190 protein-coding genes and 1 other RNA gene (2 of these 191 running past the window's edge) are annotated in these 230686 nt (G+C 34.9%); 99 read left to right on the top strand and 92 right to left on the bottom strand.

Annotated features, from left to right (window positions below; translation table 11 throughout):
- A protein-coding gene (gene aroB, locus EV197_RS11045; protein ID WP_130286818.1) for a 3-dehydroquinate synthase crosses the window boundary here: on the top strand, positions 1–209 show its end. It extends 862 nt beyond the left edge of the window; 209 of the gene's 1071 nt are visible here — the last part of the coding sequence; its start codon lies off the left edge, out of view; the stop codon is at positions 207–209.
- A 9-nt stretch (positions 210–218) separates the two neighbouring features.
- On the top strand, positions 219–929 hold the full coding sequence (locus EV197_RS11040; protein ID WP_130286817.1) for a hypothetical protein: 711 nt from the start codon (positions 219–221) through the stop codon (positions 927–929).
- Positions 930–941: 12 nt separating this feature from the next.
- Here EV197_RS11040 and EV197_RS11035 read toward each other — a convergent pair whose 3' ends face one another.
- Positions 942–1466: a hypothetical protein gene (locus EV197_RS11035; protein ID WP_130286816.1), complete on the bottom strand. Its 525-nt coding sequence runs from the start codon at positions 1464–1466 to the stop codon at positions 942–944.
- Between the two features lie 161 nt (positions 1467–1627).
- Between EV197_RS11035 and uvrA (EV197_RS11030) the strand changes: the two genes are divergently transcribed.
- The 5 genes from uvrA (EV197_RS11030) (at position 1628) to EV197_RS11010 (ending at position 11849) form a co-directional block, all read left to right on the top strand.
- Positions 1628–4465 (top strand): excinuclease ABC subunit UvrA, encoded by a 2838-nt coding sequence (gene uvrA, locus EV197_RS11030; RefSeq protein WP_130286815.1) that lies wholly within the window; start codon positions 1628–1630, stop codon positions 4463–4465.
- Positions 4466–4468: 3 nt separating this feature from the next.
- The gene (locus EV197_RS11025; protein ID WP_130286814.1) at positions 4469–5158 is read left to right on the top strand and encodes an LOG family protein; all 690 of its coding nucleotides are present in this window, start codon (positions 4469–4471) and stop codon (positions 5156–5158) included.
- A 19-nt stretch (positions 5159–5177) separates the two neighbouring features.
- Positions 5178–6437, top strand: coding sequence for a hypothetical protein (locus EV197_RS11020; RefSeq protein ID WP_130286813.1), 1260 nt, complete (start codon positions 5178–5180; stop codon positions 6435–6437).
- Positions 6434–9253 carry a gluzincin family metallopeptidase gene (locus EV197_RS11015; protein ID WP_130286812.1) on the top strand — a complete coding sequence of 940 codons (2820 nt, stop codon included), beginning with the start codon at positions 6434–6436 and terminating at the stop codon, positions 9251–9253. Before EV197_RS11020 ends, EV197_RS11015 begins: the two co-directional genes overlap by 4 nt.
- 181 nt (positions 9254–9434) lie before the next feature.
- The gene (locus tag EV197_RS11010; protein ID WP_130286811.1) at positions 9435–11849 is read left to right on the top strand and encodes an alpha-ketoacid dehydrogenase subunit alpha/beta; all 2415 of its coding nucleotides are present in this window, start codon (positions 9435–9437) and stop codon (positions 11847–11849) included.
- A gap of 97 nt (positions 11850–11946) precedes the next feature.
- Here EV197_RS11010 and EV197_RS11005 read toward each other — a convergent pair whose 3' ends face one another.
- Positions 11947–12564 (bottom strand): hypothetical protein, encoded by a 618-nt coding sequence (locus tag EV197_RS11005; protein WP_130286810.1) that lies wholly within the window; start codon positions 12562–12564, stop codon positions 11947–11949.
- 253 nt (positions 12565–12817) lie between these two features.
- A complete protein-coding gene (locus EV197_RS11000) occupies positions 12818–13660 on the bottom strand; it encodes a 1,4-dihydroxy-2-naphthoyl-CoA synthase (protein ID WP_130286809.1) in 843 nt (280 codons plus the stop codon).
- Positions 13661–13776: 116 nt separating this feature from the next.
- On the opposite strand from EV197_RS11000, the gene EV197_RS10995 reads away from it, so the two are divergent.
- Complete coding sequence (locus EV197_RS10995) at positions 13777–14193, top strand: hypothetical protein (protein WP_130286808.1); 417 nt, start codon at positions 13777–13779, stop codon at positions 14191–14193.
- Here the strand turns inward: EV197_RS10995 and EV197_RS10990 are convergent.
- From EV197_RS10990 to EV197_RS10970, 5 genes are all read right to left on the bottom strand, one after another.
- Positions 14190–15032, bottom strand: coding sequence for a CvfB family protein (locus EV197_RS10990; RefSeq protein WP_130286807.1), 843 nt, complete (start codon positions 15030–15032; stop codon positions 14190–14192). The genes EV197_RS10995 and EV197_RS10990 overlap by 4 nt on opposite strands.
- A gap of 113 nt (positions 15033–15145) precedes the next feature.
- The gene (locus EV197_RS10985) at positions 15146–15487 is read right to left on the bottom strand and encodes a DUF2853 family protein (protein WP_130286806.1); all 342 of its coding nucleotides are present in this window, start codon (positions 15485–15487) and stop codon (positions 15146–15148) included.
- A 98-nt stretch (positions 15488–15585) separates the two neighbouring features.
- Positions 15586–17310, bottom strand: a complete 1725-nt coding sequence (gene menD, locus EV197_RS10980; protein WP_130286805.1) for a 2-succinyl-5-enolpyruvyl-6-hydroxy-3-cyclohexene-1-carboxylic-acid synthase — start codon at positions 17308–17310, stop codon at positions 15586–15588.
- Positions 17311–17396: 86 nt separating this feature from the next.
- A complete protein-coding gene (locus EV197_RS10975; protein ID WP_130286804.1) occupies positions 17397–18473 on the bottom strand; it encodes a chorismate-binding protein in 1077 nt (358 codons plus the stop codon).
- 3 nt (positions 18474–18476) lie between these two features.
- The gene (locus EV197_RS10970; protein WP_130286803.1) at positions 18477–18905 is read right to left on the bottom strand and encodes a PaaI family thioesterase; all 429 of its coding nucleotides are present in this window, start codon (positions 18903–18905) and stop codon (positions 18477–18479) included.
- A 133-nt stretch (positions 18906–19038) separates the two neighbouring features.
- On the opposite strand from EV197_RS10970, the gene EV197_RS10965 reads away from it, so the two are divergent.
- Complete coding sequence (locus EV197_RS10965) at positions 19039–19680, top strand: alpha/beta hydrolase (protein WP_130286802.1); 642 nt, start codon at positions 19039–19041, stop codon at positions 19678–19680.
- Positions 19681–19686: 6 nt separating this feature from the next.
- On the opposite strand, the gene EV197_RS10960 is transcribed toward EV197_RS10965, so the two are convergent.
- The 6 genes from EV197_RS10960 to EV197_RS10935 all read right to left on the bottom strand — a co-directional run bounded on the left by EV197_RS10960 (position 19687) and on the right by EV197_RS10935 (position 25874).
- Positions 19687–20067, bottom strand: coding sequence for a nuclear transport factor 2 family protein (locus EV197_RS10960; protein WP_130286801.1), 381 nt, complete (start codon positions 20065–20067; stop codon positions 19687–19689).
- A 112-nt stretch (positions 20068–20179) separates the two neighbouring features.
- Positions 20180–20728: a type 1 glutamine amidotransferase domain-containing protein gene (locus EV197_RS10955; protein WP_130286800.1), complete on the bottom strand. Its 549-nt coding sequence runs from the start codon at positions 20726–20728 to the stop codon at positions 20180–20182.
- A gap of 161 nt (positions 20729–20889) precedes the next feature.
- Positions 20890–21402, bottom strand: coding sequence for a DinB family protein (locus EV197_RS10950; RefSeq protein WP_130286799.1), 513 nt, complete (start codon positions 21400–21402; stop codon positions 20890–20892).
- A 68-nt stretch (positions 21403–21470) separates the two neighbouring features.
- Positions 21471–24059, bottom strand: a complete 2589-nt coding sequence (locus tag EV197_RS10945) for a phosphoenolpyruvate carboxylase (RefSeq protein ID WP_130286798.1) — start codon at positions 24057–24059, stop codon at positions 21471–21473.
- A gap of 102 nt (positions 24060–24161) precedes the next feature.
- Positions 24162–24641 (bottom strand): Lrp/AsnC family transcriptional regulator, encoded by a 480-nt coding sequence (locus tag EV197_RS10940; protein ID WP_130286797.1) that lies wholly within the window; start codon positions 24639–24641, stop codon positions 24162–24164.
- 75 nt (positions 24642–24716) lie between these two features.
- Positions 24717–25874 carry a M14 family zinc carboxypeptidase gene (locus EV197_RS10935; RefSeq protein ID WP_130286796.1) on the bottom strand — a complete coding sequence of 386 codons (1158 nt, stop codon included), beginning with the start codon at positions 25872–25874 and terminating at the stop codon, positions 24717–24719.
- A gap of 395 nt (positions 25875–26269) precedes the next feature.
- On the opposite strand from EV197_RS10935, the gene EV197_RS10930 reads away from it, so the two are divergent.
- The 3 genes from EV197_RS10930 to EV197_RS10920 all read left to right on the top strand — a co-directional run bounded on the left by EV197_RS10930 (position 26270) and on the right by EV197_RS10920 (position 27888).
- Complete coding sequence (locus EV197_RS10930) at positions 26270–26761, top strand: helix-turn-helix domain-containing protein (protein ID WP_130286795.1); 492 nt, start codon at positions 26270–26272, stop codon at positions 26759–26761.
- 76 nt (positions 26762–26837) lie between these two features.
- The gene (locus EV197_RS10925; protein WP_207224205.1) at positions 26838–27218 is read left to right on the top strand and encodes a DNA topoisomerase IV; all 381 of its coding nucleotides are present in this window, start codon (positions 26838–26840) and stop codon (positions 27216–27218) included.
- Positions 27219–27315: 97 nt separating this feature from the next.
- Positions 27316–27888, top strand: a complete 573-nt coding sequence (locus EV197_RS10920; protein ID WP_130286794.1) for a PhnA domain-containing protein — start codon at positions 27316–27318, stop codon at positions 27886–27888.
- A 139-nt stretch (positions 27889–28027) separates the two neighbouring features.
- On the opposite strand, the gene EV197_RS10915 is transcribed toward EV197_RS10920, so the two are convergent.
- Both EV197_RS10915 and EV197_RS10910 read right to left on the bottom strand, forming a co-directional pair.
- Complete coding sequence (locus EV197_RS10915; protein ID WP_130286793.1) at positions 28028–30685, bottom strand: DNA gyrase/topoisomerase IV subunit A; 2658 nt, start codon at positions 30683–30685, stop codon at positions 28028–28030.
- A gap of 64 nt (positions 30686–30749) precedes the next feature.
- Positions 30750–32609: a DNA topoisomerase IV subunit B gene (locus EV197_RS10910; RefSeq protein ID WP_130286792.1), complete on the bottom strand. Its 1860-nt coding sequence runs from the start codon at positions 32607–32609 to the stop codon at positions 30750–30752.
- A 168-nt stretch (positions 32610–32777) separates the two neighbouring features.
- On the opposite strand from EV197_RS10910, the gene modA reads away from it, so the two are divergent.
- Genes modA through EV197_RS10895 form a run of 3 tightly spaced genes read left to right on the top strand, consistent with a single transcriptional unit; the run spans position 32778 to position 35056 of the window.
- Positions 32778–33545: a molybdate ABC transporter substrate-binding protein gene (modA, locus tag EV197_RS10905; RefSeq protein WP_130286791.1), complete on the top strand. Its 768-nt coding sequence runs from the start codon at positions 32778–32780 to the stop codon at positions 33543–33545.
- 3 nt (positions 33546–33548) lie between these two features.
- Positions 33549–34220 (top strand): molybdate ABC transporter permease subunit, encoded by a 672-nt coding sequence (modB, locus tag EV197_RS10900; protein ID WP_130286790.1) that lies wholly within the window; start codon positions 33549–33551, stop codon positions 34218–34220.
- A complete protein-coding gene (locus tag EV197_RS10895; protein ID WP_130286789.1) occupies positions 34217–35056 on the top strand; it encodes an ATP-binding cassette domain-containing protein in 840 nt (279 codons plus the stop codon). The genes modB and EV197_RS10895 overlap by 4 nt, the downstream gene beginning before the upstream one ends.
- Here the strand turns inward: EV197_RS10895 and EV197_RS10890 are convergent.
- The 3 genes from EV197_RS10890 to EV197_RS10885 all read right to left on the bottom strand — a co-directional run bounded on the left by EV197_RS10890 (position 35053) and on the right by EV197_RS10885 (position 38254).
- Positions 35053–35910, bottom strand: coding sequence for a hypothetical protein (locus EV197_RS10890; RefSeq protein ID WP_130286788.1), 858 nt, complete (start codon positions 35908–35910; stop codon positions 35053–35055). The two genes, EV197_RS10895 and EV197_RS10890, sit on opposite strands and share 4 nt — an antisense overlap.
- A gap of 247 nt (positions 35911–36157) precedes the next feature.
- Entirely contained in the window at positions 36158–36301 is a 144-nt protein-coding gene (locus EV197_RS17075) for a hypothetical protein (RefSeq protein WP_165389047.1), read from the bottom strand.
- Positions 36302–36376: 75 nt separating this feature from the next.
- Positions 36377–38254 (bottom strand): M61 family metallopeptidase, encoded by a 1878-nt coding sequence (locus tag EV197_RS10885; protein ID WP_130286787.1) that lies wholly within the window; start codon positions 38252–38254, stop codon positions 36377–36379.
- Positions 38255–38402: 148 nt separating this feature from the next.
- Between EV197_RS10885 and EV197_RS10880 the strand changes: the two genes are divergently transcribed.
- Entirely contained in the window at positions 38403–39173 is a 771-nt protein-coding gene (locus tag EV197_RS10880; RefSeq protein ID WP_130286786.1) for an alpha/beta fold hydrolase, read from the top strand.
- On the opposite strand, the gene EV197_RS10875 is transcribed toward EV197_RS10880, so the two are convergent.
- Positions 39162–41348, bottom strand: a complete 2187-nt coding sequence (locus EV197_RS10875; protein ID WP_130286785.1) for a tetratricopeptide repeat-containing hybrid sensor histidine kinase/response regulator — start codon at positions 41346–41348, stop codon at positions 39162–39164. The two genes, EV197_RS10880 and EV197_RS10875, sit on opposite strands and share 12 nt — an antisense overlap.
- 227 nt (positions 41349–41575) lie before the next feature.
- Positions 41576–42670: a redox-regulated ATPase YchF gene (gene ychF / locus EV197_RS10870; protein WP_130286784.1), complete on the bottom strand. Its 1095-nt coding sequence runs from the start codon at positions 42668–42670 to the stop codon at positions 41576–41578.
- Positions 42671–42832: 162 nt separating this feature from the next.
- Between ychF and EV197_RS10865 the strand changes: the two genes are divergently transcribed.
- Both EV197_RS10865 and EV197_RS10860 read left to right on the top strand, forming a co-directional pair.
- A complete protein-coding gene (locus EV197_RS10865) occupies positions 42833–43345 on the top strand; it encodes a hypothetical protein (protein WP_130286783.1) in 513 nt (170 codons plus the stop codon).
- A 193-nt stretch (positions 43346–43538) separates the two neighbouring features.
- Positions 43539–46157, top strand: a complete 2619-nt coding sequence (locus EV197_RS10860) for a TonB-dependent receptor (RefSeq protein ID WP_130286782.1) — start codon at positions 43539–43541, stop codon at positions 46155–46157.
- A 42-nt stretch (positions 46158–46199) separates the two neighbouring features.
- Here EV197_RS10860 and EV197_RS10855 read toward each other — a convergent pair whose 3' ends face one another.
- The 4 genes from EV197_RS10855 to EV197_RS10840 form a co-directional block, all read right to left on the bottom strand.
- The gene (locus EV197_RS10855) at positions 46200–47027 is read right to left on the bottom strand and encodes an alpha/beta hydrolase (RefSeq protein WP_130286781.1); all 828 of its coding nucleotides are present in this window, start codon (positions 47025–47027) and stop codon (positions 46200–46202) included.
- Positions 47028–47888, bottom strand: a complete 861-nt coding sequence (locus EV197_RS10850) for an alpha/beta hydrolase (RefSeq protein WP_130286780.1) — start codon at positions 47886–47888, stop codon at positions 47028–47030. It lies immediately after the preceding gene.
- Positions 47889–47991: 103 nt separating this feature from the next.
- The gene (locus EV197_RS10845) at positions 47992–48600 is read right to left on the bottom strand and encodes an outer membrane beta-barrel protein (RefSeq protein ID WP_130286779.1); all 609 of its coding nucleotides are present in this window, start codon (positions 48598–48600) and stop codon (positions 47992–47994) included.
- A 104-nt stretch (positions 48601–48704) separates the two neighbouring features.
- Positions 48705–49055 carry a 4Fe-4S dicluster domain-containing protein gene (locus EV197_RS10840; RefSeq protein ID WP_130286778.1) on the bottom strand — a complete coding sequence of 117 codons (351 nt, stop codon included), beginning with the start codon at positions 49053–49055 and terminating at the stop codon, positions 48705–48707.
- Between the two features lie 66 nt (positions 49056–49121).
- Here EV197_RS10840 and EV197_RS10835 point away from each other — a divergent pair, with 66 nt between their 5' ends.
- The 6 genes from EV197_RS10835 to EV197_RS10810 all read left to right on the top strand — a co-directional run bounded on the left by EV197_RS10835 (position 49122) and on the right by EV197_RS10810 (position 54183).
- The gene (locus EV197_RS10835; protein ID WP_130286777.1) at positions 49122–50183 is read left to right on the top strand and encodes an acyl-CoA reductase; all 1062 of its coding nucleotides are present in this window, start codon (positions 49122–49124) and stop codon (positions 50181–50183) included.
- A gap of 119 nt (positions 50184–50302) precedes the next feature.
- A complete protein-coding gene (gene serC, locus EV197_RS10830) occupies positions 50303–51367 on the top strand; it encodes a 3-phosphoserine/phosphohydroxythreonine transaminase (protein WP_130286776.1) in 1065 nt (354 codons plus the stop codon).
- A gap of 34 nt (positions 51368–51401) precedes the next feature.
- Positions 51402–52352 carry a D-2-hydroxyacid dehydrogenase gene (locus tag EV197_RS10825; protein ID WP_130286775.1) on the top strand — a complete coding sequence of 317 codons (951 nt, stop codon included), beginning with the start codon at positions 51402–51404 and terminating at the stop codon, positions 52350–52352.
- A 148-nt stretch (positions 52353–52500) separates the two neighbouring features.
- Entirely contained in the window at positions 52501–53133 is a 633-nt protein-coding gene (locus EV197_RS10820; RefSeq protein WP_130286774.1) for a DUF937 domain-containing protein, read from the top strand.
- 71 nt (positions 53134–53204) lie between these two features.
- A complete protein-coding gene (locus EV197_RS10815) occupies positions 53205–53630 on the top strand; it encodes a DUF6146 family protein (RefSeq protein WP_130286773.1) in 426 nt (141 codons plus the stop codon).
- A 40-nt stretch (positions 53631–53670) separates the two neighbouring features.
- Positions 53671–54183: a DUF6787 family protein gene (locus EV197_RS10810; protein ID WP_130286772.1), complete on the top strand. Its 513-nt coding sequence runs from the start codon at positions 53671–53673 to the stop codon at positions 54181–54183.
- 56 nt (positions 54184–54239) lie between these two features.
- On the opposite strand, the gene EV197_RS10805 is transcribed toward EV197_RS10810, so the two are convergent.
- The 3 genes from EV197_RS10805 to msrA are packed head-to-tail and all read right to left on the bottom strand — an operon-like array spanning position 54240 to position 55754.
- On the bottom strand, positions 54240–54554 hold the full coding sequence (locus tag EV197_RS10805; protein WP_130286771.1) for a hypothetical protein: 315 nt from the start codon (positions 54552–54554) through the stop codon (positions 54240–54242).
- Between the two features lie 47 nt (positions 54555–54601).
- Positions 54602–55198 carry a GTP cyclohydrolase I FolE gene (folE, locus tag EV197_RS10800; protein ID WP_130286770.1) on the bottom strand — a complete coding sequence of 199 codons (597 nt, stop codon included), beginning with the start codon at positions 55196–55198 and terminating at the stop codon, positions 54602–54604.
- A 7-nt stretch (positions 55199–55205) separates the two neighbouring features.
- Entirely contained in the window at positions 55206–55754 is a 549-nt protein-coding gene (msrA, locus tag EV197_RS10795; protein ID WP_130286769.1) for a peptide-methionine (S)-S-oxide reductase MsrA, read from the bottom strand.
- Between the two features lie 132 nt (positions 55755–55886).
- Here msrA and EV197_RS10790 point away from each other — a divergent pair, with 132 nt between their 5' ends.
- Positions 55887–58310: a DUF5916 domain-containing protein gene (locus EV197_RS10790; protein WP_130286768.1), complete on the top strand. Its 2424-nt coding sequence runs from the start codon at positions 55887–55889 to the stop codon at positions 58308–58310.
- Positions 58311–58373: 63 nt separating this feature from the next.
- Positions 58374–59033, top strand: coding sequence for an ABC transporter ATP-binding protein (locus EV197_RS10785; RefSeq protein ID WP_130286767.1), 660 nt, complete (start codon positions 58374–58376; stop codon positions 59031–59033).
- A gap of 75 nt (positions 59034–59108) precedes the next feature.
- Here EV197_RS10785 and EV197_RS10780 read toward each other — a convergent pair whose 3' ends face one another.
- Both EV197_RS10780 and EV197_RS10775 read right to left on the bottom strand, forming a co-directional pair.
- Positions 59109–59939: a M57 family metalloprotease gene (locus tag EV197_RS10780; protein WP_130286766.1), complete on the bottom strand. Its 831-nt coding sequence runs from the start codon at positions 59937–59939 to the stop codon at positions 59109–59111.
- A gap of 191 nt (positions 59940–60130) precedes the next feature.
- Positions 60131–60952 (bottom strand): helix-turn-helix domain-containing protein, encoded by an 822-nt coding sequence (locus tag EV197_RS10775; protein WP_165389046.1) that lies wholly within the window; start codon positions 60950–60952, stop codon positions 60131–60133.
- Between the two features lie 394 nt (positions 60953–61346).
- Here EV197_RS10775 and EV197_RS10770 point away from each other — a divergent pair, with 394 nt between their 5' ends.
- On the top strand, positions 61347–62120 hold the full coding sequence (locus EV197_RS10770) for a TIGR02757 family protein (RefSeq protein ID WP_130286764.1): 774 nt from the start codon (positions 61347–61349) through the stop codon (positions 62118–62120).
- An 8-nt stretch (positions 62121–62128) separates the two neighbouring features.
- On the opposite strand, the gene EV197_RS10765 is transcribed toward EV197_RS10770, so the two are convergent.
- Entirely contained in the window at positions 62129–63967 is a 1839-nt protein-coding gene (locus EV197_RS10765; RefSeq protein WP_130286763.1) for a cytochrome-c peroxidase, read from the bottom strand.
- Positions 63968–64046: 79 nt separating this feature from the next.
- Entirely contained in the window at positions 64047–65588 is a 1542-nt protein-coding gene (locus tag EV197_RS10760) for a hypothetical protein (protein ID WP_242610720.1), read from the bottom strand.
- 367 nt (positions 65589–65955) lie between these two features.
- Here EV197_RS10760 and EV197_RS10755 point away from each other — a divergent pair, with 367 nt between their 5' ends.
- The 7 genes from EV197_RS10755 (at position 65956) to EV197_RS10725 (ending at position 72613) form a co-directional block, all read left to right on the top strand.
- On the top strand, positions 65956–66483 hold the full coding sequence (locus EV197_RS10755; RefSeq protein WP_130286762.1) for a porin family protein: 528 nt from the start codon (positions 65956–65958) through the stop codon (positions 66481–66483).
- 148 nt (positions 66484–66631) lie between these two features.
- Positions 66632–68557: a vWA domain-containing protein gene (locus tag EV197_RS10750; protein WP_130286761.1), complete on the top strand. Its 1926-nt coding sequence runs from the start codon at positions 66632–66634 to the stop codon at positions 68555–68557.
- Positions 68554–69807: a dihydroorotase gene (locus EV197_RS10745; RefSeq protein ID WP_130286760.1), complete on the top strand. Its 1254-nt coding sequence runs from the start codon at positions 68554–68556 to the stop codon at positions 69805–69807. Before EV197_RS10750 ends, EV197_RS10745 begins: the two co-directional genes overlap by 4 nt.
- Positions 69808–69831: 24 nt before the next feature.
- Entirely contained in the window at positions 69832–70161 is a 330-nt protein-coding gene (locus tag EV197_RS10740) for a DUF4870 domain-containing protein (RefSeq protein ID WP_130286759.1), read from the top strand.
- A 17-nt stretch (positions 70162–70178) separates the two neighbouring features.
- On the top strand, positions 70179–70988 hold the full coding sequence (locus EV197_RS10735; RefSeq protein WP_130286758.1) for a hypothetical protein: 810 nt from the start codon (positions 70179–70181) through the stop codon (positions 70986–70988).
- A 5-nt stretch (positions 70989–70993) separates the two neighbouring features.
- Positions 70994–71653, top strand: coding sequence for an alpha/beta hydrolase (locus tag EV197_RS10730; protein ID WP_130286757.1), 660 nt, complete (start codon positions 70994–70996; stop codon positions 71651–71653).
- Between the two features lie 120 nt (positions 71654–71773).
- A complete protein-coding gene (locus tag EV197_RS10725; protein ID WP_130286756.1) occupies positions 71774–72613 on the top strand; it encodes a M57 family metalloprotease in 840 nt (279 codons plus the stop codon).
- Between the two features lie 73 nt (positions 72614–72686).
- Here the strand turns inward: EV197_RS10725 and EV197_RS10720 are convergent, their stop codons facing one another.
- Positions 72687–73280: a YdeI/OmpD-associated family protein gene (locus tag EV197_RS10720; RefSeq protein ID WP_130286755.1), complete on the bottom strand. Its 594-nt coding sequence runs from the start codon at positions 73278–73280 to the stop codon at positions 72687–72689.
- A 188-nt stretch (positions 73281–73468) separates the two neighbouring features.
- On the opposite strand from EV197_RS10720, the gene EV197_RS10715 reads away from it, so the two are divergent.
- The 3 genes from EV197_RS10715 to EV197_RS10705 are packed head-to-tail and all read left to right on the top strand — an operon-like array spanning position 73469 to position 79236.
- Positions 73469–74908, top strand: a complete 1440-nt coding sequence (locus EV197_RS10715; protein WP_130286754.1) for an efflux transporter outer membrane subunit — start codon at positions 73469–73471, stop codon at positions 74906–74908.
- Between the two features lie 3 nt (positions 74909–74911).
- Positions 74912–76081 (top strand): efflux RND transporter periplasmic adaptor subunit, encoded by a 1170-nt coding sequence (locus EV197_RS10710; RefSeq protein ID WP_130286753.1) that lies wholly within the window; start codon positions 74912–74914, stop codon positions 76079–76081.
- A gap of 38 nt (positions 76082–76119) precedes the next feature.
- The gene (locus EV197_RS10705; RefSeq protein WP_242610719.1) at positions 76120–79236 is read left to right on the top strand and encodes an efflux RND transporter permease subunit; all 3117 of its coding nucleotides are present in this window, start codon (positions 76120–76122) and stop codon (positions 79234–79236) included.
- Positions 79237–79240: 4 nt separating this feature from the next.
- Here EV197_RS10705 and EV197_RS10700 read toward each other — a convergent pair whose 3' ends face one another.
- From EV197_RS10700 to EV197_RS10685, 4 genes are all read right to left on the bottom strand, one after another.
- Positions 79241–79813: a hypothetical protein gene (locus EV197_RS10700; RefSeq protein WP_130286752.1), complete on the bottom strand. Its 573-nt coding sequence runs from the start codon at positions 79811–79813 to the stop codon at positions 79241–79243.
- Between the two features lie 529 nt (positions 79814–80342).
- Positions 80343–81194 carry an alpha/beta fold hydrolase gene (locus EV197_RS10695; RefSeq protein ID WP_130286751.1) on the bottom strand — a complete coding sequence of 284 codons (852 nt, stop codon included), beginning with the start codon at positions 81192–81194 and terminating at the stop codon, positions 80343–80345.
- A 136-nt stretch (positions 81195–81330) separates the two neighbouring features.
- A complete protein-coding gene (locus EV197_RS10690) occupies positions 81331–81543 on the bottom strand; it encodes a hypothetical protein (RefSeq protein ID WP_130286750.1) in 213 nt (70 codons plus the stop codon).
- A 124-nt stretch (positions 81544–81667) separates the two neighbouring features.
- On the bottom strand, positions 81668–84058 hold the full coding sequence (locus tag EV197_RS10685) for a glycoside hydrolase family 31 protein (protein ID WP_130286749.1): 2391 nt from the start codon (positions 84056–84058) through the stop codon (positions 81668–81670).
- Positions 84059–84256: 198 nt separating this feature from the next.
- Between EV197_RS10685 and EV197_RS17070 the strand changes: the two genes are divergently transcribed.
- The gene (locus EV197_RS17070; protein ID WP_165389045.1) at positions 84257–84832 is read left to right on the top strand and encodes a hypothetical protein; all 576 of its coding nucleotides are present in this window, start codon (positions 84257–84259) and stop codon (positions 84830–84832) included.
- A gap of 56 nt (positions 84833–84888) precedes the next feature.
- On the opposite strand, the gene EV197_RS10670 is transcribed toward EV197_RS17070, so the two are convergent.
- Entirely contained in the window at positions 84889–85386 is a 498-nt protein-coding gene (locus EV197_RS10670; protein WP_130286746.1) for a hypothetical protein, read from the bottom strand.
- Between the two features lie 7 nt (positions 85387–85393).
- Positions 85394–86155, bottom strand: a complete 762-nt coding sequence (locus EV197_RS10665) for an MBL fold metallo-hydrolase (protein WP_130286745.1) — start codon at positions 86153–86155, stop codon at positions 85394–85396.
- A 171-nt stretch (positions 86156–86326) separates the two neighbouring features.
- Here EV197_RS10665 and EV197_RS10660 point away from each other — a divergent pair, with 171 nt between their 5' ends.
- Positions 86327–87772, top strand: coding sequence for a TonB-dependent receptor (locus EV197_RS10660; RefSeq protein ID WP_130286744.1), 1446 nt, complete (start codon positions 86327–86329; stop codon positions 87770–87772).
- 70 nt (positions 87773–87842) lie between these two features.
- Here the strand turns inward: EV197_RS10660 and bcp are convergent, their stop codons facing one another.
- Positions 87843–88292, bottom strand: a complete 450-nt coding sequence (gene bcp / locus EV197_RS10655) for a thioredoxin-dependent thiol peroxidase (protein WP_130286743.1) — start codon at positions 88290–88292, stop codon at positions 87843–87845.
- A gap of 148 nt (positions 88293–88440) precedes the next feature.
- Here bcp and EV197_RS10650 point away from each other — a divergent pair, with 148 nt between their 5' ends.
- The gene (locus EV197_RS10650) at positions 88441–89106 is read left to right on the top strand and encodes an endonuclease III domain-containing protein (protein ID WP_130286742.1); all 666 of its coding nucleotides are present in this window, start codon (positions 88441–88443) and stop codon (positions 89104–89106) included.
- 12 nt (positions 89107–89118) lie between these two features.
- Here EV197_RS10650 and EV197_RS17065 read toward each other — a convergent pair whose 3' ends face one another.
- Together EV197_RS17065 and EV197_RS10645 are read right to left on the bottom strand one after the other, a co-directional pair.
- Positions 89119–89265 (bottom strand): hypothetical protein, encoded by a 147-nt coding sequence (locus tag EV197_RS17065; protein WP_165389044.1) that lies wholly within the window; start codon positions 89263–89265, stop codon positions 89119–89121.
- A gap of 71 nt (positions 89266–89336) precedes the next feature.
- On the bottom strand, positions 89337–89921 hold the full coding sequence (locus EV197_RS10645) for an RNA polymerase sigma factor (RefSeq protein WP_130286741.1): 585 nt from the start codon (positions 89919–89921) through the stop codon (positions 89337–89339).
- A 238-nt stretch (positions 89922–90159) separates the two neighbouring features.
- Here EV197_RS10645 and uvrA (EV197_RS10640) point away from each other — a divergent pair, with 238 nt between their 5' ends.
- Entirely contained in the window at positions 90160–92952 is a 2793-nt protein-coding gene (uvrA, locus tag EV197_RS10640) for an excinuclease ABC subunit UvrA (protein WP_130286740.1), read from the top strand.
- A gap of 131 nt (positions 92953–93083) precedes the next feature.
- Positions 93084–93731 (top strand): hypothetical protein, encoded by a 648-nt coding sequence (locus EV197_RS10635; protein WP_130286739.1) that lies wholly within the window; start codon positions 93084–93086, stop codon positions 93729–93731.
- A 71-nt stretch (positions 93732–93802) separates the two neighbouring features.
- Here the strand turns inward: EV197_RS10635 and EV197_RS10630 are convergent, their stop codons facing one another.
- Positions 93803–94768, bottom strand: a complete 966-nt coding sequence (locus EV197_RS10630) for a hypothetical protein (RefSeq protein ID WP_130286738.1) — start codon at positions 94766–94768, stop codon at positions 93803–93805.
- A gap of 511 nt (positions 94769–95279) precedes the next feature.
- On the opposite strand from EV197_RS10630, the gene proC reads away from it, so the two are divergent.
- From proC to EV197_RS10615, 3 genes are read left to right on the top strand one after another with little or no spacing between them, the layout of a single operon-like run.
- Complete coding sequence (gene proC, locus EV197_RS10625) at positions 95280–96098, top strand: pyrroline-5-carboxylate reductase (RefSeq protein WP_130286737.1); 819 nt, start codon at positions 95280–95282, stop codon at positions 96096–96098.
- On the top strand, positions 96091–96861 hold the full coding sequence (gene proB, locus EV197_RS10620; protein WP_130286736.1) for a glutamate 5-kinase: 771 nt from the start codon (positions 96091–96093) through the stop codon (positions 96859–96861). The genes proC and proB overlap by 8 nt, the downstream gene beginning before the upstream one ends.
- A 10-nt stretch (positions 96862–96871) precedes the next feature.
- Positions 96872–98071 carry a glutamate-5-semialdehyde dehydrogenase gene (locus EV197_RS10615; RefSeq protein WP_130286735.1) on the top strand — a complete coding sequence of 400 codons (1200 nt, stop codon included), beginning with the start codon at positions 96872–96874 and terminating at the stop codon, positions 98069–98071.
- 273 nt (positions 98072–98344) lie between these two features.
- Here EV197_RS10615 and EV197_RS10610 read toward each other — a convergent pair whose 3' ends face one another.
- Positions 98345–99448 carry a lipoprotein N-acyltransferase Lnb domain-containing protein gene (locus EV197_RS10610; RefSeq protein WP_130286734.1) on the bottom strand — a complete coding sequence of 368 codons (1104 nt, stop codon included), beginning with the start codon at positions 99446–99448 and terminating at the stop codon, positions 98345–98347.
- Between the two features lie 94 nt (positions 99449–99542).
- On the bottom strand, positions 99543–101540 hold the full coding sequence (locus EV197_RS10605; protein ID WP_130286733.1) for a hypothetical protein: 1998 nt from the start codon (positions 101538–101540) through the stop codon (positions 99543–99545).
- A gap of 288 nt (positions 101541–101828) precedes the next feature.
- Between EV197_RS10605 and EV197_RS10600 the strand changes: the two genes are divergently transcribed.
- Positions 101829–103172, top strand: a complete 1344-nt coding sequence (locus tag EV197_RS10600; RefSeq protein ID WP_130286732.1) for a hypothetical protein — start codon at positions 101829–101831, stop codon at positions 103170–103172.
- A gap of 93 nt (positions 103173–103265) precedes the next feature.
- On the opposite strand, the gene EV197_RS10595 is transcribed toward EV197_RS10600, so the two are convergent.
- Genes EV197_RS10595 through EV197_RS10580 form a run of 4 tightly spaced genes read right to left on the bottom strand, consistent with a single transcriptional unit; the run spans position 103266 to position 108771 of the window.
- Positions 103266–104726 carry an MATE family efflux transporter gene (locus EV197_RS10595; RefSeq protein WP_130286731.1) on the bottom strand — a complete coding sequence of 487 codons (1461 nt, stop codon included), beginning with the start codon at positions 104724–104726 and terminating at the stop codon, positions 103266–103268.
- A gap of 3 nt (positions 104727–104729) precedes the next feature.
- Positions 104730–106010: a glycosyltransferase family 4 protein gene (locus tag EV197_RS10590; protein ID WP_341273020.1), complete on the bottom strand. Its 1281-nt coding sequence runs from the start codon at positions 106008–106010 to the stop codon at positions 104730–104732.
- 16 nt (positions 106011–106026) lie between these two features.
- On the bottom strand, positions 106027–108468 hold the full coding sequence (locus EV197_RS10585) for a YfhO family protein (protein ID WP_130286729.1): 2442 nt from the start codon (positions 108466–108468) through the stop codon (positions 106027–106029).
- A 33-nt stretch (positions 108469–108501) separates the two neighbouring features.
- Positions 108502–108771 carry a DUF4834 family protein gene (locus EV197_RS10580; protein ID WP_130286728.1) on the bottom strand — a complete coding sequence of 90 codons (270 nt, stop codon included), beginning with the start codon at positions 108769–108771 and terminating at the stop codon, positions 108502–108504.
- Between EV197_RS10580 and EV197_RS17145 the strand changes: the two genes are divergently transcribed.
- Together EV197_RS17145 and EV197_RS10570 are read left to right on the top strand one after the other, a co-directional pair.
- Complete coding sequence (locus EV197_RS17145) at positions 108756–110489, top strand: transporter (protein WP_242610718.1); 1734 nt, start codon at positions 108756–108758, stop codon at positions 110487–110489. The two genes, EV197_RS10580 and EV197_RS17145, sit on opposite strands and share 16 nt — an antisense overlap.
- A 118-nt stretch (positions 110490–110607) precedes the next feature.
- Positions 110608–111726 (top strand): GNAT family N-acetyltransferase, encoded by a 1119-nt coding sequence (locus EV197_RS10570; RefSeq protein WP_130286727.1) that lies wholly within the window; start codon positions 110608–110610, stop codon positions 111724–111726.
- Positions 111727–111857: 131 nt separating this feature from the next.
- On the opposite strand, the gene capB is transcribed toward EV197_RS10570, so the two are convergent.
- The 3 genes from capB to EV197_RS10555 all read right to left on the bottom strand — a co-directional run bounded on the left by capB (position 111858) and on the right by EV197_RS10555 (position 116492).
- Positions 111858–113117, bottom strand: coding sequence for a cysteate-C-fatty acyltransferase (capB, locus tag EV197_RS10565; protein WP_130286726.1), 1260 nt, complete (start codon positions 113115–113117; stop codon positions 111858–111860).
- A 182-nt stretch (positions 113118–113299) separates the two neighbouring features.
- The gene (gene capA, locus EV197_RS10560; RefSeq protein ID WP_130286725.1) at positions 113300–114340 is read right to left on the bottom strand and encodes a cysteate synthase; all 1041 of its coding nucleotides are present in this window, start codon (positions 114338–114340) and stop codon (positions 113300–113302) included.
- Between the two features lie 85 nt (positions 114341–114425).
- A complete protein-coding gene (locus tag EV197_RS10555; protein WP_130286724.1) occupies positions 114426–116492 on the bottom strand; it encodes a S9 family peptidase in 2067 nt (688 codons plus the stop codon).
- Between the two features lie 133 nt (positions 116493–116625).
- On the opposite strand from EV197_RS10555, the gene EV197_RS10550 reads away from it, so the two are divergent.
- Positions 116626–116949 carry a YbaB/EbfC family nucleoid-associated protein gene (locus tag EV197_RS10550; RefSeq protein ID WP_130286723.1) on the top strand — a complete coding sequence of 108 codons (324 nt, stop codon included), beginning with the start codon at positions 116626–116628 and terminating at the stop codon, positions 116947–116949.
- A 119-nt stretch (positions 116950–117068) separates the two neighbouring features.
- On the top strand, positions 117069–117389 hold the full coding sequence (locus EV197_RS10545; protein WP_130286722.1) for a YegP family protein: 321 nt from the start codon (positions 117069–117071) through the stop codon (positions 117387–117389).
- A gap of 64 nt (positions 117390–117453) precedes the next feature.
- On the opposite strand, the gene EV197_RS10540 is transcribed toward EV197_RS10545, so the two are convergent.
- Together EV197_RS10540 and EV197_RS10535 are read right to left on the bottom strand one after the other, a co-directional pair.
- A complete protein-coding gene (locus EV197_RS10540) occupies positions 117454–118488 on the bottom strand; it encodes a threonine aldolase family protein (protein ID WP_130286721.1) in 1035 nt (344 codons plus the stop codon).
- A 24-nt stretch (positions 118489–118512) separates the two neighbouring features.
- The gene (locus tag EV197_RS10535) at positions 118513–120936 is read right to left on the bottom strand and encodes a zinc-dependent metalloprotease (RefSeq protein ID WP_130286720.1); all 2424 of its coding nucleotides are present in this window, start codon (positions 120934–120936) and stop codon (positions 118513–118515) included.
- Positions 120937–121031: 95 nt separating this feature from the next.
- On the opposite strand from EV197_RS10535, the gene prfB reads away from it, so the two are divergent.
- From prfB to EV197_RS10520, 3 genes are all read left to right on the top strand, one after another.
- A protein-coding gene (gene prfB, locus EV197_RS10530; RefSeq protein WP_130286719.1) for a peptide chain release factor 2 occupies positions 121032–122133 on the top strand; the annotation gives its coding sequence in 2 pieces (ribosomal slippage) (positions 121032–121094 and positions 121096–122133; 1101 coding nt in all).
- 2 nt (positions 122134–122135) lie between these two features.
- Positions 122136–122477 (top strand): arsenate reductase (glutaredoxin), encoded by a 342-nt coding sequence (gene arsC, locus EV197_RS10525; protein WP_130286718.1) that lies wholly within the window; start codon positions 122136–122138, stop codon positions 122475–122477.
- 103 nt (positions 122478–122580) lie between these two features.
- A complete protein-coding gene (locus EV197_RS10520; protein WP_130286717.1) occupies positions 122581–125085 on the top strand; it encodes a TonB-dependent receptor in 2505 nt (834 codons plus the stop codon).
- Between the two features lie 78 nt (positions 125086–125163).
- Here EV197_RS10520 and EV197_RS17060 read toward each other — a convergent pair whose 3' ends face one another.
- Entirely contained in the window at positions 125164–125340 is a 177-nt protein-coding gene (locus tag EV197_RS17060; protein WP_165389043.1) for a hypothetical protein, read from the bottom strand.
- A gap of 194 nt (positions 125341–125534) precedes the next feature.
- Here EV197_RS17060 and fumC point away from each other — a divergent pair, with 194 nt between their 5' ends.
- From fumC to EV197_RS10410, 23 genes are all read left to right on the top strand, one after another.
- On the top strand, positions 125535–126935 hold the full coding sequence (gene fumC / locus EV197_RS10515) for a class II fumarate hydratase (protein ID WP_130286716.1): 1401 nt from the start codon (positions 125535–125537) through the stop codon (positions 126933–126935).
- Positions 126936–127128: 193 nt separating this feature from the next.
- Positions 127129–128304 (top strand): extracellular catalytic domain type 1 short-chain-length polyhydroxyalkanoate depolymerase, encoded by a 1176-nt coding sequence (locus EV197_RS10510; RefSeq protein WP_130286715.1) that lies wholly within the window; start codon positions 127129–127131, stop codon positions 128302–128304.
- Between the two features lie 883 nt (positions 128305–129187).
- On the top strand, positions 129188–129478 hold the full coding sequence (locus EV197_RS10505) for a hypothetical protein (protein ID WP_130286714.1): 291 nt from the start codon (positions 129188–129190) through the stop codon (positions 129476–129478).
- 299 nt (positions 129479–129777) lie between these two features.
- Entirely contained in the window at positions 129778–130206 is a 429-nt protein-coding gene (locus EV197_RS10500; RefSeq protein WP_130286713.1) for a hypothetical protein, read from the top strand.
- Positions 130207–130286: 80 nt separating this feature from the next.
- Entirely contained in the window at positions 130287–130748 is a 462-nt protein-coding gene (locus EV197_RS10495) for a hypothetical protein (RefSeq protein WP_130286712.1), read from the top strand.
- 8 nt (positions 130749–130756) lie between these two features.
- Positions 130757–130882: a hypothetical protein gene (locus tag EV197_RS17235; RefSeq protein ID WP_278042817.1), complete on the top strand. Its 126-nt coding sequence runs from the start codon at positions 130757–130759 to the stop codon at positions 130880–130882.
- Between the two features lie 164 nt (positions 130883–131046).
- Positions 131047–131586: a hypothetical protein gene (locus EV197_RS10490; protein ID WP_130286711.1), complete on the top strand. Its 540-nt coding sequence runs from the start codon at positions 131047–131049 to the stop codon at positions 131584–131586.
- Positions 131587–131773: 187 nt separating this feature from the next.
- On the top strand, positions 131774–132349 hold the full coding sequence (locus tag EV197_RS10485) for a hypothetical protein (RefSeq protein ID WP_130286710.1): 576 nt from the start codon (positions 131774–131776) through the stop codon (positions 132347–132349).
- A gap of 197 nt (positions 132350–132546) precedes the next feature.
- Positions 132547–133053: a hypothetical protein gene (locus tag EV197_RS10480; protein ID WP_130286709.1), complete on the top strand. Its 507-nt coding sequence runs from the start codon at positions 132547–132549 to the stop codon at positions 133051–133053.
- Between the two features lie 104 nt (positions 133054–133157).
- Positions 133158–134366, top strand: a complete 1209-nt coding sequence (locus EV197_RS10475) for an immunity 26/phosphotriesterase HocA family protein (protein ID WP_130286708.1) — start codon at positions 133158–133160, stop codon at positions 134364–134366.
- A 148-nt stretch (positions 134367–134514) separates the two neighbouring features.
- Positions 134515–134973, top strand: coding sequence for a hypothetical protein (locus EV197_RS10470; RefSeq protein WP_130286707.1), 459 nt, complete (start codon positions 134515–134517; stop codon positions 134971–134973).
- 293 nt (positions 134974–135266) lie between these two features.
- A complete protein-coding gene (locus EV197_RS10465; protein ID WP_207224204.1) occupies positions 135267–135650 on the top strand; it encodes a hypothetical protein in 384 nt (127 codons plus the stop codon).
- A gap of 250 nt (positions 135651–135900) precedes the next feature.
- Positions 135901–137322 (top strand): S41 family peptidase, encoded by a 1422-nt coding sequence (locus tag EV197_RS10460; protein WP_130286705.1) that lies wholly within the window; start codon positions 135901–135903, stop codon positions 137320–137322.
- A gap of 303 nt (positions 137323–137625) precedes the next feature.
- Complete coding sequence (locus tag EV197_RS10455; protein ID WP_130286704.1) at positions 137626–138693, top strand: serine hydrolase domain-containing protein; 1068 nt, start codon at positions 137626–137628, stop codon at positions 138691–138693.
- Between the two features lie 88 nt (positions 138694–138781).
- Complete coding sequence (locus tag EV197_RS10450; protein ID WP_130286703.1) at positions 138782–139321, top strand: hypothetical protein; 540 nt, start codon at positions 138782–138784, stop codon at positions 139319–139321.
- Between the two features lie 251 nt (positions 139322–139572).
- The gene (locus tag EV197_RS10445; RefSeq protein WP_130286702.1) at positions 139573–140943 is read left to right on the top strand and encodes a serine hydrolase domain-containing protein; all 1371 of its coding nucleotides are present in this window, start codon (positions 139573–139575) and stop codon (positions 140941–140943) included.
- Positions 140944–141155: 212 nt separating this feature from the next.
- A complete protein-coding gene (locus EV197_RS10440) occupies positions 141156–141536 on the top strand; it encodes a hypothetical protein (RefSeq protein WP_130286701.1) in 381 nt (126 codons plus the stop codon).
- Between the two features lie 329 nt (positions 141537–141865).
- On the top strand, positions 141866–144289 hold the full coding sequence (locus tag EV197_RS10435; protein WP_130286700.1) for a penicillin acylase family protein: 2424 nt from the start codon (positions 141866–141868) through the stop codon (positions 144287–144289).
- Positions 144282–144641, top strand: a complete 360-nt coding sequence (locus tag EV197_RS10430; protein ID WP_130286699.1) for a hypothetical protein — start codon at positions 144282–144284, stop codon at positions 144639–144641. The genes EV197_RS10435 and EV197_RS10430 overlap by 8 nt, the downstream gene beginning before the upstream one ends.
- Before the next feature lie 49 nt (positions 144642–144690).
- Positions 144691–145209 carry a nuclear transport factor 2 family protein gene (locus EV197_RS10425; protein WP_130286698.1) on the top strand — a complete coding sequence of 173 codons (519 nt, stop codon included), beginning with the start codon at positions 144691–144693 and terminating at the stop codon, positions 145207–145209.
- A 180-nt stretch (positions 145210–145389) separates the two neighbouring features.
- Positions 145390–146499 carry a hypothetical protein gene (locus EV197_RS10420; protein ID WP_130286697.1) on the top strand — a complete coding sequence of 370 codons (1110 nt, stop codon included), beginning with the start codon at positions 145390–145392 and terminating at the stop codon, positions 146497–146499.
- A gap of 142 nt (positions 146500–146641) precedes the next feature.
- The gene (locus EV197_RS10415) at positions 146642–147649 is read left to right on the top strand and encodes a hypothetical protein (protein ID WP_130286696.1); all 1008 of its coding nucleotides are present in this window, start codon (positions 146642–146644) and stop codon (positions 147647–147649) included.
- Between the two features lie 936 nt (positions 147650–148585).
- Positions 148586–152905 carry a PAS domain-containing hybrid sensor histidine kinase/response regulator gene (locus EV197_RS10410; RefSeq protein WP_130286695.1) on the top strand — a complete coding sequence of 1440 codons (4320 nt, stop codon included), beginning with the start codon at positions 148586–148588 and terminating at the stop codon, positions 152903–152905.
- Between the two features lie 798 nt (positions 152906–153703).
- On the opposite strand, the gene EV197_RS10405 is transcribed toward EV197_RS10410, so the two are convergent.
- The 6 genes from EV197_RS10405 to EV197_RS10380 form a co-directional block, all read right to left on the bottom strand.
- On the bottom strand, positions 153704–160855 hold the full coding sequence (locus EV197_RS10405) for a SprB repeat-containing protein (RefSeq protein WP_130286694.1): 7152 nt from the start codon (positions 160853–160855) through the stop codon (positions 153704–153706).
- Between the two features lie 92 nt (positions 160856–160947).
- Positions 160948–163020 (bottom strand): fibronectin type III domain-containing protein, encoded by a 2073-nt coding sequence (locus EV197_RS10400; RefSeq protein WP_130286693.1) that lies wholly within the window; start codon positions 163018–163020, stop codon positions 160948–160950.
- The gene (locus tag EV197_RS10395; RefSeq protein WP_130286692.1) at positions 163010–167860 is read right to left on the bottom strand and encodes a hypothetical protein; all 4851 of its coding nucleotides are present in this window, start codon (positions 167858–167860) and stop codon (positions 163010–163012) included. The genes EV197_RS10400 and EV197_RS10395 overlap by 11 nt, the downstream gene beginning before the upstream one ends.
- A gap of 18 nt (positions 167861–167878) precedes the next feature.
- Positions 167879–168397 (bottom strand): hypothetical protein, encoded by a 519-nt coding sequence (locus EV197_RS10390; RefSeq protein WP_130286691.1) that lies wholly within the window; start codon positions 168395–168397, stop codon positions 167879–167881.
- A 20-nt stretch (positions 168398–168417) separates the two neighbouring features.
- Positions 168418–174837, bottom strand: a complete 6420-nt coding sequence (locus EV197_RS10385; protein ID WP_130286690.1) for a fibronectin type III domain-containing protein — start codon at positions 174835–174837, stop codon at positions 168418–168420.
- A 9-nt stretch (positions 174838–174846) separates the two neighbouring features.
- The gene (locus EV197_RS10380; RefSeq protein ID WP_130286689.1) at positions 174847–177312 is read right to left on the bottom strand and encodes a TonB-dependent receptor; all 2466 of its coding nucleotides are present in this window, start codon (positions 177310–177312) and stop codon (positions 174847–174849) included.
- Positions 177313–178367: 1055 nt separating this feature from the next.
- Here EV197_RS10380 and EV197_RS10375 point away from each other — a divergent pair.
- The 6 genes from EV197_RS10375 to EV197_RS10350 all read left to right on the top strand — a co-directional run bounded on the left by EV197_RS10375 (position 178368) and on the right by EV197_RS10350 (position 183512).
- Complete coding sequence (locus tag EV197_RS10375; protein ID WP_130286688.1) at positions 178368–178580, top strand: hypothetical protein; 213 nt, start codon at positions 178368–178370, stop codon at positions 178578–178580.
- A 78-nt stretch (positions 178581–178658) separates the two neighbouring features.
- Positions 178659–179003: a hypothetical protein gene (locus EV197_RS10370; RefSeq protein WP_130286687.1), complete on the top strand. Its 345-nt coding sequence runs from the start codon at positions 178659–178661 to the stop codon at positions 179001–179003.
- 309 nt (positions 179004–179312) lie between these two features.
- Positions 179313–179780 (top strand): hypothetical protein, encoded by a 468-nt coding sequence (locus EV197_RS10365; protein WP_130286686.1) that lies wholly within the window; start codon positions 179313–179315, stop codon positions 179778–179780.
- A gap of 247 nt (positions 179781–180027) precedes the next feature.
- Positions 180028–181407, top strand: coding sequence for a S41 family peptidase (locus EV197_RS10360; protein ID WP_130286685.1), 1380 nt, complete (start codon positions 180028–180030; stop codon positions 181405–181407).
- Between the two features lie 658 nt (positions 181408–182065).
- Positions 182066–182569, top strand: a complete 504-nt coding sequence (locus tag EV197_RS10355) for a hypothetical protein (protein ID WP_130286684.1) — start codon at positions 182066–182068, stop codon at positions 182567–182569.
- Between the two features lie 379 nt (positions 182570–182948).
- Positions 182949–183512, top strand: a complete 564-nt coding sequence (locus EV197_RS10350; RefSeq protein WP_130286683.1) for a hypothetical protein — start codon at positions 182949–182951, stop codon at positions 183510–183512.
- A 75-nt stretch (positions 183513–183587) separates the two neighbouring features.
- Here EV197_RS10350 and EV197_RS10345 read toward each other — a convergent pair whose 3' ends face one another.
- Complete coding sequence (locus EV197_RS10345; RefSeq protein ID WP_130286682.1) at positions 183588–184628, bottom strand: VOC family protein; 1041 nt, start codon at positions 184626–184628, stop codon at positions 183588–183590.
- A gap of 671 nt (positions 184629–185299) precedes the next feature.
- Here EV197_RS10345 and EV197_RS10340 point away from each other — a divergent pair.
- Both EV197_RS10340 and EV197_RS10335 read left to right on the top strand, forming a co-directional pair.
- Positions 185300–186031: a phosphodiester glycosidase family protein gene (locus EV197_RS10340; protein WP_130286681.1), complete on the top strand. Its 732-nt coding sequence runs from the start codon at positions 185300–185302 to the stop codon at positions 186029–186031.
- Positions 186032–186151: 120 nt separating this feature from the next.
- Complete coding sequence (locus EV197_RS10335) at positions 186152–186658, top strand: thioredoxin family protein (RefSeq protein WP_130286680.1); 507 nt, start codon at positions 186152–186154, stop codon at positions 186656–186658.
- A 34-nt stretch (positions 186659–186692) separates the two neighbouring features.
- Here the strand turns inward: EV197_RS10335 and EV197_RS10330 are convergent, their stop codons facing one another.
- Together EV197_RS10330 and EV197_RS10325 are read right to left on the bottom strand one after the other, a co-directional pair.
- On the bottom strand, positions 186693–187202 hold the full coding sequence (locus EV197_RS10330) for an OmpH/Skp family outer membrane protein (RefSeq protein ID WP_130286679.1): 510 nt from the start codon (positions 187200–187202) through the stop codon (positions 186693–186695).
- Positions 187203–187205: 3 nt separating this feature from the next.
- Positions 187206–187724, bottom strand: a complete 519-nt coding sequence (locus EV197_RS10325) for an OmpH/Skp family outer membrane protein (RefSeq protein WP_130286678.1) — start codon at positions 187722–187724, stop codon at positions 187206–187208.
- Positions 187725–187879: 155 nt separating this feature from the next.
- Between EV197_RS10325 and EV197_RS10320 the strand changes: the two genes are divergently transcribed.
- The 3 genes from EV197_RS10320 to EV197_RS10310 are packed head-to-tail and all read left to right on the top strand — an operon-like array spanning position 187880 to position 190690.
- On the top strand, positions 187880–189283 hold the full coding sequence (locus EV197_RS10320; RefSeq protein WP_130286677.1) for a redoxin domain-containing protein: 1404 nt from the start codon (positions 187880–187882) through the stop codon (positions 189281–189283).
- A 2-nt stretch (positions 189284–189285) separates the two neighbouring features.
- Positions 189286–190131, top strand: a complete 846-nt coding sequence (locus EV197_RS10315; RefSeq protein WP_130286676.1) for a hypothetical protein — start codon at positions 189286–189288, stop codon at positions 190129–190131.
- A gap of 4 nt (positions 190132–190135) precedes the next feature.
- Positions 190136–190690, top strand: coding sequence for a leucine-rich repeat domain-containing protein (locus EV197_RS10310; protein ID WP_130286675.1), 555 nt, complete (start codon positions 190136–190138; stop codon positions 190688–190690).
- A gap of 48 nt (positions 190691–190738) precedes the next feature.
- On the opposite strand, the gene EV197_RS10305 is transcribed toward EV197_RS10310, so the two are convergent.
- Positions 190739–191266 (bottom strand): mechanosensitive ion channel domain-containing protein, encoded by a 528-nt coding sequence (locus EV197_RS10305; protein WP_130286674.1) that lies wholly within the window; start codon positions 191264–191266, stop codon positions 190739–190741.
- A gap of 274 nt (positions 191267–191540) precedes the next feature.
- On the opposite strand from EV197_RS10305, the gene EV197_RS10300 reads away from it, so the two are divergent.
- Both EV197_RS10300 and EV197_RS10295 read left to right on the top strand, forming a co-directional pair.
- Positions 191541–191903, top strand: a complete 363-nt coding sequence (locus EV197_RS10300) for a hypothetical protein (protein WP_130286673.1) — start codon at positions 191541–191543, stop codon at positions 191901–191903.
- A gap of 304 nt (positions 191904–192207) precedes the next feature.
- The gene (locus EV197_RS10295) at positions 192208–192537 is read left to right on the top strand and encodes a hypothetical protein (RefSeq protein WP_130286672.1); all 330 of its coding nucleotides are present in this window, start codon (positions 192208–192210) and stop codon (positions 192535–192537) included.
- Positions 192538–192578: 41 nt separating this feature from the next.
- Here the strand turns inward: EV197_RS10295 and corA are convergent, their stop codons facing one another.
- The 7 genes from corA to EV197_RS10260 all read right to left on the bottom strand — a co-directional run bounded on the left by corA (position 192579) and on the right by EV197_RS10260 (position 199246).
- Complete coding sequence (gene corA, locus EV197_RS10290) at positions 192579–193643, bottom strand: magnesium/cobalt transporter CorA (protein ID WP_130286671.1); 1065 nt, start codon at positions 193641–193643, stop codon at positions 192579–192581.
- Positions 193644–193942: 299 nt separating this feature from the next.
- The gene (locus EV197_RS10285) at positions 193943–194275 is read right to left on the bottom strand and encodes a pYEATS domain-containing protein (protein WP_130286670.1); all 333 of its coding nucleotides are present in this window, start codon (positions 194273–194275) and stop codon (positions 193943–193945) included.
- Between the two features lie 3 nt (positions 194276–194278).
- Positions 194279–194653, bottom strand: a complete 375-nt coding sequence (locus EV197_RS10280) for a hypothetical protein (RefSeq protein ID WP_130286669.1) — start codon at positions 194651–194653, stop codon at positions 194279–194281.
- Positions 194654–194679: 26 nt separating this feature from the next.
- The gene (locus EV197_RS10275) at positions 194680–195321 is read right to left on the bottom strand and encodes a hypothetical protein (protein WP_130286668.1); all 642 of its coding nucleotides are present in this window, start codon (positions 195319–195321) and stop codon (positions 194680–194682) included.
- A complete protein-coding gene (locus EV197_RS10270) occupies positions 195308–195589 on the bottom strand; it encodes a hypothetical protein (protein ID WP_130286667.1) in 282 nt (93 codons plus the stop codon). Before EV197_RS10270 ends, EV197_RS10275 begins: the two co-directional genes overlap by 14 nt.
- A 173-nt stretch (positions 195590–195762) precedes the next feature.
- Positions 195763–198330, bottom strand: a complete 2568-nt coding sequence (locus EV197_RS10265; RefSeq protein WP_130286666.1) for an endonuclease — start codon at positions 198328–198330, stop codon at positions 195763–195765.
- Positions 198331–198517: 187 nt separating this feature from the next.
- Positions 198518–199246 carry a nitroreductase family protein gene (locus EV197_RS10260; protein ID WP_130286665.1) on the bottom strand — a complete coding sequence of 243 codons (729 nt, stop codon included), beginning with the start codon at positions 199244–199246 and terminating at the stop codon, positions 198518–198520.
- Positions 199247–199397: 151 nt separating this feature from the next.
- Between EV197_RS10260 and EV197_RS10255 the strand changes: the two genes are divergently transcribed.
- Positions 199398–199592: a hypothetical protein gene (locus tag EV197_RS10255; RefSeq protein ID WP_130286664.1), complete on the top strand. Its 195-nt coding sequence runs from the start codon at positions 199398–199400 to the stop codon at positions 199590–199592.
- 52 nt (positions 199593–199644) lie between these two features.
- On the opposite strand, the gene EV197_RS10250 is transcribed toward EV197_RS10255, so the two are convergent.
- The 4 genes from EV197_RS10250 to EV197_RS10235 all read right to left on the bottom strand — a co-directional run bounded on the left by EV197_RS10250 (position 199645) and on the right by EV197_RS10235 (position 204667).
- The gene (locus EV197_RS10250; protein WP_130286663.1) at positions 199645–200832 is read right to left on the bottom strand and encodes an acetate/propionate family kinase; all 1188 of its coding nucleotides are present in this window, start codon (positions 200830–200832) and stop codon (positions 199645–199647) included.
- A 28-nt stretch (positions 200833–200860) separates the two neighbouring features.
- Entirely contained in the window at positions 200861–202954 is a 2094-nt protein-coding gene (gene pta / locus EV197_RS10245; RefSeq protein WP_130286662.1) for a phosphate acetyltransferase, read from the bottom strand.
- Between the two features lie 76 nt (positions 202955–203030).
- The gene (locus tag EV197_RS10240; protein ID WP_130286661.1) at positions 203031–204260 is read right to left on the bottom strand and encodes a TlpA disulfide reductase family protein; all 1230 of its coding nucleotides are present in this window, start codon (positions 204258–204260) and stop codon (positions 203031–203033) included.
- Positions 204261–204319: 59 nt separating this feature from the next.
- Positions 204320–204667 (bottom strand): hypothetical protein, encoded by a 348-nt coding sequence (locus EV197_RS10235; protein ID WP_130286660.1) that lies wholly within the window; start codon positions 204665–204667, stop codon positions 204320–204322.
- Positions 204668–204914: 247 nt separating this feature from the next.
- Here EV197_RS10235 and pheT point away from each other — a divergent pair, with 247 nt between their 5' ends.
- From pheT to EV197_RS10215, 4 genes are all read left to right on the top strand, one after another.
- A complete protein-coding gene (gene pheT / locus EV197_RS10230; protein ID WP_130286659.1) occupies positions 204915–207341 on the top strand; it encodes a phenylalanine--tRNA ligase subunit beta in 2427 nt (808 codons plus the stop codon).
- Between the two features lie 147 nt (positions 207342–207488).
- Entirely contained in the window at positions 207489–208208 is a 720-nt protein-coding gene (locus tag EV197_RS10225; RefSeq protein WP_130286658.1) for a hypothetical protein, read from the top strand.
- Positions 208209–208219: 11 nt separating this feature from the next.
- Positions 208220–208447: a putative signal transducing protein gene (locus EV197_RS10220; RefSeq protein WP_130286657.1), complete on the top strand. Its 228-nt coding sequence runs from the start codon at positions 208220–208222 to the stop codon at positions 208445–208447.
- A 1-nt stretch (position 208448) separates the two neighbouring features.
- Positions 208449–208661: a hypothetical protein gene (locus EV197_RS10215; protein ID WP_130286656.1), complete on the top strand. Its 213-nt coding sequence runs from the start codon at positions 208449–208451 to the stop codon at positions 208659–208661.
- Positions 208662–208688: 27 nt separating this feature from the next.
- Here EV197_RS10215 and EV197_RS10210 read toward each other — a convergent pair whose 3' ends face one another.
- From EV197_RS10210 to EV197_RS10175, 9 genes are all read right to left on the bottom strand, one after another.
- Entirely contained in the window at positions 208689–209525 is an 837-nt protein-coding gene (locus tag EV197_RS10210) for a DUF4249 family protein (protein WP_130286655.1), read from the bottom strand.
- Between the two features lie 3 nt (positions 209526–209528).
- A complete protein-coding gene (locus EV197_RS10205) occupies positions 209529–212120 on the bottom strand; it encodes a TonB-dependent receptor domain-containing protein (protein ID WP_130286654.1) in 2592 nt (863 codons plus the stop codon).
- 36 nt (positions 212121–212156) lie between these two features.
- The gene (locus tag EV197_RS10200) at positions 212157–213143 is read right to left on the bottom strand and encodes a FecR family protein (protein WP_130286653.1); all 987 of its coding nucleotides are present in this window, start codon (positions 213141–213143) and stop codon (positions 212157–212159) included.
- Between the two features lie 72 nt (positions 213144–213215).
- The gene (locus EV197_RS10195) at positions 213216–213749 is read right to left on the bottom strand and encodes a hypothetical protein (protein ID WP_130286652.1); all 534 of its coding nucleotides are present in this window, start codon (positions 213747–213749) and stop codon (positions 213216–213218) included.
- Positions 213750–213838: 89 nt separating this feature from the next.
- A complete protein-coding gene (locus tag EV197_RS10190; protein WP_130286651.1) occupies positions 213839–214276 on the bottom strand; it encodes a lipocalin-like domain-containing protein in 438 nt (145 codons plus the stop codon).
- A gap of 126 nt (positions 214277–214402) precedes the next feature.
- Positions 214403–214573, bottom strand: a complete 171-nt coding sequence (locus EV197_RS17055; RefSeq protein ID WP_165389041.1) for a hypothetical protein — start codon at positions 214571–214573, stop codon at positions 214403–214405.
- Positions 214574–214584: 11 nt separating this feature from the next.
- On the bottom strand, positions 214585–215016 hold the full coding sequence (locus tag EV197_RS10185; RefSeq protein WP_130286650.1) for a lipocalin-like domain-containing protein: 432 nt from the start codon (positions 215014–215016) through the stop codon (positions 214585–214587).
- 114 nt (positions 215017–215130) lie between these two features.
- The gene (locus EV197_RS10180) at positions 215131–215721 is read right to left on the bottom strand and encodes an RNA polymerase sigma-70 factor (RefSeq protein ID WP_165389040.1); all 591 of its coding nucleotides are present in this window, start codon (positions 215719–215721) and stop codon (positions 215131–215133) included.
- An 87-nt stretch (positions 215722–215808) separates the two neighbouring features.
- Positions 215809–217371: a GMC oxidoreductase gene (locus tag EV197_RS10175; RefSeq protein WP_130286648.1), complete on the bottom strand. Its 1563-nt coding sequence runs from the start codon at positions 217369–217371 to the stop codon at positions 215809–215811.
- Between the two features lie 91 nt (positions 217372–217462).
- Between EV197_RS10175 and EV197_RS10170 the strand changes: the two genes are divergently transcribed.
- Complete coding sequence (locus EV197_RS10170) at positions 217463–218062, top strand: TetR/AcrR family transcriptional regulator (protein WP_130286647.1); 600 nt, start codon at positions 217463–217465, stop codon at positions 218060–218062.
- Positions 218063–218091: 29 nt separating this feature from the next.
- On the opposite strand, the gene EV197_RS10165 is transcribed toward EV197_RS10170, so the two are convergent.
- A complete protein-coding gene (locus EV197_RS10165) occupies positions 218092–219717 on the bottom strand; it encodes an ABC-F family ATP-binding cassette domain-containing protein (protein ID WP_130286646.1) in 1626 nt (541 codons plus the stop codon).
- A gap of 161 nt (positions 219718–219878) precedes the next feature.
- Between EV197_RS10165 and EV197_RS10160 the strand changes: the two genes are divergently transcribed.
- Entirely contained in the window at positions 219879–221363 is a 1485-nt protein-coding gene (locus EV197_RS10160) for a TlpA family protein disulfide reductase (RefSeq protein ID WP_130286645.1), read from the top strand.
- Between the two features lie 38 nt (positions 221364–221401).
- Here EV197_RS10160 and fsa read toward each other — a convergent pair whose 3' ends face one another.
- The 3 genes from fsa to ffs all read right to left on the bottom strand — a co-directional run bounded on the left by fsa (position 221402) and on the right by ffs (position 223165).
- On the bottom strand, positions 221402–222055 hold the full coding sequence (fsa, locus tag EV197_RS10155; protein ID WP_130286644.1) for a fructose-6-phosphate aldolase: 654 nt from the start codon (positions 222053–222055) through the stop codon (positions 221402–221404).
- An 86-nt stretch (positions 222056–222141) separates the two neighbouring features.
- Positions 222142–222957, bottom strand: coding sequence for an SDR family oxidoreductase (locus EV197_RS10150; protein ID WP_130286643.1), 816 nt, complete (start codon positions 222955–222957; stop codon positions 222142–222144).
- A gap of 109 nt (positions 222958–223066) precedes the next feature.
- An RNA gene (ffs, locus tag EV197_RS10145) (signal recognition particle sRNA small type) lies at positions 223067–223165 on the bottom strand.
- 89 nt (positions 223166–223254) lie between these two features.
- On the opposite strand from ffs, the gene EV197_RS10140 reads away from it, so the two are divergent.
- From EV197_RS10140 to EV197_RS10130, 3 genes are all read left to right on the top strand, one after another.
- Complete coding sequence (locus EV197_RS10140; RefSeq protein WP_130286642.1) at positions 223255–224304, top strand: glutaminyl-peptide cyclotransferase; 1050 nt, start codon at positions 223255–223257, stop codon at positions 224302–224304.
- Positions 224305–224472: 168 nt separating this feature from the next.
- Positions 224473–226233 (top strand): DEAD/DEAH box helicase, encoded by a 1761-nt coding sequence (locus EV197_RS10135; protein WP_130286641.1) that lies wholly within the window; start codon positions 224473–224475, stop codon positions 226231–226233.
- Between the two features lie 68 nt (positions 226234–226301).
- Positions 226302–227054, top strand: coding sequence for a carboxypeptidase-like regulatory domain-containing protein (locus tag EV197_RS10130; protein WP_130286640.1), 753 nt, complete (start codon positions 226302–226304; stop codon positions 227052–227054).
- On the opposite strand, the gene EV197_RS10125 is transcribed toward EV197_RS10130, so the two are convergent.
- The 3 genes from EV197_RS10125 to EV197_RS10115 all read right to left on the bottom strand — a co-directional run.
- Positions 227051–227728 carry a TrmH family RNA methyltransferase gene (locus EV197_RS10125; RefSeq protein WP_130286639.1) on the bottom strand — a complete coding sequence of 226 codons (678 nt, stop codon included), beginning with the start codon at positions 227726–227728 and terminating at the stop codon, positions 227051–227053. The genes EV197_RS10130 and EV197_RS10125 overlap by 4 nt on opposite strands.
- A gap of 128 nt (positions 227729–227856) precedes the next feature.
- Positions 227857–228528 carry a response regulator gene (locus EV197_RS10120; protein ID WP_130286638.1) on the bottom strand — a complete coding sequence of 224 codons (672 nt, stop codon included), beginning with the start codon at positions 228526–228528 and terminating at the stop codon, positions 227857–227859.
- A 180-nt stretch (positions 228529–228708) separates the two neighbouring features.
- Positions 228709–230686 carry the 3' portion of a tetratricopeptide repeat-containing sensor histidine kinase gene (locus tag EV197_RS10115; RefSeq protein WP_130286637.1) on the bottom strand. Its footprint extends 86 nt past the window's final position, so only the last 1978 of its 2064 coding nucleotides appear in the window; its start codon lies beyond the right edge, outside the window; its stop codon occupies positions 228709–228711.

Genomic DNA, 230686 nt, shown 5'->3' with positions numbered 1-230686 from the left:
TCGCTTCGATAATTTTAAATACCTTTCCAAAGGTTGACATCGATGAAAAAGATTATGAAGCCATACTTAAACTATTAATACACGACAAAAAAAATGAAGGCGATACTATATTGTTTGTACTTTTAGAAGAAATTGGCAAAGCCAAATATAATTGCACAGTACCTAACTCATTACTCACAGCCTCATTAAATTATTACAAATCACTTTAAACCTCTATTTTGAAAAAAATCATCTTAAAAACGATAAAATTCGCCGGTTTTGGTATACTGGCAATTATAGTAACGCTACTGATTACATTTTTAGTTTTAGACGAAAAAATACCATCTGCTAGCCCAAGCGCTGATGCGGATCAATTTGCTCGCAACATACAAGAAGCACTAAATTATCAGGCTTATAAAAGAACTGATATTATTTCCTGGACCTTTAGAGGTAAGAACAGCTACCAATGGAATAAATCAAATCAAACAGTGCACGCAAAAATTGCTAAGGACAGTGTTTTTTTAAATTTTTCGAATCCTAGAAAAAATAAAGTACTGAAGAAGCAAAGCAATAGCTCGGATGACGAAATAATTGAAAATGCCATCGCCAACTTTAATAATGACTCCTTTTGGGTAGTAGCACCTTTTAAATTATTTGATCCCGGTACCAAACGAAGTATAATAACTAACGAAGGTGGAACCAAAGAATTATTAGTCACCTATACCAGCGGAGGAACCACACCTGGAGACTCCTACTTGTGGCGAGTAGATGAAAACTATATTCCGATCAGTTACAAAATGTGGGTTTCTATTATTCCTATAGGAGGATTAGAAGTTACCTGGAGTGATTGGACCACTATGAACAGTGGTGCACAATTCGCAAAAACTCGCAAAGTATTAGGTGTTTTAGAGATCCCAGTTAGTAATCTTAATGTGAGTACTCTTAAATAGTCTTTTTCCTGACTATTTTTTGCTACTCCCGGTAAATTGCTGAGATTTATTTTTAAACATCACATTAAAGGTGGTTAAACTTCCATACATCCGGGTAATATACTGTTGCAGATCTACCTTGTCCTGGTCATCAATCACCTTGGAGCTATTGATTTTTTGTTCCATAACGCGGATACGATCTCTAACCATGACAATTTTATGAAAGAACGTTTCTATTGGAATTTCTTTAGACGATAAGTTAGTATCACCAGGTTCTAGAATGATCTTACCTCCTTTCCATTTATCAGCTATAGGAACAATCTCTGATATATCACTATACTTTTTTAGTAAGTTTCTTAGCGTGTTTTCTACTTCATAAAAACTAACCGTATCAACTTCATCTTCCGCTGCTTCAATAATTTCAAATTCATCATCGGTATCGATAGTTTCTAATCCATTATCAATAAAAGTAACCCAATACATTTTTGAAGTCACATTAGTAACCACACCTTTACCATATTTGGGATGATTTATTCTTGAACCTATTCCTAAAATCATGAGTTAAAAAATTTGATTAGTACGACTGCTAAAATATAAACATTAGACAGCTTTACACGGTAATATCAAAAAAATATAACACCGCTTTAACATTGATCAATGGAAAGCTATTTTACAAAAACCAATCTATTAACTACATTTGCACTCTTGGTCAAAAAATTATGGTTTCATCAGAAGAAAATATAGAAGTTTTAGGTGCTAGGGTACATAACCTTAAAAATATTGATGTAACTATACCTAGAGAAAAATTGGTAGTCATCACTGGTTTATCTGGTAGTGGAAAATCTTCACTGGCATTTGACACCATATATGCCGAAGGGCAACGTAGATATATTGAGACGTTTTCTGCCTATGCTAGGCAGTTTTTAGGTGGTTTGGAACGCCCAGATGTAGACAAAATTGATGGGCTATCTCCGGTAATTGCCATTGAACAAAAAACAACCAGTAAAAGTCCGCGTAGTACTGTAGGAACGATAACCGAGATCTATGATTTCTTAAGATTACTTTTTGCAAGAGCTAGCGATGCCTACAGTTACAATACTGGCGAAAAGATGGTCAGCTATAGTGATGAGCAAATCAAAGATTTAATTATTGAATCTTTTCAAGGCAAACGGATTAATATACTTGCCCCTGTTGTTCGGTCAAGAAAAGGACATTATAGAGAGCTTTTTGAGCAAATTGGCAAACAAGGCTTTGTTAAAGTAAGAGCCGACGGAGAAATAAAAGATATTGTTAAAGGGCTTAAACTTGATCGTTATAAAACCCACGATATCGAAATCGTTATTGATAGATTGATTCCTGATGCCTCCAAGGACAATTCCAAACGATTAATGGAAACCATCAATACAGCGATGTATCACGGTGATGATGTTCTGATGGTATTAGATCAAGATACAAATGAAACTCGATTTTTTAGTAGAAATTTAATGTGTCCATCCACAGGAATTTCTTACCCTAATCCCGAGCCAAATAATTTTTCTTTTAACTCCCCTAAGGGTGCCTGCCCTAAGTGTAACGGTATCGGTACTTTACACGAAGTAAATCTCAAGAAAATAATTCCTGATGAAGGAAAATCAATAAAAAGTGGTGGTTTAGCCCCACACGGCGCACAAAAGAATAATTGGGCCTTTAAACAGTTGGAACTAATCGCACAACGCTTTAACTTTAAATTGAGTGACCCTATCAAATCCATTCCTAATGAAGCCATGGATATGATCTTACACGGAGGTAAAGAAAAATTCTCAGTAGATAGCAAAACCCTTGGTGTTACACGCGAGTATAAAATAGACTTTGAAGGAGTAGCTACATTTATTGAGCAAACCTATCACAAAAATGATTCAACCTCTTTGAGAAGATGGGCCAAGGAATACATGGATAAAGTAGTATGTTCTGAGTGTCAGGGATCCAGACTTAGAAAAGAATCACTTTATTTTAAAGTAAACGCAAAAAGCATAGCTGATTTAGCACAAATGGATATTAGCGAGTTAGCAGATTGGTTTTCGAAGTTGCCTTCAGAATTATCAGAAAAACAGCAAAAAATTGCAAGTGAAATTCTTAAAGAAATTAATGCCCGACTCCAGTTTTTAATAGATGTTGGACTCACCTATTTATCGCTCAATCGAAGCAGTAAATCCTTATCCGGTGGAGAGGCTCAGCGTATACGGCTTGCTACACAAATTGGCTCGCAGCTTGTTGGGGTCTTATATATTTTAGATGAGCCAAGCATCGGGTTACATCAAAGAGATAATGAAAAATTAATTAATTCGCTAGAACAGCTTAGAGACATAGGCAACTCTGTTATCGTGGTAGAACACGATAAAGATATGATAGAAAGAGCAGACCACGTTATCGATATTGGACCAAGAGCAGGTAGACACGGTGGTGAAATTATTAGTCAGGGCACTCCAAAAGAGATAAAAAAACACCATACCCTCACAGCAGACTATCTTAGTGGTGCAAAGGAAATTGAAATTCCTGAGAAAAGAAGAAAAGGTAACGGTAAGTCTATATCACTTAAAGGGGCTACGGGTAATAACCTTAAAAATGTCAGCGTTGACATACCTTTAGGTAAAATGATTGCGGTTACTGGTGTTTCTGGTAGTGGTAAGTCTACTTTAATTAATGAAACCCTTTACCCTATTTTGAATGCGCATTATTTTAATGGGGTAAAAAAACCAATGCCGTATAAGAGCATTAAAGGTTTAGATCACGCTGATAAAGTAATAGATATTAATCAATCACCTATTGGTAGAACACCTCGATCTAACCCAGCTACGTATACCGGAGTATTTTCTGAAATACGTAGTCTTTTTGCTAAGACTCCTGAAGCTATGATACGGGGTTACAAACCCGGTCGATTTAGCTTTAATGTTACTGGAGGACGTTGCGAAACTTGCAAAGGCGGTGGTCTGCGTGTAATAGAAATGAATTTTTTACCGGATGTCTATGTGGAATGCGAAACCTGTCAGGGCAAGAGATTTAATAGAGAAACCCTAGAAATACGATACAAAGGAAAGTCCATTGCAGATATTTTAGAAATGACTATTAATGAAGCGTGTAGCTTTTTTGAACCTATTCCCAAAATTCATAGAAAGGTAAAAACAATACAAAACGTTGGTTTAGGCTACATTACCCTTGGGCAACAATCCACTACCCTATCTGGTGGTGAAGCTCAACGCATCAAATTAGCTACTGAATTATCCAAAAGGGATACCGGAAACACTTTCTATATCCTGGATGAACCCACAACTGGGTTACATTTTGAAGATATTAGGGTACTAATGAATGTACTCAACACCTTAGTAGACAAAGGAAATACAGTATTGATAATTGAACATAATCTCGATGTAATCAAAATGGCAGACTATATTATTGACATCGGTTATGAGGGTGGAAAAAATGGAGGAAAAGTAGTAGCGACCGGAACCCCCGAAGAAATAATAAAGGACAAAAAAAGTTATACCGCAAGGTTTTTAAAAAAGGAATTAAAGCATACATAGAAGATGAGAAAAGAACAACATCATAAGGGTTGGAACGAGATTAAAACCAATGACTCCTGGGCAATATTCAAGATTATGGGAGAATTTGTTAACGGTTTTGAAAAAATGAGCCGTATCGGACCTTGTGTTTCCATATTTGGTTCAGCAAGAACAAAAATTGATACTAAATATTACCAATTAGCAGTTGACATTGCAAAAGAAATTGTAGATCACGGCTACGGAGTAATTACCGGTGGTGGACCAGGTATTATGGAAGCTGGTAATAAAGGTGCACACCTAGCAGGCGGAACCTCCGTAGGGCTAAACATTGATTTACCCTTTGAACAACACGATAATCCTTATATCGATAGTGATAAAAGCTTAGATTTTGATTATTTCTTTGTAAGAAAGGTAATGTTTGTAAAATATTCTCAAGGCTTTGTAGTAATGCCTGGGGGCTTTGGAACATTAGATGAATTATTCGAAGCGATAACTTTAATACAAACTAAAAAAATTGATAAGTTTCCAATAATCCTGGTAGGAACAGAATTTTGGAGTGGATTGATCGATTGGGTTAAATCTACACTACTGGATAGTTTTAAAAACATTAGTCCCGGTGATATGGATCTAATTCACGTAGTTGATACTCCGGAAGAGGTTTTGGCAATCTTAGACAAATTCTACGGCGAATATAACTTAAGTCCTAATTTCTAAACGTTATTACATTTATAGAATGAATATTCGTTGCAATAGCCTATCGCTAGTAGTGTTTTTGACACTACTCTGTAGTTCCCTTGGGTTTGGACAGTCGGTTATCAAAACCATGTTTTATAATGTTTTGAATTATCCCACGGCACCACCATCAAATAGAGAAGTATACTTGGAAACAATTATTGATTCCTACGAACCTGATTTGTTTATGATTTGCGAATTAGAAAACGAAACAGGTGCCGATGAAATTTTAAATGATGCCATGAATGATGACGGGCAAATATATTCTAGAGCACCTTTTTTATCCAATTTTTCAAATTCTGATGTAGAATTACATCAAATTATATTTTTTAATAATAAGAAATTAAAGCTACTCAATAGCGAAAGAATTAGTAACACAATCAGAGACATCAATTGGTATACTTTACAATTTATTACCGAAAACCAAGAAACTAACCCTATTTACTTAGAGGTTTTTGTAGCTCATCTTAAAGCTAGTCAAGGGATAGATAACGAAAACAAAAGGCTGGAAATGGTCGAAGGCTTTATCGACAATCTACCGAATCTTGCTGAAGATGCTTATGTACTTTTTGCAGGTGACTTTAATTTATATTCTTCAGATGAACCTGCTTATCAGGCGTTATTGAACCCTGATAATCCAATTATTATGGTAGACCCTATAAATACACCAGGCGATTGGCACACTAATAGCACATTTAGCGATTTACATACACAAAGTACCCGTCTTAGTAATAATGAATTTGATAATTTTGGTGCAGGTGGAGGACTCGATGATCGCTTTGATTTTATTATGATGTCTCAAAACCTATCATCCGATCCTGTTTTGCACTATAACGAAGGCTCTTATGCGGCCTATGGCAACAATGAAAACTGCTATAATAAGCGCATTGATGATGCAGAATGCACAGGCACATATAGCTCTGAACTTAGACAAGCCTTGTATCAGGTAAGTGACCACCTACCAGTAGTCATGGAATTGACATTAGAAGAAGCGCTTTTATCCACCTATGATTTTAACTACATTTCGGCATCCATAACCTTAGAACCTAATTTAGTTGAAAATCAATTAAATGTTCGCATTAATAGTTCTGGTGAAGAAATATTTTTTGATATTTACAACGTACTAGGACAAAAACTAAGGTCATTTAGTGCTTCCAATGGGATAAAGACTATTAGTATTGACAATCTAGCAGAAGGTTTATACTACCTCAAGCCTCTTGGAATAAATCACAAAACATTAAAATTTTATAAAAAAACTTGACTCTAAAAAAGCTTCTTTATTGTAGTATTCTTATTTCGTGCCAGTTTATAAGCGCTCAGCACCGGATTGGCATTGAAGCAAGTTTGGATGATAAAAAGAAAATAATTGCAATAGACCAAACTATTGAATACCACAACACCTCTAGTGATACACTTACGGAAATATTTTTTTTAGACTGGGCGAATGCGTTTAGCGGAAAAACCACCGAGCTAGGAAAAAGATTTTCTGAAGACTTTTTAAAGCGTTTTTATTATGCTAAAGAGGAAGAAAGAGGAAGAACTGTAATACAATCCTTTACTTCTAATGATAAATACCTTACCTGGAATAGATATAAAGATCTATCAGATATTATACAGGTACAACTTAATAGTCCTTTACTTCCGGGAGAAAGAGTTTCATTTCAATTAACCTATCAGGTTAAAATTCCAAGTGAAAAATTTACGCGCTACGGTTATTACGATAATGGAAATTTTCATTTAAAATATTGGCACATCATCCCAGCGGTATATACTGATAATTGGGTTTTGTATAGTCATAAAAATCTTGATGACTTATACGCTCCAATGATGGATTACGATATTAAGCTTACGTTTTCAGATAAATACACACTGAAAACAGAATTAAACTCAAATTCCCAAACAGCAACCAACTCTAAAAAAACAATTGCGCTATCCGGGGCTAATCGAAACAAAGTAGATCTGTATTTTGTACAGCAAGATTTATTCTATTCTTTTGATCTTGGGCATACTGAGTTTTTAAGTGACATTGAAGATAATGATCTGGGCAATGAAATGAAGTTAGTAGCAACCCAACGAATATTTGATTTCTTAGAATTTCGCTTAGGATCTTACCCTTTTGATAAGCTAATGGTATCAGAAAGTGATTATAAAAATAATCCTGTATACGGACTAAATCAACTTCCTGACTTTTTACGTCCATTTCCCGATGGTTTCCAATATGAGGTGAAGCAACTAAAAAGTATTACGGAAGCTTATTTGGAAAACACTCTGTTTATAAACCCACGCGAGGAAGCTTGGGTGGTAGATGGGATTCATATTTTATTAATGATTGATTACGTCAATCAATATTATCCAAAAATGAAAATTGTGGGCAATCTAAGCGAAATATTTGGACTTAGATGGTTCCACTTGGCAGACTTAGAATTTAACGATCAATATTATCTTGCCTATAAAAATATGGCGCGACTAATGCTCGATCAACCGCTCAATACTCCTAAAGATCGCTTAGTTAAATTTAACGCTAACATCGCTAATGCCTATAAGGCCGGTATCGGTTTTAAATATCTCGAAGATTATCTTGAAGATGATAACATTATACAAAATAGCATTCGGGAGTTTTATGAAAAGTACAGCCTGAAGTATGCTACTCAGCATAATTTTAAGGAAATTCTAACCAAAAATTCTAGTACTAAAAGTGTAGCCTGGTTTTTTGAAGATTATATACCTACTAAAGAAAAATTAGACTTTAAAATAAAGAAAGTCAAAAAGCGTGAAGATTCTTTGGAGGTCACCATCAAAAACTTTAGAAATAATGCTATGCCTATATCATTGGCAGGAATACGTGATGATCAACTGATTTCAAAAACCTGGATAGAAAGTGTGCCTGGTACAAAAAAAATAACCATAGCCAATCCAGACCTGGATAAATTAGCTTTGGATTATGAACAAAAAGTACCTGAAATAAATCGTAGAAATAATTACAGAAACTTAAAATGGATCTTTAACCGTCCTTTACAATTCCGCTTTTTTCAAGATGCGGAGGACCCTAGATATAGTCAGGTATTTTTTATACCAGAATTTGAATTTAATATTTATGACGGCTTCACGGTAGGTTCTAAGTTTTACAACACTACCCTCATACGTAGAGATTTTAATTATAAAATAACGCCTTTCTATGGTATAAAATCAAATAAATTACTTGGATCTGCAGGCTTTTCATATCGTCACCAAATAGGTGATCACGATCTTTATATGATTAAATATATTTTTAGCGGTAATATGTTTAGTTATGCACCAGATCTACTTTTTAGAAGGTTTTCGCCTACTATACAGTTCTTTTATCGTCCAGAAGATTTAAGGTCTAATCAAGGACAGGTAACCACTATACGTAGTATTAATGTGTTGCGCGAAAGAAATGAGGAGAATCCTGTAACCACACCTGATTATAGTGTTTTTAATGTAAGACATCAATTTTCTGATTTTAATTTGACCAACTTCAAATCTTTTTTGGTTGATTATCAAATTGCCAAGAATTTTAGTAAAATATCTACTACCCTTAATTATCGAAAACTATTTCTAAACAACAGACAAATCAACTTGAGATTCTTTGCAGGTACATTTTTATATAACGATACCGAAAAAGATGGGGATTTTTTCAGTTTTGCACTAGACAGACCCACCGATTACTTATTTGACTACAGTTACTTGGGTCGAAGTGAGGATACAGGATTCACGAGTCAACAAATTATATTAGCAGAAGGAGGTTTTAAGTCCAAACTTGACAATCAATTCGCCAATCAATGGATTACTACCTTTAATGCAGATACTAATATCTGGAATTGGATTTACCTGTATGGAGATGTTGGTTTCATAAAGAATAGAAATGTTGCTCCAGAGTTTGTTTATGATTCTGGAATACGCTTAAGCCTAGTTCAGGATTATTTTGAGGTTTTCTTTCCCCTTTACTCTAATAAAGGTTGGGAAGTAGGACAACCCGATTATGACGAACGAATTCGTTTTATTGTGACCCTAAGTCCTGAAACGCTGATTAAGCTCTTTACTAGAGAATGGTATTAAACGGACTAAAAATCTAAAAATATTGAATATTTGTTAATGAAAAACTAATAATTAGCTTTAAAACAATAATTATTCAATAAAAAACCTAAATATTTAAAATATACTCAAAAACTTAACAGCACTCCATCTTGCTTTTGAATGACTTTTTAGTTAAATTTGCAAACCTTTAAAATTCGTTCACATGCAGCCTGAAACACTATCTAAAACCAATATTTCTTTTGAAGAATATAGAAATCAAATACTTAGAGATTTCAAAATTGCTGTTACAAGTAGAGAATGTAGTCTACTGGGAAGACGTGAAGTATTAACCGGTAAATCAAAGTTTGGAATTTTTGGTGGTGGTAAAGAACTACCACAATTGGCTATGGCTAGAGTTTTTAAAAATGGAGACTTTAGGTCTGGCTATTACAGAGACCAAACATTTATGATGGCCATTGATAAATATACGGTCAATCAATTCTTTGCAGGATTATACGCACATACGGATATCGAGAAAGAGCCCTTTGCAGCAGGAAGACAAATGGGTGGACACTTTGCTACACACAGTTTGAATGAAGATGGAAGCTGGAAAAAGTTAACGGAACAGAAAAACTCAAGCTCCGATATTTCTCCTACTGCTGGTCAAATGCCTAGATTACTAGGGCTAGCACAAGCTTCGAAAGTTTATCGAAATGAAAAAACCGTTCAAGGATGGGATAATTTTTCGATTAACGGAAATGAAGTAGCTTGGGGAACTATCGGTAATGCCAGTACCAGCGAAGGACTATTTTGGGAAACTGTAAATGCCGGTGGTGTTCTTCAGGTACCCATGGTGATCAGTATTTGGGATGATGAATATGGAATATCAGTACACGCTAAGCATCAAACCACCAAAGAAAATATTTCTGCTATACTCGAAGGTTTTAAAAGAGATGAACATACTGAAGGCTACGAAATCTTAGTCGTAAATGGATGGGACTACCCTGCGCTAATTGAAGCCTACGAAAATGCGGAGAAGCTTGCCAGAGAAAATCACGTTCCGGTAATCATACACGTTAAAGAACTAACACAACCACAAGGACATTCGACTTCGGGATCGCACGAAAGATATAAGAGTGAAGAGCGATTAAAATGGGAAAAAGAACACGATTGTATCAAAAAGTTCAAAGAGTGGATCATTGAGCACGAAATAGCTACTGAAGAGGAGGCGATACAAATTGAAAAAGAGTGCAAAAAAGAAGTTCGAAAAGGAAAGACCGAAGCTTGGAACGAATTTATTGCTGAAATTAAAGCAGAACAGCAAGAAGCACTTGCTCAATTAAATGCCCTGGTAGCTAACAGCAGTAATAAAAATTTTATTGCACCACTTGTCAAAACCTTAAGTGACAAGGACGAACCGATTAGAAAAGATATTCTTGAAGCTACTCGCAAAGCATTGCGCTATGTAGTTAAAGAAAATTTACCCGAAAAGAAAGCTTTGCAAAATTGGATTAATTCCTATATCGAAAAAATTCAGCCTAAGTATAGTGATCACCTTTACAACGAATACGATTCTAAAGTAACCAATGTACAAGAGGTTAAACCAGTGTTTAACGAGGACTCGGAACTTGTCGATGGTCGAATTATCATTAGAGATAACTTTGATAAACTATTTAACCGTATTCCCGAAGCCCTTATTTTTGGAGAAGACAGTGGTAAAATTGGTGATGTAAACCAAGGTTTAGAAGGCCTACAGGATAAATATGGAGAAATCCGTGTATCTGATGCAGGGATTAGAGAGGCTACCATTGTCGGTCAGGGAATCGGAATGGCTATGCGTGGTCTACGACCTATTGCAGAGATTCAATATTTAGATTACATTTTATACTGTGTACAAGGTCTAAGTGACGATCTTGCTACACTAAGATACAGAACGTTTGCAAGACAAAAAGCACCGTTAATCATTAGAACCCGAGGTCATCGTCTGGAAGGAATTTGGCATTCAGGCTCACAAATGGGTGGATTAATTCACTTATTAAGAGGAATTCATATTCTGGTACCAAGAAATATGACTAAGGCAGCTGGATTCTATAACACCCTTATGGAAAGTGATGAACCAGCAGTGGTAGTAGAATGTCTTAATGGGTATCGTTTAAAAGAAAAAATGCCTGCTAACCTTGAAGAAATAAGAACACCATTAGGTGTTGTAGAAACCTTAAAAGAAGGTAAAGACATGACCTTAGTGTCTTATGGATCTACACTAAGACTGGTAGAACAAGCAGCAAAAGAATTATTAGCAGTTGGTATCGATGCAGAAGTAATTGATGTACAATCGTTACTACCATTTGATATCGCCAAAGATATCAGTAAAAGTGTTGCTAAGACCAATAGATTGTTGATTATAGACGAGGATGTACCAGGTGGTGCTACCGGATACATTTTACAACAACTTATGGATAACCAAAATATTTATAGATATCTTGACAGTAAACCAGAAACACTAAGTGCACAACCGCATCGACCTGCTTTTGGTACGGATGGAGATTATTTTAGTAAACCATCTGCAGAAGATATTTTTGAAAAAGTTTACCAAATTATGCACGAGGTGAATCCTAAAGAATATCCTCAATTGAGGTAATTACCTTTTCAATTTAAGTATAGTAAAGTAGCATTGTAATATCATTTTACAATGCTACTTGCTTTTTATAGCAAGTCGATATAGTTAAAGGAAGTAATTAAAATGGATTTTCAATCTTAACCCGTTCACCTTTTAAATATGAGATTACAAAAATTTTATTAGAAAAACCTGCGCGAATCAATTGTCTCCTAAAGTAACGTGCTTCTTTTACAGTCTCAAACAAACCTAGACTAAGTTTAAAAAAATCTTCCCCTTCGTAGACCAATGCATTGGAAAATTTATCAGTAATAGAAGCAATTTTTTCTTCTCTAAAAGACTGTACTTGCACAGAGTAAATAGTATCTTCAGCAATCAACTTTCGATACAAATAAATATTTCGTAGATCCTGCAATTTTACATTGGTCTTCTTTAGTGCTTTTATTTCCTCCTTTAAAGAATCTATAATTACTTCGTTGCGCTCCTCTGTTACACTTGATATCGTAGAGAAATTATCAATTGAATCGGGCCCAGAAAATGCATAAGTGTATATCAAATACCCAGAAAATAAAACTACTAGCACAACACAAGTAATTCTAAGCTTATGCGCTAACACATTAGCATTTTTTAGCTTTTGATCTTTCAAATCCAATAAGCCTTTTAACTTTTCCTGCTCCACTTGTGATTCTTCGATCTTATCATGGAGCCCTATTAAATCTTCTTCTTTAATGATTGGCATTATGTGGGATATTTGAGTTCGTTATATTCTAAATTTGTGTTAGCTCTTTATAGTTAACTATTAAATTCATTCATTATTACCAAGACTCTGGCTTATTTATGGCAGTATTTGATGACCACTAGTATACTCAACTCAAAAAAGAGTAGAAAAATGATATCTCTACTCTTTGATTCTTATCTTATGTTAAAAAAAAGTAATTGAGTAGTTCACTATTGAAAACATAATGGTTTTAAATCCATTGACCTCAGAAACTCTAAGGAATCCATTTGATATCCTTAAAATTTGGTTTACGCTTTTCTAAAAAAGCATTTCTACCTTCTTTAGCTTCATCGGTCATATACGCCAATCTCGTGGCTTCTCCGGCAAAAACTTGTTGCCCAACCATTCCATCATCCGTTAAATTCATGGCAAATTTGAGCATCTTTATAGAGGTAGGGGATTTTGCCAATATCTCTTGAGCCCATTGATATGCCGTATCTTCTAATTCCGCATGCGGTATAACGGCATTAACCATTCCCATTTCATACGCATCCTGTGCAGAATAGTTTCGCCCTAAAAAGAATATCTCTCTGGCCTTCTTTTGTCCCACCATTTTTGCTAGATAAGCAGAACCATATCCACCATCAAAACTGGTAACATCTGCATCGGTTTGTTTAAAGATTGCATGTTCTTTACTGGCAAGAGTCATATCACAAACTACGTGTAAACTATGTCCGCCACCAACAGCCCATCCTGGAACTACTGCTATCACTACTTTTGGCATAAAGCGAATTAATCGTTGTACTTCTAAAATATTAAGACGGTGTCTTCCATCTTCTCCGACATAACCCTGGTGTCCCCTAGCCTTTTGGTCTCCTCCACTACAAAAACTATACACACCATCTTTGGAAGAAGGTCCCTCCGCAGATAATAAGATTACTCCTATTGATGTATCCTCCTGTGCATCATAAAATGCATCATACAACTCGCTTGTTGTATTTGGCCTAAAAGCATTTCGAACATCAGGTCTATTAAAGGCAATTCTTGCTACACCATCACATTTTTTGTAGGTTATATCCTTATATTCTTTGGCTATTTTCCAGTCTATAGTACTCATGAGTTTTTATTTTAATTCAAAAATATAATAATAAATACTATACTCCTATTCCGAGCTATACTTTAGGTAGTGAACTACAAGATTTTTGATATCTTAGCATTAAAATTATTTATTTTATGAAATTGATAGGTATATTTTCTTTGTTATTCTTTTGTGCTTTTAGTCAAGCGCAAGAACTACAGGAATACGGTATACCGATACCAGAGGTACGATCGTCCTTAAGCAATTTAAAAGAAATCAAATCTGAAACCAATTTTGTACTTACTGAAGTTGATCTTTCTAGAGACTTGAGAAGAGAGGCGTTTAGAGATCAATTTTCGATGGTACTCGAAGAAAAGCCTAAATATAAAACGGTAACCCCTAATTATAATATTGCTATTCCTGAAAGTAACGTTAAAGTATATATCAACGCCTTCAATACGGACCGCTTAAATAACCGTACCTATACTAGTGGAATAAAAAATAATGCTTACAAAGATGCTAGTACTTATTCAGGTTTATTTTGCCCACAAACTGGACAACGTATTTTCTAAGCATCTTCTTCAATAAGTCTTATACCTTCTGGTTCAATAACAATTATCCGAGATTTATATAAAGATCCGATTGCTCTTTTAAAACTTTTTTTACTGAGTTGAAAGGCTTCTTTAATATCCTCTGGAGCAGATTTATCATTTAGTCTTAAAAATCCACCGCTAGCTTTAAGCTTCTCCAAAACTTTTTCGGCATCGGGTTCAATACCTCTAAAACCGTGTCTTCGTAGTGTCAAATCAATTTTACCATCCGGCCGTACTTTTTTGACATATCCTTTTAAACGATCTCCGGGAGAAAGTTTTTGAAAAATATCATCCGAAAACACTAATCCAATATGTTTTTCATTTACAATCATATTCCATCCGTTTGGTGATGGATGAGAGGCAATAAGATCTACCTGATCATATGGAGCAAGCAATACTAAATTATTAGAAAGAAACTTATTGGTTTTACTTGAAGCTGCTAACCTATTGGTTTCCTCATCTAAGTACACATATACCAAGTATTTATAACCTTCTTTCATACGTGATGCCTGTTCCTTAAAGGGAACAAAAAGCTCTTTATCTAATCCCCAATCCAAAAATGCTCCTATTTCTGAAACACTAGTACATTTTAAAACAGCAAAGCTATTAACTGTGGCATAGGGTTTTTGGGTAGTTGCGATGATTCTTTCTTCATTATCCAAATAAATAAATACCTCAATCATGTCTTCGATCTCAAAATCTTCAGGCACAAATTTATTTGGCAATAACACATCATTTCCATCTTCATCCTCTAAGAACAATCCTGGATCTCGTTCTCTAACAATCTTTAATGTATTATATTTTCCTAGCTCTAACATGTAATCCTATTTATTTTGTGGACAAAGATAGCTTTATTAAAATGTTTATACCATAGCTATAAATTAAAAAAGCATCGAAAATTCGATGCTTTTTTATATATGTGATAGGCGTATTAATTATAAACAGCTTCTTTACCGAAGTGTTTAGTTAATAAATAATAAACTACTGCTCTATATTTGTTTCTGTTTGAAGCGCCATACTGCTCGATTACAGCATTTATCGCATCATCAAGCTTGGTATCATCTTTTAAACCTAATTTTTTGATTAAAAAATTCTTTTTCACGGTTTCTAATTCAGATTTATCTGTACCGGAAACAGTTGCCGCGTCAGCGTTATAGATAGCGGGACCACAACCAATAGTCACTTTGGTTAATAGATCCATATCAGGTGTCTGTCCTAATTTATCCTTAATATCTGCAGCATATTTTTCGATTAGTTCATCTCTTTTACTCATAAGATTTAATTTTAGAAATTTGGTTCATAGATATACTCTTAAAAATAATGTTTATACACTACACCTACCTCGTTAACATATATTAAAAATTAGTGAAATTAGATGAAGTTCTTAAAATAATCGATCAACGTAGCATCATTTGCAGTTCTGGGGGTAAATACTTCTAAAATCGCTGGTTTTTGATTTCGTTGAAATAATAAAGTTAATCCTTCACTCAACTCCTTTTCATTTTGTGCTTGATAATATGTCATGTTATACATAGCACATAAATGTTTAGCCGTTAAGGAATGACTAGTTTCAAAAAAACGTTCGAAATTTTCGGTATTTTCTTTTCCCGGTAAAATTCTAAAAATACCGCCACCCGCATTATTAATGATGATAATTTTAAAATTCGCTGGTATATATGTATTCCACAACGCATTACTGTCATAAAAAAAGCTCAAATCACCAGTTATTAAAGTACAAGATGACTCAGATACCACCGCTCCACCAATGGCCGTAGATGTACTTCCGTCTATTCCACTAGTACCTCTATTGCAAAACACTTTAAAGCTAGGATTTAGGGTAAATAATTGTGCATACCGTACGGTTGAGCTGTTACTGAGATGGATCATCTCATTATCGGGCAGCATTTTAAAAATTTGTTCATATGCCTTCAAGTCTGTGAAGTCTACTGTATCTAAATAAACTTCGTGTTGTTCTCTTCTGGAATCTCTTACTGCAATCCACTTTTCTTTATAAATTTTCTCCTGTGGATTCGTATGAGGCATAAAAGCTTCGAAAAAGGAGTTAGGAGCCATTTTAACATGTTCTGTTAAACAGAAATACGTATCAAAAGCTTTTTTTTCATCAATATGCCAATGTTTTTGGGGTTGATAGTTACGTAAAAAAGCCTTGATTCGTTTAGAAACGACCATACCACCAATTGTTAGTAGAATATCTGGTTGTAATTCCTCAAACTCCTCAACGGTCAACGTAGATATCAGCTGATCAATACAATTGATATGTGTAGAATGATAAATATTTGAAGTCGTTTCAGTTAATACTAAAGTAGAAGGATCCTTAGCAAATCTATTTAGCCATTTATCTGCTACAGCTCCGGGCGTATTTACCCCGATTAAGATCATTTTTTTCGACGCGGCATTCCAATCCGTTACCATTTCGTCCAATAATGTATTTTCCAATTGAAACTTTGACCGCTCTAAAGGAATGTTTTTTGGATTTACGGTAGGCATTTCTACCCGATCATATAAAGGCTCATAAAAAGGAATGTTGATATGCACCGGGCCTTTACGTTCAATAGCTGTATTAAGGGCGATATTAATTTCGCGCTGATTATGTTTTTGAGCTTCGTGCTGTTTACGGCGTACTTGAGGATCAATTATTTCCTGACTCGAAAAAATCTCTGAATATAAATTCGCAGAGTATAAGATATGATTCTCAAATACATTTTTTTGCCTGATAGTCTGTCCATCACCTATGTCAATTCGCTCTATAGGTCGATCTGCACTTAGCACCACTAATGGAATATCACTATAATAAGCTTCAGCTATCGCCGGGTAATAATTCAACAAAGCACTACCCGATGTACAAACTAATGCTACAGGCTTACCTAATTGTTGGGCCATACCTAAGGCAAAGAAAGCAGCACACCTTTCATCTACAATACTATAACAGTGCATATTAGGGTTTTCTGAAAAACCTATGGTTAATGGTGCATTTCTACTACCGGGCGATATAACAATACGACTTATGCCTTTAGCCTCGCACAATGCCACTACGGCTTGTGCTAATGGTATTTTGGAATATAATTTTCTTTTCATTGCTATTGTAAAAATACAACCTGTGCTTACATTTCCCAAAGGAAAAACTTGCTATTATAGATTACAGAAAAGTCACTTTTGAATAATTAAGATAATCCTAGTACGTTTTTCATAGTACCGGCTTTTTTAACCGTCTCCTTCCACTCCTCTTCAGGATCAGAATCCAACGTAATACCTCCCCCTATGTATAACAAAACCTTATCCGGTTGCAATTCCATACATCGTAGGTTTACAAAAAGATCAATCAACTTCCGCTCAGCATCTTCCGCTATGATCCCTAAAAACCCAGTATAAAATTTACGAGGATATCCTTCGTGTTGTAAAATGAAATTTTTAGCAGCATCTTTTGGTAATCCACAAACTGCTGGTGTTGGATGCAGGGCTTGTATGAGCTTAGCATTGGAAACTGTTTCCTTTTTTACTGCTTTGATATCCGATCTGATATGCCATAAATTTCCTGCCCTCACTGTGTAAGGACTTGTAACGTTTAGTGTTTTACTTACCGGTTGTAAAGATGCTACAATAAAATCTGTAACCAGTTGCTGTTCGTTCTTTTCTTTAGCTCTCCAATGCACCTCCTCATCAGGTAGATACGCTTGTGTACCCGCCAATGCCATGGTAGTCAACTCATTGTCCGTTAAGGAAAAAAAAGTCTCAGGTGTAGCTCCTGCCCACATCCCAACTTGCGGATGGTACCATACATATACAAAGGCATTGGGATAGGTATTTAGCATACGTTCAAAAATCAATATGTAGTTTTCGCGATTTTTCTGGGCTATGGTCTCTTTTCTAGAAAGTACAACCTTTTTGAACTTGCCTTCTTTTATGGCTGTTATACCCTTTTCAACCAAACGTAAATGAGTAACTTTACTTGCTTCTAGTTCTAATGCTGTTTCACCTATTTCTGTACTCTTATCAGATTCTGAAGGTTGAAAAATAGCCTTAATTTGCTTACTGGCTGTTTTAGGAATGATATATGATTCCGTTAAGTCAAACGACGCCATCACAAACCCATTGGTCTTATAGTTCGCTGTGAAATGAAGTATACTATCCTGCTGCAAATAAGCATAAACTTCTGATATGTCAGGTTTACGATAGATTACAAATGGTAAATCTGCTTGATATTGCGAAGTGATGTGTTCTGTAAACTCAATAAACGTCATCAGTTACCCTTTTTTAGGTAGTGCAATTGTGGTTAACTTTACTACAGAAATAAGTTGATTATCTTCATCGGTAATCTTTATATTCCATAATTGAGTAGTTCTTCCTTTATGAATAAATTCGGCTTTGGCATATACATAGCCATCCTTAACACTCTTAACGTGATTGGCTGCGATTTCTAACCCTCTAATATAAAAGTTATCGATATCTAAAAATACGTGCGATGCAGCACTCCCTACGCTTTCTGCTAAGGCTACCATAGCCCCACCATGCAGTAATCCATCAGGTTGATGCACTCTGGGTGTTACTGGCATCTTTGCAATTAAAAAGTCCGGACCAACCTCACAATACTCGATTGCTAAGGTTTCCATCAGTGTATTCTTACTGATTTTATTACATGCTTCGAGAATATGTTTTTGAGAATCAGAATTCATGTTTATTTTTTTAGCTAAAATAAGGATAGATCTTTAGCTTTTTAAACTTAGGCTTACTTTTTAAACAGTTCTTTGCCCTTCTCTAAAATTCCAGTAATATTGTGAATCCTTTGAAATCCTATATAGAATAACTATGTCTACCATAAAAGAACATTTAGTTTCTTACCAAAGTACCAATAGCTATAGTACTTTACATAAATTATCAGCTACTACTGAGAATGTTTGGATTGTTTTTCACGGAATCGGCTATCTAAGTCGATATTTCATCCGCTTGTTCAATCATTTAGATTCCGATAAAAACTATATCATTGCTCCCCAGGCACCATCTAAATATTATAAAGGAGAAGATTATAGAAAAGTAGGCTCAAGTTGGCTGACTAAAGAAAATACGGCTATCGATAAGCAAAATGTCTTAGCCTACGTGGATGCCATTATCGAACACGAAAATATTCCGGAAGATAAGAATCTCATTGTATTAGGCTATTCTCAAGGAGTTAGCATTGCCAGTAGGTGGGTAACTAGCCGAAAAACAAAATGTGATAGTTTACTATTTGTGTCTGGTGGTTTCCCAAAGGAACTAGGTAAAGAAGATGTCGCTTTTCTTGAAAACCAAACGCGTATCATACATATACTTGGGGAAAAAGATCCGTATTTTAATATTGAAAAAATAGATCAGGAAAAGGACAGGTTGATTCAATTAATGCCCACTATAGAATTTAGAACTCACGATGGTGGACATGAGCTTAACCCTGAATCATTACAAGATATTCTTTAAAGAGATTTATGATGGTAAGGATTTCAAAATTTCACGGCTTCTTACCGTATCATAGATAATTTGTAGTTCTTTGATTTTGTTATTCTTATCTAAAACAATAAGATCCACTACTTTAAAATCAACTATTTCCTTATTGCGCATCGTCCATCGGTAATCAAAAACCAGCGTAAATCGATTTGAGTTTTTTTCTTCAAAAACTCCATCAAGTTTTAGTTCTGAAGAGACTGTATCTTTAAACAAATTCCTATAAAATTCGGTAGCTTTTCTTTCGCCATATAGTGGAGAAATAATCTTAGCATCTTCGCTACATAAAGACAGAATCTCAGTAAGATTAGCTTCTTGTAAATACTGAAGATATAGTTGTGCTATTTCTTGTTTAGAATTCATGGTACTTTTAGCCTTTAAATTACAAAAAAAAGCCGCCCTTTTGAGGGCGGCTACAACAAATGCTCAAACTAAAATCCTAAAAAAGGAGGTTTTACTTGGGCATCTATATAAGTTATGCATGTTGTTCATCATGCTTTCCTTCATAAACTTCTTCTACCAGTTTATCATTAAATGCTTTTAAATCTTCTGGTGATCTACTGGTTACAAATCCTTGATCTACTACAACTTCTTTATCCATCCAAATAGCGCCTGCATTCATTAAATCTTTCTTAATCGCGCTAAACGATGTCATTTTTCGATTTTCTACCACTTCCGCATCAATTAAAATTTGCGGTCCGTGGCAAATTGCCGCTACTGGTTTCTCTTGTTTAAAAAAGTCGCGTACAAAGGTTATTGCATTCTCATCTCTTCTTAATTGATCTGGATTAATTACTCCTCCCGGTAATACTAAAGCATTGTAGTCTGAAGCAGTTACTTCATCTAGTGTCTTATCAACTTCAAAAGTAGAACCCCAATTTCCGTCTTTCCAACTTTTTATGGATCCTTTTTCTAAACTAATAATATGAGTTTCAAATCCCTCTTTATCTAATGCAGCTTTAGGACTTGTCAACTCTACTTCTTCAAAACCATTTGTCGCTAAAATTGCTATTCTCTTCTTCATGTGTGAAATTTTAATTATTAAACTTGATTTATAATAAACTACAAATTATTAATCCTTCAGTATGATAAAGGAGTTATAAAAAACACGGTAATAGTGTTATAGTTATTTTAAAAAAGTTTAAGATTAAAAAACTTATGTTAATAGCAGGTTCTTATGCTATTTTATAAATATCTATCTTGAATAACAGACAGGTGATGTGCTTGATGACCAGCTATGATATAGCCGATTGCTCTTACACTAATCCCAGCACCGCTTGCGACTCCCATTAGCTTTAAAGCGTCATTATTAAAACGATTAAATAAACTTAGAGTGCTTTCTCTAACCGCAGTAAATTCTTGCAATAATTCTTGTTTGGTATAGGATTTAGCATTGCTGTAGGGTACATATTCATCATGTTGAAAACCCGGTAAAGGGGTTGTATCTCCCCTACCAATTCTGAAAGCACGATAACTAAAAACTCTTTCGGTATCAATTAAGTGAAGTAACACTTCAGCAATGGTCCATTTACCTTCAGCATAACTAAAGTGAAACTTCTCATTAGGTATTTGAACTACAAAGTCAATAAAACGCTGTTTTCCCAATTGAAGGCCTTTAGTAATATTGGCATCTTCTACAAGATTGATATAGTGTTGATAATAGGAATCATATTCCTTTTCATTTGGTTTGAGTGTCATACGGCAGAAAAATTTGAGGTGGAAAATTAGTAATTCCACCTCAAACTAATGTAATTATTGTTATATGTTTATGCGGAATTTCTACTTGCATTGATGTTACCAAACAATGATCGGGTTACCATTTTTTCATAAGTATTTAATTCTTTAGTATCCGCTTCTACCTTCGATCTATTAATATCCTGAATTTTTTTCAAGGCATACTGCTGAATTGTCAATAAAGGCAACACAATTTTTTCTCTAACATCAATGGAAGCCTTACCAGCAGGTTCGTGTTGCATAAGTTGCTTAAAATCCGTTAACTTTAAAATTAATTCTTTTGAGAGTTGGTATTCATCATAAATGATATTCCAGAATGCACCATACTCCGGGTCATTCTTCATATACGCTGTAAGTTCAAAAAAGGACTTAGACAAACTCATCATACTATTACCAATAAGTGCTCTAAAAAACGCAGATTCTTTATATAGCGTTTTTACCTTATCAAATTCCCCTCTATCTTCGAAAGCTTTTATCGCGGTACCTACCCCATAAAATCCAGGTACATTTTGTTTCAATTGACTCCAACTACCTACAAAAGGAATCGCTCTAAGATCACTGAATACCAAGGAATCACTCTTTCCTCGCTTTGATGGTCGGCTACCTATATTGGCTTTTCCATAAAATTTAAGGGTACTCATATGCTCTAAATACGAAAGGAATTTAGGATGATTCTTAAAATCGGTATACGTTTGATAGCTGATATCCGCTAACTCTTGCATCACAGCTTTATTACCATCGGAAAATCTGTTTTCTTCATTTCCAGATAATTCATTTTCAATTCCTGCACCTAATAACTGCTCTAGATTATATTGACAGGAATCTAAAGTTCCAAAATTTGAGCTTATGGTTTGTCCTTGTACCGTCAGCTGGATTTGCTCATCCTCAATAGTTGGGCCTAACGAAGCGTAAAATTGATTGGTATTACCCCCACCTCTGGCAGGTGGTCCTCCTCTACCATCAAAGAATATCACTTTGACATCATATTTTCTAGAGATTGCAGTTAAGGCTTCTTTGGCTTTAAAAATAGCCCAGTTCGCCATCAGATACCCTCCATCTTTTGTTCCGTCCGAAAAACCAAGCATTATGGTTTGTTTCATATCACGCTTTTGTAGGTGTTCCATATACACAGGGTTGGCATATAATTTTTCCATCACCTGATCTGCTACTTTTAAATCAGGAACTGTTTCAAATAACGGAATCACATCTACCGTAGGGTTACTCCAATCACATAGTCGTATCAACGCAAAGGTTTCTAAAACATTCAATTCATTTCCATTATTACTAATGATATACCTATTGGTTGCCCGCTCGCCATTATCCGCCTGAATGGTTTTCATGGCATAAATTGATTCTAAAGTGGCTTTAGTAATATCGTCTTCAAAATCTGATGGATCCAAACTTCCTTCTACGGAGGTTAACACGTCCATTTTATCTGCATCGGATAAAGATTCGTAATCCGCTGGAAAAATACCTAAATCCAATGCTTTGGTTTTTTCAACCACAGACATCAATACCTGATGGTGAATCCTTGCATCTTGTCGGATATCAAGGGTGGCAAAATGAAACCCAAATATCTTTACCTTATTTATTAGGTCTTGTAATTCGTCTAAGAAAAGTGACTGATGCTGTGATACCAGCTCCTCTCTTATGGACAGTAATTCCTGTAAAAAACCTTCTTGTGTCAATGGTAATGACGGATTAGGATAAGTAAAATTATCATACAAAGCCCGCTCGAGCTTTACTATTCGATCTTGTAGATTGCCAAAAGTAATTCTTCTTTTAAGCTCTCTTATATCTCTATAATAATTGATTAAAATTGTTTTGCGTAGCCGCTTGGCTACTTTTAGAGTAGTCTCTGTAGTTACAAAAGGATTACCATCTCTATCCCCACCAGGCCAAAACCCAAGATTGATCAAATCATTATCTATTTCTTCGGACTCAAATATATTTTGCTGTACATAATTATAAATGGCACTAGCAGAATGATAGAATACGTTTTCTAGATACCAGATGAGGCTAACTGCTTCATGGTATGGAGTTGGTTTTTCTTTTTTAAAGAAACCAGTTTTTCCTAATTGTGCCAATAAACTTTTAATACGCAATAAATCGTTACCTCGTATCGCTTTATCAAGATCGTGTATAATTCCTAAAACAGTACCAGGATAAAACTGAGTTGGATGAGCCGTAAGCGTTGGGCGTATTTTAAATTTCTTCAAATACGCTTTAAGCGCCTTTAGCTGTCCTTTAGCTTGTGCTTGTTCCTTAATGCTTCGGAGGGTTCCTCTACCGTCCATATTATTAACAATAGGAAATGCCGCATCCTCAATAGCATCAAAAAGTACCACTTGGCGTTCAATATATTGTATGAAACGAAACAAAAGATCATTCTTTTGCTCCTCAGTTGGATTATCTTGATACAGTTTAAAAAATTCTTCTACGATTTCAGTTGGTGTTTTATGATTGGCATAGCCTTTTTGGCATACCTCCTGAAAAAGTGGTAAAAGCACTCCTGTATTGGTAATCGTATCAAAAGGAAGTGTCATAAATATACTATTGTATATTTGATACTTAGCGAGTACATTTTCGTTAAATCGTTCTAATTTAGGTTTTCTTGCCATAGTTGTGGTGGTCAATGATTGTGTGGTTAAACAATTTTATAATAAAAAACCCCTTAAGCAATTACTTAAAGGGTTTCTATAGTTTATGGTAATGGAATACCCTTACATATCTTGAAAAATAGAGTGCATTAAACGCTTCTTATCATTAATGCTTTCCTCTAAAGAAATCATCGTTTCTGTTCTATATACTCCATCAATATCATCTAATTTAAAAATAATTTCTTTAGCATGATTGGTGTCTTTTGCTCTTACTTTACAAAAGATATTAAATTTGCCAGTAGTAATATGTGCTACTGTTACAAATGGAATATCATATATTCTTTCTAACACAAATTTGGTCTGTGAGGTATTTTGTAAGTAAATCCCAACATAGGCTATAAAAGAATATCCTAATTTTTTATAATCCAATGTCAGCGATGAACCTTCAATAATTCCGGCTTCTTCCATTTTCTTAACACGTACGTGCACCGTACCTGCAGAAATTAATAATTTTTTTGCAATATCCGTAAACGGTGTACGGGTATTTTCGATTAGCATGTCTAAGATCTGGTGATCAACTTCGTCTAATTTAAACTTGGCCATAGTAGTTCTATATTATTTTCCCGATTAATTAGATTGCAAATTTAGCAGAAAAATCGACTAATCACGATTTTTATTTTAACTTTTTACTAATTCTGTTGAGAATAATTCAGCATCTAAATAAAATTTTAACAATATAGTGTCTGGGAGTATTTGATTTCTAACGTTTTCGTTGCGTATGACCCTTTTTTGACCTAAGATTTCTCGGTGACCATAAAATTTTCTAAGATCTCCAATTTTAGAGACTTTTGGTAAGAACTTTACTACATCATCATCTAAAATTTCTTCATACTGAACAGCAATATCCACGTTTTTTTCATTTAAAATGACATTGCGGATAACGATATCATAGAAAAGTTTTTCATTTTCAGGTATTGAAAAGTAAGCATCATACCCTTCACCTAAATTATCTGCTGTACTGATATAATGAGCAGATGATACTAAGGCATAAAAAATAAGTTTTCGGGTTATTTCGCGATCATAATCATCAGGATGATGCCCAGCTTCAAAAAGGATGACAGGAACATCTCTATTCGCCAACGTATCACCAACACAATTGATATTAAACCCATCATCATACCTACCCACTTGATCTGGAATTACAGTTTGTAAAATGGTATTCATTTCAAGAATAATATCCATTGCAATTTTTCTGCTATCCGTAAGCCCACGGTCAGCATTAGCAGCAGGGGACAAAAAGGAAACGATAGCAGACTTACGTTTAGAACCTGCACTAAAAATGGTGCGTTGGCCATGTAGATTAAAAGCAACATCTGGATGTATAGCACGTAGTTCCTTATCTAAGATAACACTTTCCCTTTGGGTGCGTTGCTGAGCATCGCGATTGAGGTCTACCTTATTTGCATTAAGCCGTGTATACGCATTAGCACCATCTGGATTAAGCATTGGAATAATATGTAGTGTGCAGGTTTCCAGTATCTTGTTTACAAATGTATACTTTGATTGCGTCAACATGTTTATAAAATCAAAGACAGCCTTAGTCGTAGTACTTTCATTGCCGTGCATCTGCGACCAATACACCAATTGGATGCTCCCTGATCCTAAAGAAAGTTTGTATATGGGCTGATCTTTCTCTGAATGACCAATGATTTTGATGGACAGTCTATTCCGTAACCTATCAATTAAGGGTTGTATATGATTAGAAGAGATATATCGTCCGTGTAAAGAAGCTTCCTTATGCCTTAGATACAAAGAATGTAATTGTTGTGGATCCATAACTGTGTTTATACTTCAAAAATACTATAGTTTTGGAAGATTTATACCTGTATGTAGGTAGAATTTTTAAGATTACAAATGTAAACCTAAGTTAGATTTACAACTGTAAACAATAATTGTTTACAAAAGTAACAGACTAAATTCAGGGTGTATGTTTACAACTGTAAATACGTATTCAGTATAAAAAACGATAACTCTTATGATAAATGCCATTTTAATTTATAGCTTAATATTTTTAGAGTAATACACTATTTTTCAGTTGTTTAATGCGTTTTTAATGAATATTAACTTTAATACACGTTTTTTAGTAGAATTACTTTTTACATATGTAAACAAATAGTTCAGCGATAATTGTTTACCTTTGTAACACACTCAATAGTTTTAAACTGTTTACAATGGTCAACACTAAAGATTTTGGAAAACGTATTGAAAAAATAATGGATCACTATACCATATCTGCTTCTGCGTTTGCCGACGCTATGGGTGTAGGGAGGTCCTCTATATCACATATTCTATCAGGTAGAAACAAACCAAGTTTAGACTTTGTTATGCGCATCGTTGAAGCATATCCTGAAGTCAGTCTGCATTGGTTGTTGTATAACGAAGGAAGCTTTCCTCCTGCATCAAATCAATCAAACGATACGACTGCCAAGGAGGTAATCAAAACTTCTACTACTCCAGCTAAGAACAATTTACAAGAACCACAACAAGCATCAGACTTGTTTAGTGGTTCTAACGAGGAAGAGAACGTTTTTTCTACCTCTGGTCCTAAACCTAAGGAACAACTCAACGTACCCGTAGACAATACTACCTTTACGGATCAGGCTATTGAAAAAATTGTATTGTTTTATAAAAACGGAACCTTTAAATCGTATGCGCCACTGTAAATGAAACGGTCGAAATGTATCGTATTCTGATAAATAACTTTAATTTTGCAACCTACACCCATAAAATTACAATTACGTGAAGGTTTTATATCCGCTTATTTTAATTATCTCTACACTGCTTGTCATAAGTTGTACCTCTGCAGAACGAAATTGTACTGATTTTCATACTGGAACCTTTGAATTTGAAGCGCTAATTGATGGAGAACTTGCTAAGACTACATTTGTACGAAATGACACCTTAGAAATCGATTATTTTCAGGGAAAGAGTGATACTTCCGCTATTCGATGGATTAATGATTGCGAGTATATCGTTAAGAAAATCAATCCAAAAAATATGGCTGAACAAAAAGCACTACATATGAAGATCTTAACTACCAATAAGAATACCTATACCTTCGAATATGGCTTAGTAGGATCTTCTAATAAACAACGCGGAACTGTTACCAAAGTAAAGTAACAGTTCTTTATTTTTATTAAACTTTCACTTTAGATATATATATTTAAATAATTAATAATCAAATAATTAAAAATAAAGTTAACTTCATTTTCATGATATGGATAACTATTTAACAGAAAGAAGTAACTCTTGCTGCGAGTTATGTAGCAAGCCTGAAGAGCTTATAGTCTATAACGTTCCGGAATCCCCAAATGTAGGTTTTGATGCCCAGATTGTTATTTGTAGCACTTGTGAAAAACAAATCAATAATCCAGAAAATTTAGATCCAAACCATTGGAGGTGCCTCAATGATTCTATGTGGAGCCAGGTACCCGGTGTACAGGTAACCGCATGGAGAATGCTACACAAACTTAAAGATGAAGGCTGGCCACAAGATTTATTGGATATGCTCTACCTAGATGAAGAAACATTGACCTGGGCTAAAGCCACAAACGATCATCAAGATGATAAGGATGCTATAAAGCACTTGGATACTAATGGAGCCCGCTTAACCGCAGGAGACAATGTGGTTTTAATTAAAGATCTTGATGTAAAGGGAACTAGCTTTGTTGCTAAAAGAGGAACCGCAGTACGAAATATTTCATTGGTATACGATAATGCTGAGCATATTGAAGGTAAAGTCAACGGACAGCAAATTGTAATCCTCACTAAATACGTCAAAAAATCCTAAGCACTGATTAGTTAACCCCTATTTAGTAGAAAATCGTATGACTTATCTATTTTCTGATCAGTTACCATAGCATATCAATAAACAAGCCCCTTTTTGAAAAGGGGCTTGTTTATTGTATAAATTATATAAATCTATTGAATTAGAATAAGCTGGTTTGTTCTCCGTCGCTATCCGCACCGCCAGATTTTGTGTCCAAAGTACCATCAGTATCGTCTTTGTCATTAGAAACGGTTTCTTCTTCAATTACCTCCATTTCTTCTGCTGGTGTTTCTTCTGCTTCTTCAAAAGGCAAAGGATCCAATAAATTCAATTGTTTTACTTTGTGGGTAGTTAGTTGATTTCCCTGGGCTTTAATTCCTTTGACCGCAATAAAATCTTCGATATCTATTTCTTCATTGGGTCTTTGATCTTTTCCTCTACTCTTAGAGAAAACGATTTCTGCCATTGGTTTATAATCGGTAGAAACAATTTCTAGATACGACTTTGGATGATCCGAAATAAAGTATTCTTCTTTTTCTGGGTTTTCAATTACAAAGCGTTTCACATAGTAGCGTTCCTTTTCTCCATCCCAATAGATAGCAGAAATGGGTTTGTTGGGTTTCCATTTTTCCAGAACAATCATATCGTCATCAAAATGAACAGTTAATTCTGGAACGATCGTTTTAATTAATCCTTTTTGGGTTATAATCAGCAGCCTATCCTCTCCCTTAAAGGCTCCAAGCAACTCTCCTCTACCATCGACATTTAATCGCTGCACTGTATCATCAAACCAAATTTTTCTAGGCTTTAAGGTAGAAACGCCTTGTTCTTTGAGTTCAACTTTTTTAATATTATACTTAGTAACCAAATTACCTTTTACACCTCTACCCTTAATTAGTAAGTCTGCAAAATCCAGATCAAACTTTAATTTTTTGATGCTTCCGGTTTGTCTTAGGAAAATTGTAACGACTTCCGCTTCACCGTTAGGATTCGCAGAAAAATAATGTACTTTAGAACCTTTCTTCCCTTTGGTTAGATCATACTCCTTATCTCTAGTCACTGAAGTAACTGCAAAGCGTTTTACATAAGACGGTCCGCCTCGACCATCTTGATAAATCATATTGTATATGGTTCGCTTGTCTTTTTTCTTAAAAATAGCAACGTGGATAATATTTTTACCAATAAACGTTTTACTATCCACTTTAGTAACCATCATCGTTCCATCCGCGGTAAAACATATAATATTATCGATATCACTACAATCCGTTACATATTCATCTTTGCGTAAAGAAGTACCTATGAAACCTTCTTCTCGATTAACATATAACTTGGTATTACGTATGACTACCTTTGTCGCCTCAATATCATCAAAGATCTTTATTTCGGTTTTTCGCTCTTTTCCTGCACCATAGGTGTCCTTCAATCTTTTGAAGTGTGCGATAGCGTAGTCAATAAGATGCTCAAGGTTGTGTTTTACCTTAGCAATACCGTCTTCTAAGGCTTCAATTTTTTGTTGCGCTTTATCAATATCAAATTTAGAGATACGCTTGATTCGAATCTCGGTTAAACGCACAATATCCTCTTCTGTTACTGCTCTTTTCAGATGTTTGATGTGTGGCTTTAATCCTTCATCAATAGCTTTTATAACACCCTCCCAGGTTTCTTCCTCCTCAATTTCGCGATAAATTCTATTTTCAATAAAAATCCGTTCTAAAGATGCAAAATGCCATTGTTCTTCGAGCTCATTGAGTTCTATCTCTAATTCTTGCTTCAATAATTCTACGGTATTGTCCGTAGAACGTCTTAACATTTCGGAAACACCAATAAAATTCGGTTTATTATCTTCAATTACACAGGCTAATGGAGAAATCGAAACTTCGCAATTGGTAAATGCATACAAGGCGTCAATGGTTTTGTCTGGTGAAATACCTGATGGCAAATGCACCAAAATTTCTACCTCGGCTGCGGTATTATCCTCAATTTTTTTAACTTTTATCTTTCCTTTATCATTTGCCTTAAGAATAGAGTCTATTAAAGTAGTAGTGGTTGTAGAAAAAGGAATTTCTGTAATCACTAAGGTATTTTTGTCGTATTGTGAAATTTTAGCACGCACCCGTGCTTTTCCGCCTCGGTTACCATCATTATAATTCGTAAAATCTGCAATACCAGCTGTTGGAAAGTCTGGAAACAATTTAAACCGCTTTCCCTGCAAATGCTTTATGGAGGCATCGATGAGTTCTATAAAATTGTGAGGTAAAATCTTGGTACTCAGACCTACTGCGATACCCTCAGCACCCTGAGCCAATAACAATGGAAATTTTACCGGAAGATTAATGGGTTCCTTTTTACGCCCATCATACGATAATTGCCAATCCGTTACTTTAGGGTTGTATACAACGTCCAAAGCAAATTTTGATAATCGAGCTTCAATATATCGTGCTGCCGCAGCTCCATCACCGGTTAAGATATTACCCCAGTTACCCTGCATATCAATCAGCAAGTCTTTTTGACCGATCTGTACCATCGCATCAGATATACTGGCATCACCGTGTGGATGGTATTGCATCGTATGACCAACGATGTTGGCTACTTTATTATAGCGACCATCATCTAAGTCTTTCATGGAATGCAGTATTCTACGTTGTACCGGTTTTAATCCATCTTCAATAGCAGGTACAGCACGTTCAAGAATTACGTATGATGCATAATCTAAAAACCAATCCTGATACATCCCAGAAACTTTGGTTATTTCTTCCTGTGGTTCATTTTGATTGGACTCGTTATTTTGTAATTCTTCGTTTTCGTTTTCCAAATCCATACGTAGTTATGGGGCTTTTGATTAAATAACTTAATATTATTTTACAGGATGTTGAATGCTTTTTTTATGATAATTCCTCTATGGTATCCAATTCTACTTTGAGGTTATCGATAATAAATTCCTGTCGTTGGGGTGTGTTTTTACCCATATAGAACGACAGCAATTCCTCTATACTTTTCTCTTTGTCCAGCATTACTGGATCTAAACGTATATCCTCTCCAATAAAATGCTTAAACTCATCAGGTGAGATCTCTCCTAACCCTTTAAACCTGGTAATTTCAGGTTTTCCCTTAAGCTTTTCGACAGCATCACGCTTTTCTTGCTCAGAATAACAGTAAATCGTTTCCTTTTTATTTCTTACCCTAAATAAAGGAGTTTGTAATATGTAGAGGTGACCTTCTTTTATCAATTCTGGAAAAAATTGAAGAAAAAAGGTTATTAGCAGTAATCTAATATGCATTCCATCGACATCAGCATCGGTGGCAATTACAATATTATTATACCGCAAGTCTTCCATTGACTCTTCAATATTAAGCGCTGCTTGCAAAAGATTGAATTCTTCATTTTCATACACAATCTTTTTGCTCATATTGTAGCTGTTCAGTGGCTTACCCCTAAGACTAAATACGGCTTGTGTATTAACATCTCTGGATTTTGTGATAGAACCACTAGCGGAATCCCCCTCAGTAATGAATAACGTACTTTCTAGGTTTCGCTCTTTTTTGCTATCGGTTAAGTGTACCCGACAATCTCGAAGCTTTTTATTGTGCAAACTCGCTTTTTTAGCACGTTCTTTTGCCAATTTTCGAATACCGGATAACTCTTTTCGTTCCCGCTCCGCTTGTAATATTTTACGCTGTAATTTTTCGGCGGTTTCTGTGTTTTTATGTAAATAATTATCGAGTGCTGTTTTTACAAAATCGTTGATATAGGTACGTACCGTTGGCAAATCACCGCCCATATCGGTAGAACCTAATTTTGTCTTAGTTTGACTTTCAAAAACCGGTTCCATTACCTTGATACTAATGGCAGAAACGATAGACTTTCGGATATCGCTTGCTTCATAGTTTTTATTGAAATGTTCCCGTACCGTTTTTACCACGGCTTCTCTAAAAGCAGACTGATGGGTACCTCCTTGCGTGGTATGTTGCCCATTAACAAAGGAATGATACTCCTCACTGTATTGTGTTTTACTATGCGTAATAGCTACTTCAATATCATCACCTCTTAGGTGAATAATTTCATATAACCGATCATCCTCATTGATACTTTCTGCAAGTAGATCTTTTAAACCATTCTCTGAGTAGTATTTTTCGCCATTAAAAATTATGGTCAATCCTGGATTGAGATACACATAATTTTTAAGCATCTTCTCTACATACTCGTTTCTATATTTATAGTTTTTAAATATCGTATCATCCGGTATAAAAGAAACTTTTGTTCCTTTTCTTCGCGATGTTTCATCAAGTATTTCTTCGTTGGTAAGATTACCGGTTTCAAATTCTGCTGAGGCAGATTTTCCATCTCTAGTTGACTCTACCCTAAAAAATGTAGATAACGCATTAACCGCTTTGGTTCCTACACCATTTAGTCCTACTGATTTTTTAAAAGCCCGGGTATCATATTTACCCCCGGTATTCATTTTAGACACTACATCTACCACTTTCCCTAATGGAATCCCACGACCATAATCTCTAACAATTACTTTATTGCCCTGTATAGAAATCTCAATAGTTTTTCCTGCTCCCATGACAAATTCGTCAATGGAGTTGTCTAAGACTTCTTTTAGTAAAATATAGATTCCATCATCCGGAGAAGAACCATCTCCTAACTTACCGATATACATCCCGGGACGCATACGAATATGCTCTTTCCAATCTAGGGACCGTATATTATCCTCTGTATATTTTGTTTCTTGACTCATAAAAATTTGGGTAGAATGCTGGCTAATATAAGGCTATAGCCACACATTTGAAACCTCTGTAGTGTAAATTAATTAACAATTATCAGTTTATCTTTGTTGATTACATTGTATTACTTACCCTAACTTAAAAATCCATAGTTTTGTTATTTGCATATAGTTTTTAATGCTATGATAAGATACATTTTTCTTACTTCTTTATTATCTTTTGTTTTGCTTTACACCTCTTGCAGTTCAAAAAATAATAATAAATTACGAATTACGGCTGCGGCCAGTACTCAGTTTGTTCTCGATGAGTTGGTCGAGGAATTTACTAAAGAAACTGGGGTACCTTGTGAGGTTATATTAGGATCATCCGGAAAATTATTTGCTAAAATAAAAGAAAACGCTCCTTATGATATCTTTGTCTCTGCTGATACCATATACCCTAATCAACTATACAGCTTAGGGTTAACAGAAGAAAAGCCCGTATTCTACGCCCAGGGAAAACTTGTGCTTTGGACGCTGCGAGATGACGTATTCATAGAGGATTTTACGGTTACTGACCAAAACATCAGTACCTTAGCAATTTCTAATCCCAGACATACGCCCTACGGCAAAGCAGCTTGGCAAGCCTTAAAAAATATGACCGTTTTTGACAGTATAATATCTAAAGTGATCATAGCTGAAAGCATATCGCAAGTCAATCATTTTGTGTATTCTAATACTGTTACTGTCGGAGTCACCTCTAAATCAACTGTTTTAAGCCCCGAAATGAAAACTGTCGGACGCTGGAAGGAAATACCCCAAAAATACTATGATACAATTAACCAAAGCCTGGTTATTTTAAAAAATACTACCCATAAATCCGAAGCACAGTTATTTAGCAATTTTATGGTTTCTGATCGAGCCAAAGAAATACTTAGTACATTTGGATATCTAACACTTTCAAAAAAATAAGTTATGGATTGGGGACCAATACTTCTTTCGTTTAAATTGGCTGCTGTTACCACAGCTATTTTATTCGTTATTTCATTACCTATATCCTATTGGTTGGCCTACACCAAATCAAAATTAAAACCATTTATTGAGACCTTTATAAGCTTACCCCTGGTGTTACCTCCTACCGTTTTGGGTTTTTACCTTCTTATTTCATTAGGCCCCTCGAGTAGTATCGGTAAATTTATAAATTCGTTTTTTGATCTTCAATTGGTGTTTAGTTTTGAAGGATTGGTATTTGCGTCAATACTATATAGTTTACCGTTTATGGTACAACCTATTCAGTCTGGATTATCGAATTTACCAGCAAACCTTAAAGAAGCCTCTTATTCGCTTGGAAAAACAAGAATTCAAACCTTATTTAGAGTCCTTTTGCCGAATAGCAAAACTGCCTTACTTAGCGGAATTGTGTTATCTTTTGCGCATACCCTGGGAGAATTTGGAGTTGTTTTGATGATTGGAGGCAATATACCAGATGAAACGAGAGTCGCTTCCATCGCTATATATGAAGAAGTAGAAGCCTTATCGTATGATAGCGCTAATCACTATTCTTTAATCCTACTGGTGATAACTTTTTTATTATTATTACTTGTGTACAGCAGTAATTCCAAGATATTTAGAAAAACTATGTTATGAGTCAGATTAAACTTCATAAAAAGTTATCCGGACCTAAAGGGGAAATGTTGCTTGACGTTGATTTTACATTAAGTAAAGGAAAGATTACAGCTTTATATGGCCCATCCGGGGCAGGGAAAACTTCAATTGCCAAGATGATTGGTGGCTTTATGAAACCGGATCAAGGACTTATTACTATTGATAATACTATTTGGTATGATTCGCAACACAATATTTTTAAAAAACCACAAGATAGAACTGTTGGGTTTGTTTTTCAGGATTATGCGTTATTCCCTAATATGAGCATTCGACAAAATCTAATCTATGCGTTACCAAATAAGACTTCACTTCCTTGGGTTTCAAAAATACTTGATGTTATGGAACTGTCTAAAATTGAAGGTGAGCGACCAGAAAAATTATCTGGTGGTCAAAAACAAAGGGTAGCCTTAGCCAGAGCATTGGTACAACAACCTAGTCTATTGGTATTAGATGAACCTTTATCTTCTTTAGATGCACAACTTAAAAGTAAGATACAGACTTATCTTAAAAACTATAGCGAAGAGCGAAAGCTGACTACACTTTTAATTAGCCACGATAGGGACGAAATTGAATCACTTTCAGATTACATCTACACCATAAAAGAGGGTAAGATTGTGCATCAAGGAAAACCTGAAATCAATACTAATACTTTAAACAACAAGCTTCAACTACAAGGAAAGGTAGTTCGAATTGAAAAAAACGAAAACCACCAAAAAGTAGTACTTGACATAGCAGGCCAAACAATTACCATTGAAGTCAATTTGGACATTCAAATTTCGTTAAACGAAACTTTTTACTTAAATAGAGATGTTTGCTAATAACTCTGATACGTAAATGGTGTAATTTCAAAATGTTTAAGCAGTGTTCCATCTGGATAAATTACATCCACATCATATTTCAACTTATGATCTCCACGTGGTAGATTAAGAATAGCAAAGGGCAAAAAAACCGTTGCATCTTTATAAACGGTATTCTTATATTTTGGTTTTAACTTTTTGTACAACGATAATTGACCTGAAGCATTTCTATAGCCGTATTTTTCCGTTTTTACAAAGGTACCATCTTCATTCATAAGACGAACTATCATACGTAGTTCTTTACCTTCAAGGTCATAAAGATTAAATTTAGCATGAAACCTTATACCTTTTTCTCCGCTGTTATTCGTTACATTTTTTTCGATCCAGGTATCTGAAAATTTAGCCCTGCCTTTTTTCTCGTTATAAGTATTGCTATCAACGGAATCGCTGAGCACATCAAGATAGTAATTATCATCCTTTAGTATAATATCATAAAAATTCCAACACCCTGTTTCGCAACCTAATTCAGTTAACGAATAAATATCTTTGGCTTTAGGCAATTTATCAAAAAATAATTTTACTACTTTTCTGTCCCCTGCATTTAAGCGAATAGTACCATAACCACCACTGTTAGGGCCGGTCCATCCTACTTGATTTTTTAACGCATAGCGATTACCTCGCCGATCACTTAATACATACGGAGATTTGCCCGTTGGTGGATGTAGCGTTGCGTTAATAGCAGTGGTTGGTCTAAATTCTAGTGAAATTTCTGTCCAAGATCCTAAATTCTGAACATCGATAATTTTAACGTAATCAGATGTTGGGTTAACAACTTTAATTTTATCACTTTGCGCCTTAGCTGTTAAAAAAAACATCAAAAAAAGAGGTAGAATGTACTTATAGATCATAGGCTTAGCATTTTAGAATTATAAATATACTAAAAAAACACAAACTATGCTTTTACCATAATGCTAAGCAGTTATAGTTGTAAATATAATTTGTGCTTTTAACAATTATGACAAAAGAGTAGGAAAGACTTAATAATGCGATGTTTACATATGCCCATAAATTTTAATGAATTGCATTAAAAAAACAGAGTGTACCTACATACACTCTGCTTCATCACTTTTTACTTTTAAGTCTTTCTACTCTTTCTTTCTGAAATTCTTTTGCTTTTTTTCTAGCTGCTAATTCTTTTGTAAACTTTGTCCCATCGGCGTGCATGTCTGCCAAAATAACATCTTCATTTGCTTGTTTCTTATGCATAATTTTTTATTTTAATATACTAAAAAACACACAAACGTTCAGTTAAAAGCTAGTTAAGGAAAAGGTATAAATACGTTAACCTTTAAGCCATGTTTTTCTTAAAGCAACCTGCTGTTGAGAGGCATCTTCTTGTTCTTTAATTCTCTTTCCTTGAGTATAAGACGTAGCGACTTTTGTTTTAATAATCACTTCTTCTCCTGCCCTATTCAGTTTAACTTCTATATCATCACCTATTTGCCATTGAAATGTAGCCCCCAATACGGCGTTTGCATTTGCCATGGTAAGTTCGGTTCCATTTACTTCAACAATTTCATCATTTGGTTGTACGCCATTTTCTGCCCAGAAGCTATTTTCACTTACCAGATCGTTAAAATAAATAGTACCTTTCTCTTGATTACCAGATACTATAAAAGCACCTGCATTTCTTACATAGTCTGTAGCTACCTTATCTTCTCCAATAGTTAGACCAACCTTATCAAAAAAGACATTATAGTCAATAGGAGTAGTTCCTTGAACGTGGGTTTTCAAAAAGTCACCCACAACAGGGTATGTCATTGCAGTAATCTCTTCAATAATTTTATCATCTTCAAAAGGCTTATTCTTTCCATAATTAGTAGACAATTCTTTCATCAAAGAAAGTATACCGCGTTGTCCATTACTTTGCTCTCTAAGCAAAATATCTATACACATTCCGATCAAAGCACCTTTTTGATATACATTGGCGTAGTTTCTTGCATAGGGTTGTTCCAATATATTTTGACTCATTACCGTAAAGCTCATAGCGTCATCATAACTTTTAGAAGCCTGAATTTTTTCCATGATTTTATCGTAGAATTCTTGTTTTTCAACTAATGCTTGATCTACTTGAAATAAGGTAGCAAAATACTCAGTTACACCTTCATACATCCATAAATGTTTAGAGAATGTAGGATCATTATAATCGAAATAATGAACATCTTCAGAATGAACACTTAAAGGCGTTACAATATGGAAAAACTCATGAGAAACCACATCAATCATGGAACTAGCTAATGCTTCGTCTGGCATTTGCTCGGGTAAAACAACCACCGTAGAGGTATGGTGCTCTAAAGCCCCAAATCCACTCGGAGCATTTTCTGCTGCTGGTGCCAGGTACAAATAAATATCATAACGTGGTGTACTATCAATATCTCCAAGGTATTGTTTCTGCGCTTTCATCATCTTGTACACAGTTTCCTTAATTTTTGCTGCAGAATGAACCCCGTTTGGTGAATAAACACTTAATACTATTTTTATATCACCCACCTCAAATTCTTCAATATCTAAATCTCCATACATCATTGGATTATCCGTAATTTCGAAGTATCTCGATGCAAAATAACTGTCAATTCGGATAGAACCATCTTCGGTCTGTTCTGTCTTAGAAAGTGGTAATGCTGATGCACTTTTCATTGCCGCTGGAGCAGTAACCTGAAGTGTGTATTGATTATTTTTGAGTACATCAAAATAACCAATAAACCCGTGGAGGTTTAATACAAAGTTAGTTTCCTCAATATTTGTACCCGAAGGTGAAAAAGGATCACCGTTATTTTCGGCTTCAACATCAAAGGTGTCATTCACCAAATATTGAATCTTATCCAATTTGGTAGCATTAGTAAACTGCCAGGCATTATCATCTAATTTGTTTACAGCAACGGTGTTTCCTTCATAGTCTAATCCTTTTAAGTTTTCTACGTACTTACCAAAATCACTTACTGCATACGTACCTTGAACTACCTTAGGCAAGTAAAAGGTAACTGTATCTTTAGAAAACCTAGCAGGATCAATAGTAACCGGCACTTTATCAGTAGCAGCCTCCGTTAGGTCAATAGCGGTTTCTATTGGTGCATTTATGGCTAAATCATTTGTAATATTCTTAGTTCCACAGGACACTAATAGTAATCCCATCGAAATGGTAGCAATTATTTTTTTCACAAGTTTTTATATTATTAATTAATGGTTTTCCCCTTGTTTTTTTACAAAACAACTTAGTTTAGTAGACGTCGTATTAAGGAAAATGTTACATTTTTATCACAAAATACTATAAAGTTTAAAGCCGATTCTAATATTTTTGAACAAAAAAATGGAACTTACCCTAGACGGTACCCACTATTTTTATAAGGTATACGGTTCACCAATTACAAGAGAACAACCTACAATTTTGTTTTTGCACGATTCTTTAGGATGCACCGCGTTATGGCGTGATTTTCCGAAGCAAATAGCTGAAACAACAGGATTAAGCTGTATTTCTTTTGACCGACAAGGTTATGGCAAGTCATCACCCTTTAGGATTAAAAAAAGAAAAATAACCTATCTTGAAGAAGAAGCTCATACCTTACTTAAAATTATCCAAGGGTTACATCTAGATAGCGTAATTTTGTTTGGGCATAGTGATGGAGGTTCTATAGCTTTACTAACCGCAGCACTATTTCCTGAACAAGTAAAAGCTGTTATTACTGAAGGGGCACACGTGTTTGTAGAAGAAATAACGCTTCAAGGCATACGAGATGCTGTGGATTTATATCAAACTACAGATCTAAAACAACGGTTAACTAAATATCATGGTGAAAAAACTGAGAAGGTATTTAAGCTATGGACAGAAACTTGGTTAGACCCTAGCTTTTCTAATTGGAATATAGAAAAATACCTCAACGCTATTCTTTGCCCCTCGCTTATCATTCAAGGAAAACAAGATGAATATGGTTCTTTGGCTCAGGTAGATAGTATCACCACTCAAACATCCGGAGAATCTCAATCACTTATCATACCAGATGTAGGTCATACACCACATAAAGAAGATCGTAAAACTGTTATAGCGGAAACTATTTCTTTTATAAAAAGACTAAGTTTTTAAATTCTTTTTAATAATTGTCTTAAGATCGTTTTTGTTAAGTGGCTTATTAATAAGGTCATTCATACCCAGCGCAATACATTCATCTTTCACTTCACTAATTTCCGCTGCAGTCAAAGCGATTATTGGAGTGGTTTTGTCAAACTCTCGTATTCGTTTGGTAGCTTCTCTACCATCCACATAAGGCATATTTAAATCCATAAGAATGAGATCAAAATCTTCTTTTTTAACAAGCTGTATTGCGTTAAATCCATTTTCGACAATGGTACAATCATAACCTATTAAATTCAGTAAGTTTTTGGTAACAATCTGATTGATTTTGTTGTCTTCAGCAACTAATATTTTATGATAAGACTTACTATTGTCATTCTCATCATTTTTTAGATTGCTTTCTTCTATTTCATTGATAACCTCCAAAGTAAGGTCAAAATAAAACTTGGTGCCCTTCCCTTCTTCACTTTCTAAATAGATTTGGCTATCCATATTGGCCAAGATATTTTTAACTATGGATAAGCCCAGCCCAGTACCCTCAACCTTATTAGATTCGCGATCCAATTGTGAAAATTTTTCAAAAATAAATTCTTTTTTATTCTCTGGTATACCTAATCCATTATCCTCTACTTCATACCTAATGGTTAGGCTTTCATTGGTTTGATCTAGCACCTTTATCCGTAACCAGATATTACCATTTTCAGTAAATTTCGAAGAATTACCAATTAGGTTTACCAGTACTTCTGATAACCCTAATGAATCTACACTCACCGTTTCAGGTAAATCCTTTGGAGCATCTAAATTAAGCTGATTATTTTTGCTTTTAGCTTGGTATTCAAAAGAATTCAATAAGTTTTGCGAAAGCTTATACAAATTCGTTGGTGTCTTTATTTGCTCTGGTTCTTGTGATTCTATTTTACTAATTCTCAATACATTATTGATCAAATTCAATAAATAGTCCCCAGAAAACTTCAAAGATCCCAATAACTTTTTATGCTTCGGCAGTATTTCTTGATCTTCTAATAACAAAGACGAAATCCCTATAACCCCATATAATGGAGTTCTTAGTTCGTGACTAATGGTCGATACGAATTGAGATTTAGCCTGGGCCAGTTTTTCTGCTTCGAGCTTAGCCTCTACAAGTTGTTCATTCTTTGTTTTAAGGGCATTATTCAATTTTTCCTTAATTCGATATTCGCGGTAAACAAAAACGATAATACCAAGCAAGGTTATTAAGCCAACAATAGATATGATATTAATAATTTTATTATTACGCGTTATACCTTCTTGGTACTCTTTTTCAGCTTTGGCTACATTAAGCTGTCGTTCATATTCATCTACTCCAAAGCTTATTTTGGCTACCTCTATTTGTTTTAATTTTTCTTTATCGTATAATTTATCCTTATAGTTCTGATACGCCTGTAAATCATAATAGGCACTATCCATTTTTCCAATTTTTTGGAATAACTCCGCTCTGGATTCAAATACGTAGGATAGATCAGCCAAAATATCGTGCTGCTTTGCCGTCTCCAAACAGTCATTAAATTTATTTTTGGCAATGTCTAATTCTCCTTTTTGAAAGTGATATCTTCCTTGCAAATACATTACCTCACAGTACCCACGAAGATCTCTGGTTTTTGTGACTAATTGTTCCGCTTCCAGCAAATAGGGATAGGCCTTATCCGGTTCTTTAATATCAATATACGTCCAGGCCAAATTAATTACTGGGGTCATATATTCCTCATCCATTTCAAGGATTTTTCCGAGGTCTTTAGCTTTATTGTAAAATACTAACGAAGTCTCTAAATTATTGTACCCATCGGAGTATACACTACCTAGACCATTATAACTCCAAAGCATAAGCACGGAGTCTTTTGCTTTTGTAGCATATTCCAAAGCGTTTCGATAACTTTTTTCGGCACTCTTATGGTCAACAAGTACACTGTAATTATAACCCATCATATAATAGGCGTGCCCTTTGTAATAATCGTTGTCTAATTTATGAGCATAATTAGCAGCTTTGATGGCGTATTCTAATGATTCTTTGATTTTAAATTCAAAAGTCAAGTCATTAGAAATATCAATTAACTCTTGAATACTATCAATAACTACCCTTTTAGGTTCTTGACCAATGGCATTAAATGACACAAGAAAAATTAAACTTAAGTAGATATATTTCTTTCCCAAAATGAACTTTATTTAGCAAGTAAACTCATTTTATAAACACGTCATTAAAAAAAGGGAAAAGCAATGACAAAACAATCTATTTACCTGTATTAAAACCTTAAAATACTAAAAATTTAGGTAATTAATCGTCTTATACGCAAGAGTAATAGAAAAGTACTGAAAATCAAAAAATTACTCTACTATATTGACTCCAATAAGTTTATCTAAAAGTAATAATATTATCGCAATTACACATTGAATAAAAAATGCATTACATCACCATCTTTAACAATATAATTTTTACCCTCAACACCTAGTTTACCAGCTTCTCTAACTTTGGACTCACTACCGTAGTCTAAGAAATCCTGATATTTTATAACCTCTGCACGGATAAAGCCTTTTTCGAAATCGGTATGGATCACTCCTGCTGCCTCTGGGGCTGTTGCGCCAATATTTACGGTCCAAGCACGAACCTCTTTTTTACCAGCTGTAAAATAGGTTTGTTGATTTAATAACTTATATGCTGCTCTAATAAGTACTGAAGAACCCGGTTCCTCTAGCCCCATATCCTGAAGAAACATTTCTCTTTCTTCATAATCTTCAAGTTCCGCAATATCGGCTTCGGTAGCTACGGCTAGGGTGATAACTTCTGCATTTTCATTAGCTACGTTTTCCTTTACTTTCTCCACTAAGGCATTACCCTGAACTGCTGACCCCTCATCTACATTACATACGTATAAAACTGGCTTATCCGTGATGAGTTGCAGTGGCTGAACATATGTTTCTCTATCATCTTCTGACACTTCTATAGCCCGCACAGATATACCGCTTTCCAAACCTTCCTTAAGCTTCAACAATACAGACTCTTCCTTTTGAGCCTCTTTGTTACCAGTCTTTGCTGCACGCTTTACTTTATCGAGTTTTTTCTCAATACTTTCTAAGTCTTTTAGTTGCAATTCGATGTCTATTGTTTCTTTATCACGTATAGGATCTACAGAACCGTCTACGTGTACTATATTATCATTTTCAAAACATCGCAATACGTGTATAATAGCATCTGTTTCTCTGATATTACCAAGAAATTGGTTTCCAAGACCTTCTCCTTTACTTGCTCCTTTAACTAATCCAGCAATATCCACTATTTCCACCGTTGCAGGGATCACACGTTCAGGGTCTACAAGCTCCTCTAATTTTTTAAGTCTTGGATCAGGTACATTTACTACACCAACATTAGGCTCTATCGTACAAAAAGGAAAATTAGCACTCTGAGCTTTAGCATTAGACAAACAATTAAAAAGTGTTGATTTCCCCACATTTGGCAACCCTACAATTCCTGCTTTCATAGTTAAGTTTTATATACTTAGAATTTTAAAGTCTGCAAAGATAATGCTATTGATGAATTGATTACAAAAATTAGCTAAAAAATACTGATGAAGCTTGTTATAATTTGCTACTTGAACTTTTTTTGTAATTTCACAACTATGTTTAATAATAAATAAAATTACATGCAGACCTCAAAAATTATTGGACTACTACTTTTAATAACACCTTCTTTGCTATGGGCTCAAGAAACTGAAAGTGATAAAACAGAAAATATATCTCAAGAAACCATTACTAAGATAATTAGAATTAAAGGACCTAACGGAGAAGAAAAGGTTATCAAACAAGAACAAAAAATAACCAAGAAGAGCTCAATTCAACTAAATCCTGATGACTCAACCCAAACCAACCAAGATGCTATGTATACGGATGCTATTGTAGAAGTATCGTCTGGGTCGTTATCTAATGCTCAAGAATTTTCTATGGTCCCAGATGGTAACGGTTATCTTATTGTATACATAGAAGATGGTATAAAAAAAATAGGCAAAGCAAGACCGCTTAACGAAAAATATTACATTGTACATTTTGAAGAAAAGGATAATAAATTGGGGCATTTTGATACAGAAAACCACTTTGTCATACAGGAATACGATGCTGAAAAGGATGAAATTGCAACAAAAAGATTTGAAGTAAATTGATTATTTCAAGAACGTTCAAGTGTAAAGACTGTAAATAAAAGTTTGGTAGATTTTCAAAAAAAGATGGCACAGCTATGCTATTCTTTACATCTCGTTAAAGATAATTACCGATTATATAAAACTTTAAACATATTTAAAAACCATAAATCTTTTAAATATCTTTAAGGACAATTACCAACTTAATAAACATTACATGAAAAACTTCACACTCATTACTTTTATTTTACTAAGCTTTGTTGGGTTTAGTCAACAAATCATTACAGGAAAAGTCACCGATCCCTCCGGGCAACCCATCCCGTATGTTAATATTATTGAAAAGAGTTCCACAACAGGAACTACTACAGATGAAGAAGGGAACTATAGTATAGCTGTTGACAAAGGTGCTACATTAGTTTTCAGTTTCATCGGGTTTGAAACACAAGAAATTTTGGTTAACGATCAAACCGAAATAAACGTAACTCTTGCAGAGGGGGAGGCTTTAAGTACCATAGTGGTTGTTGGATCTAGAAGCCCAAATCGTACTGCAACCGATACCCCGGTAGCCATTGACATTATCGATATGCAAGATGTGATTACCAAAAGTGGTAAGATAGAAGTTAACCAGCTACTCCAATACACGGCTCCTTCTTTTAATGCTACCAAACAATCAGGGTCTGACGGTGCAGACCATATCGATCCAGCAACGCTTCGAGGTTTAGGACCTGATCAAACCTTAGTGCTTATTAACGGAAAAAGAAGACACACTTCTTCGCTTATCAACATATTCGGTACAAGAGGTAGAGGAAATTCTGGAACAGATTTAAACGCAATCCCTGCCGCAGCAATTAAACGAATTGAAATCTTAAGAGATGGAGCAGCAGCCCAGTACGGATCTGATGCTATCGCAGGGGTTATCAATATTGTACTAAAGAATAATACCGGTGTTTTAAACGGTGGTGTGAGTTATGGCGCTTATAATACAAATGCCCAAGGGGATTTCCCTAATGGAACACCAAATACCGACGGTAATCGATTGGATACTAGTAGAGATGGTAATGTCATCGGAGAAGATCAAAACTTTGATGGCGGTTCTGTTAAAGTAGCAGCAAACTATGGTGTTGAAATCGGCTCCAACGGTTTTGCCAACTTTACTACAGAATATATTAGTAAAAATAAGACGTTACGACCTGGATACGATTTTAGAAGAGGATTTGGTGAGGCTGCGATTGATGGGTTCAATTTCTTTGCAAATTCTGTCATTCCAGTTACAACCAATACCGAAATATATGCCTTTGGAGGCAGGAATTTTAGGGATACTGATGCCTATGCTTTTACTCGAAACGGAGGGGAACGCGTGGTTACTGACATCTACCCTAATGGATTCACTCCAAGAATCACTTCAACTATTATTGACAATTCAATTTCTGCCGGTATCCGCACAGAAACTGAAAATGGTTGGAGAATTGACATCAATAACACTTGGGGAAAAAACAATTTTCATTACTTCATTAAAGGTACGCTCAACGCTTCATTAGAAGAAGTATCACCAACTGATTTTGATGCTGGTGGACACAGCCTTTCTCAGAATACCACGAGTATTGATTTTTCAAAATTCTATCCGAACACGATGGAAGGTTTAAATATCGCAGTGGGAGCAGAATACAGAACAGAAAATTTTATAATTTTTGCAGGCGAAGAAGGTTCCTATGCTACATATGACACGGAAGGTAGACCTATTATTGATCCCTCAACACAAACTCCACCAACTGATCCCGATTCTGGCAATTTAAGGCCCGGTGGTTCTCAAGGCTTCCCAGGTTATAGCCCAGATAATGAAGTGGATAGATCAAGAACGAATGTATCCTTATATACCGATGCAGAATTGGATATTACAGATAATTTTTTGATTGCTGCTGCTGCACGTTTTGAAAACTACAGTGATTTTGGAAGTACAATCAACGGAAAACTTGCCTTTAGAGTAAAAGCTACAGACGAATTTAATATAAGAGGTTCTGTTAGTACTGGATTTAGAGCACCTTCTTTGGCTCAAATCTATTACAATCTACGATTTACAGATTTTCAGGGTGGTGTTGCTACAGAAACTTTACTATCCGCCAATAATAGCCCAGTAACGGCTTCTTTTGGAATTGAACAGTTAAAAGAGGAAACCGCAGTAAATGCCTCCTTAGGCTTCACTGCAAACTTTAGCGATTTTACCTTAACACTAGATGGGTACTATATCGATGTAAAGGATCGTATTGTACTTACAGGTACCTTTGACGCTCCCCAAATTCCAAATGTTAATCAAGCTCAGTTCTTTGCAAATGGTGTAGACACCGAAACCCTTGGATTAGATATCATCTTTTCCTGGGAAAGTTCCTACAGCTTTGGAGACTTGTCTGCTACCCTTGCAGGTAACATTAACAATATGACCATCAAGGACATTAAAACAGATCTTGATGAAGATATCTTCTTTGGTAGAAGAGAAAAAGCTTTTTTATTAGCGTCAGCGCCAGACAGTAAATTCAACTTCAATACGAATTATAGCAGTGAAAAATTTAACGCAGGACTTGCGCTAAATTACTTCAGCGCTATTACTTTGGTAGATTTTGCAGATAATGATGATGAATATAGTGCTAAACTAACAACAGATCTTACAGTTGGATATCAACTCACTCCAACTACGAAGTTTTCTATTGGGGGGATAAATATTTTTAATGAATATCCAGATCAACAAAATGATGGAGAGACAGAAGCAGGTGGCTATTGGGATTCCGTACAAATGGGTTTCAGTGGAGCTTTCTATTACGCGCGATTAGATTTCAGCTTTTAAAAAATAGTATATTCAAAATTAAAAACGCCGTAAATTATGCATTTACGGCGTTTTTGCTATAACCGTATATTGATTCTCAAGTACTGATTCTATGGTGTTTAAATACGCTTCAAATTCTACTAAATTATTATGAGATCCCTCTGGTATGGTAATAAACTGTTTTTTTGAGGATTCAATTTTTTGATATAATTTCTTTGCAGACTTATAAGGAACCACTAAATCGTTAGTACCGTGATAAATTGTTACGGAACAGCTTACATTTTTAATAAACCTACCCGATGGAATCTTATATTTCAATAATAAATTTACGGGTATATGAGGCAACCAGCTTTCTACGATATCTTTTATATCATAATATGGGGTTTCTAACACCAGATTTCTAGGACAATTATTGGCAGCGGTTTTTACAGCTATACCAGTTCCAATAGATCTTCCGTATAGTATAATCTGATCTTCGGAATACTGAGTGAGGGTATAATCATAAAAAGATTGTGCATCGCTATATAAGCTTTTTTCAGTAATATCACCTTCATTCTTACCGTAGCCCCTATAATCCATAACGATGACATCGTATTCTTTTTTTACAAAAAACAACACGATACTTCCCCATCTTTTTAAATTCCCCCTATTTCCATGAAAGTACAATATTACCCCTTTAGGATTTTTAGTTTTAAAATGTAATGCATTAAGACATAAACCATCTTTGGCTTCTAGAAACAACTCTTTAAATGGTTCATTAAATTGATAGGTATAGTCCTCAGAAAGTTCATCTGGTTGAAATAATATTTGTTCTTGAAAAAAATACAGTATGAGAATAGTAATCGTGTAAAATATTCCAAGTAGTAACAGGACTTTTAAAAATTTACGCATTTAGTTCTCATTAGTGTGTAATACTCCAATACTTGCATTTTTAATAGTAAATCCATTCAATTTATTGGCTATTATTTTTTCAAGTACCTTGTGATAAGATTCAAATTCAGTTAAATTTTTGTGCCCACCTCCTATTACCGTGTACAAATGCGTTAGCTTTGGCCGTATTTTGGACAGCCGGATACTAGACTTTAACGGTATGAGTTTATCTTTGGTTCCGTGGATAATATGAATAGGGCAATTGACATGTCTTAGCCATTTATAAGTTGGAATTGGGTACCGTAAGATCAAAGAAACTGGCATAAAAGGAATAAACTTCGCTGCAACCTTGGTTAAGCTATAGTAAGGAGCGTCTAAAATTAGCATACTTGGATTATTTGTTGAAGCCAACTTAGCTGCAAATCCAGAACCCATAGAACGTCCATAAAGAATAATATATTTTTCATCGACCTTTTCTTTGATGCTATCATAAACGAATTGCAAATCTCGAAGTAAAGTTTTTAACGATCTCCTACCCGTACTTTTTCCAAAACCTCGATAATCGACCATAAAAACATCATAGCCATGTTTAGTGAAATCCACAGCGTATTTACCCCACCCTTTAATACTCTTAGAATTCCCTTTTAAATAAAGCACCACTCCTTTTGGGCGATCTACAATAAAGTGTAACCCATTGAGCACTGCTCCATCTGGAGTTTTCAGATCATATTCTTCAACCCTCTGATTTTTATAATGAAATATAAAATCCCGGTCTAATTTCTCTGGTTTAAAGATGAAATACTCCTGAAAATAATACAAAATCAGACTAATGCCAATATAAATACCCGCAATAATCAAGACCATATGTAACCAACCAGACATTTGATTTTCAATAAACTACTTAAATTTACGAAAATAAATTGAGCATAAAAAAACACCCTGATCGAGCAGAGTGTTTTTATAATTTGATTAAAAGAAAAGTTTTTTATCTACGAGCGTCATAGATTCTAAAACGAACCCCAACTCTTGCGTATATGTCAAAAAATTTACTGTCTACATCAATTAAGTTATCCGTAAAGTCATTCATTGCACCTACTTCTGCCATAATATCAAACATCTCACCTATCATTTGAGAAAATCCTATTCCATAAACTCCTCCAATAACCAGTTGCTCATACTCTTCTCCTGCCTCAAGTTCCTGCCCAGCATATTCTACATCAAGATTTAAACGAAAACTTGGTCCCACGTTAATGAATGGTCTAAAACGATCTTTACCGCTATTGAATAAATATCTAAACTTAGGGTTAAATCCAACCTGAAGTGCTTTATATTCAAATGAAGGTACACTAACTGCTCCTGATTCTATTTCACTTTTACGCTGAAGTAAGTCTATAGAAAAGACAAAACTTGTTTTTGCCCGTACTCCTGTAACATAACCATAACCAGCATTGAAGTAGAATCCGGTGCTGGAATTGGTTTCTTGACCTTCAATAGAAAGATTAGAAAAGGTAGGTCCTCCTGATACTTCCCATCTATATTGTCCATAGGATACAGCAGATAATAGAACAATTGCTGCTAAAATTATTTTTTTCATTACTATTGATTTGAGGGTTAATTTTTGACGAAAATAGTTAAATTTTCAAAATAAAATAAAAACCCATCCAAATTGGATGGGTTTTTTAAGTAACGCTTTAGTATTTATTCTTTATGCATAAAGGCTTGTTTCTGTAACAAAAACTCCTCTGTTTCCACTACATCCTCATCTGGCACACAACAATCTACTGGACACACCGCTGCACATTGTGGCTCTTCATGAAACCCTTTACACTCCGTACATTTTTCGGGTACGATGTAATAGATCTCATCACTAATCGGTTCTTGTGCTTCCTCGGCATTGACTTCCTTTCCACCGGGTAACACTACATCTCCTTCAAGATCAGTGCCATCTGCGTATCTCCAGTCATCAGCCCCTTCATAAATTGCAGTGTTAGGGCATTCTGGCTCACACGCTCCACAATTTATACATTCATCTGTTATAATAATTGCCATAGCTCTTTTTTATTCTAAATTTGCATAACAAAAATAACTCCTAAACAAGTCATAAACAAATATCCAATGGGTTTAACGCAACGCATCCACGCTTTTGCAAAACTAGGCAGTTTCTTAGATCAATTCAAAACTACTGGCTATCAAAAAGTTACATCACTAGATTTAAATACTTCATTTTATGACAAATTTGTTCAAAAAATAGAAAGTGCTTCACATTATAATGGATGGTTTACAAAAGATAATATGCTTTTTGCCATAGAACAATGGGCTGCTGCCTTACAACAAACTAATTTAGAAGAATGGTTATCCCGATATGCCATCCCTGAAGTTACTCCTAAAAAAGTTGGTGTTATAATGGCGGGTAATATTCCGTTAGTAGGATTTCACGACTTTCTCTGTGTTTTAATTAGCGGTCATCATATTATTGTAAAACAATCTTCCAATGACGCTCCGTTACTACCGCTAATTAGTAAAATACTTATAGCTATCGATAAAGATTTCGAAAATAAAATTGCATTTACGGAAGATAGAATGAACGATTTCGATGCAATAATTGCTACTGGTAGCAACAACACAGCACGATATTTTGAATATTATTTTAAAGATGTTCCGAGTATTATTAGAAAAAACAGAAACTCAGTAGCCATACTAACGGGGGAAGAAACACCAGAACAATTACATCAATTAGGAGAAGATATTTTTAGGTATTACGGTTTAGGTTGTCGAAGTGTTTCCAAATTATTCGTCCCAAAAGATTATGATTTTGACAAGTTTTTCAAGTCAATTTACTTGTATCACGATATCATTGAAGGTAATAAATACGCTAACAATTATGATTATAATAAAGCAGTCTATTTGATGAGTGACTTTAAACTGTTAGAAAATGGTTTTCTCATTCTCAAAGAGGATACTAGCTACTCCTCTCCTATTGGAACCTTGTTCTATGAAAAATACGATGAGCTGGATGAACTGTTGCAACAGTTACAGGCAGACGAAGAAAAAATTCAGTGTATAGTTGGAAATCAAGACATTGACAAGCAAGTTAAGTTTGGTCAAACCCAAACTCCTCAGTTAATAGATTATGCAGATGGCGTTGACACTATTGAATTTTTGATAAAAATTCAATAAATAATTTATCATTTTCATAATACAATTCTATTAGATAATTAGCACCTTTGTGGAGTCTTTGTTGTGTTTTACAATCAAAAACCAAAACAAATATTAATATAATACAATTACATATACCGATGAAGAAGCACAATTTTAGCGCAGGCCCCTGTATCTTACCGCAAGAAGTTTTTAAAGAAGCATCAGAAGCCATATTAGACTTTAACAATTCTGGTCTTTCTATTATTGAGATTTCTCATCGAAGCAAAGATTTTGTTGATGTAATGGAAGAAGCTCGCCATTTGGTGCTTGAATTACTTGGTTTAGAAGGTAAGGGATATAAAGCCCTTTTTCTACAAGGTGGTGCCTCTATGCAGTTTCTTATGACTGCTTATAATTTACTAGAAACTAAGGCAGGTTATCTTAATACTGGGAGTTGGAGTGACAAGGCGATCAAAGAAGCTAAACTTTTTGGCGAAGTTGTAGAGGTAGCTTCCTCTAAAGATGCCAATTATAATTTTATTCCTAAAGGGTATGATATACCTAAAGATCTTGATTACCTACACCTTACAAGTAACAACACTATATTTGGTACGCAAATCAAGGATTTCCCTGAGGTATCAGTTCCTTTAGTTTGTGATATGAGTAGTGATATCTTTTCAAGAACAATGGACTTCTCTAAATTTGATTTAATTTACGCAGGAGCTCAAAAAAATATGGGACCATCAGGAACCACTCTTGTTGTTGTCAAAGAAGATCTTTTGGGTAAAGTTTCTAGAAAAATCCCATCTATGTTGGATTATCAGGTACATATTAGCAAAGCTAGTATGTTTAATACCCCACCTGTATTTGCTGTCTATACCTCAATGCTGACCTTAAGATGGTTAAAAAATAATGGCGGTATTGCAGCAATCGAGGAACTTAATGAGAAAAAGGCAAACTTAATTTATTCTGAAATTGACGTTAATCCTTTATTTAATGGATTTGCAGAAAAGGAAGATCGTTCTATGATGAATGCTACTTTTACGCTGGCAAATGGAGATCTTAAAGAAACCTTTGACGCCATGTGGAAAGAAGCTGGTATAAATGGTGTTAACGGGCATAGAAGCGTTGGAGGTTACAGAGCTAGTATGTACAATGCAATGACACTAGATAGTGTCGCCGTACTAGTTGATGTTATGGGAGATTTAGAACGAAAAGCTTAAAACATAATTAGAAAAAATATAAATAGTTAGGTTTATGAAAGTACTAGCAAATGACGGAATCTCTAAAAGCGGGATCGAGGCCTTAGAAAAAGAAGGTTTTGAAGTGTTAACCACTACGGTTGCACAAGATCAGTTAGTAGATTACTTAAATAAAAATGAAATCGCCGTACTTTTAGTGCGTAGTGCAACCAAAGTCAGAGCAGATATTATTGACAACTGTCCATCCCTTAAAATTATAGGAAGAGGTGGTGTAGGAATGGATAATATAGATGTAGCCTACGCCAGAGAAAAAGGAATTAAAGTGATCAATACACCTGCTGCTTCGTCGGGTTCTGTGGCAGAATTAGTATTTGCCCACTTGTATGGAGGTGTTCGTTTTTTATATGATGCCAATAGAAATATGCCGCTTGATGGTGATAGCAAATTTAAGAACCTGAAAAAGAATTATGCAGGTGGTACCGAACTAAGAGGAAAAACACTGGGTGTCATAGGTATAGGTCGCATTGGTCAAGAAACAGCGAAGATTGCTATTGGTGTTGGGATGAAAGTTATTGCATTCGACCCATATATAGATTCGGTTGATATTCCATTGCATTTCTACGACGGTCAAACCTTAAGTTTTAAAGTAGATACAGTTTCAAAGGAAGAAGTATTAAAACAGTCAGATTTTATCACCTTACACGTGCCTGCTCAGAAAGAGTATGTTATCGGTAAGTCAGAAATCGAACAAATGAAAGATGGCGCTGGTATTATTAACGCTGCAAGAGGCGGTGTAGTTGATGAAGTTGCCCTGGTTGAAGCCTTAGAGAAAGGGAAACTAAGTTTTGCTGGGTTGGATGTTTTTGAAAACGAACCCACACCAGCTATTCAAGTTCTTATGAATCATAAACTTTCCCTAAGTCCTCATATTGGGGCTGCAACAGGAGAGGCACAGGATCGAATAGGTGTTGAATTAGCGGAACAAATAATTGATATTCTGAAATAAAAATAGTGACTAGATAAATCAATCAAAGCTTCTTGTTTTTAAATAAGAAGCTTTTTTTGTGTAGTGCTTCGTTTTAAAGTTTTCAAAAAATATTGATGTCTTACATCCAAATCTTGTACTTTTATAAGGTAACTTAAAAACACAACTCATGTCGGGACTTATAGATTTATTAAATAGTGATTTAGGAAAACAAATTATTAATGGTGTCAGTAATCAAACTGGTCAACCAGAAAGTAAGACCGCTGATGTGCTTAGCATGGCGCTTCCCGTTTTAATGGGTGCGATGAAAAAAAATGCTTCCACACCTGAAGGGGCCTCGAATCTCATGAGCGCTATATCTAATAAACACGACGGAAGTATCTTAAATAATTTAAGTGGGCTTTTTGACGGAGGAGTTGACGATTCTGTAATGCAAGATGGAAATGGAATATTAAAACATGTTTTAGGAGCTAAACAAGCTACTGTAGAAAATACACTTAGTGCAAAATCAGGAATGGATGCAGGCTCTATTGCACAAATTCTTAAAGTTGCCGCTCCGATTTTAATGGGTGTTCTAGGCCAACAAACAAGAGCCAACAACGTAAATGAGTCTGATGGTATCACCTCTTTATTGGGTAGTATGCTTGGTGGACAACCCAAACAAAACCAAAGCCTAATAACTTCTCTAATTGATGCTGATGGAGATGGTAGTGTTTTAGACGATGTAGCCGATATGGTACTTGGCTCAAACAAGAAAAAAGCAGGTCTTGGCGGACTATTAGGAGGAATTTTTGGAAAATAATTTTCGTATAGCAATAATGGAAGCTGAAGGAAGATCTTCAGCTTTTTTTTGTATTTTAAACAGAAAAAGCAATGATAAAAACAATTAAACAATTAGTGCTGGTTCTAATTTTAGGGACTTGTCTCTATAATTGTTCTAGTACAAAAACTATAGATTCTACACAATCAACTGCTGCGAATGACACCTTACGAATTGCTAACGATAGTCTGGAGTATGAAATCATAATCATTGAGCCAGGTTTTAACGCCTGGTTAGTTACCCAACCTCCAAGAGGGTTTTATGGTCAACAATTTCTAGAAATTAGAAATCGGCAGTACGTGGTGGAGTTTAATCAGCGGGTACTACAACCCCAACGATATAATCCTAACCTTTATATTCAGCAAATTAATTACAACCCAAATATTGATTATGGCTACGAGGTTAATTACTTGTTGTATAATTACTTTCTCTACTTTGAACAGCGCTACAAACAGAAATTTGTTACCAGTAGAGGTTAAATAATTGTGAGAAACAATTAATTACATGTAATTTTGCGCTATGCAGAAATTTAAAGAACGTTGGGAAATTAAGGCTAATTGGCAACTTATTTATCCTATTCTTGGAATATTAGGTTTGTTATTTTCAGGATATCTTATCAGTAAAAGACTACTTTTCTTCCTAGACGAAAATTCAACTTTTTATTATGTGACGCTTATTACAACCTCAGTGATTTTGGCCTATTTGTTTTTAAAAATCACGTTGTGGATATTTAAAAAACTGCACCAAAAATGGAATGTAAACTACCGCTGGGAACTCATTGCCATTTTTATAGGTTTTGCCATTACTGGCTCTACTGCGGCTCGAGTATCAAGTCCTATTTTAGATTTTTTAGGCTTAAACTCAGATAATATTTCTGGTTGGATTTATTGGCCTTTACGAATTTTATTGATTTTTCCGGTATATCAAATACTATTACTTGGGGTTGGATGGCTTGTAGGTCAGTTTCAGTTTTTTTGGGAGTTTGAAAAGAAAATGCTTGGTAGAATGGGATTTTCTAAATTCTTAAAATAAAAAAGGATACCTTACGGATATCCTAGTGTTATATAATTATAAGCAATTCCCCTATTTTAAGAAATTACTTCTGCTTCAATGGTTTCTTTTTTTTCTGATTGTACTTGTTTACCCTTAACTACAAAAGTATACAACCACATTAATGTAAAAGAAGGTATGAAATCTGTTCCTGGGATAAGCTCTTCGATAAAAGTAACCACGGCGGCAATTTTGCCCTGAGTCCCTGAATACATTTCAGTCATTTTTTTAGCAGCATAGGGAGCCCAAATTAAATCTAAAAATGGACCTACTACTGGTATAATTAAGGAGACCATACCTATTAAATCATAGATAATACCTTTTCGTAATAATTTATATTTGCTTTTTTGCATACGTATTCTTTTGATTATCAAATTACAAAAAAAATGCCAGAATAAAATTATGCCAAATCTGCAGTAATTAATCTTAAAAATTCAGATCGGGTTTCATTTTTTTCAAATTGCCCTCTAAAACCAGAGGTGGTCGTAACCGAATTTTGTTTTTGCACCCCTCTCATCATCATACACATATGGGCTGCTTCAATAACCACCGCTACTCCTTTGGGCTTCAGCGTTTTGTTAATACATTCTAATATATCGTGTGTCAGCCGTTCTTGAACTTGCATTCTACGAGCAAAAACATCTACTATTCTTGGTATTTTACTTAGCCCTACGATATATCCATCAGGTATATATGCAATGTGCGCTTTCCCAAAAAAAGGAAGCATATGATGCTCACACAGAGAATACAATTCAATATCCTTTACGATCACCATATCATCATAATCTTCCTTAAACATGGCGCTTTTAAGGATTTCCTCAGCATTTTGTTGGTATCCTTGTGTTAAAAACAGCATTGCCTTGGCCGCCCTTTCAGGTGTTTTAGCTATTCCTTCTCTAGTAACATCTTCTCCAAGCTCAGTAATGATATCACTGAACTTTTCTTTGACTTCATCGGTTACTTTTATATTATATTCTTCAAAATTTTTATACGGCATCTAGTATTTACTTTAATTTATCGGCAAAATTAGCTCTTAATTTATTTAATTTAGGGTTAATTACAAATTGACAATACCCCTGTTGTGTATTTTGATTATAATAATCTTGATGAAAATCTTCAGCATTATAAAACACATCTAATTTTGTTACTTCAGTAACAATAGGGTTTTCATAGAACGGTTGTGTATTAAAATTTGCAATTACCTCTAAAGCTTTCTCCTTTTGGGTATCATTTATGTAAAATATTGCACTTCTATATTGCGTACCGACATCCGCTCCTTGCCGGTTAAGCGTAGTAGGATCGTGAGTGGTTAAAAATATCTCTATTATTTCTTTGAACGTAATACTCTGGGGATTAAATTTTAACATAATCGCCTCTGCGTGCCCTGTACGACCAGTAATTATTTCTCGATAACCGGGATTTTTTATATGACCACCGGTATATCCAGAAATTACCTCTTCTACTCCTCGAACACGCTGAAAAACTGCTTCTGTACACCAAAAGCATCCACCTGCTAATACCGCTATCTCTAGTTCATCCGTTAATTTATTCATAAAAAATTTGTGTTATACTTCTAAAATAAAGCTTCTCTACTCCCTACAAACTAATTTAACTTTTCGTTAGTATGGAAGAATCTATATCCCCATTATTTTTGCGAACTATCAAAAAGTAAGGTCCCTAAGTCTATGAATTTTAGTAAATTTCTAATATTTATTATTATTTTATGTTTTTTCTCTAATATTTCCTACGCACAGAAAAATAAAGAAATACTAGCGAAAAGGATTACCAATGCTCCTAAAATAGATGGCCAATTAGACGATGCGGTTTGGCAATCCTTACCTGCATACGGTAATTTTTTTATGTGGCAACCGGGTAATGAAGGAAAAATCCCGGATGAAATGCAAACTGAAGTCAAAATGGCTTATGACGATAAAGCAGTTTATATTGCCGCCTATCTGTATGATGAGAATCCCGATCAAATACTAAAACAATTTAGTCAACGCGATAATGTTTTTGTGCAAGCTGACTTTTTTGCGATTGCCCTGAATACCTACAATGATGGTATTAATGAAACTCGTTTCTACATCACTAGTGCAGGAACCATAGGTGACGCTAGAGCAGATCAATTCAGTGAAGATTTTAGCTACAATGTAGTCTTTGATGCTAAAATATCTTATGATACCAAAGGGTGGTATGCAGAATTTAAAATCCCGTATAATGCCTTACGTTTTCCTGAAACTGAGATACAGGACTGGAGCATTAATTTTTTTAGAAGATCACAAACTAAAAATCAAACCCATAGCTGGAATTTTATAGATAATGAAGTCGGCCAAAGAACACAATATAACGGAATTGTTAACGGTGTTAAAAATATAAACCCTCCTCTACGACTTACATTTTTTCCTTTCGTTCAAGGTTTAGTTATTACAGATGATACTCAAACAGAAACCAATCTAAGTGCAGGAATGGATGTTAAATATGGACTTAGTGATAGCTTTACATTAGATGCTACTTTAATTCCAGACTTTGGACAAGCGGCTTTTGATGAAGTACGACTTAACCTGGGTCCTTTTGAACAAACTTTTGGTGAGAATCGACAGTTTTTTACAGAAGGTACTGAGTTATTTAATAAAGGAAACATCTTCTTTTCAAGAAGAATCGGAAGTGCTCCAACCGGTACGATAGACGACAATGAATTAGAGGAGAATGAAGTGGCAGGAGAAATTCCTAATAAAGTAAACCTACTTAATGCCCTCAAAATTTCTGGCAGAACTAAAAGCAACTTAGGGATTGGATTTCTGAATGCAATTACTGAAAGAACAGAAGTAAACATAACTGATACCATTAACGGTAGCTCCAGAAGTAAAGTGGTCGAACCCTTGTCTAATTACAATATCCTAGTTTTTGATCAACAGTTCAATAAAAATTCTTCATTATCTTTTATAAATACCAACGTGACCAGAAACGGTAGCGATTTTAGAGACGCTAACGTATCAGCACTCGCCTGGAACCTATCAAATAAGGCAAATTCACATCGTCTAACAGGAAGAACAATTTTTAGCCATATCAACAATCCAGGAGATAATATAGCCGGATTCTCTTCCGAACTTGACTTTGACCGTATCAAAGGTAAATGGCGTTATGGATTTGGACACGACTTTGCTAATAAAACCTACGATATTAATGATTTTGGGGTGAATTTCAGGAACAATTATAACAGCTTTAGAGTAAGTGGTTCCTATCAGATATTTGAACCAACCAAAACGTTTAATAACTATAGATTCGGAATGTTTGTAAGGCACCGCAGGTTGTATGACCCTAGTGTACAAGTACAAAATTCTATTGGGGGAGATTGGTTTTTTGTAACCCGAGAGCGCTTTGCATTTGGTGGATTTATGAGCTATAATTCTAACAATAATGACTATTTCGAGCCAAGAGCCGAAGGGCGCTTTGTCACCTTTAGCTCTAATGTAGGAGGAGAAATGTGGGTGTCCTCTGATTATAGAAAACGTTTTGCCTATGATGCAAGAATCAATTATCGGCATTGGTTTGCGGATCCAACTACTACCTATCGCATTCGGGTAGCACCACGATATCGGTTTTCAGATAAAATGCTCGTTGTTTTTTCATCAGAGTATAGTAATAGAAAGAGAACTTTTGGTTGGATTGATAGTAATGATTCGGATATCTTTTTTGGTCAACGAGACATTCTCAGTATAGAAAACTCATTAAGAGCAAGTTATAACTTTGACCCCTATAAAGCAATTAATTTGAGATTTCGAAATTTTTGGAGTACAGCGGATTATAGTGAAGGTGTATTCTTTACCCTTAATGACGATGGTACAAGAAGCAGAACTGCTTATAATCTTGAGGATAATGACCCCAATACCAATTTTAATATTTGGAATCTTGATCTAAGTTTTAGTTGGAGGTTTGCTCCTGGTAGTGAAGCTACTTTGTTGTATCGCAATCAAATATTTAATAATGACAACCTCTCTACCCTAAATTATACGGACAGCTTAGGTAATTTATTCGCCCAACCTATCAATCATAATGTATCGCTACGTGTAGTTTACTTTTTTGATGTTAATAATTTAAAACGTTCTTAGAAAAGATAAGCTTGCCGAATCATTGAATAATCCGTACTTTCACCTCTTCAACAGTAAAAGCTAATGATAAAGGCAATAAATATCCACAAAACCTACGGGGATTTACATGTATTAAAAGGCGTGGACCTTCATATAGCACAGGGCGAAATTGTATCCATAGTTGGTGCATCTGGAGCTGGCAAAACAACCTTACTACAAATACTAGGCACTCTTGATAGAGCAGAGAAACGAAAGGATAGTAAATTATTGGTGAATCACGTTACGGTTAACCAACTCTCCCATAATCAATTATCAAAATTCAGAAATGAGCGCTTAGGTTTTATTTTTCAGTTCCATCAGTTGTTACCAGAATTTACAGCCATAGAAAACGTTTGTATACCGGCCTTTATCAAAAATACACCAAAAGCTGAAGCAGAAAAGAGAGCTAAAGAATTACTTAATTTCTTAGGCCTTTCGCACCGTTATGATCATAAACCTAAAGAATTATCAGGTGGTGAACAACAACGTGTTGCTGTTGCAAGATCCCTAATCAACAGTCCTAAAATTATTTTTGCTGATGAACCATCAGGTAATTTGGACAGCGAATCTGCTGAAAACTTACATAAAATGTTTTTTAAACTAAGGGATGAGTTTGGCCAAACTTTCGTCATTGTTACTCATAATACAGAGTTAGCGGATATGGCTGATAGAAAATTAACCATGGTTGATGGTAATATTGTATAAAAAAGCCATTCATCATTATAATGAACGGCTTTCCTTGTTTAAAAGACTAAAATTTAAACAAAAAATGTAGCTACATTAATAAATATATTCAATTGCCCTTTTATCGTTGGTATTAAAGTTTCCATCTTCGTAACCCGTAGGACAAGACATCATTGTTGAGCTAATATCAATGCCACGAGGAGTTCCCGGTATATGTATAGCCCCGTCGTAACCTGTACCTTCATTACCACCATCACAATACCTTCTAAACCAATCAGTATGACGTAACCCTATACAGTGTCCAATTTCGTGGGTAATCACGTGAGTGGCATAATTATATCCTCTACTAGAAACGTAGGGACCAATCCTGGCCCACTTGTAGGGTCTACCTCCAGCTGGGAACCCAGCAAGTCCACCTGCTCCTAAATTATTTTGAACATAAACCACTAAATCCGCTGCAGGATAATTGGTTCCAAAGCTCAATCTTAAATTTAAGGTGCTATTTAAGCGGTTATAGTTATTCACCGCACGTTGCAGCGCCTGTCTAGCTGTACCATCTAAAGCATTTGCGCCACCAGTATACCCCAAAACATCAATAGTACGATTACGTCGACTTATTAGATTATTGGTGCGATATTGTTTCATTCCATTTTCGGCGTCCCCTAATCCTTCCATATTCATTAAATCTTGCAGTGGTATGGCTAGATCCGTATTATTGAGCACGTAATCAGTAGTACTCCCATCGAGGTTTGTAAGAGTTTGGATTGAGGTTTCGGTATTACTAACCCCTAGTTCAGTAAGCTTTTCTAACTGTAGCTTGTTCAATTTCTGATTTTCACTATCAATGTTTTCCTTCAGTGGGTCCTTTTGGCAAGAGCATAAAAATCCTGCAAGGATAAAAATTGTTACGATTTTAAAATTTTTCATGAGTTTGTATTAATTAAAGTTGAGTTTTATAGCATTATATCGGCTTCTTAATTGAAAAGAAAAATCTAAACTGTTAACGATTGATATTAGCTCTTCTAAGTTCCTGATTTTTAAATAGTATTACAAAGAAAACATGTCTTGAAACGTGTTTTAAGACAACATAATTTTTAAACGGATTGCCTTAACTATAGTTACTTTTGAAACTCTGATGGAGGTATCCCTACAATTTCCTTGAAGTTTTTATAAAAGGAGGCTCTTGAATTAAAACCCACTTCCTCTGCAATTGCATAGATATTATAGTTTTTGTATCTATTGGAAGTCGCTAGTTTTTTATATTCACGTACCCTATAGGTATTAATAAAACTATTAAAATTTAGCCCCTCTACTTGATTTATGGCTTTAGAGATAACTCTTTCGGGCATATTTATTTCGGCAGAAAAAGATTTTAAATTGAGGTCCGGCTTAAGAAAGGATTTATTTTTATTAATATGGTTACGGATAGTTTTCATCACTCTCTTAAGTTCTGTTATATTTTGATGGAGTTGTTGTTGTGATGGGATGATATTGTCTATATTAATTTGCATTAAACTTGCAATTGAGATATAATATAGTGAACCAAGTCCAAAAAAAGTAAAAAGGAAATTGATAACAGCAAGCTCAGGAAGTAAAATAAAATTCAATTGCCGCACTATATTTAAAAGAATACATATACTACAAAATATAGTCAACCAACCTAATCCCTTATTTTTTACTGCGCCAAAATAAAATTTCAAAGCCCTATGGTGCTTTATATTGTTTACAATAATTAAAAAGCAAAATATAACGATGTAACTTGAAGAAACTGCGTAATACCAGGAAAAGAAATTATATTGCTGTTGCAATAGTACATGAAATTCAGGGTTTCTATAAACCATTGCAAATAAAATAGAAAAGACAAGTATTTCAATACTAGCAGGAATATAGAGTTTCCATTTTTTTTTGATTTCCTTTCCCAGAGCTTTAAGAGAATACATATATAAAAATACGATGGTTAAAAAATCAAACCGTAAGGGTATATATATCAATGCATTGTGATTGTATATTTTTCTTAAAAAAAACAAGGAAACCTCGACAACAATGGTTGCAAAAAAAAGTGCTAGATATCTGTTTAGAACTCCTTTTGGTGATCTATAGCAATAAAGTACTAAAGCTACTAATAGGGTTTGCAAGCCTAATATTAGATATAGCGTATCGGATATTGTCATAATTTCTTAATTATGATTATTTCCTGACTGAAAACCACTTATAAAGTTATTCTTTCTAAAGCGTAAAGCAAAACAATAGATCAAAAAGGTCTTAATTCCTCCAATTGTTAATTATCTCAATCTCAATTTATCCTATTACCTTTGCCCTAAAACAGCAAAAAACTTGAAGAAACTAAACAAAAAGGAGTTGAAAGAATTTCTGGATGAAAAAGCAGCATTTTATGAACATCCTAATTTTATTGAAACCGACCCCATTCAAATACCTCACCAATTTAGCCTCAAACAAGATATTGAAATATCAGGATTTTTGACCGCTACCATTTCTTGGGGCAATAGAAAAAGCATACTAAATAATGCACATAAATTAATGAACCTACTGGGAAATAGTCCTTATGACTTTGTTATGAGTTATAACGAAGATAGTTTAGGTGAGCTAAGTTCATTTGTGCATCGAACATTTAACGGAGATGACTTAAAATATTTTATTAAAGGCCTACATCATATATATACAACATACGGAGATTTAGAAAATTTCTTTGTCCAATACAAAGAAGCTTCATACTTACAAGAGGCCATACATCATTTTAAAAAAGAATTTTTTACTCTATCGCACTTACCCAGAACACAAAAGCACGTCAGTGATCCGTTAAAAAACTCTGCCGCCAAACGCATCAATATGTTTCTACGCTGGATGGTGCGTAACAATAAAGCAGGGGTCGATTTAGGAATATGGAAGGGTCTATCCCCTGCTCAATTATCTTGTCCTTTGGATGTGCATTCTGGTAATGTTGCCAGAAAATTAGGGTTGTTACAGCGCAAACAGAACGACGCCAAAGCACTAAAAGCATTAGATACTCAACTTAGAAAACTAGATCCCCACGACCCTGTTAAGTATGACTATGCGCTTTTTGGACTTGGCGTTTTTGAAAAATTTTGAGATGCTGTTTAATAAACCATATCATCTTCTACTGAGGTATCAGTTAAGGTGTGTATAAAGGCTACCAAGGCGGTCTGCTCTTCTTGTGTTAAATTGAGATTATCAAAAGGTAAGGTTTGGTGTGGTAGATCAAACCCTAATCCAGCCCCTCCTCCTTTGTTATAAAAATCCATAACCTGTTCCAACGAATCATATACCCCGTTATGCATATAGGGCGCTGTAACGCCAGCATTACGTACTGTTGGGGTCTTAAACATTCCTTTGTGTAACTCCTCTTCAAACTTCCAATAATAGCCTAAATCATCGTCTAATTTGTTGTTTTTTGAAGTTTCAGGAACTCCGATTACTTCTTTTTCGGTTTCTGCATAAAAAGGAGGTACAGTACCATTGGTTAACGGAATAAAATGACAAGTGGCGCAAAGCGCTTTACCAGCAAACAAATTAAATCCCAATTTTTCCTGACTAGATAAGGAATTTTCTTCGCCGCGAATATTACGGTCAAATTTAGAGTCAAAGCTATTTAAAGTAGAGATGTATGAAGATATGGCCTTGACTACTTCAATATTTCGATTAGAAACTTCGCCATAGGCCTCTTTAAATAGATTAACATAAGTGGTATCGTTAATAATATCCGATGAAAACTCATGAACAGAAGTATTGAATTCTTTTTTATTGGTAAATACTGAAGAAATCTGATCCAATAAAGTAGCCGATCTTCCATCCCAGAAAAACCCTTTTTGATACACCACATTAATTAAAGTTGGTGTATTACGTAGTAATTCATTGTTAGCATTATCATTATTAAAACGAACATGATCTGCATACGCTTTTTCTGGCAAGTGACACGTTGCACAGGCCATATTTCCTTGTTTAGAGAGCTTAGGCTCAAAAAACAGTTTTTTTCCTAAGCTTATTTGCGCTTCACTTGGATTTCTATTTACTGAAGGTGTAAAGTGAGTGACATTAAAAGCGTTATTTTCAAAAAAGGTAGGTGCATCAAAATTAAAAGGACTACTATCTATACCCTCCCATAATCCACTTGTTTTTCGAATTGAAACCCAATCTCTGGTTAAAGGATTCATGTATTCTCTTAAAAAAGTATACCTGTCAAAAGTTTCAAAATCATCATTCGCTTCAAGAAACTGAATTGCTTTATCAATATTTTGTTGAAATGAAGTATCTAACGCTTTATTCTCTTTTAGGATAATGGCTCTGATAGAAGAATTATAAACATATTGTAACCCTTGTAGTGAGATCATTGATTCTTGCAGTCCATAATGACTTATCGGGGTGTCAAAACCCGTAATTCCCAAGCTTATAATTCTCAACAATTGTTGATGTGTACTCATAAAAAACCGTTGAGGATTCAGTTCTCTTTTGATGATGTTTTTTCGTAGATTATCCATCAAACCGCGGGTGACATAAACCTCTTTATCAAATTCTTGTTGCGACTCGTTTTTTTCGAAAACACTTTCTTCTATTTTTTGTAGCCCTACAGGAGCTAGGGTTTTAAAATTGTCTTCTTTAAAAATTGGCAATGCTGGGCCATTTACTCTATGCCCTACTTCGGGATTAAGGTAAGATGCATAGGGCTCTGCTTTTTTGAACTCCTGTCGTAATTTTTTAAAAACAAACACAGCACTATCCGATTGAAAACCCTTTTCTTTAAGTTGATCTAATAATGCTATGGAATGCTCTATACTTGTTAGATAAAAATTTTGAGCTTTTTCCCAATTAGGAACGTAAGTGTACTCTTCTGTACTTGCCACCTTTTTATCTTGTTGGTTGCAGGAATAATTTAAAAGTACTAAAAGAACGATTAAGAAGAAACATTGTAACAATTTCATGAACATCAATTTTAAACCAAAAGAATCTCCATTTAAATAAAATGGAGATCTTTTAGTATTTACTTTACTTTTAAATATATTACCTCGGTAAACCCTTTAAAATAACGATCTGAGAAGCCTGGTTATCCTCGAAAGATGCGTTTTGGTGACCATCTAGATTTCTAAATTCATCATTTCTCCAGTAATGTGGTTGTAGTGCCAAGATAAAAGTACCCGGTACACCTACTTTATCAGAGATATCTACTAAAGCACCATATTCTCCACTCGCTCCTGTGCTGAAGTCTTGTGCAAGATCCTGTCTTACGATCATTTCCATAACTTTCACTGGATTGTTACCATTAATATCAGTTTGGTAGATATATGCGGTATGCCCTCTACTAAAAGAATTAGGATCTTCTTGGATGTAGATAAAGTTTTCTGTTACACAAATGTTATCCGGACTCTGTAATTCTGGTAGGTTACCGTCCATATTGTTGGTATCCGTATTACCACTAACAATCTGTGTAAGTTTACCTGTTAATGGAGATGCTGGATCTAACTCTAGCTTGTACACTGTTCCCCAATCATTATAGGTACCTCTACCCGGTCCTCTTCCGGTTACAGCAAAAAATACATTACGTCCATTTGCATCACTTCCTTTTTGATAATCTACATCTTCCACTCTCATAAATTGAGAAGCAAACACATCATTACAAGCAGCTTCCATCTCACTTTTTGTAAGATCTCTACCATTAGGAATTTCTACAAATTCTATATCATAAGAAGCTCCGAAGTCTAAACTACTTTCGTTATAGGCTGTAGCGTATGCAACAGGCTGAACTCCGCCAGCGCCATCAGAAACTTCTTTTAATTTTAGTACATAAACTTTTCCATTCTCAAAATCATCATCTCTTGATTGAGAGTAGTATAAAGTAACCTGACCTTCAGAATCGCTAGAGTCATCATCACCTCCAACAATAACTGTACTACCAGGGTATGCGTTTTGAGGAAGTGGTGTAGCATTCTCCCAAGAGAATTCTCCCAAAGCGTCTAAACCGAAGTCTGCTGTTGGTGTAGGCGTAGTAACTCTAGGATCGATTGCTTTAACATCATAGTTAATACTTTCTGATGCAGAAAGGAATATATCTTGAGTACCTCCATGGATATCAGCCTCCCACATGGTTCCTGAACACTGACGCGCAAAATCAGCAACACCTGAGTTTAACAGATAATCTCCTGCTATTGGATTCATAAACTCATCAAAACGAATTCTAGCAACGGCATAACTATCCTCGCAGTTTACCACATACATGTAGCCATCACCATCCTGTAAAAAACCAGCGCCGTCTGCAGAACCCGCCAATTGAAATGTTCCATCAACCACATCAGGTGTGCTTATTAATGAGTATGCATCTACATAGTTAAATTGTGGAGCTAAAGCTACTAATGGAGCAATACTTGATTTGTTTTCAAAAATAGTTTCGCCTGGTTCAAAATCCTGACCATCTTCGCCATCTACTCCTGGTTCTCCCTGTTCTCCTTGTGGTCCTGCAGGACCTTGATCACCTTCACAGTTGGTTAAAAAGATACCCATACTGCAAATTAATAAGGTGTTTAAAATAAGTTTCCCTAAAGTTTTCATTAGTTTTTTATGATTTTAATTGTGATTAGATGTGACAAAACTATTGAGATAGATAAAAATGAAAGTTACCTAAGATTATTCATTCTGTTAATTGTACTTTATCCCTATGTTAACAGGTTTCCTTAACGTTAATAATCCTCATCAACGTGCCTGTAGTTATAACCATATAATCAAATGTGAAGAAGTGCTTACCTATTTGCAAATCATAGAATTACTTTAAATACTTGTATATTTTATCAAACTTGATCACTTCAAATTCTTTAAAAGAGAGCTCATAATTTGAACAATCTATCAAAAACAGCAGCATTTTAAAGTATTATTTTAAAGATAAACTCCTATATTTGATTAAAGTCTTAAAATAACAATTATGAAAAAACTATTGATTTTAGCAGTGATGCTTGTTGGTTTTACCACAGTTACAACTGCACAGGACATTAAATTAGGTTTTAAAGGTGGGGTTAACTTTGCCAGTTTATCAGGTGACGATGCGGATGGCCTTGATGGTCGTACAGGATATCACATTGGTGGTGTAGTTCAGTTTAGTTTGGCAGGGATGTTTGCTATTCAACCAGAGGTAATCTACTCTGCACAAGGGGCTGAGTTCGAAAGTTTCGATCTTAATGTAGATTATTTAAACGTGCCTATCTTAGCTAAATTAAAATTCGCTAAAGTATTTAGTGTAGAAGCAGGACCTCAATTTGGTTTTGTGGTAAATGAAGGAGATGATGTTGGAGATATTGAAAGTTTTGATTTAAGTGGAGCGCTTGGTGCAGGTGTTGAATTAGGATCATTCTTTGGTCAAGTTAGGTATAATTTTGGACTAACTGATATTTCAAGCGATGCGGATATCAAAAACTCTAACTTTCAGATTTCAGTAGGATATTACATCTTCTAAAACAGAATATAAAAATTATAGAAGCGGAAGAATTCTTCCGCTTTTTTTTATACCCTGATTATTCTTTTTCCTAAAATTTACCATAATTCCTTAACCCAGATTCGTATTTCTAAAATCTTATAGTATTTTTACGAAAACGTACGTATAGATGCAATTTAAACACCCTGAACTTTTATATGCTTTATTTGCGTTATTAATACCTATCCTTGTACATCTTTTTCAACTTAGAAGATTTCAAAAAGTAGCATTTACCAATGTTCAGTTTTTAAAAAAGGTAGTCCTACAAACTCGAAAAAGTTCACAATTAAAGAAATGGTTAACCCTAATTACCAGACTACTCGCATTAGCTGCTATCATAATCGCCTTTGCTCAGCCTTTTACTGCTAACACAACAGTAATCGGAAAAAAGACTAAGACCGTTATTTATTTAGATAATTCATTTAGCATGGAAGCCCGGGGACCTAAAGGTGCTCTTTTAAAAAGGGCAGTACAAGAGTTGCTAAGTGATATCCCAGAGGATCAACAATTTTCGTTATTTACAAATACTGAAACTTACAACGCTATTACTAAAAAGGATATTCAGAATGATTTATTACAATTAGACTATTCCTCTTATCAAATGCCTTACAGCGCTGCTTACCTCAAAGCAAGTCAAATGCTAGGTAAAACACAAGAAACAATTAATAGAATCATATTGATTTCTGATTTTCAACAAAAAGGGCAGCCTTTTGACTTAACAAATAGCAACGACAGTACTATAAGCCTTGTTCAACTTACTCCAATAAGCAACACCAATGTGGCAATTGATAGTTTATACCTGGATCGTGATGAAAAAAATGACCTCTTATTACAAGTCCGATTACGCTCAACTGGCAAAGACGCTGATAATATCTCTTTATCTTTTTATAATGATCAAATACTATTAGGTAAAACTGCAGTAAACATCAAAAAAAATAGTACCGCTAATGCCACTTTTAAGCTCAATGAAAATAGCTTAACACAAGGTCGTGTTATCATCAATGAACCTGCCTTAAATTTTGACAATAAAAGATATTTTACCCTCAATCAACCAGAGAAGATTAAGGTAATCACCATCAATGAAGGTGATGATAAGTATTTACAAAATATCTATACCTCCGATGAGTTCAAGTACACCTCATATGATTTAACCAATGTAAATTATAATGATTTTGAGTCAGCTAATTTAATTGTACTTAATGAATTAAAAGAAATTCCTGTTTCCTTAACCAATAGCTTGAAATCCTTTGTTGATAAGGGAGGTTTCGTAGTTTTTGTGCCTGCCGTTAATGGTACCATATCATCCTACAATCAATTTTTTACATTAACCGGAAATACTCGATTTTATCAAAAACTGATTCAAGAAAAAAAGATAACAACAATTCAATTTTCTCATCCTATATATAATGGAGTTTTTGACAAAGAAGTTAGTAATTTTCAGTACCCTAAAGTAAATAGCTTTTACGCCACTCAAAGCTCTAATGCTGTTTTATTGTATGAAGATGATAGTCCATTTCTTTTTAAACAAAATAATGTTTTAGTCTTTACCGCCTCTTTATCCAAGGGAAATTCAAATTTTAAAAATTCTCCTTTGATCGTTCCTACTTTATACAAAATAGGCAAATTAAGTCTTAAAGTTCCTGAGATATCCTATACTATCGGAAAAACAAACGTTTTTGAAGTTCCTATATCCTTAAGCCAGGATGGAGTACTCCGATTAGAGTCCAAAGATGAAAGTATCATACCTTTACAGCAAAGTCTACCGACAAAGGTGAGACTGACTACTGATGATGTTCCCACAAAAGCGGGTATATACGCTATAATGAATGACGGTAAACCTATCCAATACCTAGGTTATAATTACGATAGTTCCGAAAGTAATTTACAGTACCACAGTTTGACTACTAATGCTACATATCAAGTATACGATAGTGTTTCTGATTTGTTTGAAGAAATAAAAGAGGACGCTACAATTAACGAACTTTGGAAATGGTTTGTTATTTTTGCCTTGGTGTTTTTACTTATTGAAATTCTGCTTTTAAAATATCTGAAATGAACATCTTACTCAAGGCTGCTACCATAATAGACCCCAACTCCAAATTTGATGCAAAAACTGTAGACATTCTTATTAAAGATGGCGCTATCGCAGCAATTGAAGATAATATAAACGCATCTAATGAAGTAGATGTGATTTCGTATCAAAACCTTCATGTTTCTCCAGGATGGTTTGATAGTAGTGTAAGCTATGGAGAACCCGGGTTTGAAGAACGCGAAACTTTAGCAAACGGTCTTGAAGTAGCTGCAAAAAGTGGATTTAGTGCTATAGCTTTGAATCCAATAACGCAACCCGTTATAGATAATAGTGCTACTATAAGATATCTACACGGGCAAGCACATCAAAATGCCGTTACCTTATCTCCAATGGGGACATTAACGCTCAAAGGAGAAGGCTTGGAGTTAGCGGAGTTATACGATATGAAAACTGCGGGAGCGATTGCCTTTTCTGATTATCAACGACCCATTAAAAATCCAAATCTATTGAAGCTAGCGCTTTTGTACGCCCAAAATTTTAATGGTCTTGTGTTATCCTATCCACAGGATCATCAAATTGCTAGCCACGGAATGGTCAATGAAGGAACAAACAGTACGTTGTTAGGTCTAAAAGGCATACCAGCATTAGCAGAAGAATTACAAATTACCAGGGATCTTTTTATTTTGGAATATACTGGAGGTAAACTTCATATACCAACCATTTCAACTGCCAAGTCTGTAGCTCTTATTAAAGAAGCTAAACAAAAAGGATTACAAGTAAGTTGTAGTGTATCCGTACATCATTTGAGTTTAACAGATGATCAATTATCGACTTTTGATACCAATATGAAAGTGCGACCTCCATTACGAACGCAGGATGATGTGGAAGCGTTATTAACAGGAATTACAGACGGCACTATTGATATGATAACATCAGATCATTCTCCAATGGATATCGAGCATAAAAAAGTAGAGTTTGATAATGCCAAGTATGGAACTATTGGCCTGGAGTCAGCTTTTGGAGTAATCAATAAAATTCTTGGGGCACGAGAGACAGTCAAAATGTTTACAAATGGTAGAAGGGTTTTTGAATTACAATCGCCTTCAATAGATGTTGGTAACCAAGCAGATTTAACGCTCTTTAACCCTGATAAAACCTATACGTTTTCAAACAAAGACATCAAGTCAACTTCAAAGAATAGCGCGTTTATGGGTAGCGAACTCAAAGGTGAAGTGTTTGGTATTATCGCGAACAAACAAAAAGTATTACAATAATTTCAATAGTAAGAAACATTTAGTATGGAATCAGATTATGCAAAACAAGGTAAAACGGCAGCTATTGTAGCCTATATAACAATTGTTGGAACAATAATAGCCTTCTTTATGAATAATGACAATAAGAATCAATTTGCAAGTTTTCATATACGACAAGCACTAGGCATAAACTTATCCTTCTATCTTCTAGGTGCATTGGTCAGTTTATTTGATTCTTGGGTAATTTCATCTTCATTTTATGTATTTATTTTTGTCTTATGGATTTATGGAATTATTACAGCGGTACGCGAAGAGAAAAAGGAAGCTCCAATAATTGGTCGATTTTTCCAAGAGTGGTTTACCTTTATTGAATAAATCCGGCAGAAATTTTGATGATTTTAAAAGGAGTAAGAGTCTTTAGCAAAATACTGTTATTTTTTATTTTAACTACGATAACACAAATAGGTGGTATAGTTTATCTACTTATTGAAGTTGCACTTAAAAGAACAACACCCTACTATCGACTCAAGAAACTAGTTGTATTTACTTTATTATATCTGTTCACTTCGTTCGTGATTGTACCGTATGTAGCCTCCCTATTTGGTCGAGAACCTATCCTTGAAAATCATAGAGTCCAAGCCCATTCTACTTTCACTAAACTTTGTAATAGAAACTATGTGAGGACTGAATTTCAATCAACAATTCAGGAAATAGCAGAAGATTTTTACAAAAAACATCCTGGTATTCAACTTGTGTATTTGGATGCTAATTTTCCCTTTATTAATGGATATCCATTATTTCCACATCTAAGTCACGATGATGGAAAAAAACTAGATATTAGCTTTATTTATCAGAACACAAAAGATCAAGTAACCAATTCCAAACCCACTATAAGTGGTTATGGTTACTTTGAAAACCCTAAACCAAAAGAATTTGATCAAACCCAATATTGCAAAGAAAGAGGCAATACTCAGTATGACCTAACCCGTTATTTAACTTTCGGAACCCTAGATAACAATCTCAAATTTGCAGAAGAACCAACAAAAGACTTACTTTTGAGCATTATCAAGCACAATACAATAGAAAAAGTCTTTATTGAACCACACCTTAAAAAACGATTACATTTATACGATCAAAAAATAAGATTTCACGGGTGCCAAGCAGTTCGGCACGATGATCATATACACTTACAAATACGATAATTGCAATGAAAACAGAATCACTATCACTATATCATATTATTAGAGCCCCAAAAACTACAAAGGAAAAACCACCTGTGTTATTTATGTTCCACGGATATGGAAGTGATGAAAATGATTTGTTTTCTTTTGCTTCAGAACTTCCGGATGAATTATTCATTATTTCAGTAAGAGCTCCTTATCCTATGCAACCCTTTGGTAATGCTTGGTATGCTATTTATTTTGATAATACCAATGGAAAATTTAGTGACGACAAACAAGCGATAGAAAGTAGAGATAAAATTGCCAACTTCATTACTGAAGCTGTAACAGCTTACGATTTAGACCCTAACAATGTAACCTTATTAGGATTTAGTCAGGGTTGTATACTTAGCTATGCGGTAGCCTTATCGTATCCAGAAAAAGTATCTAAGGTAATAGCCTTAAGTGGGTACCTAAACCCAGATATTTTAAAAGACGGATATGCTAGCAACGATTTTTCAAATATTGACATATATTGCTCTCACGGTTCTGTAGATCAAGTGATTCCGGTGCAATGGGCGCGAAAAGCACCTGAGTTTTTAAAGGAACTAGGAATTCATACCACACTAAAAGAGTTTCCTGTTGGACACGGTGTTCATCCTTCCAACTTTTATGAATTTAACAACTGGCTGACAGAAAAAATCTAAAAAACTAAATATGCTGAGCATAAATTAATTAATTCTTAAAATTGTAGTGAGTCATTGTTTATTAGTTGATTTTCAAGTATCTTCAAGGTAATACAAATCCAACTTAAATATTTACTCACTATGAAAAAACTCAGTGTACTTACAGCACTTATTGTAGTATTAAGTGCTTCACTAGTGTCTTGTGAAAAAGACAAAGAAGAAACTCCAACACTTCAAGAAGTTCCTGTTGAAATTCTAAACAAATTAGAACAAGCAGGATTTAATGTCACCGATCAACCCCCAATTGCGTACGAAGAAGGTTATATCGTGGAGGGTGATATCTTTATACCCGAAAAAGATATTCTCAATACAACGATTGGAAAAAGCCTTGACTTGCAATCCAAGCAGTATAGTACCGATAATTTGGTAGCTACCAATGGTAGTAGAACCATTACGGTATATGCTCGCCAAGGTGGTTTTTTTGGCTTTAATTCAGCAACTAGTCAAGGAATTGATTTAGCCATTCAACGCTATAATGCAGAGAATCTAGAATTGAATTTTCAGCGAATCTCCTCCTCTAGTGCTGCAGATATTCGGATTACCAGACTTAATTTCTTTTTAGAATTTTTCGGGGTACTCGGTTCTGCCGGTTTCCCAACCGCTTCAGGTGATCCCTTTGATCAAATTCAGCTTAGTGGAAGACTTACAAACAGTGGTTTTGATGTAAATGGTATCGCTACAATAGTAGCACACGAAATGGGGCACTGTATCGGTTTTAGACATACCGACTATTTCGACCGCAGCGTATCTTGTGGTGGCGCTACTCAAAACGAAGGTGATGGTGGCGTTGGCGCCAATCAAATTCCTGGAACTCCGGCCGGAGCTTCAGTAGAAGATGGTTCTTGGATGCTAGCCTGCTCCGACGGTGGAGATAGACCATTCAACGAAGATGATGTGACGGCTTTAAATTTTCTTTACTAAGTGTATATATTCACGTAATTTAAGTTTTAAAAAGACAGTTCAGTATACTACTGAACTGTTCTTTTTTTAAGCCTTATCTGTATTTATCATTTAGCCCTATACCATCAAAAATTAATGGCGTAATTTTGGTCACCCTACTTACTCTAGTTGTGGGTCGTTTTGCTTCAGCTACATACTCGACAAATTCTTTTTGTTTATAAGGCGTAAATTTTGCAAACGCTTTTTTCAAATCAGCGTTTTTAGTAAAGGCATCCTCTAACTCCTGTGGCATTGTAGTTGTTTTCTGAACCTGGGCTGATTTAATTTCTTTTCCCTCTTTATGTTTTGCGATTGCCTCTTCGATATAAGCACGCACCAAGCCATCTTCTATTTCGTCTAAAGCAGTAAAACGCCATTGCCTAAGAGCTTTTGTTTTACCTTCTTGCGCATTTAACAATTTGTTGAACTTATCTTCTAAAAGAGCACCTTGAAAAAACCAAATCCCTACATATGATTTAAATGCTCCTAGCCCAAGGATGTTCTTTCCGTTCAAAGTGTACACAGGAGCGCCCCATTTGATCGTTTCCTGTAACCCTGAATCCAAAACTAATGAACGAAGCTTCTTAAGTTCAGCTTCCCAATCCTGATGCTTATCTATATATTCTTCAACCATTTTATTCGTATCCATAATAAAGTAACTTTTCAAAAGTTCGTAGCTTAATTCCTTCTAAGGTAAAAAACGCCAACCGCTTTTCACATTAAGATTCGTTTTTATTAATTTTTGTTTATAAATAAATGTAAAAGAATAAACAATTATAATTTTCTTAAAACATTTACCATTATAAAAAGACTATATTTTGCAGTCTATTAAAAAATATGAAATTGATATTACGTATACTTTTATCAAAATTATTTTGTCAAACTCGCCTAAGACCGCTGACTATAATCAGTATTTTTTTACTTATACAGGCTTGTTCACCAAAACTAAAAGATATTGAAGCCCCTATTGAAAACCCAAATATGTTTTCTAATAATGGTAAAGTTGCCCTACCTGAAAAATGGTGGCATTCTTTTGAGGATCCCCAACTCAATCAACTTATTGACGAGGCTTTAGCCAATAATTTTAATTTAACCAGTGCCTGGCATCGTATGATTGCTGCCAATGCCATTAGAAAACGAACTTCTACTAATCTTTTACCTATATTGGATTTAGGTGCGCAAACTGCGGTAAGTAGACCTGAGCCTGATTTTGCAGGTGGAGAAAACACTCAACTTGGTGGAACTGTAAGTTACGAGGTAGATTTATGGGGTAGAATTAGAGCAAGTGTTGATGCCGAAGAATTTAGGGCAAACGCATCTTATTATGATTATCAAGCTATAGCGATGAGTCTTTCTGCAGAAATCGCCAGAACCTGGTTTCAATTAGTAACATTAAAAAAACAATTACAATTAAGTAAAGCTCAAATCAAAACAAATGAAAAAGCTATACGTTTAATTCGAATTCGCTTCGGCGGAGGTCAAATAAAAGGCGTGGATATTTTACGTCAACGTCAACTCCTGGAACAAACTAAAGAGCTCCAAATTATCTATGAAACTAATTTAGCCTTATTAAAAAATCAATTGGCCGTACTAACTGGTGTACCTGCTCAAAATTATGAATTGGAAGTTGCTGAAGAATTACCCGACCTACCTGCTCTTCCACAAACAGGATTACCTTTAGAACTTATACGTAGAAGACCAGATATACTGAGAGAATATAATACTTTACTTGCCTTAGACAGAGATATGGCAGCAGCCGTAGCTAATAAATTTCCGCGATTGTCATTCAATGTTACAGCGCAAGCTCGATCCAATACTTACAGTGAATTATTTAATAATTGGGCCTATACCCTTCGGGGAAATTTATTTGGTCCTTTACTTTATTGGGGTAGGTTGCGCGCTGAAGTAACACGAACTGAAGCCGTGAAAAACGAACAATTGTATCAATATGGTCAAGCAGTACTAACCGCTTTTAGAGAAGTTGAAGATGCTCTAATACAAGAGAAAAATCAGCAAAAACGAATTGATATTTTAACCAATCGTGTTGCTATGGCAGAAAAGGTAAATGATCAACTTCAAATTGAATTTACCAACGGTGGAAGCAATTATTTAGACGTGTTACTATCACTTAGTCAACAACAACAACTACAACGAGATTTACTAGATGCTTTACAAGAGCAGTACGAAATACGTATTGCTTTATATAGAGCGATTGCTGGTGATTTTAAAACTGAACGTGAACAAGCATATGAAGGACCTATTCCTAAAGAAAATTAAAATATGAAGCTAAATAAAAAATCTATAATTATAATATGCATTATTATCTTCATAATCGCCCTAGGTGCGGTTTGGTTAATTTTTTCAACAGAACCTGAAGCTCAAAGCGAAGGTGCTACAAAAAAATCTGCAATGCTAGTCAGCGTTGTAAATGCGGAGAAAGGTAACTTTGTACCTCAATTTTTAGCGACAGGAACGGTTCAACCTGTAGAGGATATTCAACTCAACGCCATCGTTAGTGGTCAAATACTTTATAGATCGTCTGATTTTATTCCTGGAGGAATCGTAAAAAAAGGAGAAACCTTACTTAAAATTGATCCTGCTGACTTTATCAACCAAGTTGAACTTCGCAAAAGTGAACTACTCCAGGCAAAAACAAATTTAGAGCTAGAAATGGGTCGGCAAGTTATAGCCGAACAAGACTTAGCATTAGTAGGTGTTGATTCCTTATCAGACAAACAAAAATCCTTAATACTAAGAAAACCTCAACTCAACGCAGTTAAGGCAACCATACAATCTGCTCAGGCGGCATATGATCAAGCTCAACTTAATTTACAACGAACCACAATTCGTGCGCCTTTTGATGCTCAGGTAATCAGTCAAAACGTCACAGTAGGATCTCTCGTCGGTCCACAAAATAATCTAGGCCGTCTGGTTGGTACAGCTGCATACTGGGTTACTGCCACTATCCCTGTGCATAAATTACAATGGCTTTCATTTGCAGAAAATAATGAAACCGAAACCAATGAAGTTCGTATTAAAAATGTAGCTAATTGGGGCCAAGACAACTTTCGGACAGGTATATTGTATCGACAAATCGGTGCCTTGGAAGAGCAAACTCGTCTGGTACGCGTATTAATTAAAGTAGAAGATCCATTATCAACGCTATCAAAAAACCAAAACAAACCCAAAATGATAATCGGGTCCTTTGTGGAAATAGAATTATCTGGTAAGAAAATTAAAGATGTAGTAAGAATACATAGAGATTATCTGCGCAGTAATCAAACGGTTTGGATTATGGAAGATGGAACCTTACAAATTAAAAATGTTTCCATATTATTATCAGATGCCAACTATGTCTACATAACTGAAGGGCTGTCTGGTAATGAAAAAATTGTGACCACAAATATCAGTACTGTAACCAATGGGGTTCCGCTTCGAACTGAAGAATAGGCCAGCTTAATAGGTAAGTATTATTTAAAACAACTAGTGTGAAAATTGAAGATGTAAATACAGAAAAGAATAATCTAATCAGCTTTATGGCACGCAATGCCGTAGCCTCTAATTTGTTAATGATAGTATTATTGGTCGGAGGAATCTACACTATGTTTACGGTTCAAAAAGAAGTTTTTCCTCAATTTCAATTAGATTTTGTCAATGTCAGTGTAACCTATCCTGGATCCTCACCGGAAGAAGTAGAACAAGGTATTTTACTCCCAGTAGAAGAAGCTATAAGGGGTGTTCAAGGGATTAAAGAGATCACTTCTACTGCTAGAGAAGGTTCAGGTGCTGTTAGTATCGAACTAATTGCAGGAACCAATAGGATGAAAGCGTTTCAGGATATCGATCAGGCAGTAAATAGAATACGTACATTTCCTGATGATATTGAACAACCAGAGGTAGTCTTACAAGCACGACAGCGGGATGTTATGGACATTTCTTTATATGGAAATGTAGATATATGGACGTTACGGACAGTGGCGGAACGTCTTCGAAATAGGTTGTTAAACCAACCTGAAATCACCCAAGTAGAGCTAAATAACGTACCAGAATATGAGACACGAGTTGAAATTTCTCGTACTAATTTGCAAAAATACCAACTTACCCTAGGTCAGGTCGCTGATATTATTGCGGCATCCAGTAACGATGTTCCTGCAGGTGCAGTGGAAACCTCATCAGGCGAAATTATGTTGCGCATGCAAGAGCGAAAACAATGGGCTAAAGAATTTGGAGAAATAACCATTGCCACCTCCCCTTCTGGTGGCCAGCTCAAATTAAGCGATATAGCCACCATAACTGATGGTTTTGAAGAAGTAGGCTTTCATGGTCAATTCAATCAACAAACTGCAGTGAGTATGGAAATATTTAGAGTTGGAGATCAATCTCCTCTGGCTATAGAGGATATTGTTTATGAAATTCTAGATGATTTTCAGTTTCCGCCAAATATCAATCATCGTATCGATAGTAATCGGGCCGAAGACTATAGAGAACGATTATCATTGCTCACAGAAAATGGATTGATGGCCATCGTAATTGTAATGGTTATACTTACGCTATTTTTAGAATACCGCTTAGCTTTTTGGGTGATGATAGGGATGGTTATTTCTTTTATTGGTGGAATGATCTTATTACCAGTTATTGGAGTGAGTATTAATATGATCTCCATGTTCGGTTTTCTTGTAGTGTTAGGAATAGTAGTGGACGACGCCATCGTAGTTGGAGAGAATGTCTATGAGTACAGACAAAAAGGGCTTGGTAGCATGGTAGCTGCTATAAAAGGAACTAAAGATGTATCCAAGCCTGTCTTTTATAGCATTATCACCACAATAATTGCCTTTATTCCTTTACTTTTTATACCTGGTGAAACCGGTAAATTTTGGTGGCCACTACCAGCGGTTGTCATTATAATTTTAGCACTTTCCTTAATTGAAGCAATGTTCATACTTCCTTCGCATTTAGCACATTTAAAAAATAAAGAAAAGAAAGGGCTTGTATTAAAACTTGAAAATGCTCAACAAAAATTTGCGAAAGGATTTAATACTATTATTGATAAATATTATCGTCCTTTTTTGGATAAATGCCTAGAATATAGGTACATCACATTAAGTGCAGCCATTGCTTTATTAATTATGGTTGGAGGATATGGACTGAGCGACCATATGGGAATGATCCTAATGCCTGAGGTAGCTGCCGACGAAATAGAGGCCGGAATACGGTTACCAGTTGGAACTACTCCCGATCAAGCAGCTGTTGTTGCTAAAGAAGTAACAGAAGCTACCCAAAAAATGTTTGATGAATACAATCTTTATGAAGTTGCCGAGGGAATAAAAACCAATGTAAGAGGGCAAAATTTTATCGATGTAGAAATTGTAATGCGTCCACCTGATCAACGCGATATGGGTGCCAGGGAAGTAATTGCGTTATGGAGAGATAATATTGGTGAAATCAGAGGAGTTGATCAAATTACTTTTGAAGCAGAACGTGGACCTGGTGGATATCGACAAGATATCAGTGTTGACCTAAGCCATCCAGATATTGATGTGCTCGAAGCTGCCAGCAAATCATTTCTCGAAACCATGCAAGCCTACAACAATACGAGAGATGTAAGCGATAATTACAATAAAGGTAAAATACAATATGACTTTAAGCTTTTACCCGAGGGTCGTAACCTAGGCTTGACTTCCGATGATGTTGGAAGACAAGTGCGTGATGCTTTTTTTGGAGCATTAGCCATGCGCCAATTAAGAGGCGATAGTGAAGTTGAAATCAGAGTAAAATTACCTTTAGAAGAAAGAAAGGATATTCGCAACTTAGAAGATTTCATTATTAGAACACCACAAGGAACTGAAGTACCTTTACTTTCTGTGGTTACTATAGAAGAACAAGAGGCATTTACTTCAATTAATCGACGTAATGGTAGGCGTGTAGTTAACGTAGGTATGGATATAGAACCTTCAAACGCCGTTAATAGGGTATTAGAGTCTATTACTACTAAAGAACTGCCCAAGCTTAGGGCAGATTATCCAGGATTAACCTGGACATTCGTTGGTAGCCAGGCAGATATGAGAGAATCAACTAGTTCATTATGGGGAACGTTCACCATGGCATTTTTAATTATTTACGCCCTGTTAGCATTAGCATTTAGCAATTATATACAACCGTTAATCGTTTTAACTTCTATTCCCTTTGGCATCGTTGGAGCAGTTATCGGACATATTATATTAGGATATGACCTTTCTTTAGTAAGCTTAATGGGAATGATTGCCTTAGCCGGTGTTGTGGTTAATGACGCTTTAATTATGATTGATTATGCCAATGGGCTACGGGATAAATTATCAACCTATGAAGCTATTCACGAGGCTGGTTTACGCCGATTTAGACCTATAATGCTTACCACGTTAACTACCTTTGGCGGATTAGCTCCTATCATTTTCGAAACCTCTAGTCAAGCTTTTTACTTGATACCAATGGCCATTTCTTTAGGTTTTGGAATCGTATTCGCAACCGCAATAATTCTGGTTATCGTGCCTTGTTTGTATCTAACTTTCGAAGATTTAAAATTATTGGTTAAAAAAGGCAGAACAGTACGAAAAACAGAAGTTGTATAAACAATTACTCTAACTTCAGTTCTGGATTTAAGAAAGTATACTCCTGATCAGAAATGGTTACGGTAATTACATCATCATATAATTTATCTAATATATCGGCATCATTATTTATAACTAAAGGGTTAATTAATAATACCTGCTGTAAGGTTCTAATATAATAGTTTTTCTGATCAAGCTTCACAAGGCTAAAATCACCATGCTTTGAAGATGTCGCACTTAATACTTGGTCCTTTAAAGGAATTTTAGAATTTTCGCTCATTGAAACTAGTACGACTTGTACATTTTCATAACCTTCATATTTCTTGTAGAAGCCAACCATTATATTGAAATTGGAAGTTTTATACTTTACATTAAAAAAATCTCCAGCAATACTATTAAAGGCATTTCCCTTATTATAGAATAAGTAAGGAAAAACACGAAAATAACTGTTTTTATACTTTGCACTTATGGGTACAATACCTTTTGCAAGAAGTTGTTCTTGGGATAGTTCATTGTTATAAGCAGGTTTAGCCTGTTTTGGTTTTACTCCGCAGGATATAAAACATACAAGTAAACTAAAATAAATCCAAAATTTCATTTTAAGGAATTAGATGTGTCAACCAAAAATAAAAAATAAACTGGGAAACGGTTTGCGTTTAAAAAGGAAATAGAATGTGAATGCTTAATAGAAGTAAATCGCAAAATTATAAAACATCAATACTCAGGATAGTGATACCTGAATCAGCCATTGTTATTAGCAATACATCGGATTGATAATGAGGATTATGGGGACAAACCGTCATTACTATCCTGAGTTGATGTCAATGATCTTAAATGTTATAGTTCCTAAATAAGGATGGCTACAAGTAGGTTAATTGATGGAATTTGTATACTGATAATTTAAAAGTATTCCTTGCTTTTTCCACTAACAAATATAACCAAGTACCAAAAGTAAAGACCTAGAAACTAGAATTCGTATAAAAGTAATTAGAAAGCGTAATGTAATTACGGCAAAACGATACAAAATTAAGAGGAAGCCTGCTATTTATTTGAGATATTTCATAAAAAAACCTGTGAATATATCACAGGTTTTTACCTTATCAACAAATCACCTAAGTAAAATATACTTATGCAATTAACTCTTTTACATCCTGTTTGATAAAGGATAATAAAGCATCATTTAATTCGTGCTTATGGGTTACATTCAATCCATGGGGTGCATTCTTAATAATCTTATACGTATTATTCTCTATGTGTTTAGCGGCTTGATCAGCAGATGTTTCTATTGGAACGATATTATCTGCATCTCCGTGGACAATAAGACACGGAACATTAACATTTTTCAATTCAGACCTAAAGTCGGTTTCTGCCCACGCTTTTGCAGCTTGTATGGTAGCTCTTGGCGATGCTTCTGCAGCAATTGTCCAATCATACTCTAGTTGTGCCTGGCTAACTCTATCTTTCAGCTGATCGTAATTGTAAAAGTTTTTATGGAAATCCGTCAAAAAGTCAACTCTATCATTTTGTAAAGCTTTCATAATATTATCCAATTCTTTTTGAGGTACTCCATCTGGATTATCTGGCTTTTGAGCCACAAGCGGAATAATAGAACTTATCAGCGCTACTTTGCTGATATTATCCGTTCCATAATCCGTACAGTAGCGAACGACTTCTCCACCGCCCATTGAAAAACCGACAAGAATTGCGTCCTTTAATTCTAATTTGGTAATTATGGAATGTAGGTCAGATGCTAATGTTGAATAGTCAAATCCATCCCACGGTTCATCGGAGTGCCCAAAGCCTCTACGATCATAGGCAATACAGCGATATCCAGCTTCTACCACAGCCCATATCTGCTGTTCCCATGCTCTATGTGATAGAGGCCAACCATGGATTAAAACGACCGGTTGACCGTGTCCATAATCTTTAAAATAAAGATCTACATTTTGTTCTTTTGTTTCGTGTGTTATAAATGGCATTTTTTCTAGTTTTTTAGTTCTACTTAATATAAAACTTATCAAGTAAATTTTTTTGCTGAAATGCCTCAATGATTAACTCGGATACAAAAAACAATACAACCTATGAATAGATATTGTAAATCTCCAGATCAAAGATTTAGCGTTTGAAAATAAAAGAAACGCCTTTATGAATAAAATAATATCCAATCAAGATTTGAAATAATGAAAAAATAATTTTTAAAGTAGTGTCTGTTCCGCCTCTATCATAATCCACAATAGACTCGATTAGCATGGGAAAGGGGAAAACAATGACACAAAAACCTAAAGCCAGTATTCCAATTACAGTGGCCACAACTTTTAATGCTCTCATTGTGTTACAAAAAATAAAATAGTTAAGTTCGTTAATAACAATTTAGTAACGTTACTATCAACTTTTTATTCTACAAGTAGATTTGATATTTTTTGATTTCCGTAATAATATCCTACAATTAAGCTTAATGCTGAGGCTGAACTATTTTTATTTGTTTAGCAGTCCCTGATTTCCAATCTACGGGAATAATTAACACATTCTTTTCGGCATCATAGCTGTAAGAGCTAGTTTTATTGTTTATCAATAGCTTTAAAGGCACATTTCTTATATTATGAATAATAAGTTTTACACTCCTATCTTGTGATTTATATGCTGAGCCTACTTCCGAAGATAAGACTAGTGATAGTTCATTATTAAGGTTCTCCCCAACGAAATTCAATAACTCATAAGCCCCTTTTTTAAAACCTTCTGGGGTTTTTCCATCATCATGATATAATTGGCCAACTGAATTGACTACCGTATCATCAGGATAATAATGTATAATAAGAGCTTTACTATTATATTCTGTAGTATTCATTATGGGATCAATCATAGGTATGAATGCTCCTCCACGAACATAAACCGGAATTCGATCATCTGTAACTTCTACCCTAGCAAATTGACCACCAGTAAATCGCTCATCAGTATAAAAATCATACCAGTTTGACGTTTCTGGAAATGGCACATCCATAGCTACTACTCCTGGTTTTAAAACAGGTGCAACTAATAGGTCTTCACCCCACAGATAGGCATAACTAAGCTCTAAAAAGTCTGTATTGTTCGGTTCTTCAAAAAACAAAGGTCGCATCAAAGGCATTCCGCTTTGACTATTTTGAAAAGCTAGCGTGTAGTTATACGGTAATAATCGATATCTCAGCTCAATACTCTTTTTAGCATTAGCTTTGGTTTTTGGATCGTGAAAAACAGGTTCAGGTGCAATATGCTCCTGTGCGTGTGGTCTAAAGATAGGCTGAAAAACACCATACTGAAGCCAACGTGTATATAATTCTGAATCAAAGGTTTCTCCTCCGGCAAATCCACCGAGATCAGAGTGCATATAACCTAATCCTTGCACGCCCATAGACAGTGCTATTTGCGGTTGAGGCTGTAATCCTCCCCAGGATCTATTAACATCACCGGACCAGGGGATCATACCATAGCGTTGTGATCCGGAATAACCTGCACGCATTAATATAAAGGGTCTGGTATTCGGAAAATCCTTTTGATAGCCTTCATATACTAATTTTGCCCAATCGTGACCATAAATGTTATGAACTTCACTTGCAGTACCCGTGGCGTGAATTATATCAGATGGATGCACCTCTGGCTCACCTAAATCACCCCACCATCCTGCAACTCCATAATCTTGAGTATATCGTTTGTAAATATCCCAAAACCATTGATTTCCTTTTTCACTATAAATATCGATAAGTCCGGTATTGCCAAAATAAAAATCATAGGTGTAAGCATTGCCTTCTTTGTTCTTTGCCAAAACATCCTTAGCCAGTGCTTCCTGCCATTTTTTGGAAGTCGTTAAAACAAAGGGTTCAGTAATTAGAATCGTTTTGATATGATCATCGCGTAAGTCCTTGATCATTTTCTTAGGATTGGGAAAAGAGTCTTTTACAAACTCAAAATTACCCATATGCCCTTTAATATCTTTTCCAAACCAATAGATGTCTAATATTATAGCGTCTAAAGGAATACTATCTTTCTTAAATTTATCCACCACCTGATAGACTTCTTCTTGAGAGTGATACCCAAATCTACTTGCAAAATTACCCAATGCCCATCTTGGAGGCATAGGCTGTTTTCCTGTTAAGGAGGTGTAAGCATTAACCAAGCCTTTCCAATTGTCTGTAGCAATAACCTGATACGTTTTTCTTCCTCCAAGAGTTTCATAAGTCAAAGTATTATCATTTTGACTATCAATATCTAAATATCCCACGGATGGATTGTCAAAATGAACCGCATAGAGCTTTGAGGAGAGAACCAAAGGAAGATTGAAATTCATTAGCTTTGATTCGGTTTCATAGCCATAATGAGCCTTATTATAAAGTTCATATTTATACCCCCTTCGATTCATTCCTACGACCCTATTCCCAGCCCCGTAAATGACTTCATCTTTAGCAAGCGCAAATTGTAACCCCTCAGTACTATCCGTTTTTATATAACCTCCTTGTTCTTTAAGCAAGGGTTTGCCTTTGTATTCATAACGTATTCCAAAAGGTTCCTTCGTAATAATTGCTTTTATCCCTTTAGTACCATATGAATATCCGTTTTTCCTTGTCTGCAAAAATGCTTTCTGTTTTGGAGTCATAACTACAGCATGAGATGTATCTATAAACGTTTCTCCTTCTGGAACAAAAGAAGTTTCAATGATGTTGTCCGAATAGGTTTTAATCACATAAGTACCGTTATCTCGAGGAATTTCTATAAAACCTTCTTTTTCAATGATAAAACCGTCTTGTTTGCCACAAGAAACCAGAAATAAAGTGAATAAAAATGATAGATAAAGGATTTTGTGTGTGTACATAATGTTCAAAATAAATGAATATCAAATATAAATGAATACGCGTTAATAATACGCATTAACTGTGCATCATATATGTTATCAAAAAAAATAACCATCTAACGGGTAACAAAAGTAGTTGGGATCTGATATACCCATGTAAACGTATCAGGAGATTCCGAAAATCCTTTAAAGAGTAGGTAAAATTAAAACTAGTTAATTATGAAAACTTTACACACAAATTATGTACTTAAGGGACTGGCAGTAATGCTAATAAGCTTTGTTCTTTTTTCTTGCGAAAAAGACGATATCAATTTCCCTGAAGAACCGAACAATGAACAAGTTCTTCAAAAAACAGATGAAAGACCAGACCAAGGCAGTTATTGCGTTAATTATGACAGAGGTTGTGCAGATGATTTAATTGATGACGGATGTAATTTCACTTCGGGTAACGGTAGGGATATGCCAAACCAATATCTGATGGTAGACATGCTTAATGATTGTAGAAGAGAAACCTTACCTAATAACTGTAGTTGGGTGGGCAATACCACAGTTACAACAACTATTGAAGTAGATTTGAATAACTGTTGTTATCCTTTTTACGCCTTAAATTCGAGATTAGACAGTTGGAAAGCACAAGCTCAGGCTGCAAAACCTAATTCCTCCTATCTCATTACTAATTATCAGAGAATAGGTGGATATATGGTGACCTCTTATGGTCCTTATCGTATGAAAATCAGAGTAACCTATAGAAAGAAAATTTGTGCCTTAACACCTATACGCTATATCAAAAAATAAGACGCACATGCAGTTTAATTTAAAAAAAGTAAAACCCCGAAATACTTCGGGGTTTATTAATTTCTAGGATATAAAAATGCTTTGATCACTTCAAAATCTACTACGCCGTCTTCACGAACGTCGAACAGGATGAGAAGTTGTCCCCAATACACTCCATCTGTAAAGTCTGCGATAATCCATTTGTGATTTAACAACCGTATTTTATTTATTGCCATACTTCCTTCCATACCTGCATATGGTACAATGGGATTATCTTCACCAGCTTTATTTTGGCTTAACAATTGATCCACAATTGTACGTTCCAATTTCTGCACATCGTATCCCATTTCTTCTATATAGGCTATAGCTTCTTCATCGCTATCCAATCTAAAATAAGTAAGATCCATATTTAGATTGACAAGAGAATCAATTTTTTGTTGCTTAGCATCAAGTTGATTTTCAAGATTACTAATTTTTGCTGTATAAGACTCCCCTGCCTTCTTAGCATTCATAAATTGAAAAAGTACAAATAGGGCCGTAAAAATGAACAAATACATAAATATCTTTCCCTTCATAATAAAATTATATTGAAATTTTTAAATTATCGTGCGCTAAAAATATATGCTTTGGCAGTTCTTGCTGAACGTCTTCATGAAAACCCATTAGATGACTTATATGCGTCAAATATGCTTTTTCTGGTTTGATCTGCTGAATAAAAGCTATAGCTTCTTCTAAATTGAAATGAGAGTGATGTGGCTCTTTGCGCAGTGCATTTACAACAAGACACTTTACCCCTTTCAATTTCTCCACCTCTTCTGGGGCAATGGTTTTGGCATCCGTGATATAAGCAAAATCACCTAGCCGAAATCCATACACCTGTAATCTATTATGCATTACATTAACAGGGGTCACTTTAACACCTGCTAATACAAAACTTGTATCCTGTATGATATTCTCCGTAACACTTGGTGCACCCGGGTATTTGTTTTCTGAGGCAAAAATATAATCAAATCGCTTTCGTAAAGAATTCAACACGCGTTGATGTGCAAATATGGGAATGTCTCCTTGCCTAAAAAAATAAGGCCTAATATCGTCCATCCCCATGGTATGGTCTGCATGCTCATGAGTAAATAAAATGCCATCAATTTTATGTACGTTATTGGCTAACATTTGTTGCCTAAAATCCGGGCCACAATCTATTACATAAGCGTAGCTATCCCATTCTACCAATACCGAAACTCTTAAGCGCTTATCTTTTGGATCTGTACTACGACACACCGGATGATCGCTTCCTATAACCGGAATACCCTGTGATGTACCTGTACCTAAAAAAGTAACTTCCATACGTTTTATTGACTAATCACAAAAGTAACTATATTTTTTAAGCTTAAAAATGAATAATTAATGTTAAAATTGTTTAATTGATCAATATTTAATAGAAAATTTGCGACCTAATTTTTTATTATCATACAGGTATTAGTACCTTTACAGTAAACAAAAAAAGCCCGATTCACTATGCCTATAACGATCATGGGAGACAAGGAGTTTGAATCTGCCCCCTCCATTAAAAGTAAAGCTTTACGAATAAACCTTAACCAAAATATCTACGGTACTTTTGCAGAAATAGGTGCCGGTCAAGAAACCGTTCGAAATTTCTTTAGAGCCGGTGGAGGCTCTGGTACGATCGCAAAAGCGATGAGTGCCTATGATAAGGATTTTAGTGATGCTATCTACGGTATTGAAGACGACAAACGGTATGTTACTGAATCTCGTCTTAAAAAAATGTTGAAGCACGAGGTAGACTTAATAGAACAAAGAATTACTAGAGAAAAACATCCCAACAAGCTTTTCTTTAGTTATGCAAATACTGTTGCTACCATTGATTTTGCTAAAAAGTACAAAGGACACGGTTGGGTTGGTATTCGCTATCAAACTACTCCTAAAGAAGATTATAATGAAATCATCTTACACGTTAGATTTCATGAAAATGATGCCAGATTACAACAAAACACATTAGGTATATTGGGTGTAAATCTGATTTATGGTGCTTACTATAAATATGATAATCCTAAAAAATTACTTCGTTATCTATACGATCACCTAGATAAAGATCAAATAGAAATCGATACTATAAATTTCTCGGGACCACGTTTTGAAAAGGTAGATAATCGCTTAATGAGTCTGCAATTAGTGAAAAATGGAATGACCGAGGCTGTAATGTTTGGTCCTGATGGAAATAACATATTACCCGCCCGAATTTTATACAAGAAAAACATATTAGCGCTTAGAGGTAGTTTTAGGCCAGTGACCAAGGTAAATATGGATATTTACAAAAAATCGCTCAATATGTTCCTCAACGAAAATAAAGTTGAAAAAGATAGAACTCAAGTAATATTTGAGATAACCCTATCCAACTTACGAGCTGAAGGCGAAATCGATGAACAAGATTTTATGGCACGTGCTAAGCTTTTATGTTCCCTAGGTCAAACGGTAATGATTTCAAACTTCCAGGAGTATTATAAAGTCGTTGAGTATTTCTCTAACTATACCAAAGAACGCATGGCACTGGCTATGGGAGTAAATAACTTAGTAGATATTTTTGATGAAAAATATTACCGCCATCTTAGTGGGGGTATTTTGGAGGCTTTTGGCAAACTGTTCTTTAAAGATTTAAAAGTGTATCTATACCCACTGAAAAATCAAGAAACAGGAGACATTACCGATAGTAATAATCTTAAGGTTCATCCTAGAATGAAAGAACTTTATAAATTCTTCAAGTATAACGGTAAGCTTCAGGATATTACTGATTACGATGCAACGATCATGGATATCTTTTCGAGAGAAGTACTTCAAAAAATTCAGGATGGAGAATCAGATTGGGAATCCATGCTACCAGAAGGTATTGCTGAGCTAATTAAAGAAAATAATCTTTTTGGTTATAAAGAGGCGCAAACCGTATAGTGTAAAGTATTACAATTGTAAAAAGGCATCGTTAAAACGATGCCTTTTTTTGTGTGAAATGATAATATTTTTATAAGATCTGAGCTGCGTGATCCTTAGTTTTAACTTTGCTTATCACCTCTTCGATAACTCCTTTTTCATCAATCACAAAGGTAGTTCGATGAATCCCATCATATTCTTTACCCATAAATTTCTTGGGTCCCCAAACTCCAAAGGCTTCAATCACTTTTTTATCCTCATCAGCAAGTAAAGGATAAGGCAACTCGTATTTATTTTTAAAGTTTTGCTGGCGTTTTGGACTATCAGCACTAACCCCTAAGATTTCATAACCTTTACTTTGAAAAGTCTGATAATTATCTTTTAAATTACAAGCCTCTGCTGTACAACCTGGCGTACTCGCTTTAGGATAAAAAAAGACAACCAATTTTTTGCCTTTATAATCTGCAAGGGTTATGGTGTTACCATCCTGATCTTTAGCTTCAAAATTTGGTGCATTATCACCCTTAGAAAGTGTAGTCATAGTGATTCTATTTTTGTTTATGTATTTTTGATAAAGTTAAAACAAATAAAAGCAATTACCTTGGCTTTATCAAAACTTTAAAAGTTGTTTTAAAAGCGCGTATGCACCACTTTTTATAACTTCGCAAAAATTAGATCGGATAATAATTATGACAAAACAAGAAAAAGTTGATTTTACGATTACAACCTTGCAGGAATTATACCCTACAATTCCTATTCCGCTAGATCACAAGGATCCCTATACCCTACTTATCGCTGTTTTGTTAAGTGCCCAGAGCACTGATGTACGGGTAAACCAAATTACTCCTCTATTATTTGAAAGAGCTGATAACCCCTATGCTATGATAAGATTAAGCGTAGAAGAGATCAGAGAAATTATAAAGCCTGTAGGGTTAAGCCCTATGAAGTCCAAAGGGATTTATGAGTTATCCCATATTTTAATAAATGAACATAACGGAGAAGTACCACAAAGCTTCGAAGCTCTTGAAGCCTTGCCTGCGGTTGGTCACAAAACGGCCAGTGTAGTGATGTCACAAGCCTTTGGTATCCCCGCATTCCCTGTAGACACCCATATACATCGTTTAATGTACCGTTGGGGGCTTAGTACAGGTAAAAATGTTATACAAACCGAGAATGATGCCAAGAGACTTTTTCCTGAAGCATTATGGAATGAATTGCATTTGCAAATCATCTGGTACGGACGTGAATATTCTCCTGCAAGAGGTTGGGATCTGGAGAAAGATATTATCACCAAAACTATTGGTAGAAAATCAGTAATCAATGACTATTACAAAAAGAAAAAGCCTGCTCGATAGCAGGCTTGTTTTTTAATTCAAAAGGGTTTCAAATTGTAACTCTTCATATTCCGTTACTTTTAAGGCTTTTGAATAATTGAGAATAAAATCGACTGTGGATTTTTTAGGCTCTAGTTTTGTTTCTTCTTTTTCAGAAGGCTTTAAGTAAAAATTTGCCATATTATGAATCTTAAATTAGGGTGTTTCAAGATTATAACGCAACAACTTTTACTTTATTGTTATACGAAAAATTAATTTGTTAATACAATATTATTTTTTTCGATTACTTTTCTAAGATTGATAAGCGCGTAACGCATTCTACCTAAAGCCGTATTGATACTTACTCCTGTTTTTTCTGAGATTTCTTTAAAACTCATATCTCTATACATACGCATTACCAATACTTCTTTTTGATCTTCTGGTAGTTCCTGTATCAGCATTCTTAGATCCTCCTCTACTTGTCCTTTGATCAATTTCTTTTCAGCATTTAAATCGCCGTCACTAATTACTGAGAAAATACTGAATTCTCCATTTTCTTCGAACTTTGGCATTCTATTACCCTTGCGAAAATGATCAATAACTAAATTATGAGCAATACGCATTACCCAAGGTAAAAACTTACCTTCCTCGTTATACTTACCAGACTTAAGTGTTTTGATAACTTTAATAAATGTATCCTGAAAAATATCTTCAGAAACATCTCTATCAAAAACTTTAGAATAAATAAAACTGTAAATACGTTGTTTGTGGCGTTCGATTAGCATTCCTAACGAACTTTCATCTCCTTTAATGTAATTTGACACCAGAATAGCATCTGACACGGTGTAGTTTTTCATACCTTCACTTCTTTTTTTTTACCAACAAGCTTGGGGCCCGGGCTATGTTAAACTTAAAAAGTAAAGGTGTTTTATAGGCTATTCTGTTTTATTTGGGTACTAAATATTGGGCTAATATAACAACTATTGCTGAAAATCAAACATTTTTTTGTTAATTTTTTTAACTAAACTTTGATTTATCAGTTAGTTAGATACTTGGAAGTATATGTTTATCTTTGCAGCCTTACCAAAATAAAATATGGAGATAAAGGACATAAACACATTAGATCCAAAGCAAAACATTATCATAAAAGGAGCTAAGCTTCACAATCTTAAGAACTTGGACGCCGCTATTCCTAGAAATGAGCTGGTAGTCATTACTGGGCTGTCTGGATCTGGTAAATCAAGTTTGGCCTTTGATACCCTTTATGCAGAAGGACAACGGAGGTATGTAGAAAGCCTATCTTCTTATGCCAGACAGTTTTTAGGTCGGCTTCATAAACCCAAAGTAGATTATATTAAAGGAATTGCACCTGCAATTGCCATCGAACAAAAGGTGAATTCTACCAATCCAAGATCTACAGTAGGAACCACCACAGAGATTTATGACTACCTTAAACTATTGTATGCAAGAATAGGAAAAACATATTCTCCTAAATCTGGGAAACAAGTAAAGAAAGATACAGTATCTGATGTAATTGATTATATCAAGGACGTAAAAGAAGGTAGTAAGCTTTTACTATTATCCCCGATCATTATAGAAAAAGACCGAACCATTGAAGAAAAATTACAAGTCTTACAACAACAAGGTTTTGCAAGAATTAAATTGAATGATAAGGTCGTACGGATTGAACCCGAAACTGTTATCAATAAAAAGGATACGGTTTTTCTTGTGGTCGATAGGATTGTCAAAAAAGATGAAGAAGATTTCTATAATAGGCTTGCAGACGCAATAGATTCTGCTTTTTTTGAAGGTAAAGGTAGCTGCTTGGTAGAATCTTTAGAAGATCAAAGCATTAGAGAGTTCAGTAATAAGTTTGAATTAGATGGGATACAGTTTTTAGAGCCTAATGTTCATTTATTTAGTTTTAACAATCCATATGGTGCTTGCCCTAAATGCGAAGGTTATGGAGATGTTATAGGTATAGATGAGGATCTTGTCATTCCTAACACCGGTTTAAGCATTTATGAAGGGGCTGTATTTCCCTGGCGAGGGGAAAGCATGAGTTGGTATAAGGATCAATTGGTCAATAGTGCGTATAAGTTTGATTTTCCGATACATAAACCTTATTACCAATTAACCGATGAACAAAAAGAACTGTTATGGAAGGGTAATCAATACTTTGAAGGAATTGATGATTTTTTTAAAGAATTAGAATCCAAGGCTTATAAAATTCAAAATCGAGTGATGTTATCTCGTTACAGAGGTAAAACCAAATGTACCAATTGCAAAGGTAAAAGACTTAGACCAGAAGCTAATTATGTAAAGATAGGTGGCAAAACCATAACAGACTTAGTTCTACTACCGCTTAATGAATTAGCCGATTTTTTTGAAGCGCTACAACTTGACGAAACAGATACTCAAATTTCGAAAAGATTACTTAAGGAAATTAAAACGAGATTACTTTTTTTACAAAACGTAGGACTGGATTATTTAACTTTAAATAGAAAATCCAATTCACTATCCGGTGGAGAGTCACAACGAATCAATTTGGCAACATCCTTAGGGAGTAGCCTAGTGGGTAGTATGTATATTTTAGATGAACCTAGTATTGGATTACACCCAAAAGATACGGAACGCTTGATCAAAGTATTGCAATCACTTCGTGACCTTGGTAACACCGTAATTGTTGTGGAACACGATGAAGATATTATGAAAGCTGCAGATAGCATAATCGATATCGGGCCTGAAGCAGGATCTTATGGTGGAGAGGTTGTGGCAACTGGTAATTTTGGTGACATACTAAAGTCAGATTCCTTAACAGCAGGTTATTTAAATGGAACCCTTCAAATCGAAATTCCTACAAAAAGAAGAACTTCAAAATATTATCTTGAAATCATAGGAGCTCGAGAAAATAATTTACAAAATATTGATGTTAAGATTCCTCTTGGCGTGTTTACTGCAGTTACTGGAGTATCAGGTAGCGGTAAAAGTACACTCATCAAAAAAATTGTTTATCCAGCCTTACTAAAGGAATTAGGAGGGTATGGCGAAAAAGCTGGCCAGTTTACAGCAATTAAAGGTAATTTTAAAAACATAAAACACGTTGAGTTTGTTGACCAAAATCCAATAGGTCGTTCTTCTAGATCTAATCCTGTGACTTATATCAAAGCTTACGATGATATTAGAGGCTTATTTGCTAGTCAAAAACTTTCTAAAATCAGAAACTATAAATCCAAGCATTTTTCATTTAACGTTGATGGCGGTAGATGCGAAACCTGTAAAGGTGAAGGAGAAGTGACCATAGAAATGCAGTTTATGGCTGATGTGCATTTACAATGTGAAACCTGCGGCGGTAAGCGATTTAAAAAAGAAGTATTAGAAGTAACCTTTCAAGATAAAAATATCGATGACATCCTTAATATGACCATCGATGATGCTATTGCCTTTTTTGAAAAACACGAAGAAGCTAAAATAAAACGTAAACTTCAACCCTTACAAGATGTAGGATTAGGATATGTTCAATTAGGGCAAAGCTCCTCTACCCTATCTGGTGGTGAGGCGCAGCGAATTAAATTGGCTTCATTTTTAGTGAAAGGTCATACCAAGGACAAAGCCCTTTTTATTTTTGATGAACCCACTACGGGTTTACATTTTCACGATATTAAAAAGTTATTAAAGTCTTTTAACGCCTTAATAGAAAAAGGACATTCAGTTTTGGTTATTGAACACAATATGGATTTGGTGAAATGTGCCGATCATATTATTGATCTTGGTCCAGAAGGTGGAAAAAGAGGAGGTCAAATCATTGCTTCTGGTACTCCTGAAGAACTCATAAAAGTAAAAACATCCTTTACAGCAAAATATCTTAAAGAAAAATTAACCCCATAAAACACTACATAGCAGCTATTTAAAGTTTTTATTTTCAAAAATTCAATTTTTGGCACGCACTTTGGTTTTTACTAAACAAATAGCGGAAGCCGAAATGCTAATGAGTAGGCAAAACCCAAAAATTGAAAATTATGAAAAAACTAGTACTTTTTATTACAGCAGCGTTGCTAGCAGGGATCACTGCACAGGCAGCCACCGATCTAGGAAGCCATAATCATAAGGATGGGGTTGAAAAACGCTATCGTCATAAACAATCAATTATGTTTATTGAAGGTGGAGTTAAATTCTTTGTCTTTTCGAATGGCGATGTAGATTTTACAATTTTGAATCCAAGAAGAAGAAGTAGTTACTCACCTAATACTTGGGGATGGAACACCGGAAGGTACAATACTCCCGGAGAAAAATTCGGAAGACACACTTGGTACCATAATATGGTTAGATATGATTATAATGGCCGTTTAATACGAGTAAAGAGAAATTACTTAAGCTACAATAGATATGATCAAGTAAGACGTATAGGCACCATTAATTTAAGATATAACCGAAAAGGACTAGTATCACAGATTGGTGGTCAAAGAATTTTTTACCATAGAAATGGTCGTATAAGTCACGTAGAAGGAAGTATTCACTTTAATGGTTGTGGCCACTGTGGTATGAACGGATGTACTACCACTCACGGAGCACACAACTCTTCATCCGATTGGAATCAAAATGATGGAAATTATTATGATCGAGATAGATTTCAATATCGCGAACGCAATAGAGAATTAGAAAATTAATTTTTATTAGTTGTTGGTTAGTTAGTTGTTTAAACTCTCGTCAGCTTTTGTTGACGAGAGTTTTTTATGTCTTACATACGACTCCAGATAGGAATCTTCAAGAAATCTGCTAAAACGATAGCATCTTGTTCTATATGTGTTGGCGAACCGTGATCCATAACATTAATACGTTCACCATTATTCAAGACAAGGTTCAACTCATAACTGTAATAAGAACTTCCTCCCTGACTGTTTCCCTGTACAAATTCAGTTAACAATTGAATTGCGTATATGTTGGAGAAGGATATTTGTTGACCTCCTTTTTTGAACTGTTGCATGTTTTTATCAAAAACTGAATTTTGACCCCATCGCAGCACAAAAAATAACCCGATGATAAAAAATATACCTCCAGACTTAAAAAAAAGCTGAATGTTCTTTAACCAACCCTGCATAAATAACAAGTCCGTTTGATATGCAAATAAGAATTCAAAAAATATATAATTGAAACCAATTAATAAAAAAGTCCAACCGATAATATTCATCGTTCCTGTTTTCTTTACTTTGATACGATTACTATCTATTTTTTTCAACTTGTGCGAAACAAAATTACTACCCCCTGGATGTAAAGGATTCCAAGAAGTTTGCTGTGCTACAGTATCAAATGAAGGATCATCAAATTGAGCGCTATCTTCTACTTGATATTGAATCTGCTTGGTTTGCTTCAGCTTACGTCTATCAATCGCAAAAACAACAAACATCAACCCTAGAAAAAAAACTAATCCTATCGTTTGATAAATTGTTTTGTCTTTGCTCAATGCCGCTTTATTACGCTGAGAAATAATTTTATTAAGTGTTTCTATTCTAATTTGATCTGCTTTGGATGGAGACTCTAAGGTCATCAAAGCATCTAATTCTAGTTCATGCCGCAATGTTACTGTTTCAATCTGTTGATGACGCTCCCACATCTCATAGAGTTGAGGAACACCAAACACAAAAAACATTATCAATGGAATTAACCAAGCTAGCCAGCCTAAATTAGAATTAACCTTATAATTCATGTGAAAAAAGAAATAAACCTGTTAAATGAGGCGGCAAATATATAAAATGGCAATAAACTGAAAACTATATTCAGTTAGATTTCTGCACATAAAGCTGTAGCCATTTGATAATCAGAATCCTTTACGATACTTAAAAATATGTTTTTTGTTTTAACATTATACCGAAAAGCTTATAGTTAACTATAAAAACCTGGAAGACAGATGCTTACATAGATATATATAATCCTAAGAATAAGCTAATTAACATTTTTATAACACCTAATATTTGTAATTTTTAAGTAAAGGTGTATAATGTAGTTAAGAAAGATTAATGAACCTGAAAACAAACATGAGTGGATTTTACGAAAATCAAAACCTATTTATTCAAGAAAAGAAGAAAAAATTCAACCTTAAAAGAAACACAGCTTCACAGTAACGACATTATAGACTATAAAGATTGTCATCTTTTTATATAATATAAAACGTTAAATACTTAAGTAATTAATTTAATTTAAATTTAAAACAAATTCTAATGAAAGTATTAGTAATTGGCGCAGGTAACATGGGTCTTACCTACGCTGAAGGTATGTCTAAATCCAAGTTATTGAAGAAAAAAAATATCATGGTTTTAGATACTTGCACAGAAAAGTTGCAAAGCCTTAAAAACGTTGATCATTTCGACACCTACAAAGAACTTAATGATTGTGTACCCGAGGCAGATATTATTTTTATCGCCGTAAAGCCCTATCACTCTGAGGAGTTATTAACAAAAATAAGCAAATTAGTAAATCCAGGACAGATCATAATCTCAATTATGGCAGGAGTTACTATTAAAGCAATGCAGGAATTATCTGGTCTTGATAAAGTAGTCCGCGCGATGCCTAATTTACCAGCAAAAATTGGTAAAGGTTTAACTTCGTATGTGGCTTCACCAGAAGTTTCAAGAATTGAGTTATTGACTATTGAGAGTTTACTAAATACCACTGGTAAGTCTATCCACGTTACTGACGAAAAATACATTGACGCCTCTACAGGAATTTCTGGTAGTGGACCAGCTTATGTATTTTACTTTATGGAAAGTATGATGGAAGCGGCCTTGCAGATGGGATTCTCAAAAAACGATTCAAAAGTATTGGTTAGCCAAACATTTACAGGGGCTATCGAACTTTTTAATCAATCAGATCTCTCCCCTAAGGGATGGATGGATAGAGTAGCTAGTAAGGGTGGTACTACCCAAGCTGCACTTGATTCCATGGATGATAATAATGTAAAAGAATTAATCAAAGAAGCTGCATTTTCTGCTTTTAGCCGTGCAGTAGAATTAGGGAAAGAAAACCTACAACATGCATAAACAAAAAATAGTAGTTAAGGTTGGTACGAATGTTATGACCAATAAGGATAATAGAATAGTACGACCGGTATTACAAAATTTAGTTAGACAAATTGCTGAATTATACGAGCAAGATATTATTACGATCTTAGTTTCCTCTGGTTCAGTAATCGCAGGTAAAGAAGTTTTAGGCGAGTCAAAAATAGAAAACAATACGCAGCGACGACAGGTATATTCAGCTATTGGACAGCCAAGAATGATGCGTTTATACTATAATATATTCCAAGAATATGGAATGAAATGTGCACAGGTACTCCCTACCAAAAGAGATTTTAGCCCTGGTGTACATCGCAATAACATGATTAATTGTTATGAAGGATTGATGGCAGAGGGAGTAATCCCAATTGCAAATGAGGATGATGCGGTTTCTGTAAAGATGTCCATGTTTTCTGATAATGATGAGTTGGCTAGTTTAGTAGCTCAATTGGTTAATGCCGATAAGCTTATAATATTAACAGATATTGACGGTGTATTCAATGGTCATCCGGATAAAGATAGTACGGAAGTAATTGATACCATTGCACCTGAAGAAAATTTAGATAAGTATATTAAAGAAAGTAACAAAAAAGCAGGCGAAGGCCGTGGAGGTATGGGATCTAAAGTAGGATTTGCACAACAAGCAGCCGCTAAGAATATTCCAACTTTTATTGCTAATGGAAAGAAAGAAAATATCATTTTAGATATTATGGATGGTAAACCCGTAGGTACTAAAGTAACCTGCTAAAAAAACAGTTATGAAATTAATAGATACAGATATTAAAAATAATGTTCTAGAAAGTATGATCAACATCATTGATGCGCATCGTGCAGAAATTCTAGAAGCCAATAAAAAAGATCTTGAACTTTTTAAAAGTGATGATCAAGCTTTATATGATCGCTTGGTTATCAATGATAAAAAGATTGATGGAATGATTGGAGCGATTAGCGAAGTGAAAGCTCAAGCAGATCCTGTAAGCCGTGAAATCAGCACTAAAAATTTAGATAATGGATTAAAAATTATTAATAAGACAGCTCCTTTTGGAACGATTTTAATAATTTATGAATCGAGACCTGATGTAACGATCGAAGCTGCGGTATTAGCTTTTAAAGCCAATAATAAAATTTTATTAAAAGGAGGTAAAGAAGCTTTTCACAGTAATAAAGTTTTAGTCGATTTATGGCACAAAGCGTTAGAGGAAAATAAGCTAAGTAGTGATTATATTGAACTACTAACCTTAAATAGACAAGAAACTCAGGATTTTCTAGTCAATCAATCAGATCAATTAGACTTAATTGTGCCACGTGGCGGTGAGCGCCTCATAGCTTTTGTAAAGCAAAATGCACAATGTCCTGTTTTAGTTAGTGGAAGAGGTAATAACTTCCTATATGTAGATGAAAAAGCTTCCTGGCAAAAGAGTCTAGAAGTGATCTTAAATGCTAAAACGCATAAAATTTCAGCTTGTAACGCACTTGATAAAATTTTGATCAATGCTAATATTGATGACTATCAAAATAAAGTGAAAGAATTAGCTGAACTGCTAACACAAAATGGCGTAGAAATTTTGGTTGATGATCAGGTTAAATCCATCTTAAAAGATCAACCGACTATTGAAGATGATGATATTTGGAATCAAGAGTTCCTAGCCATGAAATGTGTCATTGGAGAGGTTAACTCCCTAGCTGATGCTATTCAAAAAATAAACGATCACTCTGGTGGACATTCTGCGACGATAATGACAGAGAATAATGAAAGTAGCGATTTGTTTATGGAGCAAGTAGATTGCGCGGCAGTTTATAAAAATGCCTCTACCCGATTTACTGATGGTGGTCAAATGGGTGTAGGTGCAGAGCTGGCTATAAGTACAGACAAACTACACCACCGAGGTCCATTAGGATTAAATCAATTAGTAACCAATAAGTACTACGTATATGGTGACGGACAAATTAGAGTGTAAGTGTATAAAATAATCTTACGTAATGAAAATAGTATGGTAATTTTATTAATGAACAACTATACTTGATGTTTAAAAAATATCCTAAGTAATTAAGCTTAGGATATTTTTTTATCAATGTGTAGCGTAAATAATAGTATGATAGCCAAAAAAAGTATTTTGAGGATTCAATTAACATGCTACAAAAGCGATAACTAAGTTCACTAGTATTCAACAAAGTGATAAAATATACCCATCTCACCTACTCTATAATAACTTGGCTATTTAATAATAACCTTAATTAGATAATTGCTCCTTTTGGGTAAACAGTGCGATACTAATTAATAGTATTAGTGGAATCACCGCTATTGGATAATTCTGATATCCAACCAGCCAACTTCCGCACCATATCAATACACATATCGCATAAGTCCATTGCACTGGTTTAAAAAACTTTTTATAAAGTAATGGAATAAACACTATGGGGTTTGCCCAAAGTATATTCAAGTTGTTTTGTGAGCCTAATTGATCTACCCATAGCCATAAAAGTAAATAAATGCTCAATATTGAAGCCCCCATAAGGATAACTTTATCAATCTTCCCAATCTCTATTGAATTTTTATAGACATAAGCCTTAATCAGTAGATAACTAAGTAAGATGATGCAAAATGCAACTAATGGAGAAACCGATGATTTACTTTTGGCCAAAGGCTCAAATTCTGTGACTTCAATATCGCTTACCATTTCGGTGGAATTTACCAGGTAATTCGCATAATTTTTAGGGATAAAAAAAGATTCCTGTACTGTTAACTCTTTGTCAGCATTTGGTCCACACAACAAGTCTATAAAAAAATTTAACCAGGGATACGGATGTGTGTAGGAATTTATAATTTGCCGATAAGTTGTACCTGTTTTTTTTTCTAAAATACCCGAGGAACTTCCAAGGTTATGTGCTTCAAAAATTTCTTGTAAAATTAAAACACAATTGCTTTTCAAAAAGTCTTGAGTCATTCTTCCATTATCATGATTTAAAATAACACGCAAATCTTTTTCTATCTTTTCAATTGTTTCGTCTCCCACCCTTAAGGTGTAATGATATACATTTTGTTTTTTTTTAGCTCTTCCTGTAATATATTGGCGATAAGGAATAAGTTTTAAAAAAGATTCTACATCTCCTTTTAAAACAAACTTTTTATAGCCTTCAAAATTTAATGGTATGTAACCGAAACTGTAAACATAATCATAGCTGCTTTTTTCCTTATAAATCCGCAACGCGGCATGCCCAAAAACCGAAAATAAATTATCACTGGGGTCATTGACCAAAAGATCCATCTTTAACTCCGTTGCGCTAAGAGACAAACTGAGCAAACTAAAAGTAATAACAGCTAGAAATCGTTTCACAAATTGTAATATAAAAATATTAAACAAAACTATAAAGCCCTGATATTATCAAGGCTTTATATATGTATATTATAAAAGTAGCACCATTTTTTAATTAAGGAACAACTTGAAAGTATCTAACAACCAGTTGTACTCCTCCCTGTAAAGTACGTATGTTAAACTCTGTATCAGACATTATTTCTACATCCCATATTTGATTCTCGGTTCCTCCATTATCAATACTTATGGTATCTGCGTCAACAGTGGCCCAAGAAATGGTAAATGTCAAGGAACTACCCATGTTACAATGATTTGGATCATCTGGATCTAAAGAATTGTTATTCCAAACTTCTAGATCCCCATTTGCTTTATAGATTTCATAATCCAATCCATAACAATAATATGGCTGTGCTGTTATATCTTCATCCGAGTTAACACCACTATCCGTAGTGGATCCATTATAAACAATGGTTCTGGTCCCTTCTACCTTTTTATCAACAAAATTATCGAAAGTTAGACCAGGTCCTCCTCCTGTTAGTGTAACAGAAGCTTCTACTGCAGCAGGATCTGCACCATTAACATCAAAAGTATCATCATAAGTAGCGGTCACTACAGTGCCATCAGTTGCATTTAAAGTACCATCATTATCTGTGCCTGCATTGGTACCCTCTATTGTGTCAAAAGCACCTTCAAAAACACCTGAACTAGATGTAGTTTCAGTCAACACTATCGTTTCTGACTCTCCTAAACTAGAACTAACTACGATCGAAACCGTTTCTTGAGTTCCAGTATTGGTATTCAAATCATTATCGGTAACTCGTACTGTTAAATTGTTTCCTACTTCAGCTGGATTAGTAATGGTTATCGTACCTGTAACACCTCCTGCCAAGGTAATTGTATCATCAAATGCGGTTGTACCACCCTGTGCATTACACTCATCAGTATACACCGCAGTAATTGTGGTACCTGCCTGGGCATTAAAGCTTCCATCATTATTAGTACCAGCAGCAGTAGCATATACTGTACTTACCGAACCTTCAAACACTCCAGTTGCGGCACCAGTTTCTGTTAAGGTTACCGTTTCTGTTTCATTAAATCCTGAGGTTAAGGTTAACTGCAAAGACTGCTGAGTGTTATCATCAGTATTTACATCACTATCTGTAACTTGTAGCGTAATATTGTCACCTACCTTAGGATTAGGAGTACTGATTATCAAGGATCCCGTAGTTCCTCCTGTCAAGGTAACTGTTTGCGTTAAGGTTACTGCCTCCCCACTACTATTAGCAGCATCCTCATAAGTTATCGTTATTACGGTACCCGCTTCTACATTAAAAGCACCATCATTGTTGGTACCCGCTGCTGTACCATAGGCTGTATTTACCATTCCCTCAAAGCTACCCGTAGCAGCTCCACTCTCTGTTAGGCTTAATTCCTCAGTCTCACCCTTATCAGAGGTTAAGGTTATGGTATAAGTATCAGTAGCATCAGGATCAGTATTTAAATCACTGTCTGTTAACGTAAAAGATATATCTTGCCCTACTTTACGTTCGGCATCTGCAGTAACAGTTCCTGTAGCCGTAGTAGACTGGTTATCCCTAAAAACATTCCACTCATTTCTTTCTGATTCAGCATCTATAAATCCCACCCAATCTAATGGATTTTCAACAATAATCTCAGCTTCTGTTAAATTCAATCTTCTAAACAATACAGAAATATCACCAGACAAATCACCGGATTCATTAACAATACTTAGAGGTAATGATTCAAAATTTTTTGTATTAATGCCCGTTTCGTACAAAACAATTGTATTCTTTATTTCTTGATCATCCCCAAAGTATTGTTTAAAAGTTACTTCAAGTTCGTCTATTTTTGTTTCATCCAATACCCCACTCCAATCCGTTTCTTGCGTATTATTAAGTGCAAAAATTACATTATCTGCTAAAGTAATATACCTTTCCTCTCCAATTTTAACCTCGTGAGAAAAAGTCCAGGTCCCTTTTATTACATAACTTGTGGGATCATCATCTTTCGAACTAGCCATAAGATGAAGTGAAACTACTACTCCCGCACTAGCAATAACAAACGTCATTAAAACGTGTAAAAATTTTTTCATAAAATTTACTTTAATTATTAATATGATTTTTCCTACTTAAAAAACAATCAAATATCGTTATTTAATTCTTATATCCATAATTTAATACGTTTAATCCTAAAAATAATTGATTATAAAAGTAAATTGTTGAGTTTATATTCAGGTTTTTTCTTCTCGTAAAATTAAAATTTAATCAAACCTTTAAATACAATTTATTGATTTTCAGTGTTTTATTTTTTTGGCACGCTCCTTGTTTATATATAGACGAAATCATTACAAAAATGATTTGATCATTAAAATCTCAAGATTATGAAAAAGTTTATAGTATTTATCGCAGGTTTATTTTTATTTACCATTAGCATAGCTGCTAAAGAAGCAGAAGCTAGTACAGCTATGCGAAATTACAATGGTAATAACTTTATTTTTAACGAGGGTGGTATAGAATTTTCCGTTTATGCTGATGGACAATTTGATTTTTTTATGCCAAGGTTAAGAAACGGTGTAAGCATCGGTGTAAATACTCCTGGTGTAAACATAAGCTTCAATTCTGGATTTAATTATGATCCCTATGTACAATATGATGATTATGGGGCTGTAGTTCAAATTGAAAACACTCCTATATTTTATGATCATTTTGGTAGAATCATACAAGCTGGTGATGTATTTATACGCTACAACAATTGGGGCAGAGTTTCAAGGATCGGTGGTTTGTATGTAAACTACAACAGATTTGGCCATTATGTAGGTTACAGAGGTTTTATAAATCCTTACAATAGGGTTTATGTATATAGACCATTTCACGCCTTTTTTGCAGTGCCTATTGCTACACGTTGTATCGTATATAATAGACCTTATAGAAGGTTTTATAATCCTTACAGATGTTCATATACTGTATATAGAAACAATTACTACAATGGCTACTATAATGCTCCGTATAGAAATAGAAACTTTTATAGACCAAATCAAAGAGTGACGAGTTACCACAGGGGGTCTAGAGTTAATAGAGCAAGAGCTGTAGCTTATAGAGATGCTAATTATAGATCTAGAATGTATAGAAACAATGATAGAAATGTTACTCGTGTGTATCAAAATAGATCAAGAAATAATGATCGTAGTGCACGATATAGCAATACTAGTAACCGATCTAGAAATGCTGTAACCACTACTACAAATAGAACAAGATCAAGAAATAATGATCGTAGTACAAGATATGGCGATACTAGTAACAGGTCTAGAAACACAGCAGCTACTAGAAATGATAGAACTGAATCAAGAAATTATAATTCTAGAGGAACAACTACAAGGAGAGAGCGTACTAATGATTCTCAACGGGTAGATAGAAATACTCCTAGAACGAGAGCATCAGCCTCTAACAGAAGTAGAAACGTTACTAATAATAACCGTTACAATAATTCAAGAGGAAGGTCTGAGCAAAATAATGCAAGTCGCCAAAGAAACACCAATACCAATAAAGGGTATAAAGGTAATGTAACAAAAGATAACGATAAACGTCAATATAAAAGCAGAAGCTCTAGAAGTAGTAATACCAGAAGTACTACCAATAGACAAACAAGACAAAGTACTTCAAAACCGTCGAAATCAAGATCTAATAACGATAGATCTACAAGAACCCGAGGTAGAGGAAGAGGATAAAAATTTTTTGGTTGGTTAGTTGGAAAATCCCCGGAGATGTATGCGTAAGCACCTTTGGGGATTTTCTCTTTTAATTATATGCAAAACTGTGATTTACTTAGCTCGTTTAACAAATCGCTTCAACGTATTTATTATTTCCTCGGATAAATTAAATACAACAACGAAACTAAGGTAACTTAACACGATAACTAAACTCTTAAGGGCAATACTTATAATAGGATGAAAATTAAAGTTCCAAAAATAAAACACTGCAGTTAACAACAAAATGCACAACAAACTCGGTATCGTATTTTTGGAAAAAGGCTGCATTTTAAATTTTACCCAAACCAGCCATAGTTTCAAAACATTATAAGAACAAACTGCTGCAAAAGTAGCTATAGCAGCTCCCACTAATCCAAACTGAGGTATACATAATAAGTTTAAACCAAAGCTTACCAAAACCATTATAATTCCAATAATCAGCACCAATCGATAATAGTCAGAATTAAAAAGTATCGAATTATTATTACCAATCAAATTATCTAAAAGTTTTGCCAACGCTATTAAAACAACAACTTCAATGTATAGCTCATATTGCGGGGGAATCAGTAAGAACAGCGTATGTACATTACAAACAATCAAAACAAATAGCAGTCCGCTAGTGATTAGTAGATTTAATGAACTTTTTTTATAAAGTACGGACAAAGCGCTAAAATCTTTACTATTAAGATGATGTGCAGTTAAAGGATAGGTGATTTGATGCATCGCCCGCGAGGGAATGATAATAACACTAGCAATATAAGCACAGATACCATATTTGGCTACATTTTCAATAGGTAAATACCGTTCCAACATAGTTTTATCCAGGTCGATCAATAAGGTGGCCACAGAACCTGCAATTAAGATTAGAAAAGAATATTTAAGAACTTTACTATAATTAGATGGTAGGGAAAAGGTAAGTTTTACCTTTTGTAAGCGGATGGCATATCCTAGCATAATCAGCATCCTAATGATATAAGCTACTACTAATGAGTACACAAACTGTGTAACCGTTATAACCGAAAAATAAACCAAAAAAAGCCCTAAAAACAGCCATAATCTTAGGAACAATTCTTTAAGCATATTACCAAAAACACTTTTCAACTTTACTTTAGACCAGGCAAAAAATACTTCGAAATAGGCAAGTGAAATAGCAAGTACATAAATGGTCCAGATATACGGGACTACAATATCATTTTGTCCGCTAAAATAAGTTATTACTAAATCGTATAACCAATTTCCTGCTATCCCTAAAATTAATCCGGTAACCAAAGGTAACAATAGAATAAGTGTCAAAAATTTATTCCGCTCTGTTGGACTCGTATACGATGAAAAAAACTTAACTAAAGTATTATGTACTCCAAAAGCTACCAAAGGCCAAATAAGATTAGAAGCCGAAAATAAATAGGTTACCAACCCATAATATTCTTTACTTAAAAAATGGGTAAAAAGAAAAAGCGTATTAATAGCCCCAATAGCAAATCCTATACAGGTAATCACAACATTTCGGATAGACTGTTTAATTACGATCCCCATGAGTTATTGATTTACTTTGTTTATTATGCTGGCCAATGTATTTGTAAGGGTCTTTCTACTGTATTTTTCGATCTGTCTACTGGTATTACTCACTAACTTACCGGAGTCATACGCATTAAAATAGGTTAATAGTTGCTGTTTTAGTATTTGAAAGTCTTTATACGTATAAAAATATCCTATGCCGGTTTCATCTATGATTTTTTTAATATCTGCATCTTCTGGACCTATGGCTATGACAGGTCTTCCGGAAGCCATATATTCAAATATTTTACCAGGAATAATGCCTTTGGTATAATCAGCATCGATTTCAATTAATAATAATAATTGACTGCTTTTTTGTTGAATGATAGCTTCATTATGGGATACATATCCTGTATTGGTAACAAATGCTTCTAATCCAAAGGATTTTATACTAGCCAATACATCATCACTCACCGCTCCAATCAAATGTAATCGAAACGCTTTTCTAAATAATTCATTTTCTTGGGTTAATTCTTGTAACGCTTTCCAGAGTATATGAGGATTACGTTCAGACAATAAAGAACCAATATGAGCTATGGTAAATTTGTCGTGAAAAGATATATTCACTTCAACCTCGTTATCGTAGCCATTGGTGATTGTTGTAACAGGTGTATCGGTAAGCTGCTCAAATTCTTTTTTAGTCGTAAAACTGGTGACAACAACATGATCTGAATTCGATAATACTAATCGCTCCAACTGCTTATGCTTTTTTTGTGCTGCTGTTGTTAGTTTAAGTTTGTTGTGATAACCTATACTCGTCCAGGGATCTCTAAAGTCTGATATCCATTGTACTCCCAATTGTTTTTTTAACCCTAAACCAATTAGATGAACACTATGTGGCGGACCCGTTGTAATCACTGTAGAAATAGCATTCTCCTCTATATACGATTTTAACCATTTTACAGAGGGCTTAACCCAAAACTTACGGGCATCCGGTATAAAAAAGTTACCCCGTATAAAAAGTAAAAGGCGTTGAATAACGGATTGCTTTTTAGGGTTCGCAATGATACCACGACTGATTGTTTTAGAACTTTTCTTAGATAAAAGCTCTGCAAATCGATAGGGTTCAAAAATTGGTCTTTTCAATACCGTAACTCCCTCGGGAACTTTATCCAAAAGCGTTTCATCTTCAATAGCATACGTAGGGTTCTCAGGTATATATACTATTGGCTCGATACCGCTCTCGGGTAAATACTTTACAAATTTTAACCACCGTTGCACACCGGGACCTCCAGCAGGTGGCCAATAATATGTAATAATCAAGACCTTCAATCTTTCATTATTTATGGCTAGCCAATAGAAGCTTACCTTGTTTGATGCGATAAAAAACTAATCCTATAAGTAGTACTACAAATAAAACAGAACTAATCAAGGTAATTAAACTACCCTGCTGCACTACAGCGGGTTCAAATGTAAAGGTTACCGTATGGGATCCTTTAGGTATCTGAAGTCCCCTAAGTGTATAATTTACCTGTAGATGATCCACCGGTTTTCCATCTATATAAGCTTGCCATCCAGGATAGTATATTTCAGAAAAAACGGCAAAGCCTTCATTACTATTATTGGTTTGATACACTAATTCATTAGGTTGATGCGAGGTTAATTTTATCGAAGCCATACCATCTAAATTGAAATTAGTCTTGGTATATAACTGCTGTTGATCCGTATTCACTACAGCACTTGATTGTAACGCTAAATCTTCTAAGGCTAAAATTTCATCATTAGCAGTTGTTACTTCTTTTAGCGATTGAACGAACCAAGCATTTCCATATGCCTGATCATTTATACGAGCCATTGGTCCTTGTTCTTCATCAGCCAATATAAAATACTTTACATTAAACATATTTAAGATGTCTACATCTCCTTTAGCAATATAAAACTCGTACAAATCTCTTACTCTCCCTGGTTTAGCAGCGTGATACCCTCCTAACGCATTATGAAAATAAGATGCCCTTGCACTATTAAAAGGATTAGCGCTTAGATCATATACCCTGAAGTGACCTGTATCCTTCAGTATATCTTTATCCGCCTTATTTGCTACGAAAGGTCGATCGAATGCTCTCTTAGAAATAAAATTATCTGAATTAACATAGTCCCAGTTTACAAATGTTAAATCAACAATAAACAAAACTCCTATTATGGTAATAACCCAAACGCGCTGCAGTTTATTGGTCATAAAAGCCCAACAAGAAGCTGCTAACAACAAAATAAGGACCAAGGAGCGGATGGTATCACTAGTAAATACAGATTTTCGGTCTTCTTTCAAAGCCCTTACAAAATCTGGTCCATATCCGTCTATAAGATACCGATCCATTGGACCGGAAAAATCCAAAAACACATTCTTAAATAATAGAAATATTAATGCCAAACCACCTACAATAGCTGTTGCGTATTTTAAGCCTTTAATCTTTTGTTCTTTAGAAATATCTGGATCAAAAAACCTACACAAACCTACAATTGCCAAAACAGGCATACATAACTCGGCAATAACCTGTATGGATGATACCGCTCTAAACTTATTGTACAAGGGCACATATTCTACAAAAAAACGAGTAACAAAATCAAGATTTTTACCCCAAGATAAAACAAGTGAGAGCACTACTCCACCAACGAGCCACCATTTTAATCGCCCACGAATTAAAAAAATCCCTAATACAAATAAAAAAATAACTGTAGCTCCGATATAAGCAGGCGCGCCTACATAAGGTTGGTCTCCCCAATAATATGTGGGGAGTTGTTGTACGGCCATTTTAGCCTGATCAGGCGTTGCTCCCATTTTATAGAGCTCCTGAATAATTTCTGCATCATCATCGACTTCTTCTGAAGCCGATCCCCCCATAAAACGAGGAATGAATACATTAAAGGTCTCTAGAATTCCATAGCTATACTCCGTTATATAACCATAATCCAATCCTTGTTCTTCTTTTATACTTCCTGTTGGGGTAATGGTAATTCCCGTATCACCACGCGTACTGTACTGCGTATACTCCCGGGTTGCCATCAAGCTTGTCGCGTTGAGTAATAAAGAAAGTAATACTGCGCCAACCATGATTCCTATAGCCTTAAAATAAGCAGGTAACACCTTTTTTCTGTAGGCATCAACTAGATAGGCTATACCCAGAACAATGACCAATAGCAATAGATAATAGGTCATTTGAAAGTGATTGGCTGCTATTTCCAAAGCCATACTGAGGGTTAATAGTATAAATCCTAGACTGTATTTCTTTCTGAAAATTAAGAGAATACCTGATAACACCAGCGGCATATATCCAATCGCATGGGCCTTGGCGTTATGCCCTACTCCAAGAATAATGATGAAATAGGTAGAAAATCCAAAGGCTAAACTGCCTATAAACGCTAGTTTATAATCTACTTTTAATACTAATAAAAGAATATAGAAACCTATAAAATATAAAAAAAGATAGTCTGCCGGTCTAGGCAAAAATCGAATTATTCGATCTAGATTTTTAATATAATGGTGTGGGTACTGCGCTCCTAATTGATAGGTGGGCATACCACCAAATGCGCTGTCTGTCCAAAAAGGTTCTTCTCCTGTTTGTGCTCTAAAATCAATTTGCTGTTTTGCCATACCGGTATATTGCACAATATCATTTTGCAACATTTTTTTACCACTAAGTACAGGATTAAAATAAGCAAGGGAAGCAATAATAAATCCAATTACCACCAAGATATGTGGTAAAAACCTTTTTAAAAGAGCCATAAAGTATTGATAATTTATGTTTGAGCTGCCAAATTAATCAATTTCCTCATAATCGATATACTCACCTACATCTTTATTAGAAGATTTGCGTTTTGGTTTTTTTTCTAAAGTAATCTCACCTTCCTCTTGATTTTTGGGTTGCTGGTATTGCTCAAAATGCTGTCTAAATTTTTCACCCGCCTTCTTTGACATATATCTAAGCAATACAGGGGCAAAGATTCGCGTTAGTATCTTTAAACCGTAGTATACCAATAAAATGATAAGGATAACCTTTAAAACCCCGGTGAATGAAGCTTCTTGCATTACTAATTTTTTTCAAAAATAAAGAACTCGATATACAATTAGGGAATGACTATCCTAAAAAAATGATAAAATCTTCTATATTTGAAGCAAATCTGTTGACTATGACCCCGAAATCTTTGATGCTTACTTTAGGATTGATATTGTGCTCCCTTAGTGCATCTTCACAATATACAGAGAAAATCAACTCTAATCGACCAGGAACCTCACAAGGAGCATTCTCTGTTGGTAATAATGTATTGCAGCTCGAAGGCGGTTTAGGTTTGGCCAGAAGAAAACATGATATCCTTAAAACAAAGACGGGAGAATTTGATTTTGACTATCAAATTAGATATGGATTATTATTCGAGCAATTAGAAATAAGCCTAAGTGGTAGATTTAGAAGCGATAGAATCAAGCAAACTGTTGGAGCCAATGAAGAAGTTTATAATCAAACAAATTTTGAGTATAATACCTTAGGGGCGAAATACCTTATATATGACCCTTATAAACGCCCTAAAAAAGATTCTATCGATTTAAATAGCTGGCGAGCACAACACAGTTTTAAATGGAAAAGCTTGATCCCAGCAGTTTCTGTATACGCCGGTGCAAATTTGATTTCGGCAGACAATCCATTTACTGCACCTGGAGATGAAGGATTTAGTCCTAAAGTTGTTATTGCCACACAAAATAATTGGTACAATCGAACCAATGGTAGTTGGGTATTAGTCAGTAATTTAATTTTCGATAAGATTACTACTGATGATATGGTAATTGGTTGGGTTATCACCTCTACACATACGCTCAATAGAAAATGGGCCATATTCGGTGAATATCAAGGGCAAAAAAGCGACTTTTATAGTGATGATATATTACGTCTTGGAGGTGCTTATCTAATGGACAAAGACCTACAATTTGATGCTAATCTAGCCTTTAACTTCAAAGACACTCCATCCATATGGAAAGTAAGTTTTGGAGCCACCTATCGTTTTGATTGGCATAGTAAAGACGAAATTATTTATCCTAAAGGTTTCAAAAAAGGCGTACAAAAAGAGGAAGAAGAAAAAGATAAGAAAAAGAAAAAAGATAAGGATAGTGAAGATCTTGAAATCAACGAAAAAGAGAATGACAGTCTGAAAATGGATAAAACACCATTTATCAATGAATTTGAAGATGATGATTACTTTAGAGAGGAAATGGATCAAGAGCTAGATTCTATACGAACAGAACTGCGCTTAGAAAGAGAAAGAATTGAGGCAGAAAAAATTGCTGAAAAAGAGAATAAGAAAAAAGCAAAAGAAGAAAGAAGACGTCTAAAACGTGAAGCCAAGGAAGCTCGCCAAGCTGAAAAAGCTAAGGAAAAAGCAGAAAAAGAAAAACAAAAAATGCTTGAAGATATCGATGCCGAACTCAATAAAATGGAAGAAAATGATGGAACTGATAAAGAGCTAGACCAACTTGAAAAAGAAATTAAAGCATTAGAACAAAAGGTGGATGTACCTTCCGCCAAACCAGACGATCCGAAGAAAGAACAAAAACAAGAAGAAGATGTAGATGCTCAATATGAAAAATTAAAAGAAGAGCAAGAACGGAAGGCAAAAGAAGCTGAGAAAGCTAAAAAAGAAGAAGAAAAACGCCGTAAGAAAGAAGAAAAACGGCGCAAAAAAGAAGAAGAAAAGCGAAAGAAAAAAGAAGATAAAGATTCAGGTAAAGACAATGACGGCACTGATAACAATGACTAAATGTTTTACTTTTCTGTCTTCCTAAGGTTTTTCTTTAGGTAATCTATGGAATACCAATAATTGTTTATTCTTATTATTTCAGAAAAGGATTATATTTGCTATGAACTAGAGATGATATATGATAACGATTAAAGAAGTTTCTTCAAAAGGAGATTTAACAACATTTGTTAAGTTTCCTTTTGAATTATATAAAGATTCACCTTACTACGTACCGTCGATTATAAAGGAAGAAATCGATGTTTTAAACCCAAAGAAAAATCCGGTCTTTAAAAATGCCGTAGCTAAATATTATTTAGCCTATAAGGAAGATAAAGTAGTAGGTAGAATAGCAGCAATAATCAACTGGATCGAAGTTAATGAGCAAGAGAAGCCCAAAGTGAGATTTGGGTGGTTTGATTTTATTGATGATTTAGAGGTCAGCAAAGCTCTATTAGACCAGGTAAAAGCATTTGGCGAAGCAAACCAGTTACAATATATGGAAGGCCCTGTCGGTTTTTCTAATATGGATAAAGCAGGTATTCTTATTAAAGGATTCGAAGAATTAAATACTATGATTACCTGGTATAACTATCCTTATTATGTAGAGCATATGGAAGCTTTAGGATTTGAACCGGCGGCAACCTGGGTAGAATACAAAATCAAAGTACCTAGTGAAATAAAGGAAAAGGTAATTAAGTTTTCGAATATCATCAAAGAAAAATATGAGCTAAAATTACTCAAATTCAAAAAGAGCAAAGAGCTATTGAAGTACGCAGATGATATGTTTGAGCTTTTAAACAAAACCTATAGTCACCTGCAAACCTTTGTACCTATACAGCCACATCAAATTGAGATGTACAAGAAGAAATACTTACCTTATCTCAATCCAGAATATATTGTGTGTATTGCTGATAAAAACGGTAAACTCATCGCTTTTTCGATTGTTATGCCTTCTTTTTCCAAAGCGCTTAAGAAAATGAATGGTAAAATTTATCCGTTGCGATTCTTGCACATTCTTAAAGCTCAAAAAAGAAATGATACGGCTGCGTTTTACCTTATTGGTATCGATCCTACTTATCAAAATAAAGGGGTAACTGCGTTGATTTTTAAAGAAATGAATCAAACGTTTATCCGCAATGGAATTGAAACTGTGGAAACTAATCCAGAGTTGGAAGAAAATAAAGCCATCCAGGCCTTATGGAATGGGTACGAAAATGAACAACATAAAAAAAGAAGAACGTTTAGAAAACAGCTGTAATTGTGAGCTATAGTATTTTTTAAATTTCATTCAAAATACTTTAAATGCTTTCTAAATTTATAAGAAACTAAAAAAAGCGACTTTTATTAACAAGTCGCTTTTTTATATACTTTTTTTTGATTGAGCTATTCTTATTCACCCATAGCCGCAGCTACTGCCGCCGAAACTCTTTTGTACGTTCCGTTTTCTAAACTCTCTCTGATCGCAGAAAACGCATTTAAAGTTTCCTCAATATCCTCCATCGTATGCGAAGCAGTTGGAATTAATCGAAGTAAGATCATTCCTTTAGGAATCACCGGGTACACCACAATTGAACAGAAAATTCCGTGATTTTCTCTTAGGTCTTTAACCAATGCCATTGCTTCTGGGATACTTCCTTTTAGATACACAGGTGTAACACAACTCTGAGTTGTACCTAAATCAAACCCTCGATCACGTAATCCATTTTGCAATGCGTTTACGTTATCCCATAGTTTTTTTCTTAACTCAGGCATCGTACGTAACATATCCAAACGCTTTAGCGCACCTACCACAAGTTGCATCTGCAATGATTTTGCAAACATTTGAGATCTCAAATTATATTTTAAATAATCGATGATTTCACTATCGGCAGCAATAAATGCACCTGTACTTGCCATAGACTTAGCAAAAGTTGCAAAATAAACGTCAATTTGATCCTGTACGCCTTGTTCCTCACCAGTTCCAGCTCCTGTAGCTCCTAAAGTTCCAAATCCGTGAGCATCATCCACAAATAATCTAAAATTGTATTTTTCCTTAAGCGCTACAATCTCTTTTAATTTTCCTTGCTCACCACGCATTCCAAAAACACCTTCAGAAATCAGTAAAATACCTCCACCGGTTTTCTGAGCCATTTTGGTTGCTCTCATCAAGTTCTTTTCAATACTTTCTATATCATTATGGCGATAGGTATACCGCTGCCCTTGATGTAATCGAACTCCGTCAATTATACAAGCATGCGCATCTACATCATACACAATAATATCATCTTTATTTACCAAGGCGTCTACAGTAGACACCATACCTTGATAACCAAAGTTTAAAAGATAAGCAGCTTCTTTATTAACGAAAGCAGCCAATTCATTCTGCAATTGCTCGTGGAGATCAGTATGACCACTCATCATTCTGGCACCCATAGGATATGCAGAGCCATAAGCAGCTGCAGCTTCCGCATCTACTTTACGAACTTCTTCCATATTAGCGAGACCCAAATAATCATTGATACTCCAGGTAACTACTTCTCTACCCTGAAACTTCATTCTATTTGATATCGGCCCTTCTAATTTTGGAAACACAAAATATCCTTCTGCCTGATCTGCCCATTTTCCTAGTGGACCTTTGTCTTTGTAAATCTTATCAAATAAATCTCTCATCTACCTAAAAATTTGATTTCTTTAAGTTTGCGAAAATAAGTAAAATTGCCGTCATCACATAATATAATTACACAATGTCATTATAAATAACAGGAATTTAAACCTTGTTCAAAAAATTTATATTTTTCGCAAAAAAAGCATCTGACGATTCAGATGCCTTGCACTTTTATTATTTAAATATTTTATTTTACAAATTGCACTTGTAAAACATCCTTCTCGTTTTTACTGTCAAAAAACCCTTGATCATTCATCCAATCATCGCTATACACTTTGCTCATATAACGCGATCCGTGATCCGGAAGCATGATAATCACATTACTGTCTTCTGTGAACTCTCCCTGCTCTGCCATTTGTTTTACGCCTTGTATAGCTGCGCCACTAGTGTACCCTAAGAATAGGCCTTCGGATTTTACTAATGCTCTAGCGGTATGGGCACTATCCTCATCACTTACCTTTTCAAAATGATCAATAATATCAAAGTCTGTGGCTGAAGGAATAAGGTTTTTACCTAGCCCTTCAATTCGATAAGGGTAAATTTCGTTAGGATCAAACTCTTTAGTTTCGTGATATTTTTTTAATACCGAACCATAAGCATCAATTCCCAACACACGAACAGCACTATTTTGTTCTTTTAAATATTTACCTGTACCAGAGATTGTTCCTCCTGTACCTGAGCAGGCTACAAAATGCGTCAGTTTACCATTAGTTTGCTTCCAAACCTCAGGACCTGTTGATGCATAATGCGCATCAATATTTAGCTCATTGAAGTATTGATTGATATATACAGAATCCTTTATCTCCTCATGAAGCCTTTTGGCTACCTGATAATAAGATCTCGGATCATCTGCTTTAACATGGGCCGGACACACATATACCTGTGCCCCCATATTTTTAAGCATATCTATCTTATCGTTAGAGGATTTAGAGCTCACTGCAAGGATACATTTATACCCTTTAATCACACTTACCATAGCTAGACTAAAACCAGTATTACCACTGGTTGTTTCTATAATCGTGTCTCCAGGTTTTAAAATTCCTTTCTTTTCTGCTTGCTCTATGATATATAAAGCTATTCTATCCTTACTAGAATGTCCTGGATTAAAGGATTCTATTTTTGCGTAATAATTACCGGGATAGTCTTTAAGAATGGAGTTTAATCTTATAAGTGGGGTATTACCTATAAGTTCTAATACGTTATTATAAGCCCTTATGTCTTGGTTCATATAGTATTATTTAATCGGCTATCGACTAAATTTGGGGGCCGAAATGCCATTAAAAAACGCTACGAAGGTACGTTATTTTTTTGAATTAACCTTTTATCCCTTCTAAATCTAATAAAAACGCATATTCTTCTGCCACCTCTTTAAGCGCATCAAACCTGCCGGATGCTCCACCGTGACCTGCATCCATATTGGTATGAAATAATAATAGATTAGTATCAGTCTTAAGCTCTCTAAGCTTAGCTACCCATTTAGCCGGTTCCCAATATTGCACTTGAGAGTCGTGATAACCCGTAGTGATCAGTATATTGGGATATTGCTGTGGTTTGACCTGATCATATGGAGAGTACTGTTTCATATAAAAATAATACTCGCTTTCGTTTGGATTTCCCCATTCATCATACTCCCCAGTAGTCAGTGGTATGCTTTCATCGAGCATGGTAGTAACCACATCCACAAAAGGAACAGCTGCTACTACTCCATTATAAAGTTCTGGTGCCATATTCATAACCGCACCCATCAGCAACCCTCCTGCAGATCCACCCATTGCATATAGATGTTGGTTAGAGGTATATTTTTCCGCTATCAAATACTTAGAGCAGTCAATAAAATCGGTAAATGTGTTCATTTTTTGCAAAAGTTTACCTTGCTCATACCATTCCCTACCTAAATATTCGCTACCTCTTATGTGCGCTATAGCGTAAATAAAACCTCGATCTAGTAGACTGAGTCTAACCGAGGAAAAATAAGGATCAATGGTGGACCCATATGAACCATACCCGTATTGTAGTAAAGGATTAGTGCCATCTCGTTGCAAATCTTTGCGATATACTAATGAGATTGGAATTTTTGTACCATCCTTGGCGGTTGCCCAAACGCGCTCTGAATGATAATTATCCTTTGAAAAATTAGGATCCAACACCTCTTGTTCTTTTTTGACCTCTTTCTGCTTGGTCTTCATATCAAAGTCAATCACAGAGTTTGGTGTAATCAAAGAATTATAAGAATACCTTAAGATTGTAGTATCAAACTCCGGATTGGTGCTGACATAAGCAGTGTAGGTTTCATTATCAAAGGGTAAATAATAATCCTCTGTACCATCCCAACGTTTAATATTAATTTTGTTCAGTCCATTATTTCGCTCACTTATCACCAGGTATTCCTTAAAAATATCCACGTCCTCAATCAGCGTATCCTCGCGATGCGGTATTAAATCTTTCCAGTAAGAAGATTCGGTATGCGCTTCTGGTGTCTCCATTAACTTAAAGTTGGTAGCGCCATCGATATTTGTGAGGATAAAAAAACGTGTATCGTAGTGCGCAATACCATATTCAACACCACGTATGCGCTCTTGAAAAACTCTAAAATCTCCTTTAGGATTATCCGCTTCCAGAATTCTATACTCCGAGGTAAGCGTACTCATTGAACCAATAACGATGTACTTTTCTGATTTTGTTTTATAGACAAAAACATTGAAGGTATCGTCCTCTTCTTTATATATTTCCACATCAGTTGTTGATGGAGTTCCTAATTGATGTCTAAATACTGTATCCGATCTTAAGGTTTCTTCATCTTTTCGGGTGTAGAATAAGGTTTTACTGTCTGAAGCCCAAGTACAACCACCTGTGGTGTTCTCGATAGTTTCAGGGTAGATTTCACCGGTTTCCAGGTTCTTGATACGTATCGTATAATTTCTTCTACTGACCGTGTCTATACCATAGGCGACGAGTTTATTATCAGGGCTTACACTTATACCCGCCATTTTAAAATATTCAAAACCCTTGGCCTCTACGTTACAATCAAACATAATCTCTTCTGCCGTAACTAGCGTTTCTTTTTTTCTAGAATAAATGGGATAGTTTTTACCTACTTCATAACGCGTTATATACCAATAACCATTTTTCTTGTAAGGAACAGAGGAATCATCCTCTTTTATTCTACCCTTCATTTCCTGGAACAAATTTTCTTGCAACACTTTGGTATGCTCAGTCATCTGCTCGTTATAGGCATTTTCTTCTTGCAAATACTTCAAAACCTCTTCACTGTCTCGCTCCTTTAACCAAAAATAAGGATCCACACGTACATCTGCGTGCTTTATTAATTCAACTGGTTTTTTTGCCGCCACCGGGGCTTTTAGTTTTGCTTTTGAACTCATAATTATTAATTACCTAGAAAAGTGCAAAAATAGGATTTACAATACTATTAAAAAGAATGCTTTTAATTTTTATTTAAGGAATTCATAAGCTCCAAAAGTTTATTTTTGTGCTATAACTCAAAAATAAAATAATATGTTTGGAGATATGATGGGAATGATGGGTAAATTAAAAGAAGCCCAGCAAAAAGTTGAAGAAACCAAAAAAAGATTAGATACGGTTTTGATAGACGAATCTAGTCCAGAAGAATTGGTCAAGGTTACCGTTACAGCCAATCGCGACATCAAAAAAATCGAAGTTGATGACGCTTTATTAGATGATAAAGAACAATTAGAAGATTACTTAATCCTTACCTTAAATAAAGCGATTCAAAAAGCAACTGCTATAAATGAAAAAGAATTAGCTGCAGCAGCAAAGGATGGAATGCCCAATATACCCGGCATGGATCTTTTTAAATAAGCTACCCCACTACGCATAAGTAGATTACCTTAAAAATTAGAAGCTAGCATTTTAAATGTTTGTTTTTATAGGATTAATTCAATAATTTAACACTTTAATTTTAACTTAAACACTACACTATGTTTGAACTCAAAAACAAGGAAGGGGCTAATTATCATTTTGTATTAAAGGCTAAAAATGGCCAGGTAATTCTAAGCAGCGAGGTATACAACAGTAAAGCAGCTGCAGAAAATGGTATAGCATCTGTAAAGAAAAATGCTGGAGAAGATGCTAGATACGAGCGCAAGACTGCTAAAAACGGAAAATTTTTCTTCAACCTTAAGGCAACCAATGGTCAGGTAATTGGAAGTAGCCAAATGTACGCCTCAGAGTCAGGTATGGAGAATGGTATCAAATCTGTAAAAGAGAATGCTCCTGATGCAGAAATGAAAGAAGCATAATTTTTAAGTGTTGCCAATAAAATTCAAAAAAAGATAAGCTGGGAAAATTAACTCCCAGCTTATTTTATTTTAATACACTATGTACAGGATAATTTTGTAATAATTGCAGAAAACGCTCGTGCATCTCGTATGTATAGTCATAATGGGTTACTAAACGTAGCTTTCCTTGCCCCATACTATAAAAGTGAACATTGTTTTCTTCCATATCCTTTAGAAATAATTGTTCATCAATATTGACATTAAAAATGATGATATTCGTTTCTATAGGTTCTACCTTAGTAACAAAATCCAAGGTTTTTAAAAGTGCACCTATTTCTTTTGCTTTTTTATGATCTTCTGTAAGACGGGATATATGATTTTCGACAGCATACAGTCCTGCGCCAGCCATAAAACCTATTTGTCGCATACCACCTCCCAATACTTTACGTACTCGTATAGCTTTATCCATAAAACGCTGCTTGCCTAATAGTACAGAACCCATAGGAGATCCCAGTCCTTTACTTAGGCATACGGAAATGGTATCAAAAATTTCACCGTACTGTTTTGGATCTTCATTTTTAGCTACCAAGGCATTCCATAACCTAGCTCCATCAAGATGAAGGCCCAGGTTATGTTTTTTACAAACCAAATGTATTTTTATAATCTCCTCTACATCATAACAGGCTCCTCCACCTTTATTGGTTGTATTTTCTAAACATACCAAAGAGGTTAACGGACTGTGATAAAAGTCTGGTGGGTTTATCGCTTCTTCTACTTGAGAGGCAGTTACCATTCCTCGGTTACCATCTAATAATTTACACGAAACCCCGCTATTGAAAGATACTCCACCACCTTCATAATTATACACGTGTGCATATTTATCTGCTATCAACTGCTCTCCTGGCTGTGTGTGTAGTTTTATGGCAGCTTGATTGGCCATACTACCCGTAGGAAAAAATAAGGCGGCATCCATACCAAACATGCCCGCTAGTTTTTCTTCTAGCTTGTTTACCGTAGGGTCTTCCTTATATACATCATCTCCAACTTCAGCTTTTGTAATTGCTTCCATCATGGCAGCGGTAGGCTTAGTTACCGTATCACTTCTTAAATCTATTCTCATTATATTTCTATACTTCTATTAAAATTAATTTTTGAAACAACCCAATTCAGAGCCAATTGGTGAACCATCTGGAATTTCTGGAGATGGCGTTGGTTTGTATTTCGAAGGAGCCTTCAAATAATTTTCAATTTCCTGAATTAAATACGCATTAAAAGTATCAATTTCTCCTTTTTTACCTGTACCCGAAGCTAACAATTTCCTAATTTCTTTAATACTATTTAAGCACACCGCTTTTACTTGAGGATAGGCGTCGCTAGCATGAAGTTTAAAGAGATGCTGTAGCGTATTCTTCTTTACCATATTATTAACTTCATTTTCATAGGTGTCTTTAAACGTTTTTTCAAATACCTGAGCGATAAGCTGGTTGATAACCTCCTCCAATCCTAATTGCTTGGTATCCAGACTGTGCTGTTGAACTAATCTTGAAGCACGTTCTGGGTGTAGTAGCAAGTCTAGGGTCATATCCGAAGCAGTGGCTGCAGCGCTTAACGCATCAAAGCCTACTCCGGTTTTACCCTTAAAGGATTCGCGTGTTCGTGGATAACCGTAGGCTCTTGGCGAAAAAAGCGGTAGTTTGTCTTCAGGTATTTTCAAATATTCAGGAAGCAGGGTTTTTAAGACTGCCGCAAGGGCTTCGGTTTGCTTGGTCACCTCAGTCGGCTTTACGATAAGTTGATTATCCCCTTTAACTGCATAATTATATGTTAAACCACCTATCAATTTTACCGCTGCTTCAGTTTGATACCGGTGAAAGAAATATAACGGCACAAAAACATCTTCTAAAACTGCATAAGGTTCGCCGGATCTAATATTATCAGCAGAAAAATTTTGCATAGCAACTCCTCTTACTTCCAAAACCTCATTTAACTGCTGTACAGCACTTTTTCCGTTATCCCAAAGATGTGCTAACTCATGAGCGCCTCCTTTAGGACGTGCATCCTGATCGGAAATGAATCGCAACCCAGATTGATAGGCACTATCTAATAGCCTGTTGAGTTGTTCTTTTTCTTCTTTTTGATTGTTAAATGATTTATAACTATAGGCTACTGATACTTTATCCCACCCTCCTATATTAGTGTCATAAGCATTCTCCAAACTTATGGTTCCATCCTTTAACGTTACTTGTGGATGCGGATAATCCATTACGGATGCTCTGCTATTAGTACTTGCTGCAAAATTATGGGCAAAGCCTAGGGTATGACCAATCTCGTGCGCTGAGAGCTGTCTAATTCTGGCTAAAGCCATATCCAACATCGGTTGATGATTGTCATCACTATCTTTATACGGTGCATTTAGTAATGCCTGAGCAATTAAGAAATCCTGACGGATTCGTAAACTCCCCAAGCTAACGTGTCCTTTTAGAATCTCTCCTGTTCTAGGATCTACTACACTAGCTCCATAACTCCATCCTCTTGTAGAGCGATGCACCCATTGGATCATATTGTAACGCAAATCCATTGGATCAGCACCTTCGGGTAACATTTTAACCTGAAAAGCATTACTATAGCCAATAGCCTCAAACGCCTGGTTCCACCATCGCCCACCTTCTAATAATGCTGATCGTACAGGCTCAGGCGTACCCCTATCCAAATAATAAATAATAGGTTCTTTAGCTTCACTGACTGGCAGCTCAGGATTTTTCTTTTCCAGGCGATGTCTAATAATAAATCGTTTTACAATGGGTTCAAAAACCGGAGTGGAATAATCCATATAGGACATGGCTATCGCGCCAGACCTGGGATCAAAACTTCGCTTTTGATAGTTATCGTCCGGCAGTTCTACAAAAGAGTGATGTTGAGTAACAGATACAAAGCTATGATCCGGACTAACCGATTTAAGCTCACTCCCCTTAGCCTCGCCTTTAAAAGTGATAAGTGCTTCAAATTCTACATTTTTTGGAAAAGCCTTTGTACGCTCTAGTTGCAGAGCGCTTCGGGAGTCATCTACCGAAAAACTACCTTGCTTTAAGGCTTTTAGCCGTTGCGCTACGCCGTGTGCATCTAATTTTAAAAAAGGTGTGAGATTAATAATATAGGATTCTTCCTTGGTTTCTTTAATCGTAAATCCATATAAAACAGAGGTCGCAAAGGCTTGTGCTACACTTTGCTGCTCTTCTTCATTATCGGTAATGGCACGATAACTTAAATTAGGTTGAATTAATAGTAGCTTATTGCCTCTTTTGATAAATTTAACCACTACCCCATCCCCAATTTGTCCACGATCTAAACCGATATCGTTTGATCCTACTCCTGAAGTGAGGGAATGTACATATAAAAATTCGGTGTTTAATTTATCAACTTTTAGATAGATTTCATCTTTCGCTTCATTATAATAAAAATCAAAATAGCCCGTAAACGACTGTAAGTCTTTTTGTTCGGACAAGAATTGAGCATAACTGGTAGTCAAAGTAAAAAGCCCGATGAGTAGTGAAAATATGCGGTGTTTCATAAGTTGTGCTAAGATTACGTTTTAAAACTATAAAAAAACTTAAAAATATTTTCTTCTGAACTGTTAAATCCTATTTTTGTTCTTAAATTAACAGTATGATCAATACGGAGACAATACAAGATCTCAGAAAGCGCCTGGTTGCGTTAAGGAGGTATCTTTGACATCGATAACAAGCTTATCGAAATTGCTAACGAAGAAGAAAAAACCTTTGCTCCTAACTTTTGGGACAATCCACAAGAAGCTGAAAAATTAATGCGCGCACTAAACGCGCAAAAAAAATGGGTTACCGATTATAAACAAAGTGAAACCTTAGTTGACGACTTGGAGGTATTATACGAGTTTTATAAAGAAGGAGACACCTCTGAGGCGGAAGTACAAAAGAAACATGAGGAAGCTCTAACACTTATTGAAGAGTTAGAGTTTAAAAATATGCTTAGCGAAGAGGGAGACGCTATGAGCGCTGTACTTCAAATTACTGCTGGTGCTGGTGGAACCGAAAGCTGTGATTGGGCCAGTATGCTAATGCGTATGTATTTGATGTGGGCCGAAAAGAAAGGGTTTAAAGTTAAAGAATTGAACTATCAAGAAGGTGATGTAGCCGGTATCAAAACCGTGACTCTTGAAATAGACGGCGAATATGCCTTTGGATGGCTTAAAGGCGAAAACGGAGTGCATCGACTGGTGCGTATTTCTCCATTTGATAGTAATGCCAAGCGGCACACTTCATTCGCTTCCATCTATGTTTATCCCTTAGCCGATGATAGTATTGAAATCGACATTAATCCTTCAGATTATGAAATCATCACCTCAAGATCTAGTGGTGCTGGAGGACAAAATGTAAATAAAGTAGAAACCAAGGTTCAACTGACCCACTTCCCTACTGGGATCCAAATATCCTGTTCAGACTCCAGGTCACAACACGATAACAGAGAAAAAGCCTTACAAATGCTGAAGTCACAGCTTTTTGAGCTGGAGTTAAAAAAACAACAAGCGCAACGCGATGAGATTGAGGCGGCTAAAATGAAAATTGAATGGGGCTCTCAAATTCGAAACTATGTAATGCATCCTTATAAACTGGTTAAAGATGTAAGAACAGGAGAAGAAACTGGTAACGTAGATGCAGTTATGGACGGAGCAATAGATAAATTTTTAAAGGCCTATCTGATGATGATGGGTCAACAAACAGAAACAGAATAAACATGGTAACTATATATCATAATCCCAGATGCAAAAAATCAAGAGAAACTTTAACAATTCTTGAAGAAAAAAATGAAGATATTGAAATCATCAAATACCTTGATACTCCGCCAAATGAAAAAGAGTTGTTAAAATTAATTGAACTCTTAGGCATTAAACCTTTAGAACTCATTAGGAAAAATGAAACCATTTGGAAAGAGAACTACAAGGGCAAAAACCTCTCGGATGATCAGGTAATCAAAGCGATGGTAGCACATCCTAAACTTATGGAAAGACCCATAGTTGTTAAAAACAACAAAGCTGTGATCGGTAGACCCCCTGAAAATGTGACGAGTATTCTCTGAACAAGTGTTAACAAAACTAGAGTTTTTGTTATTTAACAGCGCTTTAACCGCTATCAACAGCTAGTTACCTTATTTTTCCCGAGTTAATTGGAAGCCCAAATTTATGAGAACAAAAGGTCTAGTTTTTTTATTTAGTTTTTTATGTATTGCATTAGTACACGCACAGAAAGAATATACTGTTTCTGGTAAAGTAATTGACCAGGATACCAAAGAGCCCTTAGAATATGCTACTGTAGCATTTAAAGATAGTAAAAGTAAACAAGTTATTACCGGAGGGATAACCGATGGTAAGGGTGCCTTCAACATTAAAATCAACGAAGGAACTTATGATATTTCAATCGAGTTTATTTCTTTCAAAACTGAAACCTTACCAAACCGTTCCATTTCCAAAAACACCAATCTAGGAACGATTTCCTTAGCACTTAATATGGAATCCTTAGATGATGTAGTCATTGTGGCTGAAACGACCACGGTTGACGTTCGATTGGATAAGAAAATCTATAATATAGGTAAAGACCTCACTACCAGTGGAGGTACTGTAAGTGACGCGCTAAACAACGTTCCTTCCGTATCAGTGGATATTGAAGGTGGTATCAGTTTGCGAGGAAACGAAAATGTACGAATACTCATTAATGGTAGACCATCCGCCCTTGCCGGATTCGGTTCCACAGATGTCTTAGGACAGTTACCTGCAGAGGCTATTGAGCGCGTGGAAGTGATTACCTCACCTTCAGCGAGATATGATGCAGAAGGTACTGCAGGGATTTTAAATATCATTTTACGAAAGGAAAAAACTTTAGGCTTTAATGGTTCTGTAAATGTAAATGTGGGACATCCTACCAGCTCCAATGTTACAGCCAACGTTAACTTACGAACCGATAAGTATAATATATTTAATACTACAGGGTACCGCTACAGAGAAAGTCCAGGAAATGGATTCTTTGACACCCGTTTTTTTGATGAACGTCAAGATGCATTTTTAGATAGCGTACCTTATAATCGTAATATTGAGCGACGAGAATATGATCGACAAGATAAAGGATTTAATACAAATCTGGGTATCGAGTATTACATCACAGAACAATCATCAATTACCGGAGCCGTTTTTTATCGAAACGGAAGAGACGAGGATCTAACCACTAACCTTAATGACTATATTCTTAATGACAATCCTCAAATCGGTACAGAACGAAAAGAGTTGGAAATCGAAAAAGATGAAAGCTACCAGGTCTCCTTTAATTATATTAATAAATTTAATGACTCTGGGCACCAACTAACTGCGGATTTACAGTATGATGTAGATAATGAAGAGCAAAAAGCCTTTATTTCAGAACCCGTACGTTATAATAATACGAGCACAGCCGAAATTAATATCCCTAGAGAAGAGACGAATACTACAGAGAAACAAAAAGAGTTTTTATTACAAGCAGATTATGTACTTCCTATTGGTGAAGATTCACAGTTTGAAGCTGGGTATCGCGGTAATATAGAAAATGAAGTTACCGATTATGTCCTTCGCCAAGAAGATAGCCAGGGTAATCTAGTCATCAATGAAAATCAAACCAACATATTTGATTATACCGAAAATGTACAGGCAGTATATACGCAATACGGCACCAAATTTGGAAGTTTCAATTTCTTACTAGGATTGCGTTTAGAAAATACCAATCTTAAAGGTGAAATTACCTCCTTATTAACGGAAGAAGAGCTTCAGGAAGAGTTTTCATTTCCTATAGACACGGATTTTGATAACAACTATTTAGGCCTTTTCCCAACCGTTAATATCATTTACGAATTAGGTGAAGAAGAAAATATTACTTTAGGATATAATCGAAGAGTTAATAGACCCAGAGGTTGGTTTATTAATCCATTTCCTTCGCGAAGCAGTAGAACCAATATTTTTCAGGGTAACCCTAACTTAAGACCAGCATTCTCTAATGCTTTTGATTTAGGATACCTAAAACGTTGGGATAAGTTGACCTTAACCGCTTCTATTTATTACCAAAGAGAAACCGATGCTTTTCAACGAGTACGCGAAGAAGTTACGATTACTGGGCCAAGTGGCTCACCTGTAGAGGTAGTGCGTAGTATACCATTTAATCTAGCGACTAACGAACGTAGTGGAGGAGAATTTGGATTTTTATACAATCCGGCCAAATGGTTACGTCTTAATGGTAGTGTCAACTTCTTCCAGTTTAAATTAGATGGTTCCTTCAACGGACAGGACTACGGGCAAGAAAATAGCAGCTGGTTTGCGAGATTAAGCTCTAAAGTAACCTTGCCAGGTAAAGTAGATTGGCAAACCAATGCCTTTTACCGCGGGGCGTCTGATGAGATACAAGGTAGACAAGATGGAATTCTATCTATTAATCTCGCCTTTAGTAAAGATGTACTCAAAGATAATGGGACCATATCCTTTAACGTAAGTGATTTATTAAACAGCAGAAGAAGAGATAGCTTTACCACTACAGAATTCTTTGAACAGGTTAGTGAGTTTCAGTGGAGGGTACGTAGTTTTAATCTAGGTTTTGTATACCGTTTTAACGAAAAGAAAAAACGTCAACGATCACAGAATGATTATGGTGGAGATGACGACTTTGAGGGATAATGAAATATTAATTCATTGTAAAGCATAAAAAAAGGAGAAACATTCTGTTTCTCCTTTTTTAGTATACTTATATCTAAATTATGCCTCTTCTGCAGCTTTGCGCTTAGCTTCTCTTCTTAATTTGAAGTTTTCAATATTCGCTCCTATAATCCAATACGGAATAACGAAGGTTAATAAAAAAATCATTAACCAAAATCCTATAGTAAGAATGGTTAAAAACGCTAAGAATCCTAAATACTGATCAAATTCGAACATAACGAGTGTCTATTTTCAATTTTTTGCCAAAGATAATAACTCTGTGGGATAAGTTGCAACAGTTCGACATATATTTTTTAACGCTATGCAGCTGTCGTCCTAATTTTGTTAAAAAAATAGCATCCAATTTCTTAAAAAGGGTGTCAAATGCTTAAATTTGCGCACGTAAGAATATAATATAAATCATCATCATAATGGAATATAGAATCGAAAAAGATACTATGGGCGAGGTTAAAGTACCTGCTGATAAATTATGGGGCGCACAAACCGAGCGTTCTCGAAATAATTTTAAAATAGGGCCTGCAGCTTCTATGCCTTTAGAAATTGTGTATGGGTTTGCATACCTAAAAAAAGCAGCTGCCTACACCAATTGTGAGTTAGGTGCCTTATCTAAAGAAAAAAGAGATCTTATCGGAGCGGTGTGCGACGAAATTCTAGAGGGTAAACACGATGACCAATTTCCATTAGTAATTTGGCAAACTGGATCCGGTACGCAGAGCAATATGAATGTGAATGAGGTGATCGCTAATCGTGCCCATCAGTTAGCCGGTAAAACCATTGGCGAAGGCGATAAAACCTTAGCGCCTAATGATGATGTTAACAAATCACAATCCTCTAATGACACCTTCCCTACTGGGATGCATATCGCTGCTTATAAAAAAATAGTAGAAGTAACCATTCCCGGTGTTAAACAGTTAAGAGATACTTTAGATCAAAAAGCTACACAATACAAAGATGTGGTAAAAATTGGACGAACGCATTTTATGGATGCTACTCCCCTAACCATTGGGCAAGAGTTATCTGGGTATGTGTCTCAACTAGACCACGGTATCAAAGCTTTAGAAAATACGTTACCGCATATGGCCGAACTAGCACTAGGTGGTACCGCTGTAGGAACCGGTTTAAATACTCCAGATGGGTATGCAGATCGCGTAGCGGCTTACATTGCGGAGTTTACGAAGTTACCATTTGTCAGTGCCTTTAATAAGTTTGAGGCCTTAGCGGCACATGACGCTTTTGTAGAAACCCACGGCGCATTAAAACAGTTGGCGGTTGCCTTAAACAAGATTGGCAATGATATCCGTATGTTAGCCTCTGGACCACGTAGTGGAATCGGCGAATTAATTATTCCAGCTAATGAACCTGGTAGTTCTATTATGCCGGGTAAAGTAAATCCAACCCAATGCGAAGCCTTAACGATGGTTTGCGCGCAAGTCATAGGTAACGATGTAGCCGTAAATGTTGGAGGTATGCAAGGGCATTTTGAATTGAATGTCTTTAAACCCGTTATGGCAGCTAACGTATTACAAAGTGCCCAATTATTAGGAGACGCTTGTGTTTCTTTCGATGAGCACTGTGCACAAGGTATTGAACCAAACACTAAGCGTATACAAGAATTATTAAACAATTCGCTGATGTTGGTGACTGCCTTAAATACCAAAATCGGGTATTATAAAGCTGCTGAAATTGCCAATACAGCACATCAAAACGGAACTACATTGAAGGAAGAAGCCATTAACCTTGGCTATGTAACCGCAGAAGAATTTGAAGAGTGGGTACGACCAGAAGATATGGTTGGCTCGCTTAAACAATAAACCTATAAAACATAGTATGTATAAAACCAGATGGATTACCATCTGGTTTTTTTAATTTCTACAAGTGTCTTTGAAAAATAAAAAAACGTAGTTTATTTCGGTTATTCTAAAATTCGTAAAGTACCTTTATCCTAACTAAGAGGAGTTCATTTCCTATGCTTATTAGTTAAAACTCACAAAAACAGCATTCACTATGATCCAATTTTTTTATACAAAGCGCGCTCCCTTAAGAAGTTTAGTAATCACTCTGATTATTTGCTTCGGTAAGTTTGCATCGACTAATGCACAACAGACCCTTTCGGCTAGCTTAGTTCACGACGGAATAACCCGGTCATATATTTTATATGTACCCGAATTATATACTGATGACACTCCTGCTCCACTGGTATTTAATTTTCACGGATATACCTCGAACGCTAATGATCAAATGAATTATGGCGACTTTAGACCCCTTGCAGATACCAATGGTTTTATAATCGTACATCCTATGGGGACAGTTGATAATAACGGTAACACTCATTTTAATGTGGGCTGGGGAACCAGTACCGTAGACGATGTTGGATTTACTGAAGCCCTGATTGATGAAATTTCTTCAAATTATACGATTGATGCCTCACGGATTTATAGCACAGGAATGTCTAATGGAGGATTTATGAGTTATAAACTAGCGTGCGAGCTTAGCAATCGTTTTGCAGCAATAGCCTCAGTGACGGGGACGATGAATAAAAATCAAACTAATTCCTGCAACCCAACACATCAAATGCCGGTAATGGAAATTCATGGAACATCCGATCCTACAGTGCCCTATGAAGGAGCAAACTGGATTGAATCAACACCGAGCGTGCTAAGCTTCTGGGCCAATTTTAATAATTGTCACCCAGATCCTGAGATAACTGATATAGAAGATAGTAACACTTCGGATGGCTCTACTGTAGAATATCAATTGTATACCAACGGGGATAATGGAGCGACTGTTGCACATTACAAAATTATCAATGGAGGTCATAAATGGCCCGGAACTTCCTATAATAGTCCGGGTACCAATTATGATATTGACGCTTCTGCCCTAATTTGGAACTTTTTCTCAAAATATGACATCAACGGCTTAATCTCCACCCTATCCGTGACTGATTTTGAAGAAAATAATACAGTAACTAAGATCTATCCTAATCCAGTACATGCTACACTAACGGTTACGCTTAAAAACACAGCCCCAGTATCCTATACAATAAGTTCGCTTGATGGAAAACTACTTTCTCAAGGATCTGTATCCATACAAGACAATAAAATAAACTGTTCAACGCTGACGGCAGACGCCGTGTATGTATTAACCATCGGAAATACAACGGTAAAAATTAAGAAAACATAGTACATTTATCATAAAAGTTCATTATTAAAAAAACCGTATCAGTTACCTGATACGGTTTTTCATTCTCACTTAACTTATAACTAATTATTTCCCCAAATAATTATGCTGTTGAAAAGATTGTAGTACTACTTGACTATCTATGGATAGCGTGACTACTCGCTTTTGGCAATTCCTTGATAAACTCTAAAATAAAACGGAAGTTAATGTGTAAGATGTTCATAATGCTGTATGTGTAAAAATGATTAATAGTATGTTTTTTAAAATGTTATAGTACAAATATAGCTCAGAAAAGAAGGCATCGCAATGGGGGAAAACCCCCTTTTTGAACCAGTAAAGTACCCTAAAGTAGCCTCATTCATTTTTTTTATCCGGTTTGCATCCTAATTTGACCGTTTACATTACCTTCTGTCCTACTCACCAAAAAAACGAATTAACTAAAAGAGCGCTATTACCATTGGAATAAACTACGAGCTAACACAAAAACAAAATGCACATCGTTATGATGTGCATTCTTTCCCTGACTTGATTTTTGTTTTTCCCTGGTTGGTTAGTATGTTTTAGTCCCCTACTATCTGTGTATGGCGTGACTACAAGCTCCTGGTAATTCTTTAATAAAGGCTAAAATAGAACGGAAATTAATGGCTAAAATATTCATAATGCTAAGTGTAAAAATGGTTTATAGTATGTTTTTTTAAAATGTTATGGTACAAATGTACTGGAGAAACCAAAGCACGGCAATGGGGAAAAACACCTATTTTACAACCTGCATCTCCCCCTACTGAATCCTAGCGCACAGTAAAACAATAGATTAGAACGCCCTACTATTGTATTATTACTAGATATTTATTTACTTTGTATTTCAAAGTACTTAAATAAACAGATTATGAAACCACAACCTAAACGACTCTTACTATTGATCAGTGGCGTTGCGCTACTGCTATTGATTCCTTTTATTACCATGAACTTTAGTGACACGGTAGATTGGAAGTTGAGCGATTTTATCATTATGGGCACCTTATTACTCAGCACTGCCCTGGGTATTGAGCTCATTTTACGAAAGATTACCCAACCCGTACCACGCTTAGTACTCATTTTAGGAACCCTCCTACTCCTTTTGGTACTTTGGGCAGAATTGGCAGTAGGTGTGTTTGGAACTCCTTTTGCGGGTAGTTAATGATGATTGTAAATTATTCGTTTATTAAACGTTTATTAAACGTTTAATGCAACGGCTACATCAGCGTAATCCTACATAATTTATAGTAAATAACCTTTACCAACAGGACCAATGCAATAGCTAACAAGAGTAAGAAGATAGTGCCGTGTTAGCGTTTTGATATAAATTATACACTACGATTATATAACCCGTTTCATAGCGCAGCTTTATTTTGAAAAATTCATTTAGTTTTGTAATTAATATATAATGGAGATAAACACACCGGTGTGTTTATTCCTACGTTGGCAGCAAGCTAAAAAATGAACCGAATAGTAAAATATGGACTGATAAGCATTTCAATTTTGATAATTGGATTGTTTGTCATTTACGGAATATTCATAAGCACATTTGACTTGTTCGGAGAACCTGAAAAAGAAATTTTAAAAACAGACTGTGACTATGAAGGTCTAAGACAAGCGACAACTTTTGAATATGGCGGAAATGCTGTGACAATTCCTGCTATAATAGTTTCAATTGACTTGGGTTGCTCTGACAATCCAGATGACACAAAAAAGAAAATCGTATTCTCTGCTGAACACACAGGCGGAACGACTGTGGAAACAAAATGGAAATCGTTTGACACTTTAGTAGTTACATATTCGGACAAACTCGAGCCAATTACTCAGATTAACAAATTGACTTATTCGGATTCAACTTTGAACGTAACAATTGAATATGAAGAAGAATAAAAAAACAGCAGCCAATAAAAAACAGGATGGAATCATTTAATTTTTATAAGAGTATTTATGATCGAGAACTAAATCGAAGAATGGATTTAGATAAATCAATAAATATCCCAATTACTATTCTTACTTTGATCATTGGACTAAATTCAATTTATACAGATAGAGAGTTTTTCGAAGATTTTTTTTGCGAATTAGAAGTAGTGCAAGTAATGATAATTACAATTGGAATAACAATACTGATTAGTGCATTTTTTTTAATCAAGTCTTATAACAATTTATTCAAAGGTTTCGCATATAGAAACCTTGCATTAACTAAGGATATTCGAGAATTTGAAACCAAACAAATACCAGATTATAATTCTCAGGTCAGTGAAGAAGATAAACTGACTTTTGAAACAGAATTAATAGAACGTTTGATTACGGTAACCGACAATCATACAACGTTTAATGATCAAAGAAGCCTTGATTTATATAGAGCCAAAACTTTCTTAATAGTATCTTTGATTTTAACAGGAATTCAATTAGTAATAGTAACATTCAAATAATAATAATTATGAGCAAAAAGGAAAATCCAAAGGAAGCTCCGAAAGAACCACAAAAACCGGTTCCACCAAAGTTTCCTACAGACAGAATTGAAAAAGGCGAAAAACCAACAACTCCAAAGACCAGAAAAAATTAAAGCCAGCTGCCAACATTGTATAAGCGTAATGAGGGCTTAAATGCTAAAATTGAGTGTTTTAGCTCCTAATAAACTTTACGGTGGGCGAACAGTTTATCGCTCCGAAACCCCGCACTACGCTTATACTTGACCGTTGTATGTAAGCCTAAAAAAAGAAATTGTATTTGAAAAACATTTTATATCCGAAAAGGAAAACTCTGATAATTTTTGGAGTTTTATCTATGATAATTCTGACATTCTATGTTTGGAATTATTCCTTTGCTTGGGAATTTGTATTTGGAGTAACATACTATATAGTTTTCATACTAATCGCTTTAATTATTGGAATTCTGATCTCAATATTTATTGACAAAAAGCACAAATCTAAACTCAAATATTACTTTATTATTTCTTTAATACAATTACTGATCATTTGGTTAGTATCTACTCCTATTAGAGAATGGCAAATTGAAAATTCTAAGGAAAAAGGAACTCAAATAATTGAACTGATAGACAAATACAAGTTACAAAATGGGAAATATCCAAAATCATTAGCTGAACTTGAAAAAAAGTCAAATCTTGATATTCCGGAGAGGACAAAGATCGGAACAAAGTACTTATATCAAGTTTATGAAAATGGAAATTATAGTCTAAGCTTCAAGTCTTATTATGGTTATGACCTAAATTATGATAAACTGAATAAAGAATGGTATGTAACGGACTAAAAAAGCCTACATACAACATTATATATGAAATCAGAGCAAAGTTTAGTGCTAGATCGAAAGGTCATTCCCTTTTTGCGGTGGCGCTAGATTTTTATAAATTGGACAAAAAATAAAAATGCGCAGATAAATCAATTGAATCAGGTATGCTTGCCTTGCTCCGATTCATATATTTGGCGTTATCTCTCATTTGAAAAAAATAATTAACATACTAATAGTTATCATCACCATAATTGCGGTCGGAGCTACTTTAATTTTAGTTTTCGGAGTTTCAATTATGGGGAATAAAACTGACTCTGAGTATTTTGAATTAAAAAGCGAAATCTATAATCGGACGGAAGACAGAACTATGTATTCATATAAATTAGATAAACTTGCATATGAAATGCAATATAAAGTGAAAATAATTTATACGGATTCAATTATAAAATATCATTATTATAATTTACCAGATTCAACTAGAATAACTGATGTGAAATTCTTACCAAAAACCAGTCAATTATTCTTTGGCCCATTTGAATTTAAGAAAATAAAAAATGACGTTTATTATAACGGTGTTTTTTTAAATAAAGGATTTGACTTGTATGAACTAAAAGAACCTGTTGTTGATGGAAATGGAGCTATGTTATTTAAGGAGAACTACGGTCTTTTAAATATAGACAATGCTGCTTGGGGGTACCAATATTTAATTTTTCCAAATGATTATTCTGACCAAAATTTGGAGCAGGAAATAATTGATCTATTAAAAACAAAAAACGAGCGATAACAACATATATGTGCCATAGCAGCAAAGTGATCAATCGATTGCTTTGTGTATATTTTGAAGACGCAATACTTGCCGAATGGAAAAGTTGGCAATCATTGCGCAGACCTGCCTGCCATCCGCCAGGTAGGCAGGAAAATCAAAAAACAAGGTAACATTTTGCCTTGCTACGACACATATATTAAACGTTAACTACAATTATGACCAAAAAAGCTTTATCTATTATTATTGCATTGATTGCAATTCTAGCTTGTAAAGACGAGACATCTAATAAGATCTATATTTTGGACAAATCGGAAATAAATCATGCTAAATATCTAAAATCTGCAATTCCATTTCAAAGAATGAATGATGATGGAAAAAGGTATATTCGAAAAAAAGGTGGTGTCGGCGGAATAAACTTACAAAAACCCCAGTTAGATAAATTAATTGAGTGCAATTCTCCCGTAATTGATGATTCCAAAGCCGTACTGGTAATGGATTTTCCTTCAAAAAAATCTATTGCTTATGAAATTTACAATGAGAAAGGGTTTACGAAAAAAGAACTTGTAACTGAAATAAGCCAAGCATATTCTATAATTTATGATGAAAAAGAAAAATATGAAATAAGTTATCGCAATTTATCGGATCTGGAATTGTGTGGCATTTTGAAATATCAAAAAGATAATGTAACATATTTAGTTACAAGAGTAGAATTAATAAAATAAATGTAGTTAACAGTTTGTATAATGCATGTGCATCCTTCGGGATGCAAACGCACCATACAAGAGACGTTATGGCTCATTAGCGAACGACACAGCAAGAAACTTATATGACAGAATTAACCAACGACCAAAGAAAATATTTCGGACTTGAACCTGTTATGGATTCGTGGGACAAAGTTCAATTCAAAGGAGATACATATCGACCTGACTCAATATTGTATTTTGAGGGAGATACGATTAAAAAACAAGTGATTTCTACCAACAAAGAATATAAAGAGATTCAGTTTAATGAGCAGACCGAAAACAGAGAGCTTATTTTACCAAAAACAAGAAAGGGCAAACCTAAAAAGTTGACTCCTTCAGTACTTGAATCGAGGACACCAATAGGAGTTTATTTAAATGTGAATTCAGGTGGAGGTTTAATAATTGGAAACCACACTTCGCAGACTACTTTTTATTCAAGAGATTGGGAGTACCGCAGGACTGATTCTGATTTAGAAAAAATGATTGTTGAATTCATTAATAACTCTCCTTCTGACCATTTGACACAAATTGAAGAATTTAGGAAAGCTAAACGTAAAAATGTTAAATATAAATCAGGTGATTTTTTCGCCTTTAAACTAAACAGAACTGAATTTGGATTTGGTAGAATTCTTTTTGACGTAAATAAAGCAAGAAAAAGGAAATTACTACCAGAAAATCACGGACTGAATTTATTAATGGGGCCACCATTGCTGATTAAATTGTATGCATATAAATCTGTGAGTAAATCAGTGGATATTGAGCAACTTAAAAATAAAAAGTCTTTACCGTCCGACTTTATTATGGACAATATTGTCTTTTACGGAGAATTAGAAATAATAGGTTATTTGCCGCTTGAGATAGAGGAATTTGAATTTCCAATTTCATATGGTAGGCGGATTGACCAGACACCTAATGTCTTCTTGCAATGGGGTTTGATTCATAAAGAGTTGCCAAAGAAAAAGTTTGATAAATACATCACCGCAATTAACGATAAGCTGCCTGAGAAAAATCCCTCAAGACATTTACAAAATCCTTATGGTTATTATAGTATTGGATTTAGACCAAAATTTGATTCTGTTGACATAAATGAAACGATTGATAATAATGGGGATTTTGATTTTACAAAAGGAGAGCATTACAAACTTGATTGGGATTTAAGAAACCCGAAAAATGATAAAATTCGCACTGAGATAATGAAAAAGTTTGGACTTGACCCACAAAAGAATTACGAGGAAAATTGTAAAATTACAGGGACAAAAAGTATTATCGAATTGATTGAGGAAATGAAATAACGAGCCATAACAATGTATATACAAAATAGGCGTGACGGTAGTAAAGTTAAGGGTTGTAGCCCGCTTCAACTTAGTAACGGTTTGATAATTCTGGAGCCCGCAATCGTCTACTTTGCATGTACTAAACGTTAGGATCAATTAGAATCGGATGAAAAGAAAATCAGGATTAACAGTAATTGCAGCATATTTTTTGACGCGTATAATGGCACAAGATGGTTCGAATATAAGATATTACGAGCCGACTAATCTTGATAGTTCGTTAATTGGAAAATATTGTCACGTTGATTTTGGGGAAGAATCATTTGGTGGAAGAGCTATTGATACGATTGAAATCAATGTGAAAGGTCAAAAGATGAAATTCTATGAACATAGGAAAGATAATGGATTTAATAATTGGTTTAATGAGCAATATTTGATTCGAGTTAAGGACAAAAATCAAACATCAACTCGACTTCAAAACTCGCGAATTGACAGCTTAACAACTAACAAAATATATCTAACTAGTGTCCTAAGCTATTATGTAAACGAATCACCAATTGATACAATAACTGTTTTTCAACATTGGTATGACCGAAAGAACATTTCGAAAGTTCTGATAAAAAAATAAAAGATGCTAACACTGTATATAGCAAATAGGGCGTTCGGTGGTTTACGAAAGTTCAGTGCTATTTAACAACACCGCCAAATCGTTGATTTGGATTTTAAGAATGAATAAATTAAAAACAAAATACAACGTTTTGACTCAGTGCAAACTTGAAAGTTTATTGCTTTCTACTGCCCTACTTGCCATATACTAACCGTTAGCTTTCATTAGAAATGATAAAAATTAATAAATCGAACTACGAATTTTACAAAGAAATTTTCACAATTATTTGGGAATTTGAAGCGAAATATGCAAAAATGGATCCTAAAGCGGAGTTTTCTCCTGTAAACGTGTTACGAAATTGGGAAAAGGAAAGTGAATCCCTAGCTAGAAAAGGATTGAGAGAGGGATTAAGAGATTCATTAACTGGACTTAAAGATTTACCGAATGATTTAAAAACGGAACTGAATAACAATTTGACTTCGAAAAAGTTTCCTTCATTAAATATTTTGACTTCTCAAATCAAAAATTTACCAAAAAAAGTACTCGAAAAAAAGAAGATTAAAAATCTTGACGAATATTATATTATCAAAGAGGTTTTAAATGATTTGGAATATGGAATAACGGAATCGCAACGGACTGAATTGAATAAAATATTTGGAGAGTTTGAAAGAAATTATATAGAAAAAAACGCCAGCTAACAACACCTATGCGATAATGCGGATTAGGGTTTGACCGAAAGGTCTTTGCCTGTTTGATTTGTCGCCAAAGATTTAAATTTAGTATTTTGGAAAATATAAAAACAAAACACAAACTTTGGCTAAGTGCTGATTCGAAGACTAGCGATTTTTTGCTTCCGCACTACGCATAGCTAAACGTTGTAGTGCATTTAAGAAAAGCTGTAACAAATATTAAAAATTACAATCTTTAGGGTAGAATTTAATCAACATTATGCGAACTAAAATTACTCTCTTCTCACTTGTGCCAATTTTATTGTTTTCTTGCAAACCAAATAACCAGAAAAACAACTCTATCGAAGGAATTTGGAAATCCATAGGCTATGGTGAAACCCTGAAAATAGATGCTAATTCTTATGAATATTTTGACATTACAGATATTTCTTGCTTACCTGCAAAAAAGGGCAATATTTCAGAAGTCAAAAATTCAATGAAAATTTCAAATGATACGCTAACCATAAGACGTGGATTTAGCAAATACCGCTATGTAAGAATAAGCGAATTTCCAGACTTGTGTAATCAAAAGACAAAAGACAAAAACGACATTTTATATAATTTTGAAGTTTTTGCAAATACTTACAAAAACCACTATGCCTATTTTGACCTCAATAAAATTAATTGGGACAGTCTTAACATAAACTCAAAAAACAAAATCAATTCAAAAAGCACAGAAGTTGATTTATACTTAATTATTGAGGATATGATTGAAAAATTGAAAGATAATCACGGTTCGATAGAACCAACTGATGAGGTTTACGAATTAGCAGAAAATCAAATTCAATCAGAATTAGCGGAAGAAGAAACAGAAGAACTAAAAGAATATGGCGATTTTGAGATTGCTGGAATTGTTGCAGATTATTATCTTAAGGAAGATTTGACCAAGGACACGTGGCTTATGAAATGGGGAAAGATGGAAAACAATGTTGGTTATATTCAAATCAAGGCAATGTTTTTATATGCAGATTTAAATTTAAACAATAGCCTTATCAAGAAAAATGGATTTGTGTCAACTTATATGGACGCATTTGATAGTTTGAATTACGAGCAACAAATTACAAAAGAAGTAGCTGGAATAAGCAAGTTAATGGATAGGATAATGCAAGACCTGAAAGAAACAAAGCATATTATTGTCGATGTCCGTTTTAATGGTGGTGGACAAGACGTAGTAGCATTAGAAATTTTGAGACGATTTAACGCTGAAAGAAGACAAATCGCCTTTAAAAAAGCAAGACACAATAATAGCTACACTGCAAAAACACCGATTTATTTAGAGTCAGCCAAAAATCCATATACAAAACCAGTTTATTTATTGACTTCTCAACAGTCTGCAAGTGCTACTGAAATGTTGGCATTAAGTTCAATGGAATTAAATAATATAAAACGTATTGGCTCAAGTACAAATGGAGCAATTTCAGACGCTTTGCAAAAGACATTACCAAACGGTTGGTATTTTTCACTTTCAAATGAAATTTACACAGATAATAATTATAAATGTTATGAAAATATTGGAGTTCCTGTTAATTATGAATTGAATTACCCCAATGATAGACAGACATTTTTTAGAAAAGTTGCTGATGATTTAGAAAAAGATAAAAAGAATATTTTAAATGCAATAAACGAACTACAAAGCAAGTAAAAACGCACAACAACAATGTATCCTATGGAAAGCCTTAGACCAGTTTCTCTATTTACTATTTCTACGTGTTCATAAGTCGCTTAACGCTGGTCGGCGGATTCGACTACCCTTCGACAAGCTTAGGACAGGCTCTCGAATCCACTCAGAATTGCTAACGCCAATTCTTAACCCAAAATAATTGCATATTTACTCGTAACTGAGGGTTGTACGAACCGTTAAGTGTAATGCACCAATCCCAAAATCAATAATTCAATGTAACAAAAGAACTTTACCTTCGTCATAATAGAAACGTAAAAACTTTACATGAAAAAAACACTTATTATTTTACTTTTAGTAAGTACTCAAGGCTCTTTTGCACAAAACATTGAACGATATGTAGATAGTATTTCTAAGAAACATTTTGAAAATAAAAATAATGCTGGGTTAAGTATAGGAATAATTAAAAACCACAAACAAAATGCGTTTTATTATGGTGGTAAATACACTAATCAACTAAAGGACGTAGATAGCACTACTCTTTTTGAAATAGGTTCTGTCACTAAGTTATACACGACATTTATTCTTGCATCACTTGAATATGAAAATAAAATAAATCGGTCTGATTTGCTATCAAAATACTTACCCAATAACATAACAAAAGATAAAGACTGGGCTTCAAAAGTTAAATTGGTTGATTTAGCCACTCACACATCTGGACTTCCCGCTTTTGACAGTACGAAAAGCTTAGTCCAACTTGATGGTTTCGATGAAAACAACCCTTATGGCATGTTTACAAAAGAGTTTATGTTCTCGATATTGAAAGAGACTGACACTTTGGATAATTATGGTAAAGTTAAATATTCAAATTTTGGTATTGGTATTTTAGGGTTGGCAATGGCTGAATCTCAAAAAACAAAATTTTCATATTTATTCGAAAATTACATAATTAAAAAATTAAAACTAAAATCAACCTATTTAAACTTAACTGAAAATAATCTAACAGATGTAGCTATTCCACACAGAAAACAAGAATCAATGCCTTTAATTCATTTAGCAGAACTAAGTCCGTCTGGTAGTATAAAAACTACTATGCCAGATTTGCTAAAATTTCTCAAGGTACACATTCAACCTGAGGTTGACCAAGAAAAATTAGTTCAATCCCTTCTTGCAAATCAGCTAACAAATAGCGAACAAAAAGTAGGTTTAGGATGGGGTATTCATAAAATTAAAGATGAAACCGTCTATTTTCATAACGGAGGAACCTATGGAAGTTCAAGTATAGTTATAATTGTACCTACAAAAAATACTGGTGTGGCTATATTGTCTAATAATAGTGATGAAGGACAATTGACAAATTACGCATTAAAAATCGTTGGAGAACTAATAAATTAAAAAATTGGCTAGTGCTTAACCGAAAAGTAAACGCTATTTTACACGCAACGAAGCATACACAAACACTTTGTTTTAATTATAAAGAAAAATGAAAAATATCTATTTACTAATTCTAATTATCGTGGCTGGTTGCTCAAAAAATTATAATGATGAGCAAGAAATCATGACTGCCGGAGTAAAAAAAATATTTGAAAGTGACCAAAATGATAGAAAATCCGAATTAAGATGGTCTAGACTTTCTAAAAGAGATGAGCTAAGAAAAAAACGAGCAAATCAACTAATAGACTCGGGGCTTGTTGAATCCGCAAAAGAACATCAAATGGTGGCATATGTTTTTCAACATGGTAATGATTCTAATGATTATGCCAAAGCCGTAAGTCTTATGAAAAAAGCAATTGAATTAGACTCTACAATTAACAAAAGATTGTATGCAGCAGCTACAGATAGATATCTCTTAAGTACTGGTAAACCCCAAATTTATGGGACTCAGTATTCCAAAACTAAATTCAAGCCTTGGATTATGAAGAATTATGACACAACAAAAGTGTCTGATAAAGAAAGGATAGAATTTGGAGTTGGTACTTTAGCAGAGCAAAGAGCTAAGCTCAAGAAACTAAATAATAATTAAAAACAAACTACACACTACAATGGCTCCTATGAAAAGCCTTAGTCCGGTTGCTTTATTTACTATTTCTAAGTGTTCATCAGTCGCTTCGCTCTGGTCGACGGATTCGACTATCTTTCACTACACTAAGGGCGGGCTTCAACTAATCTCCGAGCAATGGCAAGCATCTCTGTTTATTCAAAAAACAGTAACTTTGACACCCGAATGGACGGTTAGATAAGACCGTTGCCTATAATCACAATAACCAACCTTAAATGCCACTACCAAAATCAATCATTACATTACCCGCAATTGTATTTATCTTATTTTTCAGCTCCTGCAAAAAAGATAAGTCTAACTCCCAATCACAAGACAGAGAACAACTAGTTGAACATCAGATTGATTCCATTGTAAATCCTTTAATAGAAGATACTATAATTGCAGGAACAGTAATTGGTATTGTAAAAAAGGGAAAAATTATCTTTCTAAAATCCTATGGTTACGCTGATATCGATAAACAAACTCCATTGGCAACCACAGCCGTGTTTCCGATTGCATCAGTGACCAAAACATTTACGGCAATAGCAACATTGCAGTTAGTGGAAAAAGAACTAGTCGCTTTGGACGATACTATTGAACAACATCTTGATTTTAATACCAATGACAAAAGCGTAACGGTAAGGCAATTACTAAACCACACTTCGGGGATTAAAGACTATACCGAGACAGACATCCCTGTACAATTACAGGAAATAGGCTATTCTTCAGATAATTTTCTACGTCTCCTGGAGCAAAAAGAATTCGATTTTGAGCCAGGAACGGCCATGGATTATAATAATTCAGGTTATTACTTATTAGCCCTATTAATAGAAAAAATAAGCGGCTTATCCTATGAAGAATATTTGAAAAAAAATATTTTTCAGCCAATAGCTATGCAAAATACTGGTAACTGCTATTCAATAGCAAAAGATTCAATCGTAGGCGGTTATACTATGAATGAAGAGGGGAATTTAAATCCCACTACATTAGGCGATCTTCAAATGGCAAAGGGAGCTGGTTCTCTATGTTCAACTGTTGAGGACTTGCTAAAGTGGCAAATTGCGCTGTATCATTCAAATGAACTTTTAGAAAAAAATGCATACAACTCCATGACAACGGCAAACAAATTACGAAATGGTGCTGTGACTAACTATGGACTAGGTCTAGAAATAAATCAACACGAAGGTAATAAGGTATTTTCTCATAATGGAGTAATTGAAGGATTTTTATCGGACACAAGGTATTTTCCAGAAAGTGACTTAACCGTTGTAACCTTAATAAATACCTTAGGAAAAGTAAAGCCTACGAATATATCTAATTCTATTGCTGATTACTTTATCCCAAAAAAGAGCATTACTAAAAATTTTGAGGGTAACTTGGAAAGTTTGAAGGGTATTTATACCGGAAAAGTTATGGGGCATCCCATAGAAATGCAGGTTATTGAAGAAAAAGACCAACTTTTGATTCAAAGTAGCAAAAAATATCCGATTACGTATGTCGGAGGAAATACCTGGATTGCTGAAGATGGATACACCTATGCATTTGTGAATGATAGGATGCAAGTTAATGCACCAAAGATGAGTATTATATTAAAAAAACAGGAATAGCACATTGCCAACGCTATGTATATGCTCATAGCAGCGAATTGATCAATCGAATCGTTGTTGTATTTTTGGTAAGGCGCAATGATTGCAGAAAGTAATCCCGATAGCTATCAAGAAGCAATCAATGCGCAGAAATATCAAAAAGCTAGGTAATATTTTGATTGGCTATGAGACATTTAGTAACCATTGTGTGTAAGCCATAAAAACTAAAAAAAATGATTCATCCTTTACTAAATGATTCTCAAGAATACGTGGAGGAAACTTTTGAAGAAGTTAAAACCCGATATATTGAATTTGGTAAAGATTTGTATGAGATACTAAGAGTGGATGAGCCTAAAATATTTGATCATTTAAAATTCTATAAAGCGACTAAATTGATTGAAAAAACTAGTTGGGGAGAAGCCGAAACCGAAAATAGTTACGCGATATATGATGATGGAAAAAAATCTTTTGGAATACAATTAGATCCTTTGACACCTGTTATTTGTCTTCATAATCAACAAACACAAAGAGAAATTGGGAACTGGAATGGAAATGATTATTATGCAGAATCTCTAGAATTTATAAGAACAGAATTAATAGTAGGAATAGAATAAAAAGCCTTCACACAACATTATAAATGAAATCCGAGCAATCCTGTATTTGAATGAGAGGCCATTCCTTTTTAGAATGATGCTCCTATGAAAAGCCTTAGTCCAGTTGCTCTATTTACTATTTTATTTTTAATTATCTCATAGTGTTGATTTTTAAGTGTTTTAACTATTGGCAAATCTTTCCTAGATGCTTACGATAATACCACTGCTCCACTCCACCAATACTCACTAGTACTCTATTTTGACAGTAAAAAAAATGCATTGTACTCAGCATATCTCTTTTTGATAACATAATATTTGGTATTTTTAGGTACTTATAATCGCTATACTTAATGAAATACGTTACACTTGTCATCACCTTGGTACTTACCCTTACCATCTTTTATGTCCTTAATACCAAAATGGGTTCCCTCCCTCCTTTGGGACAGTTTTTAAACCCAGTTTCAGGGATCTGGCAGAATGAAACTGACGAATCCATTAGCGGAGCGGTCTCTATACCTGGATTAACAGACAAGGTTACCGTACATTATGATGAACAACTAATTCCGCACGTTTTTGCTCAAAATGAACACGACTTATATAAAGCGCAAGGGTATATAACCGCAAAACATCGGTTATGGCAATTAGAGTTTCAAACACATGCTGCAGCAGGCCGTTTATCTGAAATTTTTGGTGAAGGTGCGCTAACCTATGATCGCACAGAAAGACGACGTGGTATGGGCTATGGCGCAGAGCAAGTGATAGCGTATATGAAACAACACGATCCTGAAACGCTAGGTTTTATGCAGGATTATGCAGATGGAGTCAATGCCTACATCGATCAGCTCCATCCAAACGACTATCCTGTAGAATACAAGTTATTGGATTATACACCAGAACGTTGGTCAATAAAAAAATCTTCCTTGCTATTGATGTATATGACCAAAACCTTAGCAGGATATGACGATGATCTGGAGTATACGAATGTATTGCGCCTAATCGGAAAAGAAAATTTTGATTTATTATTCCCGGATTTTTTCGACAGTACTGATCCTGTAATCCCCAGCAATACCGATTGGAGTTTTATTGATGTACCCCAAACACCGCTTCCCGCTAGTAAGGCGGTGTTGGATACCATACCAGAAACCATAGCAAAACCTCATCCGGATAATGGTAGCAATAACTGGGCGATTTCTGATAAAAAATCGGCTACTGGTAATGCTATATTGGCCAATGACCCGCACTTAAGTCTTAATTTACCGTCCATTTGGTTTGTTATGCAATTAAGCACACCTAGTCACAATGCCTTTGGCGCAACAATTCCCGGGGCATTAGGTGTTATTTCAGGCTTTAATCAACACATCGCCTGGGGTGAAACTAATGCCACCAGAGATGTCATTGATTGGTATAAAATAAAATTCAATGACGACCGTACGCAATACCGATACGATAACCAATGGAAAGATGTTATGGTTAGGGTCGAAGATATTAAGGTAAAAGGTAGAGAGAATTTTAAGGATACTGTACTGTATACCCATCACGGACCAGTCGTTTATGATGTTAATTTTAAATCTGATAATGAACGCTCCGGGTATGCGATGCGATGGATAGCCCATGACGGTGGCAATAATCAAAAAACGTTTATTGAACTGAATAAAGCAAAAAATTACGATGATTATGTCAATGCGTTACAACATTGGAATGCTCCGGCTCAGAATTTTGTATTCGCTTCAACTCAAGGTAATATTGCATTGTGGATTCAAGGAAAATTTGCGAATAAATGGGAAGGGCAAGGTAAGTTTCTGATGGACGGCAGTAAACCCGAAAACGATTGGCAATCCTATATCCCTAAGCGATTTAATGCACACACCAAGAACCCGGAACGTGGTTTTGTAAGTTCGGCGAATCAACATCCGGTAGATGAAAACTATCCGTATTATGTATTTAATGACCGATATGAAACCTACAGAAATCGTGTAATCAATGATTTTTTTGCATCTAAGGAAACCTTTAGCGTTCAGGATTTTAAAGATTTACATAATAACAATTACAACCTTAAAGCCGCAGAACTAGTTCCATATATGTTAGAGCATATGGAAACCTCCTCACTATCTGAAGACGAAAAAACGATCTATAACGAGATTAAAGCCTGGGATTTTAATAATGATATTAATGAAGTTGGTCCCAGTATATGGAGACAATGGTATGGTAAATTATATACGATGCTATGGGATGAGTTAGACAGCGATACGATGGCATTGACCAAGCCCAAAACCTATCAAACCATTTATATTCTAAAAAATTACGGCAACCACGAATTTATGGATATTGTGGAAACTAAGGATAAAACCGAAACAGCAAAGGATTTGTTTCTATTAGCTTTTAAAGCAGCTGCGAAGCGTTTAAAAGAAATAAAAGAAAAAGACGGTGATTATACCTGGGCGAATTATAAAGGCACCCATATTGGTCATTTGTTGCAAGGCCTGCCTGCGTTTTCGAGATTTGATATTCCGATCGGGGGCGACCGTAATATTGTCAATGCCACCTCAGAAGATCATGGCCCTTCTTGGAGAATGATCGTAGAGATGACTTCTCCCCCAACAGGATTAGGAATTTACCCGGGCGGGCAATCCGGCAATCCGGGCAGTAAGTACTATGATAATTTTATTGATGATTGGGCTGCTGGTACCTATCATAGTCTTAATTTTATGCAATCTGATCAAAAAACAACGGATATCATCGGTTCACAGACCTTAAAACCAAAGCAAAATGAGTAAAAATAGAATCAATTTCATAGCAACCTTAGGGCTGGCAATTTTATTATCATTTGTGCTACCATGGTGGTCTATTATGATCGCAGCTTTACTATCAGCATTGAGTATTCCATTACAAAAAGCAGCCGTATTTTTTATTCCGTTTTTGGCCATAGTAGTTTTTTGGATACTGTACTGTTTTATACTGAGTAGTGCCAACGATTTCATCTTAGCTAAAAAAATAGCTCAATTATTACAAATTGGTGGTAATCCATATCTATTAATTTTATTAACCGGGATTATAGGCGGTGTAGCTGCTGGTATAAGTGGTATTTTAGGGAAGCAGCTTTCAGTAGTTTTCCTCCACAAGAAATAACCTAGTTGAACTATACCTTTAAACTTGAAGACTAAAAATTAAGTAACCTATGCATAAAGTAATATACTGTATTTTATTTCTTGCTATCCCTTTGGCATCATTTGCCCAGACAAAGAAAACTACCAACACAGCGATTGCATTGGCTTATATGAAAGCCTATGGAGATTGGGATTTTGATTCGATGAAAATATTCTACTCAGACGCTATCCATTTTGAAGACCCTACTGCAAAAGAAGCTTTTAAACAACCGTTTGTGTTTGACGGTAAAGAAAGCGTATATACCTTTTTTAAAGATGTTTTTAAAGATCAATTTGAAAATGATAAACCACCCTATGTTGACTTCAAGATAAGTAAAACGTTTTCTTCAGGGTCACACACTGTAGTAAATTCAACGTTTGAATGTGTTTTACCTGCCGCTTGGTTCAAAGAAAATAGCGAGGAGACAATTCTCATTTCAATACCCTTCACCACTATATTGACCATTGAAAATGGTTTGATAACAAAACATATAGATTATGGAGATTATACAACGTACTTTGAACAAATTAATGCGCAAATCAATAATTAAATAGCGATATTGACCAAGACGATTAACAAAGAGGCTGTTCTCCCCTATCCATTTTAAAAAATTTAAACAAGATTTCTTCAAAGTTGTCTTAGTCAATGCTACTTGTATTTAATAAATTCGGCGTCTAAAATAGATATTTACTCCAGTATAGACACCTTTCGAAACTAGCACACGAAATAAATGACCAAAAATAACTACTGTAATTCTTTAATTGTATATGGATCTTGGGCCCCTGGAGGCAAAAATCATTTTTTGGTTGAAGATTTACCTGGAGCATGGAAAAAAGGTGTGATCCTTGCAGGACACGGTTCTAAAGGAGATGACCTACACCCAGGAGAAGCTGTAAAAATAGAAGCTTGGATTATCGAGTTTGCAGATTGTACTGCTCCACTATTTTCTGAAGAATGGGAAAAGCAAAAAGTCCTGCTATATGAACGATGGACTGCATTAGATACAAAAATGGGAATGCATTTAGTCCGAACTGCGCATAGTTGGTGGCCAAAAAAAGCAAAATGGTGGCATAAAGAAATTAAACCGATACGAGGTGAAAATGGTCAACAGGTAGTGAATATGTATGTACCCATTGAGAATTTTCAATATTTAAAAAATCTTAATGATTCCCCTAGCCCTGAGGATGAAGATGACATTAAAAAATTATGGCTCCAACAATGTTCAGGAGAAAAAAATTACGACACCTGTCAATTTATTTCACTCATAAAAGACTGCACCTTACAAGAGTGCAAAGAAATGTTTTCAAAGCTTCCTAACATAGATTTATTTTTAGATAAACTTTCCAATCTATATCAAGATATGGCGTATAACACTGGTTACTTATTGAAGCAGACAGATGATGAATTTTACCTGTATGTAACCCCAAGACCAGAGCAGAAAATAAATTCGACTCAAGCTTCTAGTTTGGTTAAAAGAGAGATTAATCAAAGGTGTTTATTATTAGAAGGTCAAGGTTTACATAAAGAAGCTGACCTCTTAAAAAATGTAACCATTACGATCGGTGAACCTCCTAAAGCAACTTCTTCAACAAAACATACTGAAGATGCCTATGAGATGGCCACTGAAATCATACAGGACGCAACATACACCTTAAATGAAGATTGGCAATATTACTTATTAGAAGCTTGTTATGGAATTACCGCTAATTATGAGGTAAGAGACTATCTAATGGGTGATTTTTATGGTATAGATTATGATTTCAGTAGTAACTATAAACTTTGGAAAGGTGGTTGGCACTACTCCATACACGAAAACACTTGCTATCTTTTCCAAGAATAAATCAGTGATTAACCCTTACAACCAGTTTTAAAGCCAAGGTACCTAACTAATAATTACTTATTGATAACATCTACAATTTTAATACATTTGGGCACTTAAAAAAATGCTTAGATAGTAACCTACAGCTACCAGATTGAATAAGATGAAAAAAATAATATATACATTACTCTTGCTAGGAGTATACAGTTCTGCAATTGCACAAACCAATAGCCAAATCAAAAAGAATATAGATTTACTCCTTATCGCTGAGCAGCAACAGGAAGCCATTACTTTTTTATATCAAATCATACAGCAAAATCCTAAAGCCTTGGTTAGTTATAGTAAGGAGCTTTCAAATAATTTAAATCAAGCGCTACAGACGGGTGAATTTAATTATGCCCTAGCTAATCTGGCACTAGAAACTTCAGCTTCAAGCACTTTTCAATTATCACCAGCTAGTGAAAAGGTTCTTAGTAAACAAAACGAGTCAATTCGACAAAAATTAAAGCAAACTGATTCGTATCACAATTGGATATGGGAAGATGAAGCCTATATGATGGGTAGAGCCGAATCTGGATTGATTCTTGATTTATTAGGATACGGAACGAGTCAAACTTCCTTGGAAGAACTTAAAGCTTCTCTAGATTATTTTACCGATAATAGACCTAAATATTTTGCCGTTGCCGCCCTATTAAGAAGAAGTGGACAAGTAAATACTAAACATTATCAGTCTTTAGCGAAAGACGATGAAACCAGGGGATTACTATACATGCAATTAAAAAATCTAAATAAGTTATCACTGTTTCCCGAAGCCTATCATACGCAGATCCAATTATCTAAAGCTGATATGGTCAATTGGTTAATTTATCCAACTGAACTTAATACATTTCCTACAGAAATCGAATTAGTAAAAATGTTTACGATCGAATACAGTGATGTAGGACCTGCTGATTTTTACTTATGGAAATTTAGGGCAGACAACGAAAACTGGAAAAATGATGGCTGGATGGCAGGGCTCTCAGGACCGTTTGTAAGAGCCAATGGACCATCAATGGATGCGTATGGCTATACCTTTAGTGCATTTACAGCATTTGATAAAAAATCTCCAGAAGAACATTTTGATGAAATCGTAAATATTATTGAGGAGTGGAATGCTAAAAATAAGAAGTAAATAGTATCGTATTCAATAAAATAATGGCGCAAGGAGTTTTGTAAGCATTGCTCTAGTCAAACTTTTAAAATACTATTTAAGATGTTAGACAGGTTTTATAAAACATTAAACTTAAAATATTTTTTATCATTGCTGAAGTACTTTGCTAAAAGGTGTACCGATATACTAAACTTCTATTTTATTAATTTTAAATCGAACATTATCTTTAAACCAATTGATTGAATTAAAAATTTTAAGCTTGCAAGACCACTTATATGTAAAACAGTTAATATGGTTAATGAATGGTACAAACGAAACTTATTTATCTAAAGAGATATAGTAGAAAACACGGAAGAAAATGATAGGGAGCTCATCATTATCGGAAGTGGTTATAATCGTTACCTTAAACAACTGCTGCAGGATAATCCAAATATAGCCTTGGTTAGTCTTTTACACTTTTTGAAAGAAAACTAAAAAAATAAAGGTAGTGTTGTTTGTATTGAAAATTAAACAATAGGATAAGGCTTTTGTAATAAAATCCAATACATTCATTATATTAATTAATACATACACATAAAAAACATACCCCTAATTCTAGTATTCTTAACTTTATATTCCTTGTCAGCTCAAATTGAATCAAAGAATAAATTAAGTGGTTAAAACAAATTGTCTTGTGAAAGGCCTAAATCCCGTTTCTCTATTTACTATTTAATTTTTAATCAACTCCTACTATCGTTAGTAAAGTGTTTTAATTACTGGCAAATCTTGCCTTTTTGTTGCGTATGCCTAATAAAAACTCAGTTGGCTACTACGTATATAAACAATGGCGGTTTGAGTGCTAAGCTGAAAGGATTTTTAAATTAATTAAAGTATATTGTAATATGAAAAGCAGTCAATTCTTTTCCGCTACTGTTCATACACAAACCGTTGTGTAAATTTTTAATAATTTAACTCCACATGAAAAATGTGAATTATCTCAAGGAAGAACTATATAAGCTTATCAAAACCGATGAAACAATTTTTGATTTTATTCAAGAATCTTCATTAGATGGCTTGTGGTATTGGGATTTGGAGCAGCCAGAAGAAGAATGGATGAATCCTAAATTTTGGGATGTTTTAGGCTACGACTACCGAGAAATGCCTCATAAATCATCGGCTTGGCAAGATATTATCCATCCTGATGACTTAAAACTTGCCACAGAAAACTTTATTAAGCATTGCGAAAACCCAAATCATCCTTACGACCAAACGGTTCGCTACACCCATAAAAACGGCTCAATCGTCTGGATACGATGTCGTGGTTTGGCTATCAGAGATGAACAAGGAAAACCGATAAGAATGCTTGGCGCTCACCAAGATATTACGCAGTTTAAAAATAGTGAGTTACTTCTTCAAAAGAATGCTGACCTGCTACGTAATGCCCAACGAATTGCAAAAATAGGAAGTTGGGAACTTAACCTCATTACCAATGAGGTGGTTTGGACAGAGGAACTTTATAATATGTATGAATTCAATCCTGCATTGCCTCCACCCCCGTTTACTGAGCATATGAAACTATATACGGCAGAGAGTTGGGAACTTTTGTCTTCCGCTTTGGAACTTACTCGCGAGCATGGTACTCCTTACCAATTAGAGTTAAAAACTATTCGCAAAGATGGAAGCAATGGCTGGATATGGGTACAAGGAGAGGCCGTAACAGATGAAAATAAAAAAATAATTGGTCTCAAAGGGATAGCACAAGATATTACTGAACGAAAACAAAAAGAAGAAGCCGATAGACTAGCTATTGCCCAGGAACAAATGTTCTCAAAGCAAATGCTAGAAAATATGGCAGATGGTTTTGCGGTGACAGATGCTGAAGGAAGGCAAATAATAGTGAACAAGGCATTTTGTGAAATGACCGGTTTTTCTGAAGACGAGCTTATTGGTCAAACACCTCCATATCCTTATTGGCCAGCCGAAGAACTGGAAAATATTGATAAAGCTTTCCAACAAACTTTGACCGGTAATTTGAGTACTTTTGAACTTACCTTCCAAAAGAAGAGCGGGAAGCGCTTTCCCGTCCAAATATCCACAAGCCTCTTAAAAGATGAAGAAAGAAACACCGTCAACTTCTTCGCCAATGTCAAAGATATTACAGAGCAAAAAACACTTGAACTTGAAAAAGAAGCATTAATCAAAAGTCTCAATTATGCCTTAGATGCTTCGGGTGATGGTATTTGGGATTGGACACCAGCAGATGGTAAAACAATATATTCCAAGGCTTGGGTGGAAATGTTGGGTTACAAAATGGGCGAGCTTGCACCCTTAGCAAGTGAATGGTCAGATAGATTACATCCAGATGATATTGAATGGGTATTTGCGGCAATCAACCATGTAACACAAACCCCTGATAATGGCGATACTTTCAGTCACGAATACCGATTTAGAAACAAAGAAGGAAATTATTTATGGATACTGAATAGAGGTAAAGTTGTCGAAAGAAATGAAAGAGGAGAAGCTACTAGAGTTATTGGTACACATACTGATATGACCGACCGGAAAAAGACTGAACTGATTTTACAAGAAAGTGAGAAAAAATTCAGAGAATTGTTTGAAAATCTAATTGATGAGGTTCATTTGTGGAAAATTGTCAAAGACAAAACGGGCAAAATTACGGGTTGGCAGTTAGTCGATGCTAATCCCTCAGCTTTAAAATCTTGGGGCAAATCTATCAATGATATAATTGGTAAAACAGCTAATGAAATTTTTGAAGCTGATGCACACACCCAATTTATGCCCATCGTAGAGAAAATATTCAAAACCTACACACCTTACCATTGGGAAAGCTACTTCCCTCCCACAGACCAGTACCTGTATATGGAAAGTATTCCTTTTGGTGACTATTTTATTTCAACTGGTAAAGATATTACCGAACAAAAAAAATCCGAGCAAGCACTCAAAGATAGCGAACTACGTCTAAGTCTGGCTACTCAAGCAGGGGGAGTAGGCGTTTGGGATTGGGATATTGTAAATAATATTCTGACTTGGGACGAGCAAATGTTTACGCTATATGGTGTAAAAAGAGAACAATTCTCTAATGTCTATGAAGCTTGGTATAATGGAGTATATGATATGGATAGAGAGCAAGTTAATACAGAGATTGAATTAGCCCTGAAAGGTAAAAAAGTATTTAACACTGAATTTCGCATACAAACTCCAAACAGAGAAATTAGAAATATTAGAGCCCTTGCAACCGTAATCAGAAATAAAGAAGACAGGGCCGTCAGAATGATAGGCACTAATTGGGATATTACAAAGGAAAAAGAAGCCTTAAAACAAATTAAAGAAGCCAAAGAACAAGCAGAAGCCGCCAGCAAAGCAAAATCAGAGTTTCTTGCTAACATGAGCCACGAAATTCGTACACCGCTCAATGGAGTGATTGGTTTTACGGAGTTACTTACCAACACTCCGCTAAACCCGGTTCAACAGCAATATGTAAAAAGTGCCAATGTTTCAGGTCATACGCTCTTAGGCATTATTAACGATATTCTTGATTTTTCTAAGATTGAAGCAGGAATGTTAGAGCTTGAGATAACGAAAACCGATATGGTAGAGCTTTTAGAAAACAGCATTGATATTGTAAAATACTCAACAGCAGACAAAGAGCTTGAATTATTATTGGACATAGACCCTGCTATGCCTCGTTTTGCCCATCTAGATTCTATTCGTACCAAACAGATTTTAGCAAATCTTTTGAGTAATGCAGTAAAGTTTACTCAAAAGGGTGAAGTAGCACTAAAACTAGTCTATCAGGCGATTGACAACAAGCAAGGTAAATTTTCATTTTCCGTACGAGATACAGGTATCGGTATTACTGAGGAACAAAAAGCAAAACTTTTCAAATCATTTTCACAAGCCGATAGTTCTACCACACGTAGATTTGGAGGCACCGGTTTGGGTCTTGTGATTTCGCAAATGATTGCAGAAAAAATGGGAAGTAAAATCAACATAGATAGTACTCCTAATGTTGGCACTACGTTCTCCTTTGACATCATCGCACATTTTGAAGAGGGCGAAAAACCAGACATTAAACAGGTTATAGGCATAAAACGTTGCTTAATTATTGATGATAATGCTAACAACCAACTTATTCTTAAACAAATGCTTAAACAGTGGCAGATAGAGTCGGATTATTGTAATGATGGTCTTGAGGCACTTAAACGAATTGCTAGTTCAAAACCGTATGATGTAATTATTTGTGATTATAACTTGCCTTATAGTGACGGTCTCAAAACCATTCGTATGATGAGGGACAAATTGAAGCTAAACAGTGAAAAACTACCCGTGATTTTACTGTACTCGTCATTAGAGAACATAGAATTAGAACAAAAATATGAAGAGTTGGGGATTCTTTTCCGTTTAAATAAACCTGTAAAGAGCCTTGATTTATTCAATAGTTTATCTAACCTACATCAATCATTAAAAACTGAACCGAAGGATAAAACGGAACAAGTATCCAAATTAAAGGATGCAAATAAAAAGATAAAAATCATCATTGCAGAAGATAATCCCCTGAATATGGTCCTCAGTAAAACCATACTTTCACAACTGATCCCCAACAGCGAGGTTTATGAAGCAAAAAATGGCTTGGAGGCTGTTGAGCAATACAAAAATATTTCCCCTGATTTAATTATTATGGATATACATATGCCAGAACTTGATGGTATCGAAGCTACCAAACAAATTAGAGCAATGGAAGTTACGGGCAAGCGTATTCCTATCATTGCTCTTACGGCAGGTGCCATGAAAGAAGAAAAAGACAAATGCTTCGCCGCAGGAATAGACGACTTTTTAACCAAGCCCATCGTATCTGCTAAAATACAGACAGTATTGCATAAATTTTTTCAGCAAGAAAAAAAGGTCAATGATGATTTGCAAAATATAGCTGATAAAAATGAAATTCATTTTAGATTTAGCAAATTAACAGAAGGTATTGCAAATGATATGGACATTGCTCAAGATTTGATAACGATGTTTATGACTAATATGCCAACTAAGATAGACCGGCTTGTACAGGCATGCCACGAAAAAGATTTAGTAGATATCAAAGCTCTTGCTCATTCAATTAAAGGAAGTTCTCTTTCTATGTATTGTGATATATTAGCTGATATTGCCGGCAAAATAGAAAACGCTACAAAAGAAAATTTCTCTGAGAACATAGAGGTTCTAATTTCAGAACTTAATAATGAATGGGAGATGGTAAAGAAATTATTGCTACAAAAGATAAATCATTAAAGGAATAAACTTAACACAACATTGAATTTATTAAAAAGCGTAAAAATACTACTTTTAAGGCAAGAGACGCTTTTGTGGTAAATTTAACCCCCAGTGCTTTCAATTTCGCTTCTTCATAAATACTAATCTGCTGGCCACAAGCAAAACATAATGTTCAATAGGATTTTTAAAGTATCAAGCCCCAAATAAATAGTTTTAGTAATAATTTAAGAAAAGCAACCTACTAATATCCGCAGAAAATGTGGTAACTTAAAGAGTGTCAGCTTAAAATTAGTGCAACCACTAATTTGAAATAAATTACTTCTCAATTACATCAATTGCACCTATGCAATAACATAATTATTGCATTTGCTTACTAGGCACCTCCTTATAGCAATTGTGTATAATAAAATGGTCATCAGCCAATACTATAGTTGTTATTAAAAAGAATAAACCATTAATATATTACATATGAAAACAAGTTTTATTACTTTTTTGTTATTCCTACTAAGTTTCCCTTTGATTGCCCAACAAGTAAGTATATTTGATGAAACTGTTGTTGTAAAAGACAATTTAGAGCCAATGATTCCCCGTCCAGAGCAATGCTTTACTTAAAAAAGATTAAATTTTATTTCTTTTTAGCTTTCAACTATGGAAAAGCTAAGTTTTCCATAGTTGGCTAAAATTCTATACATTTCAGATCACAAACCGTTTTAAAGTTCGCTAGTTGTATTCGTTCACTATCCCTATCCTTGTTAACATAAGAGTAGTAAAAGGATTGAAACAATTTAAATGTTCTGATATACTCATTATTTTCAATTACTCTATAATTACCTTTTGGATTTGAACTGCATAAGGTGTTTCTAATACAATAAAATAAAGACCAGAAGGCGCATTCATTTGATAGTTTTCTTCGTATTCAGTACTACCATCCGCAGACCTAAAATCGATCCTGGTATTATTGACCGTGTTAAACATCTGTAATTTAATAGGCTGAACTTCTTTTAATGTAATGGCTACACTAAAGTTTCCGTTAGGTGCTGGATTAGGAAATACCAAATAGTCAATAATCATAGAAGGGTTTTCAGCTGTATCCTCTCCATCAAACTCCTCTCTATCGATAACAAGTACTGTTTTGGTCTGTTCTTGGACACAGTCACCCATTTTAACAGACATGGTGATGTTGTATTCTCCCTCAGTAGTTGCTATGATTTCTGCGTGCGAGTTAGCAGTCTCTACCACCTCAATACCCTCAGGAAAATTCCAAATAACCTCATCTAAATTAGATTCGCTAATATTGAGTATCACAAAGCTTTCATTAGTAAATACTTGAGATGAGACTAAAAACGCTGAAGAAATCTCCTCGGATACCGTATGTATTGTAATCGTGTCGCTTACCTGGCATCCATTGGAATTGGTAGCCACCACCGTATACGTACCTGCATCAACTAGCTCCACAACAGGTTTTTCACTAAAGATACCCGTATCAGAACTCCAGTGGTATTCCACGCCATCTGCTATTGTTGCATTTAAGGTTAAGGATTGGTTCATACAAAGGGTAATATCATCTCCTAGCGTTAAGCTTATTTGCTCGGGTTCTCCCATCGTAATCGTTTGCTCGATGGTACATCCTTTATCATCTGAAATTAGCACGTGATAACTACCCGCAACCAAATTGGTAAACGAATTATCTGTACTCGCTGTGTTACTATCATTCCAAAAATAAGTATAAGGAGGTGTACCCCCAATCACATCCAGGATAATTGCACCATCATCTTCTCCAAAACAACTTGGGCGATTTATCGTAACATCTTGAATGGCCAACACCTCTGGTTGGTTCAGCGCTGTTGAGCTGGTTGAAGTACATCCGTTAGCGTCTGTGATTACTACAGTATAACTACCAATTGCCAGATCCACTATTGTTTGCGTAACACTTCCGTTGCTCCATGCATAGTTATACGGAGGCGTACCTCCTGAAACTTCGGCTGTAATTTGCCAATCACTATCTTCGCCACAAAGCATATAATCCGATACTAAAGTGATCTCAAGAGGACTAGGCGCTGTAATGGCTATATCGTCACTGGTCACCGTATTACCATTAGCATCCTCGATGATTACATAATATATACCTGAAGCTAAATTTTCAATAATTGCTTCATCGCCTAATAAAGTTTCACTATTCTGCTTATACCATGCGTAGCTATATGGCGACACACCTCCTGTAGGAATTGCTTTTAGACTGGCCTCTGCGTTACCATGACAAAGATTTACGTTGATTCGATCGATAGCCACCACTAATTCATCAGGTTGTTCTAATTGATACGTAGCTGTAAGTGAACATCCGTTGGTGTCAACAACCTCGACCAGATAGGTACCAGCCAACAAATCCGTTAGTTGAATATCACCATCTTCACTAACTCCGCTAATACCTGAAGTATTAAAACTGTATGGAGCAGTACCTCCGTTGATGGTAAGGGCTATACTCCCGTTAGTTAGATTAAACCCTGTTGGATTACTAAGTGTTTCTGAAACTATTTGCAAGGGCTGCGGTTCTATCAGCACCACTTCAACTATAGCCTTTATATCCGTACAAATTGCATTGGTATCTCTAACCTCTATGCGATAGGATCCGCTTTCTAATTGGCTGAGTTGTGACGTATTGCCTGACGCAAAAGCAGTCCATCCACCAAAAACTCCGTTATTTATACTGTAGCGGTACTCGAAGCTAGAATTACCTCCACTTGCCCATAGCTCAATTGTGCCGTTATCTGCACCATTACAGCTAAGATTGGTTTGTGTAAAACCTGCTGCTACAGGCTCAGGATCGGTGATAGATATAATTCTACTTTGTTCAAATATACCTTCTGCATCGGTAACCACCACATAATAATCGCCCGCGCTTAAATTTCCAATCCTATTTAAATTTTGCCCTATTGGATTCCCTGATGCAGTATACCATTGAAAATCATTTCCTCCTGCGCCACCAATTACATTGACAAATAGTTCCCCATCGGTTCCCTGATGACAAGATATATCTTTAGATTGTTCAACTGATGTAAACAACTGTCCTTGATTTGCTAAGTTATAGGTTTCTTCTAATAGACATCCTGAGTTATCAGTTACCTGAATAGTGTAGAAGTTTTTACCTAGATTTTCTATTATAGAAGTGCTATTACTCGTATTTTGCTCTGATTGTAACACATTGCCTTGTACATCATACCAGGTATAATCAAAGGGTGGATTTCCTCCTGTCAATTCAATTCGGATACTTCCGTCTGTTGCTTGGTCTGCAGAGGGTCTAAACAGATTTACTGCAGAAATATCATAAAGCGGTGGTTGATTGATTTCAATTTGGTTTGAAGCCACCTGACAATTATTAGCATCAGTTACGATAACCGTATACGTACCTGCAATTAGTTCACTAAGTGTATTGGTTGAAGAGCCATCATTACTCCAATTGTACTCATACGGCGGTGTTCCTCCTGTAACGTTTATAGTTATGCTACCCGTATTTCCATTATAACAACTCACATCAGTAGTTGAGATTGAACTGATGTTAAGTTCAGTGGGCTGTGAAAGTGTAAACTGTTGTGTTACCTGATTACCATTGGCATCGGTTACAATCACAGTATAGGTTCCCGCTGCTATGGTACCACTTATATTAGTTTGACTTATCGTATTATTTTCTGAATCAAGCCATTGATATCTATATTCAAAGGGATAATTGGTTTCGTTAATTTTTACACCCCCTTTAGGTTTAACACGTATACTACCTGTTTCTCCATAACATAGTATAGGAGTTTCTTCTACTTCGTCGATAATTAGTTTATCTGGCTGTGTTACTTGATACACTGCGGATTGCAAACTACAATTATTAGCATCTGTGATTCGTACTTGATATTTTCCTGCACCAATATTTACTAATTGGTTAGTTGATGACGTATAAGACGTACCATTTATATCAAACCAATCATATGAGTATGGTGGTGTTCCGCCTGTTACAGACACTTCAACACTTCCATTCGTCAAACCAAAACCTGTTGCGCTAACTATAGTAGAATTAGTAATACGGATGGGGTTACTTGGCTGTGTAATAGTGAAGTTTAGCGTTTTTTGACATTGATTTCCATCTTTTACCGTTACGCTATAATTTCCATTTCCTAAATTCGATATGTCTTGAGTTGTGGCACCTGTACTCCAGGTATAGGTGTAATTACCTGTTCCCCCACTTACAGCAAGATCGATAGCTCCGGTTTTATCTCCGTGGCATAGCACATTGTTTACACTATGATTCACCACTAACTGACTTGGTTGAGATACTACAGTTGCCAGTGATGCTGTATTACCATTTGCATCAATAACTACAAAGGTATAAGATCCTGCACCCCTACTAGACAGTAAAGTTGAAGAAGACAAACTGGTGCTTTGATTCTGATCTTTATACCAAAAATATTGATACGGTGCTACTCCCCCTGTGATACTTGCTACTAAGTTTACGTTGGTTTCTCCAAAACATAAGATCTGACCTCCTTGTGCTATACCGGTGACTTTTAGCAATGGAGGTTGAGTAACTGTAAAGGATCTACTGACTGTACATCCTTTTGCATCCGTTATGGTAATCGAATAGGTTCCTGCTACTATAGCATTTAAGTCTTGTGCAGTACTACCATTACTCCAAGAATAAGAATACGGAGATGTCCCACCCGAAGGGGTAACATTAATCGCTCCATTAGACAAACCAAATCCCGTGGCATTAGTGATAACACCTGATAGGGATAGATTACTAGGTTGTGTCAGATTATAAGACGATGTGGATTTATTACCATTAGCATCTGTAATCGTCACTGAATAATTAGCAGCGATTAGGTTAGAAATTGTTCTACTAGAAGAATAAGTAGTACCATTTCGCTTCCAGGCATAGGTATATCCTGCAACTCCTCCACTAGAATCTGCCCGTAGAGAACCATTAGCATCTCCATAACAGTCTAAGGTGTTCAGCACAGTGATTGTACTGGTTAATAATGGCGGTTGCGTTACGGTATAGGATTTTGAAATTACACATGCCTTAGCATCGGTTATGGTAACGGTGTAGGTTCCGGATCTAATGTTATTGAGATCCTGAGAGGTGGCACCATTACTCCAGGAATAGGAATATGGAGCTGTACCTCCAGAAGGGGTAATATTAATGGACCCATTTGATAACCCAAATCCAGAAACATTGGTAATAGCTGCTGAAACTGCTAGTTGGGTGGGTTGTGTAAGATTAAAACTCGCAGCTGCCACATTACCATTTTGATCTCTAACTGTAACTCTATAATTGCCCACTGACAAGTTCGAAATTGTACTTGCGGTAGCATAACTATTTCCATTTTTTGTCCAGGCATACGTATAGGCACCCACACCTCCTGAGCCATTAGCTCGTAGTGAACCATTAGTATCTCCAAAACAATCTAAAGCATTTAATTGTGTAAGGCTAGCTTGTAGCAATGATGGTTGCGTGACCGTATAGGAGCGACTCAGAGCACAGCCCTTAGCATCTGTTATAATAACGGAATAAGTTCCTGCAGCAATATTACTGATATCTTGTGAAGTACTTCCATTACTCCACGCATATCGATATGGTGTAGTACCCCCTGAAGGTGTAATATTAATAGCACCATTAGACAAGCCAAAACCTGTTAAGTTAGTTACATTGCCTGCAACTGCAAGACCTGAAGGCTGTGTTAAATTATAATTGGAACTTGTAGTATTACCTTTACTATCCGTAATTCGAACTACATAATTACCAGGTTGTAGATTCGAAACCGTTCTTGTTGTAGCATATGAAGACCCATTTTTAGTCCATTGGTAAGCATATCCAGGAGCACCACCACTAGGATCGGCTCTTAACGATCCATCTCCATCCCCAAAACAATCTATTGTATTTAATACAGTAATTGAATTAACTAATAAAGGTGGTTGGGTAACCGTATAAGATCTACTAATTGTACAACCTTTTGCATCTGTTATAGTAACATTATAATTTCCTGCAGATAATCCAGTAATATTTTGTGAAGTTTGTCCTGTACTCCAAGAATATTGATACGACGAAGTTCCACCTGAGGGTGAAATATTAATCGACCCATTAGCTAAACCATAGCCGCTGGCATTTGTAACATTTGCAGAAACATTTAGTTGAGCAGGTTGTGTAAGATTATAACTAGATGTTGTTGTATTACCATTGATATCAGTAACTCGTACCATATAGTTAGCCGCAGTTAATCCTGAAATTGTTCTACTTGTTGAAAATGCAGTCCCGTTTTTGTACCATAGATACGTATAGCCCGGTACACCTCCACCTGCATCTGCTCTTAAAGAACCATTACTATATCCAAAACACTTGAGCTCATTAATTAGGGTGATAGAGCTGGTTAATAAATTGGGTTGTGTTATTGTAAATGATCTACTTAGTGTACAACCATTGCTATCTGTTAAGACTACGTTATACGTACCAGGACCGATACCGCTAAGATCCTGAGTGGCTCTGCCATTACTCCAAGCATATGTATAAGGGGGTGTTCCTCCTGAAGGAGTTATATTAATAATCCCATTAGCTAAACCATAACCAGATACTTGAGTTATACTAGATGTTAACGATAAATAGTTAGAAGGCTGTGTGATATTGAAGGTATCTTCCAAGGTACATCCGGTATTATTATCAGTGATATGGATTTTATACTGTCCAGCTGTAAGATTCGCAATATCTTCTCTATTACTGTAATAACTACCATTTTTAAACCAGCTAAATCTATAGCTGCCTGATCCACCAGAGACCGAAATATTTATTGCTCCATTATTACCTCCATAACAACGAACATTTGTTTTTGATATTAATTTGTAATTCAATAATGGGGTTCCTCTGAGCTGAACTTGTTTTGTTAGTAAATCAGCAGAGCGATTAGGGTCAAATACAGAATTATATGTTATTTCGTAAGTATCTTGTGGTTGAGAATCAGGCCAGGTGTAGCTTTTGTTTGCATCCAAATCTCCTTGATATATATAACCATATTTTGTTGGAATATCTTGACCGGATCTAAATAAATTATAATAAATCTTTTCATTTCGACTCAAATTACGATCAAGTGTTATTTTGAGCTTTGCTTTAGAAGCATTTGAACAATCTGGAACACTCTCTAATGTAGATCTTGGTGAACATGAGATATAGGTATAAGTTAATGGATTAGAATATGTTTTAGAACCCGAAGAAGGATTATCGTATTGTATTTGTATTCTAAAACTTTGACCCAACCTAAGTCCATAAAAGCTTGATCTATTAATTGTAAATTTGGGCTGTCTTTTTCCATAGGGTAATAATGTCTCCCACTTATTGTTTTCTATCTGATAAAGAACGCCATAGGATATTTGACCAATAGATTCACAATTCTCACCACTGGTAACGATTAAAGTCTTGGGTTCACAGTCAACTAAGTAATCTGTAGTAGAACCATAACCATTTTCTTCTTCAAAAGGTTTGATCCGAAATAACTTGAAATATCCTGCGGCATTAGGTAATCTATTACCAATAAATCGCCCTGCAGCAAAACACCCTAAGCCCGTAGATGATGATTTTACAAGTGGATCTTCTGAATCTGTAAGAAAACCACCGCCACCTGGGCCAATACTACAAGGACGTCCTATGTTGTTAGTCATTCTGCTAGTAATTCCAACTCTTTGGTAGTGCTTACTAAGATTCAAGACATAATCTCCTTGCATTTGTCCAGCAGTTTCAAGCATACCAGGTGGTGAGTGATATCTCAATACTCTATGGGTGCCTGTACCTACCGTTGGATTACTCAAGTTTGCTTCTACCAAAAGGCCACAAGTACCACCACTGTTCATATACTCAAAGTCGTATTCTACCTTGTATAGATGTTGTGCCTGTATTGTGGCAAAACTGATCAAAAACGTTATTATAACTACTATTTGTTTCATGGCTTTATCAGATTGTTTAGGTAGTTGATGGACCCATCCATACGCTATCCTATTACTTATCGAAAATTTATTGTTAGTTTGTTCTATGATTCTTAATATTTTATATCCGTTGTATGGGTTTCAGATACATTACCATCTTTAAACACGGCTCTGATCTTATAAACGTATTTGGTATTTACCGTCATATTGGTATCATAAATCACTTTGGTTCCGGTTGGTGCTTTTCTCCATAAACGTAATAATCCATCTTGCCCTGCTCTGTAAATTTCAAATTCCGCAACATTGTCTTCTTTATACCTCCAGCTAATTTCCATACGTTGTTGCTCATAATTAGGAGCTACATAAAACCCTTTTACTTTAGGCCGTACTCCCATGCGTCGCACTTGTACGGATACTGATGGCGCTGGGGTTGATTCTAAACCAGATTCGTCAATTGCTAAAACGGTATAGGTATAGCGATTACCTTCTTCTATTTTTTTATCTGCACAGGTGAGTTGGTCTTTATTGCCTTCAAAAACCAATTGCCATTCTTTATCAGTATTCGTTTTTCTATACACCACATACCTAGCTACATCAATACTGGAACTTGCCGCCCAGGATAAGGAAATGGCTTTATGATCTTCTTGCACGTTGTAGTGTTTAAACACAGGAGTCGTTGGTGGTATAAGGTCTGGTTTGACCACTTCAATTGGTATTGACAACTCAGACATATTAAACCTTTTGTCCAAAGCCGATATTTTGTAATATCGTTGGCGATTTGAGTTTTTCATGTTTAAGGTATCCTGAAACACATTATTTTGCTGAGGATCTGCAAATAACGGACTGTATTCTGTGTTTTTTTGGTTCGCCATATAAACACGATAGCCTAAGAAATCCTTTTCGGTATTTTTATTCCAGGATAAGGTTACCACACCCGTAGTATCGATAGTTGCTTTTAATCCGTTTGGAACTTTAGGAGGTATCGAATCTATAGGTTGTACCAACATAGAGAATGAAGTACGCCTATTGTTTTGTTTGCCTACTGCAGTTATGGTAAAATAATTAGTACTTTCTAATTGATCAAAGACTACTTCTCGTTGGTTAGGTGCAATGTTATCTACAACCACTTTATAAGGCCCAGCATCAGTTGAAGCTCTATTCAATTCAAACTTTTGGATTTGATTTTTACCTTCTTCAGGAAACTCCCAGGTTAGTTTTACTGTCGATTCATTAAGTATCTTTTTTGTTCTCAAATGTGGCACATAGGCTAAGATTTTTTTTGCTATGCCCGAGGCTTCTTTGGATGGGGGGCTTACTTCCCCAAAAGCAGAAATACCTCGAACTCTGTACCTATATTCCACATTGTTTTGAACAGAATCTAGATAAAAAATTCTACCACTTTTTTCATCTATTCCGCTAGCATTTAACATCGTATAGGGCTTATCAGTTATACGCTCAAAACCACTTCCGTTAGCAGCTCTTTCGATGTGATAACTGGTATACAGATCTTTGAAGATTTTATAATTCCAACTCAATTTAGCGCCACCATCTTCCAGAAATACACTTAGGTCTAAAGGTTTTGGTAACGCTTCATAATCCGACAATCCTACAAAAACTCCTCCTTCTTTTATTACCTTTACATCTTCAGGAACCTGAGGGATTAACTTATAGGCATACTTCTCAGTATTTTTTACATCGGTATCGATATAACCTAGTCCAGCTTTGACCGCTACGTCAAAATCCTGATCTGCCACAAAAAGTGCAAACGTAAATCGTTGCTCCAACTCTGCAGACATATTGACTACTGCCTCCAGTTCTGTTCCTCCGGTAACCTGAAAACTATCTCCATATATTGCCTGAGCTATAATAGCGGCATTATCATTTTGATCTATTAGGTTTTCCCAAGATTCCAGGGGATCTGGCATAATGATGCCTAGTTTTTTAATCTCAGGCTTTTTTAAGGTTTTACGATCTCTGGTTACCGTATATCTTACCAACTCATAACCATACCTGTTCGAAAGCTGCCAGGCTAATGGTGTGTTTGCCGTCCATCGCAATAAAATTCGCCCTTGCTGAGCTCTGGCCATTACTTTAACTTCTGGCAATTCTATTGTAGCTTCCTGAGCAAACAGCTTAGAACACCCAAGTAGCATTACTATGAAAAGTATATAAATATTAGTTTTCAAAATGATTGACTTTATTAAAAGTGAATACTTTACTTGATCCTGGGATACCACCAGGTAATTTGTAAGAAACATTGGTTTGATAATCCCCTGGTTTAAAATACGGGAATGTGCCGTTGATGATATAATCATATAAAGCAATTTGGTCCGCATATAATTCAGGATCAGAAGAATAGGCATTAACAATCTTACTCCTGATTTCAAAGTAGTCTTGTTTGAAATAAAACGGTAGATGGTATCTATAAGGGAAATGCTTCCTTAACAAATCAGCCTCCGGATCATTTTCTAAATAGCTTACATAAGTAGTTAGTAATTGAACTGCTCTGGTAGGAGGAATACCTAATATGGCTGGATCACGATTTACCGTAAATCTATTTTCTAAAGGGTACCCCTGGTAGATTAATGGATGTACTTCATCCTGATAATACGGGTTAGAAATAGAAGCTTCAATAGCTACCAAAGCTTTATGATCCGTAAACCTACCCCCTATTAATTCTACTAATTCAAAGGGTTCTGAATCTACCACCTCAGCTTGCAATGCATCAACATCAGGTGCAATAAGTTCTAAAATATGACTAGTAACTTGTTTAGCGGCTATTTTTTCTTCAAACGTATTATACTCACTTGTATCGAACTCATACTCCAATATCTCGATGACTTCAACGTTGGTTGCTGTCCCTGTAATACTAGAATTCCTTACTGCTACCTCATTTTCATCACCAAAGTCTTGCTCAACGTAACTCTCCGTTAATTCAGAAGTTTGTGATTCCAAATCCTCTGGTGGCACACTTTCGATACGTAACCTATATGCTGTTGAATTACTTATATTAGCAGGTAGTGGAATAATTACCATTTTATCTGCTACGTCATAGGAAACTGAAGATTCTTCGCTAGAAATATCGGTTTCAAATAAGGCTCTAAAGGTATACCCATCAAGGGAATCAAATAAATAGGCCTGCCCCTGATTTAACTTCACATAGGCTTTATCGTATTCATTTTTATAAAAATACTGTTGATCAATAACCGGGTAACTGTAGGTAATATTACGCAGGGGAATGGATGTTGGTGCCAATCCTGTGGTAAATGTTTTAGTTTCTGATTCCATCGCCAGTTGACCATCTTGCATCACATCTATCCAGTTCTCATTTTGCCATTTCTTGAAGCGTACGCTTACAGATAATTCTAGTGACGTCTCCGCAGGTAATACCTCAGTAGGCGTAAAACTTAACAAATCTCTGGTTTCATTCCAGGTTACTTCTCCAGCTACGGGGCTTCCAGCATTAGTAAATTGAAAATCAGCCAAATCAATTCTGTATTTAGCTATTCCTTCATCATCTTCAAATTCGAAAATAGACTTGGTGGGATCATTCATTCTGGTGGGATCAAAGATTTTCATATTGAATCCTACCTGAGGTACCGTAAATACATCTACATTGGCTGCGTTATCCGCTGGATTGACATCGGCTATAATTTTCAATCCATCTAGTGGTGCCTCATTTATAAAATCACATTGTTCACCCAATTCTATTTTAAGTTTAAACCTTCCTCTGACGAGTCCTCCAAGCACCCTGAATTCACCTTTTAAATACCCTTTAAACCAAGAAGGGTTTGGAAATTTTGTTTGTAACAATACCGCCGCACTACCAGATAAAATGGTTACGTTTTTCTTTTTAAACAGCAATTTTACTCTGATCCCTAGCTTTCCCTGTAAATAGGCATAGGCTTGACCACTAGTATACCAACCGTTAATTCCTACCTGACCACTACCTGAGCAAGCCGCCTCTCCATAATCTCTTACCATAATATCGAAACCAATTCCTGCCTCAAAGCGCGCAAAAAAGGCTAAAAACCGCATATTTCCGGTATCCATACTAAAATTAGTACCAAATGCAAATCCTCGACCCTGACTTAATGCATTTTCATCTCGCATATGATTCAGCCTATCGGCATCTTCTCCTAATAAACGGGCAACCGTTGCAGGTACCTGAGCGGCATCAGGGATATCGTGACCTACCATAAAATAACCATCACTCTCAATCGATAAAGGACCTACTCCAAATTTAATCCCCATTGGATCTGTTGGAGTTCCCATATAGATATACCACGGTTCACTTAAACTGGATCCAAAATGAAGTACTGCATAGCCTGCCCGTTTATTCTCTCCTATTCCTTCAAACAAACCGCCTAAAACGTCTATATATAAATCATATTCGCCGTGTATGGTATTGGCGTTAAAATCAAATTCCATAGCGGCATAAGCATGCATCCCAGCTTTACCTTCGACATTCGCCGGATAGACTTGTTTAGCCACTTCAATGAGTGCATTTTGTTTTAATTCCTCCAATTCGGCATTATCAAATTGTAATTCCTCATTAGCAATGGTGAGAAGATCTTCTTTTAATTTATCAAGAGGATCACTTATATCCACATCTTGCATCACATGCCCTTCGCCAAAGTAGCTTATTCTATTGATCCCTCCAGCAGAGGAGTTAAAAGCAATGTCAAAACCTAATGACCCATTGAACACTCTTGCGCTAGATGCATTAGCATATAGCAATGAGGCTTTAACTCCTAAGCCAGTTTCTGCATCAGGCTCATAACTCATCCCTGATAAATTATTGGCAGTACCAAACGTATCTCTTCGCATTTTATAATAGGCGCCTCCTCCAAATCCGGTGATTTTAAAAGGAGTTCCCGTCTGGATGTTTAAATTGCTTACCAATCCATCTACATACCAGTATCTAAAGTCTGTTTTACCAAATAATACTGTTGTAGATACTGTTATTCCTTCTAATCCTTTAAAAGATGCCTGTACACTTCCTCTAAAACCATCTCCATAGGTAGGGTCATCTTCCATAATCTCAATAGATCCGGCAAAAGCTACGCCTCCTAAATTCGCTTCAACGGCAATTTCATCGATTTCTAATTGCCTAAACTGCCATTTTTGAATTCCTTCATTTTCCGCAAAATCACCTTTGATCTTCAATCCTGTTTCACCACTTATATTATTCTCCATAAGATTTACTGCGATATCAAATGATAATGTAGCATTAGTTGGCGAAGCAGTTAGATTAATATCGGATAAGGTTACCGGGAAACCTGCCATCTCAACCTTACCGGAATATCCCAAAGAGTTTACGGTTAGGTACGGTATTACGGTTTGTAATTGTAAATTATCAAAAGTTACCTCCGGGAAATCTACTACTGGCTTTCCGTCTGCTAATTCTACCTCATCGGTGATATGCATTTTACCATGCAATAAAGCTTTGGGCCTAAACTTACCATCTATCACTGCTAATTCTACATAGGAGTTTTCTGCTAGAGTGGTTTTTGCATTCCATAAATCAAAATTAATATCACTAATTGGAGTGACACGTAAGGTATATTGCTGTTCTACTGGGTTAAAGCTACCGGTATAGGACAATACTCTGTTATCCAAATTAGCCCCTTGTTCTACTTCATTGGCCGTAACTTCTTTTGAAACTGGCAAAACAATTTTTCCACTAAATCCAGCAGCTGTAACGGAATTGGCCATAATAGTAGCCTCAAAACCATCTACAGAGAACTGCCACTTATCTGCTTTACCTTGATCGATTGGTAGTATATTTTGTACGTTAAAATCCCCTGAAACTCCCATCCCGTCAATGAGTAAGTTGGTAGCTGTAAATTTTACCCGATCTGTGGTATTCTTTTTTTCAAATTCTGGGGGTAAAACCACGTTTATTCTTTTAAGAAACACACCTCTCCAAGCTTCTTGATTGCCATCCACCAAATACTGTTCATAGCCCGGTGGAAATGTCATATCCTGTGACTTTCTGGTATCGCTAAAATCAAAAACTGCGGTATCCACTTCAAAAGCCAGCCCTTTAAAAGAGGTCATTTGAAAACGAGGTAAAGAAACCTCAACTAAGATGTCATTCCAATCCGCTACGGTCACTTCAAACGCTCCTGTTACTCTTTTTAGTCGGTCTTGATTAGGGGCAGGATATGGTTTTGAATTATCTACGGTATAATCTTCTTTTAAAGGCTCTAGCATATTACGAGAAAATTGCACCTCTGCCTCTAAATGCAGTTCTCTAAATCCATTACAGTCAATAGTAGCATAGGATTTATTGGCGATAGCACCACTCTCCATGTTTAAACCACCTTTTAAAGCAACCAATCCATTACCTCCGTTGATACCAAAGACAAAATCCCCTAACAGCACCAGGTTCCATTCTCCATCAAAACCTCCGCTAGTAGAAAGTCTTACCCCATCTGCTCCAAAGAATAATTGTTTTTGATTGCCTTGCTCATCGAGCTCTGGTAAAATCACTCTTACAAAAATGGTAAGCTCTGTATAGGTAGGCTTTAAGGTTGCTTTTAAAATCCCTACGCTATACGTAACATTATTAATTGTTTTTTTAAGGCCTACCGGAAACTCGATAAGGTTATCTGAGGATATTTCATCCACATAATTACCAGTTTTATTAAGTTCATTGAATGTAGCAATTGCCATCGCAAGATTCTCATTAGCCTCGTCATCAACTGGAAAATTGTTATTGATATAGGCTTCGGTAAATTCCCCTGCTTTGGACACTTGGGTCATTAATGATGTGCCCATTTTTGCATCTAGCGATTTGAACGTACGCGATTGCAATACCATAGACGTGGGAGTAGCTTTGTTTGCTCCTACTGTGGGTGTAGTGGTGGTCATCTTAATAGCAGATGTCGCTGGTTCTACTGCAAATGTTCTTGTTTTTGGAGCTCGCTCTTTTTTATCGCCCCCTTTGTTATTGCCTCCATTGGCTAATGCCACTGCTGAAAGCAATAAGGTAAAGATGTAGATGTGTATTTTTTTCATTATGATGACTATGATATTTTAAAACATTTTGAATATTGGTATATTCATTAAATGCACTTTTAAAAAATTTTCTCCTCTATTTATTTGTAATAATTCAATGATACTTAGGTTATAATCACTTACACCAGGATTTATCCAGTCTTTCATTTGCAACCATTGTTCAAAATTTATTTGCTTTTTCTTCAGATAATCGCAGCTTATGAAGTAGGCAAAAAACCTGGATAGTTCCTCTTCTTCAATATTTTCCCTTAAAACTCTTTTGTAATTTTCTTGTAATGAACCATGATCAAAATTGAACCCGTATGGAATCTTCAATTCTTTTACATAAGCCCCATAATCCAATGAAGTCATTCTAAAAGCAGGATCGACAAAAGTGCTATTAAATTGATTCCACTGAAATAAATTTGGCTCTGCATAATATTTTTCTAAGTAATGCACTATATCCATCGTAGTAGCATCATACCTTTGCTTTCCTCCACTTCCATCTGGATATTCCTTGTACTGGTGATATTTTTTATTTGTGATTAATGTTTTCATACCTGTGTTATTCGGTTTACTTACCAATCGGATCTATAGATTACAAACCTACCAGTGTTGTTAATTACATGTAATTCGTCAACCACCTTTAGTTCATCTATTGTTAAATTGGAATCCAATTGATTAGTCTTTATAAAGTTTATAAACTGCTGGGCATTAGCATTTTGAATTTCACTTACCACATTTGTAGCTCCATCAATTTTTAATTGACCTATATGTTTTGGATAGTTACTCTTCAATTCTGGAGAAAGTTTATTATCCTTAGTAAATTTTTCGCTAATTGCTTTTAATAATCGCTGTACATTATCACCTGAAAGTCTTTTACATTCAATAATACCTTTGTTACTTCCTGATTCTATTGTTACATCTAATTCATAGTTTCCAGGATGCATTTTTGATATTGTTATTTCTTCGCCTTGTCTTAAATACTTTACACCTTCTTGAATTTCATTTAATTGGTTTAGCACCATTTGAACTGAATTAGGAATATCGTTAATATTCTCTGTAACTATTACCCTAGCAACTTCATCAGTATCAATCCAACTCAAAATATCTTCTGGGTTTTTAAAATTATTATTGGATGACAATTCATCAATCAGATCTGAGAACAAATAATTAACATTTTCATTTAGATTGTTTGCTCCAATTTTTTCATCTAGCTTTTGTGCTATCCAAACGACCTCCTCTGCATGAGGCTCTGATAACCCTCTTGAAACTAATTTTGATTGTAGTTTATCAATTTTAAACCAAGGTTTGCTCTTGATCGCATCATTGGTAAATAATATAATATTTTTGTAATCTTGCCTTCCCCGTGCACCTGGAGCTATTATTCCAGAAAATCCATTCTGCCTGGCCCAAGAAGCAATCACATTTGTGAACTCATACATAATACTTTTATCACCGGAAGCATCTAGTAACAATAATTGCTCTCTTGACACCTTTAGTTTATTTAATACATTCTCATTTGTTAGGTCTAGGAAATTAGTAAGATTGATATTGGTAAACCTATATTGGTTAAAATCATCCCAAGCCCCATAGGCTGCTATTTCTTGTTTATTTCCGGCTAGTGTTTCACTTAAATACAATGCATTTTCCTCACCATCAAGATCGTATCTTCCCCATGAACTATATACCGTATGTGGTGTTATGGTAATTGGGGTAGTTCCATAATTCGCTTCTGAAGCTTTACTTAGAGAACGATACAGGTTAGTTTCTAAATTTATCCCTTGAGGTATTTCACCAAGTGAACTTAAATATGATCGTAATGCAGCACCTGAATTGAAAAAGTTCTCGGTAGCGTTTAAGAATCTCACATAAAATTGTCCTGGTAGTGCAACATCTTCTAAAATCTCCATGGCACCCACTTTATGAAGCCCATTTTCGACAAAGCCTATATCTTTAAATTGTGCCACAAGTCTAGTTGATGAAACTTCTCCAGGATTTAAAAACCGGATATTCTCTATTAACGTAGGGTTATCATCTATAAAATCGATCTTACCTAATGAAAGATTGGTTCCGTCAGCTCTGGTTACTACTAAGTTGGCATTATCGATAATGATGTTCGAGAACTCTCCTAATGTTTTTTCAACCTTTAATCTTACCTCTAGCAGTTTTTCAAACATTTGCTTTTTATGGGCTACATTGGCAAAAGTATCTGCTCTAAGAATTTTTAAATATTTTTCAATATTTTCTAAAAACTCTAGTTTATCCTGAAGGTTATCGGCATTTATGAGATTTGTTGCTAATTCATCTAATTGATCTAAGCGTAATTGAACAGAAGAAATCTTAACTATACCATTGCTTTGTTGTCTGGCATTGATCTTAAAAAACTCTCCAAACCCTCTACCTGCAGCATATAAATTATAAAGTCCGTAGGTCGCATTCCAAAATGTAATGGCATTGTCACCATATTTCTCTCTTATTTCATCTTCATTAAGCGCCATGTAGATGTCCAATGACGCTGCTGATACTTCAATGATCAAAAATGCTGAAGAACCTCCAGCAGTAAAGGGAGCCAGGGCAATAGCAAGTCCATTCATACCTACTCTAAATGCAGTTTCATTTAGTTTATCTCTTCTTGCATTGAGCAACCAATGCAGATAAATAGAAGGTACGATCGCATAGCTGTCCTTATTTAAACCATCGTCAAATTCCTTGAATTTATCATCACCTAGATAAACAAATACGGGGTCAAATGGTTGATGATTTCCTCTAAAAACAGCAAATTTTTCTGTAAATCCATTTTCTTGACGTTCAAATATTTTATGGTAAAAATCCAAAGAACCATCTTCACTATCATTAAAAGTTGAACGGAAATCACTCGACTCAACTTCTTCGGCAAGATCAAACCAATTTGCACCATACAACATAAATGAATCAACATCATTATAGTTATTACTGCCAGAAGCATCAAAAGCTACACTGTTATTAAACCAAGGAGTAAACTCTAAGTACCTTTTTTCTGTCTCATTGGTGTTATTATAATACTGCGGTTTTAGTTCTACCAGCCAATTGTACACTTCCTTTACAAAAGGACCCGCCATATCATTATAGTCAAGAGCAGTAAGTATATATTCTAGATATTTATAGTTATTGATAAAATCAAGTAATTCTTGTCTATCCTCAACCTTATTGGTTTTAAATAGCTTAAGCAACAAGTGTTCTGAATCACTACTCAAGTCATAATAGCCTTCAAACACAAAACCATCTTCCGCAAGAGTTTTGATAATTTGTTTTCTGTATTTAATGTCCAATGCTTCCCAAAAACAATCCCAGTTATCGGTATATGTTTGATTAAACCTTGTAGCATTCTTAAAAAGTTCAATAATATCAGAGGCCGATGCATCTTCAGGTATTGTAAATTCTTTGATTGCTTTTGCAATCATAGGATAGTAGTTTACATCATACGCTTTCCAATGATCGATTAAGGCATTTCGATTCTCTCTTTCTGCATTTGGTTCATAGGAATCCCTAAAAACTCGTTCATCTATCACTACATCTCCTTCAGCCATACCTGCATATACACTTACTTTTTGTGTAATGTATCGGAGCATTTCGCCGGGAACACCTGTCTTGAAACATCCCTTTAAAACCTCATACTTTTGTAATTGTGTAGCATGGATGTATACGTAGGCATCATTGTTATAGTTTGAGGTGCCATCAAAACCTTGGCTTTGGATATTATCTAGTATGAATTGTTTAACATCTACATCTAATGCTGGTTCGTATTTTGCACCTATCTCATTAAACTTAGTAACCTCGTCTAATTTGCTAGCCAGAAAATCAAAGTCTTCATAATCTCCGTCCGCTTTATATTCTTCTCCCCCAGATGGAGCTTCAATATCAATAGTCCCTACTTTATATAAGATATTACCTGATGATACTGTGGGAAAACCAATAATTGCTTTTTGTATGGTGTTATTGGTATAAACATCCTCATAGTATTTTATATCACTTTGGTACCCTGTAAATGTATTTCCCCCACAAGGGCTTTGGTCTTTATATTCAATAGCTCCAATCTTAAAACTGGATAATGTACCAAAAGGATAAATTCTAAATTTATCTGTACCTCCTTGTGTACAAGATTTAGAATCTCCTGTACTGAAAACTACTTCAGAAATATCTTCCGGTAGTGTAATAGGTTTTCCTGATCTTGATAGGAAAGTATAGGTGCCATCAGGATTAGCAAATTCAGCCAAACCTTCTAAATTTACTACGATTGCAGCTTCACCCTCTTCATCATCCTGAAACAGGTATAATTCAAAGTCAGGATTATGCATTTTTTTCCAATCCATATGGTTCAATTGCATACCCGATGCGTAGTCCATCAACCAGGGTGTAGCTGATTGACTGGTATTGTATTCACTAAAGGGATGTCTTAGCCCAAATACACCGTGACCCAGCTCGTGCGCCATTACATCTGCTGGATCTCCTTTTTCTTCTTCAGATCCGCTTTGAGCACTATTGAAAATAAATCCGTATTGTCCTTTGAGCGGCATAAAACCCGCTACAGGTCTTGATGGTAATTCATCGGTTACAAAAAGATAATATTGATCTTCTTTTATACCCCTCTGTGATTTGTACACCTCTTTAATGGCAGCCTGATCGTCGGTATAATGGGCAAACCAACCACTATTACCTACATCTATACGATCATTACCCCAAACAGAAGAATCTATATTCACATTTGCATCTTGTGAAACCACAAACTTTACTGCAGCACTTCCATATACTTCATTCAAACGATCCTGGATATTCGAAGGGATATTCGCCCCATTAATCGAAACTATAGTTACATTAACCTCTTTTTGCGATAGGTGAGATAATCTAAATACCCCTGCAATGGTTTGACCTTGATTTGTTCCTTCTTCAGGCTTCACCACAGCATAAATAGATTCTGTTTCATAACCAAAATTACCTTTCAGCGAAAGCTCAACAGTATTTCCATCTATTTGATGGTTAACAACAATTCCATCTTTATTTTTAAACTCCAATCTACTGATTAGCGCTTCATTCTCTGTGGTAATCCTACCTTTTATGATGTCTGATTGTCCCTGTATAATAGCCTTATGAATGATATCGTAGGTTTCTCCATCTGGCGTAGTAATGGTACTATATTGGTGCTGCAAAGCAGATCGCTCGTTTGATGGTATTTTATCAAAAGCATATTTACCCGAAAGTTCAAAAACCACCGTAATTCCTGCAGCAGAGAGTTGCTCAATATTACCGTTAGTATCGAAACCCCCTACAGAATCAGCATCAATCCCTCCATTATCGGATACAGTACCTCCTTCAGTAACATTGCCTTGATCATCAACGTGATGTACGGTACCATTGCTATCGACAATAGTATAATCATCACCAATAGGATACTCTACTTCAACACCATTAGTACCCGTAACGGTAATTGTTCCATTTTCGGTATTTACCTCAATCTCCTGAACTACAAAGGTTACTTCTATGTGGTTTAGATCATTATCCTCTTCCAAAAACTCCAGATAATCATCTATAAAACCAATGTTACCCCAATCCGCATCGTAGGTAGTAACTACTGATCCTTGTACCAATTTAAAATCGGTATTGATTTGTATACCTTCAAACTGCACCCCAACCTTTGGGAGGTCTAACCAGGGGATGCCAACATAGCCCTTACCAGAAAACGGAGATGTATTGCTAGTCAACTCTACTACGGTAATGGGAAAATCTCCAGCAAAAAACAGGTCATTTAATAAAAGTCTTGTTAGTAATGTTTCATTGGAAAGATCCACGGCATCTGAAGTCACATTACAAACGGTAACCGTATCATCGCCTGTCTGCTCCTCTGTGGTAGTAAATTCTTTTAACGGAGCATACTCATAGCCTCCTAATTCGCAATTCCCTGCTACTTTATACTGATAGGTTGTACCAGGTCGTAAACTATTGAGACTAAGATATTCTCTGGGAGTATGTAGGACATACCAATTGGATTCGGCATCTTTTTCTCTATAACTGAGGGTATAATCTAAATGCTCAGTATCACCACTCCAGTTGATTTTTGCGCTTGTTTTGGTAATGGTTTCTTCATAAATATTGGAAGGCGCATTACAAGGTGCTATATAATTAAAAGTCCAAATCTCACTATTCCCCTGATTTTTGAACACACCAATCTCTTCAGCACCTTGTGCAGCAAAGGCACGTACGCGCCAAGCATATTTATATCCCCCTAAAAGTGGTGGATAATTGGCGTCATATAGAAATGAATTTTGAGATACTACAGTTTGAAAGATAGGTTGAGAACTTAAAAATGCCGCCTGGGGATCCACATAGTTATCAAAGATCTGAACTAATGTAAACTCATATTTTACATTGCTTACATTGACAGCTCTGGGAGTCCATTGAAACAAGATATTATAGATATCCTGCTGCTCGATGGTTGCGTCATTAAAAGGTAAACTAAGTAGTGGAGGATCATTTTGAAACAACACAAACGAGGCACAAGTCTTTTCGGACAGTCGCATCCCTGTGAATTCATCATACACCTCATAACAAAAATTGTAGATGCCTTCTGGTAAGACATTGGCATAGGTCGCAGGTGTAATTCCTGACAGATTTTGAAATTCAAAATAAGGAGCTAAATCTACACTCCCCAGCTGTAATGGTCTTCCTCCTTCAAGTGTCAATGGTGGTGCGCCAACTACAAAATCATTACTTTGTGCGTTGATCCCTTCACCCTGGATATACACTTTAAGCCTTACTTGAAGATCACTTACCGATAAATCATTCAATACTAATTGTACCTTCAATCTATCCGAGAGCACATTGGTATTCGAATAATCCGAAAGGTATATGGGGTTTGGAGGTATATTTTGTGGTGTTACCTGAACCGGAAATAATTGCCCGTATCCACAAACGGATAGCATTGCAATACCTAATGTTATTATTAATTTTATTAATTGTGTCATTTGCCCTACTTAGTTATTATTCTGTGCTATATATTTTAGTTTATAATCGTTTGGATCAACCTTATCCTTTGCTAATTCCTGGTAATATTCTATTAATTGCATCAGTAAAAATGCTTCTACCTTTGGGATGCTATTTTGTTCGTCAGAGTACACTTTATAGGCCTGTTCCATATTGATGGCTCTAAACCTGATCAGCTCTCTTCTTCTTTTGTAGTCTCTAAAAGTTTCAATTTTTTCAATTTGCTTTTGCATCCATCGATGCCCAACGAATAACTGTCGTTCTTTAACAAATTGTCGATAAAGCTTCTTATAGGTAGTAAGTTCCCAATCCATTGCGGTGGTTATTTGAGCTGGATCTATACCCTTGAATTGATGCTGTTCTACTCTTTGCCGTAGTTTGATAAACTTCTTCTCTACATCTATATCTATCCTAGCTGCGTCTTTTTTAAGTAGTAAAACTGAGTTAAAAACTATGTCATTAAACTTGTCTCTAAAATCGAAATAATGATAAATCGCAGCCAAATAATCAATCATTTTTTCGTTGATCAGTTTAGGTGCTGCATATTTTAAAAATGTGATGTCTTTCTTGAGTGTATTTAATTCAATTTGTTTAAAATACGGCACTTCAGAAGTTCGTAATCGGTCTATTTGCGACAATACTTCAAATACATTACCCTCGTAAATAATATCACGATAACGAAGCTTAATTATGGTTAATCCTTTTTCTTTAACCTTTTTCTTTTTTGCTGCTTTTGGTGTTTTAGTTTTCTGTTTTTTATTGAACTTTAACTTCCAATCTCCTGAAGCAAATGAATAACTATAGGATACAGTAGCCGTAAAATCGTTTGTACCCCCAGAGGCACCACCACTTCTAAACATGGATACGAGATTCATGTTAATATTGTGGTTTCTTAAAAACTTATATCCCGCACTACATCGAAGACTTAGCACTTCATTTTGCTTTAGACCCTCACTAAACGAAGTATTATAGGAACTTGAAAAACTAGTTTTTAGCTGATTGTCTAAAAACTTCTTCCCTACAACCAGCGTTGGCCCAACTGCAGAAGATGATACATCAGTGGTAGTATTAAAAGTAGCATTAACCGCAGCTGAAAAACTTAAATTCTCTTCAGGAAAACCTAAGGTATAGCCCAATGCACTGTTTAATAACCTAGTTGTATTTAAGGTATTTTGCGCTCCTGTAAATGCCTGCTCTTGGAGATCCCTTACGTCCTGTACATTAAGGCTTAGATTTAGATTTTGTTTTTTAGTACTACTACTTGACAGCATATGATCTACGGTAACATTGGCATTTTGAGAAAGTTGCTTAAAGTTTAACGTATCTATATTATCGTACTGTGAGATTTCATTGATATAATCAAACTGATTTCTAATATTGGTTAAATTCTGAAAATTAGAATAGGTCGCAGAAATACTGGTTTTTTCAGAAGCTGTATAGTTCAGGTTTATAGTAGTGACGATCTTCCTTAGCTCACTCTTTTTTGTGTTGTCCAGGTTATTTCGTTGTAAACCTGCATTAACTTGTACTCCTAATTTTCCGTCAAAAATGGTCTGAGAAGTATTTACAGTTATATTTTCTAAATCATTATTGAAAAAATAAGCTCCTAATGTTTTGTATTCTGGATCTATTCGCTCGTAACCTGCACCAATACTTCCATTGCCAATAGCATAATTCATATTTAGCCTCAGTGCATTGTAATACGAAGTAGAAAGTTTTTCATTAAAAAGAAAAGAGAAAGGTCCCAGACTACCGTCGAACTCTTCTGTATTTAAATTTTCTGTAAGCGCAGAGGTTGCGTACTCCACGTTTACTTGTAAATTTTTTATAGGTTTGAAAGTACTTTCTACACTCACCACCAAATTTTCTTTTGGTGTAACCCCGATCTCTAAAGGAATCTCTGTTTCTAAGGAGTTAACATCATCCTTTGCAGTAAAAAAAGTCAATCCTACATTGAACTTTTCAAAATCATAACTTGCTTTTAATCCGTAACCATATCGTTCATATGCCGGTGTATTTTCAGGTATATTTGGATCGTATTCTACAGGCCGAATTAACCTACCGTACATAGCACTGAGCTTAATAGGTCCATTAGGAGTAAGGTCAACACCTACCCCAGTAAACTGATGTCCACTTAGTGTATAAGGTGAAAAGGTCATGGAAGCATCTCCTATATGAGCGGATATCCACTTGTAAGATGGATTGAGGCTTAATCTATTAAATTTAAAGGGTTTACTGTAATTAAATTCCTGATTCGAATAGGTAAAGGTTAAGGGTACATTATACAACCCACTAAAATTGAAGTTTACATTTCCTTGTAATACATAGGTAAAAGGATCTCTTAGGGCATCTCCCTCGTAGAAGACAGCATTAGCAGCAATCCCACCGGTATACGAAAATAGTTTTGCTTTCCCGATTTGAGAAAAATCCTGAGCATCACAAAAATTTCCTGACATTACAAAAAACAAAATGATATAACTTATTTTAGGATTCAACACTTACTTATTAGACTTAAGGACAAATTTCACTAACATCATTTTTCAACCCCATATTTCTAAATCATTGCTTAGTAAATTTGAACTTGAATACATTTCACCTACATAAAAAGAGGTTCGTATAAATCAAAAGATTAGAATAATACTTGAAGAATAAAGAGTGATTATACGTTTGTAATGGAATGATTAGCAATACTTAAATTATAAACCATATCAATAATGCTACTAGAGCAATTTCATAGATTTATTTTAAAAAAGCATGAAAGAAAGTTTACAGTGCTTAATGGATATCAATACATCGATCCCAGCCTATACACAATTTTTGAGGTAATCATTTCACCATACCGTACAATTACTTATTATACTTATTATCCCTATTTAATAATTGACAGGTATAGCATTGAATTCATAAAAAGTAATAGCTATTGTAAATTGATGTTTTCGTAAGAAGTGCTTTGATTTAAGCAGAACATCGTTAGCGGGTTTAGTGTGAGTGAGTTGCATGATGTGAGTTTAAATTGATAATTTTTGGCAAATATCACTGTATCACCTTAAATACTATTCACTAGAAATGGGTATTTTAACCCCTCACCCTTTTCGGTGAGGTTTTGATAAATTGAGTTACTTACTTTAAGCTCCTGGTATGAATAAATTCTTACTGTGACCTGCCTTATCTTATTGGATATTAAGCCTTACACTCATTGTTAGCGTCAATCAGTCGAAAATCGTTGAAAAACTTTTCTATAAACAGCTTATTGTCTTGCCTACCGAATCAATAATGCTTAATGTGATCTTATAATATAAATACACTATACTTAGTAAATGTGTATAGAAGGTTTGCTAATAATGGAAGTCAAAACTAAATCATCTACTAACAAGATCGCATCAAGTTTTTATTGAGTTATCTCATTAAACTATGTGGGTGCTATTTTTGTACTTTTAGCACAGCACTAAGGCTAGTATAATAAAAAACTTATTGTACTCCATTATACCATTTGCTAATTAAAAGAACACAAATGAGAACGTATTTTACTATAATTATATTTGTTAGTTTCTTTACCTCTTGTACGCCTTACCTTAATATTATCAATGAAACGGAAAGCACGATAAAGGCAATAGCCATTTTAGGAGAAGAAGAACAATCAAACTTTGAACTGGGCTACGAAGATATTATTAAGCAAAATGTGCTTACAAAACCGTTAACCCCTCAGGAAGGAATCATACTCTGAAAGAAACCATACACCTCAGTAGTTGCATTCTCCGAAGATTATGAATTATATATTATAAATAATGTAAAGGATAAGGTGGTGGCTATATCTTCATTAAACTTTGCGACTGGTGAACCTACTCTACCCGAAATTGAGCCAAAAATAATTCCCATTATCATATCCAATCAGTCAAATTATACTATTCATAATATAGAAGTGGAATTGGCCGTAATTTCTAAAGGTAGGGAAAAACTGATAACAAAACGGGCGATGAATTACTGGAACTTAATTTTTCCTTCACAACAGAAAGCAATCCAATTCAAATATTATGGTTCCCCTCCATTTACTATAAAGAAAATTACTATTTACGGTAGTCTTAACACCAAATCCAAGAAAAAGATAATTGAAGAAAATTTTGGTGATTTAATTCTTTTCCAAGATTAGGTTAAAATGTCTAATTTACTTAATAAAAAATAAACACAATATTCCTAAACGTCGATAAAAAGAAAAGTCTATAAATTTGGTTCAACTAATTCTGGAGCTATAATTATGTCAGAATAATAAGGGCAGTAAAGCTTTGAATTCTTATTTTGATAAAGTAACTCTAAGCGAAGTTAAATTAAGGTTTGAATATTACAAATAAACTGTCTAAAATGGATTCTGAAACAATGTATAACTTGGTTTAAAATACAACTTTGATTTTATCGTTACTAACTTAGAACCCAAACCCTACTATAACCTAAAAAAATGATAATGAAAAACATAACTTTTATTCTATTACTTTTAAGCGTATTTTCCCTGTCAGCTCAACTTACGTTTAATACAGGAAGTAGTCAATTAGATGCAGATTTAAACGCAATCAACACCCATGCTTCCACAGATTTTCAATCCTTTAAAGGAGATTTAGCAGTTTCTTACGATATTTCAGAAAATAAAATACATGTTATGAGAGCCAGTTTAGGTATGGCTGCGGGTGAAATTTATTTTGCCTTAGAAATATCCAGAATAGCAAGAACTCCTATCGATACTGTAATTACCCTCTATAAAAACCATAAAAGCAAAGGTTGGGGATATATTGCCAAACAAGCTGGTATAAAACCAGGTTCTCCAGAGTTTCATCAATTAAAAAACAACGCTAGTACTAAGAAAAAAAGAGGAAACAACAATAGTAAGGGAAATGCAAAATCAAAAGCAAAGAAAAAAGGTAAAGGAAAAAATTAAGTTTGATCAGGTCGTTTAAGAATTCGTCTGATTTCAATCAAATCAAATCTTTTACTTTGCCGAATAAAATTTTCACTTGAATTCGTACTAAAGTCAAACTATAGGCTAAGGTGGAGCTTGGCGAGCAAGTAACTTATAGTGTATTTTAAATTTATGTATCTTCGAAACCCAAAAAACAAAATAATACAATTATCTGAGTGTCTTCAATTCAGAAAACACAAGCAACACTGTATAAGCTTCTATTAATATGAATAAAACCTTTTCTCTACTCCTTTTAGTTATTATTACCCTTAACTCTTTTGGCCAACAAAAATTTCCCAAGCAAGGGGTACTCGAAGATCTTCTTTATTTAAAAACATCCTTAGAAAAAGCACATTATAACTTATATACCTATATTACTGAAGAAGCCTTCAACGAAAACTATACAAAAGTAAGAACCTCCATTACACAAGACAGTTTGACGATTCTTGAAACTACATCTCTTTTGCAAGCTGTTATTTCCAAAGCCAATAACGGACATACAGAAATTCCATTTCCTGGTGCTACATACGGAGCCTATGCCAATGCTGGGGGAACCCTTTTTCCATTAGAACTAGCTTTTGAAAACGGAAAAGCATTGATTCGCAAAAATTTATCAACCAATGATTCCCTACAAATAGGATCAGAAGTTATAACCATTAACAAACGGTCTATAAATGACATATTGTATCAAATTTATCCTTTAATCTCAGCAGAAAGAAGATATTTTAAACTGGCTAAACTTGAACTTTTTTCTTTTCCCAGATATTACTGGCAAGCCTTTGGTGAACAGAAATTCTTCGATGTTGAAGTGAAGGAAAATGGCATCGTAAAAAAATATAAACTTGATGCTGTTGATGCTATAAAAGGTTTTGAAATCAAAAGAAATGAAATTTTCCAGCTCGATAGAGAGTTTGGATTTATTGAAGGTGCTGCCTATTTAAGGCCTGGTAATTTTAGCGGTGATAAAGAACAATACAAACGATTTATTGACTCCTCTTTTACTGCATTCAAAACCAAAAAATCGCCAAATCTCATTATCGATCTTAGAAATAATTTGGGTGGAGACGATTCGTTTAGTGATTATCTGGTTTCCTATATCGCTCACAAGCCTTTTCGTTGGTGCTCAAAATTCACTTTAAAAACCAGTGCTATTTTAAAAAGGCACGTTAAGGAAACGTATGATGTTTCACAACCATTTTGGAAGAGTGTACTATCCCACGATAATGGTAGTATCTATAAGTATGAATTCGACTTATACCAGCCGCAACCCGAAACGAAAAGATATCAAGGTAAAGTGTATGTGCTTGTCAACCGGCAATCCCATTCGCAATCCGCTGTTACTGCAGCTCAAATACAAGATTATAGCTTTGCTACCATAGTAGGTGAAGAAACTGGGGATTTCCCTAGTTTATTAGCCAGTCAGTATGGATTCAACTTGCCCAATACTGGTATAAACGTAAAAATTGCTAAAGGCTACATAGTCCGCATCAATGGTAGTAAAAAGCCTGAAGGAGTACAGCCGGATATAATCATCAAAGATCACTTACTCGATGAAAATGATGAGATATTAGATGGACTTTTGGCAATACTTAAAAACCAACAATAATAGTAGCAACAGATCTTAATATTTGTGCCATTTAATTATCCAATCGAACTATATAAACACTTTTTCCTGCTTTTGATTTAGAATAAAACTTCGGTAGCAAAAGTAACAGCAGCCAATCTAGTCACCGGTCTTTATTGCTATCATATCTTAATAATTCCTAAGAAAGAAGAAGTTATAATGTATAATTATTATCCGATATAAAATCCACCTTTAATACTGCAGAAACAGCTGATTTTTTCTATTCAAAATTTGACATAAAACAAATAGGTTAGAGCTATTGTAAAAAGATAATTACGCTAAGGACTAGCCGTGGAAGTGAATAGAAACAGAAGGAATAATTAAGGAAAAGTTACCCGCCCTTTACTTATATCTCCAGAACTCCCAAAGTTTGGCAATAAAAGCAATGCTTTATAGTAATGCTCTTTTAGTAGCTTCAAAAGCTCTTAAAAAAATCAAAATATATTTTCAAATTTACATTACAAATATATCCGATTTAAAAATCACGGGAAACCGTTACTCATTCCATTTAGTTACCCAATATTTTTGTCGCAGATTTTAAGAAAAGGGAAATTAAAATCACTTTAAAAATTTCACGCTGTTGGAATATGCCGAAAAACAACATAAAAAAGAAGTAGGCGAATTATTAAATAAACAAAAAATGAGTAAAAAAATTTCTGTATTGGGGTTAGCAGGTCTAATTCTTTTCGCCACGAGTTGTGCAAGTATCGTAAGTAAAAGTACATACCCTTTATCAATTGATAGTGCACCAAGCCAAGCCTCTATCGTTATCAAGGATAAAAAAGGAATTGAAATATTTACTGGCCAAACGCCGGCAACCGTAGACCTTAAAGCAGGTAGTGGCTTTTTTAGCAAAGCAAGATATCAGGTAACTTTTTCAAAAAATGGTTATGATTCAAAAACGATACCTGTTGAATTTAAATTAGACGGTTGGTATTTTGGAAATATTGTTTTTGGAGGAGTTCTAGGCCTTTTAATAATTGATCCAGCTACCGGAGCAATGTTTAAGCTAGAGAATGAATTTATAAACGAAACTTTAGCACCTACAACTGCTAGTGTTGAAAACAAAGGACTTAAAGTATATACTTTAGATGAAATCCCAGAAGCTTGGAAAACACAATTAGTACAAATCGATAACAATTAAGAAAATACAATAAACAAACTTCCCTATACAAGACTATTATAATTTCGAATTTATTAAAGCAAAATTTCCTAAGAAAACAATAGTCCTTTAGTTCCTAGCCCAGGTTTGATTCACTGCTCAACGTTAAACGCAAATCAAATCTGGGCTTTTATATTCGCCTTATCCTAATTTATCCAGCAAATTTAATAAGCTTTTAATGCTGCTCGTTGAAGCACCCAACATTCACTGAAAACAGGGTGTTTTGGCAACATAACAAGTAGTTTTTTTACATCCTTTAAAAGCAATGCAATACATAATCTAAACCAATGCATCCAAAATAATAGCAAGCGTCTGGTTTACTGGTATTGAAAAATAATATAAATTTAAAAACACAAATCTTTTGAAAAAAACAGTATTAACAATCTTAGTGATAGGCAATGTTTTTCTTGGTAGCGCACAACAAGAATCTGTAGAAAAGTCAATTTTTGGACTACAAATAGGTACGTTAGGATCCTGGTTACATCACGAAGCTAAATTAACCAATCAAATTGCAATCCGATCAGAATTTGGGTTAGACACCGGGATATTCAGGAATAGTTTCTACGATAAAAATGGTGTATTCTTTGCTCCGGTAATAACAATCGAACCAAGATGGTATTATAATCTAGCCAAAAGAGCCAATAAAGCTAAACGTATTGATGGTAATAGTGGAAACTTTTTCGGTATTAAAATTTCTTACCACCCAGATTGGTTTACCATAAGTAATGAAGATAATATCAATTTAATTAGCGACCTTTCGGTTATACCCACCTGGGGAATCAGAAGAAATATCGGTAAACACTTCAATTACGAAATTGGGTTCGGATTAGGATATATTCGTTATTTTGAAAAGGATAATGTAATTTTAAACGATAAAAACGATGTAGTAGCTAACTTGCACCTAAGATTAGGATATAAATTTTAAAAAATACTATACAGAAATAAAATCACTCATCACGAAAATAGTTGTGATGAGTGTTTTTTTTTAATTACCTAAAATTTAAAAAGGTAATTTAACTAATTCCAAAACATTACCATCAGGATCTTCAAATGCTGCAAATTTGATTATGGAAAACAATCCTGTACCCTGAACTGGCTGCGGAGTATAAAACTCAATACCTTTGGCCTTTAGGATTTCCATATCAGCTTCAAGATTACTCGTTGTAAGTGCAATCCTTGCAATACCTAAATGATTTACCTGTTCGTATGCCATATTAGAACTACAAGACTCCGTTAAGGTTATATGACGTCCTTTGGACAAAGCAATAGTCGCATAACTATCATTTCTATCAATCAATTGAAAACCTACCTCAGTATAGAAATCTACAGATCTATTAAGGTTTGTTACATTGATGTTCGTAGAGAACACACCATCAATTTTGGTACGTTGAAAGAAATACACATGGGATATCGGACCCACCTGAGACATCAAAATAGTAGTACCATCAGGATCTGCAAATTGTATTTTTTCTGGTGCCTCCTCTGTACCTACAATTACAGTAGAAGACACACCATTTCTTGCTAAGTACGCCCGGTCTTTCTTCAAATTACTTGACTTTAAATGTAGTGAAGAAAACCCTATACTATTATAATCCTTGTGTGGTGCCTCGTCATCGTAAGGTGAATTAAATTTTATTAGGTCAATAATAAAGCCATCCTTGGCTCGCATAGGAGTGGCTTTTAATGAATATGGTGGTAAACCTAATCCTTGCGCCTCTTCGGGATCAGTTACGTTGATATTCTGATCTATAAAATTAGCAAAAGCTAATAATTTATAGAACTTCTTTGAAGCCTCAAAGTCACTCACGTTAATGTTGTAATGCAATAAAGCCTTCAAATGCGTATCCTCTGGCCTAGGTACACTAATACCACTGTCATAGAAGTTTTGAATTTCGTCATCAGCAATCATAACAGATGTACATTCGACAATACTTTTTTGCAGCACTTCAGCATCAGGATTTTCAGCTGTACACCCTGTGATTAAGGCCACATAAGCCAATAGAACTCCTTTCAAAATTCGGTTTAAATTTTGTGTTTTCATAAATAAATTGATTTGTGTTGTTTGTTGTTGCCAAAATATTTTGACTGCGACAAATAAAATAAACTTTATTCAATTTATTAGCATAATAACTAACTAATGTTTGTTAATTTATTATAATTTATAATTTTATTCTTGTAAAAAATCACAAAAAAATTAATTAAAATTAATACTACAAGTATTTATAATCGATACGGCACATCTAAGATCCTTAATCAAAAAACTTTATATAGTAAAACTTGATACTTGCACTCAGTTTTTGACGGAATACAGGGTAGTTAAAAATTTGTATTACCGGTATTTTTGAACCAAAATAGATAACACCCCAAAATAATATGAAACTTTATAGCACACTTTCTGTTTTTGCTCTATTCTTTTAATACGTTGTTCTTCTGATAAGAAAGTAAATTTAGAAGAACCTAATCTTGTTTAGTCACAATCATCTTTTAGGTGTTTTTTTTCGGTTCAACACACAATAGCCGAAAAACGGGGTAATTTATGCTCGAGATTTGGTTAAGGAATCCGTGAACTATGTTAATCTCATCTCTTGCGAAATGCAAAACTTCAACTCGGTATTACTATTATTCAAAATACTTAGCCTATAGCATAATTTATCACCAAACCATTTTATACTGGTATGGTAATTGATAAACTATCTTTACTATTTTATGGGTATGAAACCAGTATCAATTATTTTTATTGTTAGCTTGTTGATGATTTATAACAGGCCCTATGCTCAAAAAAAGGATGCAACACTATTTTTAACGCATACATTACATCCTAAAAAGCAAACCCTACAGTTTTTTTGGAAAGACGAGAGTGGAACTACATATCAAACTTTTAAACAGTTAAAAGAAAGCTTATCTGGTATGGGTAAAAAGCTAGTCTTTGCCATGAACGGTGGCATGTATACTCCTACTTATGACCCACAAGGTTTATATATTGAAAATGGAGTTGTAAAAGCCCCTATTGATACGATTCAAAAAGGGTATGGTAACTTTTACTTACAACCCAATGGTGTTTTTTACCTTACAAAAAATAATGTCCCTGGTGTATGTACCACAAATGATTTTGAATCAAAAAATATAGCATTCGCTACACAATCTGGTCCTATGCTAGTTATTGATGGCAAAATTCATCCTAAATTTAAAAAAGGATCCAGCTATCTCAATATACGTAACGGTGTAGGAATATTACCCAATGGTAACATCCTTTTTGTGATGTCGAAAAAAGAACTTAGTCTCTATGATTTTGCACATTATTTTCAATCTAAAGGCTGCCTAAATGCACTTTATCTCGATGGCTTTGTTTCTAAAACCTTTTTGCCTGAAAAAGGATACCATAAGCTCGACGGAAATTTTGGAGTAATTATAGGTGAAATCAAAAACAAAAGCGAAGCACCATAGCTTATTTAAAACGATGATTTTTAAAACTTTACAAGCTTGAGCACATTAAATTAACTAAGCACTATTTATTTTTTAATTATATTTAAGTAGAAAAATTGGAATACAGCATACAAAGAAATTATGGAGAAGATTATTTTACTAGCGATTGCATTAGGCCTAACCTCTACCCTAACACTTGCACAAGATAGAATTGAGTGGTTATCAATTGAAGCTATGGAAAAAGCCTCTAAAGAAAACCCTAAGCCTGTTTTTATTGATATTTACACCGATTGGTGTGGATGGTGTAAACGAATGGATAGAACCGTATTTAACGACCCTGAAATAATCACTTACATGAATGAAAAGTTTTATCCGGTAAAATTAAATGGAGAAGAAAAAAAGACCATTAATTTTATGGACCACGAATTTAAATTTAGAAATGCTGGTCGTCGTGGTGTTAACGAACTAGCGTTATCCTTAATGCAAGGAAAAATGAGTTATCCCTCATATGCATTTTTAAATGATGAATTTCAAATGATCACTTTATTAAAAGGATACAGAGATAAAAAAACAATGCTAAAAGTACTTAACTATATTGGAGATCAGGTCTACTTAGAGCAAACTTGGGACGAGTACAACAAAGAGTAAAACAGTTTAAACCGGTCTCAATATATATTAAAACCTATATACCGAGTTTTGCTTTAACTGCAGCTTCTAAATTGATGGTTTGATCTGCAAAAAAAACAGTGTCTCCATCAGAACTATCAAAAATCATTACATAGCCTTTAGAAATAGCAACAGCTTCAATAGCATCTTTCAAACTTTTAAATACTGGATACATCAAATCTGATTCTTTTGTATTCAAACTTCGTTGTGCCTCCTCATTTGCTCCCTTAAATTTAGCGCCTATTTTATTCATTCCCTTCCTATAGGTGGCTTCATCAATCTTAGCGGTACGAAACTGAGTCGTGAGCGTTTTTTGCTCTTGTTCATATACTGCTTGCTTTTCAGACAACACCTTTTGCAGCTTTTCTTGATAATCTTTTAGATCTTTTTTCGCTTTTTGGTAAGTAGGCATTTCCTCTAAAACGGAACTATAATTTACTACTCCATATTTTTGAGCGTGAAGCGTTGAACTAAAAACTGATAGAAATAATACCAGTAGTGCGAGAGAATTTATTTTATGTACCATAAACTATTGATTTAATTTATCGATAACTAGAGCTGTTACATCCAGGGATTCATCAGCATAGAGTAAAGCGCTAGCGTTTACAATCAACAAATAATTTTTTTCTTTGCATACCGACTGCACAGCCTTATTTAATTTCTCTTGCACAGGTATTAGAAGTTCAGCTTCTTTTTGTTTTGCCAGCACCTGTATTTCTTTTTCATAAGCTAAAATTTCCTTTTGATCTTTTTCTAAATCTTCATAAAGTCTTTGTTGTTCTTCTGAGCTGGTACTTGCTAACTTTACCTTCTTTTCTAATTCTTTCTGTTTCTTTTGAAACTCTTGTACCATTTTTTTACCATTGTTTTGTAGCTCTTCCTGATAATTCCGTAATGAATAACCAGCCTCTTTATACTCAGCCATTTGCTGTAACACCTCTGGTGTATTCATATACGCTACTTTTTGTGCAACAACGTTAGTGGTAAGACAAAAAATAAAGATGAAAACCACTACAACTTCAACTTTACAATTTTTAATTACATTCATTATACTTCGATTTAAATAAGAACAATATATAATCCTTAAAGATAATATAATTGTTTACATTCAAAAACAGACCCCCAAAACCATCCTATAATTTAATCAAACCCAGAAGGATTATAATTTTTTAGTATATTCATAACTCTTTATCAACACACACTATGCGATATATCCTACAGTTTTTATTCTTATTTCTTAGTATACATTCGGGTTTAGCTCAGCAAAAGCATCAAATCAAGGTGAATGTTTCAAATTATGATGGTAACTTACTACAGATTGCCTACTATCTCCAGGACAAACAGTATTTGCTCCCTGATGCCGTTACCAAATCAGATTCCCTTTACAGAAATGCAGAGGGTGCTTTTATGTTCCATAGCAAAGAACCTATTAAACCAGGTGTGCACGCTTTAGTTTTTCATCCAGAAATAAGGATTCATCAATTTTTAGTTACTGAAAAAGATCAAAATATTGAGATTTTTATTGACTATAATGATATGATCAATTCTTTTGAGGTAAAAGGAGGATCTAATGACAATCAGCTTTTTAAAGACTACTTACAATTTTTAACTAAAAAGAGAAAAGAAGCTCAGCCCTTCGAAAATAAAGAAGATGACCCGAAAGCTCAAGAAAAACTAAAGATCCTTAGCGATGAAGTGAAGAGTTACCAAAAACAAGTACTACAAAAACACCCTAATTCCTTTGCCGCGGGTATCATCAAGGCCAACATGGATATTGACTTACCTGTATTTACCGGAAGTAAAAAAGAAATTGAATACAAAAAATGGCAATACTACAAGCAACACTATTTGGACAATATAGACCTGGCAGATCCAAAAATGCTTAGAACGCCCTTTTTATTTGCCAAAGTAGACTATTATGTAAACAAGCTCCAAGTACAGCATCCAGATTCCATAAGTAAAGCTATAGACCTAGTATTAGAGCAGATGAAACCTGCCCCTGAGACTTTTAAAATGTATACTATACATTTCTTAAACGAATTTGCGAAATCAAAAATAATAGGTATGGATGCAGTTTATGTCCACATAGTAGACACCTACTATGCAACAGGTGAGGCAGACTGGACCGATCCTGAGCAATTAAAAAAAATTATAGACAACGCCAATGCTTTGAAGCCTACATTATTAGGAAAGAAGGCTCCACCAATTAAACTCATACAAAAAAATGGGATCACCTTCAATTTAGATGATATCAAAAGTGATTACACCGTATTGTTTTTTTGGGAAGACGATTGTGGCCATTGTAAAAAAAGTATTTCTACACTTAAAAAGGAATATCAGCAGTTAAAGCAACTGGGGGTAGAACTTTTGTTAATTTGTACTAAACCATCAGCAGAAGTTGAAGATTGTTGGTCGTATGCTAAAGAAGAGCGAATTGATGATTGGATGCTTGTTAGTATAGCTTCTGACTATGCAAAAGTTATGGAGCAATACAATATTAAGACTACCCCACAAATTTTTGTGCTGGACCAAAATAAAACCATAGTTAGTAAACGACTTGCAGCGGATCAATTATTAGGTTTATTAAAAAATTTTAATAAAAACTAATTATGAAAATTTTACCTTTCGCTATGCTATTCTTAGTATCAATTGCAGTAATTGCTCAGCAAAAAGCAAAAATCAAAGAACTGTATACCGATCAGAAAGCATTTTCCATTATAATAGGTGAAGAAGAAGCGGAACTTTATCTAGTAGCCCAAAATACGGTGGACAAAAATCCCGAAACTTATTTAGTAAAAGGATGGTATAATACAAATAACAACAAACCTAAAAAAGATTTGGTAGGTATTTATAGCAAAGACAGGTTGGTTTTATACCATTTTAATGATAAAACGCGTTCCTCCAACTTTTTAAGTCAAGAATTGAAACAGCAAGATCAGTCCATTACATTATCTGAATACTTTAACTTATCGAATTTTAGTGAAAAAATTACGCTAACCGCTGATACAAAGAATTGGACCAATAATAAGGCAACAAAAAATATAAATTTATCTGATCAAGACCTGGAAATTAGAAAATCCAAAAAATACCTACTTTTTGGAAATGGTGGATTAGATCTAAGTTTTATAGGTGCTGATAACTGGGAGTATGAAATTATAGCGAGTTCCCCTACAACTATCATCTTAGCATACAACTATCGATCAAACACTACTGGTAAAGGTAGATGCGCAGCGGGTACTGAGAGTGGCTTCATCGCACTAAACTTTGATAAAACTAACACACTCCAAGAGAAAGAGCGTTATATAAAAGAAAGCTGCTTGTTTTCCATTGAAGCACAAAACGATAAAGAACCAACCAAAGAGACTGTTGTATATACCTGCGCTAACTTTATGTCTGGAGAAACCTATACGCTTACGCTGAATACGGCAGCAGCAACAATAGTAAAAAACCAATAGGTTAATGCGCAATAAAGAACGTATCACGATTTGTGATGAAAGCTTTAAAAGGAATATTACACATTTTTCTTTTCAATCCTTGTATAAAGAAATTGAAGATATGAAAGAACTTAAAAAACTTAAACTATTTCCTAACCTTACCTCTATTTCTTTAAATGGTACTAATATTACCGACTACGGTTTACAGTTTATAGGTGACTGTAGTGGACTAGAAAACATAAATCTCACCTTCACCTCCATTAGCGATCTGGGCATAGTTCACCTTACAAAACTTAATAATTTAAAACACCTACGATTAAAGGAAACGTATATTACTGCAAAAAGCATCGTTTATTTTAACCAAATGCCTAATTTAAAATCACTTCAAATCCACGAAACCGAGATTAGCGGTAGTGATCTAAAAGATTTGAGCATTACTGGGATTGAAGAGATTTTTGTGGATTGTGATAACCCCAAGGATTTTAATACGTTATTAACCCTATCTGAAAAATTATCTAAGTGTACCATACACAATAAAGGAAATGGTTTCTTTAAACAAGGCAAATTCAAAGAGATTTAGTATTCAAAAAAAGGCATTAGGGTTCAGTAGCACTATTATATTCCTTTTTTAATCCTCAAAATCTGACTCCAGTTGTTTTTCTTCCTTTTTAAGGATTTCTATTCCTTTCTGTATCACCAAAGAGGTTGGCAAAGTTATATTTCTACCATCATCCGTTTTCATAAATAAATAAAAGCTAGTAATATCCTTTACCTCTCCAGTCCAGTCAAAATCTTTATCTAGCACCCGTATTCTATCGCCTAATCGTACGGGATGACTAAAAAATAGAATTACACTAGCTGTCAAGTTCGATAGAATGGACCATTGCGCTACGAAGCCGATACCTACTACAGCAAGTATCGAAGATATAAAAAGAGAAAACTCTTTTAAGTCTACTCCCCATATTACAGCCAGTACGGCCATAGTTAAACCATAGGTAATCAAGTTGGTTAAATAATAAATCACTTTTCTACGATTAGGTTCAATTGCGCGGATAAACGAAAATCTTCTTATTGATCGTTTGGTTAAGAAGATAATTAACACCATAACGACCAAAAGAATAAGCGTAGCTAATAATTCATTTCTATATAAAAGCATTGTACTGGATAATTTTTCATCAAAATTATTGCAATATTTTTAAAACTACTCAAAAAAACGTTATTGTTTTTATTGTATTGAAAATCAATAAATTTACGTTAAATAGGACCGCTAATATTACAATTTATCCTATATTTAAAGTGGGGAAATTTAAGCTATACACTACGCAAAAAAACCATTTTATATTTTTTATCGTATAGAATAATAAGATTCTACAGCATACTGGCATAGTTTTAGATTTCTATTTCATAGTAATTTCTAATAGTAAGATGTGATGAAACAATTTACTCTTTTAATTTTCGCGTTCGTCCTGGGTTTTACAAACGTCCAAGCCCAAGAAGATGACAACAGCGCCAACGATTTTTACCTTATAATAGGTATATATGACGGTTTTAAAAACGATACCTATAGTTTTACCTATCTCAACAAGACCGGTGAAGAGGCTATCATCTTTTTTAATAAAGTAAGCTCTAATGTATTGCAAAGTTTTAATCTGAAAGATAATTCAGCAATCGGTGGTAAGTTTGAAATTGCTTATTTAGCAACATTAACTTCAGATCAAAAAAAGGCCAAAAAAATAGCAAAAGAGAGAACTATTATTGATCTTAAGCCTATGCGATCTTTTGCAGGCTTATAATTGAGATATAAGCATTACATTACTATCCTTCTTGCCTCAAAAAAGGTAAGGAAACCTATCCCCACTCCCCTATTATTAGCATAGTACTAATAAGTTACATTTCCTCAAAATAAATGTTTTTCGTATTGATTTTTAGTTTACATTTGATATGTATTTTAAAAATGATACTGCGGAAAAAAGTAACTACTACATATCACAGAAAACCTTTATAGCCTAAAGGAATCTAAAAGCTCCGAACTTGAGGTGATATAACTTTCGGACCCCAAATTCAAATTCAGTTTACATTTTAATTTTATTTTTAATTATGAAGAATTTATTTTTCATTTTGTTAGTAGTAGTTAGTTTTAACAAAGTTGCTGCACAAGCAGACACACAAGAGATCACCGGGACTTATGAAGGTTATGAAGGTGACTCTTATAGCTTTATGTTTATAGATGAGTACGGTGACGAAGATTCTATGTTTTTTGAAAAGGTAAAGCCAGAGATTTTAAAAAGTTTTGATCTTAAAGGTTCAAAACTGGTTGGGAAAAAGTTTAAAATAACTTATACTACAGAGGTGTCCTCTGAAACCGACGAGGATGGTGATACTTATGAAATCGAGAATAAAACAATTACAGCTTTAAAAGCTATGTAGTTTAAATCATACATAAAATTTAAAACTAAAAATGGCTGTTTCTACAGCCATTTTTTTCTTTTAAAGTAATAAAGTAAACCGAAAAATATAAGAATCATAACCCCCCAAAGAATAAAATAGGAGTACTTATATTTTAACTCGGGCATAAATTCAAAATTCATCCCATAAATACCGGCAATAAAGGTTAAAGGGATAAATATAGTTGCTATAATGGTTAATACCTTCATCACCTCATTCATACGATTACTAATGGTCGTCATATACATATCCATTAAACCCCAAATCATTTCGCGATAAATATCCACATTCTCTGAGACCTGTATGATATGGTCGTATAAATCTTTGATAAAAATCATAGTTTTATCCGTCACGAATTTGCTCTCCATCTTTTCTATTCGATTCACCACATCTCTCAGTGGAAAGACGGCGCGTCTAATCTGAAGAATCTCTTTCTTAAGTACTTGTATTTCATAAGCTGTATCTTCGTGAGTATTATCTTCAAAAAGATCATCTTCAAGCTCTTCAACCTTATCCCCAAATACTTCTATAAGGTTAAAATAATTATCAACTACAGCATCCATTAAACTGTACAGTAAATAATCCGCATTCATTTTGCGTATCCTTCCTTTTCCTGACCGGAGTCGTTCCCGGATTTCACTAAACACATCTCCGTCCATTTCCTGAAAAGACACTACATAATCTTCGCCTACCACAAAACTAATATGTTCTACAGCAAGGGCACCTTCGTGCGTAAAATACAGCATTTTCAAAACCACATATAGGTATTCCTCGTATTCATCAATTTTGGGACGTTGCCGTGTATTGGCTATATCCTCTAACATCAAAGGGTGCCAATTGTAATGCTTCCCTATTTGTTCTATAGTTTCTACGTGGCTAAGCCCATTAATATTAATCCAGGTAACATTACTAGACGTATCAAACTCCCATACTTCAGTTATATTTTTTAGCTCCTTTTCAACTAAATCCTCTTCATTATAATCAAATACTTCAATATATAAATCACTTGCGGATTTATCACCGACGTACACCACGGTACCAGGTATAGAACCTATATCTTTTTTCCTAAAAAAGTTTTCACTACCCATATATTAGAAAAATACTTTACTACTATTTTATTTTTTATTTCAATACTTCTCACAAAGGTATAAAGAATGGGTTTAGATTTTACCTAAAGACCAAATCAACTTAGTTTAAAAAAATATGAATGATTAGGGAAAATACTATTTTTTTGATCATTTATAATACCATCAAACCACGAATCATCAATACTTTTATCAAGTAAGGTTAAGAAAGGCTTTTACTTCTATTGATGACCCAAATACGACATAAAAGAAATTGATAATTAGATTTATTATAGATAAATAAAAGGTACAGACCTATAAGATTACACCGCTTTCTTTTCGAGCACATCCTTAATATCCTGAGAAAACACAAATGGTTCCGCGTCCTTTTGACCAACCGTACATTGTACTACAAAAGTACCCCAGGCTTTAATTTCAATTTCGAAATTGTTATGTTTCGACTTCGCTATTCGAGTTCTGTTTTTAAACGTCTTGTGCAATTTATACTCTACATACGTTACTTGATCCAAACCAGGGTCAAAACTAGAGGATTCAATTTGAAGAAAAATTTGATAATGTGGTTTTCCTTTAAGTCGAAAGGTAATCGGCTCATAATTAGTATTGAGAATTGCTTTGAGATTGTACTTCTGTTCCATAACTTACTGATTAATAGGTTGCATACCACTAACATTACTTTCTTCTTCAGTTGGAGCCTCCTGCTCTAAACGTTTTAGCTTTTCCTCAGCTTCCTTGAGTAATTTTTCTGCATTAGACTGTGCAACTTCACTCCCTTTATTACCAAAATAATATCCTATTAATGTAGTTAACGCTCCTCCTAATAATAGAAAACCATTATTAAAAAGTTCCAACCATTTCTCGCCATATTCTGTCATTTTACCATCGTTAGTATATAAGGAAATGGCTTTATAAAGAATAATTGCTAAGAATATACTGAAAACAAACAATACAATATAGGCAATCGAATTGGTGGTTTGGTTATTTTTTTTCGAAAGGTAATCTCTTATATTTTCCATTTTAGTAAGGGTTACAAAGGTTTATTTTAATTTTTATTCAACCACACCTCAAGTTGATTGTCTGGCACCTTGCGTTCGAGACCCGTGATGTACTGGGTTTTAACATTAATACCCGTTAACCTAGTAATTGTTTCTCCTAATCGTACTGCATTGACACTATCCTTAGGGTGAAAATAACGAACTGTATTATTAGCTCTTTTTTTCTGCATATCATAACCGTAAGCTTTATAATTATTTTCTTTTAAGGATTCCAATAGCTTAATCTCGTTTAAGTACTTTTCGGTATTTTGATCGTTTACCTGTATGTACACTACCTGAGTATAATTCTTAACAAGACTTTTTGTTTTTAAAGTATTTTCTAAAGCCTGATTAATACTGATTTTATTATCGATTTTCAACTGTAGCGCTTGATTGTCTGAAGCTTCAATTTGATCTATAATACTATCTAATAAGTTTTGTTTGAGTTTTAATTTTTCCTCAATATAATGCAGTGAATCTGTGTTCGATTTAATTTTCTCCGTAAGTTCGGATAATTCCTCTTTTTTATCTTTTAAACTATCATTTAGTGTTTTTAGAGAATATACTAAATACATAAAACCTACAAGCATAAAGAGTATACCTAAGGAGGTTATTACCGATAGTCCTTTACCTTTGTTACGCTTTTCCATCTTCTTCCTCTTTTATATTACTAACAAAGTTTATGGCTTGGTTCCACATTTTAAGCAATTTTCCAATGGAAATAGTAATGGCACCTGCCGGAACAAATAAACTTACTACCCATTCTATTTTATCGGGTGCCCTAAAAATGATATAAATAGGCACAGAAAGCAGAATAATGACAGACAAGCAAGAGATTATTATATATAAAATCCGCTCTAACCTGAAGGCTTCAAGAAGCGTCTTAACGGCTCTAACCCGTATTTCTATTTCTTCCATGAGTAATGATCGTGTTATTTATTGATAAGTTCTAAGTGGTTGTTATAAGTCTAATCTAAGCTACAAACTTAGATTCAATTTCAGATACGTATAAACCACAACAGTACTATGGTTTAATTGTAAAAAATAACCCCACTAGTTTTTAGTGGGGCTTATTATAAATTTACAAATAATTATTCAATAATTAATTTTTTAAAAATCTTGCGATTACCATCAAACGCAGAAAGTATATACAATCCAGAAGCCAAATTAGATAGATTTAAGTGAATTTCAGATTGATCTCTACTTGTGAATGACTTGACAACTTTACCACTACTATCTGTTAATTTAAAATCCATTGCCCTCCGATCCTTACACACAATAGACAAGGTACTTGTTACCGGATTAGGGTGCAGCACTAAGTCAAATATAGGTTTTTCATTTTCTAACGGTAACTTAAGCGCATTGGATGGCACCGAATTACTTCTTCCATTACCTATGGAAACTGTGTAATCTTCAACTTCTCCATACCCAAAGGTTTCACAAGGAGAGGGTTCGCTATTCCATTTCATACTAACGCGCATTCTTGTATTGCCTGCCACTGCAGTTGTAGGAACCGTAAAATTAGCATATAACTGTTCTGCACTGGACGAAGAACCATTAACCACACGCTCAGCGGCTTCGAAAGTACCGTTTTGATTAAAATCAATCCAAACAGACCAAAATTCGGTATAAGCACTACTAGTAAAACCTGCACTAATAACTATAGTATTGGTACCGTAATTAAGATTTGCTACTTGACTAGTATAATTTGCATACCCCGTGCTAGGTCCTGTTACATTATCTATACCAGAAATGCTAACGTAATCAATATATTCATAATTGGTATTATTTCCTTGACTAGCACAGTAGGTTAATGAGGTTGCCAAGGTAGTTACGGAAACACCTGAAGCTGATGATACGTTATTAGCAGCATCATAGGCAAGTAGGATGAAATTATAGGTTGTAGCTGGATTTAAATCTGAAATGGTAAAGGAGCGGTTTGTCGTTGCTCCCAAATAGGTGTTATTCGCATAGATTTCATAAGCAAAGACCCCTACATTATCGTTGGATGGATCCCAGGAAAGTACACACGAATTTTGGGTAACTTGACTTGCCACAACATTAGCTGGCGCTGTTGGCGGAACGGTATCCGAGCCTACGCCATCAAATTGATGATCTCCTAACCCTACTAATGTATTTTGAGGGAAAACCTCCCATTGACCTGATTGATAAGATGAAGAAGGCTCTTGTATATTTGACTTTCTTCTTAGCGTTTGATCTTTTCCAAAAATAGCTGTTCCTCCATTATAATTTCCAACAATATCAATCAATGTGTTGCCTTTGAATAATCCAATGGGATCATTACCATTAAAATTTAGCGAACCTGAATTGTCCAACAGATTTGCTCTGCTTTGTAAGGCACTACTGGCGTTACTATTTGCAATCACATAAGCTGCACCATGTGCCAACATACCCGAAAGATATAAATCCCCACCCCAACTACCAGAACCATTAGTCTGCTTGCGTATGACATATTGTGATAAATCTACTGATTGCCCTGTAAAATTGGCTATTTCTAGTGCTTTGTTGTATGATGAACCCTCAACATATTCCGAAATAATGAGCTCTGAAATGGTACCTGAACCTGAAGCTGAATTCGTAGTTACAGCTAACGCTGTACTTAAAGGGGAGGTATTGCCTGCGGTATCCCTTGCATTGACCGCAAATGTATAATTTGTGGCAGCACTTAATCCACTAATGGTTGCAGAATTAGATCCTACGGTTGTAACTAAAGTCGAATTCTGAAATACTGAATATTGGGTTACTCCAACATTATCCTGAGCGGGGCTCCAGCTTAGAGTAACTGTATTAGTAGTAATATCAGTTGCTACCAAACCCACAGGTATACTTGGAGCTTCGGTATCAGGATCACTGGTTCCGAACCGATCTTCTGCCTGTGGTCCGCCCCATATTTGCGTGGCAAACGCTGGATTATCAATAAAAGGATTTCTATTTCCCTGTAGTGACTCTAAAACAGGATTTCGTTGAAGTTCAAAATCAGAAACAGGATCCTCAACATTCCATTGTAAAAAAAGATCAATCATATTAGCATCTGTGGATAACGAATTACCTACTCCAACATTACTGGGCAAACATTGACTACCATACCGGATATACATATACATCATCATTCTGGCAACATCCCCTTTCCATTCGTCTCCAGGATACCAATGCCCTTGAGGAGTGATACCAGAATTGCCGTTGCCAGCTGCAAATTTGCGATTACTTCTATCCGAATTACGTTGTACATCACAAGGACGTAAATGATGCGCATCGGCACCCGCCCCCTCGGTACCAAGGTTAGGTTGTCCAAGCGATTTAGGATAGGTGTGTTCTCTATTCCATTGCGTTACTCCACCACCATTATTATCAATAGCTCTAGATCTGTCCGTAGTGGAATTTCCATCATTGTCTGAGAAGCCATACAATAAAAGAACTTTACTTTGATTTGCCGGATTAATATCTGACTGTTTGAGTGCTTCCCAAACCCCAGGGGTATAGGTTAAGAAAGTAGTATGCGATGTAGATACTTTATCTCCTAATTCGTTGAATAAAGCTTGTCCAGTAAGTGATAAATTAACATCATTGTAATACGGGGGTACCTGTGCATAGGCCATTATAAAAAACAGTAATAATGGCACGATGACTAATCTTTTCATTGTGTAAAGGGTTAGTTAGTGAATTTGAATGGAAAGCTATTACAATTTTTCCTATAACTCGCTAACCCTAACGTTATCAAAAGGTTATCTAGACTGTTGAAAACCAATTAAATTAATGAAAAACGATTAGTATAACGTCTGAAAGACAACTACTTAAACAACTACTGTACTGTTAATAATTTATTTCCTATTTTTTGTGATACACTTCTTCAAAAGGAACTCTAAATTGAGGGCCATAGACTCCCTTTTCATCTCTAATACCACATCCAATGACCATATTAATCTCAGCTCCATATGGCAAACCAAGAATTCTCTTTACTCTTAATGTGTCACTACCTTCCATAGGACAAGTATCATAACCTAATGCAGCCATACTAATCATAAAATTTTCTGCTGCTAAACCAGCGCTTTTATGAGCAACTACCCTAAGGTCACTATGCCTTACTTGTCGATAAACTGGTCTAAATAAACCAACGATATTAAAAAAGGCATACTTCATCCAACCCAATATGCCCAATAAATCGAAATACACAACCGGTATTAACTTTTTGTAATAATTAAGGGCTAACTTTTCTCTTCTGGAGTATTGATCCTCTGGTTTACTACCGTAATGATTTTTAAGAAAATTAATATTTGCGTTTCTTCTTTTTTTCCAAAGATCTTTTCGAGTCACTACAACCACTAATTGATCTGCAGTTTTTGCTGCATTCTGATCAAGGCAAGCACGTTTCATTTTATTTAAAATGTTTACATCTGTAATATGATAAAATTCCCAAAGCTGTAAATTACTACTTGTTGGTGCCAAAACAGCATTTTTAATACACTGCTTTACTATTTCTTGATCTACTTTTTCATCTTTATAAACACGTATTGACCTTCGATAGGATATCGCTGCAGAAACCGTTTTCTCTTCCATGAATTAATTTATGTTTTTACTAAAATATCAATTTTTGTACACATTTACCCTTGCCAGGTAATTGCCAAACCGTATAAGAATTGCGTTTTTACCACAAAACAATTAAGGTAATTTACGCTATATTTAAATCCTAACTTAAAATAATTACACAATGAAAAAAATTTTAGATTTAAAAGGTGTGCAAACGCTAAGTAGAGGAGAATTAAAAAGCATTAAAGGAGCTTGGGGAAGCATCTCTTGCTGTACATCTGGTAGAGGTTGCCAAATCAGCTTTCCTGGTGGTAGTTTCTGCGAGCCAGGATATTGCGATTCTAGATGGGGTTATGGAAGATGCATACTTTACTAAAATAAAGATCATTATTCTTCAAAAGGCAAATTCAAAAGGATTTGCCTTTTTTTTATGAAGTACAAAGTTGAAAAGATTGCTTTGCTATCTCAAGCTCTTCATTAGTCGGAATGACTAACACCTTGACTTTAGCATTGGATGCCGAAATATCCCTGATTTCTTTAGATCTAATTGTATTTAATTCATCATCCAAGTGAATACCCAAAAATCCCATATCATTACATACTAACTTTCTAATCACATCAGAATTTTCACCAATACCGGCGGTAAAAACAATAGCATCTAGACCATTCATAATTGCAGCATAAGCTCCTATAAATTTTTTGATGCGATAGGCGTTCATTTGCAAAGCTTCTATAGCATATTGCTCTCCTTTAGCTGCAGCTGCTTCAATATCTCTTAAATCACTATAACCTGTTAGGCCTAACATTCCGCTTTCCTTTTGCAATACATCATTTACTTGATCTATAGTATACCCAAGACTATTAACTAAATGAAAAATTATAGCTGGATCAATATCGCCACTTCTGGTACCCATTATTAAACCATTCATTGGGGCAAAACCCAAGGAATGATCAATACTCTTACCATCCTTGATAGCAGTCATACTACATCCGTTACCCAAATGAATGGTTATTATTTTGGATTGAGGTTTCTTTATATATGCAATGGCCTTTTCGGACACATATTTATGGCTGGTGCCATGAAAGCCGTATTTTCTAATCTTATGTTCCTCCAAAAATTTATTGGGAATCGCATATTTATAAGCTTTTAAAGGAATAGTTTGATGAAAAGCGGTATCAAACACAGCTACTTGTGTGGCCTTATCAAAAATAGTTTCCGCAACCACGATTCCTTGCAAATTTGCAGGATTATGAAGTGGAGCAAGTGACGCTAATTGTGCTATTTTGTCTTTTACCTTATCATTTACAATTACTGTATCCGTAAAAGTACTTCCTCCGTGAACCACTCGGTGGCCTACCACTTGGATATCTGCAGCAGATGAAATGACCCCTCTTTCATCATCTAAAAGATATTGAGCAATACGCTGTAATCCATCCTTATGATCTTTAATTGCAACAACTTCTTCAAACTTTTGTGCTTTTGCTTCATAAGAGATTTTAGCATTTTCCATGCCAATTCTTTCTACCATTCCAGAGCAAATAACTGCTTCCTGAGGCATGGTAAACAATTGAAATTTTATAGATGAACTTCCTGAGTTTAGAACTAAAACTTGCATGTACTTTTTCTTTTAATTTGCTGAATTTTTATAAGCCTTGCGCCTGAATCGCAGTTATGATAACGGTATTGTATACATCATCAACCGTACACCCTCGGCTTAAATCATTAACGGGTTTATTTAAACCCTGTAACATCGGTCCGATCGCCAAAGCCCCAGTTTCGCGTTGTACAGCCTTATAGGTGTTATTACCTGTATTCAAATCCGGAAAAATCAAAACACTTGCCTGACCCGCTACCTCCGAATTTGGTAATTTACTCTTTCCGACCCGCATATCCACTGCAGCATCATATTGTATTGGACCTTCTATTTTGAGGTCTGGTCTTTTAGTTTTAACAATTTCAGTAGCTTCTCTAACGATATCCACATCCGCTCCTTTACCAGAAGTTCCCGAAGAATACGACAGCATAGCAACTTTTGGTTCAATACCAAATGCCGCTGCTGAATCTGCCGAAGATATGGCGATTTCCGCTAACTCTTCCGCGTTTGGATTAGGATTAATCGCACAATCTCCAAAAACAGAAACACGATCTTCCAGACACATAAAAAACACAGAGGATACTACTTTAACCCCTGGTTTTGTTTTAATAAACTGAAGCGCCGGTCTAATGGTATGCTGGGTAGTATGAATCGCGCCAGAAACCATACCATCTGCGTGTCCCTTATAAATCATCATTGTACCGAAATAAGAAACGTCAGCCATCATATCTCTAGCCATATCCAAGTTCACGTTTTTATGCTTCCTTAATTCATAAAAAGTATTCACATAGTCATCAAAATGCGGTGATTTTGTAGGAAATATGACATTTACTTTATCAAAATCTAAGGGTATATCAAGTTTATCAGCCTTTTCTTTTAGCTTATGGATCTCACCAATTAACGTTAAATCTACCACATCGTATGCCTGTAACCTAGCCGCTGCTTTTAAAATACGGTCATCTTCACCCTCAGGCAGTACAATATGCTTTTTATGCTTTAATGCTCTTTTCAAAAGATTGTATTGAAACATTCTTGGGGTAAGCACGTCTGTTTTAAAAGTTATAAGTGGGTCTATCAAATTATTCTCATCCACATGCTGCTCAAAGGCGCCTATAGAAGTGTTGATTTTTTGATAATTATCCGCATAAATTTTAGACTTGATATTACCGACCATATTGGTTACTGCAAAGGTTCCCTGAGGAACAGAAACAATAGGAACGGTGGGGGCAACACCTTCGATGAGTTTCATTATGGAACGCTCTGGTATGAGACCACCGGTTAAAATGATTCCGGATATTTTAGGGTAATTATCAGAGATATTTGCCTGTAGAGCTCCTAAAATAATATCAGCACGATCCCCGGGAGTTATAACTAAACTATTTTCTTTGAGGTGTGTTAGATAGTTGCGTAACTGCATAGCACCTACCCCAAAACTTCCGGCCTGGTGATTGAGGTATTCTTTACCAAAAAGCACATTCCCATTTAGTTCATTAACAATCTCTTTGATGGTAGGGTATATAAGAGAATCAATCCTAGGAATGATAATGTGCTGTACTTTAGCATCTAGCGTATTCTTTAAAACAATTCTAAGGTCTTCTTCACAGCCTTTATCTACTTTATTGGCCAATACCGCAATTACCTCGACATCCTTATTATAAAAGGCATCATACGCTAATTTAAGGTTTCCGGCAATTTCTGCATTGGTATTCCCCTCTCCACTAGATACAATGATGGCAGGTATTCCTAAGTTTTTAGCGATAATTACGTTAATATCAAATTCAATTATACTTCCTTCATCAGAAAAATCAGTACCCTCAACAAGAATAAAATCAAAAGTATCTTCGAGTGCCTTATATTTTTGAATAATGGTATCTATGATTTCTCCCCCTCTACCTTGATTATATTTTTGTAAAACCTCACTACGTGTATATGCGTACGTTTTCTTATAATTTATGTCTAATTCAAAATGAGAAATTACGGTATTGATATGATTATCCATTTCGCTATCTCTGGGATCATCTATGATCGGTCTAAAATAACCTACGTTGGCAATTTTGCCCAATAACATTCTCATTAGGCCTAGTACAACTAATGATTTTCCGCTATTTGGTTCTATGGTTGCTATATATACACCTTTACTCATTTCTTAGTATTTGATTTGGTAGTGTTACTTGAAATAGTTTAGACTATCAATCTAAAAGTACTGATTTTTTTGGTAGTTACTCTGCTAAAAGTTCTTTTACTAAAGTTTCGAACTCAATTTTAAACGCTTCATATTTAGTGCCAGTAGCAGGACCATTAAACCCAGTATGGATCTTCCGAACGTTCCCTTTCTTATCTACAATAATGGTTGTAGGGTACGATAAAACGTGATTTAACATTGGTAATTTTTCCTGGGCTTTTCCCTTATCTGAAGAACCGTATTGCGCTATCAATACTGGATAGGGTATACCAACAGCATTTTTAAATTTCTCAACTGCTGTTATGGCTTTTTCTTTAGTCTTAGCATATTCAAAAGCTAAGGCAACAATCTCTAAATCGCTATTCTTGTTTTCTTTAAAAAAATTAGCGAGATACTTAGACTCATCTAAGCAATTGGGACACCAGGTACCCATAATTTGAATGATACTAACTTTGTTTTTGAATCGTTCGCTATCAAAGCTAAGTGTGTCTCCCTTCGTATTGGGAAATCTAAATTTGAGCTTTTCGTATCCCTTTTTTAAATAGGTTAAAGAATCTTCATCCGGTAATTCGTATTCATCATTCTTTTTTGCTATAAATGGTTCTTTCCAGTGTGAACCACTATAGAAATTACCCGTAATCATAGAATCCTTAATAGTACCTTTAAACAAAAATGCGTGCGCACCATCAAAGGTAGATAGTTGTAATTCATCTTTGTTCAGTACACCTTCTAGGTAGCGATAATCGCCCGTAGTAGTTCTAAAAGTCCCGGTTACTATATTGTCATTTTGTTTAAAAATTCCTTTTGCAATATATCGTTCATCTTTATGATCAGGACTAAAGACGGTTTGCCAGCCTCCCGTTATATTTTGTGAAGGTGATTCGTTAATTTCAAATCTATCCTGAAGACCAAATTGAGCATTAAACGGAACTTTTCTTCCTAACTCTTCCTTTATAAATAACCCGGTTAACTTCGATGAATCCAAAAACCTGGCAGCGATATAGCCTTCAAAAACAGGAAATTTTATAAAAACAGAATCTTTTTTTATGACTATATCCTGGAGCTCTATAACTTCTTCTGCATTAAAAATTTGAATGGATTGATCTTCCAAAACTTCAAAAAGAAAGGGAAGTTCTTGATCATCCTGCACCGTTAAAGTAGCTCTCCAAGGACCACTTTTGAGTGCATACTCTTTTGTTGAAGTATCTTTTTTACAACCAATGGCAACTAATATGAAAAGCGAAAGAAATAAGAATTGAATTTTCAAAAAATATATTTTTAAAAGAAAAAATTAAATTAAAATCATTTACAAAGAACTAATTGATTTTACATTTCACGAAGTTCTTTTTCCTTTTTCTTCTTAGCATTGGGCATTGGTTTTTTTATACCCTTTTTTTCTTTATTTTTAAGCTTGCGCTGATATGCTGCCCAGATTGCGTTTACATCTTTATTTTCGCCAGAGGTAGCAGTGGTTCCTTTCTCATTTACTTCCTCATCTTCATAATCAATTCCGTCTGTAGCCTTATTTTTATTATTTGAATTTTCACTACTATTCACTTTTTCTTTAGTAGTCGTTGAACCTTTTTCTTTCTGCGCTTGAGCGCTTAGATTAGAACTACAAAACAGACAAATCAAAAAAGTAAGCAAAAACAATTGGGGACTTATATTTTTCATATCTTAAATTTATGCTAAAATACAAAATATAGTAAATATATCTTTAGTTCAACTATATTAAATGTAAGTATTTCGACTTCATACTCAGTTTTAAGAATTAAGGAATTACGATGCTTATTTAAATTCCAAAAGTATTTAAGGGTTCTTCCCTGAAAAAGTATTGTATTTTTTATGTAAAACCTGTTTCCGCAATTTGTATCCTATCCCCAATATAGTATCTTTACCGCCTTAAAAGAAAATTTAACTGATGAAGATTTCATTTAACTGGATTAAACAGTTTATCGATATTGACTGGACTGCAGAAGAGACCGGTGAATTATTAACCGATTTAGGTCTCGAAGTTGAAGGTATTGAACCTTTTCAAAGTGTAAAAGGTGGTTTAGAAGGCGTAGTTGTGGGTCACGTACTAGAATGTACGAAGCACCCTAATGCAGATAAATTGAAATTAACCAAAGTAGATGTTGGCCAAGGAGATCCAGTGCAGATTGTATGTGGAGCTCCAAATGTAGCGGAGGGACAAAAAGTACCCGTTGCTACCATTGGTACCAAATTATATGATGCTGAAGGTAAGGAATGGATAATCAAAAAAGGAAAGATACGAGGCGAATCCAGCCACGGTATGATCTGTGCAGAAGATGAGTTAGGACTTGGTAATGATCACGATGGAATACTTGTACTCGATCCAAGTTTTAAAGTGGGTACGCCAGTTGCCGAATTATTTAACATAGAAAATGATCTTGTTTTTGAAATTGGTTTAACTCCTAACAGAGCAGATGCTATGAGTCACTGGGGAACTGCCAGAGATCTTAAAGCAGGATTACAACAAAAAGGATTTGAACTAGAACTTAAAACACCGTCTGTAAGCAATTTTTATGTTGCCAACAGAACACATAAAATTGATATTGAAGTAGTAAATCCCGAGCTAGCACCCCGATATTGCGGGCTTACCATCTCTGGATTAGAAGTCACCGAATCTCCGGATTGGTTAAAAAATAGATTAAAAGCAATAGGACTTACGCCAAAAAACATTGTAGTGGATGTTACCAACTATGTGTTACATGAACTAGGACAGCCGCTGCACGCTTTTGATACTGCAAAAATCGAAGGTGGAAAAATAGAAGTAAAAACTGTAGCTCAAGGCACTAAGTTTACCACATTAGACGAAGTAGAACGTGAGTTGCATGCAGAAGATCTTATGATATGCGATGCCAAGAAGCCTTTATGTATTGCAGGTATTTTTGGTGGAGTAAACTCTGGGGTTACAGAAAGTACAAGTGCTATATTTTTAGAAAGTGCTTATTTTGACCCTGTGAGTGTTAGAAAAACAGCAAAAAGACATGGACTTAACACTGATGCTTCTTTTCGTTTTGAAAGGGGAATAGATCCCAACAGCGTAGATTATGCGCTTAAACGAGCTGCCTTGTTAATTCAAGAATTAGCTGGAGGTGAGATTACTAGTGAATTATTGGATTTTTATCCTAAAAAAATGGAAGATCATCAGGTATTTCTTTCTTTTGATAAAGTAACTCAACTAATCGGCGAAGAATTATATCAGGACACCATTAAATCCATTTTATCTTCATTAGACATTAAAATCACAAGCGTTACCGAATCTGGTCTAGGACTTAATATTCCGGTTTACCGAAATGATGTAGTGAGAGAAGTAGATGTTATTGAAGAAATTCTTAGGGTATACGGTTATAATAATATCGATTCCAAAGACAAGTTAAATGCATCCATTGCAAACATAGATAAATTCGCCGATCATAGTGTTCAAAATAAGATTGCGGATCAGCTGATTGGTCAGGGGTTTTATGAAATAATGGCCAATTCATTGACAACAGCGACATACAATGAAGTAACAGGTCAACTAAAGGATGAGCACAATGTAGAGATGTTAAACCCATTGAGTTCTGATTTGGCTATTTTAAGAAGGTCTATGCTGTTTTCAGGATTAGAGGCTATTTCCTATAATATCAATCGAAAGCGTGCCAACCTTAAGCTATTTGAATTTGGTAAAACCTATCACCACTTCGGTGAAGATAGAATCGAAAACAAACATCTAGCCGTTTTTATTTCTGGTGATAGAACAGAAGAAAGCTGGACAAGAGCAGCCCAGCGTGTTGATTTTTTCTATCTCAAAGCAACGGCGCTTGGTATATTAGAGCGACTTGGCTTTAGCAATCTTACTACTGCGACTATAAAAAACGATATGTTTGCTGAAGGTATTAGTTTAAATTTGGGTAAAAATAAACTAGTAGAATTAGGCGTAATTAAAAAATCGGTACTTAAAAAGTTTTCCATAGCACAGGAAGTTCTATATGCTGAATTCGATTGGGATACCGTATTAGAATTGACGAAACGCAATAAGGCAAAGTTTACGGAAATCCCTAAATATCCTGAAGTACGACGCGATTTTGCGTTATTATTGGATGACACCGTTCGGTTTGAAGACATTTATACTATTGCTAAGCAATCTGAAAAGAAGTTGCTTAAAGAAATTAGTTTATTTGATGTGTATCAGGGTAGCAATCTACCAAAGGGTAAAAAATCGTACGCAGTGAGTTTTATTCTGCAAGATGAACAAAAAACCTTAACAGATAAACAGATTGATAAAATCATGAAAAAATTACAATCTAATTTTGAATCAAAATTAGGTGCAGAATTACGCTAAGCTATTGAAGTAATTCATAATTAAGTAAAAAAGAGGGTTTATAAGCCCTCTTTTTTATTTAGATTGGTTTTACTTAGCTATAAAAAATCTTAGCTATTGTAAAAAAAGATGTAAATCGTTAATTTAGTGGAGCTAAAGAAAAAGAAAATGAAACTTCCCAGAATTAATTTAGAACAACAGCTACAAAAAACCAGAGCTAAAAATTTTAACCCTACAGATTGGAATAGCCAGGTACAACAAATTTTAGAATTTCATAAACCTAGTGAGGCTTTAATCCTAGATGAATTGCAAACTTTCGAAAGTACAACTTCTAATCCATTTATTTTTGATAAGCTGGAAACTGATAGAATTTATCACTTAGATCATATCAAAAAAATATGTATTGATTATAGACTTCGGTTTTTGGATACTAAGTATTTCAAAGGAAAGTTTCCTAATAAAACCCATAAAGAGATCGAACAACTTCAAGAAACGCATAATATTACATTGAAAGGGTTTAAAATTGTTGCTCCTTCTAAACTTTTTAAACTGGAGAATGCAGATGACCCATTACTTTTTGCGCCTATGGGTAACGACTATTTTTACTTAATTGATAAATGGGGTAATGATCTCCATCCGCTTCGTAAATTTATGATGTGGTTTTTTAAAAGTTTTGAAAATTTAATTGTGCTTACTTTTTTAGTGAGTCTTTTCCTTACCTTTATGGTGCCAGAAGGATTGTTTGGAAAGACCTATAGTTTTTCTAATTTTATTATGATTTTTTTGTTTATGTTCAAATCTGTTGCTGCTGTAGTCATCTATTATGGATTTGCTACAGGAAAAAATTTCAACACGGCGATTTGGAATAGTAAGTATTTTAATGCCTAACAACCACCACTATGTTTCCAGAAAGTGAATATGAGAGAGTATATACGGGGAGTCTAATCAATATTCAATTCTTACAAGGTTTACTGGAAGAACGGGGCATACAATGCATTACCAGAGATGATATGAAATCCGGAATGATGGCTGGTTTTGGAGGTGGAATTCCACATCATATACAGCTTTTTGTCAAAAAAACCGATGTTGATGAAGCAATACCTATAATCGAAAAAAGTTTGTCATAATATGCGACCATCCAATGATTCAAATGATAAACAACGTAAAACCTGGGATTTACTCATAGGAATTTCACTTGTTATTTTTGGATGTCTTCGATTGTTTAATCAATATCAAAAAGAAGAAACCTGGACTTTTCGGTCTTGGTTTATGATCATTTTTATAGCATATGGTGCCTTTTTAGTATATCGCCATTTTTTTATGCAGGGTAAGGATAACTAAAAGTTTATCTTTTACATCATTATGATTTTATAATCGAAAGGTTTCAGTAGTTACTCTATAGCTTCCAAATACTCCATAACCACCATCACCTTCAATATTATTTGGAGGCACTATGGGTTGAGAGAATGGATCTCCATTATTAAAATCGTTAAATTCTAGCGCCCTGATTAACTGAAAAACAATTGGCTGCATGTTAAGGATAACCACTTCAACTTCTAAATCATTATTGCTTATACTAGGTAAAAAAGAAGTTACTGAAAGTAAATCATTATTCAAATTAGTATCGGTAATAAACTTATTATCTTCAAAAAAGACTTCTCTAGTACTAAAACCGTCAAAAGTTTCTGCACCTACTATATAAGTGTTTCTAATATTTGGGATATCTCTAAACTCTACTTTTAAATAAGTAAACTGAACCTCTGCAGAATTATCTACTGTTATTTTCTCTGCGCTAATACTCTCAATAGTATTTTCTGGAACTAAAGTAGTGGCTAAATATTCATTTTGACCTACAATTACTTTAAGATCATATTGTTTCCCAGGCTCTACACTAAAATCATTACTGCTGATCTCATAATGTAACTCTAACTCATTGAAAGGTAATATAATAGTTTCTTGGTTTTCATTAGTTAACGTAACTATAGCATTTGATATTACCAAATCTTCCCGCAATGGTTCTTGTTGATCAAATATTGATGCCGTTCTAAAAACCTCAATGCTAATAATATCATTTTCTGGAGAAATAAACCCATTAATTAACGTCAATGGTTCTGGGTCAAATTCAATATCAGAATTTGTTACTGGCTCGCAGCCAAAAAATAAAATAGCATTGCAAAATAATGATATGAAAATATATTTTTTCATGCGCTAAAACTTTAGTGAATAGTTAAATGAAGGTATAAATTGAAAGATCGAAAGCTTTTGAAGAGTTTTTCTTCCTTGATCTTCATCTTCTGAAACGGCATAGAAAAAAGGGTTTTTTCTGGCATAGACATTATAAAATGAAAATCCCCACGTTCGCTCTCTATTTTTCTTCTTTTTGTGAAACTGAATTCCTAAGTCAAGTCTATGATGGTCCTCACCTTTAAAATTATTCTTTTGTGAACTAAATTCATAAGAATCTCCTGGAAACAAATCTATTATAGGTAAGTTGTCATTAGGCGGTATTCCAATATACTGAGGAACATTAAAATTAATCCCCGAAGAAAACACCCAGGAACCAGACAATGTTATTTTTTCGGATGGTTTATAGACGCCTACTAATGAAATATCATGCCGGCGATCATATCGATCTCTAAAGCGTTTACCGGCATTCAACTCTGCAAACTGTCGTTCTGACCAGGATAAGGTATAGCCAAGCCAACCGGTTAATGGTCCCTTTCGTTTACGAAGTAACAGTTCAATTCCATAGGCCCATCCCTGGCCAGAAGTAAGGTCTTCTGTAAAATCTACTTGTTCGCTATTTTCTAATTCATTAACATTTATGTAGGAGACCCCTTCTTTATATTCTAGTAAGTCATTCATTTTCTTGTAATAGGTTTCCACGGTAAATGAATACATATTTTGATTAAAATCTTTAGCAAACCCTAAAGCAACCTGTTGCGAAGACTGCGGATCATATTGATCCGTGGAAGAAACCCATAAGTCGGTAGGCAACCCTAGTCCGGTATTAGATAAACGATGTATAAATTGATTCATTTTGACATAAGAAAACTTTATTGCTGTAGTTGAATTGAATTTATATGCTGTAGCCATTCGCAATTCTGGTCTAAAATATCCCGAAGATTTAAACTGAAAATGACTCAATCGCAACCCTGGATAAATACTAAGTTTATTAGTTAATTGCCAATCATCCTCTACATATAAAGCACTTTCTAATGATCTAATTTTTTGTACAAAAATTTGATTTTGATTATCAATATCTGTAAACTCTGTGCGTTTAGGCGTAAAATCGTGATAGGTTGAAGCTAACCCAAATTTTACCGTATGATCAGGAGTTGGATAATAATCAAAATCTAGCTTTATTCCATAATCGTTAATTCCTGTTCTATTTTCGTAGTAATAAGGATCCTCTTCAAAATTATCCTCATTCGAAGACTTAAAAACGTAATTACTAAAAATTAAGGAGGTATTAGCAAATAGTTTATTGGTAAATTGGTGATTCCAACGCAAGGTTGAGGTAATATTTCCCCAAGAAATTAATGCTTGGTTTTCACCTTCCAATTCATCTAGGTTCTCTTCAATGGAAAATTTGTCAATACCATAATAATTACTCCAAAATAGCTTATTTTTTTGATCAATAATATGATGAAGTTTAAAATTAAGATCAGAAAAGTGATATAAAACTCTATTATCACTATCAGCTTGGAAGGGTAGCGAAAGTAAATCTGCATACGTTCTTCGACCACTAATCAAAAACGAAGTCTTTTCTTTTTTTAAAGGCCCTTCTAAGGTAAATGAAGACGTGATCAGTCCTACGTTAATCTTACCCTCTAATTGTTCCTTATTCCCATCTTTGGTATCAATTTGAATCACTGAAGACAATCTACCTCCATATCGCGCAGGAAAACCGCCCTTATAAATATCAACGGATTTAATGGCGTCGCCATTAAAGATGGAAAAAAAGCCGAATAAATGATTGGAGTTGTAGACAATAGATTCATCCAGAATAATTAAATTTTGATCTGGAGCTCCTCCCCTTACGTAAAACCCAGCACTCCCATCATTACCTGATTTCACACCGGGAAGCAATTGGAGCGTTTTTATAACATCTTTTTCTCCTAATAAAACAGGTACATCCTGAAAATAGGAGTTTTTCATGTTGTTAAAACTCATCTGCGTAATTTCACTCACACCATCTTCTCCTGAGACATTAACAATTACTTCATCCAAATATTCTACTATTGGAACAAGCTCTATATTAAGATTAAGATCTTGATTTAAATTTACTTGCTTGGTCATAGTTTCATATCCTAATAAAGAAATATAAACCTGATGATTTGCCTGAGGCAGTGAAATGGAATAAAAGCCATAAGTATTTGTAGTAATACCAGTTTGAAGTTCTGGTATATAAACGGACACGTCAGACAGGTGTTCTCCAGTACCAAACTCTGTGATATAACCACTGATGGTGTAACGAACGGGGCGTTTGTAAATGACAATCTTATTTCCTATGGATCTAAATTTAAAAGCATCTGAAGGGAATAACCGTCGAAGCACTTCTGATACAAGTTGGTCTGTAACTTGTATCGAAAACCTTTTGTCAAGATTTATTAAATCATTAGCATAACTAAAAGTTACATTCAGTTTTTTTTCAAGTTTATGAATAATATCATTTAAAGTGACATCATTTTCTGAGAAATCAATTTTTTTATCAAGAATGGATTCCTGCCCGTAAGACAAAAATGCACTTAAAAAGAAAAATACTAAAAATAGGGAACGCAGGATTTTAATTTGCACTGAAAAATGACTTTAAATAAAATATTATGAATGTAATTAATGAAGGCAACTGCCGTCCTGAAGCTGTATGACTTCTGGAGATGGTTCAGCTATAGTGAAGTTAAAGAGTAATACAAGCTCTTCTAAAACACTATTTAAAGACTGATTATCAAAAGTAGAGGTTAGTTTACATTTTTCAAGTTGTTTATTTTGAATCGTAATTTTTTTATCATAGAAGGTCTCAAGATCTGTCAAAACCTGAGCTAATGGTGTTTGATCAAACATTAAAACACCTGATTTCCAAGCAGGAATATTCAAATTGTAGCTGGTTGTTTTTTGTATTTTTTTTCCTTTTACAAATTTAGCCTTCTCCCCAGGGACTAATATCACACTATCCGAATCACTACTAAACGATACACTTCCTGTTAACAGCATGAGCTCAGTAACTCCAGTGCTACTATCACTTTTAAGATTAAAAGAAGTACCCAAAACTTTTGTTTTGGTTTGATTGGTATGTACCACAAAAGGTTTAAGTACATCTTTTTTTACTTCAAAAAAAGCTTCTCCCTTTAGAGTTACTTGTCGTTCGGTTTGGTTAAAATCAGATTTCGAATAAGTAAGTTCACTTCCTTTATTAAGCCAAATCTTAGAATTATCTGGTAATAAAAATTCTGTCTTTTGATCAGGACCAGCGATAAGTGTTACTTCATTATTAAATTGAGTCGGTAACAAAAACCCTATTCCTAATAGCACAACTATTGCAGCAGCAATTTTGATATAAAAAGAAATTGAAGATTTTGTTTGTTGAGACTGATTTAAGTTGTTTTGACTAAAAACCTCCCATTGACGGTCTACGTCGATTTTGTCAAAATCTTCAATTTCTTCAGCGTTTTGATAGGTTTGTTTTAGCTCTTCAAAATACGTTGTATTTTCTTCAGAAGCATTGATCCACTGCAACACTTGCTTACTTTCTTCTGGACTAAGATCGTCTTCGATAAAGCGTAGCAATAATTGAAATATATGTTCCTCTGGTTGCAGCTGCATAAAATGCGTTTTAAAATGAGCTAAAATAAATAATAATTAAAAATTACATAATAAATCTCTTTGAATTTAATATTAAAACAAACGATAACCTATTAATATACCACCTCTTAAGAAGCCTTGTCCTCTATCCTCATTTTCATCAAAATATCGTCCTCCTCCAAAGTGTATTTCAAAAACGAATCCATTTTCACTTACCCATTTTTGTCCTACGACAAGACCGGCACCAACATTAAACCAGTCTTCTTCTATTTCCATACTAGACCTAGAATCCTCTCCACCTGCAATTTTTAACAATCCTTCAACAAACAAACCGCGAGCTCCAAAATCTTTTTTATTGAAAAAATATTGTCTGTAATAAGGATGTATTGAAAATTTCTGATATTCACTGTACCCATCATCAAAACTATAGCTTAAACCAATTCCAGCTCCTGAGTATTTACTAATAACATATTCGTAATTAAGCTCCAAGGCAGGAAATATAATGAGTTCAGAGGCATCAAGTCTAATTTCGTGTTTGTTTCTATTTAAAGTTCCGTACACCTCGGTATCTTGTGCCGAAGCTGAAATGGATAAAATAAGTAATGTAACTATAATTAAATTTTTCATTTTGATTTATGTTTAAGTATGCTAAGCGCAGTTCGCTCGCTATTTTTAAATGTTGAAATTTCCTGTTAAATTGATTACAATAGTTAAGATTATATTCTTTTAAATACTTGCCTGTATGATATAGTTTGCGAATCAAAAGAATCCTCAAATTCGATAATCATGGTGTTATTTTGAAATTGGGGCTTAAAAGATTCTGCTTCAAGATCTTCTTCCCCTGTTTCCTCATCAACATAAATTACTTGATAGAATCCATCTGCTACAGGTTTCCACTTAGCAAACTCAACTTCTTCAATACAAGTTTCTTGTCCAAACTCAAATTCATAGTATGTAATCTCCAAATTTTGATTTGATCGAAAATAAACTGTTAGTTCATCTTCACAATCCTCAAAAGGTATTGGTGTATTATTAATATACTCTGTTTCTAATTGCCATTTTCCGACAATAGGATCATAGTTATCATCATCGTTCTGACAAGAAAATAAAATTGCTGTGAATGAAAGGAGTAGTGTAAAAGTGATTTTTTTCATGATGCTAAATTGTTTTATAGTTCTATTTTAAGTTAATTCTCAGACAAAACATCCTCTTTGAAAAGACGTGTTGCCATTTCATTTTATCGTTATTATTTTTTAAATATTAATTAGATGATTAGTAGGCTACAAAAGTATTCCGTGTACCCATAATTGTTTTACATTTTCGCAAATCGAAATGTTTGCTTGCATTTGAGAGATCCAATCTTCAATAAACAGGGACTCTTCCGTTGTAGTTTTGCCCAGTTGATATTCCGTCATTAATTTATCTAATAAGTAATCTGGAAATGAATTCATGTGCTTCGACTTTATGATCTTACGTAAACTACTTCATAAATAAACTGAAAGTCCTCTCCTGTATTGAATTCAAGTCGAATGGTCATTTCATCGCCATCAAATATGGGGGTAAAAAACTCATCTGAGTCAAATCCTTCTTCTTCACTATCCGCAATTCCATAAACTCCATCACCAAAATATTTCCATACTCCTGCTCCTGAAGCTTTAATACAATTTCCATTTTCATTTTCATCAAAATCTTCATAATTGTATTTATCAGCTGAAAATGTAATAGTAGATTGCATACGACAGTCATCATCGCCAATGATTATACCGTTTGCCGATTCGCTTTTTAATTGCCAATTCCCCATAATTGGATCTTGTGGTGTAGCATCATCATCGGTTTGACAAGAAAATAATGTAGCTGTGATTGCCAAGAGGAGTGTAAAAGTGAGTTTTTTCATGATTAAAATTTTTAATTTTTAGGTTATTATATGTTTAAAAACAACAAGCACTAAAAATTCTTCCTGTTGTTCATTAGTATGACGAACAGGATCACTTAAACACGTAACTAAAAATTAAAATTTTTTAAAAAAAGTTTTTATAGATATGATTATCAGAACTATAGAAGCTATAAAAATTAGCGATTTTATAGTTTTTAAGGCATTACTTATGTGTGTTTCTACCGTTCTTTTACTTAATTTTAGCTCATCTGCAATCTCTTGATTGCTTTTTCCATCGAGCCGACTCATTCTAAATATTTTTTGATTCTGCTCAGGAAGTTTAGCTATAGCCAGGTAAATCTTTTCTTGCAACTCTGTTTTATAGATAAGCTCTGTATCATCGTCGATTTCTGAAGAAGTGTGCTTTATCATTTCTTTATGTCGCGCCTGAATTTGGTGAGATTTTAGTTGGTCCAAACAACGATTACGTACTGAGGCATATAAAAAAGCTTTAAGAGAAGTATGTATAGTTAAAGAATTTCTTTTTTCATAAAGGTTAGCAAACACCTCCTGTGCTATATCCTGGGCGGCGTCCAGGTCTTTGGTGTAGTTTTTGGCATATACTACTAACACTTTGAAATACTGCCTAAATACAGCTTCAAAGGCGCTACTTTTTCCCTCCTTAAGTTGGTTTAGAATAAGTTGGTCGCTTACGGTAGAATTCACGATCAAACATTAATATTATACATTCCCTTTCTGCGCGCAAGATACTAATTATGTTTCAATAGCATAATATTTATAACATTTGGAAACCTACTTTGTTTTAGTTGGTATTTTACTCATAGCATATTCGGTAATAGCTGTTATTGATAGGGATGGATTTACTCCAGGATTTGCTGAAATCATTGATCCATCACAGATGTACATATTAGGGTATCCAAAAACCTTATTATTTTTATCTATAACACCTTCCTCTTTTGTAGCTCCCATCGGTGCTCCCCCAAGAATGTGTGCAGTGGATGGAATACCTGCCAATGGCTCTAGTCCAAATACTGTTTCTTTTCCATTGATTTGACTTGCATATTGTTTTGCCAAGCGCATAGACTCTGGTATAAAGGCAGAAGGCTTACTACCCTCAGACAGGTTGGTATTCATTACTCCCAATTTATTACGACTAAACTGCAATGTAGTATTTATCGATTGCATGAAAAGTAAGATCGCCGTACTTTTACCCCAATCCTTTACCGTATATGCTCTAAAATAAGAAAAAGGATCCCTAATAATATTGCGTATCATTTTTGCGATTCGGATTAGTGTATTATTACCGTGAACAAAGGGAAGATGTGATAATCGCCAAAAACCTGAGCCCTTTGCATACCGAACTACTTCTAAATGACTATTTTTATCCGTATGCAAAATGGAACCTATGGCCACTCCTTTTGATAAATCCTTTGATGTATCCTTTGTCGTAACGCTTATCAAACTTTCGTTATTTGTTCTTATATCCTGCCCCAATCGCTCAGAAAGATTGGGTAAGGACGTATTTTTCAATTTAAGTAAAAGCTTTATTGTTCCTAACACACCACCTGCAAAAATTACTCCTTTAGCCATAACAGTGTTTTTGCTTTTAAAAACTTTTGTCGAGTCTTTATAATGTATACGATAGGAATCATCGGTTAAAGAATTTACATCAAATACTTCTTGCTCTGCCAAAACGGTGACACCTAATTGCTGTGCTAAGTAAAGATAATTTTTATCCAATGTATTCTTTGCTCCTACCCTACAACCGGTCATGCAAGCTCCACAAAATGTGCACCCTGTTCGGTCTGGACCTTCACCCTTAAAATAAGGATCCTTAGTAGTTTTACCAGATTCTCCAAAGTATATAGCGACATCTGTAGCGTCAAACTGTTGCTGAAGCCCAAGTTTTTCTGAAATTTTTTTTAAAGCTACATCCCCTTCAAAGAGTTTTGGGTTTTTTGTAGCACCCAGCATCTTACTTGCTATTTTGTAATAGGGTTTAAGCACTTTTTCCCAATTGTCAAGCTTACTCCAGGATCCTGTAGTGAAAAATTCAGATTTGGGGACAGGTAACGTATTGCCATAGACTAACGATCCTCCTCCTACCCCGGTACCAGAAATCACCACGATATGTCTAAAAAAAGACATTTTCATTATTCCAAACCAACGTAAAAAAGGAACCCATAACCATCGCTTCAAATTCCAATTCGATTTTGGAAAATCTTTAGGCTTATACCATTTACCTTTTTCAATAACTAAAACTTTATAGCCTTTTTCTGCCAAACGCAACGCACTAACAGACCCACCAAATCCACTACCAATAATTACATAATCGTATATTTCTTCTGAAGTCATTAACTTATCAACTTTTATATTTAAATTGAAAAAATACAACAAAATCAAACTAAAACATAAATTTTAGTTCGATATTTGAAGATTTAAATTTATGGGGAGAAAAGCAATTGAAAAAAAGAGAAAAGTAAAGAGCCAAAAGGTAGAGCAGTGGACACAAGCCATTCTACCCAAATTGGTACATACAGAATTAGGTTCGTTGACCATAGACGATCTCTCCTCCCTTTTCAATAAAAGTAAATCAACCGTTTATCAATATTTTACCTCAAAAGAAGAAATCTTTGAATACATTACTCAAGTAAGAATTGATAGTTTAAAAACCTATAGAAAAGCATTACATAAGAACACCAAAGATTACCGCAATCAATATGAAAACTTAGTTGATGTATTGGTTAAAGGAGCTCAGGATATCTCCCCTTTTTACCTCAATCAATTAAAGATCCATTTTCCAACGGCCTGGCAAATTATCGAAGAATTTTTAATGATACTACTTAACGATTTAAAGGTATTTTATACCACAGAGATTCAAAACAAACAATTCAAACCAATCTCTGTAGACCTACTCTGTAAATTAGATGAATATTTTATACGTCAACTGATAACCGATCATCACTTTTTTAATAATACAGATATCGTTTTAGGAGAAATGATAAAGGAATATATGTATCTAAAACTAGAAGGTTTAAAAGCATAAAAAAATCCTGCATAGAGCAGGATTTTTTATTAAGCGGTTACCGCATACATTTTATCTCGTAATTCTTTAACTTTTGGATCATTCATATATTCATCAAAGGTTGCATAACGGTCTATTACACCATTTGGTGTAAGTTCGATCACTCTATTACCTACAGTTTGAGCAAACTCGTGATCGTGAGTAGTAAACAATACTGTTCCTTTGAAATTTTTCAATGAATTATTGAACGCAGTAATAGATTCCAGATCTAAGTGGTTCGTAGGTTCATCCAACATCAATACATTGGCTCGCGTCATCATCATTTTAGAAAGCATACAACGTACTTTTTCTCCACCTGACAATACGTTACATTTTTTAAGAGCTTCCTCTCCACTGAATATCATTTTACCTAAAAAACCTCTGATATACACCTCTTCGCGTTCTTCCTCAGTAGTAGCCCACTGTCGAAGCCAATCTACAAGGGTTAGATCACTTTGAAAATACTCACTGTTATCCGCTGGTAGATAGGATTGTGAAGTCGTTACCCCCCAAGAAAATTTGCCAGCATCTGGTTGTTGTTTTTCATTAAGAATTTGATAAAATGCCGTTGTAGCTCTCGAATCTTTTGAGAAAACTACAACCTTATCTCCCTTAGCTAAATTAACATCTACATCTTTAAACAGCGTTTCTCCTTCTAAACTTGCAGCTAATCCGTCAATATTCAAAATTTGATCTCCGGCTTCTCTATCTCTTTCAAAAATAATAGCAGGATATCTACGACTAGAGGGCTTAATTTCTTCAATATTAAGCTTATCGATCATCTTTTTACGAGAGGTTGCCTGTTTAGACTTAGCAACATTTGCACTAAAACGAGCAATAAACTCTTGTAACTCCTTTTTCTTTTCTTCTGCTTTCTTATTTTGCTGAGCTCGCTGTCTGGCTGCCAATTGAGACGATTCATACCAAAACGTATAGTTACCACTATAATTATTGATTTTTCCAAAATCAATATCGGATATGTGCGTACAAACTGCATCTAAAAAGTGTCTATCGTGAGATACCACAATTACGGTATTTTCATAATTAGCCAAGAAATCCTCTAACCAAGAAATAGTTTCATAATCCAGGTCGTTGGTTGGCTCATCCATAATCAGCACGTCAGGGCTACCAAATAAACATTGAGCCAATAACACACGTACTCTTTGCTTGGTATCTAGATCTGCCATTTTCGTAAAATGAAGCTCCTCCTTGATCCCTAAATTAGATAACATGGCTGCTGCATCACTATCCGCATTCCAACCATTCATTTCTTCAAACTGTACTTGTAGCTCGCCAATCTTCTCTGCATTTTCATCAGAATAGTCTGCATATAATGCATCGATCTCGGTTTTGATTTTATATAAAGGTTTGTTACCCATTATTACGGTTTCAAGCACATTATACTCATCATAAGCATAATGGTTTTGTTCTAATACCGACATGCGTTTTCCAGGCTCTAGATTTACATGACCTGAAGTTGGTTCAATCGCTCCTGATAAAATCTTAAGAAAAGTAGATTTCCCTGCTCCATTAGCGCCAATAATACCATAACAATTACCTTGAGTAAAGGTGGTATTAACTTCGTCAAAAAGTACGCGCTTTCCGAACTGAACTGATAAATTAGAAACTGATAACATAAGTTATATTAAATAGTTATATATTATTTTTGCGGCAAAAGTAGAAAAATCGTTTCATAACCGGAAACATTCCTCCTGAATTATACAATTAACTATTCATTAACATCAGTAACAGTACAATACCGCTATTTTTGACTGTCAGTCAGTAAAGTAAATTATTAATGTTCAAAAGTCCCCTGAAGCTTTTATTTCTATTTATTACACCCCTTATTTTTTGTTTTGGATGTATTGGATCAAATGACACTCCAAAGCGTGAGTATACCTATATTGGTGGCGAAGTAGTCAACCCTAATGCTGATTATATAATTCTTTTTTCGGAAAGAGGAATCGGGGATACGGTAAAATTAGATACAAACAATCGTTTTTTATACAAAACAAAAGATATAGAGAATGGTGTTTATTCTTTTAAACACAATCCAGAAAACCAGCTCTTACTAATTGAAAAAGGTGACAGTTTATTATTACGATTAAACACCTTTGAATTTGACGAATCCCTAGTTTTTACAGGAGATGGAGCAAAGAAAAACAACTTTTTGATTGAATCATTCTTACAGAATGAAGAAGAGCGCAATCAATTGCAGCAATCTGGTTTTCGAATGGATCCTCAAGCATTTATAAAACAACAGGATTCGCTATATAAAATTCGTTTGAAGGAATTTAAACGATTAAATAAAAAAATTAAGCTTAGTGAGTTTTCACAAAAAATATTAAAAGCAAGCTTTGAATATGATTATTACGCCCGTTATGAACTCTATCATTACAGGCATTATGGAATTACAGATCTGACTGAAATAAAAGATTTACCCTCCACTTTTTTTGATTACCGAAAGCAGATTGATTTTAATGATACAGATTTAAAAAGGTTGTATTCCTATAATCGATTTTTAAATCATTACTTCACTAATGCAGCCTATGTTAACCACGCCAAGGGTAAAAGTTTTTATCAAGATCCGGTGGGTAATACCAATTATAAATTGCAGCTGGTGGATAGTGTAGTTACTGAGCCTTATATCAAAAACAATATGCAGCGTGGCATCACCGCACGTTTTTTATTAGATAGCAGAAACGAAGAATATTCTGAAGAAGTACTTAATTATTATCTTAAAGTCAGTTCTAATGAACCTTCACAGAAGGATATGATTAAACTGGCTAACGCTACCAATAAGCTAAAACCAGGTAGTAAAGTGCCTAATCAAGCGCTTATCACCTCAGATGGAGAGGAAATCAACCTTATATCTCTATTAAACAAACCTGTAACTGCGCTTTATTTTTGGTCTTTAGATGATATCAATCATTCTATCAAAGCGCATAAAACTGCGCTTTACTACAGTAAACTCTATCCACAGATTGATTTTATTGCGGTAAATATTAATGATGAAGAAACAAAAAATTGGCAGGGAATGATCAAGCGTTACAACTACAACCCCCTTACCGAATATGAGTTTAAGCACCCTAAATGCGCTACAGAAGAATTCGTAATCTATAACAAAGAAAAGGTAGTTTTAATCGATGAGAGCGGTTATATTATAGACGCTCACGCCAACCTGTTCTCTCCTATTTTTGAAACTCAACTCATTAATACCCTGAGAAACTACAAAAACTCAAAAGAAAAAGCTGCAACTCAATTGACTGCAGCTTTACCTTAAAATAAATTATTGTATTTCAATAAAAGGAGTACCCTAATTTAGTTTCCTTTTTTATAGTCTTCTAAAAATTTAGCTAAACCAATGTCCGTTAATGGATGTTTTAATAATCCTTCGATAGAAGACAACGGTCCAGTCATCACATCAGCTCCTATTTTAGCACATTCCAATACGTGCATTGTATGTCTTACGGAAGCTGCTAAAATTTCGGTTTCAAATCCGTAGTTATCATAAATCAATCGTATTTCAGCAATTAGGTTTAGACCATCAGTAGAAATATCATCCAACCTTCCAATAAATGGTGAAACATATGTTGCTCCAGCTTTAGCTGCTAATAAAGCCTGCCCTGCTGAAAAAACTAAGGTACAATTGGTTTTGATACCCTTATCACTAAAATATTTAATTGCTTTAACCCCTTCCTTAATCATAGGAACCTTAACAATAATCTGATCGTGTAATGCCGCTAATTCTTCTCCTTCTTTGATGATACCTTCAAAATCTGTAGCAATAACCTCTGCACTTACATCACCGGTAACGATATCACATATTTTTTTATAGTGATTGATTATGTTTTCTCTTCCTGTGATGCCTTCCTTAGCCATCAACGACGGATTGGTAGTTACTCCATCTAGTACTCCTAAATCTTGAGCTTCTTTGATCTGATCGAGATTGGCTGTATCTATAAAAAATTTCATCTGATGTTGATTTAAAATATTACAATTATTTGGCCACGAAGATATAAATAATCAATGGCTTTGTTTCTTATTTTATGAATATTAAATTACAACTTATAATGATTCATCAACAATTTTTCATAGGTCTTATCCGGCAAGAGTCGCTTTAACACCACAGAAAATTTTTGCATAAATGCACCTACCTTATAATGTACTTTGGGTTTTTGTTTGATAATTATGGATTGTATCGCTTTAGCCATTTGAAGAGGGTCACTACCATCATCCACATGCGCATCCATTAACTGCAATGTTTTTCCATACGGCTGTTCATAGGGCGAACCTTCTATTACAGGAGCGTGATAGCGGCCTGCTGCTATATTTGTTGCAAAATCTCCAGGGGCTACGTTCGTCATTTCAATATTAAAAGACTTCAGTTCCATTCGCCAGGCCTCAGTAGTAATCTCCAAAGCTGCTTTAGAAGCTGAGTATATTCCGCGATAGGGCAACCCCATATACCCCGCAATAGAGGTAATATTTATAATAAGACCACTTTGCTGCATTCGCATTACCGGCAATACATTTTTGATCACGTTTATAGGTCCAAAATAGTTCGTTACGAAATTGCGTTGTATCTCTTCTTCAGGGATTTCTTCAATGGGCCCAGTAATTCCAGCGCCTGCATTGTTAATCAAAACATCTAAACGTCCTTCTTGAGCTACGATTTGATCAACAGCACTTTTAATAGTTGCTTTATCACCCACATCCAGTTGTAATAATTTGAAATCAGTTATGGAGGCATATTTTTCAGGATTCCTACTGGTTCCATAAACCACATATCCATTTTTGGATAAATAGGCGGCAATTGACTTTCCAATTCCTGATGAACCGCCGGTTATTAAAACTACTTTGGCGTTGGTTTTCATATATGAAGAAGATTAGTTTTGTGCAATAATACTATTAATTTTAGATAAAAAAGAAATAGTGACTTTAAGGTATACTTTTGAAGAAAAAGATTTCAATATAGCGCACAAAAAAAGGCAAGCTACCTACATCACACCGCTACAACCGTCTACCTTTGCTGCGTTCCCGCCCTGGAGGATTCGACAGGAGCTGGTTGTGTAGGACTTGCCGGGTGCAAATATACAATCTTTCTACTATAAAACAATGATTTTTTAAACCCGATTAAAATAAATATCTTGCTTCAAAATTAAGTAGAACTCATGTGTTTTCGTAAAATATTATTAGTCACCTTTTTAGCTGTATTGAACTTTTCTTGCGGAAGTAATCCCGAAAAGAAAAAAACGCTTTTCACCATAAAAATGAATAATGAAAAAGGTATTTATAAACTTGGAGATGAAATAACGGCTTCTATTATTAGCTTAGAAAACATCCCCATAGATTCGGTGACCTATACATTACAGGCTAAAAAAACAAAAGGAACGACAACTTTGAGTTTTACAGAAAAGTTGGATGACGAGAAACTGGGTAATCACTACATTAAAGCACAGGTCTTTTATCAGGGTAATATAGATACGGTTTCTAAGAAATTACTTTTTATCAATGATAAGGCACCTAAATTATATTCTTATAAAATCATTGAAACTTATCCACACGATAGGAATGCATTTACCCAGGGATTGGAGTTTCATCAAGACACCTTATATGAAAGTACTGGAAAGAACGGGTTGTCATCCCTGCGAAAAACCGATTACCAGACTGGAGAAGTTTTGGTAAAAAAAGAAATTGCTCAGGATTACTTTGCAGAAGGGATCACCATCATTAATGATAAAATCTATCAACTTACCTGGTTAGCCAAGAAAGGATTTATTTACAACCTCAAGGATTTAGAAAAAACAGGAAGCTTTGATTACAACCAAAGTAAAGAAGGTTGGGGATTATGTAATGATGGACAAAAAATTTACAAGAGCGACGGTACTGAAAAAATATGGATTTTGGATCCCAAGACCTTAAAAGAAATAGAGTATATCCAAATCACTACTAATAAAAGTGTAAAAACTCGTTTTAACGAATTGGAATGGGTAAATGGAAAGATTTACGCTAACACCTGGCAAAAAGACGGTATCGCCATTATAAATCCAAAAAATGGCGCGTTGGAGGCGGTCATCAACTTAGCAGGCTTAAGGAACCAAGTCAAACAACATCCTGATCTTGATGTATTAAACGGTATTGCCTATAATAATAACACCGGTAAACTCTATGTAACCGGAAAGAATTGGAGTAAACTTTTTGAAATCGAATTGGTAGAGTAGCTTATGGTACGTTATTAGTTGAACCATTTTGATCATACCTTGTCGAATTCAATATTATAACTCGCTTAGGTTTAAGAAAATAGTTCTCAACTGTAGAGAAAATAATATCCTGATTATTTGTTAAGGAAAGAATAATAAAGCGTACCTTTGCCGCTTATTTGAAATTATATGAACAAATTTGAAGCGCTAGGCCTTGGCGAAGAAATTCTTAAAGCAGTAAAGGAAATGGGGTTCGAAACCCCTAGTGATGTACAAGAAAAGGCCATCCCTGTTTTGTTAAATGAAGAAACCGATATGGTTGCACTTGCACAAACAGGAACTGGAAAAACCGCAGCGTTCGGTTTTCCTCTTATCGAAAAAACCAATGCCGATAGTAAGATAACCCAGGGATTAATCCTCTCTCCTACCAGAGAACTCTGTTTGCAAATAACAAATGAGTTAAAAAACTACGCTAAATTCATTCCTCAGCTAAATGTTACAGCTATTTATGGAGGTGCTAGTATTACCGATCAAGCTAAACAAATTAAAAAAGGATCACAGATTGTTGTGGCCACTCCAGGCCGAATGCAAGATATGATCAACAGAAAATTAGTTGACATTTCTAATATTGGATATTGCATCCTAGACGAAGCTGACGAAATGCTGAATATGGGGTTCTATGAGGATATCAAAACCATTTTATCCCATACTCCAAAATCAAAACATACTTGGTTATTTTCTGCCACTATGCCCAAAGAAGTGTCAGAAATCGCTAAGCGTTTTATGAATAAACCTGTTGAAATAACAGTAGGGCATAAAAACACAGGATCAAAAAATGTATCTCATGAGTACTACGTAGTCAACCACAGAGATCGTTACCTGGCATTAAAACGATTAGCTGATGCCAATCCTGATATATTTTCTGTTATCTTTTGTAGAACAAAAAGAGATACTCAAAAGGTTGCCGAAAACCTAATTGTAGATGGGTATAATGCTGCTGCTTTACACGGAGACTTAAGTCAAAACCAAAGAGATTTGGTGATGAAAAGTTTTAGAAATAACCAAATACAAATGCTAGTAGCTACAGATGTAGCTGCAAGAGGTATTGACGTAGATGATGTAACCCACGTAATCAATTATCAGTTACCAGACGAAATAGAAACCTATACCCATAGAAGTGGTAGAACAGGTAGAGCAGGAAAAAGCGGAGTATCTATGGTAATCGTATCTAAAAGTGAGGAACGAAAAATTCGCAATATAGAACGTATTATCAAAAAAAGTTTTGAAAAGAAAGAAATACCTGGTGGTGAGGAAATATGTCAAATTCAGTTATTTCATTTGGCTAATGATATTAAAAAATCAGAAATAAATCACGAGATTGATGCCTATCTACCTTCCATTAATGAAGTGTTAGAAGATTTTACCAAAGAAGAATTGATTAAAAAATTCTTCACAGTAGAATTTAGTCGATTCCATAATTACTACAAAAAATCGAAAGATTTGAATGTAACTGGAGGCGATAACGGTCGAGATACTTTCTCTGGCTCAGGAGCTGGTTCAACGAGATACTTTATTAATGTAGGAGAAAAAGATGGTTTTGATTGGATGTCATTAAAGGACTTCCTTAAAGAAGTATTGGAATTAGGACAAGACGCCGTAAGCCGAGTGGATGTAAAGCAAAACTTTTCGTTTTTTAACACTGATGAGGAGCACGTAGACAAAGTACTTGCTGTATTTGGAGATTTTCAGATGCAAGGAAGAAAGATTAATGTTGAAGTATCCAAAGATTCCAGAGGAGCAGGAAGAGGCGGAAAAAGAAAAGGCGGCGGAAGAAAAAGAAAAAACTTTGGTAAAGAAGAAAGGTTCAGCGGAAAGAGAAAAAATGACAATGCTGGAAAGCAAAAAAGTGGACGAAAAAGAGATAGCAGAAAACGTAGTGATCGAAAATAATTAACACTATTATAAGTTTGGCTTGATTTTTATGTCATATTTTCGCTAAAAGAACGTCTATAGTATATATGAAGAGTAAACTTTTATTCATTTTCACCTTATGTACGCTTTATGCAACGGCTCAGAACAGTGTTTCGGGTACCGTTTTAAATGCTGCGGACGATAGGGTGCTACAAAATGTCCATGTCATTAACCTTAGTCAAGTAATAGGAACGGTAACCAAACCCGATGGGGAGTTTACGGTACAGGCTGAAGTTAATGACACGCTTTACTTTTCATATATTGGTTTTAAACCACTTAAGGTCCGTGTTACTAATGACTGGATCAAATTCGGTGCTGTAAAAATTAAAATGACAGAACTAGGTATCGCCTTAGAAGAGGTGGTACTAGCAGATGTTCAACTTACCGGATATTTAGAAATTGATGCTAAGCGTATTCCTGTTTACAACAATTACAGGTACAGTATTTCTGGACTCAATTCAGGATATGAAGGAGGAAGTAAGCAACCCGGTGCGGTCAACAAGGTACTGGGTGCTATATTTAATCCCGCAGATTTTTTGTATAGTATTTTTTCAAAACGATCAAAGGAGCTCAAAAAACTCCGAAAAATGAAAAAAGACGATGAAATTCGCAATCTATTGGAAAATAAATTTGACAGAGCAACGCTTACTGCTTTATTGCAAGTAGAACGCTTGGATATCGATGAAATTCTAAGAAATTGTAATTACTCCGCGGATTTTATAAAATTTGCCAATGACCTTCAAATTTTAGATGCGATTAGCGAGTGCTATGAAGAGTATCGCGTATTAGAACGTGACTAATCCTTATTTTGCTTTTGCTGTTGCAACGTGTAAAAACGAGCTACTACCTGGTCATAGCTTTTGACACTTTTTTTCACCCAATCCAATCGTTTAGCTAACACTTCTTCTTCTGATAATTGCCAGGCAATTTCACTTCTTTTTAGCTTACTGGTAACAGATTGCAAAATAATCGCTGCCGAAACCGAAATATTTAAGCTTTCCGTAAAACCCACCATAGGTATATGAATCAAACCATCAGCTTGATCAAAAACCTGATCGCTCAATCCTTTTTGTTCTTGTCCAAAGAAAAAAGCAGCAGGTTTACTAACATCAAAATCAGCAAGCGTTACGGAGTCGTTATGCGGTGTGGTAGCAATGATTTGATATCCTTTATTGCGTAATGTTTTGATACACACCTTTGTCGTAGCATGCCGGTTAATATCCACCCATTTCTGAGCTCCCATAGCAATTTCTCGATCAATACGCTTGGCATTTATCTCTTCAATTACGTGTACATTTTGAATACCAAAAACATCACAGCTCCGAATCACTGCACTGGTATTATGCAATTGATATACATCTTCAATAGCTACTGTAAAATGATTTGTTCGCTCCTTTAAAACGCTTTTATAGAGTTCTTTTCGCCTGTCTGTCATACACGCTTCTAAATATGCTAATAGCTCTAAATCTATCATACTATTTTATGTATCATAAATGCGCTATAACTAAAATTATTTTCGAAACAGCAAAGCGCCAGTTGATATTAAAAAACCGTCACAAGATGACGGTTTTTAAAAATTATACAAGTAATGTTAAGTCTTTTTTATACGAAACCTCTTTTCCTTGCCTCTTCTAAAAGTTTTTGATCATCTGCCTTTGGTATAGAGAACATTTCTTTAATTTGGTTCTTTCGCTTTTCAATAGCACTTAAAGAAAGACTTACAAAATTAGGTAAGTTTTTAGTCTTTACCCCACGGGATAAGTGGTATAATATTTTTAAATTTTTCTCATCTAAAGAAAAATTGTTATTCATCATTTTACGGAAGTGGTTATTTACCGTAGCACTATAGTATGGTGTACCATTTACTATATTATTAAAAGCTTGTAAGAGCTCACTGGAGGTCAAATCACTTTTAATTAAAAAACCAGAAGGATTAATATTCTTTAAAATATTGTGGATACGGTGATCCTCTCTATGCATCGTCAAAATAATAATCTTTGCTTTAGGTAGTAATTCTTTAGCGTGCTTCGCTAAATCCTCTCCAGAGGTTATAGTACCATCAGACGATGGCGGAAGCTTTATATCAATAAAGAGCATATCATATGCATTACCCTTAGCGCTACTTAAAATTAAATCATAAGCTTCGTCGCAATTGGAAGCAATATCGATCTTGATCTGATATTCATTTTGATTCTCACCTAATAACGTATTTTTATATCCCTCGATGATCATGGGGTGATCATCTATCATCAATACTTTAAGCTTTTTTTTCATGTATACTAAATTATTTAAGTTGTCAGTTGTTTAATTATTTCACCGAACATCAACCAACAAAAACAGTAATACGTGGAGTCTTTAAAAGTAAAATAAAAGTCTCCTTCGCTACTAAAATACAAACTTTTTTTATCCTGATCTACAAGTAGCCTAATTTATACGGATGCAAAATAGCATTATTTACATCGGCACACTTACGTCTACCTTGGTGCCATCCCCCTGATTACTGATAAAATCTACCACTCCACTCATCTGTCGTACACGGTTGGTAATATTTTTGAGACCAATACCGCGTTTTACTTTAGTGCTTTTAAATCCGACACCGTTGTCTAATATGGTAAGGTTTATTTTACCGTCTTCATAGCCGAAACTAATTTTTACCTCTGTAGCATTAGCGTGTTTAAATATATTTTGAAGCGATTCCTGTAAAATTCGCAACAGGTTTACCTTTTTTTGATCCTCTACTTCTTCCCAATCGATATTTTCATCATTACTAAATTCAAATTCCATTTTGTGGGCGTGGCATAAATCACTAATTAAGCTTTCGACCACATCAATATACGCTACATCTGGGGTAAGGGTGTCTGTACCTAAATCGTGAGAGATCAGGCGTATTTCCTTTTCTATTGATTTGAGCTCTTCGATATATTTATTGCGTGCCTCGGTAAATCCATCGTTAGCCCGCTGATTGATACCATCCAAGCTTAATCGCACTCCAAATAATCGACCTAGCACCCCATCATGCAACTCCTCGGACATTCGTTGCTGCTCCAACTGCCGCCCCTCCTCTAATTTCACTTGTTGATTCAATAGCAGACGGTAGATCTCCTCGTTTGACTCCTGCTGTGCCTGTGCAAATAATAATTCTTTATTACTCTGCTGCTGGCGGAAGATGATATAGACTAATAAAAATAAGGCAGTTAATCCTAGTACAGCAATGACCAAAAACTCATTTTCTTTACTAATCTCCGCTTTTTCTTGCTCTAATTCGTCGGTCTCGAATTTTATACGAGCAAATTTATCCCTAAAAGTGCGCTCGTCATTAACTATACTATCATTGAGTTTAATATAACTCCTTGCATACTCCAAGCCCTCCTTACTATCCGAAACTTCTGTTAGCAATTTGTAAGAACTTAAAAGTTCTTCGTTGTTATTTATATTCTCAGAGGCATTCTTAGCTCTTATTGCATACATTTTTGCCAAGCTATCCTGACCTTTCTTATGATAATACTCCGCGAGATGTAATGTGTTTGTTCCAATACCAAAAACATCGTTATTTTCCTCTCTTATCTTTAAGGAATTAAGTAAAATATCAACTACATCTTTATCTTCCGAATTTTCCAAAAATTTTACATATGCTAAGTTATCTAATAACCTTGCTTTAGTTTTGGGTTTTTCCAAAAGATAATCTTGATATTCTAACCCCTTTTTATAGTAATCTTTAGCTTTGTCAAATTGACCTATCGTTTTGTAAACAGTACCAATATTATTAAACCCAGTGACCGCATATTGCTTTTCTTTATCAGTATTTTTAGCAGATTCAATAGCTCTTTTATGATAGTCAATAGACTCTTCAAACCTACCCATATATTTAGCTATAATTCCTAAAGAAGTATAACACATTGGAATATATCGTTCATTTCCTGATTGTTCAAACTTTTGTATAGCTCTTATAGTCAGGTCATCACTTTCACTATAATCTTTTACTGTTCTTGAAATTTTTGCTAAATCAATAAGCACTCTTCCATGTTCAAATGCCAAACTGTCTTTTTGATATTTTTGACTTTTTTCTAACTTTTGATAAATACCATCGGCCTTATAATAAAATTGGTAAGCACTATCTAATTTCTTTTTACGATAATAAACCCCTAAATTGTCATATGCTCTTGCCATTCCCAAAGAATCATTTATTTCTTCAGATAGCTTTAAAGACTTTCTGTTGAGTTTTTCGTAATGTTCTTCTTCTCCAATTGCATTAAAGGCTAGAGCCAATTTAGATAGGCTTCTCACTTTTAACGAATCATTATCAAATGTATTCAGAGATTTATAGGCTTTGTCAAGCGCATTATATCTTGTTTCCTTATCATAGTTAGAATCTTTTCCTATTATTAGATATGACTGGAAATTATCATTCTGTAATATAGCATTATCTGCATCA

The organism is Aquimarina brevivitae, assembly GCF_004216895.1.
Lineage (GTDB): Bacteria > Bacteroidota > Bacteroidia > Flavobacteriales > Flavobacteriaceae > Aquimarina > Aquimarina brevivitae.
The sequence above is the reverse complement of the archived record's forward strand: the minus strand, read 5'-3'. Positions and strand labels throughout refer to the sequence as shown.

Bases quoted from the DNA above. Each gene is read 5' to 3' on its own strand.
- EV197_RS10790 (WP_130286768.1), top strand. From the start codon at position 55,887: ATGAATTTTAGTAAATTTCTAATATTTATTATTATTTTATGTTTTTTC.
- EV197_RS10175 (WP_130286648.1), bottom strand. From the start codon at position 217,371: ATGACTTCAGAAGAAATATACGATTATGTAATTATTGGTAGTGGATTT.
- EV197_RS10540 (WP_130286721.1), bottom strand. From the start codon at position 118,488: ATGAGAATAGATTTAAGAAGTGATACGGTAACTAAGCCTACCGCTGCC.
- EV197_RS10360 (WP_130286685.1), top strand. From the start codon at position 180,028: ATGAATAAAACCTTTTCTCTACTCCTTTTAGTTATTATTACCCTTAAC.
- EV197_RS10840 (WP_130286778.1), bottom strand. From the start codon at position 49,055: ATGGCAATTATTATAACAGATGAATGTATAAATTGTGGAGCGTGTGAG.
- EV197_RS10805 (WP_130286771.1), bottom strand. From the start codon at position 54,554: ATGCAAAAAAGCAAATATAAATTATTACGAAAAGGTATTATCTATGAT.
- EV197_RS10320 (WP_130286677.1), top strand. From the start codon at position 187,880: ATGCGATATATCCTACAGTTTTTATTCTTATTTCTTAGTATACATTCG.
- EV197_RS10125 (WP_130286639.1), bottom strand. From the start codon at position 227,728: ATGATAGATTTAGAGCTATTAGCATATTTAGAAGCGTGTATGACAGAC.
- EV197_RS10850 (WP_130286780.1), bottom strand. From the start codon at position 47,888: ATGTCTGGTTGGTTACATATGGTCTTGATTATTGCGGGTATTTATATT.
- EV197_RS10165 (WP_130286646.1), bottom strand. From the start codon at position 219,717: ATGTTATCAGTTTCTAATTTATCAGTTCAGTTCGGAAAGCGCGTACTT.
- EV197_RS11005 (WP_130286810.1), bottom strand. From the start codon at position 12,564: ATGCCAATCATTAAAGAAGAAGATTTAATAGGGCTCCATGATAAGATC.
- EV197_RS10130 (WP_130286640.1), top strand. From the start codon at position 226,302: ATGAAGAGTAAACTTTTATTCATTTTCACCTTATGTACGCTTTATGCA.
- EV197_RS10595 (WP_130286731.1), bottom strand. From the start codon at position 104,726: ATGGGGATCGTAATTAAACAGTCTATCCGAAATGTTGTGATTACCTGT.
- EV197_RS10725 (WP_130286756.1), top strand. From the start codon at position 71,774: ATGAAAAAACTCAGTGTACTTACAGCACTTATTGTAGTATTAAGTGCT.
- EV197_RS10520 (WP_130286717.1), top strand. From the start codon at position 122,581: ATGAGAACAAAAGGTCTAGTTTTTTTATTTAGTTTTTTATGTATTGCA.
- EV197_RS10650 (WP_130286742.1), top strand. From the start codon at position 88,441: ATGACAAAACAAGAAAAAGTTGATTTTACGATTACAACCTTGCAGGAA.
- EV197_RS10195 (WP_130286652.1), bottom strand. From the start codon at position 213,749: ATGAAAAATTTAATTATAGTTACATTACTTATTTTATCCATTTCAGCT.
- serC (WP_130286776.1), top strand. From the start codon at position 50,303: ATGAAGAAGCACAATTTTAGCGCAGGCCCCTGTATCTTACCGCAAGAA.
- EV197_RS10695 (WP_130286751.1), bottom strand. From the start codon at position 81,194: ATGCCATTTATAACACACGAAACAAAAGAACAAAATGTAGATCTTTAT.
- EV197_RS10260 (WP_130286665.1), bottom strand. From the start codon at position 199,246: ATGGAAGAGAAAACGGTTTCTGCAGCGATATCCTATCGAAGGTCAATA.
- EV197_RS10285 (WP_130286670.1), bottom strand. From the start codon at position 194,275: ATGGAACAGAAGTACAATCTCAAAGCAATTCTCAATACTAATTATGAG.
- EV197_RS10665 (WP_130286745.1), bottom strand. From the start codon at position 86,155: ATGGAAGTTACTTTTTTAGGTACAGGTACATCACAGGGTATTCCGGTT.
- EV197_RS10940 (WP_130286797.1), bottom strand. From the start codon at position 24,641: ATGGCCAAGTTTAAATTAGACGAAGTTGATCACCAGATCTTAGACATG.
- EV197_RS10220 (WP_130286657.1), top strand. From the start codon at position 208,220: ATGTTTCCAGAAAGTGAATATGAGAGAGTATATACGGGGAGTCTAATC.
- EV197_RS10305 (WP_130286674.1), bottom strand. From the start codon at position 191,266: ATGCTTTTATATAGAAATGAATTATTAGCTACGCTTATTCTTTTGGTC.
- EV197_RS10880 (WP_130286786.1), top strand. From the start codon at position 38,403: ATGGAACTTACCCTAGACGGTACCCACTATTTTTATAAGGTATACGGT.
- EV197_RS17070 (WP_165389045.1), top strand. From the start codon at position 84,257: ATGAAAACTTTACACACAAATTATGTACTTAAGGGACTGGCAGTAATG.
- EV197_RS17075 (WP_165389047.1), bottom strand. From the start codon at position 36,301: ATGCATAAGAAACAAGCAAATGAAGATGTTATTTTGGCAGACATGCAC.
- EV197_RS10605 (WP_130286733.1), bottom strand. From the start codon at position 101,540: ATGAAAAAATTTTTACACGTTTTAATGACGTTTGTTATTGCTAGTGCG.
- EV197_RS11000 (WP_130286809.1), bottom strand. From the start codon at position 13,660: ATGAGTACTATAGACTGGAAAATAGCCAAAGAATATAAGGATATAACC.
- EV197_RS11025 (WP_130286814.1), top strand. From the start codon at position 4,469: ATGAGAAAAGAACAACATCATAAGGGTTGGAACGAGATTAAAACCAAT.
- EV197_RS10960 (WP_130286801.1), bottom strand. From the start codon at position 20,067: ATGAATTCTAAACAAGAAATAGCACAACTATATCTTCAGTATTTACAA.
- EV197_RS17145 (WP_242610718.1), top strand. From the start codon at position 108,756: ATGAAGCTTCTTGCATTACTAATTTTTTTCAAAAATAAAGAACTCGAT.
- modA (WP_130286791.1), top strand. From the start codon at position 32,778: ATGATAAGATACATTTTTCTTACTTCTTTATTATCTTTTGTTTTGCTT.
- EV197_RS10615 (WP_130286735.1), top strand. From the start codon at position 96,872: ATGAAATTAATAGATACAGATATTAAAAATAATGTTCTAGAAAGTATG.
- EV197_RS10820 (WP_130286774.1), top strand. From the start codon at position 52,501: ATGTCGGGACTTATAGATTTATTAAATAGTGATTTAGGAAAACAAATT.
- EV197_RS10945 (WP_130286798.1), bottom strand. From the start codon at position 24,059: ATGGCAAGAAAACCTAAATTAGAACGATTTAACGAAAATGTACTCGCT.
- EV197_RS10685 (WP_130286749.1), bottom strand. From the start codon at position 84,058: ATGTACACACACAAAATCCTTTATCTATCATTTTTATTCACTTTATTT.
- EV197_RS10475 (WP_130286708.1), top strand. From the start codon at position 133,158: ATGACAGAATTAACCAACGACCAAAGAAAATATTTCGGACTTGAACCT.
- EV197_RS10730 (WP_130286757.1), top strand. From the start codon at position 70,994: ATGAAAACAGAATCACTATCACTATATCATATTATTAGAGCCCCAAAA.
- EV197_RS10135 (WP_130286641.1), top strand. From the start codon at position 224,473: ATGAACAAATTTGAAGCGCTAGGCCTTGGCGAAGAAATTCTTAAAGCA.
- EV197_RS10270 (WP_130286667.1), bottom strand. From the start codon at position 195,589: ATGGAAGAAATAGAAATACGGGTTAGAGCCGTTAAGACGCTTCTTGAA.
- EV197_RS10815 (WP_130286773.1), top strand. From the start codon at position 53,205: ATGATAAAAACAATTAAACAATTAGTGCTGGTTCTAATTTTAGGGACT.
- EV197_RS10635 (WP_130286739.1), top strand. From the start codon at position 93,084: ATGAAAAAACTAGTACTTTTTATTACAGCAGCGTTGCTAGCAGGGATC.
- EV197_RS10825 (WP_130286775.1), top strand. From the start codon at position 51,402: ATGAAAGTACTAGCAAATGACGGAATCTCTAAAAGCGGGATCGAGGCC.
- EV197_RS10950 (WP_130286799.1), bottom strand. From the start codon at position 21,402: ATGACACTCAAACCAAATGAAAAGGAATATGATTCCTATTATCAACAC.
- pheT (WP_130286659.1), top strand. From the start codon at position 204,915: ATGAAGATTTCATTTAACTGGATTAAACAGTTTATCGATATTGACTGG.
- EV197_RS10955 (WP_130286800.1), bottom strand. From the start codon at position 20,728: ATGAAGAAGAGAATAGCAATTTTAGCGACAAATGGTTTTGAAGAAGTA.
- bcp (WP_130286743.1), bottom strand. From the start codon at position 88,292: ATGACTACACTTTCTAAGGGTGATAATGCACCAAATTTTGAAGCTAAA.
- EV197_RS10235 (WP_130286660.1), bottom strand. From the start codon at position 204,667: ATGAAAAATATAAGTCCCCAATTGTTTTTGCTTACTTTTTTGATTTGT.
- EV197_RS10345 (WP_130286682.1), bottom strand. From the start codon at position 184,628: ATGAAAACACAAAATTTAAACCGAATTTTGAAAGGAGTTCTATTGGCT.
- EV197_RS10985 (WP_130286806.1), bottom strand. From the start codon at position 15,487: ATGAGTAAAAGAGATGAACTAATCGAAAAATATGCTGCAGATATTAAG.
- EV197_RS10410 (WP_130286695.1), top strand. From the start codon at position 148,586: ATGAAAAATGTGAATTATCTCAAGGAAGAACTATATAAGCTTATCAAA.
- EV197_RS17235 (WP_278042817.1), top strand. From the start codon at position 130,757: ATGAGCAAAAAGGAAAATCCAAAGGAAGCTCCGAAAGAACCACAAAAA.
- EV197_RS10700 (WP_130286752.1), bottom strand. From the start codon at position 79,813: ATGAAATTTTGGATTTATTTTAGTTTACTTGTATGTTTTATATCCTGC.
- EV197_RS10170 (WP_130286647.1), top strand. From the start codon at position 217,463: ATGGGGAGAAAAGCAATTGAAAAAAAGAGAAAAGTAAAGAGCCAAAAG.
- EV197_RS10720 (WP_130286755.1), bottom strand. From the start codon at position 73,280: ATGGATACGAATAAAATGGTTGAAGAATATATAGATAAGCATCAGGAT.
- EV197_RS10310 (WP_130286675.1), top strand. From the start codon at position 190,136: ATGCGCAATAAAGAACGTATCACGATTTGTGATGAAAGCTTTAAAAGG.
- EV197_RS10745 (WP_130286760.1), top strand. From the start codon at position 68,554: ATGAACATCTTACTCAAGGCTGCTACCATAATAGACCCCAACTCCAAA.
- EV197_RS17055 (WP_165389041.1), bottom strand. From the start codon at position 214,573: ATGAATTCATTTCCAGATTACTTATTAGATAAATTAATGACGGAATAT.
- EV197_RS10920 (WP_130286794.1), top strand. From the start codon at position 27,316: ATGGATAACTATTTAACAGAAAGAAGTAACTCTTGCTGCGAGTTATGT.
- EV197_RS10160 (WP_130286645.1), top strand. From the start codon at position 219,879: ATGTTCAAAAGTCCCCTGAAGCTTTTATTTCTATTTATTACACCCCTT.
- EV197_RS10765 (WP_130286763.1), bottom strand. From the start codon at position 63,967: ATGAAATTGTTACAATGTTTCTTCTTAATCGTTCTTTTAGTACTTTTA.
- EV197_RS10140 (WP_130286642.1), top strand. From the start codon at position 223,255: ATGTGTTTTCGTAAAATATTATTAGTCACCTTTTTAGCTGTATTGAAC.
- proB (WP_130286736.1), top strand. From the start codon at position 96,091: ATGCATAAACAAAAAATAGTAGTTAAGGTTGGTACGAATGTTATGACC.
- capA (WP_130286725.1), bottom strand. From the start codon at position 114,340: ATGAACCAAGACATAAGGGCTTATAATAACGTATTAGAACTTATAGGT.
- EV197_RS10265 (WP_130286666.1), bottom strand. From the start codon at position 198,330: ATGAAAAGATTAGTCATCGTGCCATTATTACTGTTTTTTATAATGGCC.
- folE (WP_130286770.1), bottom strand. From the start codon at position 55,198: ATGCCGTATAAAAATTTTGAAGAATATAATATAAAAGTAACCGATGAA.
- EV197_RS10755 (WP_130286762.1), top strand. From the start codon at position 65,956: ATGAAAAAACTATTGATTTTAGCAGTGATGCTTGTTGGTTTTACCACA.
- EV197_RS10495 (WP_130286712.1), top strand. From the start codon at position 130,287: ATGGATTTAGATAAATCAATAAATATCCCAATTACTATTCTTACTTTG.
- EV197_RS10465 (WP_207224204.1), top strand. From the start codon at position 135,267: ATGGATCCTAAAGCGGAGTTTTCTCCTGTAAACGTGTTACGAAATTGG.
- ychF (WP_130286784.1), bottom strand. From the start codon at position 42,670: ATGAAAGCAGGAATTGTAGGGTTGCCAAATGTGGGGAAATCAACACTT.
- EV197_RS10385 (WP_130286690.1), bottom strand. From the start codon at position 174,837: ATGACACAATTAATAAAATTAATAATAACATTAGGTATTGCAATGCTA.
- menD (WP_130286805.1), bottom strand. From the start codon at position 17,310: ATGAAAAGAAAATTATATTCCAAAATACCATTAGCACAAGCCGTAGTG.
- EV197_RS10150 (WP_130286643.1), bottom strand. From the start codon at position 222,957: ATGAAAACCAACGCCAAAGTAGTTTTAATAACCGGCGGTTCATCAGGA.
- EV197_RS10545 (WP_130286722.1), top strand. From the start codon at position 117,069: ATGTTTGAACTCAAAAACAAGGAAGGGGCTAATTATCATTTTGTATTA.
- msrA (WP_130286769.1), bottom strand. From the start codon at position 55,754: ATGAATAAATTAACGGATGAACTAGAGATAGCGGTATTAGCAGGTGGA.
- EV197_RS10740 (WP_130286759.1), top strand. From the start codon at position 69,832: ATGGAATCAGATTATGCAAAACAAGGTAAAACGGCAGCTATTGTAGCC.
- EV197_RS11010 (WP_130286811.1), top strand. From the start codon at position 9,435: ATGCAGCCTGAAACACTATCTAAAACCAATATTTCTTTTGAAGAATAT.
- EV197_RS10445 (WP_130286702.1), top strand. From the start codon at position 139,573: ATGCCACTACCAAAATCAATCATTACATTACCCGCAATTGTATTTATC.
- EV197_RS10895 (WP_130286789.1), top strand. From the start codon at position 34,217: ATGAGTCAGATTAAACTTCATAAAAAGTTATCCGGACCTAAAGGGGAA.
- EV197_RS10425 (WP_130286698.1), top strand. From the start codon at position 144,691: ATGCATAAAGTAATATACTGTATTTTATTTCTTGCTATCCCTTTGGCA.
- EV197_RS10715 (WP_130286754.1), top strand. From the start codon at position 73,469: ATGAAATTGATATTACGTATACTTTTATCAAAATTATTTTGTCAAACT.
- EV197_RS10735 (WP_130286758.1), top strand. From the start codon at position 70,179: ATGATTTTAAAAGGAGTAAGAGTCTTTAGCAAAATACTGTTATTTTTT.
- EV197_RS10915 (WP_130286793.1), bottom strand. From the start codon at position 30,685: ATGGATTTGGAAAACGAAAACGAAGAATTACAAAATAACGAGTCCAAT.
- EV197_RS10330 (WP_130286679.1), bottom strand. From the start codon at position 187,202: ATGGTACATAAAATAAATTCTCTCGCACTACTGGTATTATTTCTATCA.
- EV197_RS10325 (WP_130286678.1), bottom strand. From the start codon at position 187,724: ATGAATGTAATTAAAAATTGTAAAGTTGAAGTTGTAGTGGTTTTCATC.
- EV197_RS10480 (WP_130286709.1), top strand. From the start codon at position 132,547: ATGACCAAAAAAGCTTTATCTATTATTATTGCATTGATTGCAATTCTA.
- EV197_RS10810 (WP_130286772.1), top strand. From the start codon at position 53,671: ATGCAGAAATTTAAAGAACGTTGGGAAATTAAGGCTAATTGGCAACTT.
- EV197_RS10995 (WP_130286808.1), top strand. From the start codon at position 13,777: ATGAAATTGATAGGTATATTTTCTTTGTTATTCTTTTGTGCTTTTAGT.
- EV197_RS10860 (WP_130286782.1), top strand. From the start codon at position 43,539: ATGAAAAACTTCACACTCATTACTTTTATTTTACTAAGCTTTGTTGGG.
- EV197_RS10395 (WP_130286692.1), bottom strand. From the start codon at position 167,860: ATGAAAAAAATACACATCTACATCTTTACCTTATTGCTTTCAGCAGTG.
- EV197_RS10355 (WP_130286684.1), top strand. From the start codon at position 182,066: ATGAGTAAAAAAATTTCTGTATTGGGGTTAGCAGGTCTAATTCTTTTC.
- EV197_RS10335 (WP_130286680.1), top strand. From the start codon at position 186,152: ATGGAGAAGATTATTTTACTAGCGATTGCATTAGGCCTAACCTCTACC.
- EV197_RS10970 (WP_130286803.1), bottom strand. From the start codon at position 18,905: ATGAATTCTGATTCTCAAAAACATATTCTCGAAGCATGTAATAAAATC.
- EV197_RS10250 (WP_130286663.1), bottom strand. From the start codon at position 200,832: ATGCAAGTTTTAGTTCTAAACTCAGGAAGTTCATCTATAAAATTTCAA.
- corA (WP_130286671.1), bottom strand. From the start codon at position 193,643: ATGGGTAGTGAAAACTTTTTTAGGAAAAAAGATATAGGTTCTATACCT.
- EV197_RS10780 (WP_130286766.1), bottom strand. From the start codon at position 59,939: ATGAAAAATTTTAAAATCGTAACAATTTTTATCCTTGCAGGATTTTTA.
- EV197_RS10930 (WP_130286795.1), top strand. From the start codon at position 26,270: ATGGTCAACACTAAAGATTTTGGAAAACGTATTGAAAAAATAATGGAT.
- EV197_RS10440 (WP_130286701.1), top strand. From the start codon at position 141,156: ATGATTCATCCTTTACTAAATGATTCTCAAGAATACGTGGAGGAAACT.
- EV197_RS10775 (WP_165389046.1), bottom strand. From the start codon at position 60,952: ATGTATTCTCTTAAAGCTCTGGGAAAGGAAATCAAAAAAAAATGGAAA.
- EV197_RS10785 (WP_130286767.1), top strand. From the start codon at position 58,374: ATGATAAAGGCAATAAATATCCACAAAACCTACGGGGATTTACATGTA.
- EV197_RS10295 (WP_130286672.1), top strand. From the start codon at position 192,208: ATGAAGAATTTATTTTTCATTTTGTTAGTAGTAGTTAGTTTTAACAAA.
- EV197_RS10555 (WP_130286724.1), bottom strand. From the start codon at position 116,492: ATGAGTTCAAAAGCAAAACTAAAAGCCCCGGTGGCGGCAAAAAAACCA.
- EV197_RS10965 (WP_130286802.1), top strand. From the start codon at position 19,039: ATGTCTACCATAAAAGAACATTTAGTTTCTTACCAAAGTACCAATAGC.
- fumC (WP_130286716.1), top strand. From the start codon at position 125,535: ATGGAATATAGAATCGAAAAAGATACTATGGGCGAGGTTAAAGTACCT.
- EV197_RS10670 (WP_130286746.1), bottom strand. From the start codon at position 85,386: ATGAAGGGAAAGATATTTATGTATTTGTTCATTTTTACGGCCCTATTT.
- EV197_RS10865 (WP_130286783.1), top strand. From the start codon at position 42,833: ATGCAGACCTCAAAAATTATTGGACTACTACTTTTAATAACACCTTCT.
- EV197_RS10580 (WP_130286728.1), bottom strand. From the start codon at position 108,771: ATGCAAGAAGCTTCATTCACCGGGGTTTTAAAGGTTATCCTTATCATT.
- EV197_RS10120 (WP_130286638.1), bottom strand. From the start codon at position 228,528: ATGAAAAAAAAGCTTAAAGTATTGATGATAGATGATCACCCCATGATC.
- EV197_RS10415 (WP_130286696.1), top strand. From the start codon at position 146,642: ATGAAAAAAATAATATATACATTACTCTTGCTAGGAGTATACAGTTCT.
- EV197_RS11035 (WP_130286816.1), bottom strand. From the start codon at position 1,466: ATGATTTTAGGAATAGGTTCAAGAATAAATCATCCCAAATATGGTAAA.
- EV197_RS10435 (WP_130286700.1), top strand. From the start codon at position 141,866: ATGAAATACGTTACACTTGTCATCACCTTGGTACTTACCCTTACCATC.
- EV197_RS10470 (WP_130286707.1), top strand. From the start codon at position 134,515: ATGAAAAGAAAATCAGGATTAACAGTAATTGCAGCATATTTTTTGACG.
- EV197_RS17065 (WP_165389044.1), bottom strand. From the start codon at position 89,265: ATGGCAAATTTTTACTTAAAGCCTTCTGAAAAAGAAGAAACAAAACTA.
- EV197_RS10380 (WP_130286689.1), bottom strand. From the start codon at position 177,312: ATGTCAGGAAATTTTTGTGATGCTCAGGATTTTTCTCAAATCGGGAAA.
- EV197_RS10505 (WP_130286714.1), top strand. From the start codon at position 129,188: ATGAAACCACAACCTAAACGACTCTTACTATTGATCAGTGGCGTTGCG.
- EV197_RS10910 (WP_130286792.1), bottom strand. From the start codon at position 32,609: ATGAGTCAAGAAACAAAATATACAGAGGATAATATACGGTCCCTAGAT.
- EV197_RS10375 (WP_130286688.1), top strand. From the start codon at position 178,368: ATGAGAACGTATTTTACTATAATTATATTTGTTAGTTTCTTTACCTCT.
- capB (WP_130286726.1), bottom strand. From the start codon at position 113,117: ATGAGAGATTTATTTGATAAGATTTACAAAGACAAAGGTCCACTAGGA.
- EV197_RS10510 (WP_130286715.1), top strand. From the start codon at position 127,129: ATGATCCAATTTTTTTATACAAAGCGCGCTCCCTTAAGAAGTTTAGTA.
- EV197_RS10390 (WP_130286691.1), bottom strand. From the start codon at position 168,397: ATGAAAACATTAATCACAAATAAAAAATATCACCAGTACAAGGAATAT.
- EV197_RS10300 (WP_130286673.1), top strand. From the start codon at position 191,541: ATGAAACAATTTACTCTTTTAATTTTCGCGTTCGTCCTGGGTTTTACA.
- uvrA (WP_130286815.1), top strand. From the start codon at position 1,628: ATGGTTTCATCAGAAGAAAATATAGAAGTTTTAGGTGCTAGGGTACAT.
- EV197_RS10935 (WP_130286796.1), bottom strand. From the start codon at position 25,874: ATGGATCCACAACAATTACATTCTTTGTATCTAAGGCATAAGGAAGCT.
- EV197_RS10710 (WP_130286753.1), top strand. From the start codon at position 74,912: ATGAAGCTAAATAAAAAATCTATAATTATAATATGCATTATTATCTTC.
- EV197_RS10835 (WP_130286777.1), top strand. From the start codon at position 49,122: ATGGGTTTAACGCAACGCATCCACGCTTTTGCAAAACTAGGCAGTTTC.
- EV197_RS10315 (WP_130286676.1), top strand. From the start codon at position 189,286: ATGAAAATTTTACCTTTCGCTATGCTATTCTTAGTATCAATTGCAGTA.
- EV197_RS10185 (WP_130286650.1), bottom strand. From the start codon at position 215,016: ATGAAAAAACTCACTTTTACACTCCTCTTGGCAATCACAGCTACATTA.
- EV197_RS10585 (WP_130286729.1), bottom strand. From the start codon at position 108,468: ATGGCTCTTTTAAAAAGGTTTTTACCACATATCTTGGTGGTAATTGGA.
- EV197_RS10645 (WP_130286741.1), bottom strand. From the start codon at position 89,921: ATGAAAAACTACACCGTGTCAGATGCTATTCTGGTGTCAAATTACATT.
- EV197_RS10570 (WP_130286727.1), top strand. From the start codon at position 110,608: ATGATAACGATTAAAGAAGTTTCTTCAAAAGGAGATTTAACAACATTT.
- EV197_RS10420 (WP_130286697.1), top strand. From the start codon at position 145,390: ATGACCAAAAATAACTACTGTAATTCTTTAATTGTATATGGATCTTGG.
- EV197_RS11020 (WP_130286813.1), top strand. From the start codon at position 5,178: ATGAATATTCGTTGCAATAGCCTATCGCTAGTAGTGTTTTTGACACTA.
- pta (WP_130286662.1), bottom strand. From the start codon at position 202,954: ATGAGTAAAGGTGTATATATAGCAACCATAGAACCAAATAGCGGAAAA.
- EV197_RS10255 (WP_130286664.1), top strand. From the start codon at position 199,398: ATGAAAAAAATTTTAGATTTAAAAGGTGTGCAAACGCTAAGTAGAGGA.
- EV197_RS10460 (WP_130286705.1), top strand. From the start codon at position 135,901: ATGCGAACTAAAATTACTCTCTTCTCACTTGTGCCAATTTTATTGTTT.
- EV197_RS10280 (WP_130286669.1), bottom strand. From the start codon at position 194,653: ATGGAAAATATAAGAGATTACCTTTCGAAAAAAAATAACCAAACCACC.
- EV197_RS10845 (WP_130286779.1), bottom strand. From the start codon at position 48,600: ATGAAAAAAATAATTTTAGCAGCAATTGTTCTATTATCTGCTGTATCC.
- EV197_RS10750 (WP_130286761.1), top strand. From the start codon at position 66,632: ATGCAATTTAAACACCCTGAACTTTTATATGCTTTATTTGCGTTATTA.
- EV197_RS10215 (WP_130286656.1), top strand. From the start codon at position 208,449: ATGCGACCATCCAATGATTCAAATGATAAACAACGTAAAACCTGGGAT.
- EV197_RS10500 (WP_130286713.1), top strand. From the start codon at position 129,778: ATGAACCGAATAGTAAAATATGGACTGATAAGCATTTCAATTTTGATA.
- EV197_RS10455 (WP_130286704.1), top strand. From the start codon at position 137,626: ATGAAAAAAACACTTATTATTTTACTTTTAGTAAGTACTCAAGGCTCT.
- EV197_RS10855 (WP_130286781.1), bottom strand. From the start codon at position 47,027: ATGCGTAAATTTTTAAAAGTCCTGTTACTACTTGGAATATTTTACACG.
- EV197_RS10990 (WP_130286807.1), bottom strand. From the start codon at position 15,032: ATGTTAGAGCTAGGAAAATATAATACATTAAAGATTGTTAGAGAACGA.
- modB (WP_130286790.1), top strand. From the start codon at position 33,549: ATGGATTGGGGACCAATACTTCTTTCGTTTAAATTGGCTGCTGTTACC.
- EV197_RS10630 (WP_130286738.1), bottom strand. From the start codon at position 94,768: ATGAATTATAAGGTTAATTCTAATTTAGGCTGGCTAGCTTGGTTAATT.
- EV197_RS10890 (WP_130286788.1), bottom strand. From the start codon at position 35,910: ATGTTTTTTTTAACAGCTAAGGCGCAAAGTGATAAAATTAAAGTTGTT.
- EV197_RS10450 (WP_130286703.1), top strand. From the start codon at position 138,782: ATGAAAAATATCTATTTACTAATTCTAATTATCGTGGCTGGTTGCTCA.
- EV197_RS10275 (WP_130286668.1), bottom strand. From the start codon at position 195,321: ATGGAAAAGCGTAACAAAGGTAAAGGACTATCGGTAATAACCTCCTTA.
- uvrA (WP_130286740.1), top strand. From the start codon at position 90,160: ATGGAGATAAAGGACATAAACACATTAGATCCAAAGCAAAACATTATC.
- EV197_RS10210 (WP_130286655.1), bottom strand. From the start codon at position 209,525: ATGAAAAAATATATTTTCATATCATTATTTTGCAATGCTATTTTATTT.
- EV197_RS10600 (WP_130286732.1), top strand. From the start codon at position 101,829: ATGAAAAAGTTTATAGTATTTATCGCAGGTTTATTTTTATTTACCATT.
- EV197_RS10200 (WP_130286653.1), bottom strand. From the start codon at position 213,143: ATGCAGCTGCAACCAGAGGAACATATATTTCAATTATTGCTACGCTTT.
- proC (WP_130286737.1), top strand. From the start codon at position 95,280: ATGAAAGTATTAGTAATTGGCGCAGGTAACATGGGTCTTACCTACGCT.
- EV197_RS10365 (WP_130286686.1), top strand. From the start codon at position 179,313: ATGAAAAACATAACTTTTATTCTATTACTTTTAAGCGTATTTTCCCTG.
- EV197_RS17060 (WP_165389043.1), bottom strand. From the start codon at position 125,340: ATGTTCGAATTTGATCAGTATTTAGGATTCTTAGCGTTTTTAACCATT.
- EV197_RS10340 (WP_130286681.1), top strand. From the start codon at position 185,300: ATGAAACCAGTATCAATTATTTTTATTGTTAGCTTGTTGATGATTTAT.
- EV197_RS10225 (WP_130286658.1), top strand. From the start codon at position 207,489: ATGAAACTTCCCAGAATTAATTTAGAACAACAGCTACAAAAAACCAGA.
- EV197_RS10550 (WP_130286723.1), top strand. From the start codon at position 116,626: ATGTTTGGAGATATGATGGGAATGATGGGTAAATTAAAAGAAGCCCAG.
- EV197_RS10660 (WP_130286744.1), top strand. From the start codon at position 86,327: ATGCCTATAACGATCATGGGAGACAAGGAGTTTGAATCTGCCCCCTCC.
- fsa (WP_130286644.1), bottom strand. From the start codon at position 222,055: ATGAAATTTTTTATAGATACAGCCAATCTCGATCAGATCAAAGAAGCT.
- EV197_RS10975 (WP_130286804.1), bottom strand. From the start codon at position 18,473: ATGACGTTTATTGAGTTTACAGAACACATCACTTCGCAATATCAAGCA.
- arsC (WP_130286718.1), top strand. From the start codon at position 122,136: ATGGTAACTATATATCATAATCCCAGATGCAAAAAATCAAGAGAAACT.
- EV197_RS10405 (WP_130286694.1), bottom strand. From the start codon at position 160,855: ATGAAACAAATAGTAGTTATAATAACGTTTTTGATCAGTTTTGCCACA.
- EV197_RS10690 (WP_130286750.1), bottom strand. From the start codon at position 81,543: ATGAGAGCATTAAAAGTTGTGGCCACTGTAATTGGAATACTGGCTTTA.
- EV197_RS10535 (WP_130286720.1), bottom strand. From the start codon at position 120,936: ATGAAACACCGCATATTTTCACTACTCATCGGGCTTTTTACTTTGACT.
- EV197_RS10190 (WP_130286651.1), bottom strand. From the start codon at position 214,276: ATGAAAAAAATCACTTTTACACTACTCCTTTCATTCACAGCAATTTTA.
- EV197_RS10760 (WP_242610720.1), bottom strand. From the start codon at position 65,588: ATGAAAACTTTAGGGAAACTTATTTTAAACACCTTATTAATTTGCAGT.
- EV197_RS10430 (WP_130286699.1), top strand. From the start codon at position 144,282: ATGAGTAAAAATAGAATCAATTTCATAGCAACCTTAGGGCTGGCAATT.